The sequence below is a fragment of the Acinetobacter genomosp. 15BJ genome, assembly GCF_000400715.1.
Lineage (GTDB): Bacteria > Pseudomonadota > Gammaproteobacteria > Pseudomonadales > Moraxellaceae > Acinetobacter.
This window is the reverse complement of sequence record NZ_KE007347.1, coordinates 860,366-1,091,051: the sequence shown is the minus strand read 5'-3', so window position 1 is coordinate 1,091,051 and position 230,686 is coordinate 860,366. Positions and strand designations below refer to the sequence as shown.

The window sequence follows — 230,686 nt, the reverse complement described above, 5'->3', positions numbered from 1 at the left end:
GGAAGGTTTTGCGCCCTTGGTCGAAGGTTTTATTCGTGTACCGTTTGGTGATGTGGAAGCGATTCAAGAAGCGGCCATCAACCATCCAGATATCGTTGCAATTCTGATTGAGCCTATTCAGGGTGAAGGCGGTGTGAATACTGCACCACAAGGGTTTAGTTACTTAGAAGATGTACGTGCACTATGTAATCAACATAATTGGTTGATGATGCTAGATGAGATTCAAACAGGGAATGGTCGTACAGGCAAATACTTTGCTTATCAACATACCAGCATTATTCCTGATGTTATGACAACGGCCAAAGGCTTAGGGAATGGCTTTCCAATTGGTGCCGTCATGACACAAGGCAAAGCCGTGGGATTACTTGGTGCAGGTAGTCATGGTTCAACTTATGGTGGAACCGTGTTGGGTTCGCGTGTGGTATATACGGTGCTTGATACACTGGAAAAGGAAAATGCAGTTGAGAACGCTGCTACAGTGGGTGCCTATATTGTCGATCAACTCAGAGCGCAATTGGCCGATTACAATGTTCAAGTTCGTGGCTTTGGTATGATGATTGGTATTCAACTACCAAAAGACTGTGCAGAACTGGTTGCGATTGCACGTGATGAATATAAGTTGATTATCAATGTAACGGCAGGTTCAGTGGTACGTTTATTACCACCATTAAACATGACACAAGCGCAAGCAGATGAGTTATTACAACGTCTCGTTCCTGTGATTCAGAACTTTCTAAAAGCATAATCGATGTAGATTGAATAATAAAAAAGGGCAATTCATTTGCCCTTTTTTATTTGTATAGGGAATCAGCCAGAAATATATTGTTGAAGCTGTTCAATCAGAATGCGTTGATCATCCATTGCAGCTTTAACTAAGTCTCCGATAGAGATAAATCCAACTAACATTTCTTGATCAAGCACAGGTAAATGACGTAAATGACGGTCAGTCATGAGGTTTAGGCATTCTTCTACAGTATGGTTTAGACCTACAGAAATCACTTTTGATGTCATAATGTCCGATACAGGTGTATTGTTTGATGAACGCTCCATCAAGGCAATTTTACGGGTATAGTCACGTTCAGAAAAAATACCTACAACTGTTTCGTTTTCAGCGACAACTAAAGCACCAACACCTTTTTCAGCCATAATTTTAATTGCTTCAAGTACCGTCGCATCTGGTGAAATGGTAAAAATTGATTGTACTGCTTTATTCTTGATGACTTGAGCAACGATTGTCATTGTTTATCCACCTGTGTTGTATTGTCATTTTCATTTAACTTAACGGTATTTTTTTTAAATGCAAAGCCCTAATTTCATTCCAATGATAACTTTTCTTCATGAGTGTCTAAAAAGTCATCACTGGAGTAGGGGGAATAATTAAACCGTCACTGCTGATTGATGTGGCATAAAGAAGAAATGCTGCATTTGCTGAGTTGAAAGTTTAAATTTACGATGCGAAGAGTTAAATAAAGCAGGTTCAACTTGTAAACGGGTTAAAGTTGGAAGCAATGACTCATGGAAATCTTTCGGGGTAATCTTACGTGGTGTGTAGTTTTTCCAGTGCGCTTTAGCATAGCGATGTGCTTGTACGCCGTTCAGCCAAAAGGGGAATACGTGACCATCTTGATCCGATTTGATTGCCCAACCTTGATGGTATAAACCCCAAAGAACGCCACAATACATCATTGTTTTTAGAATTGAAATTTTAAACATCAACTCACGTGAGACTGGTTGGAAATGGCTAAAACGATACATGTTATTAAACTAATATTCTTAAACTTATGTTTTATTATAAGAAAGATAGATGGCAGTTATGTTTAAACAATTGATCTAAATCGTAAGCAAATATTGTAAGTATCTCATCCACGCGACAAAGCTTTGGCACAGCGCAAGTCAAGAATATGAAAGAATGATGTTGATTCGTTTTACGTAGGTATTAAAAAACGCCACCTGAGCAAGACAAAGCGAATAAGCTTTGATGCAGCGCAAGTCAGGAATATGAAAGAACCGTGTTGATTCGTTTTATGTAGGTATTAAAAAACGCCACCTGAGCAAGACAAAGCGACAAAGCTTTGGCACAGCGCAAGTCAGGAATATGAAAGAACAGTGTTGATTCGTTTTACGCAGGTATTAAAAAACGCCACCTAAGTGACGTTTCATTATGCTTGTAAGGTTGCCATCTTCTGCCAATACTGTGCTTTCAAGGAATCACGTTCTACTCGGAAGCCTTGATAATACAACTCTGCTAAAAATAATGCCGCTTTACCGTGACCTGCTTTAGCTACTTCTTCAAGCTCTTTCACTGCATCTTGGAAGTTTTTTTGCGATTGAATTGTATTTACCGCATTTGCATATACATGCTCTAGTTCATGGTGTGTAAATTGTTGAATCATATATAACTCCTTATTTTAATTATGATTACCGCAAATTCTATTCAAAGTTACTCTACTTTGAATTTAAGCTACTTTAACTTAGATTTGTTAAATTATTATGACAAAATTGATTGAATTGTCAAATATATTCGGTGTCATTACGTAAATAAAATCTTACACGATTAAACATATGTCGCAAATAATTTTAAGTAAAATCAAACTGAGAATAATAGAAAAGGAGAATAACATGTCCAATATCATTGATGGCGTAACTGTGGATGTCCCACCATTAGAAAGTCAAATTATTGCGTTAGCTCATCATCATCGTCAATTACTTGATGAAGCCATTTTCCATCAAGAAATTCACTTGGGTGATTATTGCTTAGCACAACGTAAACGGGTGTATGACTTTGCGAGTCATTTAAGTCCTGAACAAAAAGATCAGTTTTATAGGATCTACGATGGAGAGTTGAAAAATATTGCCGATGATGATGACTTGCATCCTGCAGATGCTGAAAGTGGTGTCGGGATGTTTGCCATTTTTATTACCTTGGTGATTATTGCATTTATTTTGTACTTTTCCTTTGTTCGTACATTAGTAAGTTAATCATTGCTAAAGTAGTGTGCGTTCAATAAGTTGTGGAATTGTGACTTATTGAACGTTGTGCTTGTCCTTAGCGAATCAGAGACTTACACTACCTCTAATTCGAGGTAGATTATGTTGTCTATAATTTTTAAACATAAGGTTATGCAATCCAAATTAGGATTTAAGTTGGACCAATTTTATAATGTTTTGGTCGGTATTATTATTTTGTCTATTTTTATACTTGCGTATAACGCATTACAACGTCCAATTAACACAGTGCAGTATCAAAAAGTTGTTCAGTACGCACAGCAGGCGAGCCATCCAAGAACACAGCATTTGGCCGAAGATACTTTGGAACAGGCTAAAATTCGACGTGTAGATTATCTAAAGCTTTTAAATGCTTACCAATTTGAATCGAATCGTATTAAACAATACCCGGCGATGGCTAAAGAAGATGAGTGAGTTTTAAACGATTCATTTTTATTTATAAATGAATGGTTTGCCTCTGTCGGAAAAAAGAAATCAATTTATGCTAGACTAGCGGTCTTTTTAAAAAGCTGCTTTATTCTCAAGGAATCGACATGCAACAGCAATCGAATATGCAAAATAAATTCTTGATAGATGCTGACATTGGTGATGATGATGTCACATTACCGAATTTACCTGCTGTCGATGTTCCCATTATTGATGAGCCAGTTGTAAAAACTACAGTTGAGACCCCAGCACCTGTAACAATTGCAGCAACAGCACCTGCTGTTGAAGAAGAAACCCAAGCTACGGGATTCTTTGGCCGCATGAAAGATGGTTTGACTAAAACACGTCGTAGTTTCACCGATGGAATGGTCAACATCTTGATCGGTGGTAAAGAGATTGATGACGAATTATTAGAAGAAGTTGAAGAGCAAATGTTGGTTGCTGATATTGGTGTAGATGCAACCAAAACCATTATTGCGAATTTGACTGAAAGAACAGCTCGTGGTGATTTGATTTATTCCCATGCGTTGTACAAAGCACTGCAAGAAGAATTGGTCGCTTTACTCGCACCGCGTGTTAAACCACTGCATATCGATCCTAACAAATCGCCTTATGTGATTCTCATGGTTGGTGTAAATGGTGTGGGTAAAACCACAACTATCGGTAAATTGGCGAAGCGTTTACAAGGCGAAGGCAAGAAAGTCATGCTTGCTGCAGGTGATACGTTCCGTGCGGCAGCGACTGAACAACTGCAAATTTGGGGTGAGCGTAATGACATCCCCGTAGTTGCTCAAGGCCATGGTGCAGACAGTGCTTCGGTTATTTTTGATGCTTTTGAAAGTGCGCGTGCCAAAGGCATTGATGTCTTGATTGCGGATACTGCGGGACGCTTACAGAATAAAGCCAACTTGATGGAAGAGCTGAAAAAAGTGAAGCGTGTGATGCAAAAGATTGATGCAACTGCGCCGCATGAAATTATGCTCATCGTTGATGCTGGCACGGGTCAAAATGCAATTAACCAAGTTCAGCTGTTTGACGAGGCAGTTGGTTTAACCGGGATTACCATTACCAAGCTTGATGGTACAGCAAAAGGCGGCGTGTTATTTAATATTGCAAGTCGTACCCATGTGCCGATTCGTTATATTGGTGTGGGTGAGAAGATTGATGATTTACGCCCTTTCTCAGCTAAATCATTCGTTGCTGCATTATTTGAAACCGATAAGTAATTAAATTGTGTTAAAAAAGACTCCACGACATGTGGAGTTTTTTATTTCGAATAAAAAATAAGACTGTTTCAAAAATAAAACGATCTGTCATGTTTTTTAGACTATTCCTAAAAAATGCGTCGTTATACACTACATTCAATCCAAGATAACGCCCCAAAGGGCACATAGGTAGGAATAACAACATGAGCAACTTCTTAAATAGCATTAAATCACGCCGTACCATTTATGCGATTGGTAAAAACCTTACAGTTGACCAAACTAAAATTGAAGAGACCATCCGTGAAGCGGTAAAACAAAGCCCATCATCATTCAACTCACAGACTTCACGTGTTGTGACTTTGTATGGCAACTCTCATGTTAAATTTTGGGAAATCGTACGTGAAACTTTACGTAAAATGATTCCTGCAGAAGCTTTTGCAAATACAAGTGCAAAAATTGATAGCTTTGCTGCTGGTTTTGGTACAGCGTTATTTTATGAAGATCAAGATGTTGTAAAAGGTCTACAAGAGCAATTTGCATTATATGCAGATAACTTCCCAGTTTGGTCTGAGCACTCAAGTGCAATTGCACAGTTTGCTACTTGGACTGCTTTATCAGAAATCGGTGTAGGTGCATCATTACAGCACTACAACCCAATTATTGATGCAGAAGTTGCTGAAACTTTTGATATTCCAGCAAACTGGAAATTACGTGCTCAGCTTGTATTCGGTTCAATCGAAGCAGCGGCAGGTGAGAAAACATATATGGATGATTCTGCACGTTTCAAAACTTTTAACTAAGTTAAAACGGGTAGTGAAAAAGGGCACTGTATAGTGCTCTTTTTTATTTCTATAGGATATTCACTAAAAGAAGTATGGTATTTATAATCAAAAATGATGTAAATGCGCTTAAAAATAAACATAACCATTTGAAATATATTACTTTTATGGTTTATCTTTCTGCTGTTTTATAATGAAATTTGAACTGATTGAATCTATAGAAAACAAATACTTACTAAGGGGCTTTGCAGTAAGTATTTCTGTCATTTAGGCAAATGGAAGCTTAATTCCAACGTCTACATCATTCCATAAAATCTCATGCTCACTCGCGTATTTTTCAGTCAAGGCTTCTGTCGTATGACCATCTAATGCCTGAACACTATGACCAGCTTTTTTGTGTAAGAAAATTGATAGGGCAGGTATCTTTTGAAAGGTTAGCATTTGCCTAGAGGCGTAACTAGGATAAGCATTAGACTTTATTTCTGGTAAGTCCTTACTGATCGTAATGTCAAAGATTTTCCCTAGTAAGCTTCAACAGCATTTACCTGAGCTTAGTGGTAGATCACAAACACTTGGTTACACCTTGAAGTTTGCTCTAATGCTTTTGATCAAGCACAAGGTTGAGAATAGATCATTAGCAGATATCACAAAGCAATCAAAACAAATGACACATATGATGATTAACTGCGCTCGATCTCATCTCAACGGCTACGATAAAAGATTAAAAATACAGTAATTGACTGGTCGAGCAGAATGTTGCATATTTTTGTTATAGTGGACTAAGTTATAGTAATCCACTATTTAAAAGCTCGCATTTTGCAGTTTTTTTGTTTTTTACATTAATAATCTTTATAAGGATACAAAAAATAAGCGATATATTGTTTTTTAATATCTCAATTAAATGTACTTGTGATGTGTATAATCATTACCTGAACTACTATTTTATTTTTTAATAAGAAATAAAAATAACACTACTATTAACTTAAAATAACGATTGGCATCGAATTTTTTAAAAATAATCACTAATAGGTTTTTAATTGTTACCAAAATATTTGGATCTAAACCTATTTTAAACTCTTTCTCGGTTTTTAGTAATCAGAATGGGTTATAATTAAATTTAGACTTATAAAAGTAGTAAAATACATAATGAATACATATAAAACCAATCAACAACGAAAAGATTCCTTAAAAATTGCTGCTGTTGATATATATCACCCTCAAACAATTCGTGATAATGACTATTTTCTAAGGCGGTTTGAAAATGATGATAAAGTTAAGGGTATATTGGAAAAAGTTGGTCGTGATAAGAGGTATGTTATTGTTGGAAATGAAGAAAATGCGCTAACAATGGCGATTAATGCTTCAAAAAAAGTATTAAAAGAGCATAATATTAATGATGGTGATATCGACATTATTATTTTTGCATCAACGACCTTAGAATACTTATCTCCGACTAATGCAATGTGGCTACATTCAGCTCTAAAATTAAAGAAAGAATGTGTTTGTTTTGATGTTAATGCAAATTGTCTAGGCATGTTTCTAGCGTTAGAACAAGCATCAGTCCTGTTGCAATCTAAAGAATCATACAAGCGTGCTTTAGTTATAGGTGCTGATCAGTTAAGTAAAATAGGCAGTGAAAATACACCAATACCATCAACTATTGTTGGAGATGCGGCAGCAGCAATTATAATTGAAAAGGTTTTGGATGATTCAGAGTCAGGAATGATTGATCGTGTTTACCAAACAGATAGTAGCTTTGCCGATACAATTGTTTTACCTCCAAAAGGATTTTCTTGTTCCGAGACTGTAAATGAAAAAATCCATTGGGCTACATTTAGTGGTATTGAAAGTGTTGAATTTGCGGCAGTTGCACTTGATGAATTATTAGAAAAAAATAACTTAAAAATAGAGGATATTTCATGCTTTTTACTTTCACAATTTACGAAGATGAATATCAATATTCTTCAAGAAAAAAAGAACATCCCATGGGAAAAAATTGAATATATTGGAGATGTGTATGGATATACAGGAGCTAATAGCTTGTTCATTGCATATGAAAGTAGGCTTAAAAAAGGGTTGATAGAATCTGGTGATATAATTGTGTTATGGACTTTGGGAGCAGGATATCAGACTGGGTTGATGCTCTGGAGGCTATAGAATATTGGATAAACAAAATTTTTACTAATACATCTAGCTAAAAAAGAAAGTATCCTTCAGGAGGCTTTCTTTACACCCTGCCATTGGTGGGAATTTAGATGGTGAAATGGTTGCTAATCGTGAAGAGACTCATTACCAAGCAAGTGAAGTCAATTCTAGTAAAACACCGACATACAATCGACAAATTTACATTATGGGTGAAAAACTTATGACTTATGACTTATGACTTATGACTTATGACTTATGACTTATGACTTATGACTTATGACTTATGACTTTGTGCTGAATTTCTATACTCTGAAACTACAAAGATAGCAAACCAACATCTATCGAAAAAATACGTATATTTCTTCGTTTAAAATTTTGAAGACTGAGCTCATCGAACGATGGGCTTTTTTGTTATCAGAAATATTTAAATGTACTTGTGAAATGCACGAACAAATTATGTAATCTGGCTTGGAGTTTATATTTTTTGCATGTTATAAGATATTGATTTATATGTAAAAAATATAAAAATATTTTATTTTATTTTTGGTGTTTGAATTGCTTGTATGTATTTTGAATTTGTTACATAATCAAGTTGTACAAAAAAATTGTATATTTTATTAATTAATAAGGAAAAACTATGCTTAATACATTATTAGAAAAATCTGCAAAAGTTATGAGTGGTGCGACTTGTCCAACAAATCATTTGTGTTCTTATGATTTTGATGCAACTGCAGAAGATATTTCCTCTCTTTATCCGCATTATTGCAAGTATCCTGTTGTGGAAGGTCAGAAGTTCAGTTTTAAAGCTCAAGCTAATCAAGAAAGTGTATTTTTTGCTGCATATAGCAAAGCGTTGATTACGCAAATTAAAGATTTGAATAATGGTGTGATTCAAACTCTCGAAGGTGAAAAAAGTATTTCACCAACAGGTATTGTGGCTTTTGAAAATGAACTAAATGTTTTGCCTTTGCGGCCACTTACAAATTTGCCTGAAGCAAACACAGGTATTTTAATTGAAAGTGGGGTCTATGGTGTTTTATCCGATGGCACATATTTAATGATTGGTTGTGGTTTTGCAACTAATCAAAGTATAAATGAGCTAGATGATACAATTTGGGGGAATGCTATTGTTGTAAAAGTAGCTCATGTTTCAACTTCGGGGACTTTAGATTTTTTCCAAAAACTTTATGCAATTAATGAAACATCATTAGAGCTTCAACGTATTGGTATTTATATTAATCAAAACACAAAGCAAATTGGCTTTGTGTTAAATGGTGTTGATCTAGGTTATTTGTATAATTTTAATAATTTACTACAGAGTGCATTTTTTGTTTCAACAAGTATGGTGTCACAGCTTGTTAATGATATTGGTTCAGAATTTTCAACAGAAGTTATTACTGATCATTCTCGAATAAAACTCGAATATCCAGCAGGAACAACAGACATCTGCGGTAATTTAATTTTGTAAGTATTATTTCGCTGTAACGTAAGACCTCCTTCGGGAGGTTTTCTTTTACGCGTTGCCATTGGTGGGGCTTTTTGCTTTATATGTTAAGCTGAAATTTATAATTTTATGGATTGTTAAGATACTTATTGGTGTTGATGGTAATTTTGATGGTGAAATGGTTGCTAATCGTGAAGAGACTTATTACCAAGCAAGTGAAATAGATCCTAGAAAAACATCAACTTATAACCGACAGACATATATTCTTTGGTGAAAATATATACCGATTTTGGCTATGTGCTGAATTGCCATACTCTGAAACTACAAAGATAGCTAACCAACATCTATCGAAAAAATACGTATATATTTCTTAGTATAAAATTCTGAAGACTGAGCTCATCGAATGATGGGCTTTTTGTTGTCTTGTTATTTTCATAATAGTTTGCTTTTATGGTTGTTCAGATGAATAGGAACCCATCATGAAAGAAGCAATAGAACAATATCGCCAAGAACGAGCAACATTAGAAAATGAGATTTCAGATTTCCTTGAGAAGAAATTTGCAGAATTCAAAGACAAGACTGGTGCTGAAGTCATTCACCTTGAGGTAGAGTTTGATTCAACTGATGATGAAGATGCAGAATTCTTTATTTCGAGTGTGTTTATTGGAACTGATCTTTAATTGAATCAAGAAATAAAAAAACCTCCTTCAGGAGGTTTTTTTATAGCGAATTTATTTCACTTATGAAGTAAAAAATCATAAGAACCTTATCATAAAGAATCGTTAGTAAAGAGTTATAGATTTTTAGTACAATCATAAGCTTTTGTTTTTAATATTTAATTTGAAATAACTTTGAAGAAATAATAAAATATACACTTGTATTTATTTATTTTATGTTGAGTTTTTGGGTGAAAAGAATAGTAATTCTTCTTATAAGTACGGTAACTTGTGGTTCGGTATATAGTGCAGATGACATCTTCAGCAAAGATAAATCACTTTTAATTCTAAATAGCGAAGAGCCTCATAAAGAGATCAAAAGTAGTGAACAATTTGATTTCTTTGAGTCGATGAAGCAACAAGAACAAGATCGTGTCAATCAACGGAATTATGAATTAGAGCAAGCGCATGTAGCACAACAGCATACATCCAATATGAGTCCTCATGATAGGTCTCAATACTATTTGGAACATAGACATTTCGATGCTTTAAATGCACAAGGACATGAGCAACAGTTCAACTCAATTTTGAAGGCGAAGAACAGAGGTTTAATTTCTGAAAAAGACTACCAGCAAAGAATTGCAAAACATAACCCAGTGCCATTGGATCAGAGAAATAATCAACTTAAATTCTCAATCCCAATTGGGGAGTAAGATAGTTAATGGCTAAAGCTCATCGGAAGGTGGGCTTTTTTGTTTTACTCTAGAGCGCAGAAAAGCAACGTTAGCTTTTAAATAAAATGTCACGTAAACTAAAATTGAATAAACTTCAGGACAAGCTATGAAATTTGTTGCTATATGTGTTATGACAATATTTACTTCTGGGTGTGCCAGTTATCAACTTGCTCCTGAAGTCGAAAGTCAAGAGTGCGCGTACTATCATAGTAAGAAGGCAGCACCGATGCCTCCAAGTGCAATGAAAGAGTTGAAGCAGCGGTGTGCAGACTCTCAGAAATGATCAGGGAAGAATAGCTTTTATTCGATGGAAGACAAATGTTTAAAGATAATGTGGAACCATTGAATTTAGTTTGATTAAATAATTTAGCTTCAACCTCCTGCGGGAGGTTTTCTTTTATGCTCCGCCACTGGTGGAGCTTTATTGTATGTCTTTAGTCTAATTCAACCTTTGCTCGAAAAGATTGATCGGATGTTGAATCTTAAAGATCAGGGTGATGTTTTTTGATATAATTGGACTAAACATAATAGATATAATTATGAAAAGCTTAGTGTATTTTATAGGTGGCCCAAAAGATGGTGAAATTTACAATGATAAAAGAATCAAAATAGATGATCTTATAAAGATTCCAAAATTAGAGCCATCAAATCCAGATTCATCAGAGACTACTGAGGGAGAACCTGTACTTTTTGATGAAGTTACTTATAAGTGTGAAATTTTTGGATGTAATGGGGTAAAGCTGCTTTTTCTAGTGGATACCTCACTGGAATGGTATGAAGTGTTTGAAAAAGTAGATGGTTACTTTGAAGAATAATAAAATTAGCAGCTACCCTCGAAGGGTTTTTTATTGAAGTTATCTGTCATCAATTACAAGACAAAATAAAAGCCCTCACGGGCTTTCTCAAAAAGATGCAACTGTTACCGCCTTATCTTTTAATCCTAATCACTTAGGGAGTTACCTTAACGCAAACAGATCAATTTATATAGCTGACCCAACGGCACGAACCCTGTGAAGTATAAATACAACCATCGGGAAGCCCTCGCTCCTGAAACGCTATTTCAAACGATATTGAAATTAAACAGCAATGACTATTGAAGTGGGGATGGGGACTTCAAAATATTTTGAACTCACAAGAAAGCGCGAGCATAAATCAAAAGCAAGAAATTCACCGTTGCCTAAGGCTAAACAAAACTATTTGGAAGCTGAAAAAGCACTAAAAGAATATGATAAGGAGTAGTAGATTTTTTTCAAAAGTTATATAAAATTCATGTATTCCAATGGTTTGTAGTGAACGCATACATTTGATGGTTAGAATACTATTATTTTTAATTAGTTTAGGGGTTTTTAGCCCTGTATACAGTGCCGATGATTTTTTCGGCAAAAAACCATCTATTTTGATTGTTAAAGAAGAAGACGTTCTTAATAAGAATAACAGCAGTGAGAATGTGGATTTTTTTGAGTTATCAAATCTACTAAAAATAAAATGGGAAAATCAAAATTATAACCAAGCTACACGAAGTTATGAAGATCCATTTCAAACATCGGGTATGAGCGCTTATGACAAAGCTTAATATTCTGGACAAAATAGGTCTTTAGATAATAAAAGTTATTTGAAGCTCATTGATTCTACACCTAATAAACGAGTAGTTTCAGAAGAAGAATATCAATAGCAAATGGAGCAACATAGAAAAAGGGAAATAGATGATAGAGATTTACTCTACTTATTGGACAAGTAATTTTAGAAGAAGGATGTCATCAGAAAATGGAATAAAAATAAAATAGTTCAGTAAAAGTGATTGTTAAAGAATATGCCCACTTCGGTGGGTTTTTTAATGAGTGAAATTTATGAACAAAGTCGGATTTGTTATCCAGCAACGACCTTATCCACCAGAATGGATATTTGCCCGAGATACACCAAACTTTGCACATGCACCTGAATTATGGCGATGGGTAAAGTCTATTTTCTCAATCTCGAACACAAGCTATTTAACCCTGATCATGCTCATCTGGGATCATTCGACTATCCACAGATTGTCGTGATGTGGGCTAAAAGTGAATTTCAGAAACAAGGTCGGTTTGTGGTTGGCCAAAAGCTGAAAAGGTCATTATCAATGCTGGTGGGTGGAAGAAAGAACGACAGGAATAACAGTTTTATCAATGGTTCAATGATTTGCCCAATTATTTAATTACGATTGATGCAACTTATGCCCAGCAAGCAAATGATGTTGATTTCTGTGCTTTGATTGAACATGAGCTTTATCACATCGCACACAAGAAAGATCAATATGGAACCCCTTCATATAACCGCAAGACGGGAAAACCTAATTTGGCAATACAAGGGCATGACGTAGAAGAATTCACGGGAGTAGTAGTACACCGTTTTGGCGCTAATAAGGAAATTTAAGCAATGGTGAATGCTGCAAATCAACGGCCAACAGTGGCTAAGGCTGATATCTATAAGGAAAACCGCTTATTTAAGCGGTTTTTTTACTTTTTAGATTTAAATATTTTCCTTTCAAATCAATATGATTTTGAAATAGACCACATGTCAAAATGGCCAATTCAAGCATAATAATAGCTAACAGTTTTGTTAATGTTTTGCAGAAATTTTGCAGCAATACAATTCTTGATGATATATTTGTTTTACAAAACAAAATGTTAGATAAAGTCATTTTCTTTTGCCATATATATGATGTATATATCTTAAATAAGCCGAATTGTTGTAATAGACAGTTTTGGTTTTTGTCATAAAATGGTCATAATCGCGGAGCATAGTGCTTACGATTTCATAAATTGTTTATATCGAGAAGAGTCTAATGTCTTTAAGAGTTGGTGTCGCTGCTTTCGGTTTATTATTAAGTAGTTCAGTTTTTTCTGCAGTCACTATTACTGCCCCTGAAGAAATCGTGATTCTTGCTGTAAATGGTCAAGAAGTAAATAGTGGATTAATTCCATCAAAGAAGAATAACTATCAAGTTGATCCAGGCAATTTAACTGTCAATGTTCGTTATCGTGAGTATTTTGAACATTTGAATGGTGAACATGACATCATTAAATCGGGCGTGGTGACTCTTCAAGCCCCTGATCTGCAAGACAATCAGTCTTATAGTTTAGGTTTAGTTAATGCACCTAAAAACTTCGATGCTGCAAAAAAATATGCAGATCAACCTACCGTTGCTTTGTATGATCAAAATAAAAAACTGGTGGTACAGCAAACCGGTGCAAATAATGAAGTACAACCTTGGTTTACAGGTAGTAATCTATTAAGTCGTACTTTGGATTTAACACAGAAGAATAAGAATAATGCTGCAAATCAACCTGCACCTGTTTATGCAGGAACAACATCACAAGTAGTTGCAACTGCGCCTGTAGCAGTAACAACAGCAGCGACAGTCGGTGCAGCAAAAACTACAGATCAACAATTGGCAGAATTATGGCAGAAAGCATCTAAAGCTGAGCGCCAAAAATTTATGGCTTGGTTAGCTGGTCAAACAAACTAATCTAAAATTTAACAAGAAAGCCGATGTTATCATCGGCTTTCTTTTGTGTGGAATAAAATAAAAATGTCTTTAACGATTAGAAAAGCAAAGAATAGTGATCTGGAGCAATTGGTTAAGCTGATTAATATCGCTTATAGAGAACAATCAGAACGTAGTTGGACAACTGAAAAAGCGTATGTTTAAGGTGATCGCATTGGTAAAGTTCAATTAGAACAAGCATTACAGCAAGCAAATTTCGAATTATTAGTGGGTGAACTAGGTAATGATGAGATTGTTGCCTGCTTCGGATTAAGCTTGAATGTTGATTGTATAGAGATAGGTACATTTGCGATTGATCCAAGCATCCAGAACCAAGGCTATGGGCGTGAATTACAAAATTATGCTGAGTTATATATTGCTCAAAATTATCCAAAGATTCTTGATTTAGTCATGCATGTTCTAGATGTTCGAACTGAGCTGTTGGCCTATTATCAGCGCTGTGGTTACCAAATAACGGGACGGAAAAGCGAATATCCAATTGAGGCTGAAGTAGGGCAACCGATTGTACCTATTCAACTGATTGAAATGAAAAAAATCTTGAGTGTATAAAAGATCCATGATTGCAACAATCAAGGCTCTATCGACAACCGTTTAAGTTTGGTTTTCAGTAAGAGAGGATGTCTGCTCAACTTTCTGTGTAGACCAAATTGAACCAATTGGCGCGACTTGCGCACGATCTTTGGCTTGTTGATAAAAACGTATAAATATTAAAGCAAATATCAAAGCCGAGATATCAATCCAAATCAAATGATCTGTTGAATACCAAAGTCCTTGGATTGGAAACACATAGGCAAGCATAGAAGTCGCAGGAATCAGCAATAAAACAAGCGCAATCGCTAAGAACAGTTGAGCTAAAGCCTTTGCTGCACCAACAATAAAACTGTATGAAATACAAGCAATAAATACTAAATAGTAGCTATACATAAATACATGGTTATGACTTTGTAATTGCAATGGTATGACATAGGTCCATCGACCAATCAACATACTGGTAAATATTGCTAACATGTAGCCTAAGCAAGCCCCAATGGTTAAATTAGCAATGAACATGACATCTTTACGCTGTTGTGGTGCTGGTAGATTCGGTTCTTCTGTTTACGCAGGCGAGTTTCAATCCACAGAATATTGCCTGAATAGAACAGATAAGCGCCACCTAAGCCAAAAATCAAATAGATCCAGCGGATTGGTTCGCCACCATAATTACCAAAATGTAAGGCAAACATTGAGCGAATGAGAGAAGCAGCTGAACTTTCTTCAGTGGATAGGGTCTTGGTCGGATAAGGTGTACTTTGATATGGATTAAATGACATATAGTCAAAGGTATCACCACGAAGCATACGATCAGGATGGTATAAAGCAACAAAGTCAGATGTATGTTCATCATTTTTATGATAACCGTTTGAATTTTAAGGCAGCGTATTTCCAGTCAAAATTAGACAATGTTGTTGTTGTGGTTAGTAAATACACACAAGCTGAAGTCATAATGTCCAGTAAGACGATAACTATTACCGTGTTGTAAATGGTGCGAAAACTAATGGTTCTGAAATTGAAGCCAGTGGTAAAGTCCTATCAGTACTAATCAAAATAGGCGTTCAAATTTTGCCGCCTTTTATATAAAAATAGCAGTAGATAAAAATATTAAGTTAGATTTAATTTTACATTATGGGACTTTTTTGCATTAATTTCGACTGAAAAAATTCTTATTTTTTTGATGTTTTTAACGCTTTAAGTGTTTGTTAATACTGGTGTTTATGCTGATTTTGTTAATCATTCTGAAATTGAACGGTCTTGATATAGTGCTCATATTTTAGATGGTTTTATCACTTTGCTTTATTTAAGATGATCGTGAAAATTTAAAATATTGATTCAGTTGATGGAATATTTTTCATGATTTTAAATAATGAGAAAATAGTTTGAGGGTGATATGTTTTGGATTGTATTGTTTGTTGTTTTAATTATGATGTACCTGCTATTGAAAGCATATAATACTTTGCAAGCGAAAGCAGAGTTTATTAAATCAAGTCTTTCAAATATTTCCGTATCTTTGCAAAAGAAAGTGAATCTGATTAATCAGTTAATTGATGTGGTAAAGAACTATCAAGATGGAGAGCAACTCTTGCATCTAACCATTTCTAAAGATGCAACCAAGGCAAATGAGATTGTTTCTGGGCAGCGTGAATCCCAAGTGGCCTTGATGGGGATTCAGGGGGTGGTTCAGCGTTACCCTGATCTTAAAGCAAATGAACAATATCAAAGTCTAATGCAAAGTATTAAAGCTGTTGAAGATGAGATTGGTCATCAACGAGAAACTTTTAATCATTATGTTCGAGAATACAATACCAAACGAGGCTCTATCCCAACTATTTTTATTGCGAATGCACTCAAATTTTCTGAAGCGCCCTATTTAGATTTTTCAGTTGAAAATACGGAACAACATATTCTAAAAGATTTTCATACAGATAGTGCTGAACATTTAACAGCACTCTTGAGTTCAGCAAAAACCAATTTAGTCGATGGTTCAAAAACACTTGCCAATAAGGCATTAGATACAAGTAAGCGCATTTTGGAGAGTGAGCAAGTTCAGAACTTAAAAGAAAGTGCAGTGTCAAAGTATCAGCAAATAACAGATAAACCGAAGCAGTTAGAGCAACATACTGAAGAGTTTTCTGATGCAACGGCTATTAATCACACCGAACAGGCTCAAATTGATCAGCCTAAAAATGTAGATCAAGCTCAAATATCAAGTAAGGTGGAATGAATCAGTTTAAGCTTGATCAAATTTATTTTAGCTTTGAGTGTCTTATAAATAAAAAAGCTGCCAGATTAACAGGCAGCTTTTTTGTGGTTGGTGTAGGGGTTAATTTCCAATCCAAATAAAATATCCCAACACCATTAATGGCCAAGCGATATAAGGACTAAATAACCATTTCCATAACCAGAATCTTGGTATAAACCCAACCCCATGTACGAAACCACCAGAAATCCCAATCATCACCAACATCAGCAAGCTATGATTATAATGTCCGTTAGCATCCAACATTAGCGAAGGATGTACCAGTAAAATAGCAGCAAGCGGCAATGCCAACAAAAACGAAATGGTCATTGCAAGTACTTGCGCTTTACTATTCTTTGGTGTTGTCATTGCTTCAGCCATTTTTTATTCCTCATCTAAATCTTGATGATGTTCGATATAAAGCGCACTGAGTACACCTGCGAAACATGCCATCAAGACACCTAGAATCCATGCAAAATACCACATGTCATATCTCCTGATTAATACAAACTATGTGAATTTTCTTCAATATGTTTGTTGGTGATTACACCCCACATTTTGTAATACGACCAAGAGGTATAGATCAAAATGAGAGGAACGAAGATACATGCAGCAACGGTCATTACACCAAGGGTTTTATGACTAGAAACAGCATCCCACATGGTCAAGCTTGAAGTTGGATCAATACTTGATGGTAATAAGAATGGGAACAGGGCAAAACCAGCAGTAAGAATCGCACCGACAATCATCAGGCTTGTACCCGTAAAACTCATAGCCGCTTTATGTTTCGCTGCACTGACAATCACCAATAATGCACCGAGGATGGCAGCAATAGGTGCAGCCATGGTGATCGGATACGTTGCATAGTTGTTTAACCAACCATGATTGGCATTGGTCACCACATCTTTCGCAAGCGGATTCAGCGCAGCATTGGTGTTGATCGCAGTTGCATAGCTATAACCTGAGATATTGCCAAATAATAACCATGCACCCGCAGCCAAGAAGCACACAAGGAACACGATTGCCATGATTTGTGTTGCTTTGGCAGAGCGGTTATGCAAATTGCCATCGGTGCGTAACATCAGCCAAGCACCACCATGCGCACATAGCATTGATAGGCTGACAATACCGCAAATCAGTGCAAACGGATTCAATAGCGCAAAGAAGCTACCTGTATATTGCGAACGTAAAGTGTCATCTAGGCTAAATGGTACACCTAAGAACAAGTTACCGAATGCCACACCAAACACCAGTGCAGGAACGGCACCACCGATACATAGGCCCCAGTCCCAAGAGGTACGCCATTGGGTATTCTCTAATTTAGAGCGATAGTCGAACCCGACGGGTCGCAGGAAGAGGGCAAATAGCACCAGTAGTAAGGCCCAATACATGCCAGAAAAGGCTACCGCATAGACCATTGGCCAAGCAGCAAACAGTGCACCACCTGCGGTAATAAACCAGACTTGGTTCCCATCCCAGTGTGGCGCAATGGTGTTGATTGCAGCACGGCGTTCAGAGTCGGTTTTACCTACAAATGGCATCAGTGCCATTGAGCCCATATCGAAACCATCGGTAAGTGCAAAGCCAATCAGTAGTACACCAACGAGCACCCACCAAATAATTTTTAGGAGTTCATATTCGATCATGATTGAGCCTCCCCAGTTTTTGCTTCTAGTTTTTCAAAATGATATTTACCAGTATGCAAAGAACTTGGTCCTAAACGAGCAAATTTGATCATTAAGTACATTTCAATAATGAGCAGTACGGTATAGAACGCTGCAAGCGCAATAATCGAGCCCCACACATCACCAGCGCTGACGCTTGATGCAGAGAGGTGTGTTGGTAAAATTTCACCAATCGACCAGGGTTGACGACCACCTTCAGCTACATACCAACCTGTTTGAGCTGCAATCCATGGGAGAGGGAGAGCAAACAAAGCAAATTTGAGTAACCAAGGTTTATCTTCGGCATTACGTTTTGCTACAGCCCAAGTCGCGAGCAGGAATAACAACAGCATGAGGAAGCCAGAAGCAACCATGGCACGGAAAGAGAAGAACAGTGCCGCTACGTTTGGAATGGTATCTTTAGTCGCAGCTTGGATATGAGCTTCAGTCGCATCAACCACATTTGGAGAATATTTTTTCAATAACAGACCATAACCTAAGTCTTTTTGATTTTTCTCAAATGAAGCCAATAAATCTGGAGAACGGTCACCCGCACGAAGCTTTTCTAACTCGCTATAGGCCACCATACCGTTACGGATACGCACTTCATGTTCTTTCATCAAGTCACGTAAACCAGTCACTTCTTTATCGGTAGAACGTGTTGCGATAATCCCCATCACATAAGGAATTTTAATCGCATAGTCGGTACGCATTTCCTGTTGATTTGGAAGGCCAAATAAGGTGAATGCAGCAGGTGCAGGTTCGGTATGCCATTCTGCTTCGATCGCAGCAAGTTTGGTTTTTTGAACATCACCGAGTTCATAGCCAGATTCATCACCAAGTAGAATTACAGATAACGTTGATGCTAAACCGAAGATTGCAGCAATAGCGAATGAGCGACGCGCAAAAGGTAAATCACGTTTCTTTAATAAGTAATAGCTTGAGATGGCAAGTACAAAGATTGCACCAGTGACATAACCTGCAGAAACTGTGTGTACAAATTTTACTTGCGCCACAGGGTTAAAGATCAGCGCACCAAAGTCCACCAGTTCCATACGCATGGTTTCATAGTTAAATGCAGCACCGACAGGGTTTTGCATCCAACCATTGGCGATGAGAATCCATAAGGCAGACATATTCGAGCCAATCGCTACTAACCAAGTCACACCTAAGTGCTGTACTTTAGAAAGGCGATCCCAGCCAAAGAAGAATAAACCAATAAAGGTAGATTCAAGGAAGAAAGCCATCAAGCCTTCAATTGCAAGCGGTGCCCCGAAAATATCGCCTACATAGTGGGAATAATAAGCCCAGTTGGTACCGAACTGGAATTCCATAGTCAGACCAGTGGTTACGCCTAAGGCAAAGTTAATCCCGAAGAGTTTCCCCCAGAATTTGGTCATATCTTTATAAATTTCTTTGCCTGAAATCACATAGGTGGTTTCCATGATGGCAAGAATAAAAGCTAGACCTAAAGTTAGAGGGACGAAAAGAAAGTGATACATTGCGGTCATTGCAAATTGGAACCGCGAAAGATCGACCACGCTTTCAGAAATCATCAACGTGTCTCCTGAGTTTTGGACATGTCACCAGCAATACGCTCGGCAACTTCATTGTTAAAATCTTTTGGAATCGTTGGCGCATCAAACCAGATGTGTTTAATCACCAAGAGAAGTACAACTTTAATAATAAGAATAATCGTGATTTCTCTGATGAGTCGCCGATTTGGATCTTGAGAACTCGTGTTCATAGAACCTAGCCTCATATTTAAAGAAGATGTAAAACATTATTAAATAAAATTCATTGAAAATAAACCTTTAGGGTTTCTAAATAATTTAAAATTAAATAATTGTTTTAAATCAATATGATAAATATTTTTTGTTAAAATATTTAAAATAGTTATTTTAACCAACTAAAATAATATGAATTAATTTTAAAACCTGATCAAAACGGTTGTATTTATATTTTTAAATCTGATTAAAAAGATAGGGTTTATACTGAATTAAATAAATATTAAACCAACTAAAATGGTATGAATATAAAATTAATAATATATACAGTGACTTATCGTTTTAATTACATAATTAAATAATTCTTACAATGAAGTCTCTACAAAACCTAGTGTATAGGTAGAGATTATTCTAAAAAATGTGATAGGTATCACTGTTGTATTTTTTGTGTCGGTGAGATCATGAAAACAACAAGAAGGGAAGAGCTAAATTTAAAACTTTTGCAGGATATATTTGTAATAAAATGTAAAAATCACTATTTTTCTCTATTCAAGCGCAATTTTGAGACAAAAATCAGTCTGGTGCGAATAAGTTATTTGAGAGAGATATTTTTTTCGCGAGATAGTGTGAGTTTGATTTTTGGCTAATTAACAACACTTGGGATTGTAATTCCAATTCACCGTACTCAGGTTCAACTTGTACATAATAGAGTTGTCCGAACTCATCACGCACACGTGCCTGAGCTGAGAAACCAGGTCGTGCATTTCCAGTTGAGATTGTGGCTAAACGGCCAACCAAATTGGTATGTGTATGAGTGACTTTGGGTTTGATCACCTGATCTAGGCAGTGAATCATAAATACGGTAAAGAAAATATCGATGATCAGTGCTGGAACAAATAAATAGTAAGGTGAAATGAAGTAGTGCTGCAAAGCAAAGAACGAGAGTTCCAGAAAATAGCCTGCAAAACTAAAATTAATCAGTAAAAAAACAAAGATCAGGTATTTAGAAAATTTCACATCGAGTAGAGGCGAATTCAGTAACCAATCAGGGGTGAGCTTTTGAACCAATTGACTCGGTCGTAAGCCAATTACAATCCCGATGGTTTCTGCAATGCTGAGCACAATTAAAGCCACGACACTCATATGAAATGGCATCAGATAGTAATTGAGGAAAAACTCAGTCATCGCAGAATTCATGATCTAGGGCTTAATCAATATAGATACCACCATCTGAGTGGACTTCCAAATTTACTTTCTCAAGGAATTCACCTAGACAAGGGCCTGAAATACATTCACCCGTTTCGACTGAAAACAGTGCGCCATGCGTAGAACATTGAATATATTCTTTATCTTGGTCCAAGAACTGATTTTCTAAATACTCAAGTTCAGTTTGCAAGTGTGGGCAAACGTTTTGATAGGCATAGAAGCTGCCATCTTTTTGAGTAATAAAAATGGTGGTCCCTTTCATGGTGTCGTATGCACGAGACTCACGCTCAGGGACTTCTTCAGTCATGCAAATCTTTTCCATGTTATGCACATTCCTGTTGAGCTTTCTGGAATTGTTCAAAGAGTTTAGCGTAATTTTCTACACTTAAACGTGGTCCATATTGAGCGACCACTTCACTTGAGATCAAAATAGCAAGTTGTGCTGCGGCTTCCAAGCTTAAACCCGCATTGATTGCATATAAAAATGAGCCTGAGAATGCATCTCCAGCGCCATTGGTATCCACAGCTTCAACAGCACGACCATTAACATGGAAGTGGTGTGCTTGATCAACAATTACAGCCCCTTTTGCACCTTGTGTAATCACAATATGTTGATTTTTTAATTTTAGGCTTTCAATCGCAGCATCAAGATTGTCTGTTTCGGTAAACATAAGCGCTTCTTGCTCATTACAGAATAACAGATCTACACCATCATCTAGGAGTTCGACTAAACCTTGACGTGCATATTGCACCATTGCAGGATCGGAGAGGGATAATGCAATTTTAACGCCGTGGGCTTTAGCCAGTTCACGTGCCTGTTTAACTGCAACACGAGCGGTATCGCTGGTTGATAAGTAACCTTCGATATACAGCCATTTTGCGGTTTTAAGTGGTTCAAAGTCGATTTGTTCGTCGGATAATTCAGCGGTAATCCCAAGATAGGTTTGCATGGTGCGTTCTGAATCTGGGCTGATCAGAACCATACATGTACCTGTTACACCTTCACTGATTGATTGTGTTGTGGTTGTAATACCAGCTTCGTTTAAGCCGTCAAGATAAATGCTACCGAGTTCATCATTACCTACACGGCAGCCATAAAATGCAGTACCACCTAAGGCACTAAATGCAACGGTTGTATTCGCTGCTGAACCACCACTCGCTTGGCCTTTGTAGCTTTGAGTATCTTGTAATTTTTGATATAAATTTGCCTGCGTTTCACCATCGGCCAACTGCATTGTGCCTTTTGGCAATCCTTGTTGCGTTAAAAACTCATTTGAAACCTTAAATTCTTGGTCAATGAGTGCATTACCAATTGCAAAAAGATCAACAGTTGCCATGTTTGTCATCACAGTAAAAATCAAAAAGCAAAGTTTACACGAATGCTACGGATTACAGTAGTTTGTTGAAGAAAATTCAGCAAAGCCTACGGTTACAGTGAAATGAAGGAAAGAAGATGAGGTCAGACCACTTTAGAATTGAAAGAAGCCTAGAGTTGCCTGCACAAATCGGCGTACTGATTCAATATTCAGAACGTGAGGGCTTTCGCTTCTTAAATAGATTAAAGCAAGATTTTCAATCAGGTGCGAATTGTTTTGATCAGATCGGAGAAGCACTTTTTGTTGTATATGATCAACAGGATGGTTTGATTGCCGTAGGTGGACTGAATCAAGATCCTTTTGCTGAATCGAAGCGAGTTGGGCGCTTACGTCGTTTCTATATACACCCAGATTATCGTCATAAAAAAATAGCTACTTATTTATTGATGCATATCGAACAATATGCAAAGACCTATTTTGAGCGGCTTGATTTATTTACTGATACAGCACAAGCGGCTCACTTCTATCAAAGTCGGGGATACCAATCTATCGTGTCAGCACATCGCAATTTTTACAAGATTTTATGAAACGTCGTTTTCGATTAGGCGCTGCATTTTTCTACAAAAACATAGTAATTTACATGGATATCGATACGTATTCTTCGGTAGACTCTCTATAATCAATTGTAATGAATTTAATACAGATAAATTGGAGATCACATGACTGTAGATGTTACTGAAAGCATTACTCAAACGACACATCCCGCGTTTCAGCTATTACGTCAACACCATGTAGAAGCACTCGATATTCAAGTTTCAGAATATAAGCACAAAGTGACTGGTGCAGTTCACTACCATTTGGCCACCACCCATGATGAAAATGTGTTCTTGGTGGCATTTAGAACGCAGCCTATGGATTCCAAAGGTGCTGCACATATTTTAGAGCATACGGCTCTTTGCGGTTCTGAAAAGTTCCCTGTACGTGATCCGTTCTTTTTGATGATCCGCCGTTCGTTGAATACATTTATGAATGCATTTACAGCAGCGGATTGGACAGCGTATCCTTTTGCAACACAGAACAAAAAAGACTTTCAAAACTTATTGTCTGTGTATTTAGATGCTGCCTTTGCCGCGAATTTGAATCCTTTGGATTTTGCGCAAGAAGGCATTCGTATTGAGCTGGAAAATGATCAAGCCGTTTATAAAGGTGTGGTATTTAATGAAATGAAAGGAGCAATGAGCTCTCCTTCAGATCAGCTATATCATCAGCTTGCACATCATTTATTCCCAGAAACGACCTATCACTACAACTCTGGTGGTGATCCTAAAGATATTCCTGACCTCAGCTATGAGCAGTTGGTGGATTTTTATAAAATTCACTATCACCCAAGTAATGCCGTGTTCATGACCTTTGGCAATCAAAGTGCATATGACCTGCAAGAACAGTTTGAGAAACTAGCCCTACACAAGTTTTCTCAAGGGACTACCTTATATTCAAAACCAGAGAAGCGTTTAACTGCACCTGTAGAAGTAACTGAAAGCTATGCAGTCGATAGTGAAGATCTGAAAGACAAGACCTACCATGTGATGTCGTGGTTGTTGCCTGAAACCAGTGATACTAAATTACGTCTAGGTATGCGTTTGGTTGAGGGGATTCTATTAGAGAATTCAGCTTCACCTTTACGTCATTATTTGGAAACTTGTGGTTATGCACAATCAACAGGTCCATTAATGGGTGTGGATGATAGTAACTTTGAAATGACCTTCTATTGTGGCGTTCAAGGTTCTAATGCTGAACATACAGAAACATTTAAAAATGGCATTCTCGATATTCTGAAAGAGGTTGCCTCTAAGCCAGTAGATACTGATTTTGTAGATGCCATTCTTCATCAAATTGAATTACATCAACGTGAAATCAATGGTGATGGTACACCGTATGGTCTAAGTCTGATTCTCAATGGATTAGGTAGCGCGATTCATCACAGTGATCCAGTTCATGTTTGGGATGTAGACTCTGCGATTGAACAAGTGAAAGAAGAGTTAAAGGACCCGATGTGGTTATCAAACTTGATTCAAACTCACCTGTTGGATAATCCACACCGTGTACAAATGACTTTAGTACCTGACGCAACAAAATCAGTGAAAGAGCAACAGGCTGAACAAGCGCGTTTGGCTGAGATTACTGCTAATTTGACTGATGCGCAGAAAGTTGAAATTCAGGAAAAAACGGCTGCATTAAAGCAACGTCAAGACACAGCAGATGATCTTGAGTTGTTACCAAAAGTTGGTTTGGAAGATGTGCCTGCTGAATTGCAGATTGTACAGGGGCAACTACGTGAAATTATTTGCAATGGCTTAGATACACCGTTGAATTTATATCATGCAGGAACCAATGGTATTTACTACCAACAAGTTTTGATTCAGATTCCAGATGAAATCGTACAATCTCCATATTTCAATTTACTCTCTATTTTAATGGGAGAGGTTGGTGCAGGTGAGTACGATTATTTGGAATTCCAGCAAATCCAAACCGCAGTCAGTGGTGGTTTAGGTATGGGAGCATCATTGCGCAGTAAGGTCGATGATAAAGACCGTATCAGTGCATGGCTCACTCTGACTACAAAATCACTGACGCAGAAACTGGATGCAATTCAATTATTAAAATTGGCATTTGAGCAACTTCGTTTTGATGAGAAAGATCGCATCATCGAGTTATTGCAGCAACGTAAAACTCGCTGGCAATCACGGTTGTCTGGCTCTGGCCATAGTTATGCAATGCAAGCTGCTTCACGTCAAATGAGTGCACTTGCACGCCGTGATTATCACAACACGGGTTTAGGCGCATTAAACTGGCTTAGTGATTTGGTTGCGAAAATTGATCAAGATGATAGCGCTTATCAAACATTGATTACTGAATTACAGTCGATTCATCGTAAGTTGCTGCAAGCACCTAAACAATTCTTGTTGGTATGTGAAGAACATCAATCTGATCGTTTGGTTGAAGAAGTTCAAAACGTTTGGGATAAGTTGGTCGTCGATAAAGCAGCTGTTACTTTAACGCAAGTAGAACAGGTCAATACTTCAGATGATGAAGCATGGTTAATTCAAGCTAATGTTCAGTTCTGTTCGTCTGCTTATCAAGCAGTCGATGTTGCTCATCCTGATGCAGCACCTTTAATGGTATTGGCCGCTTATTTGCGTAATGGCTTCTTACATAGCGCCATTCGTGAAAAAGGTGGTGCGTATGGTGGTGGAGCTAGCTATGATGGCAACGCGTGCTCATTCCGTTTCTATAGTTATCGTGATCCACGCTTAGCTGAAACGTTTAATGATTTTGAAGCCAGCGTGCAATGGTTACTCAATACTGAGCAGCAACCACATCAACTCGAAGAAGCAATTCTAGGGTTAGTGGCTGGTATGGATAAACCGGGCTCACCAGCTGGGGAAGCAATTACCGCATGTTATGCATTGTTGCATGCACGTACACCAAAATTCCGTAAAATCTTACGAGAACGTTTACTCAACGTGGACTTGGATGATTTACAGCGTGTTGCGAAGCAATATCTATTGGCTCAAAAACCAGTGAAAGCGGTGGTTGCGCCATTTGCGAAACGTGAAGAATTGCAGAAACTTGGATTTAATATCCAGCAAGTTAATTAATAAAATAAAAATCGGAGAAATCTATGGCGTTCAAATCTTTTGAACGTAGTCATTTGGAGCTGAGTATCCTTGCGATACTTGGCTCTTTAGCGACATCGTTGTCACATGCTGAATCGACAGCACCAGCAAGCCCTGCAACCGTAGATGCGTGTGTGGCCTTGGCCGCAAATGCTGAGCGTTTGGCTTGTTATGACAGCCTTTTTAAAGCGCCGACCATTATTCCAACACAAGTGCAGACCGATGCCGCGCCTATGGTTGCAGCCGCTATGCCTGTGGCTGAGTCGAGTGAACCAGCCAAACCAGAGTCTTTGAAAGATAAGGTGGTTCAAAAGGTTAGTGACTTGCATATATTAGGCGCTGCACCAAAATTTGATCCAAACGTTTCATTACTCGATCGCCGTTGGGAATTGTCAGAAGAAAGTAAATTGGGGGTATGGAATATTCGTGCCTATCAACCTGTTTATCTGTTACCAGTGTTCTGGACGAGTGATAAAAATGAATTTCCAAGTAGTCCGAACCCTGAAAATACAGTCAAGGATAAGCAAGAGTTGACCTCAAGCGAAGCGAAATTCCAGCTTTCATTTAAGACTAAAGCTTGGGAAAACATCTTTGGTAATAATGGTGATCTCTGGTTGGGTTACACGCAATCTTCACGTTGGCAAGTTTATAACTCAGAGGAATCAAGACCATTCCGTGAGACCAATTATGAGCCTGAAGCGAGTTTGATGTTTAGAACCAATTATGAAATTTTAGGTTTAAATGCTCGTTTGCTTGGGGTAACGCTGAATCACCAATCCAATGGTCGCTCTGATCCACTTTCTCGTAGTTGGAACCGTGTGATTTTTAATCTTGGTTTTGAAAAAGATAACTTCGCATTGATGCTACGTCCTTGGTACCGTGTTGAAGAAGATGCCAAAGATGATAATAACCCAGACATCAAGGATTATATTGGTCGTGGTGATTTAACCGCATTTTACCGTAAGGGCAATAATGATTTTTCTTTGATGTTACGTCATTCATTAAAAGGTGGCGATCGTTCACATGGTGCGGTTCAGTTTGACTGGGCTTTTCCAATTAAAGATAAATTACGTGGTCATTTCCAAATATTTGATGGCTATGGCGAGAGCTTGATTGATTATAACCACCGAGCGACCTATGTCGGCTTAGGTGTATCTTTAATGAACTGGTACTAAATGAGTTTAAATATTCCAGAGTCCTTATTGCAGCTTGAAGCAAATTGTGGCGTGTTTGCACTCTGGTTAATCGTGAAGCAATATCATACCCATATTGATATTGCTGACCTGATTCGCTTGTCTGGTCATGACCGAGAAGATGGAACATTTACCATTGCTTTGGCTGTGGCACTGAAAAAATTAGGGTTTGAAGTATCGTTCTATACGGCACCTGACCTTAATATTGATGAAAAGGAAAAGCAGAGTTATCTTGATGCACAGCGTCTTCAGATCCCCATTCAGGCTGCTTTAACTTATTCCGAGATTCAGCGAGCTTATGAACAAGGCCACTTCGTGATTGTGTTTTATGACACATTACAGGGTATGGGGAACCAATCCTTGATTTATTCAATCGATGAGCTCGAAATTAGTTTCTGTGATCACTTTGACGTGATGTCTAAAACGGTGTTTGAAAAACAGCGTCAAAGTGATGAAATTTGTCGACAAGTGATTGTGATTGAACAGCCTTTAGATCATCATCCAATCTGAATATTGGCATTGGCATGTTTTAGGCGGCTCTTCTTTGGAGTCGCAATTAAATAAGCAAGTGTTAGCGGCCCTAATCGTCCTGTAAACATCAGCACACTCAGCACAAACAAGCTACCATCATGCAACTGACCTGTTGCACCTCGTGACAGTCCTACAGTACATGCCGCAGAGACCACCTCAAACATTAAGTCGAGTACATCTAATTTCGGTTCAAGCAGAAAAATAATAAAGCAGCCAACAAAGACCAACATACCTGTAATCGCGGTTACAGCGAGTGCCTTATAGGTGGTCTCTTGTGAAACTGAATGGTTAAAAATACGGATTTCTTCGTTACGCCTTAAAAAGGAAATCACGCAGAGCAATAAAATTACAAACGTACCGACTTTAATACCACCAGCCGTACTGAGAGAACCACCACCAATAAACATCAATAACATGGTCAATAAAGCCGTACTATGTTCCATTGAACCTGTATCAATGGTGTTAAACCCTGAAGAGCGCGGTACAGTGGCTTGGAACCAAGCGTTCATGGCCTGTTCACCTAAGCCCATTGAGCCAAGAGTGAGCGGGTTGTTGGACTCTAAAATCCAGATCAGCACGAAGGCAACAAGGTTTAATATCGCGATGGTACTCAGGATCAGTTTGCTGTTGGGAGTTAGCTTGCTCCAGCGTTTATTTTGTTTTACATCAATCAAAACCAAGAAACCAATCCCGCCTAGGGTATATAACATACTGATGGTGAGACAAATCAGATAATGGCTTTGAAAGTTAATCAGACTGTTATCAAATAAGGAAAAACCTGCGTTATTAAAAGCTGAAACGCTATAAAAAACAGCATAATAAAGCCCACGATCAAAACCATACATGGGCGCAAAGGAGGCCGTCAGGATAACGACGCCAATCAACTCAAAGAACAGGGTATATAGCACGACACCTTTGGCGACGAAGGTCACTTTGGAGAGGCTGGTTTGCCCCAAACTATCTTGCGCCATCATTTGTTGTTTTAAGCCGAGTTTAGGAGCGAGACTTAAGGCGGCCAATATAGCGAAGGTCATAAAGCCTAAACCACCCGATTGAATCAACAAAAGGATAATAAACTGCCCAAGATGATTGAACGAATCATTCAAGTTTACGACTGATAAACCTGTAATAGTCACAGCCGAAGTTGCTGTAAATAAGGCATCCATCCAACTCACATTGCCTTTATTTGCAATCGGCATTTTTAGTAATATCGTGCCAATGATAATAAAACTAAGAAACCCAATTGCCAGTAAAGATGGCGGGCTGAGGTTGAAAGTCTTTTGGGAGTTTATTTTAAATGCCATTTTATACGAAACATCCTGAAAGTTTTCGGAGATGGCTGAGTAAACCTTCTAGAATGAGGACATCACCTGTTTTCAAGGTGAAGTTGCCATCTGTTTCATAGAGAATTTCTTGATCTCGTTTTAACAATAAAAGTTTGATATGCGGTTCTTGTTTTAAGATGCCAGATAAATTTACGTTGTTGAGTTTTTCATGCACAGGAACTTTGACAATGTAATGATCGTGGTCAAGCGCCATATAACGGCTCACCATTGGGTAATTTAATGCCTGAGCAACCCGGACACCCATGTCTTCTTCAGGATGGATAATCTTATTGACATTTAAATGGGAGAGGATCGTGTGATGTGCTTTAGTTTTAGCCTTTACCAGAATTTTCTCAACACCAAGATTCTTGAGATTTAAAACGCAGAGGATACTGGCTTCAATATCTTCACCAATGGCAACGACTACAGCATCGCAATTTTGGATATTCAGCTCTTCTAGGACGTGCTCGTCGGTGGCATCGGCAATCACGGCGTGAGTAATACGATCAGCTAAGCTTTCGACATTACGTTTGATGGTATCAATGCCAATGACATCATGATTCAGTTTAGTCAGCTCTAATGCAACAGTTGCCCCAAAACTACCTAAACCAATGACTGCAAACTGTGCCATAACTGTCCTTAACTAAATGATAAAAATGTCTTTTTATTCATTTTAAGATGGAATAACTTTCTATTTGTAATGATTTTGTTTGCGCTGCACACCTATAAGCAAAACATCGAATAAAAATAAAGCCGACATTATGTCGGCTTTATACTATTGGAACGCTTATTTAAGAAAACGACGATAGCCCGTATTATCTGTGATTTCAGCATATGGATAAGTGATTTTTTCCAGTGTTTCGACTAAGCCATCTGGATTTTGCTTCGCATCAGTTGCTTGTAGGCCAACCAGTACACGACCTTCTGCTGCACCATGGTTACGATAATGGAACAAGGTAATGTTGTGGGTTGGGCCTAAGCGTTCTAAGAAGGTTAACAGGGCACCTGGACGTTCTGGAAACTCAACTCGGAATAAACGTTCATGTTCGATATTGGCATGACCACCGATCAAATAACGAATATGCAGTTTAGCAACTTCATCATCCGATAGATCATCTACTTCATATTGTTGTTTCAACATCTCATGAATTTCATGACGTTCGGTTTCACCACCTTTGAGGCTAATGCCGACAAAGACTTGAGCGAGATTACTATCACTGGCACGGTAGTTAAACTCAGTGATGTTACGACCTTGTAGTGCACGGCAAAAATGCAGGAAGGCACCTTTTTGCTCAGGAATTGTTACTGCATAGATTGCTTCACGACGTTCACCTAACTCAGTACGTTCTGCAATATAGCGTAAACGGTCAAAGTTCATGTTGGCACCACAAACAATTGAGACCATATTTTTGCCAGTCAATTGATGCTCTGCGACATATTTTTTAATCCCAGCCAAGGCCATTGCGCCAGAAGGTTCAACAATACTGCGATTCTCATCATAAGTGTCTTTGATTGCAGCACAAATTTCATCTGTATCTACGGTGACAATATCTGGTTCTACGATTGGACCTGAATTATCTGATTTACGAAGACGAATAATGTCGAAAGGTAACTCACCGATTTGTGCAACAGCCGTACCATCAGCAAATAGACCAACATGAGGTAAGATCACACGTTCATTGGTTTCAAGTGCAGCTTTTAAGCACGCGGATTCTTCGTATTCAACACCAATGATTCTGACATGCGGTGCAACTTCACCGAGGTAGGCTGCAACCCCAGCGATTAAACCACCGCCACCGACAGCAACAAAAACGTATTCTACATCACGCCATTGACGCAATAACTCGTTTGCGATGGTACCTTGACCTGCAATCACCAATTCATCGTCATAAGGCGGAATAAAAACCAAGCCTTCATCTTCAGCGCGTTGTTTGGCATATTTATTGGCAACATCAAAACTGTCGCCATGTAACACAACTTGACCACCTAAACGCTTAACTGCCTGAACCTTAATGTCAGGGGTCGTGCTTGGCATGACAATGATGGCATGAATCCCTAATTTTTTTCCTGATAGCGCGACACCCTGAGCATGATTACCTGCAGATGCACAAATAACACCACGATCAAGCTGATCTTTTGGTAATTGGCTAATACGGTTGTAAGCACCGCGTAGCTTGAAAGAGAATACAGGTTGTAAATCTTCACGTTTAAATCGAATGTTATTATTAATTTTCTGACTAATTCGTGGAGCTGCATCAAGCGGTGTTTCAATCGCAACATCATAAACCGTTGCTTGTAAAATTTGTCGTACCACACGAGACAGCATGTTCATCTTCCCTATAACAGTTTAAAATAGGCAATCATTGTAGCAAACCCCTGTGCATTTGCGCTGTTTTCTTAAAGCAAATGTCAAAATAGTTGAGTGAAGTCATGAGTCTATATGCAACCCAAGATGAAAAAAAACAAGCTGCGGCCAAAGCAGCTTTGAAACATTTGCCTAAAGGCGGCATTTTGGGCGTAGGAACAGGAAGTACCGTTAATTTTTTAATTGATTTATTGCCTGAATTGCAATTAGAAGCGGCAGTGGCAAGTTCAACTGCGACAGCTGAACGCCTAAAAAAACTAGGCATTGAAGTTGTTGATATGAATTCTGTCGGTGGTTTAGATGCTTATGTTGATGGTGCTGATGAAATTGACCGTCATATGCATATGATCAAAGGTGGTGGTGCAGCATTAACCCGTGAAAAAATCGTTGCCTCAATTGCAAAGAAATTTGTATGTATCGTAGATGACTCAAAATGGGTAGATCAATTAGGACGTGATTTTCCACTTCCTGTTGAAGTGATTCCAATGGCGCGTTCTGCAGTGGCTCGTAAAATTGTTGCGCTAGGTGGTGATCCAGTTTATCGCGAAGGTGTTGTAACCGATAATGGGAATGTGATTTTAGACGTATTTAATCTGAATATTCTAAATGCGATTGAGTTGGAAAAAACTATTAACGATATTCCAGGTGTTGTGACGAATGGTATCTTTGCATTAAATGCAGCAACCATTGCGGTTGTTGCAACTGACAATGGTATCGAAGAGCGTACAGCACAATAATGCCATCAGTTTCATTAGAAACGCTGTTACCTGAAATTAAAGTTGTTCGACATGCAAGGGCAAGAAATTTGCGCTTGCGTGTTGAGCCAACAGGTATTCGCCTCACCGTTCCATTGTTTTGCAGTAAAAGACAGATTCAGCAATTTTTGCATCTATCAGAACAATGGTTGATCGAGACTTGGGCTAAACAACAACAGCAATTTAATCAAATTACGGTATTTCCTGAATCGTTGACATTGTTTAACCATGTGCAGCCTTTTAAGATTATTCAGCAACAGCAGCGTCATATCTTTAAATTTGATTTTGATCAGCACATTATCTGGATAAGAGATCAACAGTCAGAGCAAGCGTTGCAAGCAGCAGTTTTGGCCTATGCAAAGCAATTTTTGCCTGAATATTTAGCTGAAGTGAGTCAACAAATTCGCTTGCCATATCAGCAATGTAGTATCCGAAAACCTAAAACACGCTGGGGCAGTTGTAGCTCCAAACACGACATCATGTTAAATGCCGCCTTGGTGCTGATGCCCGAACATATTGTGCGATCTGTTTGTGTACATGAATTGGTGCATACTAAACACTTTGATCATAGTGCTGCGTTTTGGAATGAAGTAGAAAAGCATGATGTCAATTATCTTGAGCATCGAAAGCAATTGAAACAGACGCAATTGCCGAGTTGGTACTATAAGAAATAATAGAGCGTAAGTTTTGTCTTAACCATTAAAGAAGCGATTGTTCTGAACAGCTAAACCTTTTCGAATACGTAGGGCTTGTTTTAGACTTGAGACATCATTTTGCCATTGTTTGAGTACCAAAATAATGGCAATGATTTCAGCACGTGTCAGAAGACCTAGCCAGAAAACAATCCAGAATAAAATTTGACTCTGACCAGTGAGTGTTACTTGCACCAGTAAGGAGAAGAGAAATAAGGTCCAAATTTTTGCACCAAGACTATGAGTGGCCACTTCTTTACGAAACTTAATAAAACTAACGGTGTAAATCGCCACTTCAAATAAAACTAGAACCAGAATTGGCCAAATGTATTGTTTAAAAAAAACAGGTTGTTGTAAGTAAATTGATGCGATTGCACAAATAAAGAAGATTTGATCAATATTGGAGTCTAAACGACGCAATTTCTCATCTGATACGCCTAAATGTCTTGCAATGATGCCATCAAAGATATCACTCATTAGTCCGAGTGTTAAAAATACGACTGTATAAAGATGATAAAAGCTAGGCCGTAATAGTGTTACCACTACAATTAGAAAGCCGAGTAGCAATCTGGAATAAACAAGAAGTGTAGGGATTTGATACTTAAGAGGCATTAAATATAAGATCAATGAGTTTGTTAATGCAGTATATCAGCCGAAGAAGAAAGCTAAGGTTGAAATAACAGATTTAAAATAAAACAACAGCTTTAATTAAAGCTGTTGTTTTATTGGAGTCGGCAAGATTATTTGGGATTTGGACATTCACGTTTTGGCTAAACATCAACGTTTTAATTTAGCTTTAACTATGAGAAATTGCACTGTAATTGAGTGGTCTGTAGCTGATCTGGCGCTTTACGATTGTCTAAACCAGCACTAGCACTTAACACTTGATTTTTCTTTACTTTTACTTGAATGAAGCTATATTGCAGTGTGCTATTATTTGGTTCTGTTGAGCTGCTATTTAGTAAGTATTCAGCATTGGCCTTATCTACTTGTAATAAATTATCGGTACTGTCAGCATCCAGTTTAGAACTAAAAGTTTGTCCATCTTTGATGAGTTCTAAGCTTCCATCGCCACGGACATTCAACTGGCAGTTACCAGATGAGTCTTTATAGCTGCCGATTAAATACTCAATTGAAGGCAAGCCTGCACTAACAATATTGATTCCTGTAATACCTTGTTTACATGGATAAACAGAACCATTGCATGTTTCAGTAGTATCTGCGAAGCCAACCGCACGACGATAGTCACCAGCACCAATGACTCGGAAAGCATTAGCTGTATTATTTATAGGGCTATTTCCAGCATAGGACTTTTGCTGCAATAAGGCGTAACCCTGTGGATTTAAAGAAGCCTGACGATAGTTGTCCGCCAGTTGTAGTACCGCTTGCTTTAGAGAGCCAGAGAAGGTATCTCTTGCACTCTTTTGATTTTCCGCAATAAATATCAAGTTATTTTTAGATGAATCAACATTGTCTGGTGTTGGAATTACTAATGAAGTCAGTGCGCTTTGATCGCCGCGTAATTTTTTAGCATCGAGATAACCGTCTTTTAAATCAACTGCTAAATTTTTGGTAAATTCAACAAAGGTATTATTGGGGTAAAGATTTGCCCATTGCTGAATAAAACCAAAACTGAGATAAGTGTTGATGTATACATATGATGTTAATGTTGCATCTTGTGGTGAGAAAGCATTTAAAAGATAAGACGGATTTAAATTTGGGATATCCAATTGATAGAACGCGCTTGTTAATGCTGAGTTCACATCTTCTGTTGCGAGATTTAATTGAGAAGCACTCACTTTTGTTGGGTTTATATTGTTATCCGTTGGCAGTCCACCAGAGCGGACTAAGGCGCGTTGATAGATTGCTTCTGAACTTGGATTGATATAAATCGTTTGCGTGAGACTACTGGTATTTACTTCTACAAGACTATGTAGTGTCATAGAAATATTTTGGTATTGACCACTTTGAAAGTCAAAAACCAAAGAATTTGGATTTGTTGATATCTCAATACGGTATAAGCGCTCTTTATTTAAAACGCGCGGTAAAGTGATGTTGACGTCAGAGGTTGTACTTAAATTTTGTTCCAGAACTAATGTATTATCAAAGTTATCGTAGATTTTAAGAACAACATCACGCATTTCAACTGCTGCTTTGACCTTGAAACTCTTCGGTTTTGGTTCTGATACTGTGGGTGTCGTTTCTACTTTCGCTTTACTTTCACCACTTCCACAACCAACTAATGCCGAACTAAGTAGAAGTGTACTAAGCCCTAAGCAAATATGATGATGTAGTCTTTGTTTTGACATCAAAGAAGGCATTCCAGCTCTCCAAAAAATTTTGCATCCATGAAATTTATTATTACCGCAATTTTTTTATTCTATTCGAATAGTGAAATGATTCAATAGTATTTCTTGACCAATGGTAGAATCAATCCAAATATAATGAGTTTATTTGTATTTTCTCATAAACTTTTGACTGTTTAATCAAGATTGATAGTACTTTTATTTTGTTAAAAGTTAGGTACTTGAAGATTGTGTAAAATGGGTCAAACTGCCATACTATTTATCTAAATGAAAGCTTGAGGTGTCACGCGTGATTTCTGTTGGTATTGTTGGTGGAACTGGATACACTGGGGTTGAGCTATTACGTCTTTTATTAAGACATTCACAAGTTCAGGTTCGTATTCTCACTTCTCGTACAGAAGCAGGAAAGCGTGTTGCAGATATGTTCCCAAGCCTACGTGGGCATACAGCACTTGAGTTTTCTGATCTGGATTTAGATCAATTAGCACAATGTGATGTCGTGTTTTTTGCAACGCCGCATGGTGTAGCGATGCAACATGTTGAAAAATTGATTGCTGCTGGTACCAAAGTAATTGATCTTGCAGCTGATTTTCGTTTGCAAGATTTGGTTCAGTTTGAAAAATGGTATGGTATGCAACATAGTTGTCCAGCCATATTAAAAGACTCTGTTTATGGTTTAACTGAATTAAATCGTGAGAAGATTAAGCAAGCCCAAGTGATTGGCAATCCAGGTTGTTATCCAACCACGGTACAATTAGGCCTAGCTCCATTACTTAAAAATGTAGATCAACTGATCCAAACACAAAGTATTATTGTGGATGCAAAGTCTGGCGTATCTGGTGCGGGGCGTAAAGCAAGCCTAGGTATGATTTACAGTGAAAATGCTGATAATTTCAAAGCATATGGTGTTGCTGGGCATCGTCATCATCCCGAGATTGTTGAAGCGCTTGAAAATATCTCAGGGCAAAAAGGGCAATTTGATCAGCTTATTTTTGTGCCACATCTTGTGCCAATGATTCGTGGCATGCTAAGTACGATTTATGTTGACCTAACCGAACAAGGTCAGCAACTTGACTTGCAAGCACTTTACGAAGATTTCTATAAAGATGAACGTTTTGTTGATGTCATGCCTGCAAATAGTTCTCCAGAAACACGTAGTGTCCGCGGTGCGAACGAGCTCAGAATTGCACTCTACCGCCCACAAGCCAATAAATTGATTATCTTGGTTGCTCAAGACAACCTAGTGAAAGGCGCTGCAGGTCAGGCGATTCAAAATATGAACTTAATGTTTGGTTTTGATGAGGCTGCTGGCTTGGAAGGTATTGGTTTATTACCATAAAAAACGCTTTTTTACTTCACACACATTTAAATTTCGATTTTAATGTGTGCTTTGATGCAGATCATAACGATAGAGATGATGATGGAAAACGTTGAACCGACTACTTCACCAGACAGTTCCGTTGAAAAAAATAAATTCTTAAAAACGAATTTACCTTTGATTATTGGTGCTACTGTTCTTATCGGTAGCAGTTTTTTGCTTGGTTATACTGTCGGCCACCGTCAAGGTTTAACTGTGGTTGGTTATGATGCAGATGCTGAGCAATTGGTAGATGTTGTTCAGAAACAAAAGACCGCATTGGATTCGGTCAGCAAGAGTTTGAATGCAGCTGTTCAAGAGCGCGATATGGCTGTGGGTAATGCGGATGACTTATTCAAAGCAGTGAATCAAGCAAATGCTGACAAGACCCAATTTGAGGGGATGAATACGATTTATCGTGATATTTTGAGACAACGTGGTGGTGTAAGCTTAACCATTCAAAATATGGCAATTAAATCTTTACCGGAAAATGCCTTTGAATATCAGATTGATCTTGTTCAAGTAAGCCCAAATAAACGCCGTGCTTCTGGTTCGGTTGAATTGCGTTTAATTAAAGATACTGAAATTTTAGTTGTGCCTTTAGAAGATAAAAACTTCAATTTCGATGATTTTGAGCGCCTAACGGGGCGTTGGACAATGCCCAAAGGGTTTACGCCTCAATTCATTGAAGTGCGTTTAACAGGAGCTGGCACACCTGTAATTAAACGCTTTAGTTGGCAAAGAGGTAAACCGGTTGATGCAGGTTCTGCTTTCGTGTCGGAAATACCTCAAGCTGAAGCAAATGCTCAATAAATTTTAGATTAAGAACTCAATATGCGAAGATATAAACGTCAAATGAATTTAAGTGAAGTGAAAAATTCTTTTCATCAATCTGGGTTTGTCGATTGGCACTTGAATCCGCGTTTAAGTGATTCGCAAGAGGATCATGAGGGTGAGGTGGTTGTACAAACTGCCCCACCAGAGTTAAAACGACCGCCTTTATATGCGGTCGTGCTAATGAACGATGATTACACGCCGATGGATTTTGTTATTGAAGTGCTACAAAGTTATTTTGGGTTGGACTTCGATCAGGCCAGTCAGGTGATGTTAACAGTTCATTATGAGGGTAAGGGAACAGCTGGTATTTATCCACGTGATATTGCTGAAACAAAAGCAAATCAAGTGAATAACTATGCAAGAGCTCAAGGTCATCCTTTGTTGTGCCAGATCGAACCTGAGCGAGGATAAAAACAAAGCGAAGCTTTGTTCCGAGCGCAAGACGAACAGCTAGGCTGTGAGTAAAAGCGTTAAGATGAGAAAGATTTTTCTCATTCACAAGACCTTGCGCCATGATATGGCTCATATGCTGTGAGTGAAGGGGTTAAGAAAAGCAACGCTCTTGCGGAATTTCATTCCTCATGCGCAAGACGAACAACTAGCTTGTGAGTGAAAGCGTTAAGATGAGAAAGGTGTTTCTCATTCACAAGACCTTGCGCCATCGTATGATTCATATGTTATGAGTGAAATGGTGCAAGTGTTGCTAAAAGCATAAAGTAAAGCTTTTCGAATCGATGGATCAATACATATCTTGTTTTGTGCTAAAAACATGAAACAATATACTGAGCGTGAATATATTAAACTTATGGGTGATTTGTTAGGCTTTAAGCAAGATCATACAGTATTACAATTTTTCATAGGTTTGATATTGTTTCATAAGCGAATAATAAGTTCGCTGTCTTTTTGAACGATTAGATCAGTCTTATTCTCTTTGTAATTGAATTTTTACAACAATACTTTGTTTTGAATCTTGACCAAGATAGTCAACTAATGCTAACAGTAGATTATGAAGCAAAGAGACTTGTAGACGTATATTCAATCACGATTACAGAAGCTCAGCGGATCAAGTCAATAATTAGCTTTTTCATTAAAAGATTTTCTTTTTTTGATAGAGCCCAAGATATAAGGGGGTTACATGCTCAGTCGTCAATTAGAAGTATCGTTACGTTTGGCTGTTAGCATGGCTCGTCAAAAGAGACATGAGTTTCTGACAGTTGAACATTTGTTGCTTGCCTTGCTTGATAACGATTCTGCCGTAAATGCATTAAAAGCATGTGGTGCGGACATCGTTACTTTGCGTAAAGAATTAGAGGAATATGTAGAGCAACATACCCCAAAACTTGGTGATAATAGTGAACAGGCCCCTCATCCAACAGAGAGCTTTGATCGAATTTTGCAACGTGCAATTTTCCATGTTCAATCGAGCGGTGGTGACCGTACGGTTGAAGGTGCAGATGTTCTAGTTGCGATGTATTCAGAACGAGATTCGTTCGCGGTTTATTTGCTTAAACGTCATCAAATTAACCGTTTAACTTTGACTCAATACCTGTCTCATGGCACACGTAAAGATGAGATTCAGGTTGAAGAGGAAGTTGAAGATATTGAAGGTGAAAGTGCAGCTTCAGCAAATGCTGGACCATTAGAGCAATATACACTGAACTTAAATATCGAAGCACAAAAGGGTAAAACGGATCCTTTAATTGGCCGTGAAAAAGAAATTGAGCGTGCAGCACAAATTTTATGTCGTCGCCGTAAAAATAATCCGCTGCTTGTTGGTGATCCAGGTGTAGGTAAAACCTCGATTGCGGAAGGCTTAGCGTGGTTGATTGTAAATGGTAAAGCACCGAAACCACTTGCCAATGCTGAAGTTTATAGCTTAGATATTGGTGCGTTGGTTGCAGGGACTAAATATCGTGGTGACTTTGAGAAGCGCTTAAAACAATTATTGAATGCGTTGAAAAAGAATCCTAATGCGATTTTATTCATTGATGAAATTCATATGATTATTGGTGCAGGGTCAAGCATGGGCAGTACCATGGATGCATCGAATTTAATCAAACCTGCTTTGGCAAATGGCAGCCTACGTTGCATTGGTTCAACCACTTTCCAAGAATATCGTCAGGTATTCGAAAAAGATCATGCTTTGTCGCGTCGCTTCCAAAAAATTGACGTGAATGAGCCAAGCATTAATGAAACAATTGAAATTTTACGTGGCTTGAAAAATAAGTTCGAAGATTTCCATCATGTTGAATACGATGATAAAGCTTTAGTTGCTGCAGTTGAACTGTCAGCTAAATTTATCAATGATCGTTTCTTGCCAGACAAAGCGATTGACGTGATTGATGAGGCGGGTGCACAACGTCGCTTGAAAGCAGAAGTGGATGGCACAACGATCTCAGTTGAGAATATTGAAGATATCGTTTCTAAGATTGCCCGCATTCCACCGAAAACTGTCTCTAAAGATGACAAGTCTGTACTTGAGAATCTGGAACGAGATCTTAAACGTGTTGTATTTGGTCAGGATGAGGCGATTACAGCGCTTGCATCAGCAATTAAATTATCTCGCGCAGGCTTAAAAGCACCAGATAAACCAGTGGGTAGTTTTGTCTTTGCTGGTCCGACAGGTGTGGGTAAAACCGAGGTCACTAAACAACTGGCTAAATTGCTGGGTGTAGAGTTGGTTCGTTTCGATATGTCTGAGTATATGGAGCGTCATGCAGTTTCTCGCTTGATTGGTGCGCCTCCAGGTTATGTTGGATATGATCAAGGTGGTTTGCTGACCGATGCGATCCATAAAAATCCGCATTGTGTGTTGTTGCTGGATGAGATTGAAAAAGCGCATCCAGATGTATTTAACTTGTTATTGCAAGTGATGGATCATGGGGCTTTGACTGATAACAATGGTCGTAAATCTGATTTCAGAAATGTGATTATTGTTCTAACAACCAATATTGGCGCGGAGAGTATTGTTCGTGCAAGTATCGGTTTCACTGAGCAAGACCACAGCGCGGATAACCAAGATGCAATGAAACGAGCATTCTCACCTGAATTCCGTAACCGTTTGGATGGTGTGATTCAATTTAAAGCACTTCCGACTACAATCATCGATTCAGTGGTAGACAAATTCTTGACCGAGTTGCAAGCACAGCTCGATGAGAAACAAGTAGTTCTCGATGTTGATCAAAGTGCTCGTGACTGGTTATCTGCTAATGGTTATGACCGCCTCATGGGTGCTCGTCCGATGCAACGTCTGATCCAAGAGCATTTGAAAAAGCCGCTTGCTGAGATGATTTTATTTGGTGAGCTTGCAGAGCATGGTGGCAATGTTGCAGTTTCTGTGAAAACAGAAAATGGCAAAGACGTCGGCTTAAAATTGGAAGTGTTTGAAGATCATATTAACCCGAGTGCTGAACCTGCTTAATGTTTGAATTGTCTTTTTCGATAACCCAAGTACTTAAAGTATTTGGGTTATTTTTCGTCACAGCGATTGCTGAAATTTTAGGTTGTTATTTTCCTTATCTTATTTTGAATCAAGGGAAATCACATTGGTTGTGGATTCCCACTGCATTAAGCTTAGCGGTTTTTGTTTGGTTGCTTACCTTGCATCCCGCAGCATCAGGTCGTATTTATGCGGCTTATGGAGGAATCTATATTTTTACTGCCTTATTGTGGCTGCGTTATGTCGATCAAGTGATGCTGACACGTTGGGATATTCTAGGTGGTCTTGTAGTTTTGTGTGGGGCTGGCTTAATCATTTTGCAGCCGCAAGGATTGGTGCGTTAGTTTCATTAAGCATGGTATATACCATGCTTAATTTCTGGGATACGAAAAGTAAAGCAATATAAAAATACTAGGTTATGCCTATTATTTCGGTTAAATAAGAGAAGTGCATTATATAGGCACAAAGAGGCTACTTTTATGTCCTCTACAGAAAATTAGGTCGAAAGAATACTGCTACGATTGATAATGATTTTTATTTTCATTGTTACAATCGAGTGTGTTCATGGAATCCTTATTTTCCAGAAGAAAAGTATTTTCTCCCAAATTATTAGTATCAGCGATTTCCTTGGTAATTGGTTCAGATGTGTGGGCAGCAGACACAGCCAATACATTGCCTACAATAACGGTTAAAGCTGAAAATAATCCTGATAGTTATACAGTTCAATCGAGCCGTAGTTCAGCCAAACTTGATTTAAATTTAAAAGATACTCCACAGAGCTTAACTGTGTTTACTCAACAGCAAATAGAGGATCAAAATCTAACAGATATCAGCAGAGTTTTAGAGGAAACACCAGGGGTAAGTAAAAGTCAGCATGGACAAGAAGGCGCTGGCTTTTCAGATTATTATGCTCGTGGTTTTAAGATTAATAATTTTATGCGAGATGGTATTCCAACCAGTGTGGCATCTTTTGGTGGAACTTATAATATTGGTATGGTAGACACGGCTATTTATGACCGTATCGAAATTCTAAAAGGTGCGTCAGGTTTGCTTGGCGGTTCTGGTAATCCGAGTGCAAGTATTAATTATGTACGCAAGCGCGCGACCGAAGAAACACAAGGTTCCATTAAAGTTCAGGCTGGTAGCTGGGAACGATATCGTAGTCAGTTTGATGTATCGGGTGGATTGAATGCAGATAAAACGCTTAAAGGGCGATTGATTGCGGCACATTCGTCAGGAGGTAATCAGCAAGATCGTTATCATAAAGATTCAACCTTACTCTATGGTACGGTAGATTATGATCTCAGTGATCAGACGACATTAACAACCGCACTAAGTTTGCAACAAAATAAAATCCACAATGCTGCACAACATGGTTTTCCATTTGTGAGTGGGGATGGTTTGAAGCAGACGACCTTTGGACCAAGAGATAATCCTGCAACTAACAACTCAAATCTTGCGGTAAATAATTTATATGTAGTATTGGGTCTAGAACATCAATTTAATCCAGATTGGAAAGGGGCGATTAGCTATAGTTATTCCAAGACGGACAGCGATCAAATTAGAAACATAGCAGGCTATACTTTAAATTATCAAGATGAAAAGGGCATCGCCAACGGTACTGACTGGGAGGGTAACCCGATTATCTGATGTGTGCTGAGAAAACAGGAGGTTTTAACTTGGTAAACTATAGACACTCATCAGGAGTTTACCATGAGCAAGAAACAGAAGACTTACACCGCAGAATTTAAAGTTGAAGCAATAAAATTGATTGAAGCCAATCAAGGCAATGTATCGGAAACAGCCAGACAACTTGGCATTTCAATGCAAACTCTTTCAAATTGGAATAATAAAGCAAAGACTGGCACCTTAGCAGGCACTAAACAATATTCACCTGATCTAAATGCCTTACTCGAAGAAAATAAAAAGCTCAAACAACAGCTCAAAACAGCTGAAATGGAACGTGAATTTCTAAAAAAGGCAGCAGCGTACTTTGCGAAAGAAAGTCAGTAAGGTACGCCTATATGAAACAGCAAAGACATTTATTCCCGATTAGCTTTATGGCTAGATTACTTCACGTTTCAGTGTCACGATTTTATGATTGGCTAAAACGAGGCATGAATAAAAGATTGGTTCAGCGAAATCAACAGACAATTTTGGTCAAAATAGCTCATGAGGAAACTAAACAAAGCTATGGCTATATTCGATTAACTAAGCATTTACAAGCGCAAGGTATCAAAATCAGTACGTATGCTGTACGTCAAATAAAAAAGCTCAACCAGCTGTATTGTAAGCGTCATAAGCGTTTCAAAAGAACTACGAAGAGTGATCATAATCGAGCGATCTACGCAAATTTACTAGAGCAACAGTTTTCAATGACTAAGCCCAATCTTGCATGGTCAAGCGATATTACATACATTTGGACTGCTGAAGGTTGGTTATACTTGGCAGCAGTAAAAGACCTGTACACGAAACAAGTGGTTGGCTATAGCTTAAATGAGCGTATGACCGCACAACTTGTTTGCAATGCACTGACTATGGCGATTCGTAATCAAAAACCAACGAAAGGCTTAATTGTTCATTCGGACAGAGGCAGCCAATATTGCAGCCATGAATATCGAAAGATACTGGAAAAATGTGATTTTCAAGGTTCAATGAGCAAACGTGGGGACTGTTACGATAATGCACCGATTGAAAGTTTCTGGGGCATACTCAAGAATGAATTAGTGCATCATTGCAACTATAAAACCAGAGATGAAGCTAAAGCAGATATTACAAAATACATTGTGTTATTTTATAATCAGCGAAGAATTCAAAAGAGTTTGGATTTTAAAACGCCAAATCAAATAGCAGAGAACTTTTATCGGTTAGCTGCCTAGCATATCCCAAGTGAAAGTCTCCTGCTAATTCAGCACATATCAATCTTAAAGCCTGGGGAAATGAGTGTCCATGGAAGTAAATTTATCAATACACCTGAAGTTCATGCGATTGATAGTTTTGTTTCAGGGCAGTTTCAAGCACTTGGTCGTGAGCATGAACTAAGTTTTGGGATCAATGGATATAAAGTAAATGCCAATGATCCTGCATATAAAGTTTGGCAATTTTCATCTAGACCGATCCAAGACTACCATGGTGATGTGGGAGACTATATCAACTTGACGCCTATTGGGCGGACGATAACCGATGAATATCAGATTGGTGGATTTGCCTCGGCCAAACTACAGTTAGCAGATCCAGTAAAACTGATTTTAGGCTCACGTTTGAGTACTTGGGAACGCAAAAATACAGGTACTGAACAAAAACAAAGTAATATCTATACCCCTTATGTGGGTTTGATTTTAGATATAAATGATCAGATCTCTGCATATGCAAGTTATACCTCTATTTTTAATCCATCTACTCGAAAAAATGTTACAGGCCAATTCTTAGACCCAGAAGAGGGAAATAGTGCAGAAATAGGCTTAAAAGCAGAATTCTTTAATCAACGCTTAAATACCAACCTTGCTTACTTCGAAACCAAGCAAGATAATTTTGCTGTTCGGGATGGTGAAAAGTTTACGACCGATGGTGAGTTTGCCTATATTGCAGTGAATGGCGCTAAGGTAAAGGGCATAGAGTTATCGGTTGCTGGTGAATTGAGTCCTTATTGGCATATTTCTGCTGGATATACTTATACAGATGCAAAAGATCGTGATGGAAAAACCTTAACGACAGCTACAGGAAGTTCACTTCCACGGCAGACTCTGAAATTGTTCACAAATTATCAATGGGATAAATTGACATTAGGGGCTGGGGTGAATTGGCAAAGTGATATTTTTGATACACGTGCACGCGGCGTAGCAACTCAGTTTAATCGACAAGATGACTATGTTCTATTGAACCTGATGGGGAGATATCAAATTAATCCAGATCTCAGTCTTGCGATCAATGTTGATAATGTCGGAAATACCGTTTATAAAAGAACGGCAATCAATACTTGGGGGGAGCTACGTAACTTTATGGCAACTCTAAACTATAAGTTTTGATACGAGTGCTTAAATTATAAAATAATCAGATCGCTTTAGATGAATGTTTGGTTCAGGCATGAACATGGTTTTGCCATGCCTGAATTTGAAAATAAAAAACTATACCAAGATATAAGTTGCTGTCATTCCGCATGCTTCAACAAAAATTTCATCATGCGACACCAGTATCACAGCACCGTTAAAAGAACGAATTGCTTGGGCGAGTAACTCACGAGATTCGATATCGAGATGATTTTCGGGTTCATCTAAAAGTAACAACTCAACCGCTTGTTGCTTTAAAGCAAGCAACGCGACTTTTAAGCGTTCACCACCACTTAGGCTGGAGATGGGCATAAGTGCTTTATCTCTTCTAATTTGAAGATTGCCTAATAAGGTTCGCCCATGTTGCTCCGTTAGTTCAGTATCGATATGCTGTAAATATTCAAGTGCCGAAATATTGTCATCGACTAGCGAAAGGGTCTGATCAAGATAAACAGAATTTACTTTGCAATAAATCTCTCCTGTTATTGGCGATATTAAACCTTGAAGGGTTTTTAATAAGGTTGATTTACCTGTTCCGTTTGCACCACGTAAATGTAATTTTTCCCCAGCCGTAATTGCAAGATCAATGAGTTTTGTCTTTGCGTAAGTGAGTTGTAATTGGTGACAACGTAAGATTTCTCCTGACTTTCTGGCTGTATGCACAAATTCGAAAGATTGTGATTTGAGATGTTCTAGTTGGATTTTCTTCTGCTGCAATTCATCTTTTGCATCTGCAAGCTGCTTAATCTGTTGTTTACGTAGATGGGCAAGAGACTGCTCAGACTGTTCCTTCTTGGCATCCAGTAAAATGGGTGCTTGAGATCCTGAAGCCCTTAACTTTTCACCTGTTTTTTGACGTTTTTGGGCTTTCATCTGACTTTGATGTTGCTGCTCTTTCAGTTGTTTTAATTCACGTTTTTCTTGTTGCACTGCATTTGATAATGCTTCAACTTGTAACTGATGCTGCTGCTGATATAGCGCATAATTGCCACCGTAATAATGTATGCCAAACTGATTGAGCATAAAAATGCCTTGTACATGATCCAAAAGCTGTCGATCATGGCTAATGATGAGCCCGCCTGTCGGATGTTGAAACATCTGCTGGATCAACCATTCTCGTCCCCGTGTATCTAAGTGATTACTGGGTTCATCTAGTAATAGATAATGATCTTTGAGTAGAAATAAGCGGCATAGTGCGAGTTTGGTTTTTTGGCCTTCACTCAAATGCTGAATAGGGGTATCAAGATCTATCGGTAAATCCGCACCTTGCAAAAGCTGTTGCCATTCTGTTGGTAAATGCCACAGATGTTCAACTTGGTCATAATCGGCAAAAGATGCAGTACCGTGTTGGATACGTTCAAAGCATTGGTGTAAATCCTCAATATGCAAAGCTTGAGCGATTGTATCTGCTTGAACACGCTGAAGCTGAGCCAGATATTGATGTGAACGTTGCCAAGAGATCTGACCTGAGTAGGGCAACTCTGCTATTGTTTGCGCTTGCAGAATAGACATGAGCAATGATTTGCCTTGACCATTGCGTCCGATCAGTCCGGTGAACTGATGCAGGGGAAGCTGGAAATTCAGATGGTCAAACAGTTTTTGCTGGGCTAATTCAAGGGATAAGTTGAAAACAATACATGCCTGCTGAGTCATAAGAAACCTCATAAACAGGATATGCAAAATAGAGATCGAGATAAGTTTTAGAATAAAGAAGCGCTAAACGATAGCTAAGTCTATTTTGCACATCAAAAAGAAAAATGAACTTTGATGATGGAAATAGAACTTACTTCATTGGCGTGATCTCAAATTGGTTTATTTTTACACTATTCTATGGGGGAAATGGCAAAAGGTCAAACTTTGAGATTTTGAAGCGATGATTAAAAAAACATAAAAAGTACTTGTCAAATGCTGAAATAGTGCGTAATTTAATAGTTAGACACCGTTTTTTAGATATTTGAAATAAATATGTTAAAGCATACTGTAAATACCAACGCATACTTTTACTTTTGGCAATATTGATCGTTGCCTGATGCGTTTCGGGCAGCAAAAGGGTTGCCCAACCAGTTAATACCTGATCGGCAACACCGATCAGGTTTTTTTATGCTTTAACAATCATGATTTTAGGAGAAATACCATGTATACATTTAATTATTCATATTTTAGCAAGATTTCTTGGTTTTACTTTGCAAAAAAATCAACATCGCTTAGATCACACTTGCTCAAATAAATGATAGGACTGCGAAGAAGGCCAGTCCAAAGGAATTGAAAATGAATGCTTTAAATACTGCTTTGACACAACCACAAACACATACAAAAGAATCAATGCTTAGCTTGCCATCACAACTCAAAGCGCAGTATCCCTTGTCTGCAACTTTAGCGCAGCAAATTTCAAAACATCGTCAAACGATTCAGAATATTTTATCTGGACATGATCATCGCTTAATGGTGATTACGGGTCCTTGCTCGATTCATGATCCTATTGCAGTACTCGAATATGCTGATCGCCTACAACAATTACAAGAACAGGTCAAAGATCAGATTTTCCTTGTTATGCGTGCATACATCGAAAAACCGCGTACCACAGTGGGTTGGAAAGGTTTCTTATATGATCCAAATTTAGATGGATCATCAGACTTACAACTCGGTTTAGAAAAATCCCGTGCGCTTTACTTGCAGCTAATCGAGAAAGGTTTGCCAATCGCAAGCGAAATTTTAAGCCCAATGGCAACAGGATATTTTGATGATTTATTGGCTTGGGGTGCCATTGGTGCACGTACTAGCGAATCTCAAATTCATCGTGAAATTGCCAGTCATATGCCGTATAGCATTGGTTTCAAAAATGGTACAGATGGGTCGATTCAAATTGCTTTGGATGCGATTCAATCAGCACTGCATGGTCATCAATTCTTAGGGATGACTCAACAGGGGTTACCAGCAATTTTGCATAGTGAAGGTAATCCATTACCGCACTTGATTTTACGTGGTTCAAATCATGGGACTAACTATGATTTAGCTTCGATTCAAGCGATGCATTTCAAACATAAACAATTACCTGCACTGGTAATCGATTGTAGTCATGGTAATAGTGGTAAAGATCCATTATTACAGCCTCAGGTTTTACAGCAAATTATTGCAGAGCGTACTGAATCGAAAGTGCGTGGTGTAATGATTGAAAGTCATTTAGTTGATGGCAATCAAAAAATTTCTTGTGATATGACCTATGGCCAGTCGGTCACAGATGGTTGCCTAGGTTGGGATAAAACTGCACAAGTGTTGTTGGATGTTGCTGAGAAAATGCGACATAAAAAATAATGTATCAAAAAGCCAGTCTTTAGACTGGCTTTTTGATACATGCAGAATTAAGCAGCTTGGATGGATTGAGCTGCAAGAAAATGACCAATCTCTTGGCTGAATTTTCTAGGTTCAGTAATCAGTGGTGTATGTCCAGAACGTTCAAAATAAATCGCTGTAGCATTGCTTAAGCTTTCAGCAATCAATGTTTGGCCAGTTTCTGGGTAAAGCGTAGATTCACGACCAATAAAGAAGGTGGTTGGGCAACTGAGTTGACTGATGGCTTCACGATAGTCTTCATTATGATTAAGATAATTTTCGACATACCAAAGTAGATAGTCTAAACGCTGAATTGGCAGTAAGTATTTTTGCAGGAATGGACGGTTTAAAGCGAGCTTGAAAATTTTAGGACTATAGTTATTGCTGCCTTGCAGTTCAATGAAATCACCCCATAAGCTGACTAGCTTATAGCGGATATCATCGGGTAAGTCTTCTAGTTTCTGAGCATGTTTATAATCGAGTAATAGCGTTTGAATCTCAAGTAATAGATTTTTAAATTGAGGATGCTTTGGACCAAATAAACCATATTGCCAAGAATCATCAACCGCAATTTTAGGCGTTTGATCAATATGCAGATAGGCCTTAAGTTTCTCGGCTAAGCCGCCATGCTTCATGCCATGCATGGCTGTGGTTGCACCCATGGAATAACCCATCAAGATGAATTGATCGAGCTTTAATTGTTGGATCAGTGAGTCTACATCATTCCAATGACTTGAGATTGCATCGAGCTCGGGAATCGCACAATTCTTTGAACCACCAAAACCACGCCAGTCGGGAATGATAAATTCATATTGTTTGCGGTTGGCAAATAAGAAAGGCAACCATTGCCAGCTTTGCATGCCCAGTCCGGATAAGACGAGCACAGGTTCGCCTTCACCAACGCGTCGCACAAATAATTTTTCTTGATCGGACATGCTATAAAACGGCATTATTTTTCTCCACTATTGTTGGCTTCTTCAAACTTTTTCAGTTGAGGAATCATTTGTTCCAACCATTTTATCCATTCATCTTCCTTAATGATACCAAGTTCCAGAATCATCTTATGGATAAACAAAACGCGATTGGTTGGTTCGTTATCTTTAAAATCTTTATCATGAATGGCTTGATAAAGGCTTAATTTTTCCTTATGTAACGACAAATGGCGTTCTAATTCAGGCAAAATATTATTGCCACCGAGTTGAGCTTCTGCTCTTAGCCTGACCATGAGGTCATCACGCAATTGCGCGGGTTCACTTTGTTGTTCAATCCATGAAGCCAGTTGTATTCTTCCAAGTTGTTCAACTTGATAAGTTTTTTTACGGCTGTTGGCAGCTTGTTGTTCTAATGTCGAAATCCATCCTTTTTTCAGCATCCCGTTGAGTTCACGATAGATTTGCTGATGAGTCGCATTCCAAAAGAAGCCCATTGAACGGTCAAAGCGACGAGCCAAGTCAAAACCTGTACTTGGTTTTTCCAATAAGCTGGTCAATAAAACATGGGCGAGTGACATGATGTTCCATAATAAAAAATGACTCATCAGAATTATGCAATATGTTGCATAAAAATCAAATCTTGTTTATAACTTTATGCAACAAGTTGCATTAGCTAGCAGAGTGCGAGCCAAAGGAGAAACCATGTCAGCTTATCCACATTTATTAAAGCCACTTGATTTAGGCTTTACCACCTTAAAAAACCGTGTCTTGATGGGGTCTATGCATGTTGGCTTAGAAGAAGCACCTCAAGGTTATGAGCGTATGGCCGCATTCTATGCAGAGCGTGCCAAAGGTGATGTTGGATTAATCGTAACAGGCGGTATTTCTCCAAACGATGCAGGTCTTACGTTTGCACATGCATCTAAGCTGGATAGCATCGCAGAAGCAGAAAAACATAAAGTAATCACCCAAGCGGTACATGATGCGGGTGGTAAAATCGCGATGCAGATTTTACATACAGGGCGCTATTCTTATCAGCCTGAGATTGTTGCACCTTCTGCGATTCAGGCACCGATTAACCCAATTAAACCAAAAGCATTAAGTTCAGCTGAAGTACAGCAAACCATTGATGACTTTGCCAACTGCGCCAAGCTTGCACAATACGCGGGTTATGATGGTGTTGAGATCATGGGGTCGGAAGGCTATCTGATTAATGAGTTTATTGCGGCACGCACCAACCACCGTGACGATGAGTGGGGCGGTAGCTACGAGAACCGTATCCGTTTCCCGATTGAAATCGTAAAGCGTACCCGTGATTTAGTCGGTGAAAACTTTATTATTATTTATCGCTTATCGATGCTGGATTTGGTTGAAGGGGGTTCAAGCTTAGAAGAAGTCATTCAACTGGCGAAAGAAATTGAAAAAGCTGGTGCAACCATTATCAATACAGGAATTGGCTGGCACGAAGCGCGTATTCCAACTATTGCAACCAAAGTACCACGTGCTGCATTTACATGGGTTACAGAGAAACTCAAAGGTGAAGTTTCGGTTCCATTAATTACCTCGAACCGTATTAACACACCTGAAATGGCAGAACATGTATTGGTTTCTGGTCATGCAGATATGGTGTCTATGGCGCGCCCAATGCTGGCTGATCCTGAGTTTGTATTAAAAGCCAGTGAAGGCCGTAGCGATGAAATCAATACTTGTATTGGCTGTAACCAAGCCTGTTTAGATCATATTTTCTCAATGAAAATTGCTACTTGCTTAGTCAATCCACGTGCTTGTTACGAAACGGAACTTATTTTTAAAGAAGCCAATGCGGTTAAAAATATTGCAGTGATTGGTGCAGGTCCAGCAGGCTTGAGTTTTGCAGTATATGCAGCAAGTCGTGGGCATAAAGTTAAAGTTTTTGATGCAAGCAATCAAATCGGTGGTCAATTCAACATTGCCAAGACTATTCCAGGTAAAGAAGAATTCTACGAAACTTTACGCTACTTCAAACGTCAAATTGAATTACAGCCGAATATTGAGCTGGTACTGAACCACACAGCCACTTATGAAGAACTTAGCCAAGCAGGCTACGATGATATTGTGGTTGCAACAGGCGTGACGCCGCGTCAATTGCAATTTGAAGGCATCGATCATCCAAAAGTGTTGAGCTACATTCAAGTATTGAAAGAGCGTGTATCAGTAGGCAAGCGTGTTGCCATTATTGGTGCGGGTGGTATTGGCTTTGATACGGCAGAATATTTAACCCATGAGGGTGATAGCGGTAGCTTAAACCCTGAAAAATTCTATGCGGAATGGGGGATTGATACTTCTTATGAACATGTGGGTGGCTTAAAACCGGCTGAGTTAGAAAAGTCTGAACGTGAGATTTACTTATTGCAACGAAAGAGCGCGTCTGTTGGTGCGGGTCTGGGTAAAACCACAGGCTGGATTCATCGTACAGGCTTAAAACATCGCGATGTGAAAATGATTGCTGGTGCAAGCTACGACAAGGTCGATGATCAAGGTTTACATATTACCGTTGATGGTCAAAGTCGTGTGCTTGAGGTTGATAATGTGGTGATTTGTGCCGGTCAAGAATCGTATACCGCAATGTTTGATCAGCTTAAAGCGGACGGTAAAAGTGTTCACTTGATTGGTGGCGCCAAGGAAGCGGGCGAGTTAGATGCAAAACGTGCAATTCGCCAAGGTGCTGAGTTAGCAGCAACGTTGTAAACATGCTAGGGAGCACTTTCTATTGAGGAAGTGCTCCTAACTTATCCATTAAATCTCAAGGGAGAATAACAATGACATTGGAAAATACAAAACAAGCTTTAGAAAACTGGCATCAGATGATTAAAACAGGTGACCTATCCAACTTAAATGATTTATTGGCTGAGGATGTGGTATTTCGTTCACCAGTTGCTTACAACCCTTATGAAGGAAAACACGTGGTTTTCTTTATTTTGACCAATGTGATTCAGGTGTTTGAAAATTTTACCTATCATCGTGAATTTTACACTGAAGATGGTGAAAATGTGGTGTTGGAATTCAGTGCCAATGTTAGTGGTAAATCATTGAAGGGCATCGATATGATTCGTTTTAATGAACAAGGAAAAATCATTGATTTTGAAGTGATGATTCGCCCGATGAGCGGTTTGGCGGCATTGGCAGAGAAAATGGGTGCACGATTTGCCAAATATCAACCAAATTGATGTCTACAAAATAGCCTAAGTAATATTAAGAGAATTCAAATGTGGTTAAAACTTTCAACTTTTGCATTACTGCCTATATTAGTCATACAGGGTATGAAAGTTCGTAACAATACACCATGTCTTTTAGAAGCAAGTGGCGACCGCCACGGCATCATTGGTCAAGGTCAGCCACTTTCTTTACTTATTCTTGGTGATTCGGCAGCGGCGGGTGTTGGTGTTGAAACCCAGCAACAGGCTTTGTCGGGAGCGATTATTGCTGAGCTGCAACATGAATATCAGTTGCAATGGAAATTGCATGCTAAAACAGGCGATACCACGCAACAGGTTTTTCAAGCAGTACAACTATTAGAGCAGCAGTGCTATGATGTTGTTATCACTTCAATTGGTGTCAATGATGTAACTAAACTGACTTCTGCAAAATCTTGGCTTAAACAACAAAAACAGCTATTCACTTATATACAGAATCAGTTTCAACCTAAACTCATTATTGTATCGGGTGTGCCGCCAATGCAGCATTTTCCGGCTTTGCCTAATCCTTTGGCTTGGCTATTTGGAAAATATGCAGAACAAATGAATCAAGCATTACAACAATGGCTGGCACCACAATCTCAATTTCGATTTATTCAATATGATATTGAAGCTTTTCAAGCAATGGATTTGCCGATGGCAAGCGATGGTTTTCATCCAAGCAAAGAAATCTATGCCATCTGGGGACAACAGGTCGCAACTTTAGTGCGACAAACATTTACTCATGCTTAGATAGAGGCGGTTATTGAATATGGGTATATCTGCTTTAGACAAAATTAAAATGTTAGGCTCAGAGCTCCTTGATTCAGTGCTCGGTGCTGAGCAACCCAAAATGTACTATGACCCGAAAGGGAAAATTAAAGATGTTTTGGAAAAATTACCGCAGTTAAAGCAAAAATATCGACCTACGCCTTGGCTCAGTAATACGCATCTACATTTATTGTATTTTGATGTGATTCGTAAGAAAACCATTAAACTTGAATATGACCGCGTTGATCGTTTGATTATGCAGGATGGAGGCATCACTGCAGTTGCGTGGTATGGATATGACCTCCCTGCCGAAACACCTACCGTTGTGATTATGCATACTATTACAGGGACACCTGAAAGTATGCGCGAACTGGTCAAAGATTTGCATGAATATAATGGTTGGCGAATTGCACTGTGTTTGCGCCGTGGTCATGCAGGATTGCCAATGCCAGTGCCTCGTATTTCGCTTTTTGGTTCAACCAGTGATCTGAAAGAACAACTTGCGCATATTCAAAACCTGTTTCCACAATCCGATCTATATGCCGTTGGCTCTTCAGCAGGTACGGGGCTCTTGGTACGCTATTTAGGCGAGCAAGGGGTAGATACGCCATTCAAAGCTGCTTTTGCAATGTGCCCAGGATATAACACAGAGATTGGCTTTAAAAATGTGCATCCTTTTTATAGCAAAATGATGACCAAGAAGTTATTTAAATACTTTATTTATCCTTATCAGAACACATGGAATCAAATTGCATCTGTAGAAAAAGTGCTGACGACTACAAGCTTGGAAGAGTTTGAAAAAGAATATTTTGAAATGGCTGGATTTCAGGATTACCAGAGTTACTGCCAAGCCATCAATCCGATTTATGTATTTGAGAATGTCAAAATTCCACTGATGATTCTGAACTCGGAAGATGACCCAGTCTGTTCAATTAAAAATTTGGAACCCTATAAAGATCAGATCCAGCAAATGGATAATATTGCAGTTGTAACGACCAAAAAGGGAAGTCATTGTGGTTTTTATGAAAGTTTAACAGTGAAATCTTGGGCCTCACGCTTGATGGCCGACTTTTTTAAAAACTACTAATCTATAGACACAAAAAAGCCAGTTGAAAGCAACTGGCTTTTTACGATTCACGAATGAATTAGTTGTTTAAAGCAGGTGTTGCGGCAGCGATTGCAGCAGCGACAGCGTCATCTTCACTTTGAGCTGGTGTAGATGATTTTGCAGCTTTCACTGGTTGTTCTGCTTTAGGCTGTTCAGTCTTTGCTGGCTTCTGTTCAGCTTTTACAGGTTTAGGCTCTTCCGCGCGTGGAGCTTCAGTTGGTGTTGCTGCAGGCGTTTCTGTTTGAGCTGGACGAGTCTCACGACGAATTTCGGTCGTTGTATTTGGTGTTTCTTCACGCGTTGTTTCTACAACAGGCGCTGGAGCTTCATGTTTATCGACACTTTCTAAAGATTCGAACTCTTGGATTTTTTCAGGCTCAGGCTGGGTTTGAGTCTCAGTTGCTGCCTGTTCTTGCTGCTCTTCGTTTTTGGGTTCTTCTTTTTTCACACAAGCAGTTAATAAAAGACCAGTCGCAAGTGCTGCACAAATTAAAAGTTTTTTATTCGCCATTGCTAAAACAACATATTAAAAAAGGACAGCAGCAATTATAACAGTAAATCTATGTGAAGAAATCACTACGTATTGTTGAGTTTGTTGATATTTTATAAATGCTTGCAATTAAGCAGACGAGCAGCAAAGAATTTAAAAGTGAAGAATGCAAGATTTTTGGTAGAGCTTTAAGTGTTTTTGGCCTGTTAATCGTAATTTATGGATGAAAAATCCACAAAACCCATAAATTTCTATCGAAAATGCTGATAGAATAACCAGTTGTTTATAGTTCTTTGAATTGATGCGGTTTGACTTTGCTTTATAGGGGCAGAGTACAGTAAAATTGCCCAACATTGTAGGCCGATTTCGGCTCGATTGTACGAGAAACTCAATGACCCATTTTATTTTTGTCACTGGTGGTGTGGTTTCATCACTAGGTAAAGGTATTTCTGCTGCTTCTGTTGCTGCACTTTTGGAAGCTCGTGGCTTAAAAGTCACTATGGTAAAAATGGATCCATACATTAATGTCGATCCAGGTACCATGAGCCCATTTCAGCACGGTGAAGTTTTCGTCACAGAGGATGGTGCTGAAACTGACTTAGATTTGGGATATTACGAACGTTTCTTACGTCGTGCGAAAATGACCAAACTGAATAACTTTACCAGTGGTCGCGTATATCAAGACGTTTTAAATAAAGAACGTCGTGGTGACTACTTAGGCGGTACGGTTCAAGTTATTCCACATATTACAGACAACATTAAAGAACGTGTACTTCGCGCAGGTGAAGGTTACGACGTTGCAATCGTTGAGATTGGCGGTACAGTTGGTGATATCGAATCACTTCCATTTATGGAATCAGTCCGTCAATTGATGGTAGAGCTTGGTCATAAACGTACTATGCTTATGCATTTAACGTTGTTGCCATATATCAAATCTGCGGCTGAGTTAAAAACCAAGCCCACTCAACATTCTGTGAAAGAACTTCTTTCAATTGGTATTCAGCCAGATATCTTAATCTGCCGTACTGAATATGATGTTGACGTTGATACTAAACGTAAAATTGCATTGTTCACAAATGTGGAAGCGCGTGCCGTTGTGGTATGTAAAGATGCGAAAACGATTTATCAAATTCCACGTACGTTCTACGAGCAAAACGTTGATGACTTGATCTGTGAGCGTTTTGGCTTTAATGACCTTCCAGAAGCAAACCTTGAAGATTGGGACAACGTTGTTAAAGCATTACTGAACCCTGAATACACAGTTCGTGTTGCAATGGTAGGTAAATATGTTGAACTTCCAGATGCTTATAAATCTGTGAATGAAGCACTTTTACATGCGGGTATCCAAAACCTTGTCAAAGTTCAGATTGATTATGTCAATGCTGAAGAGCTTGAACAGCAAGACATTAGCGTTTTAAGTACAGCTGATGCGATCTTGGTTCCAGGTGGTTTTGGTGAGCGTGGTACTGAAGGCAAAATGAAAGCTATTCAATATGCACGTGAAAACAAGATTCCATTCCTTGGTATTTGTTTGGGTATGCAATTGGCTGTGATTGAATATGCGCGTAACGTTGCAGCGATGCCAGAAGCAAGTTCAACTGAATTTAACCGTTCAACGAAATACCCATTGATTGGCTTAATCACTGAATGGTTAGATGAGCGTGGCGAATTACAACAGCGTAGTCTTGAGTCTGATCTAGGCGGTACCATGCGTTTAGGTGCACAAAAATCAGAATTGGTTGAAGGTACGAAGACGCGTGAAGTGTATGGTAAAGCTGAAATCACTGAGCGTCACCGTCATCGCTATGAAATGAATGATCGTTTTATTCCAGCACTTGAACAAGCAGGAATGAAAATTTCAGGTTATTCATCAGTACAACATTTAGTTGAAACTGTAGAAATTCCTGAACATCCTTGGTTTATTGCTGTACAATTCCACCCGGAATTTACAAGTTCACCACGTGATGGACATCCATTATTTGCTAGCTTCATCGAAGCTGCAAAAAAACAGCATCAAAAGTAAGTACTAAGTTTTAAATAAACTAGGAAAGTTTAAATGTCACAATTAAAACCACAAGAAGTTGTACGTTTAGGCGATATACAAATGGCAAATCATTTGCCATTTGTATTATTTGGCGGAATGAACGTACTGGAATCAAGAGATTTAGCATTTGAAATTGCTGAAACTTATGTTGATATTTGCAAACGCCTAGACATTCCTTATGTATTCAAGGCAAGCTTTGATAAAGCAAACCGTTCAAGCCTAAACTCTTATCGTGGACCAGGTTTGGAAAAAGGGATTGAATGGCTTGCGGACATTAAAAAGCATTTTAATGTGCCCATTATCACAGACGTTCACGAGCCTTACCAAGCAGCGCCTGTTGCTGAAGTTGCTGATATTATCCAACTTCCAGCCTTCTTAAGTCGTCAGACTGATCTTGTTGAAGCAATGGCGAAAACTCAAGCCATTATCAATATCAAAAAAGCACAGTTCTTAGCACCACACGAAATGCGTCATATCTTGCATAAGTGTTTGGAAGCTGGAAATGACAAACTCATTCTCTGTGAACGTGGTTCAGCATTTGGCTATAACAACTTGGTTGTTGATATGCTTGGCTTCGATACCATGAAAGAAATGAATGTACCCGTATTCTTTGATGTTACCCATGCATTGCAAACCCCTGGTGGACGTGCTGATTCTGCTGGTGGTCGTCGTGCCCAAATCACGACATTAGCGCGTGCAGGCATGGCAACAGGATTGGCTGGTTTATTCTTGGAAGCACATCCAGAGCCAGAAATCGCAAAATGTGATGGACCATGTGCATTGCGTTTATCTCAGCTTGAGCCATTCTTGGCGCAATTAAAAGAATTGGATACTTTGGTTAAAGGATTCAAAAAGTTAGACACCCATTGATGCAATCATTTGCATCTTGTTTTTCATTCAACAGAGGAATTGTTCATGAGCCAAATCGTTGACATCCGCGCACGTGAAATTTTGGACTCTCGTGGTAACCCAACCATCGAAGCAGACGTTATTTTAGAATCTGGGGTTGTTGGTCGTGCATGTGCACCATCTGGTGCTTCAACTGGTTCTCGTGAAGCTTTAGAACTTCGTGATGGCGACAAAGCACGTTATTTGGGCAAAGGTGTTAAAACTGCGGTTAATAACGTAAATACGATTATCCGTGACGCTTTAGTGGGCAAATCAGTATTTGAACAAAAAGACATCGATAATACGATGATCGCGCTTGATGGTACTGAAAACAAAGAAAAATTAGGTGCTAACGCAACTTTAGCTGTTTCATTGGCTGCTGCGCGCGCTGCTGCAGATGAAAAGAAAATTCCTCTTTTCCAATATATTGCTGATCTACGTGGTCAAACGACTTTGAGCATGCCTGTACCAATGATGAACATCATCAACGGTGGTTCGCATGCAGACAATAATGTTGATATTCAAGAATTCATGATTGAACCTGTAGGCTTCACTTCTTTTGCTGAAGCATTACGTGCAGGTGCTGAAATCTTCCATTCACTAAAATCAGTTTTAAACAAAAAAGGTTTAAACACTGCTGTAGGTGATGAAGGTGGTTTTGCGCCAAACTTGCGCTCAAACGAAGAAGCAATCACAGTTATTCTTGAAGCAATTGGTCAAACTGGTTACAAAGCTGGTTCTGATATTATGCTGGCACTTGACTGTGCATCTTCTGAGTTCTACAAAAATGGTCAATATGTCCTTGCTGGTGAAGGTAATAAAGCATTCACAAGCAATCAGTTCTCTGACTATTTAGCTGGTCTTGTAAATCAATACCCAATCATTTCGATTGAAGATGGTTTAGATGAATCTGACTGGGAAGGTTGGAGCTACTTAACATCAATCCTTGGTGACAAAATCCAATTGGTTGGCGACGATTTATTCGTAACTAATCCTAAGATTTTACAACGCGGTATTAATGAGAAAGTAGGTAACTCTATTCTGATCAAATATAACCAGATTGGTACATTGACTGAAACTCTAGATGCAATCTACCTTGCAAAAGCAAACGGTTATAGCACTGTAATCTCACACCGTTCAGGTGAAACTGAAGATTCAACAATTGCTGACTTGGCAGTGGGTACAGCAGCTGGTCAAATCAAGACCGGTTCACTATGCCGTTCTGACCGTGTAGCGAAATATAACCAATTGCTTCGTATTGAAGAATTAACGAACGCAGCTTACCGCGGTAAAGCTGAATTCAAAGGTCTAAACTAAGGTCAATTTATCTATGTTGAATACTTCTGATCATCTTTCTTTACAAAAGACAGAAACTCTGCAAATTCATAATCCTATAGAATTTGCAGATGATCTTCCTTGTAAGAAGGATGTAGGGAATTTTTCATGATAGAGATGTTTCGATCGACCTCGAGTAAGTTGATTCTAGTGCTTGTCATCGCTTTGGTGGCAAGTTTACAGTATCAATTTTGGCTAGGTGAGGGTGGTTATTTTCCTCACCAAGCTTTAACTCAACAAATTACGCAACAAGCAGAAATTAATACTGAGCTCAAAGAGCGAAATCGTATTTTAGCTGCTGAAGTTTTTGATTTAAAAAGTGGCAGTGAAGCCATTGAAGAACATGCACGTTTAGATTTAGGTTTGGTCAAGCCGAATGAAACCTTCGTACAAATGAGTACCATCAGTACCCATTACAAACCAATTTATATTGATCCAAACGCAAAAGAAGACACTGCAACCAATGAAAACCCAGATTAAGCTGTGGGCGGTTGTACCAGCAGCAGGTTCTGGCAGTCGTTTTTCAAAAACTGAATTAAAACAATACCAGTATATTCAGGATCAGACTGTACTTGAACATACGGTTAATCGCCTAAACACCTTAGATTTGGCTGGTTGCGTGCTTGCCATTGGTGCACAAGATAATTTTGCGGAAACCCTCGCTTTTCAAAATAATGACAAACTGCATTTTTGTTTGGGTGGTGCAGAACGTGTACATTCTGTTTTAAACGCCTTGATCTATTTATCTGACATTGCCCATGAAGATGATTGGGTTCTCGTACACGATGCTGCACGACCATGTGTAACTAAAGATTGTTTAACTCAGTTAGTTCAGGCGGCAGAGCAGCAGAATCAAAGTGCGATTTTGGCTATTCCAGTTCGTGATACGCTAAAACAAGTAGCTCATCAGAATCAGATCGAGAAAACCGTGAGCCGTGAATTATTGTGGCAAGCACAAACGCCACAAATGGCGAAACTGGGCATTCTTAAAAGTGCGATTGAAAAAGCGTTAGCCAATCACATTGTGATCACTGATGAAGCAAGCGCTTTGGAATATGTGAAAGAACCTGTACAAGTGGTGCAGGGACGTTCAGATAATATCAAGATTACCTATGCAGATGATTTAGAACTTGCCCGCTTAATTCTTCAATCTCAGAACCTCGCTTAATTCGCCTCAAAGTAGGCCTTATTTTTTTATTTAATTCAAAATAGCCTAAGTAGATTTAAGTGATTTTTCCATTTTTTTACATCAATCTAAATGACAAAATTTCTACGATTTGTTAAATTTGAATAACATACTTTATAACGGATCAACAAATGAAAAAATTATTCTTGGCGGGCCTTTTTACTTTTTCTTTAGTTGGCTGCACAACAACACCTCAACAACCACAGGATACGGCGCAAGAAACAATCCGCTATTCATCTAGTCCATGTTTTGGTGCATGCCCAATCTATTCTGTTGAGATTACACCTGAAGGCGCTGTTCATTTCGATGGTAAACAATACACCAAAGTAACAGGTACCCAGGATTTAACCGTTGATCCTTCTGTTTATAAGAAATTACAGCAAGAACTAAAAACCTATCGTCCAGCTACGGGTGCAAATGTAAAGACAACTGGTTGTGAAGAAACAGCAACCGACCAGCCAAGTGCTTATTTCTCATGGAAAAAGCCTGATGGTACTGTAACAAAACTTAGCCATTACACAGGATGTATTTCTCCAGCAAATGCTGAGTTGAATAAAGTAATTGATAAATTACCAAAACTGATCGGTATTGAAGATCTCGTTCGTTAAACTCGCTGCTGCAAAAATAGATAAAACTAGCATTCTAGTATAGGTATAAGCGCAATCAGGCGGAGGGGTCTTTAATGACAGCTTTTACAATCATGAAAATGAGTACGCAAGAGGAAAGTCTTCTTCCTAAGCTTGCTGTAGAAGCATTCCGTAATGCGTTTAAAGAGGCAAGTGAATCCTCTACTGTGGTCTATGCCAAAGGTCATCAACTGTTAAAACAGCATCCAACTGGTGAGACTGAAGTGATCAAGGATATATCAGGCGCTTATACTGTTATTGAAGCATCTCGTGCTCTATTGAAACGTAAGAAAAAGCAGGCTGTTGTATAAGTTAATGCGACAGTCTACGCCTAGAATTCGCATGTTTGCTGGTCCAAACGGTTCTGGTAAAAGTACGATTAAAGAATATTTATTGCCCCGACATATTGGGCATATTTAAATGCAGATGAACTCGAAAAAAACTTAAATCAAACTCATCGCTTGGACTTAAAGATTTATCATGAGTCTCTAGACGCGCTAAAGTTGATTGCATTTTTAAAAACCAAAAAGAAAAAATTAAATCAAAAAACCTGTAATTTATTAAGTCAAGAACCTGAATTGCTAGATAAGCACCATCTTGTTTTTGCTATTCAAGATATTGATTCATATCTTGCTGCCAGAATTATCGACTTTATCCGTTTAGAATTTCTAAGCTTAAAAATTAGTTTTACCTTTGAAACTGTCATGTCGCATATCAGCAAAGTTGAGTTTCTGAGAATGGCTCAGGAGCAAGGGTTTAAAACATATCTGTACTATGTTTCAACGGTTGACCCTGAAATCAATATTGTGCGGGTACAGTATCGGGTAAGTACCGGTGGGCATGCTGTACCAGAACCCAAAATTCGTGATCGTTATTACCGCAGCATGAACTTACTAATGCAAGCCATCGAGGTGAGTGATCGAGCTTTTATATTTGATAATTCTTCGGATGGTGAAAAAGCAGCTTTTTTGGCAGAAATTGAACAGGCTGAACGACTAAGAATTAATCCGATCGTGACAGTATTTCCTGTTTGGTTTGCAGAAAGGGTGCTTGCTGAGTTCGAATAGTTGGTCTGTTCAAGAAATACGATGCTTGTTCACATCCTGTCTTTATGTTCAAAATTCAAATTAGCTTACTTAATTTTAGAAAATATTTACCAATGTATGCCATTTTTCGTAAAAATAAGCGATTAAGCGCTAATATTGAATAGATTTGTTTAATTATTATTTATAGTAATATATTATAAAAACATATATTGATTGGTGAGAGGATGATGACAAGTATTATTCTAGCTTTAATTGGTGGCGCGTTAATTGGATTAGCGGCTGTTGGTTATTTATACGTCAATGGGCGTGTCGCGGGTGTGAGTGGTTTGATTGCTCAATTATTACAGCCCAAAACATTTTTACGTAGTTCGGCTTTTTGGTTTTTATTAGGCCTGATTATTACACCATTTATTTATCAAATTTTTGTTAAGCCTGAAATTATCATGCAGTCGTCTCCGCTCGCTTTGATCATTGCTGGACTGTTGGTGGGGTTTGGTACACGGTTAGGTTCAGGTTGCACCAGTGGGCATGGGATCTGCGGGATTAGCCGTTTATCTCCACGTTCAATGGTTGCCACAATCACATTTATGTTCGCTGGTTTTGTTACGGTGTATGTGGTGCGTCATATTCTGGGAGTAGCATAATGAAGAATTTGTTTGCATTGATCTTTGGCAGCCTATTTGCATTGGGCCTCTTGGTTTCAGGAATGTCGAATCCTGAAAAAGTACTGAGTTTTCTAGATATTTTTGGCGCCTGGGATATTAGTTTGATGTTTGTGATGATTGGTGCAATTGCAGTTGCATTTATTCCATTTCAGAAAGCCTTACGCAATCCCAAAACATTATCAGGTGAGACGATTACTTTACCAAAGAATAATCAAATTGATAAGAAGTTGATCACAGGTGCGATATTATTTGGTATGGGTTGGGGAATTGCAGGCATTTGCCCAGCACCCGCAATTACCCTGATCGGACTGGGTTATTTTGAAGTTTGGTATTTTATTGCAGCAATGCTGCTCGGTATGTTGATCCATCGTCTTTGGGCCAAACAGTAGGAGGAATGCAGTGCAACATCCAACAGTCAAAGCCTTTTTTGATGAGCAAAGTAATACCTTTAGTTATGTTGTACATGATGCTGAAACAAAGCATTGTGCAATTATCGATAGTGTTTTGGATTATGATGCTGCCTCGGCATCAACATCCACACAGCATGCAGATGAGATGATTGCTTATATTGAATCTCAAGCACTTATAGTTGAATGGATATTGGAAACACATGTTCATGCAGATCACTTAACGGCGTCTCAATATCTGAAATCTAAGCTGGGTGGCAAGATTGCCATGAGTGAGAAAATTGCCATTGTTCAGGAAACATTTAGTGCAATTTATCACATCGATATGAAGTATTTTAATACGCATCAGGTGTTTGATTATTTGTTTAAAGACCATGAACACTTCAGTATCGGAAACTTAGCGGCATATAACATACCAACACCGGGACATACACCCGCGTGTTTAAGTTATGTGATAGGTGATGCTGTTTTTATTGGTGATACCTTATTTATGCCAGATTATGGAACGGCGCGTTGTGATTTTCCGAAAGGCAGTGCGAATATCTTATTTGATTCCGTGCAAAAGCTGTATCAATTGCCAGAACATACACGCGTCTTTTTATGTCACGACTATAAACCACAAGGTCGTGATACATATATTTATGAAACAGATATTCGAGCGCAAAAACAAAGCAATATTCACTTAAATGCAAAAACGCTTAAGCATGACTTTGTACAAATGCGCCAAGCACGTGATGCGACTCTATCGATGCCTAAGCTTATTCTGCCTGCGATTCAAATCAATATGGATGCAGGTCGATTGCCAGAACCTGAGTCTAATGGAATCCGCTACCTAAAGTTACCTCTGAATTACTTTAATCGATCATAAAACACTTGATTGCTCAAAAGGATTTGAGCAATTTCTTTTTTACGCACATTAAGTATGAAAAATGAAGCTTAGGTTTTGTTTGAACACTTAATTGTTATGTTATAACATAACAATTGAAAATAAGGAGTTCAATGTGCGTTACAAAGCCCTAGCAATAGCCATTCTATTTATCAATCATCAAGCATCTGCAAATGAGCAGGATAGTCCTGTCATATTGCCAAACATCAGTTTAAAAGCAGAAACAGATCTTTCAATCGGGAACAATATCGTTGTAAAAAATCGCAATACACAAAATCAAACATTAGGAGATGCACTTAAGCAAGTGCCAGGTGTACAGAGTAGCTCTTTTGGTCCCAATGCAGGAGCACCAGTTATCCGCAGTTTAAGTGGTAATCGAGTACAAATTCTTGAGGATGGACTCTCAGCTTATGGAATGAATGCAATCAGTGGCAATATTGCCATTCCTTTTGATCCTTTATTTAATCAATCTATTCAGGTGAATAAGTCATCGGATAGTGTGCGATACGGTGGAAATGCAATTGGTGGTAGTGTAAATGTAGAGAATGGCCTGATTAGCAAAGAAATTCCCAAGCAAGATCATAATTTAGAGCTGGCTGTGCGAAAAGGTTGGAATAATGCAGATGCACATGGTTTTAAATTGAATTTAAATAATCAAAGCAACTTTTCAACTAACTTCTTATTTTCAAAACAGGACATTTCGTCTTATAAAATTCCAGGCTACAGTAAAGCTGAACTTTGTAATAGCGCAGTTTTCCCAGCAACAGGTGGTGTGAATTCAGCGTTGGCAGATGCTTGTCAAAAAGATACGCGCATACAGCAGATCTATAACACCGCATCGCAAAAGTATATTGACCAATTTATGACTGAAAATCCAGATTGGGCAGATGGGAAGTTTTCATTCTATACCGATAAACCCTCATCTGTTTGGAGTGGTAAGACATATATCAACCCAGTAAATCCTGAATATATTGCTGATACACCCAAGTTTAAGGAAAATAGAATTAATAACGATGTGACACCAAATTACAATCGAAAGCTAGGCAATAGCTATTTGGAGAATCAGCATTATGCGATCGGGAGTACCTACTTTCTGGAAAATGGCTATATTGGCTTGAGTGCAGACTCTCAGAAAAATGCATACGGTGTACCAGGCTTTTCTTTAGAAAATAAGTCGTTTCAATCTTCTTATGATGACGGTCTACCTGTAGGAATAAAGACGGATCAACGAAAATATACATTGGATAGTCAATATAATTTTGATACACCATTTTTGAAGGGAATCGATTTCAAAGCGAATCAAGTGATCAATCGTTCAGGTGAATATCTCGGGACACAGTTAGCAAATGATTACCGCTTTGATACCAAACAAGCCGAAATTGTATTGAGACATCAGCCTTTTACTTATTTGAATGGTTTACTTGGGCTGAGTCAGAGTAATCGAACTATCGAAGGACAAGGCAAGTTACGCTATCTTCCTAATGTAAAAACCAAAACACAAGCGATCTTTATCCAAGAAAAAATTGACTTGAATCGTATATCTTTCGATGCAGGCTATCGCCAAGAACGTATTGATCACATGATCAAAGACAGTGATTTTAAAGTATCTCGCAACTCGCCGAATACTAAGTTACAAGATACCAATTTCGATTTAGAAAGCTACAGTTTGGGTTCATATTTCAAAATGAATGATTATGTAGGCATGAAGCTTAGATATTCAGTATCGGAGCGTGCTCCAGAGCTGAATGAGCTTTATGCCAGTGGCAACCATTATTCTATTATGATTAATGAGCAAGGAAATCAAAAGTTAGAGCCTGAAAAATCTAAAAATACAGAGCTGACAGCTTTATTCAATTATCAAGATTTTAATCTTGAGGCTACTGTATATAAGATGAAATTTGAAAACTATCTCTATCTTACTCATTCTGGCATGCAAACGGCGAACCGCTTACCTCTCAAATACTGGACTCAAACAGATACAGAAATCACAGGCTTTGAAGTTGATCTTAAGCAGAAAATCAATACGCAGCAATTTGGCATTTTTACGCTTGGCGCATTTGCTGATTTTGTAAAAAATAAAAATTTAAACCCAAATCAATATAGCTTATTTAATGATGGCAACTATTTACCAAACATGCCAACAAGCCGTTACGGTGCAAGCGTAGAGTGGAGTAAAGGGGATTGGGCTGCACGCCTCTCAAGTATTTATTATGATAAACCTAAATATCTAGGGAAGAATGTTTCGGAGGAAGAGCCTTTACCAGCCTTCAATATGGTCGATATGCAGATCAGTAAGCATCTAAAATTAAAGAATTCTGATATTGACGTGTTCCTGAACGGCTCAAATCTGCTGAATGAAGAAGCGAGACCACATAACTCCCCACTGAAATACATTGCACCATTACCTGGACGAGGTTTTCAAGTTGGAATTAATATGAAGATATAGTTGTTTGAATCTTCTAATTTAAGTTTACCCACTGGAAGGAATAATTAGTAAAGACTTCCAGTGGTTGTTCTTGAGAACGCTTAATTTAGATTTTTTAATGAATTTTTGACGATTAGATCATGCACCAAGGAGACAGGAAGCATATAAATTTTTCCGAAAAAATTATAAGTGATCACACTGGTTGTGACCGTTAATTCATTCTTAAACTCATCATGTTCCTGAAGCTGTAATGCGACTAATACACTGAGATGTTTATCTGTAGACTGTAAATATAATTCCTTGTCCGTAATTTTCACCACATCAAAAAAATCCAACTTTTCGTTGATCGCAACATTTTCTGGTTTAACCGAACTAAAGCCTTTGATCGGTTGAACACCTCCCAACTTTAAACTTAAAAAATCTCTGATCTTAAAGGCGATACGTAGCCAAAAGGGCGGATGACCTGTCATTAAGTTATAAACTTGCATCACTGTCAGATTCTTGTCGATGTATTGATGTGCTTCATGTAGGTAGTTAAGCGATGCTAATGGAGCAACCAAAGGATGAAGGTCATTCTGATGTTCCATTGTGCCTATTCCTAGATTTATAGATATATGAAATTTATATTAATTTATAGGTGAATTATTGAATATTTGTCAATCACATTATCTGACGATTATTTTAAATTTGATTTACTATTTTCATATAAAATGGCTTTTCTAATTGATATTCATTTTGCTAAGATAAGTTATATTTCACATAATTTGTAGAAAATTTAACGACAACAGGACTGATTTTATAACATAGAGAAATAAGTCCTTACTTTGATAAAGATTGGCCTTTCTCGGGAAGTACATGTTCCTATTCTTCATTTTTAACGATTTATATTAAAAAGGAAAAATCATGCATCAACACAACTTCAATTTATCAGATCACTTTAAATTGGGCATTTTTGCCTCTAATTGTTCTGGAGGTTTAACACCTTCAACTCTAGATGATGGCTGGGATGCCAGCTGGAGCCACAACTTGGAATTGGCACAAATGGCCGATGATGCTGGAATCGATTTCATGTTATCCGCGGCACGTTTTATTGGTCATGGTGGCAAAAAGGATTTTCATGGAACGGTGTTAGAGACCGTGACATGGACATCGGCATTATTGGCAAAAACTAAAAATATTCAGATTTTTGCGACATTGCATACGGTACTGAACCATCCAATTGTGGTCGCAAAACAAATCGCAACGATGGCCCAAGTCAGTGATAATCGTGTTGGCTTAAACATTGTCGCAGGGTGGAATAAGCCTGAATACGATGCTATGGGTTTACAATTACCTGATGATCATGAGACACGATATGGTTATGCACAAGAATGGTATGAATTAATTAAGAAGACTTGGCAAAGCAATGAGCCATTCAATTGGGAAGGTAAATTTTTTCAAACCCAAGGCACCTATGGCAAACCAACTCCTCGAGTCTTTCCACCCATTTTTAATGCTGCTGGTTCTAAGGAAGGGCGCGAGTTTGCAGTTAGAAACTCAGATTTTTTATTTACCCCCGCTGCTGATTTAGCACGCTCAGTGACAGAAATTAAAGAACTTAAAGATGAGGCTGAGACTTTAGGTCGCAAAATTAAAGTCCTGACCTTTGCCCATGTGATTTGTCGTTCAACTGAAGAAGAAGCGAAAGCTGAGTGGGATCGACAATTAAATAACGCAGATCATGGTGCTATACAGCAATTAATGGATACCCTATTTTCGTTTTGTAAATCTTTCCCAGCTGATCTACGGGAAGAATTGCGCCAACGTATTGCCGTAGGTCATGGCGGTTTTCCATTGGTCGGTACTCCCGAACAAGTTGCTGAAGGGCTAATACTGTTACATGAAACAGGTTTTTCAGGCAGTACCTTGTCTTTCCTCAATTATACGCAAGAATTTCCGTATTTCAGGGATCACGTTTTACCAATTTTAAAAGACAGAGGGCTACTAAAATCGCAATTATGATTGAAATAATTCTCTGATTGCTCGTTGATCTTGTGACAATCCTTAGTCATTTAAAGATTGTCACAATGTATTATGAGTCCTTTATTTATATGAAAAAATGATGAGTTTTGAGTAGGAATCTTTACTTTTTGTGCTATAAAATTAGCTCAATAATTAAACTTGAGAATAACAAATGTCTGAACAAAAATATCATTGGTACTTAATTGGTTATACGTTTAATGATAAGAGTAATAACGGCAATACAAGGAATTTCAGCATTCAACTACCGCTAGAAACATTCTTGCCACCAGTTTCTAAATCTAAATTAAATGAATTAAGCATCATTGGAGCCGAGTGGATCCAAAAGAATGATCCCACGACTGAACCAGAGAATTTATTTGCGATCTCGATTTGCTATTTAGGTGAAATGACATAATCACAGTTTAATGCTTAGGTTAGATGTAAAAGAAGGCCCTAAAGGGCTTTCTTTATATAATTAAAACTAATTTTTAAGTTCTTGAAAGGATAAAAGATGAGTGACTATATCAGTATTAATAAGAATGCTTGGAATTTAAAAACAAATCCGCATATCAAGAGCGAGTTTTATGACAATGTTTCCTTTTTAAAAGGAAGAAACACTCTGAACCCAATAGAATTGGGTATTTTAGGGGATATTTCAGGAAAATCTATACTACACTTACAATGTCATTTCGGACAAGATTCTATGTCTTTGGCTCAACTTGGAGCTAATGTTACAGCTATAGATTTTTCAGAAGAGGCCATAAAAAAAGCAAAAGAGTTTAACGATGAACTGGGATTAAATGTAGAGTTTATTTGCTCCAATATTTATGAACTATCCAATATTTTAGACAAAAAATATGATTACGTATTTACGAGTTATGGGGTTATAGGATGGTTAGAAAATTTAGATTTATGGGCTAAGGTGATATCCAATTTTTTAAAAATTGGGGGTAAATTTTTGATTATTGAATTTCATCCAGTCATATGGATGTTTGATGATGAAATTAAAAATATAACATACAGCTACTTCAAAAATGACCCTATAAGTGAAACATCTACTGGCTCTTATGCTGATCAATCAGCAGAAATAAACTATCAAGCAATCACTTGGAATCATAGCCTGAGTGAAATATTTACAAGTTTAATCAATCACGGAATAAATATTCTCGAATTCAAAGAATATGATTACTCATCATATAACTGTTTTAGTAATATGATGAAAGAGAATGGGAAATACAGGGTTGAGCATTTTGGCAAAAATTTACCATTAATGTTTTCGATATTGGGTGAAAAGAACCAATAAATTTAAATTTATTAAATATTAATGACTTATTTTTGAAATTATTTAATTGGCTTACAGGTGTTTTTAAAAATCTAATGGTTGTTTTTATGCGCCACTTGATATCGCTAAAAATGTTGCCAATGCTCAATGAATTCGAAAGCATTTAATACTGGGAGGAAAACATTCATTAGTAGGTGGAGGTTTATGAAGCCCTTTATTTTGATAGAGCATTTAAAAAATACTGAGTTAGAAAATTTACATGCGCTACTTTAAAAGCGCGTCTTAAAAAATTAATTGTTCTCGCGAAAGCGGTTTTTTTTATTATCTGAAGAAAGTAAATTGTAGAGCCGGTAAGCAACTGTGTAGAGCTTGCAGCAGCAATTAAAGTGTATGGAATGGCTGTCCCATTTGGGGGATCATGTCTAAATTCAAATTGCTCTCTGGCTAAAGACTCTTCCTTAATGAAGCTTTTCTTTAAGATCAACGTATAATCAATTTAACTTTCATTATGAATTGTTTAAAGCTTTAAGATGGAATTGATATGAAAAATTATGCACGAATCCATTGTTTTGATGATCTAGATGGCTTAGAGCTACTTATCGCAGACTTTTTTGACCATGAGTTTGAACGACATTGGCATGATACTTGGTCAATTGGCGTTGTGTTACGAGGGGCAAATAACAATAGTGCACAGCGAAAAATGGAAGGGATTGTTCAATGTGGTGAAGTCAGTATCATTGCTCCAGGGGAAGTCCATGCCGGAACAGTCGTTGGTGAACAAGGATGCCGATATTTTATGTTTTATCCAAAGGTAGAGAGTGTATTTAATACGGCTGAAAGTATGGAAATGCATTTGCCTCCGAATATTGTGACTGGCCTAAAACAAACTGTATTTGCAAAAAAGCTGTGTGAGGCGGCCAAAGTTTTAACAAACATAGACACTGATAAATTTGAAAGAGACGTTGTTTGGACTAACTGCATGGCTGAATTTCTTCACGTATTTTCTTCTGTTGGAGTACAAAACATTACAAGTCAAAAGAATTCAGCATCATCACATTTAATACGGGCAAAAGAATATCTTCATGATTATCAGCTCGAAGGAATTAGCTTAGATCGATTAGCGCAAGCAGCAGACATGTCAAAATTCCATTTATGTCGTCAGTTTACAGCAAAGTTTGGTTTGTCCCCAAGCCGTTATCAGCGGCAACTTAAACTACAGCAAGTGAAAAGAATGCTTTCGGCAGGTCGTGATATCGCAGAAATTGCAGTTAGCTGTGGCTTTTCTGATCAGTCTCATTTAGGAAGAGCATTTAAATCTACTTATGGGACGACGCCTCGTAATTATCGCAACTTCAGTCGCTGAGCAATATCATTCTATCTTGTTTGTTTAGAGATATTGAAAATATATCCAATTAACGTTTCAAATGATGTTTATGGATATTTCAACACTTTGGCTGTTTGCTATTTCTGCTACGATCTTAACGCTTATTCCTGGTCCAGATATGTTGCGTGCATTATCGAATGCAATGAGTCAGGGAGCTAAGGCGGGATTGATCACTGTATTGGGTGCAGTGACTGGAGTGATGTTCCATATCCTATTTGCAATTGCTGGTGTAACGGCATTAATTTATTCTTCTCCTGTACTGTATAAAAGTTTTGTCATTTTAGGTGCGCTATACATTTTGTGGGTTGGTTTTAGTATATTTATAAATAATAACCCACTCAGTATTGATAATACCAAGTCTAAGAAAAGCTATAAAAAACTTTATATAGAAGGATTACTCACCAACCTCTTAAATCCCAAAGCGATTATATTTACACTGGCTTTTATTCCTCAGTTTATTCAAATAGAGCCTGGTCATGTCACGTTGCAAATGTTAGTACTTGGTGTTGAGCTAATCATTATCATGTTGTTAATACAAATTCCTCTGGTATTTTTAGCTAGAAAAATTGCTATTAATGTCAAAGTAGACTCTAAAATCGGTATTTATATCAACAGGTTTTTTGGAGCCATTATTGTGTTTTTAGGTTTAATGGTCTTGGTTAAGTGATCTGTTGTTGGTCGTGGCAGAGATGGTGGTATTGCGCACGCTGCTTATGAGAGTGGGACGGTGAAGTTATTGCACAACATGGCGATGATGAGAATGATCATTTTTACAAACCCGAATTTGTAGGTATCAAATTCTTGTATAAATCTGGATTACTAAAAGTGGTGTTAACTGAAATTTTATAAAATAATTTTGAGTAGTTTATCTAGCTGTATTTCACACATTATTATCAAATTAATTTATTGGAAAATATATAAAAATGCCAACTTAAGTTGGCATTTTTATACTGCTAAGAAGAGAGTATTATTTCAGTTTTAAACACTGAATATCACCCATAGGATTTGCCGAATCTTTCAGAATATTTTCAATTTCGGGCTGAAGAGCTAGGGCCTTATCTGAAAGGTCTTATACATCTGGTGATATTTTACTTCCAGGCTTAAGTTTTAAAGCTGAGTATTTTCCAATAAATTTATTACTTACACACAGAGCATCTAAGGCATTTAGTGTCATAACACTCTTTTTCCCTTCTGAAAGTGCTTTAAGGTCTTCTGATAAATTTATGCCCAAAGTATCATATGTAGTTTTAATTGCATGGACTTGATAACTAGCAAAATTCAATAATTGATCATTAGTTTTTGATACTTGATCCGCTTCCTCGTAAGCAGCACTAAAAACAAACTTTGTATAATATAGTTGATTAAGAATAAGTAATATTTTAAATTTGTTCACTGTTAAATTTCCCATTTCTGATAATAAGCGAACGATCGATAACTTAAGTTTTTTGAAAAATAATAAAAAAAAAGAATGCCAATTTAGTGATTGGCATTCTTTTACATCATTATATTGCGGCTACTTTAATTGATGTGATTAGAGTGCTATGTACATACTTCAACAAAATTTTTAGCGGTTTGCTCTTTACTATCTCTTAATTTGATGACCTTTTGCCTTTCTTCATAGAGTCGATGTACGTCACTTAGAGTTTCAACTTTAAGATCTTTTTTATACTTTTCACCAATCTTGCCTACATAGTTTTCCATATAGACTGTCATCCAACATATTGTATTGAGATCTGCATAATCGAAACCATTGCGGTCTAAACCTTCCACCCAATCAGGATACTCTTCACTTAAAAGACTACGAGCTGTTTCCAGCTTTACGTATGTATTATTAAAAAGCGTTTCTTTTAATGCAGGATCATTAGAGAAGTTCTTATTAGCTTCGATAAAAACTCTGTAGTTATCAGTTGCATAGTTTTTCAGATCTACTTTTACAAATTGATCAATATCATCTTTATCAGATGATGCTTTACAAGATGTTAAGAATAAACAAGAAATAGCTAGTACGGGGATTAAGGTCATTTTCATAGTGAAAAACGGTTTTTAGGTGGAGTGTAGTTGTAGTTTTGAATATATTGAGAAACTGTTGCTCTATCATATGAACGTCCAAAGACATTTTGATACATATATTCATTAATTCCAAAAGGGCCATTGTTGGTAAATACTGCCAGAGCATTTGAGGCAAGAACAGGCTTACTTGCATTTGATAATGCTAAATCTATTATTTCACCAAAATTTTTCTTAGCAATTGCCATTCGAGCTGAAAAAGAATCTTTTGCTAATTCTAAGATCATTTCAGCCCCTTTATTTCTGGAATGCTTTTGTGCATACAAGGTGAACTTTAAATACATCATTGTGTGAAAAGAATAGCGTTCTAATACTGAATCGCTAAACTGGCGCAAATCATACTCAAGCCCAAAGCGAATAGCTAAATCATGCTCAAAGGGATATTTCTGTTTTACCCAGTCCCATTGAGCTTGGTTCATCATAAAAGTGTAAGGCACCGTTGTATGATAGTTAAGTATTTTAACGATACTATTACAAAGTAAAGGATCTAATAATTCATCTGCATGGCAGACTTTGACTTCATTATCTAAGGATGGGATTAGAGTCGGTGAAAATATTCTATCTTGTGTCATATTTAAGATCCTTATAAGGGGGGTAACGGTTTTGAGGCATCAATTGTTTGAAATTCAACTTCATCAGGCGAGTTAGCATTGATGACGTGAGTTTTACCTTCTGCGTCGGTCCACCCAGTTTCTACTTTCCCATTCTTCTTATAGATGATTGAGTATGGAATTTCACTAAACGTTTTCTGCGTCTGTTCATCCTTTAATTGGAATTGTATTCCATATTCTTTGTCGGGGTTCTCTTTAACAAAACTATCCTGTGCTGTGGCAATGGCAGGGGCAACACTTGCAACACTTCCCATACCCCCACCATTATCCTGAACAACTAAATTTTGCTTTGGTAATAGTTTGCAGCCACATGAAAGAGAGTCATTGACTCGTGCTGCAGCTTTTCCAAAGATCTGCATGTGTGGATCGCCAGAGATAATCGTAGCAACTGTTTTATGCTTGGGGCATGTTGCCTTATCACCAACGCAAGCGATAGGAATGCCTTCAACCTGGAACATGCTGTTGCCAGATATAACTTGACCGCCTCCAGTAGTGGGGCAGCCAACGACAATATATGGTGTGGCCATAGATTTTACCCTCTGTTTAATTTTTGTGAGGGGATGATAGCAGGGCATGTACAGAACATACTGTTTAGTTTTATTTAATGGTAAGGTTAAAAATTCAATAGAAAGATAAAAGTTGAAAAAAGTCCTCTTAAGAGGACTGTAAGGAAATTTTTAATTCAAATTTTTCACAGACATTAGTTCATCCAATTTTGGTAATAATTTATCCTCTATTAAGGAACACTTGTGGTCAATTTTATTTCCGAACCAAATAAATATATTGAAGATTATTTGTACTACTACTGTGATGATGTATTAAATGATTATATAGATACATAACCTTGGCACTTAGCACAGATGGATCGTTATCATTTATTAAATAATAATTCTTGGTCTTTGATGGAGATGGCGGAAGTTGAAACCGCGTTCGCAAAGCCGCTTGTTTAAGCGGCTTTTTTTATGTTTTGAAAGCAGATTTTCACTCAATCTATTGCTGTTAGATCTACAAACTCGAAACTCAAAGAAAAAATGATATTACGAAAATTTTGTGAAGGTGGCATTTCCACCAACAAAAGACCCAAGCAAAAAAACCGTAAAACTCTATAAAATAAATAAAATTATTCGCTCAATTTGAAATTTGGCTCTTTATATAAATGCCTGATATAGAAATAGAAACACATCCACTACAACCATTTTTATCTTCCAGTGCCAAGCTATTGATGCTGGGCAGTTTTCCACCTCCACAAAGTCGCTGGAAGATGGATTTTTACTATCCAAACGATATGATATACAATGAATATAATATATTGATTTATATTAATTATACCTATAAATATACGCAGTTTTTAACGTGGAAATGTAACTTATAGAAACAATAACTTATAAATCCCATTTGTGAAAACTATTCCTGTCATTTAAGCAAATGGACGATGGTGTCGGTGCCTAGACGATCGGCTATGGCACCACGGTTTATCCTAATGGAATAAGAGTGAAAAGAGGCGATAGCTGTACCAAAGCGCAAGCAATGTCCTTTTTTCAACATGATTTGAGGCGCTTTGAATCTGCTGTAAAAGTAGTTATTAATCAAAATCAGTTTGATGCTCTGGGGAGCCTTACATATAACATTGGTGAAACAGCTCTTAAAGATTCGGCCTTGATTAAAAGGCTAAATGCCGGCAATTATTCTGGCGCGGCTGAACAGTTTAAAGTCTGGAATATTGGTGGAGGAAAGGTAATGAAGGGATTAGTGTGCCGCCGTGCAGCTGAGTGAGCTCTCTTTCTAAGGAAGTAACTTAATCATGATTTTATTAAAAATATAATTTGATGTATGCATCATCACCAAAAGTTAAGGTCCTCAAATTAGCACCTTAACTAGCTGTGCTGAGGTTGTATATTATTTAAAAAAATTAACGACCACCACCTCCACAGCTAAAGCCACATCCACCACCGATAAATGCTGTGTCATTTTTCGCTGTATCTGCAGCCATAGCGCCTGAAGAAACCGTAACTAATATTGCTAAAGACAATAATACTTTTTTCATAATGATATCTCATTTTAAATCAATTTAATTTATAAGTATGATTTATAACGTTATAAATCATATAATTTAATTTATATATAATATATGAATTACAATATTGTTGAAGTTTATAACCTTTGTTTGTATTTGTATACATACAGGTCTGTATATTTATATTTAATTGACATGTAATATATTTATGAGTAAAGGGTATAAGCTCATCACAGGTTAATTAATAAATTAATTCACTGTGAGCAATTCAACCCATCTAAACGGTTTCTTACTTAATTTATCCCTACTCATAGACCAATTGCGGTTAGGCACAAAGCAGGGACCTATTCCAATCTTCTTCTTTACAAATTTCTGATGAATACACTCTAAACCTTCGGAATCTCCTCATCCCTAGGCTTTCTCACATTCTTAACAAAGCACTCTTCAATCGCACTATACTTTTTAAAATTCTCACGAGCTGGGTTTAGTGAAGGTACGTTTGCACCGCTACCGTAATCATGATCTTCTGCTTGCCTACCGCCGCACTGCAGAACGTAATCTGCTTAATGAATTACTGCAAGCGCTTAGTGTTCTCATCAATTCTTAGCGCCTGCATCTAGTGTCATTTACCATGTAGGGCTGATAACAAGATCAACAAAAATATTCATGTTGAAATATGTGTAAAAGCCTTTGATAGAGGCTTTATTATTGAATACATGTAAGCCATTAAATAATGATAAAACATTTGATTAACTTAATAATTAAATTTCTAGAGGTATACTTGACCGCGCTTAATTTTTTAAATTTTTAATATATGGATGCAATATGAAATCGTTATCGAAATCTGTCATAGCTGTTGTTTTGTTTGGCTCTTCGGTGTCAGCGACTATGGCTGCTACTCTGGAAGGGCAAATCAAAACCCTATCCGAAAAGGGATGGCAGATTGGTGTATCTATCTTGGATATGGATGATAAATTGATTTCGATCAATGGCGATAAACGCTTTCCTTTAGACAGCACCGTAAAAGCTCTTGCTTGTGCGAATGTATTGGCGAAGGTTGATGCTAAAAAGCTTACTTTAGATCATTCAAAAACGATTCAGCAAAAAGACCTTGTTACTTATTCGCCAGTTGTTAAAGATTACGTAAATAAAAAACTGACGATCAAACAAGCTTGTGAAATTACAACTGCATATAGTGATAATACGGCAGCAAACTTTGCGATAGAGGCAGGTGGAGGCCCTGTAGGCCTAACCTCATTCATGCGTTCAATTGGCGATGAAGTTACAAGATCAGATAGATATGAACCAGATCTTGTCATTAATCCCGAAGATGACATCCGAGATACAACTACTCCCAATGCAATGAATGCCAGTATGAAAAAGTTATTGATGGGCAATGTCTTATCTAAAAGTTCAAAAGAGCAATTAAAAGAATGGATGATTGGAAATAAAGTTGCAGATAATATGTTAAGAGCTGCTTTACCTAAAGGATGGAAAATCGCTGATCGTACGGGGGCCAGTGATTATGGAATTAGAGGCTTAACATCAATGGTATGGTCAGAAACTCATGCACCTGTATTTATCAGTATTTATGTGAGAAAAAGCGAGACTTCTCTAGACGAACGCTCAGAAGTGATTAAACTTTTAAGTGATCATATTGTAAAAGAGCACTTGATTAAATAAAGAAGAATGTTCGGTTGATCAGTTAGATAGCCTTTATTAGAGGGCTATCTATTACGATAGTTAAAGCATTGAGGACTTGAAATAGCTTTGAATCGCAAATTGTATTTTTATTGAAATTAAATGAGTGTTAGTAATGAGTAGTAATGTTTCTTTAAAGTATGAAGCTGCAGAAGAATTGAGCGAAAATGATTTAGACAAAATAAACCAGATGATTGTATTTACTTGGGATTATCATTCATGGGTTCCTAAAAAGAATGTGAAACCTATGGCGGAATTTTTTCTAGGTGAGGTTATTATAAATTCCTCTCGTATCTTTGTGGTACGTAATGAAGATGAGATTGTTGGAGTCATTGCTGCATCAATAATTGATAATATTCGACAAAAAGCTACTGCCAAGATAAGAAAATATACAGCATTAAAGGCATTAATTTCAGATAAAAGAGATGAAGTATTTGCGTGTTATTTAGATACTTTGATATTAAATGAAACATTGCTTCTTAGAAGTGGTAAAAATTTTAATGCTTCATTGAATTTGTTTATCATAGATGAACAATATCAAGGTATGGGAATAGGCAATAAATTGTATTCTATGTTTACCGATTATCTTATTGAAATGAAGGTTAAAGAATTTTTTCTTTATACGGATGATAGTTCAAACTTTCAATTTTATGAAAGAAAAGGATTGAACCGGATAGAAGAAGAGAAATTTTTATGGCGCGATAGTAATCAAGGTAGTGAAATATATTATCTATACGAAGGTAAAGTAAAATGATTTGAAAATGAGTTTTTTGTATGTGTGATCTGGTTGTAAAGTTAATACAATCAACAATACATATGTTTTTAATGTATAAAAGCAAACTGAAAAAAAGCCCTCCTCAAAGGGCTTTTTTAATCTCTTACAAAAATATCGAATGGCTACCTTAAATAGTTAATAGAGACTTTTTTCACCACTTGGGCGAGTTTTAAATCTACGGTGGAACCACATATATTGTGTAGGAAACATTTTTATCTGATTCTCAACCACCAAATTGACTCGTATTGCATCTTCTACTTCATCAACACTTGGAAAGTTTTTCAAAGCTGGTTCTAGTAAAATATGGTATTGAGGGTTGCGAATATCACCATTACGATAAAAATATAAGGGAATTGCTGCAGCTTTGGTTATGTTAATTAACCGTCTATGCGCAGTGACTGTCGCTGCCTGTATCCCAAAGAATGGTGCCATTACTCCTTGTTTAAGCCCAAAGTCCTGATCTGGGCTATACCAGATAGCATGTCCATGCTTTAGATTTGATATCAATCCTTTCATATCATCTTTAGAAATCTGATTCTGATAAATTGTAGATCTGCATCGACTAATGATCATATCTAAGAGTGGATTATTTTGAGGGCGATAGACAACATCTAGTTCGAAAAAAGATCCACATGCAAAACCACCAGCGTCGAGCAAAGTGGTATGCGTGCCTATGAGTAAAATTCCTTTTCCTTCAGCACTTTTAAGGTGCTCTAGACCTTGGATATGCATTCTATTCTGGAACCAACGGGGGTTATACCAAGCATTTAATGCTTCAAATAGTCCTAACATCATATTAAAAAAGACTTGTTTCGCATCTGCTTGTATTTGCTGCTCACTTTTATCAGGAAAGCATAGTTCTAGATTTCTAATCGTCGTTTTGCGTCTAGATTTGAGGACTTTCCAAGCTAGTTTTGAAAGTCTCTCTGCAAGCCGCCATTGAATGGCCCAAGGAAGAATTGCAAATATCATTAAAAGAGTTAAAGCTAACCATATTCCCCAATATTTTGGTAATAAAAATGACCAATGAAACTTTCCTGCCTTAAAATTCCGATTAAACGACATAGCGGCTGTTTCTTAAGAAAAACTGATCAGCCTAGCATGAATAAATTAATTTTATTGATTTATTCATTCTTAATTTACTGTAAGACGATTATCCCAACGAAATGGATTTTTGCTTAATTAGTCCCGATTCATAGATCATTTCCTATTTGGCACAAAACAAAGACCTATCCCTATCTTCTTTCACCAAAACTTCTAGTAAATAGCTTTCATCAGCCCAATTCAGAACTATACGAAATAATGATATTGCGAATATTTTATGAAGGTGAAATTTTCACCAACAAAAGACCCAAGCAAAACACTAGAAGATTCTATAAAATAAACGAAACTTTTCGCTCAATTTAAAAATTTGGTTCTCTGTATAAATGACTGATATAGAAATAGAAACACATCCGTTGCAACCGTTTCTACCAGCGACCGCGAAGCTACTGATGTTAGGCAGTTTTCCGCCGCCACAAACTCGATGGAAGATGGATTTTTACTATCCAAACTATCAAAATGATATGTGGCGAATATTTGGTCTGATCTTTTTTAATGATAAAGATCACTTTTTAGATTTGCCCAATAAAAACTTTAAAGAGCAAATTATCCGTGAGTTCTTAACTCAAATTGGTGTAGGAATCTTTGACACGGCCTATCAATTGAAACGCTTACAAGGTAATGCGTCTGATAAATTTTTAGAAATTATCACGCCTACAGATTTATCCAAATTACTTGAACAAATTCCACGGTGTCATACCATCATGACTACGGGTGATAAGGCAACAGATACGCTGATGCAGCATTTTCCAGAGCAAGCAATTAAGCCTATGATTGGGCAATCGGTAAAGGTGAATTATGCTGATCGAGAGTTGAATCTATACCGACTGCCGTCATCATCGAGAGCATATCCACTAGCGCTGGAAAAGAAAGCTGAAGCCTACAAACAATTTTTTGAACAGATTGGCTTGGTATAAATACAAATGAGAGGGAAATAAATGCAGGATGTCGCAAGCCCAATTGATTTAAGAAATTTCGCTGATGCTTTGGAATGGCAAGAAACAGCGAATATGAAAAGGCCGTGGCGCAAGGATTTCTTTGAATATTATGCCAATCTCATTAGACAGCATGTTTCTGGGCAATGTCATGTATTGGAACTTGGTTCTGGACCAGGTTTTTTAGCTCGACATTTGCTCTCGCAACTTACTAACATTGAGTATACCGCTTTTGATTTTTCAGAAGCGATGCATCAACTGGCACAAGAAAAGCTCAATCCCGCTGAAAGAGCACGGGCAGCCTATATTGTTGGAAGCTTTAAAGCTGCTGATTGGCAGAATACATTCTCTCAGAAGTATGATTTTATTATTATCCATCAAGCATTACATGAGCTTCGACATAAATGTTATGCAACCGATTTCCATAAAATCGTAAAAAAATTATTAAAACCTCAAGGCCATTATTTAGTGTGTGATCATTTGTGCGCAGCACATGCGATGCAAAATGCTCAGCTTTATATGACCAAACAAGAGCATTTGGATGCACTCAAACAGGCATCTTTTAAACAGATAAAGATGCCGTTAGAGATAGATGGGCTATGTTTGTTTGAAATGAATCTGAATTAAGTAATTATAGCGAGTCTAGATAAACTCGCTATGCATTTACATCATCCATTCAACGGGAAAATAAGACACAAAGCGCATGGTAAAACGCTGGAATCTGGTACTTTCAGGGTCATGGTGGTGCTCAACAACCTCACCATTTTCTTTATGCTCATACCACACAATATTGCCGTTTTGATCTAATTTGAGTTGATAAGCCACTTGTAATAAATGCTGATCTAGCATAGCGGTAATCTGGTCTTGTAAATGATCAGATTCAACCACTAAACCAACTTCTGTATTTAAATGGGCAGAGCGTGGGTCAAAGTTAAATGAACCAATAAAAACTTTTCCATCGACATCAAAAAATTTGGCATGCAAACTTGAGCGATTCTTGCCTTTAACTGGAATCACGCTTCCTGTCGCAATTTCATACCAAGTCCGTTTTTTACGTTCGATATTCGGTTTAAACTCATATAGTTGCACACCACTTTGTAAAAGTGGTTTACGGTATTGGCTATAAAAAGAATGAACCACGGCAACATCATTGGCCGCCAAGCTATTGGTTAGGACACGGACTTTAATACCATCATTGGAGAGTTGATTGAGGTAGGCAGTTCCTTGTTTTGTAGGTACAAAATAAGCTGAGACCAACTCCATATGTTGTTCAGGTTTACCCATAATTTTCAAAACTTGAGCATATAAAAGTTCCTGATCTTTGGCTTGTCCTAACGCTTTATTGGGATGATCAGCGACAAAATGCGCCTTCGCCCATTGAATTGGATAATTTTCGAGGCGTAATTTTAAATAATCTTGTGCAGCTTCAAGCTTATCTTCAGTTGGTGTATCAACCTGATCTAAAGCTTTATAACTTTTTCTTAAACTCTCCAATTGTTGGAGGGTGCCAGAGCCCATTAATTGTTCAGTTGAATAGCTAAGTTTATCAGTCCAAAACTCATCAAAAACCTGTTCCGCTCGATCAACTGCTTTGCCATAGAACAAAATGTCCATGTCACTAAATTGAAACTGGTCACTGGCATCAAAATATTCACTACTGATATTACGCCCACCCGTCACCGCAATCGAATGATCAGCAATAGTGAGCTTATTATGCATACGATGATTAATCTGTTTTAGTCTAAAAACATAATCAATAAAGCGTAAGTGTCTAAACTTATAAGGATTAAATATACGGATTTCAAAATTTGGATGTTGGGCGAGAGCTTTTAAGGTTTTATCTAGTTTTATACCATTCTGATCATCAATCAATAAGCGGACTTTTACCCCGCGATCAGCTGCTTTGAGCAATTCGTGCAACATTATGTTGCCGATAGCATCATCATTCCAAATATAATATTGTAAATCAAGTTGATGCTTAGCATTTCGAATTAAATGAATACGAGAGGCAATACTTAAAAAAGCATCATCCAAAGCTAAAAAAGCCGTTAAACCCTTTTCAATATTGAGATCGGCTTGTGGATCATTCATCCACTTTGTTTTAGTGTGCAAGGAGTTACTCCGATCATGGTTCTGATTGGGTGGCAAAGAACAACCACTAATTCCCAACATGATAACAAGTGTCGCTATCTTAAAATGGTATGAATTGTTTATGATTTTATTGATCAAGCGTGCGAGTCCAACAGTAATTTGTAGGTGGTTGATTTTCTTATATATCTAAATGCTATTTTGTTCCAAGGTTTAAATGTAATTGTAAATATAATCAAATACTTATTTTCTGATTTATCTTTCCTACTATGTAAATAGATATCAATAATCGCAATGCTATAGAATTTAAATCAGTAAATATTGAGTTAAATTACTATACTGGTGTATAGTATATTTTTAGATTTAATGTGGTCGACATTATGCCTAAACAATTAGAGGATAAAAAAAAGATTCTCACACGTGTAAGACGAATCCAAGGTCAAGTCCAGAGTGTTGAACGGGCTTTGGAAAATGACACAGAGTGCGCTGATATTTTGCAGCAAATCTGCGCAGTTCGTGGAGCATTAAACGGTTTGATGACGGAACTTCTCGAAATTCATCTTAAAGACACTTTAGTTGTCGGTGAATCTTCTGAGTTGCAACGCAGTCAAGAGCTTATTCAAGTCAGTAAAATTCTTAAATCTTATTTAAAGTAAATTAGGGCAGCTGACATTTCACAGATGCTTGTGACAGAAGAGATTTTTTAAGCGGTACAAGGCAGGGTTTGTGAAACTTAGTGATTCTAAGTAAGCAAAACCTAACGCCGTAACGATAAAAAATCTGCCTGTCCCGTAGGGTTATGGCTAAAACTTCCGTAAACTGCGTTATGAAACTTGACAAGGGGCCACCATTGCCTGTGTTTCATGCCTTGTTTATTTACGGAGCTTTAATTGCTCCTCATTTAGCCGATAACACAATGCATGGTTGAAATATCAACTGACCCAAAGGAGTGTCATTGTGATTAAATCTCGTGCAGCTGTTGCTTTTGCCGCAGGCGAACCATTACAAATCGTAGAGCTTGATGTTGAACCACCTAAAGCGGGTGAAGTCCTGATTAAAATTACCCATACAGGGGTGTGCCATACCGATGCCTTCACTTTATCAGGTGATGATCCTGAAGGTGTTTTCCCTGCAGTACTTGGACATGAAGGTGCAGGGGTTGTGGTGCAAGTCGGTGAGGGTGTGACCAGTGTTGCTGTTGGTGACCATGTTATTCCGCTGTATACCGCTGAATGTAAGGAATGTTTATTCTGTAAATCAGGCAAAACCAATTTATGCGTCGCAGTTCGTGCCACTCAAGGCAAAGGCGTGATGCCAGATGGTACAACACGTTTCTCTTATAATGGTCAACCGATTTATCACTATATGGGGTGTTCAACCTTTAGTGAATATACCGTGGTTGCAGAAGTATCTTTGGCGAAAATCAATCCTGAAGCCAATCATGAACAAGTCTGTTTATTGGGTTGTGGTGTGACCACTGGTATTGGTGCAGTACACAATACTGCGAAGGTACAAGAGGGCGATAGCGTTGCTATCTTTGGTCTTGGTGGTATTGGTCTAGCTGTGGTGCAAGGTGCCCGCCAAGCTAAAGCTGGGCGTATTATTGTCATTGATACCAACCCTGATAAATTTGAACTGGCAAAACAGTTCGGTGCAACCGATTTCCTCAATCCAAAAGATTATGATCAGCCGATTCAACAAGTGATTGTTGAAATAACTGGTTGGGGTGTTGACCATTCTTTTGAATGTATCGGCAATACCAATGTCATGCGTTCAGCACTGGAATGTGCACATCGCGGCTGGGGACAATCTGTGATTATTGGCGTTGCGGGTGCAGGTCAGGAAATCTCAACGCGTCCATTCCAGTTGGTGACAGGACGTAAATGGATGGGAACTGCTTTTGGTGGTGTAAAAGGTCGTAGCCAATTACCAAAAATGGTAGAAGATGCCATGAAAGGTGAAATTGAGCTGGCGCCATTCGTAACACATACCATGCCATTGGACGATATTAATGAAGCCTTTGATTTGATGCATGAAGGTAAGTCAATTCGCACGGTAATTCATTTCTAATTTTAAATGACGGGATTTGATGATGTGAAAAGCATCATCAAATCTTAGGTGGATCTTGATGTCAAAACCACGTTTAAAACTGCATGTGCGAATCTTATCTGATGAGCAGATTGCTTTTGGTCCGGGTAAAGCGGAACTCTTAGATGCAATTCATCGTACAGGATCAATTTCTCAGGCAGCAAAGTCTATGGACATGAGCTATCGTCGCGCATGGCAGTTGGTCGATACCATGAATCAATGCTTTCATTCCAATCTGGTTGATACCCAAACAGGCGGAACGCATGGTGGTGGTGCAGTGGTGACTGAATTGGGGCAAATCGTGCTCAAGAAATTCAGAGCCATGGAGCAGCAAGCGATTCATGCTGTTGCAACTGAGTTTGAAGATTTAGCTAACTATCTAAAAATAAATAAATAATCTTATAAATAAAATAATTTAAACAGTATTGCATCATCTTTGTTTTGATCCTTTCTCTCTCAATAAAAATTTGCTGAGTTATAGCGCATACATATTCTTGTCGGATCTTTTTAGCACCATCAATAAACCATTCAAACGTTCTTGTACTTTAGTATTTATATTAAGCTATTAATTTTTATATTAAAAATATTATTGGCACGCTTTCTGCTTTTATCTATTCAAACTTGTATACAAGATAGGATTCATAAAGTGAGCGAAATAAAAACTTTAGGCTGGACAATTTCTGAGTGGCAAACAGCGTATTTAAAGCAAGAGATTCAGTTAGACACGCTAAAAGAACTGGTTGCAGCTATTGATCCAAAGGACGTTGCTTGGATTTCGCTGGCCAGTGCAGATTTGCTTGAACAACAGATCCAATCTTTAAAGCAACTGACTCAAGATAGCGACAACCTGCAAAAACAATTTCCGTTATATGGTGTGCCGTTTGCAGTTAAAGACAATATTGATGTGGCTGGTTTTGTCACCACAGCGGCATGTAAGGCACTGAATCGTGTTGCAACACAAGATGCTGAAACGGTTCGTTTACTTAAACAGGCCGGTGCGATTGTACTTGGTAAAACCAATCTTGATCAATTTGCTACAGGTTTGGTTGGCACACGTTCACCATTTGGGGCGGTACCGAATAGTTTTAAACCCGAATATGTTAGTGGTGGCTCAAGTTCGGGTTCGGCCAGTGTAGTGGCACGTGGCTTAGTCCCATTTTCTTTAGGAACAGATACCGCAGGATCAGGACGTGTGCCAGCAGCATTCAATAATATTGTGGGTTTAAAGCCAACCAAAGGGCGTTTTTCCAATCGTGGTCTATTACCCGCAGTAAAAAGTATCGATTGTATTTCTATCTTCGCACTCACAGTGTCTGATGCTGAATTGGTTGCCGCTCAAGTCGAAGCTTATGACGCTTTAGATAGCTATTCACGTCAGCATCCTAAAAACGTACCTGCACGTTTTTCAAGCAAATTGAAATTTGCCATTCCGAATAAATTGAACTTCTTTGGTGATGGATTGGCTGAAAAAGCCTTCCAACATACCATTCAATTACTAGAAAGCTTAAATGCTGAAATTACACCGATTGATTTTTCTGCTTTTGAGCAACTTGCAGCCCAACTTTATCAAGGCTCTTGGGTTGCGGAGCGCACTGCTGCGGCTGCCAACCTACTCAAAACCAATGCTGCTGATTTTGATCCGACCGTTTTAGAGATTATTCAACAAGGTGAAAAATATTCTGCGGTGGATGCCTACAATGCTGAATATTTAAAGCAGGATTTGACTCGAAAAATTCAAGACAGCTTGGCTGAGTTTGATGCCTTGATCGTACCAACTTCACCAACGATTTATACCATTGAACAAATGCAACAACATCCGATTGAATACAACGCGCATTTCGGTACTTATACCAATTTCACCAACCTCGCTGATTTAAGTGCCTTGGCATTACCCGCAGGCTTTAGAGCAGACAACTTACCTTTTGGTATCACCTTAATTGCACCTGCTTGGCATGATGCAGCCTTGGTACATTTTGGTAAAGCATGGCAGAACTATTTAGCACTGAAATTGGGTGCTGTAGATAAGACATTATCTGTGCCAAGCGCACCGACTTTGCTGTCTCCTTATCATATTCGTGTCGCCGTTGTAGGGGCGCATCTAACAGGGATGCCATTGAACTTCCAACTCACCACGCGCGGTGCCGTTCATGTTGAAACCACTAAAACCTCTCAGGACTATGCGCTTTATGCCTTGAATGGCACGGTTCCACCAAAACCGGGTTTGGCTCGCCAGCAAGATGGACAAAGCATCATTGTCGAGCTTTGGGATGTACCTACAGCACGCTTTGGTGAGTTTGTCGCAGAAATTCCAACCCCATTGGGTATGGGCAATGTCGAACTGGAAGATGGCCGCTGGGTTAAAGGCTTTATTTGTGAACCTTATGGTTTAGGCGATGCAGAGAATATCAGCCATTTTGGTGGCTGGAGAGCGTATATCCAGTATCGCAATAACCAAGTCGCCAATACAGCCAATTAATTTTTAGGGGGAAATCATCATGTTTAAGACCGTACTTATTGCAAACCGTGGTGAAATTGCTGTTCGAGCAATTCGAACACTGAAAAAATTAGGTATAACGAGCGTCGCGGTTTATTCAGATAGCGATCGTTATGCACAGCATGTACAGGATGCAGATGTCGCAATTGCACTAGATGGTTTAAAACCAGCTGATACTTATTTGAGTATCGAAAAACTGATTCAAGCCGCTAAACAAACTGGGGCAGAAGCGATTTTTCCGGGCTATGGTTTCCTGTCTGAGAGTGCAGATTTCTCTCGTGCTTGTGAAGAAAATAATATTGCGTTTATGGGGCCAACAGCAGAGCAGATTCTGGAATTTGGTCTAAAACACCGTGCACGTGAACTTGCCGCAGCGGCTCATGTGCCAATGACCCCTGGTACAGGTTTGTTGGACAGTTTGGAGGAAGCCTTGACTGCGGCTGAGCGTATTGGTTATCCAATCATGCTAAAAAGCACCGCAGGTGGTGGTGGTATCGGGCTCACTCGTTGTGACAGCCCACAAGCACTGGCTGATGCTTATGAAAGCGTAAAACGCCTAGGTGAGCAGTTCTTTAAAGATGCAGGTGTCTTTATTGAATGCTTTATTGATAAAGCACGTCATGTCGAAGTACAGATTTTTGGTGATGGTAAAGGTCAAGTGGTCGCGTTTGGCGAGCGTGATTGCTCATTGCAACGCCGTAACCAAAAAGTGGTTGAAGAAACGCCAGCAGCGAACTTACCTGAAGCAACCCGTAAAAAGCTCCATCAAGCCGCAGTTGAACTGGGTCGTTCTGTCAATTACCGCAGCGCAGGAACGGTTGAGTTTATTTATGATGCACAACGAGATGAATTTTATTTCCTTGAAGTGAATACCCGTTTACAGGTGGAGCATCCAGTAACGGAAATGGTGACAGGCCTCGACCTGATTGAGTGTATGCTCAAAGTGGCGGCTGGCGATGCATTGGATTGGGACTATCTCAGCAATATCCAACCGCAAGGTGCTGCAATTGAAGTCCGAGTCTATGCCGAAGACCCTGTGAAAAATTTCCAGCCAAGCCCGGGCGTGCTCACTGAAGTTTCATTTCCAGAAGGTATCCGTGTTGATACTTGGGTAAAAACAGGTACCGAAATTTCCCAGTATTTTGATCCAATGATTGCCAAGATTATTGTGCATGCGGAAGATCGAGCTACTGCGATTGAAAAACTAAAAGTGGTTTTGGCTGAAACCCGTTTAAATGGCATCAGCACCAACTTGGATTATGCACGTGCGATTGTTTCTGACCAACGATTTGAATCCATGCAAATCTGGACACGTATGCTCGATGATTTTGACTATTCACCAAAAGTCATTGAAGTGATCCAAGCAGGTACACTTAGTTCAATTCAAGATTATCCTGGGCGTACAGGCTATTGGGATATTGGTGTACCACCATCTGGCCCAATGGATGATTATGCATTTCAACTGGCTAATCGCATTGTGGGCAATGATGCCAAAGCAGCGGGTTTTGAATTTACCTTGGTTGGGCCAACATTAAAATTTCATGCAGATACCACGATTGCACTGGCGGGTGCAAGTTGTACTGCTGTGTTGGATGATCAACGCATTGATTTTTGGCAACCGATTAAGGTCAAAGCAGGTCAAACTTTAAAAATAGGTCAAGTCGCATCAGGCTGCCGTACTTATTTAGCCGTGCGTGATGGGCTGGATGTTCCATTATATTTGGGTAGCCGTTCAACCTTTGCATTGGGCAATTTTGGTGGTCATGCTGGTCGCACTTTACGTGTTGGTGACATGATTAAAATGGTTGATGCAGAACTTGCCAGTGCGGAATTACCGCTGGCAACGGAGACACCACAAGCCTTATCCAAAGATCTCATTCCAGAATATAGCAATGAGTGGGAAATCGCCGTGTTGTATGGACCACATGGTGCACCTGATTTCTTTAAACCTGAATATGTTGAAGAATTCTTTGCTTCTGAGTGGACGGTTCACTTTAACTCAAACCGTTTAGGGGTCAGACTTTCAGGTCCAACACCAAGCTGGGCTAGAGAAAATGGTGGTGAAGCAGGCTTACATCCGTCCAATGTACATGACTGTGAATATGCCATTGGTGCGATTAACTTTACGGGTGATTTCCCTGTGATTTTGGCAAAAGATGGCCCAAGTCTTGGCGGTTTCGTTTGTCCAGTGACGATTGCCAAAGCTGAATTGTGGAAAGTAGGTCAACTGAAAGCCGATGATAAAATCCGTTTTTACCCAATCACGGCAGAACAAGCCAATGCATTAGAACGGAAACAAATCGACAATATCCTAAACTTTGCAGATGCCGCCAAAGTCGTTGAAACCATTGAACCTGCTCAAGATGTCTTTACCACCATTTTGGCTCAGCGTGAACCAACCGATTTATCACCAAAAACCGTCTATCGCCAAGCAGGTGATAGCTATATTTTATTAGAATATGGTGAAAACGTTTTAGATTTGGCGCTACGTTTACGTGTACATCAACTGATTCAAATGATTCGCAATGCCAATTTTGCGGGTGTTTTGGAACTGTCACCAGGTGTACGTTCCCTACAAATTAAATATGATGGTCTGGTAATTCCTCAAGCTGAACTCATTCATCAATTGCTTAAACTTGAAGAACAAATGGGTGATTTAAGCCAGCTCAAGATTCCATCGCGTATTGTACATTTACCCATGGCGTTTGAGGACAGTGCGACTTTGGGTGCGGTAGAGCGTTATCAGGAAAGTGTCTGCGCCAAAGCGCCGTGGTTGCCGAATAATGTTGATTTTATCCAACGTATTAACGGACTAGCACATCGTAATGAAGTCAAAGATATTATTTTCGATGCCAACTATTTAGTCCTTGGCTTGGGCGATGTTTATCTGACAGCACCTTGTGCGGTACCGATTGACCCACGACACCGCTTACTCAGTTCTAAGTACAATCCTGCACGTACTTTTACTGCGGAAGGGACTGTCGGTATTGGTGGGATGTACATGTGCATTTATGGCATGGATTCACCCGGTGGTTATCAGTTGATTGGGCGGACGCTGCCGATCTGGAATAAGTTTAAAAAGAACAAGCAATTTGGTGATAAACAATGGTTCTTGCAGTTCTTTGACCAGATTAAATATTTCCCTGTGACTGAAGCTGAATTGAATGAATGGCGCGCAGATTTTGAAAATGGTCGTGCTCAAATTCAGATTGAAGAAACTGAGTTTGATTATGCAAACTATGTACAATTCTTGGACAATGAAGCGGAAAGTATTGCGGCATTTAAAGACAAGCAACAACAGGCTTTTAGCACTGAGGTGAGTCGCTGGAAAGAGGAATTTGCTGCACAACCTGAGCAACATGTTGAGCAAACCAATCATGTTGATTACAGCCATCTTTCTTCTTTAAATGCTTCAATGACAGGAAATATCTGGAAGATCTTTGTTGAGTATGGTCAAGAGATCAAAAAAGGTGAAACTGTTGCGATTATTGAAGCCATGAAAATGGAGTTACCTGTTTATGCGGAAGAGGATGGTATTGTTAAAGCCATTATTTGCAGAGCAGGGCAAACCGTACACAGTGGTGAACCATTGGTCTATATGGAATAAGCTTGCATGAAAGAAGCGAACATCAACATCAAGAACACAACCAAAGGCTCAGACAATTTGTCTGAGCTGGTTTACCAACGTATTAAGAATGACATTTTTGATTTCAAATTGATGCCAGGTGAGCGCTTTACTGAGTCTGAAGTTGCCAAAGCCTATGATGTGAGTCGTACCCCAATCCGACAAGCCTTGTATCGTTTGCAACAAGAGGGCTATGTTGATGTGAGCTTTCGGAGCGGTTGGCAGATTCGGCCGCTCAATTTTCGTTATTATGAAGAGCTTTATGATGTGCGTATTGTTTTGGAGAAAGATTCGATTCGAAAGCTCTGCCAAATCGATCATCATAACTCGGTTGAATTATCGGTTTTAAAAGATATTTGGTTAGTACAACCTTCTGAATATTTAAAAGATATTAAACAGCTTTCACAGCAAGATGAAGACTTTCATTGTGCTTTGGTCCGTGCTTCAGGCAATAACGAAATGGCTAGGATTCATCGGGATTTGAGTGAGCGAATCCGAATCATTCGCCGTTTGGATTTTTCTAAAGATTATCGGGTTGAAGCAACTTATCAGGAACATCAAAAAATATTGGGTTTTATTTTTGATCGACACACTGAACAAGCGATCAATGCGATTGAAGCGCATATTATGCAAAGTCGTGATGAAGTGAAAAAAATTACCTTACAGATGTTGGATTCGAGTCAGTTTTATTAGTCCAAATATTAGATATAGTCATTGATAGCATTTAACCATATAAATTTTAGTTTGGATTTGATTTAAATTTAAAAACAATGTGTTATTTAATTTAGTAAGGTAAGAATTTATGGCAATAAATAAACGTATTAAAAGAAAGGAAGGAGATATTACACTCATAAAACTTTCAAATAATTCTTTTTGCTATGGTCGAGTTTTAGCTGCCCCTTTATTTGCTTTTTATAATTTAAATACATCTCAGCCTTTATTAGATATTGATCAAATTATTGGAAAAAATGTTTTATTCAAAGTTTGGGTAATGAAACATGCAATTACATCTAGTAGATGGGAAATTATAGGCAATCGTAACTTAGATTCGAATCTTATAAGTTTCCCTTTATTCTTTAAACAAGATATGTTTACTAAGGAGTTCGCTATCTATGATTCAAGAACCAGTCTTGAGATTAGTGCAGGCTATGACGAGTGCAAAAGCTTAGAAAGAGCGGCTGTTTGGGAACCTGAACATATTGAGGATAGATTAAAGGATTTTTTTGAGGGTAATGCTAATAAATGGGTTGAAAGTTTAAAACCTAAGTTATAGGTAATTCTAAAAAATTTCTCAAAACTCTTCATTCCATGCCTAATTCTGCATAAAACTAACAGTTTTTATGGCTTTGCTATTTAATAATAAAAATCACATTTCAAATCATCAGATGACACATGATGAATGACCAGATACTCATCAACTTATTTCTAAAACTCATTCCGAAAGAAGGTTTTTTTGCTACGACCATTGATGGCATCACCTTAATGCGTATTGATCACAACACACCACCGATTGCCGTCTTGCAAGAACCAACCTTAGTGTTTGTTTTGCAAGGCCAAAAGCGTGGCTATATCGGCACAGAAACTTATTCATTCAAGCAAAGTGAGTGCCTGATTGTTTCGGTTTCGATGCCATTTGATTGTGACACTATAGCCAGTCCAGAAACACCGATGATTGCGATCAGCATGAAATTGGAAGCAGATATGGTGAATGAGCTACTGGCTAAAACCTATTTTGAGAATTACCAGTTTAAGCCACTCACTACAGGAATGAGTGTGATCCAGTATGATCAAACGATATCGAATGTCCTTAATCGTTTATTAAATACGCTGACTTCTGAGCAGGATGTATTGATCTTAGGAGATCAAATTAAACGGGAGTTGCTCTATCGCGTTATTCAACATTCGGGTGCTGATGCCTTAAAAGGTTTGGTCGCTCAGGGCAATCTCAGACCAATTTATAAAATTTGCGAATACATCCAACATCATTTTACCGAGAAATTAACCATTGAGATGCTCGCAGAGCAAGCCAATATGAGCACTTCTGCATTTCATAAAGCCTTTAAACAAGTCACACAACATTCACCATTGCAATATTTAAAAGTGGTTCGGTTGCATAAGGCAAAACAATTGTTGCAAAACGCAGACCAAAGTGTGGCTCAGGCGGCTTATGCTGTTGGATATCAGAGCTCTTCTCAATTCAGCCGAGAATTTAAAAAGCAATTTGGTTTTCCACCCAAACATGCTGAAACTAATACTCAAATGGAGTCATGATTAAATGAATCAAAATAGCGTAGAACAAATGAAATATATCGAAATTACACAAGCGGGTGGTCCAGAAGTATTACAAGTAACTCAGGGGCCTCGACCAGAGATTAAAGTAGATGAAGTGCTCATTGAAGTCTACGCAACAGGTATCAATAGGCCTGACATATTACAGCGGCAAGGGCTGTATCCGATGCCTAAAGGTGTAACCCTAATTCCTGGTCTAGAAGTATCGGGCGTGATTGCTCAAGTCGGTGAACAAGTCACCCAGTTTAAAGTCGGTGATAAAGTCTGTGCACTGACCAATGGTGGTGGGTATGCAGAATATTGTGCGGTACCAGCCAACCAAACCTTAAAAATCCCAAAGAACTTGAGCTTTGTTGAAGCTGCGGCTATTCCTGAAACCTATTTTACTGTTTGGGCCAATTTATTTCAGATTGGACAGTTGAAGAAGAATGAAACCGTACTGATTCATGGTGGGGCTAGTGGTATTGGTTCTACAGCAATCAGCTTATGCCATGCGATGGGCATTAAAAACTTCTCCACTGTTGGGAGTGATGACAAAGTTGAAAAATTATCTTCGGTGTCACAGGTGATTAATTACAAAACACAGGATTTTGAAAAAGAAGTTTTGGCTCAAACGGATGGCCAAGGTGTAGACGTGATTTTGGATATTATCGGTGCGGCCTATTTCAATCAAAACCTGAGATTATTAAAGCGTGATGGTCGATTAGTCATTATCGGTTTTATGGGTGGTCGCAAAGTCGATGGCTTTGATATACAAGAATTGATGTTAAAACGGGCTGTTGTCACGGGTTCGACCATGCGTGCCAGAACCAATGCTGAAAAAGCCCAAATTACCCAAGAACTTGAGCAGTTTGTTTGGCCTTTAATTGAAGCGGATCAATGCAAGCCAATGATCTATAAAACCTTTGTATTTGATGAAGTTGCTCAGGCACATCAATGTTTAGAGAGCAGTCAACATACGGGCAAAGTGGTACTCGAAATTAAATCAGAATTTGCCTAATTGTATTCAATCCATGCCTGTTCATACTCAAAACTTGAGGCTGGCAGGTTACTCAAGCAGTATGCATATAAACATAACGACCTAATGAGGAATCTTAAAATGACAACAAATCTTGATGATCGTAACCCAAGTCCAGACCATGCAGAAGACAATGCTTTTTTCCCATCACCATATTCGTTGAGCCAATATACCTCAGCAAAAACTGACTACGATGGCACGACTTATCCAAACCCATACCAAGGCGACAAACGGATTTTAATGATTGCAACAGATGAACGTTATATCTTGATGCAAAACGAAAAATTCTTTTCAACAGGAAATCATCCAGTCGAAATGTTATTGCCAATGTTTCACTTGGATAATGCTGGTTTTGCCTTTGATGTGGCAACACTTTCGGGTAATCCAGTTAAGTTGGAAATGTGGGCGATGCCGAATGAAGAACAAGTGGTCTTAGACACTTATAAAAAATATGAAAAGCAACTCAAAGCACCGCTCAAGTTAGCAGATATTCTGGAACAAGCCTTAAGTGCAGATTCACCTTATGCGGGTATCTTTATTCCGGGTGGACATGGTGTTCTTGCTAAGATTCCAGAAAGCAAAGAAGTCAAACAGCTATTAAAGTGGGCCATTAAAAATGATAAATATGTGATCACGCTTTGTCATGGGCCTGCTTCATTGCTTGCAGCAGCTGTGGATGAAGATCCGCAAGATTATATTTTTAAGGACTACCAGATTTGTGTGTTCCCAGATTCATTAGATAAAGGTGCAAATATTGATATCGGCTATATGCCAGGACAATTGCCTTGGTTGGTGGGTGAGAATCTTGAAAAACTAGGTGTCAAAATCTTGAATAAAGGTATCACAGGACAGGTTTATCAAGATCGTAAACTATTAACAGGTGATAGCCCGCTAGCTTCGAATAATCTTGGAAAACTCGCCGCGACAACTTTATTGGCAGATCCCGATCTTCAATAAATCTTACTGTTAGAATAGCTAAAAGCCTAGCTAAATTGCTGGGCTTTTATTTTTGATAAATTTGACGAAGTCTCCTGATGCATATTTTTGCAGATCTGTCTTGGTCCAAAAACTGGATTTTTCAAATTGATCTATTGCCGAAATGAACATTTAAATGACACCAAAATTACATTTATGTCATTCAAAACTATTTAAAGTTGTACAACGTTATTATCTTCTTAAGCAGGGCTTTAACAGGTTTAAGATGAAAATATTACTAGTCGAAGATGAGCAAAAAATAGGGAGTTATCTTAACCAAGCATTATCAGAAGCAGGTTATATGATCGACTGGGTCACAGATGAAATAACAGGTAAGCATCTGGCGGTATTGTTTAGTGAATATGATTTAGTGGTATTGGATGTCATGTTTGCTGGCTTAAATGGTTGGAACATTCTGCATGATGTTGGAAAGAATGGAAAAAGCATGCCTATTTTGTTTTTGATTGCGCGTGATCAAATTGAAGAGCGAATGAAAGCGCTTGGCCTTTCTTTTACTTTAGTAGAGCTTCTCACACGGATCAAAGGTCTATTGAGTAGAGAGCAGTGGAATCATGAAATCAACCGAATTTGTGTTGCCGACCTTGAACTTGATATATGGAAACGCAGTGTCAGCCGAGCGGGAAAACGTATTAATCTTACAGCTCAAGAATATGCATTGATTGAGCTATTCATGAGTAGACGTGGTGAAGTCCTACCGAGAGCATTGATCGCTTCACAGATATGGAATATGAATGATGATGCAGACACTAAAATGATTGAAGTGGCGATTAGTCGTTTAAGAAATAAGATCGACCGTAACTTTCTTCCTAAACTCATCCATAACATTTACGGAATGGGGTATGTATTGGCAGAATGGCATGGAGCACTAAAAAGTAAAGAAAAAGAAGATGTTTCTGAATGAGCATGACTTAATATTAAATTCTTTGCTTAGAAATAAATTTGTCAGCCAAGTGACAACTTAACTTCATATTTTGGGTTAAAGTGATGTTGTTAAGAAATAGAATCCAGCAAGGAAAATGAATGAAAGTATGTATTTATGGGGCTGGAAATATTGGATGTTATCTTGGTGGGCGATTAGCAGCAACAGGGTATGATATTGATTTTATTGTACGCCCGAAAATACAACAACAGTTGCAACAGTATGGGTTAACTGTTTCGGACTATCTAGGTGAAAAAAATATTGTTCCAGCGAGTAAGCTACAACTTAGTACTGATCCAAACATTGCTGCTCAAGCTAATATCATTTTTGTCTGTGTAAAGTCTGCCGCAACTGAACAAGTTGCACATGAGTTAAAAGAGATTCTAAAGAAAAACACCATCATCATTAGTTTTCAGAATGGTTTAAGTAATGTTGGCATCCTAAAACAAGTGTTGTTTGACCATACAATTCTTGAAGGTATGGTACCTTTTAATGTCGCTGCTTTAGGAAATGGAATTTTTCATCAAGGTACAGAAGGCGCTTTGTATGTGAAAAAACATGCTGGTTTGAATGAGCTTGTAGCCGCATTTAATGGCGCTCAGCTTGAACTGAAACTTGAAGATGATATGCAGGCGATTCAATGGGCAAAGTTATTATTGAATCTTAATAATTCAATCAATGCTTTATCTCAGCTTCCACTCAAGCAACAACTTTCTATTCGAGCCTATCGTCAATGTTTGGCAATGGCACAGATTGAAGCTCTAGAGCTACTCAAAATCGCTAAAATTCAACCTGCACAACTTACTGCGCTGCCTGCTCAGGTTCTGCCTAAAGTACTAAGTCTTCCAAATTTTATTTTTAATCTACTCAGCAAGAAAATGTTGGCGATTGATCCACTGGCTCGATCTTCAATGGCAGATGATCTTATGGCGGGGCGAGCAACGGAAATTGACTGGATTAATGGTGAAATTGTTCGTTTAGCAACGCAACTGAATTTAAAAGCACCAATCAATCAAAAGCTGATTGAGTTAATTAAACAAGCTGAAATCACACCAAAAGCATGGTCGGCCAAGGCACTTAAAAATCTATTGGAAGCGGTGAATAAAGCTGGATCTTAAATAAAAGCCATAGCATATTGTTTTATACACTATGGCTGTGATGATTTTAAAAGTTAGGTTTTTATCGTTTCTTGAGCTCCAAATCGCGTAATCAAAGTTCCAAAAATAGTCGCGAAAATATACATAAAGATTGAATAGACTGCAGCAGGCATGGCAATGGTCGTGCTCGCCATAATAGTCAGTGCAATGGTCATGGCAAGCGTACTATTATGAATACCAATTTCAAAAGCGCATGCGCGAGCTTGATAAGAGCTGATCCCAAACAGTCGTGGTACAAAATAACCAACACATAGACTAATTGCGCAGAATAAGGCAGTTGCAAAGCCAATTTGCCCGATATATTCGATCAGATTATTTCGCTCTTTGATAATTGCACCCAAAATAATAATCAGAAGAAAAACTACGGCGAAAATGCGTACAGGACGATTCAGTTTTTCTGCGGTATGCGGCGCATAATGACGGATGAGCATCCCGATACAAACAGGGACAAGAATGATGGCAAAAACTTGCAGTACTTTTGCAAATTGTAGTCCGACTTGTTGGCCTTCATTCATAAAATGCAGAATCGAAAAATTGACAATAAACGGTAAAAAAATGGCTGCAATAATGGCATTAATTGCGGTTAATGTGATATTCAGTGCGATATCACCTTTATATAAATAGCTGAAAAGATTTGCGGTTGAACCTCCAGGAGAAGCTGCTAGTAACATTAAACCGACTGCCAGAAGTGGCGGTAAAGCCAATATTTTGCAAATTAAAAATGCAATGCCGACCAATAAAATAAGCTGACAAAACAAAGCAATGAGCACCGCTTTGGGATGTTTACTCACCCGTGCAAAGTCTTTTAATGTCAGCTCCAAACCAAGCCCAGCCATGACAATTGCCAAAGCGAGCGGTAGAAAAAGTGTGATTAGTCCAGAATCCATAAGCAGTCCTTCTTTTTTAGATCAATATTATTTTTCCAATTTTCTGGTTGTTTTGTCTGATCAGATTACAACTTATCGGTATCTAAGTTGATATAGTTCACATCTGAGCAAGACCTATAAACAACAGTATTTAGGCAATACTTTAAATTTTTCCTATGCAAAGAATGAATTAGCACATTTAGGTTATTAATTCTAATGATTTCTTTAGCTTAAATACTTTATTCACTTTTGCAAAAACTATTTGTGCGATAGCGCACAATTTGATTGAATTAAAATATAAAAATTAATAGGAGAAAAATCACTTTTTTGCAAAAATTACATTTCTATAACGCTTCGGCTTTTTGGTATTTTACTATTTTTATGCTCATTAATAGATTAGAAAAGTAAAATAATTAAACTAAATGGTAAAAATATTAGTGAAGTTAAATTTAATAATTTATTTAATTTAAACAATGGTGTAGGTTTATTTTTTTACAAATGAAAACACGAATCATTTATGCTTATGCTAGAATTTCACAAATCTTTAATAAAAGCTTTATACCATTCGGACAATTGGCAGAAATAGAAAAATGATATGCACAAATGGTCAATGACATATTATTCCATTAAGAATGATAATTTGCGCCAATTATTACATTGTAACTATTTATTTATACACAATTAAGTGAAAAGTTACGTGAAAAGATGACCATTTAACCGTGGCTCAAAATAAAAACTGTATATTACAAAATAGCGGAATAAATATGGATAACGTAGCTCAGCTCGAAACTGATACTAATTTCCAAAGTCGAAAAAAAATAACTTGGGTTGTATTTAGTGTACTCATCTTATTTCTGATCTTAGGCATCGCGTATTATTTTTTGGTTTATCGATTCTATCAATCTACCGATAATGCCTATGTTCAAGCTGATGTCACTTGGGTAATGCCAAAAATCTCAGGTGAAGTCGTTGAATTGATTATTAATGACAATCAGTTTGTGAAAAAAGGTGAGGCTTTGGCTATTTTGGATCATCGTGATTATCAGGCACGTTATGATCAGGCGAAATCAGTTGTCACTTTAAAACAAGCTGCGCTTGCTGTGCAGCAACAGAATGAAAAGTCCGCAAAATCATCGATTAGTGAAGCCAATAGTGGTGTGGTTGCTGCACAAGCAGATTTAACTCGCTTGAAAAAAGATTTCAATCGTTATCAAGATTTACTCAAAGACGGGGTGATAACCCGACAAAATTTTGAAGGCATACAATCCCAATATTTAACGGCTCAGGCACAGCTGAGTAAAGCCCAAGCTACAGTCAATGCCGCAGAGGCACAGCTAGGGAGCTTACAAGCCAGTCGTGCACAATTACTTGCCGATATTCAGAATGCCAACGCGACTTTAGACCTGTATCAGATTGATCTTTCGTCCTCAAAAGTGATTAGTCCTGTTACAGGAAAAGTCGGCAGTCTTTCGATTCAGAAAGGTTCTCGTGTTTCACCACAAACACGTTTAATGGCGATTATTCCTGAGAAAAGTTTGTATGTACAAGCAAACTTCAAAGAAACCCAAATCGAGAAAATGCATATTGGGCAGGAAGTTAAATTAAAAATAGATGCTTATCCAAGTCTGACCTACACAGGGAAAATTGAAAGCTTTTCCCCAGCATCTGGTGCAACTTTCTCCTTGATGCCACCCGATAATGCGACGGGGAATTTTAATAAAGTGGTTCAACGTATCCCTGTCCGGATTGCACTTGATTCGAGTCCACATATTGACCTTATAAAACCTGGAATGTCTGTCAGCGCGACTGTTGATTTAAGAACTTAATCAGAAAAGTTTTGGGTATAAGAAAATGAATAAACCGAACCAAGATGAGTGGAAGTTTGCGCCAAAAACAGCTTGGCTGATTTTTGCTGCCATGATTTTTGGTAATTTCATGGCAATTCTCGATATTCAAATTGTTGCAAGTTCTTTGAATGAAGTACAGGCAGGCATGAGTGCCAGCCGTTATGAAGTGACATGGGTGCAAACGGTTTATTTGATTGCTGAAATTATTGCAATTCCAATGTCTAGTATCGTTTCTCGGGTGCTCTCGACTCGAATTTATTACACCATTTGTGCAATCGGATTCACGATTAGTTCTTTGCTGTGTGCTTTGGCATGGAATCTGGAAAGTCTGTTGGTTTTCCGCGCAATTCAGGGTTTTATGGGCGGCGGTATGATTCCAACTTCAATGACGGCGTTATATCTGCTGTTTCCTGAAGCAAAACGTGCCTTGCCGTTGGTGATGTTTGGCATGATCAGTACCTTAGGTCCAGCTATTGGCCCAACCATTGGTGGTTGGTTGACCAATAACTTTTCATGGCACTGGATGTTCCTGATTAACATCATCCCCGGTATTTTGATTGCGACGATTATTTACTCTGGTCCAAATATAGACCGCGCCAATTATTCACTCATCAAAAGCATGGACTGGTTCAGTTTGATTGGTATGGCCATGTTCTTAGGCGGTTTGGAGTATTTCTTGGATGAAGGGGCGCGACATGATTGGCTCGCTGATACAGGCGTTCGTGTTGCTTTTATCATTTGCCTCATTGGTGGCATGATCTTCTTCTCACGCAGTTTTACCCAACCTAAGCCATTACTGGATCTGAGTGTATTTAAAAACAAAAACTTCACTTTAAGCTGCATCATTACTTTTGTGATTGGTATGGCCTTATATGGCTTGGGCTATATGATTCCTGTGTTTCTTGGGCAAGTCCGAGAAATGAACAGCAGTCAAATCGGACATATCATGATGGTGACAGGGATTGTGATGTTCTGCTTTGCACCTTTCCTTGCATGGTTGATTCCAAACTTTGATACCCGAAAAACCGTATTTGTTGGCATGATTTTGGCGGGTTTCGGCGTTTGGCTCAATTCACATCTCAGCATTCACAGTGATTATGACTTCATGTTCTGGCCACAAATTTATCGTGGCATTGGTCTGATGATTTGTTTGATCGTAGTCTCACATTTGGCAATGAGTACTTTGCCATTAACGAAAGTTGCCGATGCCAGTGGTATTTATAACCTGATGCGCAATATCGGTGGCGCCGTTGGGTTGGCATTGATCAACTCGTCGCTCGATTGGCTGACAGCCGTGCATGTGACTCAATTGAATCAATATATGAACCCACAAAACTGGATCTTCATTGAAAGATTAGACCAGTTGACTGCGCAATACCAAGAAGTGGGGAGTAATGCCCAACAAATCGCGCTCAGTGTGATTTACCGCGATATTCATTACCAAGCACTGACATCAAGTTTTAATGATTTATTACGCATGTTGGCCATCATCATGTTTGTGGCGGCTTTCTTAACCATCTTTATGGATAGGGGGAAGAAAATGGATATGTAGATATTTAATGCTAGAGGGTTGTTTCATATAACGAAAAAATAATCGGGGCGTCGTATACAACAACATACCCCGTCATAAAAAGAACAGCGATATGAGTTTTTATATTTCTTTATGAGATAGGGGAACGTGCATATCCAAATTTAGAGGTTGAAGCAGATGATTAATACAACATATAAATTGATTTCAAGATTCAATAATAAAGAATCTACCTATGGTCAATATGTCGAGAAAGAACAAATCGATATTGATCGGTTAAAAGTCATGTATTCGATTTACGAGCAATATTATGAAAATACCAAGTTTTCCATCTTTGCGGATGATTTCAAAAAGAAAAGTGGTGCCATCTTAATCTTTAACTCGGAAACCGATGAAATCGTTGGTTTTTCTACTGTTGTTGTTCAGCATTTTTATCTGAATGGGAAGGACTACACAGTTTTATTTAGTGGTGACACCGTTATCCTTAGAGCATATTGGGGCACACGTACATTGCAAAGTACCATGCTCAAACTGATGATTAAATTACGTGTTAAATATCCCTTTAATGAGCTGTATTGGTTATTGATTTCCAAAGGTTATAAAACCTATTTACTGCTTGCGAATAACTATTATGTGTACTATCCAAATATCAAAGATGAAAATCAGCATTTATCAACAGTGGTTGAACATTATTGCGAGAATTTCTTTGGTGAATACTATGATAAAGAAGCAGGATTATTAAACTTTGGAAATGATTATCAACCGTTAAAAGGTGAAGTCGCGCCAATTACTGAAGAAATGAGAGAGAAAAACCCGAATATTCATTTCTTTGAACAAAAAAATCCAACGTGGACGGTTGGCACGGAGCTACCATGTATTGGTCGTTTAGGTTGGAAAGATCTTGCACGGTTCCCCGTCAAACTAATGACCAAGCCTGCCAGCAAAGGCCGATGTGAAGCTTTGTTAAAAAGTCCTGCAATTCGCCGAGGAGTTTTACAATGAAGCATACTGAGTGGTTAACCTTAGGTTCACATCTTATTTTAAAACAATGGTGTGATGTCTCTGACCGAGATTTTAAAAAGCAGTTTAATCGTCTAGAAGAAACACAACGTCAAATTCTGAGTTCAATTTTGCAAAGCTCTCATTTTGCAAAAGAACAAAGGGTTCATGATTATGCACAATTTGTGAATACGTTTCCTGCTTCGCGTTATGCTGCATGGCGTGAGAATATTCAGCGTTATCGAGATCAGAAACTTCAACTATCAAGTAGTAAGTTAGTGCGTTTCCAGCCCACCAGTGGTTCGAGTGAGCAAATTAAATTTATTCCGTATACCAAGCTGTTTTTAGATGAATTAGATCACGCGATTGCACCATGGATGGCCAGTCTTTATCGTAAGTGTCCACAACTTCGCTCAGGCACTCATTATTGGTCAGTGTCATGGTTGCCAGAAAGCCAGCGTGAAGTGCTAAAAGATAAAAATCTCAATGATGATAGTGCGTTACTGGGCATAGGTAAGCGCATTTTATCTAAATTTACCCAAGCCGTACCGAGCAATGTAGCCTTTGCAGCCAATGCCGATGATGCTTTGTTTGCCACAATTTGTTATCTGGTTGCCAACCGAAATCTCGCCATGATTTCAGTATGGAGTCCAACCTTTGCTTTGCAACTCCTAGATCGTTTAGAGGCCATGCAGCAAGAGGTGATTGAAGTTTTAGAAACAGGTCGATGGGGAGCGCGCCAAGCTTCATTAAAAGAAGTCAAAGCGCCATTCAGTCCAGAAAGTGCAAAATGTCTGATTGACAGTTCAAATGGTGAACACATCGATTTTAAAACGTTATGGCCAATACTGAGTTTAGTGTCGAGTTGGGATACCGCAGGATCTAAAGCTTGGGCAGAAAAACTAAAACAACGTCTTCCATCAGTACAGTTTGAAGGCAAAGGCTTATGGGCAACCGAAGGTGTGGTCACCATTCCTTATAACGATCATTATCCATTAGCTTATCAAAGCCATTTCTATGAATTTGAATATTTAGAAGGCGAAAAAACGGGACAAATCATTCCATCTTGGGAGCTTAAGGTCGGAGATGTGGTCAGTCCAATTATCACTTCGGGGAATGGTTTACTACGTTACTGCCTCGATGATTGCTTGCTTGTGACCAGTTTTATCGAACAAGTACCATGTTTTGAGTTTCAAGGCCGCCGTTTTGGTGTGGATTTAGTGGGAGAGAAGCTTGCCCCAGAAACGGCACAACAGTTGCTTTCACAACTGAATGAAACAGAGTCGAAAGCTATTTCATTGTTAGCAATCGATACAGAACAACAGGTCAAACCATTCTATTGTGTTCTATTTGAGGGTGAGATTCACCACAGTATTGATGATAAATACATCGACAATATACTACGTCAAAACTTTCATTATGAGCTGGCTCGTAATCTTGGACAGTTGGATCAGCCTCAGATTCGTCAAGCCAATAATGGATGGAACGCCTATAAGAAATTGGTGATGTTCGATGGCATTATCGAAGGCAATATTAAGCCTGAACCACTAAAGAAAGTTACCTTGAATAGTTTGGAACAACTATGAAGAAAGGGATGACGAAATTTAACCAGCGATTCTTTAAGTCCTCCCAATACGCGTTCTGTATAGGATTGTTGTTGGCATCCAGTATAGTGGATGCCATGACTTTAGACGAAGCTTTGTCCGCCAGTTTAAGGCATGAAAGCCAATTGGAGGTGAGTCGTTTAAGTGTCAATCAATCGACAGCAATGCTGGAACAGGCAAAACAACGTGATGGCCTTAAAGTGAACTTGGTTGGGCAACTCGATTATGAAAGAGTCGAGACCCCGACCAATGTTATGTTTCCAACCGAGGGAAACCGAAAAGGTCGTAGTTTGCAATTACAAATGGATTACCCTATCTACACATCAGGGCGACATCGCTTGGGTATTGATGTTGCCAAAAATCAACTTTCTGCACATTCTCAGGGTCTATCAGATCAACGTTCTGAAACGATTTTGAATACAGTCATGGTCTATACCGATGTATTGAAAAAGAAAGCCATTTTAGAACTGAGAAAAAAAACCATGTCGAATTTACAGCGTTCGTTGTATGAGTCACAACGACGTTTTGACGTGGGGATGATTACCCGTGCCGACTTGGCACAAGTGCTAGCTCAAGTCGCTCAGGGACAAGCAGATATTACTCAGGCCCAATCCAATCTCACGGTAAGTGAAGCTCAGTTCTACCAAATTACAGGTCTGAACGCGGATAATTTAACAGCAGTTAAGCATCTACCAGAAGTTTCCAACAATCTGGACGAGATCTTAGCGAAAACCAAGAATCATCCTGCATTACTACGGGCCAAATATGAGAAACAAGCCTCTGAAAAGCAATACGCTTTAACCAAAAGAGAGCTGTGGCCAACGGTTATGCTCACCAGTCGTTTAGGTAAGCAGCATGACGCAAGTTATATCGGCTCGGAAAGTAATAACTATATGGTCGGTGTGCAACTTAACGTGCCGCTCTATGATGATGGTTTAAATCGTGCCAATACCAGAAAAGCACAAACCGATGTAGATCTGGCCAATCAAAAAATTCGTAGTCTTGAACTGGATTTGAATCAACGTACACGGACCACCTATGCACAGTTGCAGACCATCCGTCAGAACAAAGACGCACTACAAAATGCCATTGATGCGGCTTCAATTGCCTTTGTTTATACCCGTAAAGAGTTTGAGCTAGGAACCAAAACCACTTTTGATTTATTAAATACTGAACAAAAGTTATTGGATGTTCAAACTCAGAAAACGGTCAACGAGCAAGATGAAATTGTTTTTGTTTATCAGCTCTTAGACCAAATGGGACACCTCAATGATTTGGTGTCTACACAAAATACTGAACAGGTGAATAATTAATGAAAATAAATCCACCACAAGCTGAGGCAAATCCGCTGATTACACGCGAAGCAACTTTGGCTGATGATCAAGCTTTACGTCAACTGATTGCAGTGCCGATGACCACCAAAGGGGTGCAAATCAGTTTTCAGCGTGAACCAAGTTATTTTAAGGCTTCTGATATTCTGTACCGTCATAAGTTGCATGTCGTGATTGAAGATACTGAAAGTCAGAAAAATGTCGCCTGTTATAGTAATGGGCATCGTCCATGCTATGTTGATAAAGCGGTACAAAATGTACGCTATGCCAGTGATTTGCGTGTTGATCCAAACTATCGTGGTAAATCATTGGTCAAGGCTTTGGGCGTACATGTAAAACAAACCATGCTCGAACCTGATTTTAGCCAGATGATTATTTTTAATGACAATTATGCTGCGCGAGCGGCGATACAAACTGGAAAAACAGGAATCCCTGATTATTATGATGAAGGATTGATTGAAACGCTGACGCTGACGCATCTTGGAACTAAAAGAAAAATTAAAACCTTTATAGATGGTAAAACCCAGAAGGAAACAGGGATTAGCGAGATTAAATCTTGTGTGGCACGTCCAGAGCATATTGCGGCGATGAACCGGTTTATTGGCGAAATGTCGCAGCATTATAATTTTATCCCTGCTTATAATTTCGAAGAATTGCACGCAGGACATCACTATTTTACTGGCTTGAAGCTTTCGGACTTTCAGCTTTATTTTCAAGATGGGAAACTCGTCGGGATGTTTGGATTATGGGATCAGCATGGGCTTAAGCAAACCAAAATCTTGCATTACAGTTCAGCCATTGGTGTACTGCGTCCGATCTATAATTTACTGACCAAAGTCACTAAAGGTATGCCATTACCTAAACTCGGTGATTCCTTAAAATATCATGTGTTACACAGCTTGTTGTGCCATCCACAGCAGTTGGCACTGCATCATTTAATGCTTGAAGATGCGCAGAAAATCTCTAAGCAACGAGGTGTAGGAATCGTCAGTTTTACCTTATCGCATCAAGATCCACGTTTTCAGCTGAATCAGTTTTATAAGGGCGAACGATTAACAGGCATGCATGGCTTTATTAGTTTTCTGGGTGATCCACGTCCAAACTTTGATAAAAATCTAATTCCGTATTTGGAAGTTGGGCGAATTTGATTTTGTCCATAAAAAAACTCCTCAAAGCGCGTAAATGCTTGGGCTTTGAGGAGTTTTTTTATATGTAAATAGATTAGTTTTTTAGACCTTTAGCATACTCAACCAGTTGATCAATCACCGTTCCCCAACCTTCGAAGAAGCCCATATCTTCATGTTGCTGGCGAGTTTCAGCAGTACGGTGTCTGGCAATTGCAGTATATTTTGTTGCGCCATTGCCTGCATCTTCTAGCAACAGAATCGCAGTCATAAATGGATTTTCAGCAGGTTTCCAATCTTCAGTATAAGTGTCAGTAAATACCAATTTTTTGCCATTAATCACTTCTAGATAAACACCTTCATTCTTGATTTCATTACCATCAACATCAAAGGTGGTATTGAATTTCCCACCTACTTTTAAATCAATTTCACAGGCTTTAATCGAGTGAGGGCGAGGAATAAAGAAGTGTTGAATATGTTCAGGTGTGGTCCAGCATTCCCAGACCAGTTCACGCGGAACATCAATCACTCTTTCTAGTTTTAAATCAGTTTTTGGATCCAGTTTCATTTTCTCTTTTCCTTTTTAATTCGAGTGCATAACGATCAAATTGATTAAGTCTTTGTTCCCATATTGCCCGTTGCTCACTTAACCAATGTTGCATAGGGGTGAATGCATCGGGTGTCAGAGCACAAGTTCTGATTCGTCCATTTTTTTCTGAATGAATAAGTCCTGCTTCTTCTAATTTATTTAAATGTTTTAGAAAAGATGGCAGGGCCATGTCATGTTGTTCAGCAAGTTCAGTGATCGATGCCGTCCCAAAAGACAGTCGCGTTAAGATATCTCTGCGCGTTGGATCACTGAGAGCACTGAATAACAAATCGAGTTTAAAATCATACTTAGCCATAAAGCTAAGTATTGCACAAAAAATACTCATCTTGCAACAAAAAACTTAGCTTTTTAGCTAAGTTTTTTGTTGCTCTATTTCTCTTGCTTATTGGTTAAAATAACCCCAATGAAACTTAGACTACCACCCATCAGCATTGACCAAGTGATGGGTTCATTCAGAATAAGAAATGCCAGTAAGACTGCAAATACAGGCACTAAATTATTAAATATGATGGTTCGAGATGCTCCAATACTATGGATGGCCTGTGCATACCAGATAAATGCCAAGACTGTCCCAAAAGCACCTAAATATAAAATGGATAGCCAACTGCACAACGAAATATCCATCAACCCGCTAGACCGTAATTCTGGCCATGCATCGAATAAAAGAAAACCTGTACCCCAAAGCACTGAATAGGTGGTCATGGTTAAAGCAGGTGCACGGGTCTGCTTAAAGCAGATTGTGTAAATGACCCAACTGAAGACTGCACCACACATCATCATTTCGCCAGCGCCAAAAGCTTGATCGAATGCAGCAAAAAAATCACCTTTGCTCACGACCATCAGTGTGCCGACTAAAGCGAGACATGCACCTACATAATTTATTATCCGTAACCTTTCCTGAAAGAAAATCCGCATGATTAAAATGGTTAAAATAGGGGATAAACTTACAAATAGTGCAGTTCGACCGGCTTCAATTCTGGACAAAGCAGCAAAGAAAAATAAGTTATAAGCAAATACCCCTGTCAATCCCATCAAGATGGCATAGACATGTTGTTGTGCAGCAAGATTTGGAAAACCTCCTGTGCTTTTCAACAATATGATGACCAGTAAGATCGCAGCAATCCCAAAGCGTAATAATGCAGATAGGGTTGGAGAGAGTTCCGCTGCAACAATCCTTCCTGCGATGAAGGTACCACCCCACATCATGGCAACACAGATCAGCTTAAAATAAACAGTGGAACTCGAAAGAGAAATGGCTACGTGACGCATGACATTTTTAATCAATATAGAATTGAATCAAATCGTAAAACTAATTTATTTTTATAGTAAAATGAGTTTTTACTCATGAATGCATCATGATGACCCTGACCCAACTCGAAATATTTTCAAAGCTGGCAGAATTAAAAAATTTCACCCACACCGCGCAGCAGCTCAATATTTCCCAATCTGCAATTTCACATGCTTTAAAAGCGTTGGAAAAGAAGTGGGAAACCCAACTGTTTTATCGAAATAACAATGAAGTAGAACTGACCGCTGCGGGACAACGTTTACTGCCTTATGTAAATGAAATCTTGAATGTTTCTAACATTATTCATCAAGAAGTGATGGATCTTAAAGGTCTAAAAACGGGAACTTTAAGGATTGGTTCCTTTGGTGCATCATCTTCCAATGTACTGATTCCGCTGATTTTAAAACAATTTGCGCAACAATATCCTGATGTCGAGGTATTGGTGATGGAAGGTACTGATAAAGAAGTATTGCAGTGGATAGATGAACGCAAAGTCGATCTTGGCTTTGTGGTCTTGCCTGAAACTCGCTTTGATAGCTTTGTTTTGTTGGAGGATATCTTTGTTGCTTTATTGCCAAAGCATTTAGAGATTGCACAAAAGCCAGCGGTGCAATTGCAAGAGTTGGTTGATCATCCTTTTATTTTGACCAGTGCGGGCAGTCAAAACCATGTCATGGAACTGTTTAAGGCTGCACAACTCACGCCACAGATTAAGTATAACTTGTCGCAAATCTTGTCGATTTTAAATATGGTGAATCATAGTGCAGGGGTTTCAATTGTGGTAGATTTAGCTCTAGACCAAAACATTCTTCAGCTGTATCCGAATGTGGTAAAACGACCATTATCTCCCAATATTAAACGCTCAATAGGCCTAGCGGTAAAAAACAAGCAGCAGATGACGCCGATTGCAAAAGCCTTTGTTGAGATTGCCATGCAACTCTAAGTCTGGGGCAATATCGTAAAACCTGCTTAATTGTTCATAAAAAGGCTAGAAAGGCAGACAAAAGTTATCAATTACACAAAATACTTCTATAATAGCGCCCATCAATACTAAGGTCAGTGTTTAGATAGACTCACAAGACGACCTTAGCCACAGTTTTTTAAGTCTATTTGTGATCCACGATTCGGCTTATAGATTAATATTTTCAATCTTATGTACTTGCAACACATAAGAATATTTAGGTGCTCGCATGGAAATCAAGGTTAATTATCTCGACAATCTTCGCCAAGAAGCGAAGTTTGATGACTTTACGGTAATCGCCGATCAGCCGATTCGTTATAAAGGCGATGGTTCTGCACCAGGTCCATTTGATTATTTCCTTGCTTCATCTGCGTTATGTGCAGCTTACTTTGTCAAAGTGTATTGCGCTGCGCGTGATATTCCAACGGACAACATTCGTTTATCGCAGAACAATATTGTTGATCCTGAAAATCGCTACAAACAGATTTTTAAAATTCAGGTTGAATTACCCGCTGATATTTCTGAAAAAGACCGTCAAGGCATCTTGCGTTCAATCGATCGCTGTACGGTTAAGAAAGTGATTCAAACCGGTCCAGAGTTTATCATTGAAGAGGTTGAAAGCATTGATGCAGATGCACAAGCCTTATTGATGCCAAGCCTTGCTTCTGAAAGCAGCACCTATATTGCAGGTAAAGACCTGCCATTAGAAGAGACGATTGCCAATATGTCAGGGATTCTGGCAGGTCTAGGCATGAAGATTGAAATCGCATCTTGGCGCAATATCGTACCGAATGTCTGGTCGTTGCATATTCGTGATGCACAATCGCCAATGTGCTTTACCAATGGTAAAGGTTCAACCAAAGAAAGTGCTTTAGCTTCGGCTTTAGGTGAATTCATTGAACGTTTAAACTGTAACTTCTTCTATAACGACCAGTTCTGGGGTGAGGACATTGCCAATGCAGAATTTGTACATTATCCAGATGAGAAGTGGTTTAAACCGGGTCCAAATGGCGAATTACCAAAAGAAATTTTAGATGAATATTGTCTAGAAATTTATAACCCCGATGATGAGTTACTCGGTACACATTTATATGACACCAACTCAGGGAATACAGAACGTGGTATTTGCTCATTGCCATTTGTACGCCAATCTGATGATGAGATTGTCTATTTCCCATCAAACCTGATTGAGAACTTATATCTCAGTAATGGTATGAGCGCGGGTAATACCTTGTCAGAAGCACAAGTGCAATGTCTCTCTGAAATTTTCGAACGTGCGGTTAAACGTGAAATTCTGGAAGGTGAAATTGCATTACCTGACGTACCGCAAGAAGTATTGGCGAAATACCCAAGTATTGTGGCAGGTATCCAAGGCTTGGAAGAGCAAGGTTTCCCTGTACTGGTTAAAGATGCATCGTTAGGCGGTCAATTCCCTGTGATGTGTGTGACTTTAATGAATCCACGTACAGGCGGTGTATTTGCATCATTTGGTGCACACCCAAGTTTGGAAGTGGCATTAGAGCGTAGCCTGACTGAATTGTTGCAAGGCCGTAGTTTTGAAGGTTTAAACGATTTACCGCAACCGACATTCCAAAGCAATGCAGTCACTGAACCAAACAACTTTGTTGAACACTTTATTGATTCAAGTGGTTTGGTCTCATGGCGTTTCTTTAGTGCCAAATCGGATTATGACTTTGTTGAATGGGACTTCACCAATGAAGGTGAAAACTCAAATGCTGAAGAAGCGGCTGAGTTGTTCGGTATCCTTGAAGAAATGGGCAAAGAAGTCTACATGGCGGTGTATGAGCACTTAGGTGCAACCGCATGTCGTATCTTGGTGCCTGATTATTCTGAAATTTATTTAGTTGAAGACCTGATTTGGGACAATACCAATCGAGCGATCTTATTCCGTGAAGATATCCTCAATCTACATCGTTTAGATGAAGAACAGTTGGAAGCCTTGGTTGAGCGTTTAGAAGAATGCGAACTGGATGATTACACCGAAATCACCACCTTGATCGGGATTGAGTTTGATGACAATACGGTATGGGGGCAATTAACCCTGCTTGAATTGAAACTGTTAATCTATCTTGCTTTAGAGCAGTTTGAAGAAGCGAAAGACTTGGTTGAGACTTTCTTGCAATACAATACCAACACGGTAGAACGTGGTTTGTTCTATCAATGCATGAATGTGGTGTTAGAAGTCTTACTCGATGATGAAATGGAGCTTGAAGACTACGAAACCAATTTCCGCCGTATGTTTGGCAATGAGCGTATGGATGCTGTAGTTGGTTCTGTTGAAGGCACGGTCCGTTTCTATGGTCTCACCCCAACCAGTATGAAACTGGAAGGGCTTGATCGTCATTTACGTTTAATTGACAGTTATAAGAAATTGCATAAAGCACGTGCTAAGGCAGTTGGCTTAAATGGCTAAAACACAATAAATATTGCTTCAAAAAGTGCATGTTGATCATGCACTTTTTTTATTTAGAACCTATAAAACTTTGTTTTTGAGTCACTCAAAATTTTTAATAAATTGATTGCTTGACCTTGCAATTATTGGAAGGACTACAGTGTCTTTCATAAAGGTAACTGTGCCACATGAGATAGAAACCCTTATCTATTGATGGTGTCACTTCCTTTATTTTCATCAATATAGCATGTCAATCACATCTGAAATGAATGTGATGCAGCTGAATAGCAAGGAAACAATAATGAGTGAACAACAATCGGCAATAACGCCTAACGAAAATGATGCAAGTGATATTTATAGCCTCTCTACGCGTGCTTATATGGAACTAAGGAGCCGTATGCATGTTGATATGCAAATCAATTACACAGGCAATGCCGACATCGACTTTATGCGTGGAATGATTCCACATCATCAAGTGGTCATAGATATGGCCAAGGTTGCCTTGAAATATGGTTATGATTCAGAAGTTCGGATATTGGCAAAAAATATTATTTTGGCTCAGGATATTGAAATTAAAGTGATCAATGCTTGGTTACAACGGCATCTACTATAAAGCCTTTGATCTTATTCTTGATTTGATAGTTCCATCCATAAAAGGCTGAATCAAAACAGCGTTTTATTGATTACAGCTTTTCGTAATTAGATAGAAAGGTAGCGATTATGCCGAAGATAACTGTTCTCCCGCATGAAAAAATCTGTCCAGAAGGCCGTATTCTAGAAATAAAAAAGGGTGCAAACCTGTGTAGAACTTTACTCGATCATGGGATTGAAATTGAGCATGCCTGTGATCTTTCAGGAGCTTGTACCACCTGTCATGTCATTGTTCGGGAAGGCTTTGAAAGTTTGCAGGAAATGGATGATGTTGAAGCAGACTTACTTGATCGTGCTTGGGGTTTGTGCCCAGAATCACGACTGTCTTGTCAGGTGAATATTCAGGATCAACCTTTAGAAATAGAAATCCCTAAATACACCATCAATTATGTTTCTGAAAAGAAGGAATGATCAGATGATATATTGTTTATTTTAATGTGTAAAAGGCTTGACCTTACCATTATGGCAACCTTTATAGTGTGTTTATCTTCTTAAATAACTGAATGGAGTTTTACGATGGAATTTCATGTCGAAAATATGACCTGTGGTGGCTGTGCACGTGGCGTAACCCGTGCGATCCAAGCGGTAGATGCCAATGCAAAAGTGATTACTGATCCGCCAAATCGCAGCGTTAAAGTTGAAACCACAGCCTCACAGCAACAAGTAGTAGAGGCTTTATCTGAAGCAGGTTTTCCACCACGTTAATCTGTTGATGAATACAAAGCGGCTTAAACAGCCGCTTTTTTTGTGTCAAAAGAATGGATAAAAAATAAAAGGCGATCACAAGATCGCCTTTTATTTTGTTTTACTTGCGCCCAGTGAGCGGGGAAAGCGAGAGTAAATCATTATGATGATGGATGTCCTTCATTTCATGACTTGGTTCTTTTAAGCCTTCCAGAATCGGGCAGTCGGGACGATTGTCACCGGCACAGCAGTCGACTAAATTCTGGAGTGTTTGTGCCATTTGCTGTAGGTCTTGGATGCGCTGTTCCAGCTTATGGATATGTGCCTGAGCCAATTGTTTTACATCGGCACTTTGTCGATTGCGATTATTCCATAGGTCGAGTAAATCAGTGATTTCCGTAAACGAAAACCCCAGCTCACGACTGCGTTTGATAAATTTCAAACGTTCCACGTCATTCTCTGAATAAGAACGGTAGCCTGCATTGCTGCGTCCTGCCGCAGGAATCAAACCAATTTGCTCATAATAACGAATCATCTTGGCAGTTACACCTGAAGCTTGAGAAACTTTACCAATATTCATAAAATCCTCCTTAGCCTTTATGCACAGACGGTGGTTGGAAACGACGTAAACGTAGAGCATTACCAAGCACAAATACACTGGAAAGTGCCATCGCACCCGCAGCAAAAATCGGTGACATCAAGATACCATAAGCAGGATATAACACACCCGCAGCTACTGGAATCAATAGGGTATTGTAGGCAAAGGCCCAGAACAAGTTTTGGTGAATATTGCCAATGGTTGCCTTAGATAAGGCAATTGCGTTTGCCACACCTTGCAGGTTCCCAGACATCAACACCACATCCGCAGACTCAATCGCCACGTCAGTCCCTGTGCCAATTGCAAGACCGACATCTGCTTGAGCCAATGCTGGTGCATCGTTGATCCCATCGCCCACAAAGGCAATATTGCCATATTTTGCTTTCAGTTCCTGCACAGCATTAACTTTACCTTCAGGTAGCACTTCGGCAATCACTTCATCAATCCCAAGTTGTTTAGCAATGGCATGTGCGGTACGGGCATTATCACCGGTAATCATTGCCACTTTTAAACCCAGTTGATGTAGCGCTTGAATGGCAGCAGGTGTGGTGTCTTTGATTGGATCGGCAACTGCAATAATCCCTGCCAAAGTGCCATCAATTGCCACATAAAGCGGAGATTTACCTTCATCACCCAAACGTTGTGCTGTAATGGAGAATGGGGTAATATCCAGACCAAGTTGAATCATGTAGCGGTCTGCACCGATATAGATGTTCTGGCTTTCATTCACGGTGGCATTAACCCCCATACCTGTGACTGAATCAAAGCGATCAACCTTTGGCAAATCTAGACCTTGATTTTTTGCAGCATCGACAATTGCTTTGGCAATTGGATGTTCAGAAAGCGACTCTACTGCAGCAACGAGGCTGAGTACATCATTACGCTCAAAAGTGGATGTCACCTCAAAATCAGTCAGTACGGGATGACCTTCGGTCAAGGTCCCTGTTTTATCAACGGCAACTACTTGGGCATCTTTTAACAGCTGTAGCGCTTCACCTTTGCGGAACAGGACACCAAGTTCCGCACCACGTCCAGTACCAACCATAATCGAAGTCGGTGTTGCTAAACCCATGGCACATGGACAGGCAATAATCAGTACGGCCACTGCATTGACCAGTGCAAAAGTTAAAGCAGGTGATGGGCCGAAAACTAACCATACGAGGAAGGTGAGTAAAGCGGCAATCATCACTGCGGGTACAAACCATAAGGTCACTTTATCGACCACCGCTTGAATCGGCATTTTAGAGCCTTGTGCTTGCTCGACCAGACGGATAATTTGCGCCAGCATAGTGTCGCCACCGACAGCGATGGCTTTAAAACTTAAAGTACCGTTCTGGTTGATAGTTCCACCCACGACTTGGCTGCCAATGCTTTTCTCAACAGGAATCGGTTCACCTGTGATCATCGACTCATCGACAAAGCTTTGACCTTCAATCACTTCACCATCGACAGGGATTCTTTCGCCTGGTTTTACAATGACAAAATCACCTGCAAGAACTTGGTCGATTGGAATATCGACCACCTGATTATCACGAGAAACATGGGCAACTTTTGCTTGTAGGCTGACTAAACGCTGAATGGCTTCTGATGTTCGACCTTTGGCTTTGGCTTCAAGAAAACGACCGAGTAGAATCAACGCTACAATCACAGCGGCTGCTTCGTAATAAACGTTCACTGTGCCAGCAGGCAGTAGCTTTGGTGTAAAGGTTGCAACCAGTGAAAATAGATAAGCCGCCAGTGTACCAACTGCAACCAAAGAGTTCATATCGGGTGCTAAACGGACTAAAGCGGGAAGACCTTTGAGATAAAAACGGCGGCCTGGAATAATCAGCACTAGGGTGGTTAAAACGAATTGTAAGTACCAACTATTTTGCATGCCAATGCTTTGTTCAATTAGATGATGAACGCCTGGAATCAAGTGTGATCCCATTTCCAAGATAAACACAGGTAAGGCTAAAACTGTGGCAATGATCAGGTCACGTTTAAGTTCAGCACGTTCTTGGTCCTTTTTCTCAAGTTGTTCACTTTGATTAATGGATGCCTGAATCTCTTTGGCATCGTAACCCGCTTTATCAATCGCTGCGATTAAGCTTTCGACGTTAGCCGTACCCGTTACCGTAGCACGTTCAGTTGCCAAATTGACGTTAGCTGTTTTTACGCCGTTAACCGCATTCAATGCTTTTTCCACACGACTGACACATGATGCACAGGTCATGCCTTCAATCGACAATTCGACCTTATTTGCAGGGACGTCATAACCTGTTTGCTCTATGGCTTGAATCAGCACTTGTCGGTCTACGGGCTTAGCAAGCGTGATATCTGCACGTTCTGTGGCTAGATTCACTGATGCAGACTGAACGCCGTCAACTTTTTTGAGTGCTGCTTCAACGCGTCCAACACAACTGGCGCAAGTCATGCCTTCGACTTGAAGGCTGACATTCATATTATTAGACAATGTTTTTGTTTGCGTTTCCATAAGTTATACCTATAGAGATAATCCGATTGCTTTCAGCATAGACCTTAACATTATGGGAAGGTCAAGCGGATTTATCAAATTTTAGGATTTTATGCAAACGGAGTTGGGGCACGCTCATGGATTGTCCTTTATCTCATTCAAGGACAATCCAAATGTGGCATGGTTTAATGAGAGGATTTAAACAGCTATCTTTTTGGCTTGGTATTCTATCTGAGCTTGTGTCTGTGCCGACTTTTGTACTTGAGTGTAATTTTCCAGATCGAAGCGACGGGTGCGTTGACGATATTCCAATGTGAAGCCCGGCCAGTTATTGGTATTTTTCCCTGTTGCGGTCTGATACCAACTGGTACAGCCTTGCGACCACATGGTTGACTTCATACGCTCCTGAATTTCTTGATTAAACTGTACTTGGATTTCAGCTTTTAGATCGGTGAAGGATAAATTGTTTTGGATATGGGTTTGAAGCGCATCTAGGATGTAATTCACTTGGCTTTCAATCATATACACGATTGAGTTATGCCCCAGATTGGTATTTGGTCCATACAGCATGAAGAAATTAGGGAAGCCGCTTACGGTTAAGCCTAAATACGCTTCTGCGCCATCGACCCATTGGTCTTTTAATTTTTTGCCATTGAGTCCAGTAATTTGCATGGGTGCCATAAACTCAGTTGCCGCAAAACCTGTTCCATAAATAATGGCATCGACTTCGCGGTGTTTGCCATCTTTATCGACAATACCATTTTCAGTGACTTCCTGAACCGCGGTATCGATAACCTCGACATTGGGACGAACCAGACTTCGGTACCAATGATTGGAAATCAAAATACGTTTGCAGCCAATCGGGTAGTCGGGCATCAGACGATGACGGAAATGTGGGTCTTTGATTTCCTCACGGATATGGCGCTGAAAAATATATTCGGCTAATGGAATTTCATTCAGCGTGGCGGTAAAGCTCTTGAGGCGAATTTCGTTATAACTATATTGAAATACACGATCCAGACTTTGCAAGATTGGTAGCTTTTGGAAAACTTTCCGCTCTAATTTTGAGTAAATACGATCTGGTTTTGGAATGACATAGGGCGCAGAGCGTTGATAAATATCTAAATGGGCTACTTGCTTTGCGATCTCAGGGACAAATTGAATTGCACTGGCACCGGTACCAATCACAGCAACACGTTTATTATTTAAGTCGTAGTCATGCTCCCAACGCGCTGAATGAAAGCTTTTCCCCTTAAATGAGTCCAGCCCTTTAATTTTAGGAAAGGCTGGTCGGTTGAGTTGACCCACTGCAGCAATTAAAAATTCTGCCTCAAATTTTTCCCCTGTTAGTGTTTGGATATGCCAAATGCCCTGCGTGGCATCAAAATCAGCGCTGGCAATTTCAGTATTAAACTGGATATGCGGATAAAGCTGATATTTCTCTGTGCAATGCTTCAGGTACTGGTGAATTTCTTGCGAAGAGCCATAGCGGTTTTTCCAGCCAAGGTCTTGTTCAAAAGAAAATGAATATAAGTGAGAAGGAACATCACAAGCAGCACCTGGATAGGTATTGTCACGCCAGACACCACCGACATCATTGGCTTTTTCAAATAAGGTAAATTGTTCAAATCCAGCAAGTTTGAGCTGAATGGCTAGCCCTAATCCACCAAATCCAGTTCCAATAATGGCGATACGAATATTTTTATTTGAAGATAATTGTTGTTTAAACATAACGGACTCAAGTGAAAAGTATCATGTATTGCTTGCAGAATAATCGTTTCATGCATTGATTTAGAGGATGGATCAGGACAAAATATTGTGATTAGAGGACATTGAGAAAATAGGTTTGAACTACTTATGGTCATATCAACGTAGTATCCATAGTGTTCGTCTCATGGCAGATTTTGCAGTTGAACTGGGCGTTAGTCATTTACAGATCCTCAAGGGAACAGGACTGGAGCAACAACAGTTGCTTGATCCAAATATGTTGGTAACTGGGCAGCAGGAATTACAGCTGATTCGCAATTTAGTCGAGACATTTAGCCAAAGACCTTTGCTTGGCTTGGAGGTGGGTCAGCGTTATCACTTTACCACCTTTGGTTCTCTAGGCTTAGGCTTGATTAGTAGTGCGAATATTCGTGAAGCCTTGAACTTTGCTTTGGCCTATTTTCCTTTATCTTTTGCCTTTAGTCAGTTTGTGGTATCAGAGCCACCAGAGACCAATAGTATTCGAATTGATATACAGGTAGATGAGGGAATTCCTCAAATATTACGGCAATTCATTATTGAGCGAGATATTGCCGCACTGATAACCGTCCAACACGATTTGATTCGGGAGAATCTCTGCCACAAAGTAGTGTTTGACTTTCAGCCCTGCGGAGAAATACAGCCTTATCATGAATTGTTTGGGGTGACGCCTGAATTTGGTGGATCGAAAAGCTTTATTATATTGAATGCTGAAAAAATTGATCAAAAGCTGAGTATGGCAAATGAGCTGGTGCTACATTCAGCTGAGCAACAATGCCGAGAAATACTGGATAAACGGCAATCTCAAAAGAAATATACCGATCAAGTGCAACACATCCTTATGAATACCAAAGGGGAAATTCCAGCGATGGAAGAAGTCGCAGATCGTTTATATCTAAACTCCCGTACTTTACGTCGTTATTTGGCGCAAGAACACACCACATTTATTAAAATCAGGGAGGAAGTCCGGGAAATTATGGCAAGCTCCTATTTGTCTTCAACACAAACTTCAATTGAGCAAATTTCTGAATGGTTAGGCTATGCCGAACCCGCTAGTTTTATTCATGCTTATAAACGCTGGTATGGCAAAACGCCTCATGCAAGCCGATTAAAAAAATGAAGTGTAGAAAATAATGATTCAGTAGCATATAAAAGATAGAGGAAAGCGAAATAAACAAAAGGGAATAACTGTTCATCTTTATTTTAGAGTGGACAGGTGTCAGGAAGATAGAAAGGTAGCAGGTTATGCTTTTAGAACACGATTTAAGTCCATCCGAGTTTAGTCTTTTTTCAGAAATACTATGGAAATTAGGTTCAGGAAAAGGACAAGAGCGTTTACGTGAAACAGTCTTGGTGGATATCGCGACTTTATTAAGAGCTGATTTTGCTGCTTCTTATATTTGGGACGCAAAGCAGCATCTATCCAAACAAGGTATTATGTGGCAAATCGATCCCAAAGCAATTCTAGAATATGACCGTATTTGGCAGCACGATGACCCGATTACGTCTCGGCTGCGGGAACGGCAACAAGCAACTTTTGTTAATGAAATCATTTCGATATCAGAACTAAAAAAAACGGATTATTACAATGAGTTTCTACGCCCTTATGGTCTGTATCATGGTTTAAATATTTATTTTGTTCGGGATGGGATAGATATTGGCGATTTGCGTATTTGGCGTGCCAAAGACTCGATTATGTTTAGTGAACGAGAGAAAAGGATCTTAAATCTACTCGAACCTTATATGACTCAAGCCTTGCCTATAGATTTATCACCCCAATATTTTTTGACTCCACGGGAGCAAGAAGTGGTCATGTTAGTGAGTAAGGGATTGAGTGACAAATATGTTGCCAATTTACTTGATATCAGCTTTACCACGGTTAGAACGCATTTGAAAAGTGCCATGAAAAAAATGGGTTGTCATAATCGTACCGAAATGGCTGCATTGATGCATTCTTAATGATCTCCTCAATTTTGAGGATATCTAATAAACTGAAAACGGTACAAATTATAAACATAACTACTTAAATGGATTTTAAGTCACAATGTCAAATATGAAAGAAAAAGTAGCTTTAGATCAACGTATTCATCTTGATAAAGCAACAATCAATGAAATTACAGCATTGGTTGTTGAGCGCAAAATTTCTTGTGAACAATTGGTATATCACTATTTCGAAAAGATTGATGCTCAGCAATCCCTCAATGCTTTTATCAGTCTTGATTATGCTGGAGCGCTTCGACAAGCTCAATTTTGGGATCAATATATTGCAGAAGGCAAACCTTGCCCTGCATTAATCGGGGTCTTGCTCGCGGTTAAAGATAATATTCATGTTGCTGGTTTTAGCAATACGGCAGGAACACCTGCTTTAACAAGATTTAGACCCAAAGCAACGGCTCCAGTGATCCAAGCATTGATTGATCAAGGTGCGATTGTTGTAGGTAAAGCCAATATGCATGAGCTGGCATTTGGGGTCACAGGCTACAATACTGCAATGCATATTGAGGGTGTGATTGGCACTCGTAATGCTGCCAATCCCTTATATATCGCAGGTGGTTCTTCTTCGGGGAGTGCAGTCGCGGTTGCTGCAGGTATGGTTCCAATTGCAATCGGGACTGATACAGGTGCATCGGTCAGACTACCCAGTGCATTGAATGGCTGTGTCGGTTTTCGTCCAACAGTTGGACGCTATGCTCAAGAGAGTATTACTCCAATCTCTCATACGCGAGATACCGCAGGCCCAATGGCACATTCGGTATCCGATATCATATTGATTGATCAATTGATTACCAAACAACAAATCCCAGCGTCTATATCGACGCAACCCATCAGGCTTGGGATATGTACATATTTCTGGGATAATCTGCAAGAAGAGGTTCAGCAGCAGGCTGATCAGGCACTGCAACTTTTAAAAAATGCAGGGATTGAAATCATCAGTGTAGAAATGCCTGAGTTGGAGCAATTGAATCATCGTATTTCATTTCCTGTGGTGATCTACGAAGGCAAATATGATTTGATTGAATATTTAAAGAAGCATGAAATCGGAATAGATATAGACGCTATTGTGGAGCAAATTTCAAGCCCAGATGTGCAGCAATTATTTAAGCAGAATATTTTGCCTGAATTGATTGTGGATGAAACTGGTCATTCTGTGGCGGTAGAACCTTTATATCAGAATGCGATCACAATGGCTCGACCACAGTTGCTTTCACTCTATGAGCAAACCTTCTGTGAACATCAACTCAATGCTTTAATTTTTCCAACATCAGCAATTGTTGCACCGCTTGTGGATGAGCATGTGAGCTCAATTGAAAATTTTCAAAGACTGATCCGCAATACCGATCCGGGGAGTAATATTGGTTTACCTGGGCTGAGCTTACCAATCGGATGTGGCACAAAATCAAAATTACCAGTCGGATTAGAAATAGATGGTTTGCCCAATATGGATCATGAAATTCTTGCGATTGGGCAGGTTTTGGAGCAGATTTTTAGTGTTTTAAACCCTCATCACTTAACTGAGTAGATTGAAATAATTGGACGAAGAAAGCAAAGCAGTTTGTTATTGAGTTAAATAACAAAATTGTCATTTTCAGGTCATGCTGTTGTTGGGGAGCTTGTTCTATCTTATAGAGAGTTAAGAGAACATAGGTAAAATAGACATGAAAGCATTCGTTAAACTTATCTTCATCCTATCGTTTGCAGCAACAGCCAGCTTAAGTTATGCAGATGGTGGTTTAATTTTCTTAGAAAAAAACCAAGAACGTAATGCCACTATACAAGGCAATAATGGTCAAGGCCCATCAAAGTAATCCTTGGTTCCCCCAAAGGATCATAAAATTTACTGGTTAATTTTATGATCCCTCCAATATCCTCACTCAAATTGATCTGACCGCTAATGGATCAAGCGAACAAAGTTATTTCGCTGGAAAAATCATGCGAAAGACGATGTTCTCCTCCTCGATAAACACATCAATTTCAGCACCATGAATTTCGATAATCGACTTGGTAATGGCTAGCCCTAGCCCTGTTCCATCTTCGGCCTTGTGTCGTGATGAGTCCAGACGATAAAAGCGGTCAAAGAAACGAGACAGCTGTAAAGGGTTTAAAGCCTGCATTTCAGCAGACACTTTATTTTTAATTTGAATGATCGAGTGCTGAGAATCTTGGATCAGCTTGACTTCTAAAAGCGAGTCTGGCTCACCATACTTAATTGCATTCGAGATTAAATTATTAAAGGCTCGACGGATCATCGCAGGTTCAGCTTCAATATATGCCTGACCTGTTTGCTCTAAATGGATGTTCTTATCTGAAGCAAATGCTTCAAAGTATTCAAATAGGATCTTCATTTCTTGCTTTAAATCGATTTCTTTTTTGTTTTTTAATGCGAGGTTATGATCCGATTTTGCCAGAAACAGCATATCTGAAATCATTTTTGCCAAATGTTCATATTCTTCCAAATTTGAAAAAAGTACGTCTTGATATTGCTCAATTGTTCTTGGCTTTGTTAAGGAAACTTGTGTTTGCATCATCAAATTATTGATTGGGGTTCTGATTTCATGAGCCAAATCACTTGAGAACGCAGAAAGTTTATCTACCGAAATTTCTAAGCGATCCAACATGTCGTTGAATGCCGTGGCTAATGGTGCAAGTTCAATTGGGATATTTTTCAGATCTAGACGGTTGGAAAGGTTATTTGCAGATATATTTTCTGAAAGTCTTGCCATGTTTCGAATAGGGCCTAGACCTTGCCAAGTTGCCAACCAACCTAAGAACATCAGGCCAATCACACCGAGTAGACCAACCATGAGCAACTGCTGTTTAAATGAGTGCAGGAAGTAATAATTATCGGTGACTTCAATTGCAGCAATGATTTGCATGTTTTGATTGGTATCTCCATAGCGAAGAACCTTATTGACCATGATGCCTTGATAACTCTGATCTTTATTTTTCCAATTAATCCATTGCCCATTTTTAGTTTGAATTAATTGGCTAAGATCGGTGTGATTATTCTTTTTGTTATAAATGGTCTGACCATTTGCCAGTTTAATCTGAATCACCAAATTATCGTGCCCAATCAAGGCCTCATCTAAACCATCTTTAAAATTGCTTGGTTTTTGTTGGAATAGGTTTTCGATCAACTGAATCTTGCCTTCAATTTCTTTTTGGTTTTGTTGGTAAAAATAATTGACCACATGCTGATTGACGAATATTCCCATAACGATCAAGATCAGAATCGTAAATAAGGTGGAAATAAAACTGATTCGAAAGCCGATTGAGCGAAATAATCTAGTTCTCATCTTCTATCTCTAGAACATAGCCCATGCCACGAATGTTTCTAATCAGTTTGGGGCTAAAATCGGTATCAATTTTATTTCTCAATCGACGAATTGCGACTTCGACCACGTTTGTATCGCTATCAAAATTAATATCCCAAACCAGTGCAGCAATCAGTGATTTAGGCAAGACTTCACCTTGGCGGCGCATAAATAGCTCTAATAATGAAAACTCTTTGGCTGTCAGATCAATGCGTTGTCCTGAACGCACCACACGGCGTTTAATCAAGTCGAGATGCAGGTCTGCAACAGCATAAAAGGTTTGCTCTTCTTTAATTTGCCCACGTTTTAATAGGGTTTTAATACGTGCAAGCAGTTCGGCAAAGGCAAAGGGTTTAATCAGGAAGTCATCTGCACCCAACTCTAAACCTTTAACGCGATCTTCGATTTGGTCTTTCGCGGTAAGAAACAGGACAGGGAGGAAGGTGTTTACTTTGCGAATTTCAGTGAGGATTTTCCAGCCATCCAGCTTTGGAAGCATGACATCTAAAATAATCAGGTCATATTGTTCTGTGACGGCATGATGGAGACCTGAAATGCCATCCTGACTCCAGTCCGTCACATAGCCAGCTTCAGTTAAGCCTTTTTGGAGATAATCACCTGTTTTTTGTTCATCTTCAACAAGAAGTATTCGCATGCTTTCATCGAGCCCAAAGTTTTATCATGTCATTTTAGCGTCAAAGATAATCAGATTTTTATAAATGACAAAATTGTAATATTGCGGTCAGCTTCCTGACTTTATTGATGCTGAAATCATTTTAACAAAGCTACTTCGAAAATTTTTGCTTTATCCAATAATCTAAACTGAAATAACGGCCACCACCCAATACGATTAAAGCCAATAACATGATGAGATAAGTAACAGCAAATTCAATTCCATTATTCAAAATCACCAATGAGCCACTGGATGTTAGCCAGTCATAATTGCCATAGTTTTGTAAAATTTCCCGAGCTGCTTTCAGTTTTTCAGCAGAGGCGAGTACTTGTGCATTGGCAAAGGGAGCATTGGGATCAGCAATGGCTTGCCAGCCGTTTGGTAAGTGTACAGTGACAATCGCCACTAACATGGTAACGATCAATGGAATGCTAATCCAACGTGTCAAAAGACCGAGTGTTAAAAGCACAGCTCCAGCAAGTTCCGTCGAAGTTGCCAGTGCTGCCATGATATGTGGAAAGGGTAAACCTAGGCCCCAATCGGTATTGCCAAACCATTCCACTGTATCTTGGAAATGCATCAACTTATTTGTGCCTGCCATCCAAAAAATAGGAACGAGATAGCAACGTAAGGCAAGTGCCGCGATACCATCTGTATGCTTCAACGTAGCGCAAATGTTTTGATAGTGCTGAGCGAGAGAATAAAAAAAGTTCTTCATGATAATTTCACACCGAATAGGATTGAATGATCATTAGTCGGGTGAGGATGCAGTTTCTTACATAGATAATTTTTTTTATTTGCACTGTAATAAATTGGAATTTACGCCGTCTAACTTTATGTACCTCTGTACAAACCGAGCATTTACCTTAAAAGGAATAGAAAAATGAGCAAACTTAATTCAATGACCTCTGTTGCAGCACTGTTAGCATTATCAGTCGCTGGTGTAACCCAAGTATCTGTTGCAGCAACGACGGCTGCAACAGAAACACATGCAAGCAAAGCCGCTGACGGAAAGTGTGGTGAAGCGAAATGTGGTGCAAATAAAGCAAAACAACAGCAAAAGTCTGCTGAAGCCAAATGTGGCGCAGCGAAAAAAGCAGCCGATGCGAAGTGTGGTGCAGCCAAGAAAGCTGCTGATGCAAAATGCGGTGCGGATAAAAAAGTGGCTGACGGCAAGTGCGGCGCCAAATAGTCCATTCAATCATGGATGATGTCGGTCTAAAGCTTAGATCGACATCATTTCAATCATAGGAGTTTTAAGCATGTCTGAATTGGTTGGTGTAGGTCTAGGCTTAAGGCGTGAGTTTATTGATGCGTTTTTAAATGCCGATACTCATCCAGATTTCATTGAAGTTGCTCCTGAAAACTGGATGGGCTTTGGTGGTCGGCATGCCAAACTTCTAGCCAAATGTGTTGAGAAAGCACCTTTAATTTGTCATGGATTGTCTTTATCCATTGGCGGACCGCATGCTTTAAATCTTGAGTTTATCCAGCAGGTTAAAAAATTTCTACAACACTATAAAGCCCAAATTTACTCAGAACATTTAAGCTATACCCATGATGGTGGTTACTTATATGATCTATTACCGATTCCTATGACCGAAGCTGCTGCGAATTATGTGGCAGAACGTATTTTACGGGTGCAGGATATATTAGGGCAGAGACTGGTGATTGAAAATGTCTCCACCTATTTGATGCCAAATGCAGAAATGCGTGAAGCGGAATTTGTGCGTGAAGTGCTGCTAAAAGCAGACTGTGAATTGCTACTTGATGTGAATAATGTGTATGTGAACAGTATTAATCATGGCAGTGATGCGTATGGTTTTATTGATGCGATGCCCAAAGATCGGATTCGTTACTTACATGTTGCTGGCCATGAACAAGTTGAAAAAAACCTATTGATCGATACACATGGTGCAGCAATTAGTGATCCAGTTTGGCAGCTCTTACAATATACCTATCAAGTTTGTGGGGTTAAGCCGACCTTACTGGAACGAGACTTTAATATTCCATCTTGGCAACAGTTACAAAGTGAATTGACCAGTATCAAAAATATGCAACAGGAGGGTCGTGATGAAGGCAAGGCAAATATCCTTTCACACTACGCAGCGACAGTTCTGTGACTGGATTCGTGATCCCGAGTTAGAGCCACCACAAAACTTTGCTGTCCATCGTATGCAGGTTTATCGTGATCTGTTGTTTAATAATATCTGTTCATTTATAAACTTGGTCTTTCCTGTAGCACGCGCCATGTTACCTGAACAGCAGTGGCAGCAATTATTGGCAGAGTTTTTTCAAAAATCACAGTGCCAGTCGCCGTTATACAACGACATCTCACTACAATTTCGGGAATATCTTACCGAACAGCAACATCCGATATTACAACAATACTTATGGCTGGCAGAGTTATTACAGTATGAATGGCTTGAACTCTATTTGGATACAGTCGAAATAGAAATTCCTATTCTGGCAGAAGATCAAGACTGGCAATTGACCACCCAAGTTTGGATATTGGCCTATCAATATCCCGTTTATAGCTGGTCAACGACAATGAGGCTTGAACAGGTGGAACAAGCGCCAAGTGCTATTTTGGTATGGCGAGATGATTTGGATCAGGTCTGTGTTGAGCCTTTATCACCTTTGTTCGCCATGTTCATCGAACAAATGAATCAACGTAATGTAACTGAATCAGATCTTTATCAACTGACCCAATCAGTACTCCCTGAATTTTCTCAGCAAGAAATTCAAACACAAATTTATTCGTTAAAAGCGTTATTAACTCGGTTAAGATTAATTCATATTCCTCATAATAATGACGAGATACAGGGATGAATTCAGCTTCAGCACAGAATCACGATGAACTATTACATCAGTTGCACAATCCTGCTTTTTTGCAAGATTTAAGACAACAGATGCTGAAATTTGCAATTTTACAATTGTCTTCATTACAACAGGCTGAAGATGTGGTTCAGGAAGCACTGACCAGCGCATTCCAACACCTAGATTCATTTAGCGGACGGGCTGCTTTTAAAACGTGGGTGTTCGCAATTTTAAAAAATAAGATTATTGATTTGATTCGACAAAAATCACGTTTAGTCAGCATGAGTGAATTATTTAAGGATGAAGAAAGTGAGCTGAGTATTGATGCCTTATTTGATGCATCAGGGCATTGGCATAAATATGAAGCACCGCAAGCGTGGCAAAGCCCTGAAGAAATGATGGGGCAGCAAGATTTCTGGATTATTTTTGATGCTTGTCTCAATCATTTACCCGCCAAATATGCACAGGTATTTATGCTGCGTGAGGTGATCGAGCTGAGTTCCAATGAAATTTGTGAGAAGCTAGAACTGACGGTCTCACATTTTAATGTGTTGATGTATCGCAGCCGAACCCGACTGCGTGAATGTTTAGAAAATAAATGGTTATTGCAGGAGGATTGCTCATGTTGACATGTCGCCAAGCCACCGAATTATTATCCGAAAAACAGGATAGATCTCTTTTTTTGCGAGAGCAGAGCAATTTACAACTACATTTATTGGCTTGTCGTTCCTGTCGCCGTTATGGAAAACACATGAAAACTTTAAGTGTGTTATCGAAACAATTTAAAAACGTTGATGAATAAGCTTTTAAACGGCTCAGTTTAGGCTATATTGATTGCTCTAGGGGATATGAGAGATTCATCTCTAAAAATAATAATTTATTTTTAATGGTTTTGTACAAAGATCAAGAATACGCGCTAGACCTGAACGCTATGGGCTTCACATAAATTTCATATCGAATTGACTAAGATTATAAGCATAAGAAGAGATGGGTTAGGAATAATCAATGTTTAAGTTTTTTCTGGGATGGATAGACAGTTGGTCAATTACGGATACTTCTGGATTAACAGAATTAGAAGCGTCTAAAACCAGCAAAGATACTCAGATCCAATGGTTGAGAATTATTCCGTTTATTTTATTGCATATGGCTTGCTTAGCTGTGTTTTGGGTGGGCATTTCATGGTTCGCTGTCTTGTTTATGATTATCTTCTATTTGATTCGAATGTTTGCAATTACAGCATTCTTTCATCGTTATTTATCACATAAAACATTTCAAACATCACGCTCAGTACAGTTTATTTTCCTTCTTATTGGAACCATGAGTGCGCAACGCGGTCCATTATGGTGGGCGGCACATCATCGTTATCATCATCGTTTCACCGAGACCGAACACGACCCACATTCATCGACACATGGTTTTTGGTATAGCCATGTTGGATGGTTCTTGAATCAGCAGAACTTTTCCACTCGAAAAGAAATTATTAAAGATTGGCTAAGATTCCCTGAGATTGTTTGGTTAGACCGTTTTAGTTTCATTGTTGTTTTAATAACAGCTGTTGCTATTTATTTATTGGGTGATTGGCTTGCAGTAACTTATCCCAATTTAGGTACATCGGGACCGCAATTGCTGGTTTGGGGTTTTGTAGTTTCAACGCTGTTATTGATTCATGCGACTTTATGTATTAATTCGCTCGCTCATCTTTATGGGCGCAGGGATTTCGATACCAAGGACAATAGTCGTAATAATCTGTTTTTGTCGATCATCACTTTAGGTGAAGGTTGGCATAATAATCATCATTATTATGCAGGAAGTACACGGCAAGGTTTTTTCTGGTGGCAAATTGATATCACTTATTATGTCCTAAAAGCGATGTCTTTCTGTGGACTCATATGGGCAATCAAGCCTGTGCCTCAACGGATATATGATGCGCATAAAATGCATCTGGACAGTCTGAAAAAGAAGATAGAAAAGAACAGTGACGGGAGTGTTTTATGAAAATTGCAATCGTCGGCTCTGGGATATCTGGATTATATGCGGCTTGGAAATTATCAAAACAGCATCAAGTTACCATCTTTGAAAAAGAAAACTATTTTGGCGGACATACCGATACACATGAGTTTCGGATTGATCAAAAAAAAGTTGCCATAGACAGTGGTTTTATTGTTTTTAACGCACATAACTATCCACTTTTTAGTGCAATGCTTGCTGAGCTCGGAGTCAAAGCACAGAATAGCGACATGAGTTTTTCAGTCAATAATCTAGTGACAGGGTTACAATACAATCCTTCAAAAAAATGGTCATTATTGACGAGACCGCAAAATTTTCTAAATAAAAACTTTCGTTTAATGCTATCGGATTTAGTTCGCTTTTATCGAGAAAATAAACAGATTGCTGTTGGTGAACTTGATACAGACTTAAGTATTGAAGAATATCTCAATAAACATGGCTATTCACAGGTCTTTAGAGATGAGCACTTATATCCAATGTGTGGGGCACTCTGGTCAAGCCCTGTGGAGCAGATTGGAAAGATTCCGTATAAGTTTGTGGTGAGTTTTTTTCAGCATCATCGGATGTTGCAATTAAAAGATCGCCCACAATGGCAAACAGTCAAAGGCGGATCAGTATCTTATATATACGCGATTCAGCGTGATTGCCCAACGATCATTTGGAAGAAAACTGAAGTGCTGCATGTACTAAGAAATGAACATCATATTTCAATTGTAACGGCTCATGGGCAGGAGCAATTTGATTGGGTGATTTTTGCCAGCCATGCCGATGATACTTTAAAGTTGCTTAAAGAGCCTTCCGAGAAAGAGCATGATGTATTAGGGTGCTTTGCTTATCAAGATAATGTGATGGTCGTCCATTCTGATAAATCAATCATGCCAAAAGCCCAATCTCAGTGGGCCAGTTGGCACGTACATGTGACAGCTCAAAAAGAGGCTTTGGCTGATAGTGTTCATTACGGGTTTAGCTACTGGATGAACAGTTTGCAGAATCTGAACTGCAAGACGCAGGTTTTTTCTACCCTCAATCCAAATATGCCAATTGCCAAAGATCATATTTATATTGAACGACATTATCGGCATCCTGTGTTTAATCAAAATGCGATTACAGCACAATCTCGTTGGCATGAAATAAACGGCAATAATCGCAGTTCATTTTGCGGTGCCTATTGGGGATGGGGATTTCACGAAGATGGTGCGAGAAGCGCTGAACGCGTCGTGAACCATCTTATGTCAATCGCTGATGAATATGGGAGTTGATTGATGTTAGAAGCTCAACTTGCGATTGCGAAAGCTAAAATCAGGCATCGCCGTTTTAGTCCCAAACCTCATCAGTTTGAGGCGACGTTGAGCTATTTATATTTTGATCCAGATCGAATAGCGGAAAATCTTGAGCAATCATGGTTATGCTCTACAAACCATTGGAATATTCTTAATGTATCTGATCAGGATTTCCTTAAAGGTTATAGCGGTAATTTTCGAGAAAAAATAACAAAAATTTTGTTGCAGCAAGCAGATACGATTTTGTCCCCGCAATCAGAAATCCGTGTCTTGGCCTTACCACGAACATTAGGTTTTAGTTTTAATTCGGTTGTGTTCTATTTCATTTTAAATCGTCAAAAACAGCCTGTTTTTATACTGAGTGAGATAACCAATACGCCGTGGAATGAGCACAAAGTTTACGTACATGATTGCCAGCAAAAGTTGAAAAATCATAGTCCTTATGACAGTTATGAGTTTGATTTCGAGAAAAGTTTTCATGTCTCCCCATTTATGCCAATGGATATTCAATACAAATGGAAATTTAACTTCTCTAATACTCAAAATGTGATTCATATGCAACTTTATCAAAACCAACAATTCATTTTTGATGCAACTATGCGGTTTGGATTAGAGCAGATCACACTTCCTTCACAGCTTAATCATTATGCTATTCAACATATATTTGAACCTTTCAAAATGTTAGCTTCAATTTATGTACAAGCATTTCAGCTATGGCTTAAAAAAGTTCCATTTTATCGACATCCCAAAAAGAATAAGGATTTAGAACAAGATGATAAAAACGCTAATTTTTGGTGAACAAGACACTCTGCCATTGGTTTTACGCAGCTTGCTGAAACTTCGACATGGACAAATTCACTTTCGTGGTGAATGGAATGGAACAGTTGGTGAAGTTTCTGATTTAGAAGTAACTGTAGATATTCATCACAAAGATCTAATTGATCTCATTTTTAAGAATGGTGTGCTTGGTGCCGCGGAGGGTTATATTCGTGGCTATTGGAGCAGCGAAAATCTGGTTGAATTAATTCAGATATTGGCAAGAAATCGTGATGTTTTGGATAAGATCAATCAAAACCTTATTTCACAAGCGAGCCAGCTACTGTTAAAAGCATGGTATAGAACGCGTAAAAACTCTTTGGCTGGCAGTCGTAAAAATATCGCTGAGCACTATGATCTAAGCAATGATTTTTTTAAATTATTTCTTGATTCTTCCATGATGTACTCTAGTGCAGTGTACAAGCATAAGGAGATGACGCTTGAGCAAGCTTCTGATTATAAAAAAGAGTTGATCTGTCAGAAGTTACAGCTTAAACCCATGGATCATCTGGTTGAAATCGGTAGTGGCTGGGGAGGTTTTGCTATCTATGCCGCTCAGCATTACGGCTGTAAAGTGACCACGATTACCATCTCACAAGCGCAATATGATGAAGCGATCCAAAGAATTGCCGATGCAGGCTTAAGTCATCGAGTTGATGTTCAACTTAAGGATTACCGACTGTTAGAAGGTTGCTTTGATAAGTTAGTTTCGATCGAAATGATTGAAGCTGTCGGTGAGCAATATTTATCTGGTTACTTTAATCAATGTAGGTCTTTATTAAAACCAAATGGTCTAGGGTTGATTCAGGCCATTACGATTGAAGATGCTCGATATAAAAAAGCATTGCATAGCGTGGATTATATTAAGCGCTATATTTTTCCGGGGAGTTTTATCCCATCTATTAGTGTGTTAACTCAAGCAGCTTCCGAACAGAAATTACGCTTGAAACATCTTGAAGATATTGGGCAAAGCTATGCTGAAACCATTCACCAATGGCGGGAACGTTTTTTAAATGCCAAAACACAAGTTCTAGGTTTAGGTTTTGATGAAAACTTTATTCGGATGTGGGACTTCTATTTGTGTTATTGCGAGGGCGGTTTTAAAGAAGGGGTAATTAGCGATGTACAGCTTTTATTTGAAGTAAGCCCTTATTAATCATCCAATGATTTAACGCATCAAGGAGACAGTGATGTTATGGCAATTGTTTTTACTTGATGCAGTGCTCATGACCATTTGTTGGCTATGGGCAAGCTACAATCACCGTGCTGGCATAGTCGATGTTGCTTGGAGTTTTTGTATTGCGCTGAATATTTTGCTGACCACATGGTTAGTTGATGATGCTTTGATGAATGTTAGATTGTTTATTGGCGTATTCAGCTCAATTTGGTTTTTACGTTTAAGTTGGCATTTGTTGCGCCGTTATCGAGCAGAATCAGCAGAAGATCGCCGATATGCCAATATGCGTCGTGCGATGGGGAAATATCAACATATTGGTTTTTATGTTTTTTTTATGTTTCAAGCTGGTTTGGCAATCTTATTTACCATTCCGATGTGGACTTTGCTCAATGTACCGAGTTTTGTTTGGAGTCCTCAGACCCATGTTTTTTTGATCATTGCTGGGATCGTTATGCTGATTGCATTTCTTGGTGAAGTGATCGCGGATCAACAATTATTTCACTTTAAGCAACAAAAGCAGAACGATGGCAAAACCATGGATCAAGGTCTGTGGCGTTATTCGCGTCATCCAAACTATTTTTTTGAATGGATACACTGGTTTGCATATCCAATAATAGGACTGGCAGCAGGCTTATACAGTCTTTGGATATATCCAATTATGATGTGGTTATTTTTGTATTACATCACCGGTATTCCATTTAGTGAACAACAAGCATTAAAACATCGAGGTCAAAATTATCTCGATTATAAAAAACGAACTTCAATGTTTATTCCGTGGAAACCAAAAGAGTAGGTAGGCACATGGACTTTATTATTAATCAATCATTAAAGCTTGTAGAAAGTGGTTTGGTACCTGATCAGGCGATTCGTGCGGCAATCCGTGCACTCAGCAAGAAGCGTTTGATTCAAGAAGGCCGCTATGACCCAGAACAAGGCGCTCAACGTTATATGGATGTGCTAAATATGTTGAAGCATAGCCAGATTGCAATTGAAACAGACAAAGCCAATGAGCAACATTATGAACTGCCCACGGCTTTTTTTGAGGCTGTTTTAGGAAAACGGCTCAAATACAGTGCTTGCTTCTTTCCTCATGATCGAACTGGATTAGATGAAGCTGAAGAGTTCGCATTGCAGATTTATAGCGATCGTGCCCATTTAAACGATGGGCAACATATCCTGGAATTAGGATGTGGCTGGGGTTCATTTACGCTGTGGATGGCTGAGCATTATCCAAATGCAAAAATTACGGCTGTTTCCAATTCAGCGACGCAACGTCAGTATATTCTGGCCAAAGCTGAGAAATATGGCTTGACGAATATTGATGTTATTACCTGTGATGTCAATGTACTGGAATTGGAGCAAAACGCATTTGATCGTGTTGTTTCAGTCGAAATGTTTGAACACGTTAGAAACTATCAAAAGCTTTTTGAGAAAATTCAATCATGGCTAAAGGCGGATGGACTGCTATGGTGTCATATTTTTTGTCATAGATTTTTACACTATCCTTTTGAAATAAAAAGTGAATATGACTGGATGTCGCGATACTTTTTTACAGGTGGATTGATGCCTGCAACTTCAACGTTCTTACATTTTCAAGAGCATTTGGAATTGTCGCAACATTGGCAGTGGTCAGGTACTCATTATGAAAAAACGGCAAATGCATGGCTGGAAAATATGGACCGCAACGCTGAACAATTAAAACCACTTTTTGAAAAGGTGTATGGGCAAGATTCGGCGGCATGGTGGCAACGTTGGCGTATTTTCTTTATGGCTTGTGCTGAATTGTTCGGATTTGAGCAGGGGCAAGAATGGATCATTGGTCACTTCCTGTTCAAAAAGAAAGCCGTATAATTAAAATGAGCAGCTGTTTTTAAGTAGGCGAGATTATGTTTAAGACCCATAAAAGCGATGAAAATAACCGTCCACTGAGCCGGATGTTTAATCGTTATTATTGGTTGCAAATCGGGCTAATCGCGCTTTCAATTATTATCGGGATTGCGTGCAGTGCTTGGGTGATCAAAGGCTCATTGCTTAAAACTGCACTTGAACAAGAAATGGAACACTATTGGATACGCGTTGATCGTAATCCAAATGCTGATTTACCAGATACTAAAAATTTATATGGCTACCGTTGGAAAAGTGAAAAACCACCTTTAGCGTTCCAAAATCAAATATTAAAACAGGGTGTGCACCGAATTTTTGTAGATGGCAAAGATCGTATGACCGTTTATGGTGAAAAAAACGGGCAGCATGTACTACTTGTTTTTGGCGAAAGCAATGTCAATAAAATCGTCTGGATGTTTGGTTTAGCACCGTTAATGTTCAGTCTGATTGTACTGTATAGCATTTTATGGTGGTCAAATCGGCGTGCAAAACGTTATTTTTCACCAATTACCCGTTTAGCAAATGCGCTAGAACATATTGATTGGGCACATCAGCATAAAGAGGCATCTCCATTTCAAGGAATCAGTACCAACGGCAATATGGAAGCTGAATATTTAAAACAAGCATTAGAAAAATACCATCAAGTATTGAGTGAGTTTATTAACCGAGAACGAGAGTTTACAGGCGATGTTAGTCATGAATTACGGACTCCATTGACGATTTTAAAAGGCAATGTGCAACTGTGTCAGGTCAAGTATGGTGAGGATAAATCATTGCATCGTATTTCTAATACCATTGACGATATGCAATTACTGGTTGAAACTTTGTTGGCAATTGCACGTAATACAACCAATACATTGACTGCTGAGCATGTGAAGTTGTCGAATATCATCAGTGATTTAGTCAGAGATTTGGAACCTGTCAGTCTAGGCAAAGGGGTGCAGATTTTTGTGCATGTGGATGCTGAGGAATCAGCACGATGGATTTATCCGTCAATGACAAAAATGGTACTGAGCAATATTTTACGTAATGCGCTAAATTATTCTCAAGGTTCTAATATCCATATTATCCAACGTAAAAATAGCATTGTGATTGCTGATAATGGGATCGGTATTGCAATGCCGAATGATTGTAAGGTTCAGGAGCTAAATAGTTCACAACTTCAACTTAGCGCCAAAGGCCACGGTATTGGTTTACAGTTAGTTAAGAAATTATGTACTCAATTAGGGTGGCGAGTTGAGTTATTCGACCGACAATATTATTTAAATACGCATCCTCATTTGCAATTAGAAAATACAACGGGTTTGATTGTTGTGGTGTATTTGAATTAATGTGCTGTCATATCTAAAGCTACTTTTATACCCACACCAGAAATGGTATGAATCAATTTTTCCTGAAAAGGTTTATCGATCATCTTTCTTAGATTGTAGATGTGGCTACGTAATGCATCACTTTCAGGTTCTTCATCGCCCCATAGTTCGATAATAATTTCTTGCTTGGTAATCACCTTAGGGGAATTTCGCATCAAAATTTTTAGTAATTTAAATTGAATTCGTGGCAATTCAATCGACTGACCTGCGCGTGTTATGGTTTGAGTTGCGCTATCTAAAATTAGATCGTGAATTTGAATTTTACTGCTTGATACTTCGCCGAGAGATCGTTTAATCAGTGCACGTACACGCATGACCAGTTCATTAAAATCAAAAGGTTTGACAAGATAGTCGTCTGTTCCTGCACTAAAACCTTTTAATTTGTCATCGAGTGTATCTCTTGCAGTTAACATCAAAATGGGAATGTCTTTGCCTTGATCGATTCTGAGCCATTCGCATAAGTCATAACCTGAGCCATCAGGTAAATTAATATCAAGCAACAGTAGATGGTAAGGATGAGTTTTTAAAAAGTTGCGGGCGGCATCCAAATTTCGTGCATGATCCACCACAAAGCCATGTTCTTCTAAAAATTCACAAACCGTGGCGGCAAGTTCATAATGATCTTCCACCATAAGAATAAATTGATTGTTCATAATAATTAGATCAAGTTATTGATTTAGTAATTGTTGCTTTAATTTAGCATTAAATGGTGAGCTTCCAAACCATATTTTGAAATATTGATTCGCTTGCGGGTCTGTGATCGAACCTAACAGTTTTTGATTAAGGGAGAGCTTTAATTGCTTGTTCATTTGACTATAGGCTAAAGAGTATAGATCATCTTTTTTTACAGGTTTGTACAGTTCAGTAATTTGGTTTAATACTGAGTCATTAGAAAAATTACTAATATTTTTTTTAAGATAATAGTTGGCTGCTTTTTTAAACGCCCATTCTGGAATATTTTGGTCGTAAGAAAAATCTAATTGGATATTTTGACTTTCCCAATTCTGATGACAATTATCTGCATAATAAGTTACTGTACCAATATTTTTTGAGCCAACCAATAGAGGAGCAGTTTTGCATTTCTGTATATTTGCATGAGCCGGATTAGAATTTAATATAAGAAATAAAAAACTAAATCCTAATTGCATAAAATAATTATTCATTTTTTTCACCTAGATGCTAATGTTTAGTCAGTCTGTTTTATTTCTATATACTGAGTCATATTTAATAAGTGTAGAAGTTCAGACCACGTTCAATCCTTTGAATTTCATAGCTTGCATAGCCTAAATTGGTTTGAGTACGGTCTAAAATTGCATAGAGGAAAACACTATGGTTGGTTTCTAGTGGCGTAATAATGTGGTATTGATGATTCGTACTCATGAGCACACTTTCCAGAAAATCATGAGGACTAATTTCATCCATTAATTTTTTCTGGTAGTTAAATAGATTCACACCTTCAGTCACGGCGAATTCAAAATTAAAAAACTCTTCACCTATAGTTTCTAAAATAGAACCATCAAAAGCATCTACTAAGGCCAAGACAATTAAACCTTCAATTTTATTTAATTGTTCTAATAACGAAATATTGTTCATAGTTTATTCTGCACTTATTTGCGTAAATCTTAGACTATTTCTTAAAGGGGAGAAGTAAAGAATAGCCTGTTCCGATATATGGAACAGAGCGATATAAACCGTTCGCTGGGTCCCAATAGTCTTGTTGAAATATGATTAGATGTTCAGCATTCACTTTGATTTGGCTAATGCCATAGGAAGACATTTTTTTTGTTCGACCAAACATTTTAAAATCATAGGTCATTTGCCAATGAATATAAGCAGAGTCATTTTTATGGGTTGCACTGATTAATTTTACCGATACCTTACTGACATGCTCATTCATTCCTTCAAAATGTTTTATGAGCGCTTTTTTCGTTGAGAATTGAGAAAGTGTGTCATTGATATACAAATCATCGGCATAGAGTCGGCTTGCATTATTTACAAAATTGACTGTGCCCATGCTATTAAAGGCGGAAACAAAATCCTGACCAATCATTTGAGTTTGAGCATCATTTAAGGGGATTCCACTGATTTGTTGATTTGCTTTTTCATAATCATGTGTGTAACTGGACGTACTTTTGCAAGCAACCAAGGAGAGTAGGCTCAGCGTTGAGACCGCTACTGTTTTTAAAATGTTCATATTGATGATCTCACTCCTTTTAAAAATATCTTAAAATTTGGAATGTGAATGTGATGTGAAATCAGACATGAATTGTTTTTATTATCTCAACAAAAAGAAAAGGAAATCCTCAGATTTCCTTTTCTTTTCAGTATAAAAATTGAGCCTTATAGCTTGGCTTGACGCTGTGCGATGTATTTTTCGTTAAAGAATCCACCAAAGGGAATAAAGGCAAGCACAAATAATCGAAGTAATTCCACGCCAGACCAGAGCGAAGCAGTACGCACCAAGTTCCAAAGATAGAATAAAAATGCCAAGCCATGAATAGGGCCCATGATTTTTGTCGCTATCGGTAAATCAAATGCATACTTTAGGGGAATCGCCACGAGGAATAATAACAATAAAGTGACGGCTTCGAGTACAGAAGAAAATCGCATCTGTTGCAACTTTTTTATCATTGCGCTCATAAATAGCTCCAGGAGATTGATAAAAGAATAAAAATTAACGAAGCATACCATCTTTAAGAACTATCGCATTGATATTGTTGGTAACGATTCTTATTTAATCATGTTGTTAAAGAAAGGGACCACATGACAGCAAAGTAAAAGAATTCCAGACTATTTCAGGGCTTAACTATGTTTTTATTCATTTATCTCGTTATTTCTTACAAAGCAGAAGTGAATGTAGATTTTATGCAACAAGTTGCATAAAAACTTTTATCCCAATATGATGAAGTGAATCAAAAAGTGAAATGCTTCTTATTTCCAAAAATGTCTTTATCTATTTGAAATAATGAGTATCTAAAGGATAAAAGTAATGTCAAAAATTCCAGAATTAATGAAAAACCTGAGACTCCCTGTAATTGGTTCACCGTTATTTATTATTAGCACGCCCAAGCTGGTGCTGGCTCAATGTAAAGCAGGTGTGATTGGTTCGATGCCGGCATTGAATGCGCGACCTGCTGAGAAGTTGGAAGAATGGCTGAAAGAGATTACTGAAGGAATTGCTGAGCATAATGCCTTATATCCAGACCGACCTGCGGCACCTTTTGCAATCAACCAGATTGTGCATAAAAGTAATAATCGTCTTGAACATGACATGGAGCTGATCGTCAAATACAAAGTACCGATTGTCATTACCTCTTTAGGTGCACGAACAGAAATCAATGATGCAACACACAGTTATGGTGGTGTGGTCTTGCACGATGTCATCAATAACACCTTTGCCAAAAAGGCCATAGAAAAAGGTGCTGATGGCTTGATTGCGGTTGCTGCGGGTGCCGGTGGACATGCAGGCGTTAAGAGTCCATTTCCGTTAATTCAGGAAATCCGCGAATGGTTTGATGGACCTTTGGCTTTGTCAGGTGCGATTTCAACAGGAGATGCCATTCTTGCTGCTCAAGCGATGGGAGCAGACTTTGCTTATATTGGTTCAGCATTTATTGCCACAGATGAAGCCAATGCCGAAGACGCTTATAAGCAGGCAATTGTCGATCACAATTCAGATGAAATTGTCTATTCCAATCTATTTACAGGTGTACATGGTAACTATCTTGCACCAAGTATTCGTGCAGCGGGACTTGATCCAGCCAATTTACCTGAAGGTAATCTGAAAGATATGGATTTCAGTACACCGAATGAAGATGGTACACAGCATAAGGTCAAACCATGGCGTGATATTTGGGGATGTGGTCAAGGTTTAAATGCAATCAAAGCCACCACTTCAGTAGAAGCACTCGTGAGCCGACTTGAAAGAGAGTATCTCGCAGCAAGAAAGCGACTTATGCTTTAAGTTTTAAAATCAGGCCTTAATTTCTAAGGCCTGATAAGTTTTATGATGCTGTTTTTAACAATGAATATTTACTTACTGACATATTTCCTTCAGAAAGCCGAGTTAAAAACAGAAGATTTTAAACCTGTTCAAAAGCAAGCCCAGCATGCTTTGTTAAACGTTGAATAAATCGATCATCAAACATGGTGGCAGGTGTCCAAAAGCCACCTTGAGTAGTCGATTTTTCGCCATCTTTGGCATGGTCAATGGCAAGACTAAGCGCTGCTTGTCCCAACATCTTTCCTGTAGAGCCATAACCAGGATCACGATCACCAGTCACTTTAATTTTTAGGCTTTGTCCTGCATCGGTTTTACCCACAAAACGTAAGTCAAATCGGCCTGCTAATTGCTGCTCTGGAGTCGGGCCTTCTCCAGGCTTTGGTAATAGATAACGTTCCATCACTTGGCTAATTGGTTTACTGACCGCAGCGAGCATAAATGCACCTAGACCAGAGACGACAGCTAAGGCTTTTATGCGTCCTTTTAATCCTTCGCCAGTCAAAATCGCTTCGTTATAGCGAAAGTTGTTGCCATAGGCATTACCTGACAAGGCATTAGAGCGTTGTACTACACGTTCATTTACAGCGGCCATAACAAAAGGGGCAATCCATGCATTAAAGTCAGGGTCGAATTTGGCGCTTTTGATATAAATCTGTCTTTGGGTATTACCATGATTTTCAGGGCAGAGGATGTACGGATTAAGCAGATCTTTACGCAATGCAGGGTCAGCTGCAGCTTCTTGAATCACATTGATCAAGCTAGCGACTGTACCACCAGATGCACCACCTTTTAAGGTTTTAACCCGCATGGTGACTTGCGTGGCAGGTGCAGAAAACTGTTGCTGTGCTTGCTGTTGCAGATAATAAACCCCCATATCAGATGGGACTGAGTCGAATCCACAGCAATGGACAATACGTGCACCTGATTGTTGTGCTTGCGCTTCATACTTCGTAATCATTTGTTTAATCCACTGAGTTTCTCCAGTCAGATCACAATAATCTGTTCCGTTACTCACACAGGCTTGAATTAACGGCTCACCATACAAAGCATATGGGCCAACCGTTGAAACTACCACACGTGTTTGTGAACAAAGCGCATCGAGTTCAGTTTGATTATTGGCATCGGCAACCAAGATCGGGACAGCTTGTCCTACAGCGCCAAGTGCATCTTTAACTTGTTGTAATTTCTGTTGGGAACGTCCAGCAATTGCCCAACGGATCTGTTCTTTTTGAGTGGCAAGGTATTCAGCTAGATATTGAGTAAGAATTTGCCCAACAAAGCTAGTCGCACCAAAGACCACAAGATCATATTTTAATTTTGTCATTGCTTGTTTTTCCTTAACGATTTGATGAGTTGAATATTAAAGTGCTTTGGGTAGGTGGAGAATAACTTGCGCGTCTTGAATCACATCTAAGCGGAGAATCTTGGATGCCTTAAGTTCATCTAATAATTGACTTAAAGGACCACCATGACGAACTAATTTGACTTTTCTAGGCAAAAGTTTTTGTCCAAAACATAAGACATTAGATTGAACTATAGTTTGCTGCCATTTGCCATCAACCAGATGTAACATCGTCGCTTGACTCATCTGTGATTCTGATTTTACCTGCTGTAAATTGGGTGTTGGGGCAATCAGGCTTAAATCGATTTTGCCAGTCGTATCCGTTAGGCTCGCATTGACTTCAGCAGAGCCGATAGCGACATTAATTTCAGTAAGCCACTTCGGAAGTTGGTAACCATAAACACCACGGACACGGGCAATTTCTGTATCAACAGGTAGAGCTAAAACATGTGCGTAAAAATGGCGTTGACGAATCGAGTTGATGAGCTCTAAAGCATGGGGACCGTGTGCATTCGACTTACGTACCACAATTGCAACAGAGACTTCATTATACGGATCATTATCACAAACTGAATAACTAAAGAAGGTAAGTGCGACCAGACCATAGCCTGGAAAAGCCTGTAGAGGTTCTAAAGGAGCAGGCAGTTTTTTCTGGAGTTGTTTGATTGGGGCTAACATCAACAGTTGCACATTGCCACTACGATAGTAGAAATTTGGCGCCCAAACAGGGCCAACTCTTGATTCAACCAATTTTTTAGGAATTTTGCGGAAGAAATCAATATTTCTTACAGCCGGATCTTGCGCGACTTGATCTAAATCAGGATTCATCCTAAAACGATCATAGTATCCATCTTTGTGAACATTGACTTTATGTTGTCCAAACTCAACTTCAGTAAACTGTTTATTGCTTTGCATATTCGTAAACCTTTGATTGACCAAGTCATTCAAAATGTCTGTCAGCGACAAGAACATTTCTTATATCTGAGTTCACTATAAGATTAAAGTGAACTTTAATGTCAAGCAGCAAAATTTGATATTTGATAAGTACAAAGCTAGTTCGTTGAAACAATGTAAAGAAAACAAATACTGAAAACATTTAAATCTGTGAAAAAAACAACGGATCTCAATAATTAAGCTTGTTGATCACCCTTTACTTTTAAATCATTAAATTACATTTTTATTATCAGAATAGGACTAAAAGCATTGACCTTAAAGCGAACTTTAATTTTAGTATAGAACCACTATCCATACGGATAGTACTTAAAAATGTAGTTATAAACGAATTAATTAGAATATAGATCATGAATCGACAGTGTAAATCTTACACAGGAGAAACAAAGATGGCATTCGTTACGACAAAAGATGATGTAGATATTTTTTATAAAGATTGGGGACCTCGTGATGCGCAGGTCTTATTTTTTCATCATGGTTGGCCACTGAGTTCAGATGATTGGGATGCTCAACTGTTATTCTTTTTAAATGAAGGTTTCCGTGTAGTTGCTCACGATCGTCGCGGGCATGGCCGTTCCAGTCAAGTCTGGGATGGGCACGATATGGATCATTATGCGGATGATGTTGCAGCCGTAGTACAGCATCTTGGGATTAAGAATGCGATTCATATTGGCCATTCAACAGGCGGTGGAGAGGTGGCTCACTATATTGCACGTCATGGCGAAGCGAATGTTGCCAAGGCTGTTTTGGTGAGTGCAGTGCCTCCCATTATGGTCAAAACAGCGAATAATCCTGATGGTCTACCTAAAGAAGTGTTTGATGACTTGCAAAATCAGTTATTTAAAAACCGTTCGCAATTTTACTATGATTTACCAGCGGGTCCTTTCTATGGTTTTAACCGTCCAGATGCAAATCCCTCTGAACCAGTGATCTGGAATTGGTGGCGTCAAGGCATGATGGGAGGTGCAAAAGCACATTATGATGGCATTGTCGCTTTTTCTCAGACCGATTTTACTGAGGACCTGAAAAAGATTTCAGTCCCTGTATTGGTGATGCATGGGGATGATGATCAGGTTGTACCTTATGAAAATTCTGGGCCTTTGTCTGCCAAACTGGTACAAAATGGAACTTTAAAAACATACAAAGGTTTTTCGCATGGCATGTTAACCGTGAATGCTGATGTAATTAATCCAGATTTATTAGCATTCATCCGTGCATAGGCTGCATTGATTTGATTCAAAATACCATTCAAGAATAGAGGCATATTTGCCTCTATTTTTTATTTTAAGAATTTTTTGATATTGGTATCACATGTTAAATTTATGATTTTATTTTGATTATTAGAAAATATTGATAAAGTGAGATCAAACCTATTGACATTAAAGTTCACTTTAATCTTAAAGTAAACCTATACTCAATGAGGTTTCAAAAATGAAAGTATTTGAAAAATTAGTTCTCCCGAATGGTTCGCACATCCCCAATCGCATTGCAAAAGCTGCAATGGAAGAAAACATGGCTGATTTAAATCATGTACCATCTGACGAGCTGATGCGCTTATACCAAGCATGGGCAGATGGTGGTGTGGGTTTAATTATCACAGGTAATGTCATGGTGGATCGTCGTGCCATGACTGGACCAGGTGGTGTTGTACTGGAAGATGAAAAGTATTTGGATACTTTCAAACGCTGGGCACAAATTGCTCGCTCTAAGGGCGCACAAGCGTGGTTGCAAATCAATCATCCTGGTCGTCAAATGCAATCTAATTTAGGTCAAGAGACTTGGGCACCTTCTGCGGTTGCTTTAGATCTAGGCAAAATGTCAAATCGTTTTAATACACCCATTGAAATGAACCAAGATATGATTAATGAAATCATCCAACGTTTTGCCAACACTGCACGTCTAGGAGAAAAAGCAGGCTTTACTGGTGTTGAAATCCATGCGGCTCATGGTTATTTACTCAGTCAATTTCTTTCACCACTCAGTAATAAGCGTCAAGATCAGTGGGGAGGCACATTGGAAAATCGTGCTCGTATTTTGATTGAAATTGTTAAAGCGGTGCGCGCTGTGGTTTCTGATACATTTACAGTGGCGGTTAAACTGAACTCGGCTGACTTCCAGCGCGGTGGTTTTAGTGCTGAAGATGCACAGCAAGTGGTAGTGATGCTCAACGAGCTGACTGTTGATCTAGTTGAGTTATCTGGTGGTAGCTATGAAGCACCTGCAATGCAAGGTCAGGCACGCGATGGTCGGACATTGGCGAGAGAAGCTTATTTCCTCGAATTTGCCCAAGAGATTGGTAAAATTGCCAAGATGCCTGTGATGGTGACAGGTGGGATTCGTCGTAAACAAGTCGCTGAACAAGTTATTGAAAGTGGTGTTGATATGGTTGGGATTGCCACAGCTTTGGCAATTGATCCAAATCTTCCAAATGAGTGGAAGCGAGGGCAAAATACTGTACCAGAATTGAAAGCAATTACTTGGGAAAATAAAACTTTAGCCTCGCTCGCCAACATGGCCACAGTGAAGTTTCAGTTACGAAAACTCAGTCTGGGTAAATCGACCAATCCAAAAGTTTCTCCGCTTTGGGCGTTGACCTTACAGCAAACAGCGATGGCATGTCGTACACGCCAATATAAAAAGCGGATGCGTATATATTCATTTGCATCTTAAGATTAGGTCAAGAAATTATTCATACGAAGGCAAGATATAGATTGATCAAAAGCCAATTGTAGATAAATCTGCAATTGGCTTATTGTTTATGCAAGCTTTTAACCATAATTTAATCACCAAGATGATGATTAAAATAAAAAATTATTGTAATCAGAGAACTGGCATATTTCTAATTTTTTTGCCCGTTGCCGTTGATTAGGGTTTATATGATCGGTGCGATTAGACCTCGCTTTTTGGAGTAGAGTCTTCATGCTTTGTCGTTGGTATAGTAAAGGTTGAGCAAACGTTGCGCATTTTCTTCGCAGGTAATCTCATCTGGTTTGCTATTGATCGCCACAATCATCATTTGCAGGTTTTGCTTACTTATTGCCAGTTTTTGCTCTAGCTCTTCAATATCTTTGATCTTGCTTTCTAGTAAGCCAATTAGAATGTCATGATTCCATGAAGCGACATTCGATGGTAAAAACGCTTTAATTTCTGTCAGAGAAAAGCCAACTTGTTGTGCTTGTTGGATTAGAAATAGCTGCTTGAGATCATTTTCACTATATTCCCGATAGCCATTTGATTTACGCTTTGCCTTTGGTAACAGCTTGATTTGCTCATAATAACGGATTGTTGGGGTGCTCAAACCACTTTGTTTAGATAATTCACTAATGTTCATTTTACTGATTTTCTCTTGACATTAAAGTAAACTTTAAGCTTATAGTGATGCAAAAGCAAGATTAAAAATAAGTCAAAAGTAGAGGTGAAAGATGTCGAAACGTATCCTGCATGTCGTAACTAATATCTCGAAATATGAAGGGATTGACCGTCCAACAGGACTATGGCTGGGCGAGCTAACGCATGCCTATGATGAGTTTGAAAAGCAGAATTATCTTCAAGATATTGTGAGCCCTAATGGCGGTTTATCTCCGATAGAACCTAAGTCATTAGAACGTTTTGTTGCCGATGCCTCTGTGCTTAGACGTAAAAATGATCCCGCATTTATGCAATTACTTGAAACAACAAAAAAACCTTCTGAGATTAATTGGCAAGATTATGATGCAATCTATTACACAGGTGGGCATGGGGTCATGTGGGACTTCATAGACAATGCTGAATTGCAGGACATCACTAAAAATATCTATGAAAAAGGAGGCGTTGTTGCCAGTGTCTGTCATGGCTATTGTGGATTACTTAATGTTCGACTTTCTACAGGACAATATTTAATTGCTGGAAAGAAACTCACAGGTTTTGCATGGTGCGAAGAAGTATTGGCAGGAGTCGCGAAGAAAGTTCCTTATAACGTTGAAGAACTGGCAAAACAACGTGGCGCACTTTATCAAAGAAAATTCATTCCATTTCTACCCAATGTGGTGCGTGATGCGAACCTGATTACTGGACAGAATCCATTTTCTGCACGAGTTACTGCGTTTGCAATGATTGATGCTTTAGAAGCAAAGTAATTTTTCTGAATAATGGCCGAATTGAGCGGAATAAAGTAATCCGAAAATCACTTTATTCACGAACTTTCAACCTTAATCAGATCTTATGCTTAAAGCTTGATCTTATTTATATTCGAGCTGTGTTGCAGGACTTTTTTGATCCACAAATATTAACTTTTCAGCAAGGGATTCTGCTTGATTTAATGCATTTTCTAGAGAGTTCTGATGACGAGCATCTGCAAACTCTTGGTATTCAGATGCAATTTCATAAATATGCTCAACCCCTAAATATTTGCTTAAGGTTCGCAGATGCGGGACGAGATGACCTTGATTAGCGCGAATCCCATCGGCGTCAAAACCAAATTCACCACTTGAGGTAATGATGACCAGATGTTTGCCTGATAGTAAGGGTTGGAGTGGAAAGTCTCCACGTGCAAGGTCAAAGTCAAAGGTTTTATTGATACGGATAATTTGATCAAACCATGCTTTTAATTGTGCAGGCATACCATAGTTATACATCGGTGATGAAATCACAATGAGATCAGCTGCTGAAACTTCGGCAATCAATTGATCAGATAAAGCTAAGATTTCCTTTTGCGCGGTTGTTCTTTTTTCTTCAGGAGTAAACACAGCACCAATCCAATCCTGATTAATAAAAGCAGGTGGATTTATGCCTACATCACGATAAATATACTCATCTATATTGCTTTGCTTCTTTAAAGTCTGAATAAAGCGTTTTGCGATATTTTTTGAAATGGACTGATGACGAGGATTATCGTTGAAAGTACTGCGAACACTAGCATCGATATGTAATATTGTCTTCATGGTGAGTCACTTTGAGCACTAAAGATAAACTCATCTTAAGTGCTCATTACAGACTGGACAAACGACTAAATTACAGATATGAATGAGTTTAATTCATCTATAAAAATTAGCTGTGGAGCGTAGAAATGCAGGTTTCTTTACAAGCATTGAAGGCATTTGAATCTGCTGCTCGTTTAGGCAGTTTTAAATTGGCTGCGGAGGAGTTATCACTCACACCTACGGCAATTTCTCATCACGTTAGCAATTTGGAAAACAGGTTAAATGTGGATTTGTTTTATCGGCAGGTTCGAAAAATCAGCTTAACCGAGACTGGCGAAAAATTAGCGAGTGCAATATCAGATGGATTTCGTACCATTGAAGATGCTTTGGAGGAGGTGAGTAACGCCAGCCGGGTGATTAAGATCACCACCACCTCCTCACTCGCAGCAATGATTTTGATTCCATCTATGCAGGGATTTTCTCAAATGCATCCAGAGATTGCAGTTGAAATCTCTACAGGGGAAAGTTTGGACAATCATTTATATGCACTTCCGATCCGTTATGGTGCTGTTTCATCGGTTTCACCCTCAGACATTATTAAATATGAGTCATTTAATGTATTTGCGGCGGCTGGGTTAAGTATGAGCACTTGGAAGCAACAACCGATCAAACTATTAAGTATGGAATGGAAAAATCGGGCTTTACCTGAGCCACCATTAACAACATGGCTTATTGAGAATGATGCAGCGCATTCAAAGATCGAGCTAAAGTGCTACGATCAAGAAATTTTTGGCATTCAAGAGGCGCTTGCCAGTGATGGATTAGTATTTTGTTCAACCACACTGGTCAGTCGATTAATCCATTCGAAATTGCTACAACCGTTACCTACAAATGCCGTGCGAGCCGAGTTGTGTTATTACATCCCAAACAAAGCGCTGTTAAAACGCAGAAATAGAAATCTAAACGAATTGATTACTTGGGTTGAAGATCAATTAAATCAATAGGCTATAATATATAATTGTGTTGCTTACGCATTCGATTTGAACTGGATGCCTATAAAAATAACAGTCAATATAAGTTTGTCAGATTCTTGCTTGCTTTTTTAAATGATAATTATTATCATTTAAGCACACCTTGTTTTGAGTCAGATGATCGTGAACAAAACCCCTGTGCTTGTAGATCAGTTATACAGAAACCATAGAGGCTGGCTTCATCAATGGTTGAGACAAAAAATAGGCAATACTGATCAAGCTGCAGATTTAGTGCAAGATACATTTATTAAGTTATTACAAACGCGGGATGAACTTTTTGGTATTAAAGAACCGCGTGCTTATCTCACTTTGATTGCAAAGAATTTACTCATCGATCAGGTACGCCGTAAAAGGATTGAACAGGCTTACTTAGATGGCATGGGTCAAATGGAATATATGTTGGATGCTGTTGCATCGCCTGAGGATCAGATGCAGATTATTCAAGCACTTGATCAAATGTGTAAAGCATTGGAAGATGTCTCTGCAAAAGCACAACACGCTTTTATTTTGCATTATTTAGAAGGCTATACCCATAAAGAAACAGCAGAGCGATTGGGTGTTTCAACTAAAATGATCCAAAAATATCTCGCTAGCTGTCTGACTCGTTGCTATATGACTCGGTTTGAAATGGATATCCATATTTAATGGCGATCAATAAACAGGAGCATCATCAGCTGGTTGAAGAAGCGGCATTATGGATTGTGCAATTAAGCTCAGACGATGAGTCAACTCGAATAAATGCACAATTGAAGTTTAATCAATGGAAGCAGAATAGCCAGCAACATCAAAAAATTGCAGCTGATATTGAGCAATGTATTCGCTCGATTCAAAAAGTATCTCAAACCACACAGCATCAGAAAGTGGTTAAATCAGCACTTAAAGCGGGCTTGGGCTCTGCTAAAGCCTATAAACATCTGCGCGTAGGGAGTGTTTTTGCGATTGCATCAGTGGTAATTGGCGGCAGTGTTTTTTATCTGTCAGATACCTCTATTGCCTATTTACAGGCAGATATTCAGGGCGATTCAGCGCAATGGACAACTCAAACTTTGCAAGATGGTTCCCGTTTAATTTTACGGGGCAAGAGTGCAGTCAATATCGATTTTCAAGCCAACCAAAGAGTTGTTGAATTAGTCCAAGGTCAGATTTATGTGGATGTGGCTAAAGATCCACAGCGTCCATTTTTAGTCAAAACTACTCATGGGCAGATTCAAGCACTGGGGACAGCTTTTAGTGTGAGCTATACACCATCTGCAACAGCATTAAAAATGTTACATTCTCGGGTACGTGTGCAAGCAGCGAATGTGTATTCCAAACAGCAAGTCATTGTGAGTGCGGGGCAAGCTGTGAGCCTGAATCAAAATGGGATACAACCACTTTCAGCACTGAATATTTATAATGAGCAACAAAAGTGGAATAAACATCAGTTAATGGTGGAAGATTTAGCACTTGATCAGGTATTAAAGGAGTTAGATCAAAACTACAAAGGTAAAATCATTTTTAACGCCGAGGCTTTAAATAAAATTCACGTTAATGCTGTTTTGCCTTTAGATCAGACACAGGATGCACTCAAGTTATTGGCAACTGTTTTTCCAAATTTAAATGTTTATCAAGTTACACCTTATCTTATTGTTATTTCATTAAAAAAATAAAGAAGAAGTCATCTTTTTTATGTTCTGGATTAAAATAATAAAAAAAAATTTAAATTTTTTTAAAATTTAGGTTCCACTTTTTTTAAAGCTGTTCGTCATAGTAAGTAGATGCAATAAATTTGGGATCATTTTATTTTGATGTATTGAATGATTCTTATTTCTATTTACTGGGGCGGGAAAAATGAAGAAAGCTGGAGATGGTCAAATGCGAAATCGGAACTTATTTCGATTCTCAACACTCGCATTTGCTGTACATACTGTATGTATCGGTAGTTTAACTTTACCTGTACAGCAGGTGTATGCGGAAACAGTTGCGGCAAAATCTTATAATATTCCTGCGGGTACATTGGCCAATGTACTGAATCAATTTGCTGAACAGTCGGGTACTTCAATTGCCATTGATGCACAGCAATTAAAAGGACAATACAGTGCAGGTCTACAAGGCAACTACGCCATAGAGCAAGGCTTTCAACATATTTTAGCATCTTCAGCATTTCATGCAGTGAAAGTCGGACAAGGTTATACACTGGCGAAAAAGACTGTCAAAAATATCAACCCGTCATCACTTGCACCAGTAACGGCTGGAAATCAGACAACATCGCTCCCAGCGCAAGGTGATGAAGTTTCAGTCCGTTTGACACCGCTTGTGGTCTATGGACAAGAAGATCGTGATACTCAAGGCAGTAACAGAGTTTATGATGCCAATCGATCTTCAGTCTACGCAGGAAAAGATTATATTGAACGCTTTAAAGGCACCAATCCTGCTGATGTCTTTCAAGGTATGGTTGGTGTTTATAGCGGTGATGCTCGAAATAGCGGAGCATTAGATCCGAGCGTTCGCGGGGTGCAAGGTGTTGGACGAGTGCCACTGACCATCGATGGAACAGAACAGTCGATCGCAGTATGGCGTGGCTACAATGGGGTGAATAACCGAAATTATATCGATCCCAATCTGATTGCGGGCATTGAAGTCATTAAAGGCCCATCACTTGAACGGAATACCACAACCTCAGTCGGTGGTGGTGTTGTGGTCAAGACCTTAGAAGCAGATGATATCGTTCGTCCCGGTAAAACCTTTGGCGCAGAATTAAAAGTAGAAGGCTCTACCAACTCCATTGATCCTTCATTGCCAGACATGAGTAAAATTGGCAAGAACTATAATGATACGACGCCGTGGATGGATATTGATGGTAAAAAATACGATCCCGATATTTATAAAAAGAATCGAACTAAAAATGATAATTCCAACTTCTCGGGAGATGATTTAGCCGGTCGACTTGCATTGGCAATGAAGCAAGATAAATTTGATTTATTGGCTGTTTATGCAGTAAGGGAACGTGGCAACTATTTTTCAGGAACACATGGTTCTGGGTACTATAAACGGGCAGAACCAAGCAATAGTCTCGATTTTATTCCTTATTTTGCTTATTCCTATAAACCGGGTGATGAAGTTCCGAATACATCTAGCCAGATGGAGTCTTGGTTATTCAAGGCAGGTTATCGACCAACTGATGATCAAGCACTGAAATTCACTTATCGAGATACCAAAAATAGATTTGGTGAAATCATGCCCTCACGAATTGAATGGGGGGTAACCCCTGAAATTGGTGTACCGCAATGGCCGCTTAGTGACATTCGTTCCAAAGCCTATAGCTTGGAATATAAATATAAACCTGAGAGCAATCGTTGGGTCGATTTCTATACCAATATTTGGCAGACCGATACAGAAAGTCAGACCTACACCCGAGGGGGGTGGCCGACCACAATTGATTTCCGTGATAATCGTATTATCAATACGGCAATTAGTCACTCTGACAACCGACGTCAAGGCATTAGTATCAGTAATAAAGCACAATTAACTCATCAGCTCGATTTAACTTTGGGGGGAAGCTTCTTAAAAGAAAAGCTCACTTCTGACGATGTTTATGGCGAATATGGCCCAAGTTATTCTTTATATCAAGCTTTACCTCGCGCAGGTCGACGTGAAGAAAAAACCTTTGATTTTAATTTTAACTATCGTCCAACCTCTTGGTTAAGTTTTGATGCCGGCATGCGTTATCGTTCTTATTGGGCTTTTGATGATTTTTTGAATAAGTCAATAAGAGATGGGGTTGATCCTGCGTTAAACCCGTTATTTACCAAGAAAAGTAAGCTTAAAGAATACAGCTTTGAATATCAGACCAAGCCTGAAAGTTATACTGCTTTTGAGCAACGCATGATCGATTTATTTTCGCGAAATTATGCAGCCAGTAATCCTGATTGGGATGGTCGCTTAGAAAGCGTACCTGAATCAGAAAGCGCGTTGTACAGTCGAATTTGGTCACAGAAAAATACATTGAGTTGGAAAGCAGATGAAAACGGTCATTTGAATTTAGCTGATAATGTATTAAATCAACTGAATGCTTCAGGACAAAAATATGTGGTTGTTGGCAGTGGTTTTCAGCCTGCTGTAATTGAACAGGTCCCAATTGAATCAGTTCAAAAAGTAAAAGATAGTGGCTGGGCGCCTCAACTCAGTGCATCGATCCATTTGACCGATAATAATCGTATCTATGCTCGTTATGCTGAGGAATATCGTTTACCTAGCTTATTTGAAAGTACCGTCGGTTTCTCAGCAATGATGCCGTATCAATCGATTAAACCCGAACACGCGTTTAATTATGAAGTCGGTTATGTCTATGACATGCGTAACTGGTTAAGCTCAGCACGTAATGCCGATATTAAGTTGGCGTATTACTACAATAAAACCAAAAATGTGATTGAGCGAAATCAGAATCTGATTTTTACCAATATGGATGAGCAAAAACTTTCAGGTCTTGAATTACAAAGCCGTTTTGATAATGGTGGATTCTTTAGCGATCTGAGTTTGGCTTATAACCTGAAGAATGAAGTCTGTGACAGCAATAGCGCCATTAATAAAATGATTAATAGCGGCACAGTACAAACAGATCAAGGCATTCAATTCCGTGATGCGTACCAACGTTGCGTTGATGATGGTTTTCCCAATGGTTATTTAGTCACCATGTCCACACCAGAACTTAGTGCACATGCTTTGTTTGGTGTCCGCTTTTTAGATGAAAGATTGGAACTCGGTGCTCGGGCAACCTTCTACAAAGGCTACGAAAGTCCGTTACGTAAAAATAATGATGAGGGTGTCAATAAAGGCTATTACCTCAATGTGCCTCTCGCTTGGGATGATACTTGGCTTTTTGATGCCTACGCACGCTATCAAGTCGACACCTACAACACGGTTGAGTTTGTTGGAAATAACCTCTCAAACCAGTTTTATATTGATCCTTTAACCCGAAGTGCAATGGCTGCACCAGGCCGCACTTTGAAAGTCAGCTGGACCACCAAGTTTTAACACAGAATTTAATTCCAACTTTCAAATTAGTCGGAATTAGATAGGCGTAAATAATGAGATTGAATGATTATTATTTACAAAATGAAAGAGCGGTTCTATCGAACAGACTGCTCCTATAACTAAATAGATAACGATGTCGTTATCTATATTGAAACAATAACTTAGCTTTAGAAAAATGGAGTAACAATAAATGAAAATCTCTCAACTGTTCATCGGTCTTGTTGCATGTTCTGCTGTGTTCTCTCATGCAGCGATTGAAGGTGCTTCAAGTAATAACGCAAACATCAAGGTTGGTGCTGCGGCAAATGCGAATCATCCAGGTGGTGCTGCGGCCGTTTCTGTTCAGGCAGCAGGTGCACCATATAACGCATTTACGGGGTTTAGTTCATTAAAAGGCTTGGCGCAAGCATTTGCAGCACAAGGTACTAGCAATACCAATGTCACTGTGGGTACTAAGACTTTTAATATCTCTCATATTCCTGTATCAGCAATGCCGGCTTCACATAGTGCGTTAGGTAATTTTAATTTTGGTCAGGTGGGTACACAGGAAGTTTATTTCGGCGAATGGTGGAAGGCGGGTGATACACCTGCAAGCGCAAGTCATACCGTTTATTATGCGGGTGACAATACCAATACTACAGTACCAACTTCTGGCACGGCGACTTATACAGTTGCAGGGATTAATGGTTCAGCAACCAACCTGTTAAGTGGTAATTTAACTGCTAACTTTGGTTCTGGTACCTTACAAGGCTCTTTAACTGGAACAGGAACAGCGGTTTCAAGCCTAACCTTAAATGGTGTGGCATTTAATCCTGGTACGGCTCAATTTGCTGGTGCAGCAAGCGCGAATGGTTCGGCTGGGGTAAATAACACTGGTGTCGTTCAAGGGCATTTCTTTGGTGCAAATGCTGCTGCTTTAGCGGGTATTGCTCAGTTTAATAATGCCGCTTATAACACGGCATTTGGTGGCGCGAAAAACTAATTGTGGCAAAAGGAATCTACAGCTGTAGATTCCTTTTTCTTGTTTATGGCTTGATGATTTTATTTTTGTTTTGCGGTTTTTATGAAAAGAACATTGCTGTGCTGTCTTGTTTTATTGGCGAATTCATCGCTCTATGCAGATGATGAAACTCAACTTCGCCTGAATCAAAGCTTAGATCAGAATTTATTACAACAACAGCATCAACTACAGCAACAAGGGGCAATTCGCAGCACCGATGAACTACCAAATCTTGTGATTAATGGTCAAGTATTTGAAGTTGAAAAAAATCAAGATGACCTCGCAAAGGCCTTATATTTGGCGGTCATGCAAAAACAATGGGGCAATGCTGCAGTTTATTTAAAGCATTATCAACAATATAAAGACTATGATCAGGCTTTAACTGATTTTGCCGAAGGGGCATTGGCACGTGCCCAAGGGCAGTTCAAATTAGCCGAGCAAAAATTTCAAAGCAGTTTAAACCAACAACCCAATAATCTTATTTGTGAATTAGAGTTAGCGCGCGTGCTGTTTGAACAGCAGAAGAATAAAGAAGCAGCACGCCTTTTTACATCCATTCAGAATAAACTGGTGTTGAGTGACCGTAGTGTGATACCGCCAGAGGTAGAACAAACGGTTAATCTGTTTGTCAAAGCACTTGATCAGCGTGATTCATGGCAAGGCAGTGTGGCCATTGGCCCAACCTATGCCACCAATCTGAATAGTTCTTCTGAGCAAAGTAAAACATGGATGTTGTATGGCATTGACCAAAATGGCAATGTGATTCCGATTCAAGAAATTACCCGTGGTAGTCCTAAAGCCGAGTCTGCAACAGGTGTGGACTATGAAACCAGTCTAATGAAACGCTTTTCTCTCTATGGCAATCATGGGGTTTCCTTGCGTGGTTTGGCTTATGGACAGTCTTATGACGATCATGCTGACTTTAATGAATCCACTCTCAATATCAATGCAGGCTATAGTTTTTTTGATTTAAAAAATCAAATCACAATTGCACCACTATTTGAGCATAAACGTTATGCCAATGATGGTTTGTACAATGCATGGGGAGTCCGTGCAGAATGGATGCGATTCATCTCTGCCGATAAGGCACTCAAGCTTGAAGCTGAAGTTAAAGATTTAAATTATCAAAAATATAAAACGCTGGATGGGAAAGAAAGTTCAGCCATGCTGACTTTCTGGAAGATTTTGCCTGAGCAATGGACGCTATTTGGTGGCTTGGATGTACTTGATCATAATACCCAAGAAAAATATATGGCTGCGTATCAGCAACAAGGTGTTCGTTTAGGTCTGAGTAAACCATGGAGTGTGGGATTAAACACCACTTTATTCAGTTCATATCGCTGGCGTCAGTTCGATCAATACACCGCGACATTTGGTACACGACGTCATGATTTTGAACAAAATTATACCTTCGTACTTCAAATGCCGCGCTTCCAGTTTTATGGCATAACACCAAATCTTACTTATCGCTATAACCGTAATAACAGCAATGTGGATTGGTTATATTCCTATGACAAACATAATGTCAGCCTAAAACTTGAGCACCGTTTTTAGGAGGGTTGGCGATGAAATCAAAATTCCTAAATCCGCTCTATGACTTTAGTACAAAAGCACCATCTATTTGGGTCTTTGCACATTCACAGCGTAAGTCGATCATTTTGACCTTGGTCATGGTTTTTCATCTAATTGGCGTGTGGTCTCTAAGTTATTTTATTGAACCTTATACTTTGGCAACATCACCTAAAGTGAATGCGTTGAAAGTCCATTTTGTATCTTTATCCGCTTCGGAACATGCATCTCCTCAAGCAACAGTAAAAGTTGAAGTTGCCCAAACATCAACAATATCCGCATTAGAAAAACAAACAAGCACTCGCGCTGCTCCATCCAATACTGAAGACACAGAACAAAAAGTGATAGCTAGTCAGAGTGCTGTGCATGAAGTGCCAAAGCAACAAAGTAGCCACAAAGTTGAAACTTTAGCAGTGAAGTCCACAGCAGAAATAGTGGTTCAACCTTCAGAAAGCAAAGCAACACAAGAGACTCAATCGGATCAAGCATCGCAGATATTGACAGACAATCCACTAAATTCGAAACAACAAATAGGACAGGTTCAATCCCAATCGGGTGGTGTAAATACAGCAGCAACACAACAGGAATTGGCTCGTGCGCCAGAAAGCCAAGTTGATCGTGATGAACCTGTTCAAGTCAATAGTGTTGATGTATTGAGCTTTGGCAAGCTTGCTTACGATGATCGGGAACTTAAACAACAAAACCGTGTGGTCGAATTACGGCTACGTATCAATGAAAACGGTCAGCCTATCGAGATTCAATTAAAACAAAGTTCAGGCATTAGCAGCCTAGATCAGCGTGTTTTACAAGCTGCTCGCCAGTCCAAATTCAAACCTTACAAAGTCAACGGTCGTGCAGTGACCGTTGTGGTTGATTTCCCAGTGCAACTCAAACTCAGTCGGAGTCGTTAACCGATGAGTCCTATCCTTTTTCTAGGAGAATAATGATGAACGCAGCAACAGAGCAAATGATTGCCAATAGCCTTTCTCAGCGTTTAAAGCAGGAAACAGCAGCAGAACATGAGCGTATGCACCAGTTAATGGCGCAAGCAGATGTATTTTCAAGCAAGGAGAAATACGCCCAATTTACCTTGTCGCAATATTATTTCCAGCAGGAAATTGAGCATCTTTTCGAACAAGAAGGGGTGGCTGGACTGATTCCCGATTTAGGAATTCGTGGCCGTTCTAAACAAGCCTTTGATGACTTGCAGGATTTGGGTATTCAGCCCGCAGGTCAGACATTACATAGTGCAGAAGTCAAATTACCTGAAGCACTAGGTTGGATCTATGTGTCAGAAGGTTCAACTTTAGGTGCCGCATTTCTGTTTAAACAAGCGCAGAAGCAGTTAGGTTTCTCCGAAACCTTTGCAGCACGAAATCTGGCAGCTTATCCAGAAGGTCGGGCGAAAGTATGGAAACGCTTTGTTGAAGCACTTGATGAGGCTGCTTTTGATCAGGTGCTACAGGATCGTGTTGTACAAGGTGCGCTAGATGCCTTTGGCTATTTTGGAAAAGCATTAATCCAGCTCGATGATTTGAAATAAGTGTTGCGGCAGTAACAGCTTATTCAGTATGGAGAACATTAATCGCATGGATCATGAAATGAAAACAGATGCTTTATCAGCAGCACCACAGCCAGCAAGCAAGTTAGCACGTTCAGTATGGTGGCGATTACTGTTTATCTGTCTGGCTTGGCTATGCATCGGTTTAGGGATTCTTGGAATTTTTATCCCAGGGCTACCAACTGTTGATTTTATCCTGTTAGCGGTGTTCTTTGCAGCGAGAGGCTCCGAAAAGCTACATCAATGGTTCCTCAACCATCGCCTGATTGGACCGATTATTCAGGAATGGCAAGAAAACCGACGTATTCCCAAGAAAGCAAAATATATCTCCACCGTGAGTATGAGTATTGCTGCGGGCATTATGATTTGGACCATTCCGCATCCGTGGGTGGTCTATCCACTGATTTCCTGTATGGCAGCAGTATTGATCTGGATGTGGATACGGGATAAAGATTGAGCAGGCCGCATCGGCTTGCTCTTTTATCACTCGGTATAATAAAATTATCTAAATATTTACTTCGGTTGTAAGATTGCTCAGATGTACAAGGCTATATTCTTTGATATTGATGATACTTTACTGAATTTTAGTGTCGCTAACCGCTCTGCCTTTATTCAATCTTTTGCTGAATTTGATTTAGATCATGATGATTTGACCTATTTAACCTATAAGGACATTAATCATCATTTATGGGAAAAGCAGAAGTTAGGTCAAATTACTATACAAGATGTAATTAATAATCGATTTAAAGAATTATTTCGGGCATTAAACGTTGAGCTTAATTATGATCATTTCCGTGACACCTTTCAGGGAAATTTAGCCAAAGAACATACGCTTGAAGCTGGTGCAGCTGAAGCTATTCATTATTTAAGTCAAAAATATAAGTTATTTGCTGCATCCAATAGTATTCTCAGTCAACAAAGAGCTCGTCTAGGTTTGGCTGGCTTATTGCCCCATTTCTCTGATTTATATATTTCAGATGATGTGGGTTATGAAAAACCAGATCAACGCTTTTTTGTAACATGTTTACAGAGAAGCCAGATTGCCAAAGAAGAAGTATTATTTATTGGAGATAGTCTTGAAGCAGATATGAAAGGCGCTGCCTCATGTCAGATATCGACCTGTTGGTATAACCCGAAAAATCTACCGAATAAATTAGCCTTAGATCTGACTCATACCATTCAGCACTTATCTGATTTAACTAAAATTTTATGAACAGGGCTTGCTCTGTTTTTGATCTGACTTAAAATTAATTAAAAATAGCCAGTAACAGACCGCTGGAATGAGCGCGATAAACAAGGAAAAAATATCCGCATAGACCAGCCACCATTGCTTTGGGAGTTGACCTGTGTGACCCCAACCTAAAAGAGTAAAAAAAGGTGCCGCAACGACTAATGAGCTTAAGCAGATTGTCAGAAAATTCAGATACTGATAGCGGTTTAAGACAAGAGAGAACAAGAATGAAAATGGAACGGTCAAAAGGCAATAACCCAAATAAACCAGAAGATGCCCAACAATAACTGCAAATATTGAACCGAATTTAAACTGATTGTTCATGAGAATAAACAGCACAGCCATCAAGCAGAGTAAGGGAACTGGAGCCAATAATAGCGATTTTAAAATGATCTTTTTCTTATATTTCAAATGAGACTCCTCCAGTTATTTGAATTACATATTGCATAATTTTAATACATATTGCGTAACTATATTCGCTCTGCTAGTCTTTTTAGCGACTTAAAGGATATTTAAATCGATATTTGGAATTTTAGATCGATAAACTGGAAGAATCAAAAAGGGAAGATAACAATGTTAAAAGAGATCAATAGAGAGGCAGGCGCTTCAAAACAAGCAATCGTGATTACACTCATCCTATGTTTCATTTTTGCGATTATTGAAGGATTTGATCTGCAATCTATGGGGGTTGCTGCACCACGGATGAAAGCAGAAATGTTGTTAAATAGTACCGAGATGGGATGGGTGTTTAGTGCTGCTGTTCTAGGCACATTACCAGGTGCATTGATTGCAGGACGAGTTGCGGACTCGATTGGCCGCAAAAAAGTATTTATCACTTCGATCGCAATTTTTGGTCTGATGTCGTTACTGACACCCTTTACCTAAGATTTGAACACCTTACTTTTAGTTCGCTTCCTGACGGGCTTAGGTATGGGAGGTGCTTTACCGATTGTGATTACCATGGTTTCGGAAGCTGTCCCTGAAAAATATAAAGCAACGGCTGTCAGTGCGATGTATTGTGGTATGCCAATAGGTGGTGTTTTAAGCTCAGTGGTTGCTTTATCTTTGACCGCAGATCATGAATGGCGACATATCTTTTATATTGGTGGGATTGCACCCTTACTTTTGGTCCCTATTCTTATTTTATTTTTACCTGAATCAAAAGCTTATTTAAATAAAGTTCCTCAAGTCGCCATTAAAAAACCAAGTGTTACGACTGTGCTTTTTGCAAAACCAAGGATCATGACCACATTTAGTCTTTGGCTCAGCTTTTTTGGTACTTTACTGGTTTTAGCATTGTTCCAAAATTGGTTACCGACTTTAATCTCGGGACTAGGGCTAAATAAGCAACAAGCCAGTTATATTCAAATTGGTTTTAATTTAGGTGGTTCTATCGGTGTATTAATTTTAGGTTTGATGTTGGATCGACTCAATAAATTCTTTATTGTTGCCAGTGTTTATGCGGGTATTCTAGCTTCATTGATTGGTTTGGCATATTCCCAAAGTGCATTAAGCTTTATTTTCTTTGCTACAAGTTGTGGAATGTTCGTGATCGGGTGTCAGTCAATTTTATACACCTTGGCTGCAAAATATTATCCCACTGAAATGCGAGGCACGGGAGTGGGGGCTGCGGTTGCTGTGGGGAGACTAGGCGCCTTTGCAGGTCCGTTAGTAGCAGGTTATTTATTGGGGACGGGGCAAAGTGAGATTGTGGTGATCGCATCAAGCATACCAATGATTTTATTGGCCGCGATCTCTGCATTCATTTTACTGCGGAAGCCAGACCATTCTTCTACTCGAAAAGAACCAATCGGTACAGTGATATCTTAATTTCAAACTAGATCCTTGACGGTAAGATAATCAAACCGTCAAGGTGATGCTTATGAACAGCATTAAAATTTCAGTTTTTTCAGCCCGCGGTTGATCCCATTTTGTAGTGCCGCTTTAATAATTGGACCAATAAATGGAACACGACCTTTAAAGCTAATAGTGTAATCCAGTCGAGTGCGATCACCACCTAAATCACTAAATTTCATGATTCCACGATGTGCTTTAATCGGACTAATGCCACTGGTAATTGCATATTCGATCAATTCATTTTCTTGGTAAACCAAGTTGGTTTCAACGAATGACGGTGCTAACGGAATGGAGAGTTTTCGCGCAGAGCCAACACCATTACGGGCATCTTTGCCATTACTAATACGCGTGATTTTTGCTGGAGCAAAGATTTTGTTCAGATTTTCATGTTCACTTAGAACGGCAAAAACCTTATCTATGGGCGCATTGAATTCTTGTATTATCTTGACTTGTTGTGTTTTTAGCATAGTGGAACCCTTTCAAATAAATTGACATGATGGATTGTCAGTACGTCGATGTTAGCACGCTTTTCAGCACTTCTGAATTTTACTCTGTCGGAAACTCGAGACATTTTTATACATATCAGTCACGCTTTTTTTTAGATATGGAATGGTCAAAAACAATCGCATACATCTCAATTTTTATTTTTGGCAAATGGCTTAGTCTTTATCTATTTAGTTTGTAAAAAAAGCTGATAAATCAGAAAACCCAGATTGTCTGCCACAGTAACAAGACTTCTATTCTTTAATTTGAAATTTGTTATTGTTCATCAAAAGACTATACCTGAGTATAGTCTTTTTAAATGAAAGAAAAGAACTCAGCCTAGTAGGCGAGTTTTAGCAATACTCGAAAGAACATTGCAATCACCAACAAGCCTAGAAATCCAGCTAACCAAAGTACAATAAACCATTGTGTTTTTGATAATTTCATTTGATTGCATCCTAGTGGTAGCCTGTATCACCAACCCGTACTTTATCTCTGAATACCCAGTACGACAGAATGGTATAGCCGATAATAATTGGAATGAGAATCACAGCGCCAACCAGTGCAAATTTTTGACTAGAATACGGTGCGGCTGCTTCCCAAATTGTGACTGATGGTGGAATTATATTCGGCCATAGACTAATCACAAAACCTGTAAAGGCCAAGAACACTAGGGCTAAGGTAAAGATAAAGGGCTTTAATTCCTGACGCTGTTTGCATGCCTTTAAAATCAAGAATGTAAATAGCAAGACCAAGATGGGCACAGGGCTAAAATACAGTAGATTTGGTAATGCAAACCAACGTGCTGCTATTTCTGGATGAGTCAGTGGCGTGTATAAACTAACACCTGCAAACACGACAAACAGTAAGATGATCAGTTTAGGCATCAGCCCATACATCTTATCTTGTAATTCATGGTCGGTTTTCATAATCAGCCAGCCACAGCCTAACGCTGCATACATGGCAACCACGCCCAGCCCAGTAAATAAGGCGAAAGGAGTTAGCCAATCTAAGCCTGAACCTGAGAAAATACCATTGGTAGTTTGAATCCCTTGAATATAAGCACCTAAAATCACACCTTGTAGGAAGCTAGAGAGAATTGAACCCCAGATAAAAGCTTGATCCCATAAATGTTTGGTGCGATTGGCCTTAAAGCGGAATTCAAAAGCAACGCCACGGAAAATCAATGCAATCACCATCAAGGTAATCGGCATATACAAGGCAGACAGCACAGTTGAATAGACCAGTGGAAAGGCGGCAAATAAGCCAGCTCCACCGAGTACCATCCATGTTTCATTACCATCCCAGACCGGTGCCACGGTGTTCATCATCACATCACGTTCTGCGCTGTTTTTAATGAAAGGGAACAGAATCCCGATACCGAGATCAAAACCATCTAAAATGACATAGATCAGGACACCCAGTCCGATAATGCCGACCCAAATCAGAGATAAATCAATCATGGTGTTTCTCCTCTTTAGTTGGGTCTTGTTGATCAATGCTTTCATCGACCGCACTTAAAGGACGCATTGGTGTTTTGAAGTGTCCATGACCTGCGGGCTCAAGATCCACAGCCTCAACGAATTGAGGACCTTTATGCATAAGTTTCAGCATGTAATAGATCCCAATTCCAAACACAACACAGTACACCACCACAAAGATAATTAAGGTAAGACCGACTTGTTCGGCTGAAACAGGAGAAAGAGCATCTTTGGTCCGCATTACCCCATAAACCACCCAAGGCTGGCGACCAACTTCTGTAGTAAACCAACCTGCCAGTACCGCGATAAATCCTGAGGGTCCCATGACTAAAGCAAAGCGATGAAACCATTTATTTTCAAAAAGTTTTCCTGTTTTTCTGAGCCAAGCCCCAGTGAAGGCAAGCAAAAGCATGAGCATACCTAAGCCAACCATGACACGGAAACTCCAAAACACAATGGTAGAGTTTGGTCGGTCTTCTGGAGCGAAGTCTTTTAAGCCTTTGACCGTACCATCCATAGAATGAGTCAAAATCAGACTGCCTAGATTTGGAATTGCAATAGCATATTTGGTGCGTTCTTCTTGCATATCAGGAACACCAAATAAGTACAGCGGCATCCCTTCATCATAATTGGTCTCCCAATGACCTTCCATTGCTGCAAGTTTTGCAGGTTGATGTTCTAAAGTATTCAGACCATGTGCATCCCCAACAAATACTTGTAAGGGTGCCAAGACCAGAATGAGCCACATTGCCATAGAAAATGAGGTCTTGACCAAGGCATCACGGCGGCCTTTAAGCAAATGCCAAGCAGCAGTTGCCGCAACCAATAAAGCTGCAACCATAAAGGCTGCAATCGCCATATGTACCAGTCGATAAGGGAAAGATGGATTAAAGACAATTGCCCACCAGTCTGTCGGCACAATAATGCCATTTTCAATGCTAAAACCTTGTGGTGTCTGCATCCAACTATTGGAAGACAGAATCCAGAACATGGAAATACAGGTACCGATGGCAACCATCAAGGTGGCAAAGAAATGTGCTTTGGGACTAACACGACCCCAACCAAAGAGCATGATGCCAAGGAAGCCAGCCTCCAAGAAGAAAGCACTTAGGACTTCATAAGTGAGAAGTGGGCCTGTGACACTTCCAGCAATACGAGAAAATTCACTCCAGTTAGTACCAAACTGGTAACTCATCACTACGCCTGAAACGACGCCCATCCCAAAGGCAACCGCAAAGATTTTGACCCAATACTTAAACAAGTCTTTATAAATAGGATCTTTGGTCCGTAGCCAGCGCCATTCTAAAACAGCCAGAAAGCTAGCAAGTCCGATAGAGATTGCAGGGAAAATAATATGAAAAGAAACGGTAAAAGCAAATTGTATTCGTGCTAGTTCGAGTGCAGTAAAACCTAAAGTCATGACAGCACCTCATCTTGTTGCTGATGAGATAAACTTAAGGTTGAATAAAGCTCTACCCAATTAAGCGTATGATTAGAAAAAGAAAACATTACTATAATCTCTTGAATAAAAGTTTTTCAAAACTAAAAAGTTTTGAGCTTCAAGTCAGAATGATAGTAAGAGAGGGGGAGCTCGGCCCTGAGGAGTGAGAAAGAGTTGTTGAAGCTGAAAGAAAACATGTAAATAGTTTTCAATAAAAGCCAGAAAGCGAACCTGAATTCGGACTAGAATTTGCTTTAGATCGACATCTGGTAAAGGCAGTACATGACTATACACCACACAGTATTGACACTGATGGTTTGCATCATGGTGGTGATGGTGACTTGCCGACGTTTTAACTTCAGCTGAAAAAACTTGATGCTCATGTGCAGTATCATGCTGAGCAGCAATATGATGATGGTTATGGAGTGGAGAGGTAGAATGATGGTCTTGTAATAAAATTTGGGTAATAGTCTCACATACTGGAGAAACTTGATATTTCTCTGGCAGCAATGGCTGTAAGAACACAGCGATTTGTAAAAAGATTGCATAGAACCCAAGCAATCTTCCAAGCATCAACACCCGATTGATCTCTTTATGGAAACCATTGGAGAAATACTATAACAAAGAAATCTTTTTTTTAAAGAGAATACTTAATTATTTTTAATGAATAATAATAAGTTTTTTACATGAATAATTATTAGATTTCATTACTGTAGACGATTTTTCGGGCATTTAATCGTTAAATTTTGCTTAACAATTTTAAGTTTTTTTTATTATAGGCCTAAAATGTTTAGCTTAAGCGTTTATTTATTAGCAAATCAAAAATAGCTAACATGTTATCAATTTAAAAATATAGATGTTGAGAATGAAAAAAGGCTTAAAACTAGATCATGACACACTTTTTATGCGGTTATTTTTCAAATCTTCGCCTGAAGTTACGGATGAAGAGGTGGAATACTACCGTGAATATCCTGATCAAATTGATGAAATAACTGCCCCGATCAATATCCATAAATTTTTTCTCTGGGCTGGTGCACTTTTAGGCATTGTGATTGTTGCGATTGCAAAATTTCTTAAATATTCAGGTACATTGAGCTTTTTATCAGAAGGCATATTTGAATTTGTCATTGATATCATTTATGAAAGTGGTATCGCGCTCATCAGTGCTGCAGTGACGGCCTATATGCTTGGTGTTGTACTCAATAAGCAACAAGATAATGCTGCAAAGTGGCGTGAAGAAATTCGTCGAAGAATAAAAGGAGATAATGCTCAGTCCTAACCAGCTAAGAGTTATTTGTTTGATGTTTGAGCTTGCACCATTAATTGTTATGTTATAACATAACAATTAATGGTAATAAAATTACCATCTGTACTTTGATGATTGGGTGGTGGTGTATCGACATGAGGAATATTTATCTTTTAGGATTTATTTTTTGTGTTTCAGCATGTCAATACAATACCCCAAGCCCTAAACAAATGGCTTATCCTATTATTAAAAATTCATCCTTTTCGAATAAAATCAATAATATCTCCAATTTTTCACAACAAAATACGGCTCCATCTTCATATTTAAAATGGTCGGGTCAAATTGAACATCAACAACAGATAAACGCCTATAAAACTTTTTTAAAAGATAAGGGGCTGGTTTTTTATATTCCTGATTATCAATTTCTACAGACGGCTAAGGATTGGCAAAAGTGTCATGCCAATGAATATGAAGTTCCCCATCAAGAACTTTGGAACAACATTATTCCAACACTGAATATTTTGAATCAGCTGGTTGAGCAGCAAGTGATTCAAAATTTCACAGTGACATCCGTTTATCGAAATAATTTATTAAATCAGTGTGCTGGTGGAGCTGGAAGTTCAAGACATGTTTTTAATGCAGCTTTAGATTTCCGAATTGGCGATCAGAACCCAGATGCTAAACAGCAAATATTCATTCAGGAAACAAAACTGAAACTTTGCCAATTTTGGTTAGATCACGGTGAAGCACTGCAGATGGGATTGGGTGTCTATGAATCTGGACAAATCCATATTGATGCTGCTGGTTATCGTACATGGGGTGTGGATCATCGTTATACATCATCACCGTGTATGAAAGATTTTTCTAATTCTGTTCTCTCACGATTCAACACGATGAGTAAAACCGAATGAAAGCAAAACATACCAATTCTCAATCCTAATCATTAAACAATATTAGAGCTTAATCTTCCGTGCTTTTAAGTATGGATTCTAAAAACTTAAACAGTGAGAACGCCAATGAATCATTCTTTAGCCACTCCATCAAAACTTCCTGTAACGGTATTATCAGGTTTTTTGGGTGCAGGAAAAACGACTCTACTGAATCATATTTTAAACAATCGAGAAGGCAGGAAAGTTGCTGTTATTGTTAATGATATGTCAGAAATTAATATTGATGCTGCTTTAGTTCGAGAAGGTGGAGCAGAGCTATCACGAACAGATGAGAAACTGGTTGAGATGAGTAATGGCTGTATTTGCTGTACTTTAAGAGAAGATCTGTTACTTGAGGTACGGCGTTTAGCTGAGGATCAACGTTTTGACCAGTTGGTCATTGAGTCAACAGGTATTTCTGAGCCTTTACCTGTTGCTGAAACTTTTACTTTTGAAGATGAAAATGGTATCTCATTAAATGAATTTGCTCGACTAGATACAATGGTGACTGTGGTTGATGCTTATAATTTTCTAAAAGACTATAGTTCGCTAGACAGTTTACAATCTCGAGGAGAATCATTAGGTGAAGAAGATCAACGCAATGTAGTCGATCTCTTAATTGATCAAATTGAATTTTGTGATGTAATCGTATTGAATAAAGTCGATTTAGTCGACGAACAAGAAAAAGCCAGACTATTTGGAATTCTTCATTCACTTAACCCAAGAGCAAAAATCGAGACATCAGAATTCGGACAGGTTGATCTTAAGTCTGTATTGAACACGCACTTATTTGATTTTCACGAAGCAGCTCAAGCACCAGGATGGCTAAAAGAGCTTAGAGGGGAACATCAACCAGAAACTGAAGAGTATGGTATAAGCAGTTTTGTCTATAGTGCTCGACGGCCGTTTCATCCGCAACGCTTCTTTGATTTTGTCCAATCTGAATGGCCAGGGGTGATTCGTTCAAAGGGCTTTTTCTGGTTAGCATCTCACCCAGAGTTTGCAGGTTCTTGGTCGCAAGCCGGCGCAATGGCGAGACACGGGGTTGCAGGTTATTGGTGGGCGGCTGTACCAGATGAACATTGGCCAGAAGATCAACAGAGTCGTGAAGCTATTGAAAAGAAATGGGACGATCTAACTGGGGATGCCAGACAAGAAATCGTTTTGATTGGAATGGAAATGAATCAGTCTGAACTGATTCATAGCTTTAATGCTTGCTTATTAAATGATGAAGAAATGGCACTAGGGGAAAATGTATGGAAAAGCTTTGATAATCCATTTCTAGAATGGGATGAATGACTCAAAACAACTGAATTTGGTATCGATAAAAAACAAGAGAGTTTTAAAACTCTCTTGTTAAATCTCTAATGTTTTTATACAGGCATATCTAAATCATCAAATGTTTCTAGTGTTTTTCCTGCTTCCAAATGCTTTTGATAATATTCCAACCGAACTTCATCTAAAATCGTACTTGAAAGACCAACATTCCAATAACCTGTCACTTGTACATCTTTTTTAGGCAGTGACTTTTCCTCTAGAAAGAATTTGCGAATTGCTCGGGCTTCATTCCGTTCGCATGCAGCCCAAACACCTAGGTTATTTGTATTTTTAAATTGGTAAGCTGCTTTAAGCAAGAGCCCCATTTTTCCTGCTTGGTCTTGGCGTTCTCTTTGCAGTAAATGTATTTGGACATTTTCTTGATTTGGAAGGTATTCGCAAATATTGGCGTCATGACTTTCAACAAAAATATCTGCAGTTATATTATTTTGCCAATGTTGCAAGATTGAATAAAGCGCAGGAAGGGCGGTTTCATCGGCAAACATCACGATATGCTTTTCTGCTTCAAAATCTGGAACAAAATGCGGTCTTGGTCCAATCAGTTGCGTTGTTGTTCCAACCTTTGCGGTGCGTACCCATTGCATTGCAGGACTTTCATCTTCATGTTCGATCAGATCAATTTCAACTTCGTGGTGATCACGATTAAATGAGCGAATTGTGTAAACACGGGTTAAATTTTCAGAAACTCCAATACGGACAGCTAAGTTTGGCTTATCCCACATATCTGGTTGATTTGTATTAATTTTAGCATGAACTCTTAAAATGCTTGGGAATGGCCTTGAAATTGCAGTAATTGTCATCTCGGTCTGTTCGAGATTTCTCATATGATCGTTTTGTTTGAGTATATTGTCATCGTTTGAAGTCACTTTTTGCTTAGTCATTGTCAATTTACCCATCATAATTAAGTGAAATTTCACCAATTATGCATGATAATGATAATTATTTGCAATAACTTATGCGTAAAATAAAAGCGAGAGAATGCATTCGACATTTTCTCGCTCAGCTTAAAATAACTTTGTGTTAGAACTTTTCTTTTATCCAACCATATGCAGCTGCAAAGGGCAAAGCAGTTCGCGCCAAGTAAGGTACATGCCATAAGCCACCATGATTGGCATTTTCCATAATCAACTCTAAGGGATGATTCAACTGTTTGGTTGGATTGGTCGCACTTTCTGGATTATTTAAATCATGTACCCAAAGCGCTGCCATGATGGCATTGGTCGTCTCTGGACTAAATGTTTCTACTTTAAATAGATCAGCACCAGCAAAGGCAGCTTTGAGAATTGGATTTTTAACCACAGAGCGGGTTGTTGTAGAGGGTGCAATATTGATGACCGTTTTTTGGCCACGTGCACGGCTGCGTATTGCAAACCATTGTTGTAGGCGTTTAGCAAGAGCGTAGTTCGGCCCTTGTTCAATGACCATACAATCGGAGATACCGTACTGTTGACCATTATCAGATCGGATTAACTGCTTTGTATTAGGTTTAAAGAAGTTAGTCAAGGAAATATTGTGAATAGATCGAGTAAGTAACTTTTCTATCATCGGACGTTGTTGAGTTTTTTCTTGTATGGAGTTCACTACAGATTTTGGAATTGCATAAATATCAGTAGGTGTCAGCATAAACATGATACTGCTGTCCGCTTTTTGTTTGCTCACTTGCTCCATGATGCTAATCATAGCAATTGAAACACGGACATGTTTTTCACCATCTAAATATGCAATACCTGCAAGGTCTAAGGTTTCTGCAAAAGTATTCAGCCAATTCGCAATTTCTGGGGTTTGGGTTAATAGATTGGCACCGAGCTGTTTCTCTTTATTGGCTAAGCTGATCTGTGGAGCGATCAATGTCGCGTTACCTTGCTGAACTGTTTGAGTAATTTTTTCCCATATTTGAGGATTGGGTAAATCAATCGCAATAATATTGGCACGCCATTTTGCCAACCAGCTAAGGGGGCCCGCTTCAGAAGCTGCACCGAACAACACCATAGTCCGTGAAGATAGATCAAACCATTCAGGATGAGCTTGGAGTAGACGCAATGCTTTTGCATGGCTAGGTTCGATAACTTTTTGATTTTCCCAGCGATCTATTTGTTCGAGTAATGCTTGTCCCTGTAATTTTTCTCCATTGAAAGGAATATACCAAGCTTCAATAGCAGAATTACCTTCACCCTTTAAAACATAGTTATCAAAAGGTTGGTCTTCAATATCAGACATTGCTTGTTCTAAAGTCGATTGTTGACCAGCTCGGTTAAATGTGAAGAGACCTTTAGCTGCATCTAGACCATTCTGAGCAATGAGTAATGGATAATGTACCGAGCTAATTCCTGTTTTTACAAGCTCTTGAAAGTAAGCTGGATATTTCTTTCTCCAATTTTTTTCTGCTTTAAGTTGTGATGCAAGTGGAGAATCAACACTGCTCAATGCGGCATATAAAATTTTCTTTGCTGTGTTTGTTGTACTGGGAGACTGCTTGCCGGATTGAATTGGAAATTGTATCCCATCATTTTTAGACTGTAATATATTACTCAACTCACTGCTCCCATCTATTGAATCCAGAAATCCTAGGTCAGGATATCTCTATGCTTTTTCCATTCTATCTTTCAGAATAAAGCCAAATCCTGAAATACAAAATAGCGAAAATAGCGCAATTGATTGACTTTTTTGAATAGAGAAAATGTCGCAATAAACTTGATGATTGGTTGAAAAATCTTTTTTATACAATTTGTTATAATGAAATATGTGCTTTTATATTGATTACATTGATAGGTAAAATATTACTTTATAAATATTTAAGTTGCTTTAATGAATAATGTATTGCAGTCCGATGAGCATTTTAAATCAATGACTAATAGGAACAATACATGGGATCATTGGTGCTCATTTCAAAGAGGATGAGGCTGATACAGCCATTGTATTGGCACAATTATTTTTCGCATACTCAACAAATTTCTCTAATCCCATTATCTCAGCTTTCACTTTACAGCGATATATCACCCCATACATTGGATGTTTTTGCTCATTGGTCATATAGTAATTTTTAATATGAAAAAAAGAATAATAATGGAACAGGGTAGAGTTCTCATCACCATCATAGACATATTGGGTACCTGTAAAATGCATATGTAAAGCTTTTGTTTGGTTCATTAATTCATCTAAACTATCCATTGCGTCATGAGTACAAATTTCGAATGCTTTTGTTTCTTTTTTATCAAGATTTTTTAAGTAATCACCAGCGCATTGTCTGATATACGCTTCATAGATCATTCCGTTTTCTTTTTTAACCGAAAAATATTGATAGCTTTTATTGGCAAGTGTCTTTATTTGATTCTTTTCAATAAATTCTTTGCCATTGATTGTAATTAATGATTCTTGCAAATCTTTATTCAATAAAAGCGATAAGTTTTTTGCTAAACAAATTGATGAACTAAGACCCAAACCCATAAATAACGGGAGGATTCGAAAAGAAAATTGATATAGGTTCATATGTACACCATACAAGATATTGCTTAATTTTTAGTTAGTTATTTCATTGAGTTGCATCTGAAATTTTTATGCTAGCGAACTAGCATAAAAATTTGACTTCAATGTTTCTTATTGAAGTTTATCTTGTGTATTGGTATCAAAATCACTTGCATCATGGCGTTCATGCAGTTGGGTTTCCAAGTCTCCGAAAGTACGGTTGACCATTCGTCCTCGTTGTACAGCGGGACGCGCCAGAATAGCATCTGCCCAGCGCTGTACATGTTGATATTGATCTACAGCTAAAAATTCATCAGCATTATAAACCCAACCTTTGACCAGACTCCCATACCAAGGAAAGGCGGCAATATCCGCAATGCTATATTCTGAGCCAGCCAAGTACTCATGTTGCGCTAGATGTTGGTCTAAAACATCCAATAAGCGCTTGGTTTCCATAGCAAAGCGATTGATTGCATATTCAATTTTCACAGGCGCATAAGCATAAAAATGTCCTAAACCACCACCAAGGTAGGGTGCACTTCCCATTTGCCAAAATAACCAATTTAGGCATTCAGTACGTGCAGCTAAATCAGTTGGAATAAAGGCTTTAAATTTTTCGGCCAAGTAAAGCAAAATCGAACCTGATTCAAAAATACGTAATGGTGGATTTTGACTATGATCAACTAATGCTGGGATTTTAGAGTTGGGGTTAATTTCGACAAAGCCGCTACTGAATTGTTGTCCTTCTCCAATTTTAATTAACCAAGCATCATATTCAGCATCTTGATGTCCCAAAGCTAAAAGTTCCTCAAGCAGGATCGTCACTTTCTGGCCATTTGGCGTTGCCAATGAATACAATTGAAGCGGATGTTTACCAATAGGTAATATATGTTCATAGCGGCTGCCAGACGTGGGTTGATTTAAATCAGATTTTTCTCCAGTCCATTGCCAAACTTGCGGGGGGATATAGTTTGAATCACTCATTTTTATTTGCCATATGATCAACAGATCATTCTAGTCTAGGCGAGCTGACCCAAGATTGGGTAGCTTTTTTGTGGCAAAGCTTTATCCATTTTTCTAAGAATGTTATTCCTCTTTTTCACTCGTCTAACTTGGGCTTAATCTTTTGAAAATGTTGATGAATCACACTGAGCCACGCTTGTACTGCAGGAGAGACAGGAAGGTTCTTTTTCCATGCCATGGCCAAATGCCATTGAATATTGGGCTTTTCCAGTGGGATTGCTGCGAATAGAGTAGGATCAAGCATATCGGTATAATATTGGGGTAGTAGGGCAATACCCATACGTTGTAGCACCATATCAGCCAGTAAATTCCATTGACTGGTACGGCAAGCAATAGTTGGATAAAAGCCATGCTGTTGGCAGGCTTCAAGAATGATACTGTTGAGCGAAAAATTTTCAGGAAACATCAGAAAGGATTGATGTTGCAGTTCTTCCAGATTTATTTCCTTCCGAGTTGCCCAAGTTGCATCTCGTCGTAATAGCACCATCAGTGGGTAATCACATAGTTCGATACTGTTAAAAATTTGATGGTCAAACGGCTGTAATAACACGCCGACATCGAGTTCATTATTTAACAAGGCCTGTTCAATCCCTCGAGAACCGACTTCGAGAAATGCAAGTTCGATATCTGGCCATTGCTGATGATAATCAAATAGGGCTGTGGTGAGTAGTTGCGAACCGAGTGGTGGCACACCGAGTTTTAAGGTGCCTGTTTTTAATTGTTGGTAATTTTCGATTTCTAAAAAGATATTTTGTTCTGCTTGCAATAATCCTACGGCATGTTGATAAACACGTTGCCCGATTTCAGTCAATTCAACCTGTCTTTTTCGACCATGTTCAGGTTTTACAAACAATGCGACCTGAAGCTGTTCTTCAAGCTGTTGCAGCATTTTACTGATGGTCGGCTGTGTCAGGGAAAGCGCTTCAGCAGTACGGGTAAAGCTTTTGCTGTTTACTAAGCTGACAAAGCATTGTAATGATTTTAGTGAAAGCATAACAAACCTAAAATTATTCTATTTAGGCATAATTTTAACATGAATAATTCATATTACATCGATGTACAGTGGATAAGATAATCATGTTGTTCACCATTTGATGTTGTTAAATGAGTACCAAAGCTGTTTCTAAATCTCTCCCACAAAACTCACTCTTGGCATTAATTAAACAAATTCTGATTCTTGCTGGATTCTGGTTGGCAGGTTATGTCTTAAACCAGAAACTCGGTATCCCAATTTCAGCAGGTATATTGGGTATGTTTCTATTGCTTTTCAGCCTGTTTTTTAAAGTCATTAAGATGGATCAAGTGGCAATTGGCGCTACCTTTGTTTTAGGCGAGCTATTGCTGTTTTTTGTACCCGTTGTAGTAGCGGTAGTGCAATACAAAAGCCTGTTTATGACGGAAGGCTGGCAAATTGTATTGAGTATTGCCGTCGGTACTATTCTGGTCATGTTAAGCACCTGTTTAACCATTCATTATTACAACCGCTTAAAAAGCTACCTTCACACACGCAAACGTTTTCAGCATAAGCACATCTAAGGCAGTCAATATGAATATTTGGTCAATTGTTTGCTTGATCTGGACGCTGATTGCTTACATCGTGGCAAAGCGTGTATATCAAAAACATCCTCAACTATGGTTATCACCTGCAATTAGTGTGCCCGTACTCACGATTCTGTTGATGGCGATCTTCGGAATTTCATATCAAACTTATGCACAAGATACACAGTGGATTGTGAATTTACTCGGTCCAGCAACTGTTGCTTTCGCCGTGCCAATTTACCGTTATCGGGAAACGATTCGTAAAAACTTGGGTGTCTTGTCGATTGCGATTGTGGTTGGGATGAGTGTTGGTGTGATGTCTGCCTACGAGATGGCAAAGTTATTTCATTTTAGCCCTGAAGTGACCAATAGTTTGATGGCACGCTCTATTTCAACACCTTTTGCCATGATTTTGGCAGAAGATATTCATGGTTCAGCGGCTTTGGTTTCTTTATTTACAGTGATTACAGGCTTGGTTGGGATGATTTGCGGTGATGCTATTTTAGCGATTACCAAAATCCGTTCCAATGTGGCAAACGGCGCAGCATTTGGTAATGCAGCACATGGTTTTGGTACGGTAAGAGCACAGCAACGTAATAGTGAAGAAGGTGTGATCGCAAGTTTAACCATGGTGATTGCGGGTATTTTGATGGTACTGGTTGGGCCATTTGCGATTCATTTATGGATTTGATGCAGCCAACTAATTTAGTATTCAAGCTGAAGAAATTCAACAAAGTAAAAGATAGCCGCTTTTGAGCGGCTATTACTTTTTAAATTACCACTTATGACTATAAGACACTTTGAGCGTTATACCATTCGCTAATAAGTGACTGGTATTATTACTATTTCTCATCAGTTGACTATAGAGCGGGTAATACTGATTATTAAATATATTTTCTAAGCCAATAGTCATGGTGTCCTTTTTGTTTAGTGCGAAGCTGCTGAGTAAGTCTGCAGTTGTGTATGACTTCACATCATAACGACCAAAACTATTCACACCATTTAAGCGATAATCTTCTGCGCCGAAATAAGTCGCCTGTAGACGGTTAGTCCATGTATCTGTTGGGCTATAAGAGATGTATCCAGTGAGTTTTAATGGTGGAATACGATAACCTGTCATATCTTGCTCGGTATTACTATTCTGCGGTGTTTCACAACCTTTCATCCAAGTAACACTACCACCAGTTCCCCATACTTTAGCATCGTCAAGATAGTCAAGCGTTGCTTCAACACCCGTCACTTTTTCTTTTGTTCTGGCCAGCACTAAACCATTGTTAAATGACTGAACACCGCCTAGATCTGATTTGGAATGGAACACCGCTAAACTAGAACTAAAATTATTAAAATGACCATTCCAGCCAAGTTCATAATTATCCACTTTCACTGGCTCTAAAAATGAAGAGGCTAAGTTAAAGCCTACGTTAGCATTTCGAATGACAATACCAACATCGGGTAATTGGAAACCTTGATTAAAGGAGGCGTAAATCGAGTGTTCATCGTTTGGTGCAAAGCTGACATTCGCGTTGTACAGCCAAGCATCTGCTTTAACTTTTCCACCTTGTACCGTATATGGATTAGCTTTGCCGAGTTGGGACAATGGAATAAAGCTGTCAATTTTGGCATAGCTGTCTTCATAGCGTGTACCTACTTCCGCTGACCATTGGTCACTGAAACGGTGCTTTAATTGAGCAAATCCACCGATACTTTGAGTGGTGAGTTCTGGTAGGTAGATCAATTTGCCATTTTTGACAAATTCCAGACCACCAGACTGATCATAAATTTTTGGATCAAAAGTATCTAATGGCATTTCACTTTGTTCACGGCTAAAGTCACCACCCCAAACAATTGAGGTGTCGCCCAAGAACTCAAGTGGTGTATTGACCGTTAAACGGCTACCCAGCACATTATTGTCTTGGTATACCTGATCCACTTGTCCACCGCGTGTTGCCACTTTACGGGCATCAAATGGAGCAAAACGAGTAAAGAAATCTCGGTAATAGACTTGGGCATCTACTTTGTTGCCAAAAAAATCTTTATTCGAATAGGTTAAATTGTAGATTTGGTTTTCGTTCTTATTCTGGTCTTTTAGTTTAAGCCCCTTAATTGCTTTGGCAGGAACGCTTCCCGCAGGGAGTTGGGCTACACTCGGATCAGATGCATAGTCTGAGTCTTGTTCAGCGTTATAATAATTTGCGGCAAACTGAAGATATTGATTGTCATCGATGTGGTAACCAAGCTTGGCGCCCACACTATAGGCATCGGCATCAAACTGGTCTCCCTGACTAGGTTCAGGGGCAACACGTCTGCCTCTTGCATCATAGGGGCTACCAATATGCTGGTAACCAAAATCTAATGCATAATCGAAGTTATTAAGGCTGCCAGAAAAATATTGATGGATGTCACCACTCAAGGCATCGGAGCGAAGATTAGTTAAGCCACTTTGCAGTCCAATCACTGTTTTTGCTGTAGGTTCACCACCTGCAGCTTTTGTGCTAATGGAAATTGTACCTCCAGCTGCACCACTGCCATATATAGCATTACTGCCACGGATGACTTCTATACTGCTAATACTTTCAGGATCAATTGCAGAAAGTCCTCTGGAGGTGTCTCGGGTTAAATTCATGGGTACGCCATCGACTAAGATCAGCGCATTACGACCACGTAAAGTTTGTCCATAATCGGTAATGGTACGACTTGAATCAGATAAACCTGGGACTATTTTTGCTAGTACAGTGGCAATATTTCCTGAAGAGGAGTTTTTCAAAAGTTCAATTTGTTTTTCATCTAATTTGGTGACTTGCTTTGCCGAGGAAGAAAGTTCATCTGCACGTGAAGCTGTAATGGCAATGGTCGGCAGTACTTCTGAGCCTTTCTCAGAATTCGTAGTTTCTATAGTTGAGGCGGCAAAAGATGAGTTGGATAAAAAGATAAGTCCACTGATTGATAAAAGTGGAATGAGCTGTTTGACTTCATTTTTCCGGTTTAACAGTTTATCTTTTATCATCTTATTTCCTTTGATTTTACCCTGAGATTACTTTTAAATTGACGGAATTGTAATTGAGAATGATTCTATATTAAAAATGTGCAAGCTTATACTGAACTCAAGCAACACTTATTTCTTTCATTGATTTTGTATCGAAAAATTTTCTAAAAAAGTGAGATATGTTGCATAACATGCTTGTTCAATTTGGGAAAATTGTGAATACTCAAGCCCGTAAAATTCATGCTGTAAGATTATCTTTTGGGGTTAGACAACGACTGTGAAAACGTATCCATTTTCTCGTTTACAAAAAGCATTATTGGCGGTTGGTTCTTTTTCATGTCTTGGGCTAAGTTCCATATCAGCCTATGCTGAAACTGAAGGTGATACACCGCGATTAGCACCCATCACAATAAAAGCCCAAACAGCAGGGGGTTCCTATTATCAACCGACTGTTAATTTATCGGGTTTTACTCAACAAAATCTTGCTGAAATTCCAGCTTCTATCAGCACAGTAACCGCTGCACGGATTGCAGATCAACATGCAAAAACACTATCAGATGTTGTTAAAAATGATGCAGCTGTTGGTGATGGTTATGCGCCAATTGGTTATTACCCCAATTTTGTCATGCGTGGCTTTGCTTTAAATTTAGGATCGAGTTACTTATTGAATGGTAACTTGCTACGAGGTGAGCAAAATGTTGCACTTGAGAATAAAGAACAGGTTGAAATTCTAAAAGGTATTAGTGCTATTCAAAGTGGGATGTCTACGCCTGCTGGTGTGGTTAACTATGTGACCAAACGTCCCAAAGATATTCGTTCGGTCACCGTGGAAACAGATAGTCATGGCGGTAATCGTGTAGCCGCGGACTTAGGTGGTCTGCTCGGTGCAGATCAGCAATTTGGCTATCGAGTCAATCTTGCCAAAGAAGAAATTCATCCCTATGTCGAGCATGCCAATGGACAACGTTGGTTTGGTTCTGTCGCATTGGACTGGAAAATTTCAGATCGCTCAAAAATCGAATTTGATCTCGAATCACAACGCCAACGTCAACGATCAGTACCGGGTTATCAATTGCTTGATGGCAAAACAGTACCTACAGATGTTGAGTGGAATCGTTTATTGGGGCATCAAAGCTGGGGTAAACCTGTTATTAATGAGAGTCTGAATACGGGTTTAAAGTATACTTACCAAATAAATGATGACTGGAAAGCAAATCTTGCAGCGTCACAAAGTCGAGTGGTGGTTGATGATTATTCAGCATTTGCTTGGGGATGCTATAGTGAAATATGCCAAACAACGGGTCTAGGAAATAGCTTTGATCAAAATGGCAACTATGATATTTATGAGTTTCGCAGCCCTGATGACAGCTATCTAACCAATCAATTTAAAGCTGGATTAAACGGTAAGTTCGACACAGGGTCATGGCAACACAAACTCAACTTAGAGTTATCACAAAGCTATAAGCGCCATGCACAATATGATGCGATTAATGAGTTAGTGGGTACGGGAAATATTTATACTGATCCTATTCAATATACACCGAGTGACAAGAAGCTAGGCCAGCATTACAAATCATTAAATAGTCAGCAAACAGCCTTGAATGTATTAGATCAGATTGATTTTAATAACAATTGGTCAGTTTTGGCGGGCGGAAAGCTTTTGCATTTAAATGAAGATGCTTATGATGCAGAAGGGAACAAAATCAGAGACACTAATTTTAATCGCTTTTTGCCGCAGTTTGCAGTGATGTATCAGCCTTGGCAACGTACTCATGTATATGCTTCCTATGCCAAAGGTTTAAGTGATGGTGGACAAGCACCATGGTTTGCTACAGGCAACCCAGATAAAGGGATTACGGGCAATGCTTTTGCAACTTTAGCGCCTGTACATTCAACACAGTATGAATTGGGGATTAAGCAGCAATGGCAAGATGTACTTTTTACGGCGGCTCTGTTTGATTTAAAACAGGATAATCAATATACCAACGCAGACAATTACTATGTTAGCGAAGGTCAACAACATAATATCGGTCTGGAACTCGGTGTACAGGGGCGGCTGGGTCGAAATCTCGATATGACATCGAGCTTGGCACTTACTCGTTCACGTTTAAAAGACCTAGCTGTTGCTGAATACCAAGGGCATCAAACCCAGAATGTACCAACAGTTCGTTTCGCGAGTTATCTATCTTATCAACTCCCACAAGTCGACGGGTTGCGCTTGTTGGCCGGTATGCAGTACAGCGGCAGTAAATATGCAGAGAAAACAGGTACTGTAAAAGTGTCGGGCTATACGGTATTTAATGTGGGTACAGCTTATAATTTCCGTGCTTATGGTTATGACAATACCTTGAGATTAAATGTAGATAACCTATTTAATAAAAAATACTGGCGAGATGCAGGGAGTTTCTTCGGCGATGATTATTTATTCCTTGGCACACCTCGCACGGCACAATTGTCATGGACTGTAAATTTCTAACTTACTTAAAAATATAGACATTCTCTTTATCTATAAAAGATAAAAGATAAAAGAATATTTTGAAAAGACCAGTTAAGTTATTAGCTGGTCTTTTTCTTTAATGCCATACAGAAATAATCTTTATCAGTGTTTCAATAAGTATGAAATATCACGTAAATTCAATATTTTTGTTTTATAAATAGAACAATTCGTCTTAATAATACTGCTGTGTTCTTTTTCTTAATTTGCAATATTAATCCTGTGTTCAGAAAACATCGATAAACAAGGAAATTCAATATGAGCCATTCAAATTTAGAACTATTGACTGCACAAAACTGCCAAATTATTTTTATTGATCATCAGCCACAAATGGCATTCGGGGTACAGTCGATTGATCGTCAAGTACTTAAAAACAATACAGTCGGTTTAGCAAAAGCTGCTAAAGTTTTTGATATTCCATGCATCATTACAACCGTTGAAACAGAAAGCTTTTCAGGTCATACCTATCCAGAACTGTTAGATGTATTTCCTCAAGCACCATTATTAGAACGTACTTCAATGAACTCTTGGGATGATCAGAAAGTGCGTGATGCCTTAGCAAATAATAAACGCAAAAAAGTAATTGTTTCAGGCTTATGGACAGAGGTATGTAATAACTCATTTGCTTTAAGTGCGATGCTGGAAGGCGGTTATGAAATTTACATGGTTGCAGATGCTTCAGGTGGTACTAGCAAAGAAGCACATGATTATGCAATGCAACGAATGATCCAAGCGGGTGTCATTCCAGTGACATGGCAACAAGTTTTACTTGAATGGCAACGTGATTGGGCAAAACGTGATACTTATAACGCAGTGATGGATATTGTTCGGGAACATTCAGGTGCCTATGGGATGGGTGTCGACTATGCATATACCATGGTACATAAAGCAGCGGAACGTACCACTTCACCCCATGAAGTATTGGCACCGATTGCAGCGAAATAATTAAAAATGGTGGAGGCATGATATGCCTCCACCACCTAAAACTGAAAATAATAAGGCTAGGTTCGGAGGGAATGACTGATGTCAGACGTTCAATTGATTTTAAGAAATGCCAAAATAACCACCCTTGATGAACAGACTTCAGAGGCGCAAGCAATTGCAATTGCTGATGGAAAAGTTGTAAAAACGGGCAGTGATGATGACATCATGCGCTTATCAAACAGTACAACCAAAGTGATTGATTTAAATGGTCGTCGAGTCATTCCTGGTTTAAATGATAGCCACTTGCATATTATTAGAGGTGGTTTGAACTACAACATGGAGTTGCGTTGGGAAGGTGTTCCTTCACTTTCAGATGCATTGAGACTGTTAAAAGAGCAAGCAGAGAATACACCAGCACCACAATGGGTGAGAGTCGTGGGCGGTTGGACTGAATTTCAGTTTGTGGAAAAAAGAATGCCGACATTGGAAGAGTTGAATCGAGCAGCGCCAGATACTCCCGTATTTGTCTTACATCTTTATGCCAGTGCTATGTTGAATCGTGTTGCACTTAATGTGCTGGGCTTTAATAAAGATACGCCAGACCCACCAGGTGGAAAGATTGAGAGAAATGAGAGGGGTGAGCCGACAGGACTACTTCTCGCGACACCATCTGCAATGATCCTCTATTCTACTTTAGGAAAGGCACCAAAACTGCCGCTTGAAGACCAGGTCAATTCTACACGTCATTTTATGCGTGAACTAAATCGTTTAGGTATTACCTCCGCAATTGATGCAGGTGGTGGTGGCCAAAATTATCCTGATGATTATGAGGTGATTCAGTCTCTGCATAATAATGATCAAATGACAGTTCGGATTGCTTATAACTTATTTGCGCAAAAAGCAGGAGAAGAACTTGATGATTATAAAAAATGGACGGAGATGACATTCCCCGGTGATGGCGATGAATTACTGAAGGTAAATGGCGCAGGGGAAAACCTGACATGGTCAGCAGGAGACTTTGAAAATTTCTATGAACCACGACCAGACTTACCTGAAAAGATGGAAGCTGAACTAGAAAGCATTGTTGAGTTACTGGCTGAAAAGAAATGGCCATTTCGCATACATGCCACCTATGATGAAAGTATCAATCGCTTATTGAATGTTTTCGAGCGCGTCAATGGTAGGCAGCCTTTTGCGACACGTTTCATTATCGATCATGCTGAAACTGTTTCAGATAGAAATATAGAACGGATTGGTGCTTTAGGTGGTGGTATCGCGATTCAACATCGTATGGCTTATCAAGGTGAAATCTTTGTTCAGCGCTATGGTTTGGACGCTGCAAAATCAACTCCACCTGTGAAAAAAATGCTGGAGTTAGGCGTGCCTGTTGGTGCAGGTACTGACGCCACACGTGTTGCTTCATATAACCCATGGGTCTGCTTAAGTTGGTTAAGTACAGGCAAAACAGTCGGTGGTTTACCACTTTATGATGAACAAAATCTATTAGACAGAAAAACAGCGTTAAAGCTCTGGACCAAAGGTTCTGCTTGGTTCTCTGGAGAACATCAGCACAAAGGTGCGTTAAGTTCTGGTGAGCTTGCTGATCTGATTGTGCTTTCAGATGACTACTTTGCTGTGGAAGATGATGAAATTCAATGGATTGAGTCTGTTTTGACGGTGATGAATGGCAAAATTGTCTATGCAGGTGCAGAGTTTAAGGATCAAGATCCATCGATTCCACCGGCATCACCAGATTGGTCACCAGTTAAACGTTTCGGTGGGCAATGGCGACAGTCAGAAAATCGCAATGCACCTTCGTTATCACCGTTACAAAGTAGCTCGGCAGCGTGTGCGTGTTCTAGTAGCTGTGGTATGCATGGGCATAGCCATGCATGGATACTGGATGTGCCCATTAATGACAAAGACAAAAAGTCTTTTTGGGGTGCATTGGGCTGCTCTTGTTTCGCTTTTTAACTTGGAAGCGCAGATAGATTTCACTTTATTTTAAGTGAAATCTAGGGAAAAGCACGATGAAAATGTATTTGATCTCTTTAGCTGCTGGGCTTTTGGTCGGTGTCATATATTACTTGTTGAGTGTTAATTCACCAGCACCACCATTAGTGGCATTGTGTGGCCTGTTAGGAATGGTCATCGGTGAACAATTACTTCCTGCGCTAAGAAATTTGATCAGTTGAAATTTAGCCGAATATAGGCTTGTTTTTTAGGAATTAGAAGATGGATGAGATTATAAAAAAACAGCCCTTAAGCTTATGGGACAGTTGTCGAGATCCTGTGTTACTCACTGTCGTTGGTGGTGCAATTGATACCATTGGTTTTATCGCACTGTTCGGCTTTTTCACTGCACATGTAACAGGAAACTTGGTACTGGCTGGGGCAGCATGGGTGAGTGGTGGGTCTGGTATCTGGATCAAACTTGCTGCGATTCCATTGTTCATTGTGACAGTGGCGATCACCAAATATTGTATCGATCGTAGTACTCAAAAGAGTAAGACGCTGAGTTACCTATTTCTTGGTGAAGCCATTTTTTTAACAGGCTTTATGCTGTCTGGACTTTATTTCGAGCCGTTCAACAATGCAAATAGCCTTACAGTCGCACTTACAGGTGGTTTGGGTTTAATTGCCTTGGCAATTCGAAACACATCAAGTAAAACTCTAATTAAACACATTAGTCCAAGTACAATGATGACAGGAAATACCACCCAGTTAGGGATCGATATTTCGAATTATATGAGACAGACCAATCCTGAAAATAAACGGAAATTATTACAAAGCTTAAGCATCGTTGTCGGTTTTATTGTCGGTGCGTTTTTGGGAGCGATTCTTTATGTTTACCTCGATTTTTGGAGTGTCGCTTTCTTTATCATTCCTGTGCTTTATTTGGCCTATCTTGCAGCCCATCATCGTTTTGTTCAGCCTGAAACATAAACGGACAGAGTTAGATATATATTCAGTGCTTTGTTGTTGAAGAGTGATGTATGAGGTTGTATCGCATGGTAATCAATAGAAAAACGCTAATAAAGGGCATTGTTTTGCTTTGTCTCTTTTACAGCTTATCTGCCTGTCAGCTCGTCAAACTTCAACAACGAAGTTTAAGCGCATCCTTAACCGATAAAACTCAAAGCATCTTAACGAGACCTCAATTAAGCGATGCTTCACAAAATACCTTGCTTCTTACTGGTATTCCAGCCAATGAATGTATCAATCAGCCCGATAGATGTGTACAGGCTATAGAAAAAAAATTAACTGACAATAATGAACAGCGTTATGCTGCAGCCAGTGAAGTGTATTTGGCTCAGGCTCTACGGTTAAGTGAAGAAAAAAAATGTCATGTATCGTTGTTGGAAAGACAGCATTCAACGAAACAAAATCAGTGTTTAGATCAAGTACTGACTTTACTTGATCAAAGTATCCGTTTTAGCTATGCCTATTTATTTGAAACGCAACATACACCTCAACAGCGTATTTTTGATCAGAGGCAAACGCAGGTTCGGCTTTTTTATAATGTGGCACTTTCACGATTGATTACGACGGCTTATTTACGCTATCAATTTACTCAGTTTCCAAAACAATTGCTCATTAATCAGCATCGTTACTCTTTCAATTTCGATGATTATCCAGAATTAGCAACGACAGATATTCAATTACTGCAGTCGAGCTACAATATGCATTTTTCTGGATTTTACAGTGTCAATCGTCGAGATGGCTTTGGTTCTGAATTTGTGTTGGTTGCAAAGAATAAGCAGCCTTTCAACTCAGATTATGTTTATGATCCAGAAACCTTTTATGCTGCTCAGGAAAATCCATATATTCATACAGCTAGATATTTATCTGTTACTGCTGTAGCACAACCATTAAAACAGACCCAAGTTGAAGATTTACTTCGAAATGCGGCTTTAGAAATCAAGCTGATAGATCCTTTTCGCCATGATGAGGTTCAGGTCGCGGATGGGAATTATTTATTAACAGCCAATTATTCAGCACCATATGGTCTTTGGTTGGCTGAAAATAACTTAGGTGGTACAGGCTACAAGAGCTTGATCGATCGTAAAGAACAGTTGAGCATGCCACATTTATTCATGTTGGAGCCGTATCAACCGAATAAGAAAATCATTATCTTTATCCATGGTTTAGCAAGCAGCCCCGAAGCGTGGATTACTTTGACTAATGATATTTTAGGGGATGATAACTTACGTAAGCAATATCAGGTTTGGCAGGTTTTCTACTCTACCAACATGCCGATTTTAGAAAGCCGCGCCCAGATTTATGCCTTGTTGAAACAGGCATTTTCAATGCATGATCCTAAAGATGCTGCAATGTCTGACGCTGTACTGATTGGACATAGTATGGGGGGTATTATTAGTCGCTTGATTATGGGGCAGGCTGATATCCGTCCGCAGGCTGTTGAAGCCATTAATAATGAAAAAGCCCATGACTTTATTTTCTCACCCGCCGTCAGTAAGCGCTTTATCTTCCGTCCAATTGATCAAATTAACCGTGTTATTTTTATTGCAACACCGCATAAAGGTACTGCCTATGCAGATCGCTGGTTTACACTCGCATTACGCAAAGTTATTCATTTACCCAGCAAGTTTTTAACTGCAGCCGAGGTTACGGTCAAAGAAAAGAAAATTGACTTACAGCAAATGAAAAATAACCTTTCCTCAGGCATCATTGAAAACGGACCAAGTGATTTAAGCTATCAGTCTAAATTTATGAAAATGAGTCAGGATCTTCAACCAATCAAAGGCTTAGCATACCATTCAATCATTGGTAATATCACCCAAAGCGAAGATCCCAATAAAATGACAGATGGTATCGTGCCATATACCAGCTCGCATTTAGAGGGGGCTTTATCTGAAAAAATAATTCAAGGTGGGCACTCGATTCAGGAAAAACCAGAAGCGATTTTGGAGTTAAGACGAATTTTAAAATTACATGCGAAACAGCATCCCTTGCCACAATGATGGTTTAGTGCACAAGAATGTAATGATGGAAACGAAGTAGTCTCTAAATTTTAGTCATCTCTTAAGATTGCTTGCCCAGTTCTTGGGTTGGTGAGGGTCACATTTTCTAAGGCACGAATCAGCCAAGATCCATTCTGTTTGCTGAGAACGGCAAGAATCAATGTATCCACTTGATGTGGGCCGGCTGGATGAGCAGTGCCAGCGGTTAATCTGCTCCAAAAATGCATAATGACCACATCATCTGTGATTGGGCTCAGCTCTATGATTTCATTCTGAAGCGTCGAATCGCGATAAATGGTTTCATGAATAGGGCTGTGCAAGGCAACAATTGCTTTTACACCTTTTACATAGTGACCAAAGCGATTCACAAAACTTGCATCCTCACAGAATAGCGATGCAAAGGCAACCATATCATGTTCATTCCAAGCCGTTTGGAATAAAAGCGGAATATCCATGGGTACAATAGCTTTAGTCATTATCATCAAACCTATTTAGTTCACGTTAAGTATCCAACAACGCTGACAAAATGTAAGACTTATGTTGTTGGATAATACCATCGTTAAGAAACTTAAAAAGTGGGAAATGAACAGCGAAGATCTGTTATCTAGCCGCTTTAGCGTATATTGCGTTCACGTCTGATGTGATCGCTAACATATGCATAGCACCATGAATCATCCCCTCTAACAAATGGAATTTTACCTCGACTCCAGCCGCCCGTAATTTGTCTGCATACTTTTCACCATCATGTCGAAGTGGATCGTATTCACATACAAAAATCGTGGCATCGGGTAAGTCTTGTAATGAATGCGCGAGCAAAGGGCTGACAAGTTCATTTACTTTGTCATACTCAGCATTTAGATACTGATCCCAACAATAAGCCATGGTAGCCGTCGTTAAGCCAAAGCCCTGTGCATAAGTTTGATAAGAAGCGTTACTCATATTGGCATCTAATGCTGGGTAGAACAGCAGTTGGTGGCTAATTTTAATTTCAGGGTGCTGTTTTGCCAGTAGACAGGCCGCTGCTGCGATATTCGCTCCAGCACTGTCTCCAGCAACTGCAATACGGTTTTTATCAAGACCAAATACCGATGCATTTTTTTGAATATAAGACAGTGCCGTAAAAAAATCGGTCAATGGGATTGGGAACTTAACTTCTGGCGCTAAACGATAGTCGACGGAAAATATAACTTGTGCTGTCGATTCCGCCAGTAAACGACAAGCCCGATCCCACGCATCTAAGCTGCCAAGACACCATCCACCGCCGTGAGCAAATACCATCGCTGGGCGTTGTTGTACATGTTCTAAGGCATAGGGAACATAAACACGAATTTCAATTTCCGCTTGATCCTCAGTCATGACCGTAAAGCTGTGTTGATAAGATGAATCTGTTTCAATACCTTGTTGTTGGATAATCGATTGATTTACCTGTGCTCTTAGTTCATCCAATGTGTTTGCAGCGGGCAGATCAGACTGAGACTTAAGCCAATTTTCGATTTCAATATGTAAAGTCATCTTGCTTTTTCCTGCTGTAAAAAATTAAGAATCAATGAACAAAATACTTCTGGTTGTTCTTCCATAATGAAATGTCCACAATCCTTGACAATTGCACTAGATAACTGAGTACTCACTTTTTTCATGGTTTCATAAGGCGCATCATTTGTGGCATGCTCGGCACCGATTGCAAATACGGGCATGTTTAAAGTCTTTGCTTCCCTTATTTTATTTTGGCGAATAGTTTCAGGGATAGCTCGATAGTAATTAAAACCTGCTGTTAAACGCCCTGAAACCTTGTACGCTTCGATATATGTTTCAGCAGCAACTTTATCTCGATGCCATGACCATTTATCAAAAATATAATTGAGATAGGTTTCTTCACGGTCCATCACTAAAGCTTCAGGCAAATCGCTAATCTGGTTAAACATAAAATGCCATAGAAAAATATTTTCTTCAGGTGAAACAAAAATTGGGGGCGGTGGAGCCAACCCTGGAATTACAGCTTCTGTGACTGCAAGACGAGTGACTGATTCAGGAAAGTCGCAGGCGAGTGCATAGCCAACCCACATCCCGATATCATGCCCAATAATGGCATAGCTATGATGTCCAAGTTCAGACATCAAGCTAGATAGAATTGTGGCAATGCGTCCAGTATCGTATTGACCATCCAGTGGAGCTGAATATCCTGTTCCAGGTGGATCAACCGCAATTGCTTGATAACCATGCTGAGCCAGTTTGGCCATGACATGTCGCCATGCATACCATGTTTGAGGCCACCCCGAAATAAGTAAAACAACAGGACCATTTCCTGCGGATACGTAATGTAATTTTTTACCTTCAATATGGATGTAGTGATGATTAAATTGATTTGATAATTTTTCAGTGTACGTTGTCATCATTATTTCTCGTTCTAGGTCTTAAATGCCCAATAATTGGTTGATTTGTGATTGATTCACTGGCGCAGCTGCAAAGTCATCAAATATCTTGTCGGTCACATGGATAATATTTTGTTTAATAAATTCAGCACCTTCGCGTGCACCATCATCTTTATTTTTTAGACAACATTCCCATTCTAAAGTTGCCCAACCCTGATAGTCGTTATGCGCTAATTTTGAGAAAATCGATTTAAAATCAACTTGACCATCACCTGTAGAACGGAAGCGGCCGGCTCGATCGCCCCAATTTTGATAGCCACCGTACATGCCTTGACGACCTGTAGGTGTGAACTCAGCATCTTTTACATGGAACATACGAATGAAGTCCTTGTAGATATCTAAGTATTCTAAGTAGTTCAGTTGTTGAAGAATAAAATGGCTAGGGTCAAACAAGATCTGACAACGTGGGTGATGATTGGTACGTTCTAAAAACATTTCAAAGCTAATGCCATCATGCAGATCTTCACCAGGATGAATCTCATAGCAAAGATTGACATCGTATTCATCACAGGTATTTAAGATGGGAGTCCAACGGCGCGCAAGTTCATCAAAAGCTGTTTCGATCAACCCTTCAGGACGTTGGGGGAAGGGAAAGATATAAGGCCATGCTAAAGAACCAGAGAAAGTTCCCATATCATGTAGCCCTAAACGTGCAGAAGCTTGAACCGAAGCTAACATTTGTTGTTCAGCCCATTGGGTTCTTTCTGTTGGTTTGCCATGCAAATATGCGGGTGCAAAACCATCACATAACGCATCATAAGCAGGATGAACCGCCATTAATTGACCAAATATATGCGTGCTTAACTCACTAATTTGCAAACCGTTTTGATCTAAAATGCCTTTGATCTCATCACAATAATTCTGACTTTCAGCTGCTAAATTGACATCAAATAATCGTTTATCCCAAGCAGGAAGTTGAACAGCTTTGAAGCCATTCTCCGCAACCCATGCGGCAATACTTGCTAAATTATTGAATGGAAAAACATTATCACTGAACTGCGCGAGATGAATACTTGGGCCTTTGATTGTTTGCATCTTTGAAACTCGATTAGTTGTTGATCGACAAACAATAGGCTTTATATGATTTAAAAACAACTTATTTTTTAAAATGAATGTCGACAATTGGTTTTAGATACAACAAATCATATTGATTTATTTGCGAAAAATATTTTTCCGATTAATAATAAAAAATACTAAATTTGAAAAAAGAAACACTATGGCCGGTCGACCAAGAGAATTTGATAGAGAAAAAGCGTTGGTCAAAGCACGAGATTTTTTCTGGCAGCATGGCTATGAAGGAACATCCATGTCAGATTTAGTTGAGGTTTTGGGTATTGCTTCAGCACGTATATACAAAGCATTTGGTTCAAAAGAAGCTCTTTTCAGAGAGGCTGTTAAACATTACGAAGAAAATGAAGGTGGATTTGCCGTCCAAGCATTGCAACAGCAAGATATTAAAGCGGCAATCAATCAATTATTTCAAGATGCGATAAAACTTTATACGCAAGTGAACCACGCTTATGGTTGTATGGTTGTCTCTGCAGCAAGTGCATTAAGCGAAGAGAACCAGAACCTTTTAGATTGGATGAAACAGCAACGTATTGAACGCGTCGAAAGTCTAATTCAACGTTTTGAACAGGCAAAGTTGCAGGGGCAACTCAAGCATGACAGTGATCCTGAACAGTTAGGGCAATATTATGGGCTGGTTCTACATGGTCTATCTGTACAGGCCAGAGATGGTTATTCAGAACAAATACTATTATCAAACATCAGTGTGGCGCTTAAAAACCTAGATCAATATCTTTTAAAAACATAAAGTTATTTATTAAAGATCAAAATCTCAATTACATAGCAGAACAAAGAAGCACAATGTTCCTTTGTTTAAAATTGGGCGAAAATAAAAAAGAATTGAATCATAATTTCAATATGGAAGCAGGGAGAAAAGTTTAGTCATAAATTACAATTGAATTTAGAAAGACTTTAAATGATAATAATTATTATTTGTATAACCGAATGGCGTATTTTATGTCATCTCCTGCGATAGACCAGCAAATTACAATGCTATACCAGCAGCATCACACATGGATTTATCACTGGTTATATAAAAAACTAGGAAACTCTGCAGATGCTGCAGACTTGGCTCAAGATACTTTTCTGCGTGTGTTAGCGCGACAACAACAATTAGAGTTTCAGCAACCCAGAGCCTATCTTGTCAATATCGCAAAAGGGCTTATGGTGAACTGGTTACAACGCAAGGAGGTAGAACGCGCTTATCTTGAGGTTTTAATCGAGCAACCTGAAATACAACAACCATCACCAGAGCATCAAATCATAATTATTGAAACCTTATTAGAGGTTATGGCGTTATTAGCTGAGTTACCTTATAGCGTGGTTCTAACATTTTTGTATGCTCAGTTAGAAAAATTAAAATATCAAGAAATCGCAGATCGCTTGGATATTTCAGTCAGTACTGTCAAACGCAATATTCAGCGAGCTTACCTTCATTGTCTGAAAGCAATGTTGGCTGCTGAGGATCTCTAAACTCATGTCCAATTTGGATAAACAACAAATTTTAGAGCAAGCGATTGAATGGCTCATACGTATGCAAGAAAGCGAGCTTTCATCGGATGAAATTGAACAACTGCAGCAATGGCAGTTACAGAGTGCAGTGCATCAAAAGGTTTGGGAGAAGGCGTTATTACTACAAACAAAATTTTCAGATGTTCCGATCGATCTTGTAATACCTGTCGTACAAAAAGTGAGTTATTCATCAAAGCAGAATTATAAAAAATATTTATGGTTATTGGCATTTGTTCCATTATGTTCAAGCTTGTATTTTAGCAGTCAACAGATGCAATGGTTTGCTGACTATCGCAGCGGCACTGGTGATCGAAAAAGTATTACCTTGCCAGATGGAGGAATCATCTTACTGAATGCCGCTTCTGCCATAGATGTTGAATATACAGAGCAGCAACGAACCATTATTTTACGCAAAGGTGAAATCTGGATTGAAACTCGACATGACCAACTTAATCGCCCATTTGTAGTAAATACTCCACAAGGCTCCGCACAAGCCTTGGGAACAAAATATATGGTGAAAATGACACCTGAATATTCAATGGTTACTGTGACACAAGGAAAAGTTCGTGTTTCAGCTCAGAAATCAAAGCAAAATCAGATTGTTGAAGCAGAACAACAGCTGAGCTTTAATGCGCATGCGATAGATAAAACAAAAAACTACGAGGAAAGCAGTATTGCATGGACCAAGGGTTTTTTAATGGTGAATGAAATGAGCTTAAAGGAGTTTGTCGCTCGTTTACAACCTTATCAAAAAGGCATGATACGAACCAATACTGATGTTGAAAATATTAAAATATCAGGAACCTATCCAATTGATCATTTAGAGAAAGTCTATGCAATGCTTGCACAGACGTATGATCTCAAAATTAAGCAGTATGTAGGTGGTTATTTCACCCATATTCAAGCCGAAGAATAAATAACAGAAAAAAAATCATTTTTTATGAGCTGATTTTGATTCTCAACTGGCATAGATGATAAGGAACACATCATTGTTAATGACGAGGGGAAAACATGTACGCTCAACAGGGAAAAACGGTGCTCACAAAAGCAATTGGGATCGCAATACTCAGTGCTATATGCGGTATTTCAGCCACAACATTTGCTGCCGATAAGAAAACGCAACAGCACTACGAGATTCGATCAGGGCAGTTAGGACAAGCATTATCCAGTTTTGCAATGCAATCTGGGGTCGCATTATCATTTGATCCCAACTTAACTAAGGGGCTACATACACAGGGGCTAGCGGGTTCTTATAGCATCAGTGAAGGATTTGAACAGCTTTTAAAAGGCACAAAATTACAATTGGTTCAGCAAGACCATGGTGGTTGGAGCATTGAAAAAATTAAAAATACTTCGCAACAACCTAAACAAATTCGCGAAGTTGGGCAGCTTAAAAATATTGCGGTAAATGGTACAGAACAATCGACAGATGCTTCTCAACTTCCTGTGATTAGTGTTTCTGCGCAAGACCAGCCTCGTGGATTAAAAAAGCAGACTCAATCGGGTGTTTTGGGAAATAAGTCGATACTAGATACCCCTTTTTCTATAACTGTTGTTGAAAGTAGTGATATTGAAAAACGAGGTGCAAAATCGATAGGACAGATTTTTGCCAATGATGCATCTGTTTATACGCCAACCAATTCTATGTCCACCGATTGGTGGGGCACCCAAATTCGTGGATTAGGTGTCCGCAACTATTATGTGGATGGTGTTCCTGTATATTTATCTTGGGGAGGCGATTTCCCCGTTGAGGTTGCTGAAAGTGTTACCGCTTTAAAAGGGTTGACTGGCTTTATGTATGGCTTTGGAACACCTGGAGGAGCCATCAGTTATCAAACAAAACGCCCAACAGCAACACCAAAAAGTAGTCTACAGCTTGATTATCGAAATTCGAGTTTATTTTCTGCTTATGTCGATAATAGTAATCATTTGGACAGTCTGGATATAGACTATCGTTTCACGCTAGGGGGCGATACAGGCACCGCCTATAATGAAACAGACAATAGTCGCTTTGTGACATCATTTGCATTCGATAAGCAACTCACAGAGGATTTAACGTGGGAAAGTAATGTTATTTACGAATATAACAATCGAAAACATGAGCCAATTCAGTTTTATATTGATAGCTATGATGTAATTGGCAGTAATGGAAACCTACCCAAAATCAATTATGACTATGATCATATCAACATAGATGGTTCTTATTATAAAACAGCGACGTTGGTTGCTTCTACAAATTTAAAGTGGAAGATCAATGATGACTGGACTGCCAAATATGACTTTGGCTACACCCGCAAGAAACACCTATCAAATAAAATATTTGCCAGCCTTGCGAATGAGCAAGGCGATTACGAAGGGAATTTATATAGCTTCGCGGGTTTATCACAGTACTTCTTAAATCAGTTGCAAGTGACAGGGAATATCCAAACTGGATCAATTCAGCATGAACTGGTCGCGGGTACTGGTTATATCCGAAATTTTGATAAATATTCAGAATTTTTCTGGGGTGATTATTTTAAGGGTAATATCTACCGAAAACCTGATTACAAAATAACGCATACGCCTAATTTTTATTTATCATCCGAAAGTACGCCAGAGAGTCAGACTTATGGTTTCTTAAGCGATACCCTCCATTTTGGTTCGCAATGGCAAGCTATTCTCGGTGTGCGTTATACCTATTTTGATAATGAAGCAGCAAGTGGCTCTGAAAATGGCTATAGCACTAAAAAGGCGACGCCTACTGCTGCTTTGATTTATAAACCAATTCCAGATGCGACTATCTATGGGAGTTATGTTGAAGGAATTGAACGGGGACAACGTATTGAATCGCCGTATGCCAATGCAGGTGAACAACTTGATGCAACAGTCAGTAAACAGTATGAAGTTGGATTTAAATATGATCTTGATCAATTTAGCTTGAGCTCAGCTTTATTTAAAGTTCAGCGTGTAGAAGCGATGGATGTTATTCGCAATAGCTTAAAATATTTGACTCAAGATGGTCTGACGACGTATCAAGGGTGGGAAATGAATGGGACATATAAACCATCCGATCAATTAAAGTTAGGTTTGGGGCTACTTCGTTTAGACGGTGAAATTAATCGTGTATCTGATGAAAATAAAGCTATTGAAGGCAATAGCCCTGCATTTGCAGCAAAATGGCAAGCTGTTTCCAGTGCTGAGTATAGTTTTCCCATGGTTGAAGGCTTAAGTGTACATGGGAACGTTCGTTATAATGGATCTTCATACATTACCAATACCAATCAAATGAAAGTCCCAGCTTATACACTTGTGAATTTGGGAACATCTTATAATTTTAAACTCAATAAGTATGATGCGGTACTGAATGCCAATATCAACAATTTATTCAATAAAAAGTATTGGGCAGGTGGTGGATATGGGGCTGGAAATTTGGGTGAGGCGTTGAATGGTTCACTCGGTTTAAAAATAAACTGGTAAATGGACGCATCTAATTCGCAGGAAGTTATATATTAGATAAACCCTCTAGCACCATCTACCACAACCCGTCGCGTTGGTGGTGCTATTTTTGAATATTAATAAGCTGTACCTTTTCTTTCTTTTAAAAATAAAATATGACGAAAGAGCTAAACCATGAAGATATCTTGTTCTAAAAGTAGCATTACCAACCAATAAGAAAAAACTGCAAGATACTGCTTTAAAAATCGCTTAAAGCAGGTCAAAAGTTTTATATTTTGAGTTATTTTCATTAATTTAATCAAAAAATAGATGAAATCAATGTATAAGTATTTGTTTATTATATTTTTTTAAAAATTTACGGTTTTTTTACGTTACTTTAAGTTTAATTTAATTTATCTTTACTTTTCAGACCCATCAAGCTGTGTTTGTTAAAAAATTAATCCATTAAATTAGGATGCTTCGCGAGTTGAATATGCCTAAAGATTTAGACCCTAAAGATGTCATCATGAATAATGAACTTACAGATGAATTATTTGTAAAGTATGACTTACAAACCATTGATACTGACGTATTAATTAATAAGTATCACAAATGTTCAAAAAAAATGCAGAAAATAATTTTTTCAATATTTGTAGAACGAGGTTTTGATAAGAAAGAAATTGAAGAACTATTAGCTTCGAAAGGTTAAATGTGTACATTTTAATCTGGAATGAGTAGAAATATTTTCGCTAAAATAATTACTAAATTTTATGTTCAGGGTGGGTTATCTAGTAAAATCCACCCTTAAATTTTTGTAAGGCTATAAAACTATTTAGAACAATACTATTCTAGTTTTATTAATAAACATCCCTTAAATAACGTTTATCACGACTCATGTTCGATACATAAGTATTGGCTTCATCTTCTGATTTGTTGCCATGTCGCACGATGATTTCTTTTAGCACCGCATCTACATCTTTTGCCATACGACTCGCGTCTCCACAGATACAGAAATAAGCGCCTTGTTCAAGCCATTGCCAGAGTTCGGCACCTTGTTCTCGCATACGATCTTGCACATAAATTTTCTGGTCTTGATCACGAGAGAAGGCGAGATCTAAACGAGTTAATACACCGTCGTTCTGAAACTTTTTGAGTTCCTCTTGATAGTAAAAATCTGTACTCGATTGTTGCTCTCCAAAAAACAACCAGTTTTTACTGTCTTTACCGAGTGCTTGCCGTTCTTGTAGAAAACCTCGGAAAGGTGCAATTCCTGTACCAGGCCCAACCATAATAAGCGGTATCTCACTATCAATAGGTGGATGAAAGGATGCTGACTTTTGTACAAAGATCGGAATTGAGCATTGTTCCGCCCGATCAGCGAGAAATGTCGAAGATACACCTTTCCGTACATTACCTTGATAATCATAACGTACAGCTGAGACAGTTAAATGAATCTGAGTTGGATATGTCTTTGGACTTGACGCGATCGAGTACAAACGGGGCTGCAATTTTGGCAAGATGCTAATCAGTTCATTTACTGACAATTTAATCGGAAACTCATGCAAAACATCGACCAATTGTTTACCCCAAAGCCACTTTTTCAACTCACTTTTATCTGGATAGTCCAATAAATCCTGTAATCTTTGATAACAGCCTTTTGTTGCAATTAGTTTTAAAGCGTTCAACTGTGGCTTCGCAATTTCAAAACGTTCAGTAAGTGCCTGTCTTAACGTCATTCCTTTTAAGTCAACCATTGATACAGAGCTGTCACCAGCTAACTTTGTGACACTCAATAATTCATTGACGATCTCAGGGCAGTTTTGTGGCCAAATACCAAGTGCATCGCCAGCCTCATATGTAATTCCTGAGTTTTCAATATCAAAGGCAAATAGGCGTATGTCTTTATTTGAATGCTCATGATTTAACCTGACATTTTGTACGAGTCGTGAATGAAATGGGTTGGTTTTGCTTGGTGCTGTTAAATCAGTCTTTTGAGGCTTTAAAGGTGAGGGTGGAGCTTTGATCTTTGTCGATTCTGCTAATTTGTTTAAGATGGTGTTAAGCCATTGCTCAGCTTTTTCTTGGAAATCTGTATCACAATCAATTCGATCAAAAATACGAGAAGCACCTAGTTCGGCGAGTTTTTGATCTAGTTTTTTACCATGTCCGCAGAACTGATCGTAATTAGGATCACCCAAGGCCAAAACACTGTAGTTGAGATGATCTAGTTTAATGTCTGCCTTGTTAGTTAAATCACTCCAGAAGTTTTGACCATTATCAGGTGCATCGCCATCACCGAATGTACTACTGATACAAAGCAAGTGATCAGTTTTTTCCAGTTGATCTATAGAGAAGTTAGACATTTCTTGAAAATTAACGTCATAGCCTGCTTGTTTAATTTTTTGACTAAAGCCTTCAGCTAGGTTTTCACTGTTGCCTGTTTGAGATGCCCAAAGTAAGGTAATTTTAGGTTTTTGAGCTTCTGTCTTTTTAGATAGCGCCAATTCATGAGGATTGAGAGGTGCACGCGAATATAAGCCAGCCAGCATGCCATTCAACCATAATTTTGCTTGATCTGATATGGGAGCATTCATCGGTAAGGTCGGCATGCTATTGGGTGATACGGGCAAGCTTTGTAATGCAGCAATAAAACCAGCTAAATAGATTTTTTCAGCATCATCGAAACAAGGAGGCGATACAGTTTCTATTCCAAGACTGGTAGCAAAAACATTTAGTTTTGACATATCTGTACTCTGAAAGATTCCAGCTACTGAATCCGCCGTGTCAGTGATTATTGAATTTTGAACAGTAGATTTTTGGTGTTTCAGCGCTTCCGCAACAAGTAGTGTTTCTGTCGGTGCAACTGGAGTTAACGATACGGCGCATACTTTAAATTCAGGCTGCTGTGAAATTGGATCAATCGCATCATTGGTGACTGCATTGATAGCCAGATCTTCACCAAAAAAATCATTCCAATGGAAAGGCGCAAAGCAGTTTCCAGCGAGTACCCGATCTGTAACAACAGCAGGTAAAACAGCTTTACCTCGTCTTGATCGAATTTCTACAGATTGTTTATCTTTTATATTTAAATTTGCTGCATCTTCGGGATGTATCTCTACAAATGGCCCAGCGTTCAGCTTATTCAACATGGGAATTTTCCCTGTTTTGGTCATGGTATGCCATTGATGTTGTAAGCGACCCGTATTCAAAACAAAGGGGAAATCCTGATCTGGCATTTCGGCAGGGTCTAAATGCGGCCGAGCGAAGAACACACCTTTAGTACGCTCAGTTGGGAAAATTAAACGTGGTTTGGCTTTATGTTCTTCCGGAGCTAATAATTTTTGGCTAATACCATCGTTTAAATAACGAATAGGATGGCGGTCATTGCTTCCGTTCGGCTGATCTAAAGGTGGGCAAGGCCATTGTAAAGGTGTTTCTTTCAACCGAGCATGACTTGCCCCACGTAAGTCATAACCGGTTTTGGGATTCGAACAAAGACAGATTTCATCAAAAATTTCTGATGCTGAGCTATAGCTGAAAGCATCAACATAACCCATTTCACAAGCAATACGACTAATGATTTGCCAGTCGGCTAATGCATCACCAGGAGGCTCAATAGCCTTTTGCATTAATGTCATATTGCGTTCTGAGTTGATCATGACGCCTTCAGCTTCAGCCCATAATGCTGCAGGTAGCATGATGTCAGCATAACGATTGGTTTCAGTATCTAAAAATGCATCTTGTGTAATGACTAATTCCGCAGCTTCTAAAGCTTCGATCACGGTTTTACGATTGGCAACGGTTGCGACAGGATTGGTACAAATGATCCAACAGGCTTTAATTTCACCAGTCTTCATCCTTTCAAACATATCAATTGTACCTTTGCCTAAATTGGTGCTTAGGGTGCCTTTAGGAATGTGCCAAAGTTCCTCGATAAAATCTCGATCTTTCTCTACCAAGACTGAACGTTGACCAGGTAGCCCAGGACCCATATAGCCCATTTCACGACCACCCATTGCATTGGGTTGACCTGTCAGAGAAAAAGGACCACTCCCTAAGCGACAAATTTTTCCTGTCGCTAAGTGTAAGTTACAAATGGCATTGGTATTCCATGTCCCGTGGGTACTTTGATTAAGCCCCATGGTCCAGCAGCTCATAAACTCTTTTGCTTCACCCATCCACTGTGCTGCTTGGCGAATTTTTTCTTCCTCAATGCCAGTTTTATTAGCCACATAAGCAGGGGTGTACTCGTCCAGAAACTCGGGCATTTGTTCCCAACCTTCAGTGTATTCCTGAATAAACTCATGATCGAGATGGTTATTTTTACACAGTAAATGTAATAACCCATTGAGTAGGATTAAATCTGTGCCCGGTTTAATCTGCATAAACAGATGCGCTTTATCTGCAGTCGCGTTACGGCGTGGATCAACGACAATCAGTTTTGCACCTGCTTTGACTCGATCCATCAATCGTAAAAAGAGGATGGGATGACAATCTGCCATATTCGCGCCAATGACAAAAAAAACATCAGCATGATCAAAGTCTTGGTAAGAACCTGGAGGACCATCTGCACCTAAAGAAAGTTTATAGCCACTGCCGGCACTTGCCATGCACAAGCGGGAATTGGATTCGATATTATTGGTGCCAATAAAGCCTTTTGATAGTTTATTAATTAAATATTGAGCTTCAATGGACATCTGTCCAGACACGTAAAAGGAAACGGCATTTGGGCCATGCCGATCAATAATTTGGCGTAAACGCTGAGCTGTTTGCGTAATTGCTAAGTCGCTTGTATATGCTACTCGTTCATCGGTGCGTTGTTTACGCACATAAGCTTTTTCCATACGTCCTGAATTACGTAGGGCTTTATCTGCTGAAGATCCTTTTGTACATAAACGACCATAATTAGTAGGATGCTCTTTATCACCTGATAATTTAACAACCTGACCATTTTCAACTTGTAAAACCATGCCACAACCAACACCACAATATGGACAAACGGTTTTGATTGAATCAGCCATGATGATTACCTTTACTAAGACTAAGCAAATGAGAATTTGAGACTAGCGATCTTTTACGACTCACGAGTTCGAATAAACACAAGCAGGCATCGTTGGCTGCAAAGTGATGTGTACGATTTAAAATAAGCAACTTATATGCCAATTGATGGCTAAAAGTAACAGCAATATATGGCTGACAACTTTATCGCTATATCGATCTAAACATAACGACAAATCCACACTGACAACGATATCAGATAGGGCAAGAAACTAGAGAATTTGATGAGTGAGTTTTAAAATAGCGCAAAAACCTATTCCATGAATATGTTTGCACCAAAATGGTGATGGATAGACTCGAGTTAGCCCGTTATGATTTGATTGATATTTAACAGATCAAGAGAAGTCGATACTCGCCAACCCTTTCGATAGGTGCTCTGTGAACACAAGGGAAGGCTTGTTGTGTTGGATGGTCAACCGCTAGACGCCAAAGATGACCTACGCCTAAACTCACTGGTTTTGCATCTGGTTGAGGTTGGTAATGTAAATCAAAAAAGTATTCTGCTAGAAACGTTTCAAATTCAGCTTCTGGCCCATCATGTAATTCTTTGAGCTTTACTCTGATTTCTGGAACCAAAATTTTCTGCTCAACTTGATCATGAGGTAGGATATCGCTTGCTGCACCATGATAGGTGCATAGAAAAGTATCTGTTTCGATAGGAGAACGATCAACATGATATGAATATACATCGGTTGAAATGAAATCGAACTCTTCATCACGTTCGTAGCATTTCAGTAGATTAAGTGAAGGTGAAGCACCGAAATCAGTTAAGTGCTGTATATCACTTAAGATAGTCTCTCTTGCCTGACTGCCTTGTTCTGAAAGTTGTAACGCCAAAAGATCTTCAACAGAGATTTCTGTAATGTTTTCTCTTAACTCAAGTTTAGCCACAATCTCTTGAAAATCACCTAACAAATCTCGATGCCAGCAAAGGGCATTCATTGCACCTTGAAAATTGGAATTCACAAGTTCAGAAAAGCTCGAAACCATGCTAATTTGAGTGTTATCAGACTGTATATTCTTCATATTAGAACTAAACCATGAACTATCGCGAATTATACACTCAAGCCTACAAAAAATATTGTATTTCAATCTATTCTGTCAATTTAACCTTAGCCAGTACAATCCCTCACGAAGCACTACTTCAACGACCGAAGTGAGATGGCTGCGCTAGAAGATGCAAAGATGTCATGAGTTATAATAAGTCAAAAAGAAACCTCAAAAGTGGTGCTCTACTTCTGAGGCTTTCAAATAGATCTATTATTAATAAAACAGCTTATGTTAGGGAACAATAACAAAATCTGGGTTCGCTATTGCAAAAATTGCTTCACGGTCTGCGATTGGCGGATAAATCCATACCGTATTAATTTCTTGCTTAATTTTTTTCGCTTCTTCACGCACAAATTGAACTTGTCGATCCCAACCCTCCGTATAAAGTGCACCCCATGGACCTAAATCAACACAAGTCACATACTTCGGTTGGCTATATGGGTGTAATGGTAAATTGACTAACTCTGCGGCTGCATTGTAGCCTGCAACACGGCCTAGGCTCATGGCGTGTTGGCAAGACATGACGTTGAAGTTACCTAAGTTATCGGTCGGAACTTTTACCGTATCACCCGTCACAAAAATATGTTTTGCATCAGGCGCATGTAAATAAGCATCAGCTAGAATACGCCCCAAATTATCTTTTTCACCTGCAATTTGAGCGGTGAGTGCGTTAGCTCGCATGCCCGCCGTCCAAATGACGGTTTCGGTTTCGATTCTTTCACCGTTAGAAAGGGTGACACTAGTGGCATTAAGTGCAGTAACACGTAAACCCGCTTTAGCTTCAACACCGAGTTCGGTGAGCGCTTCACGAATAACGGCTGCTGCTTCGTCACCTATTGCTGCACCGATTTCCGCTGATGAATCAACCAAAACCACACGAATATCAGTTTCAGCTAAAATGCTACGCAAGCGCTCAGGCATTTCAGTCACTGTTTCAAGCCCTGTAAGTCCACCACCCGCAACGACGACTGTATTACGTGCCGCACTGACAGGCTTATTGGCTAGGCTTTTAAGATGCTGATCTAGTTTTTCGGCATCTTCTAATGTGCTGACACTAAATCCATAGTCTTTAAGACCAGGGATAGGCGGCATATAGCCAGTACTTCCTGTTGCCCAAATAAAGCGGTCATAACTTAGGGTTTGTTGATCGCCGTGAGTCGTTGTGATCACAAGATTTTGGGCCGCAGCATTCACTTCATTTACCCAGCCAGCGACATATTTAACGTCAACAACATTCAATATCTCTAAAATGTCAGGGTACATATTTTCAAGTACTGCTTCATAAAGACGAGGACGAATATCAACATTCGGACTCGGGGAAACCATCAGCACTTCAATATTTTGTTGTTGCGCAGCCAAATGAATTGCTCGTTGTGCGGCAAGTGCAGCCCATAGACCAGCAAAGCCAGAACCGGCAATAATAATACGCTTACTCATTTAATAATCCTTTTGGTCGATTCATTCGAACATACAAATTCCAACTCATCATAAAATTCAGGATGAGCGAATCCTTTCTCTGACTGTTCGAAAAATCTGAGAAGGGGTTTAAAAAGGTTAGGGGAATTATTACTTTAGAACGTTAAGCCCTATCACGCCTTAGTCGGGAATATCGCGTGCTATTTTACTTTTCCGCATTTTTGCTGTTCTTCCTTCGATGCGTTCATTGATCCAGCCATTCACATCACTAAAAAATACATCAGGTGCATAACGACCAAAGCGGTCTGCAATATCACCAAGTGTATGCGCGCCTAATGCATCCCGCATAGCTTTCTCGGCCTGTAACATAACCGCATGTACAGCACACACCCCATTTGTTGCCCAATTAGGCGGGGCATTATTAAAGACAGCACATTTTCCACGAACTTCTTGGCATTCAAAAAGCGGTTTTTCGCCTTCAATTGCATTCACAATATCGAGAAAACTGATTTCGTGAGCAGATCGGGCCAGCAAATACCCACCACGCACGCCTTCTTGCGCCAAAACAAGTTTTGCCTTTTCAAGTTTAGGAAATATTTTGGCCATAAAGCTAGGAGATACGCCTTGCAATTCAGCCAGATCCTTACTACTCAATGGTTTATCTTCATTATTTACAAGAAAAAGAAGACAGTGAATCGCATACTCGACGCTACTAGTGATATAAGCCATTTAATTTCATAATTGGTCAATTACAAACACAGACTAATGCAGTCTGTGTTTTAAGTCAATAATAAAACTAAGACAAAGTTAGTCCCAGTTTTAATAAAAGACAATATAAATAAAAAGAATAGGGTTATATGACTGAATTTAAATACCTTTAACCATAGATTGAGTGAGATAAATAATTAAAAAAGGATCGGAAAAAATTACGAACGCCACCAATAATTTTCGACATTTGGCTCATTTAAGTTCAATATTTCACCCATTTGAGGTGTACTAATTGCTAATTTATTTTGATGAGCCAAAGCCACGATACGTTCAAATGGATCATCCCAAGCATGAAGTGCCAAGTCAAAAGTTCCATTGTGGACAGGTAACAAATGACGTCCTTTTAAATCGAGATGCGCTTGTAAAGTTTGCTCAGGTTGCATGTGAACATCTGGCCATTCTGGATCATAGGCACCAGTTTCTAACATGGTAAGATCGAAGGGGCCATAACGATGTCCAATCTCTTTAAATCCATCGAAATAACCAGTATCACCACTAAAAAACACCCGTAGATCATTGTCAATAATTACCCACGATGCCCAAAGTGTTGCATTGCTATCACCCATACCGCGACCTGAAAAATGATGGGCAGGGGTCGCAATCAACTCAAGACCATCTACATGGGTCGTGTCCCACCAATCAAGTTGCTGCACTTTGTCTGCTGGCACTCCCCATTTAATCAGTGCATCACCGACACCAAGCGGAGTTAAGAAATGTTCAACTTTGTCTTTGAGCTGAAGTACTGCATGGTAGTCGAGATGGTCGTAGTGGTTATGTGACAAAATCACGCCTTTAATCGGCGGTAAGTCAGCAATGCTAATTGGTGGTTGATGAAAACGCTTTGGGCCAATCCACTGAAAAGGCGAGGCACGCTCAGAAAAAACAGGATCAGTTAACCAAAATTCATTACGCAATTTTAATAAAATGGTCGAATGCCCAAGACGAAATAGAGAGCGGTCTGGGGCACTCGTGAGTTGTTGTTTTGATAAACTTAACACAGGAATTTCTCGGTTTGGCACCGTATTTTTGGGTTTGTTAAATAAAAATTTCCACATTAAACCGAGCGTTTTTCCGAAAGAATGTGTGTGCAGATTCGGCCGCGTATTACTAAATTTCCCATTGTGCTGCTGTGATGACATGTAGGGAGAAGGCAATTCTGTTGTATTTGAAATCGTCATTTTGTTTTCCTTGAGTGGAACAACCTATATCTGTAAATAAGAACTTGAGATAAGTGCTTATGTTGATTTACTTAAATGAGTATTTAATCACTCATTAATTAACTTAAAAAATAAGAATGTGTACATCCTTATTTTAATCTTCATCTACATAGAAACCGCATGCCAAAATGCTTCAAAACCAGACTTACGATAAAGATCAGCTTGAGATGCGTCTTGGGCAATAAAATTGAGTGTGACTTCAGCAAGTGCACCCAAAATTGAACCGATAAACAGGGGTGGATAATCTCTTAATTTACCATCATCAATATGCGCTTGAATGGTCTTGGTAAAATCACAAAAAGTTTGCATACCAATTTGTTTACTCTGTTCTGTAATTTGTTCCGAAGTCGACAGTTGTGCCATCACTTTACGTTTAAGTGGAGCAGCTAAACTCCAGTCCAAATAGCTTTGCCAGATATAAAACATTTGGGTTTGCAGGTCTGAGTGGGTAGGGTAATTGACCATTATGACCTGACGCAGTTCGGCCTTTAGCGAAAGGTATAATTGGTTGAGTAGTTCTTCTTTATTACTGAAATAAGTAAATAAAGTACCTTCTGCTACACCAGCGAATTTGGCAATTTTCGCGGTCGACGCACGTTCTCCAAGTTCTGCCAATGTTTCAATAGCAGCATTTAAAATTGCATTACGTTTATCTTCACTACGAGGACGGGCCATATATAAACATATTAATTGAGTGATTACTCAATCATACATAAAAATAGATAAAGTGCAAGATATGTTTTTTGATAGAGAAGGGCTTTTCCAGATTACAAGCGATAGCATCATAAGTAGGTTTAAACCGAAAAGGTTGTATTTAGAAATATGTATATTCCTGAAAGTATGCTGTTACAACATGTTTAAACTGCTAGATTCCCTCATAAGATTGTTTCAGTATAGATCTAGACACTCGAATTTACAGGACAATTATCATGGCCTCGAGACATCGTATATTTTTAAAATATCTTGCTATTTTAGGTTTTGTGGCAAGTTCTGCTGTAAGCAGCGTAACTTTCGCAAGTTCTGAGCAGGCATGGAACAAACATGATCAGGAAATAAAAAAGGCTTGTATAAAAGCGAGTCAACTTAAAAGTGCCAAGACAGTGAGCAATATCATGCTGTTTGATGATCGTGTTGGATATTCAGCACTCCTGATTGAAGGAAAATATCCTCAAGCACATATGAAAAACAAAACAGGGCAAGAACTGTGTTTATGGAATAAGACATCGAAGAAAGCTTATTTAACGGAAGCAAGCACGAAAGTACATTAAAGTCATAGCTTTGAAAGCTACGATTTCTGTTTGGCTTTTTGGCGTAAGACATACAAATATAAACTTTCTACTTTTTCACGTGCCCATGGTGTGGTGCGTAAGAATCGCAATGATGACTTTACACTTGGATCTATACAAAAACACCTAATTTCAATTTTACGACTTAAGCCTTCAAAGCCACCGTAATAATCCAATAACTCATCCAAAATGTCAGCAAGTTTTTTGCCATGTAGAGGGTCATTGGAGGCGTTCATAATAGATCAACTATATTTGGGGAGACCATCATTATAACCTGAGCTAGTTAGAAAATAAGAGAGTTGGAATTTAAACGTAATTCACATATAAAATTACAGCTTATCTTCCTATTGATGGGTTCTGAAATAGCAGGAGACATTCCTTAGTGACTCCAGTACTGCTGCATGAAAGCAAAAACTATGACAAGATTAGCAGTACTTGCTATACAATTATTGTGATAGACAGTATTTATTTTAATTAAAAATCTATTTAAAAGTCAGAATGTCGAATAGTTAAGTTTTGATAAATAAAATAAGTTTACTCAAAATTTATCCAGAAACTTTATTTTTTACTTTAAGTTATTGTAATTTTTTTGATATTACTATTTTATTTCCAATCTATCATTTGTATCATATTAAATATGAGGGTTAGTTGCTTTTATTTTGTTAAGTCTTTGTTTATTTAAGAGCTGATCAATCAGACACAATACTCAATTAAATATCAAAAGTGTTAAAAAATATACATTTAGAGAGTGAGTAATAATTAAAATATCTTAAAAATATCAATTACTTGACATTGTTTGAAATAAAATTTTATAGTTGTTCGACGTTGCTTAGATTTTCATAAACCTCTTACGCAACGTATTTAATTATAAATTCAATAATAATGAGGAAGTTTTATGAAAATGTTAGCTGGTCAAAATCAAATGTCTTATGGTGGTCATGGTGGCGATTTTAGGTCCATTCAAGATACGGGTGGACAGCAGGTGCTCATCAGGAGCGGTTCTTTGATTGATTCTATACAAATTGGGAATATCAAATATGGTGGTAATGGTGGTGGGGCAACTGCCAATTTTCAACTTCCACCAGATGGGACATTTACCCTTTTACGTATGTGTTCGAATAAAAACGTCATTAGCTATTTAAAACTCATATGCAATGGCATTATTTATGAGTCTGGAGAAACCTCTGGCAACGGTGACTTAGATTTTGGTAAAGGTGTTAAAGTCTCTTTTGCTGGTATTTCTTCAGGTACTTATATTGACATGATTTTGTTTAAAACATATTTCTAAAAATAGTAGCAGATGTTGATTCAGTGTGAATAAGATATTTATCTGATTATCATTTTTGAGAATTTCATATAAGCCAAGCTTGCGAGGCTCGCTCGATACCGTTCGAGTCAGCCTCTTTTCGCTAGGCAACCAAAGTATTTTTCTCCACAAAAAAGAATGAAGAATGTTATGTGACCCTACTGAAAAAAATTATACCGTGGACATGTATGGTGCAAACAAAAATAAAATAAATAGGACCCACTATGGAAATCAGAAATAATTGTGATGTCAAAGCACTTGAGCGAAATGCAGCCAAGCCTATGTTGACTTCGTTCATGGCGTCAGACGAATCAGGATATTCTAGCGCACCAACATATAACGCTCTAGGCTATGAAATCGATCCACGTACGGGGACACTTCAAGCCACAATCTCACCCCCAACCATTTTCGGACCACTAGGCAATAATATTACGCCATCTATTGTTTATAGCCCCCAGTCAATTGCTACTGGTAATAGTTTTCTTGGACTGCCCTTGGGGTGGACTTATTCGTTCAGTTACATCATGGCCAGTAAAGTGTATATAAATGGACAATCGGCCTATTTTATCGATGATGAGTACGAATCTGGTTTACGCTATTACAATCTGAAAAACCTTAACTTCACTGACAACTCGGGTGCCTTACCTTACGACAAAAACCTTCAATATCACAATACATTGCAGTTCGCCAACGGAGAACTACATTACTTCGACATTTACGGTAGATTAATAGGTATTGCTGATCGTTGGGGAAATCATGCTATCTTTTATTATGATCGCGATGGAGATGTTTATAACTGTAAACTATCTAGCATTGTCAGTTTCGCTGGGAAAATGATTATTTTCAGCTACAAGACAGAAAGCATTCAAGTCAATTATCCGCAGGGAGCAAAAAATGATATCTCGTTTACCTATTTAATTGACAGTGAAAATTATCTTGTAGGCTTTGTGAATCCCATCGGGCAGAAGTTTGTTATTGCCAATAAGGGAGGATTAGTGAGAAATGACTTAATTTCCCAGATCATCTATCCCAACGGCTTATCCATCGCTTACGAATACACTACTGTCCATTATTATGCGGACCAAACCCGCTCCCAGTTCTACCGTATCGATTGTGTTTCTGCTTCCAAGCAAATGTATGTTGATAACGTAGGACAAAGCCAGACTAGAACCATCACTTATTCCTATAACCCAAATGGTGATAATCACAATTACACGGGCTATCCAACTTATATTATGGGGGAATACACTGATACATTATTGCAAAGTAGAGATGATGATTACAGGTATATAACGCATGTTGATGATGGCATTTTTGTCACGGAGCATCAATACAATCGGCTCCATCTTGAGATAATCACTAAAACTTATACGAAGGATACCAAACAGCGACTAATTAAACAGACCACGAATACATTTCAAAGCGAAACGGATGGGAAGTACTTTCCACCATACAACGAATTGAGACTAATACCCAATTATCAAACGCCAATTAAAGTCACTACTGACATTTTTAACGATACAGGAAATATATTAAGCACTGAGATAGAGTCGGATTTTGACGATTACGGTTCACCAACGGAAGTTCGATCCTATACAAGTACGAAGGGAAGTAATACACCAAAGTTGATCAGTAAGGTATCTACTACTTACGACAATACAAATTATGGACAGATTATTAAGAAAGACAGCTATGACTATACTGATGTTATTATCATCAGAAGAGTTGCTAATAGTTTGACGTCAGATAAAAAAAATATTGCAATGAGCATTGACGGATTCGTCGAATTGGAAAGCGGTGAAGAAATATTTAAGCCAGAGAAAAAAATTACATTTCGCTATAACGTAACTGGCAGAATTACTTACCAGAAACTGGAGTGGGACGATGGCAAAACTCATGCATTACTGAGTACCGAAACTTCGACTTGTTATACCCTAAATGATACTGTGCTGACTATCACCAGTACTAACGCGCAAGGTACAGCAAATACTATCGAGATTGATAGTATCACTGGTTGGCTAATTAATCAGATGGATGCCTTGAATCAGGGTTTCAGCTATACCTACGACAATGTCGGCCGCAAAGTGACATCAACCAATCCTCTGGGCGTGACTACTACATGGATATTTGAAGATGAAATCAACAAGGCCACGACAAAATACGCCAATGGATATGAAACATACATCTATAACAATGGATTTAACAATACTATCAGGACTGCTGATAATGGGGGAAGGAGTAAGCAGGCAGAACGTATACTGACTTCACAGAGTTTTAACGACAAGGGACAACTCATATGGAACGAAGGAATATTAGCCGCTAATTCTAGAATTACCTATACATATAATAGTCGCAATGAATTGTCTGCACTGACAGATGCACTTGGTAATGTCACTCGATTTGAATATGATAGTGTTGAGCAAGTCAAAACGGAGTTTTTCAACGAAGTTAAGGTAACTAAATTGAGCAAAAATAATAATATGCTCAATGAAATCACTTACTCTAACTTACAGGCATCTATAGAGATTTCGGCAACAAGCTTTTCCAATATTTACTCGAACATTGTCAAATCGTTGATTGGCAATCAAACCATGGGGAATGAATGGCTAGCAACTTCGTTCCAATACGACGTAAACAATCAAGTTAGCGGCTTTACCACTACCGGCAGTGACAAGATTACGTCGCGTCAAAATATTTCTAGGGATTTATTCACTAATGCGGTAGTGACCAGTGTATGTCTTAGTATACCTGGGACAGCCGAGCGCACGGCTAAGGGTGACACCTTTTTCTACAATAATTTAAACCAGTTAATTACTGATACAAATCCGCTAGGGCAATATATTACCTATACGTATAACGAAATAGGTCAGGTATCAAGCTATACAGATTATGCGGGTGTGGTATTCACATGCCAATACACTGCCAACAATCAGTTAGCCTTGGTTGAATGGTACGATGGAAAAGTGCCATGCAAGAAGCAATACACTTATGATCCACCGACTCAAAAAATTTCGAAAATAGAAGAGTTTTATCAGAATGTGAGTAAAGGATATATTTCTTATAATTACATCTTAAATGGGGCAATTGAATCGTTGACCTATCCTGATGGGAAAACCATATTCTACGAATATGACAAGGACACAGGATTGCTCAGTCGATTTACCGATGCCATTGGTAATATCACACAATATACCTACGATATCTACGGCCGGCTGAAGCAACAGAAAATTGCCGGCAGCAATTACAGTGTTGTGACCAACTATTATGACAAGAAAGAAAGCGCGGTTAATAGCGGAAAGATCAAGTCAGTTCAAATCAGCAATGGTGTAGTCAGCAATTTCAACTATGATGGGTTTGGTTTACTTACACAAACCGTTGTCACAGATATTTCTCACAGCGATCAAATCAAGATTTTGCAGCAAACACAATACACTTATGACCCAGTAACCAAGAATATAGTCAATCTGCAATCGAGCTCCGAGGCATTTCCCCAAGATGCCAGTTTAAATTATATAGTGAACTACGGCTATAACAGCCTTAATCAACTGATAATAGAACAAAAGAAGATTTTGGATGGCGACCTTACCATCACGCAATATCAATATGATGCAGCAAGTAATGTGATCCGAGAAGACCACACTGTAGGAACGATAAAACAGTCGATCACCTATAGTTACGATCTGGACAACAAGTTGCTGTGCATCAATTCAGACGCAGGCATAAGATATTTTTCCTATGATGCCAATGGCAATTTGATTGATGACGGCGCTGGATGTATATATAGTTATGATGCACAAAACAGGCTAGTCTCCTATAAAGATAACAAAAACAAGCTAAAGGCAGAATATGATTATTACCCGAATGGATTGAGGGCCAGTAAAAAGGTCGAGAATGCAGAAGAGATACGGTTTTATTACGATTATTCCCAGTACCCTAGCATTATTAATGAGATACAAGGAAGTAAAACTTGTCATTACTTGTTGCAAGGAAATAAAAGATATATACGCTTAGTTAGCAACGCTCAAAATACGACTGCTGAATATTTTATCGCATCCTTCAAAGATATTATTGCTGTACTGAATGCAACGAGTGAACTAGAGGCTAGCTACAGTTACACCCCTTATGGACAGGAAATAGAATCCTCGCATTTCTACGTCGATATTGATATTAATCCATTTAGGTATACAACTGAATATACCGATTTGGAATCATCTCTGATTTATTTACGAGCCCGTTACTATCATCCAGATATCAAGCGATTCATGAGCCGGGATACCGCTCAGCTCATTAATCGCTATAACTATGCCAATGGCAATCCCATCATGGCTAATGATCCTAGTGGTAATCTAGGCGTAGGTTGGATTATTGGTGCCGCGCTCGCAGGCATTGCAGTAGGTCTATTAACAGGCGGTGTGGGTGCATTGGCATTAGGAACTGGTCTTAGCGCTTCGATCGCTGTCGGAGTTGTGGCAGGAGTTACAGGTACAGCAGCAAGCAATGGTATCACTGCCTGGGGGCTACATGCGAGCGGTGAACAAGCTTTGAGTGCTAAAGATTGGGGAGTCAGCTTATTGGCAGGTGCTGTAGCTGGCACGGTTGGTGCTGGCATTGGTGGTGTTTCAGGACGTGCAGTGATGCGTACAGCGATGAACGCAGGGTGGTCCGCGACTACAGTTACAGCCGTAGGTGTGCTAACAGCAGCAGGGTCTGGTGGCTTTACAGGCTCTGTGGCATCTGCTGGAGTTACAGCGGGATTGAACGATGAAAATTTCTTTAGTGCAGATATTTGGGAAAATATTGCCATTAGCACTGTAGTTAGCATCGGCGCAGGAGTGATGGCCGCAGGTGCGCATTTTGGTGGTGGTAGGCTTGGTACTATACCAGTCGAGGCCGAGGCTGCTGAAATATCTCTAATCACGATGCGACATCAGGGGAGAACTATCCTTGAACTCAATATATCTGAAGCTGGCCAATGGCAAAATAAAAATCCGATTCAATTAAGTCAGATGACGGGTGGCCATGATACTGTCATCGTGCATGGGCATCCACGTTTTTCTTTCCCTGAAGATCTTCAGCTCAGACCACGTTATGCTTCCGCGCAGACTACAGCACAAGTGATAAAGAACACTATCCCAGCCCCAGCTGTTAACGCACCAATCAGATTAATCTCATGCTATGCAGGCAGAGCAATAGGAGTGGAGAATATGGCACAAACAATCGCTAATACACTTGGTAGGAATGTTGAAGCTTACACTATAGCTATTTCAATCAGTGAAGTAATTAATGGGACGGTAACACCAGTTACCTTTAGACCTATCTAAAGTACATGGATCATCTGTTTGGAATGTACTAATCGCTTACGAGGGGCACTCACTTATAAAAATTTATTGCCAGAAATAGTGATTACGCCAAGTTTACCATTTCGTCATGATGTAAATGGGTATGGTCAGAACTTTCAAGAGGGACAAATGAGTGTGATGGCAGCTGTATCCGCAGTCTATGAACAAAAGTATTCTGTTGAACTAGCTTATGTAAACTTTTTTGGTTCAAATGACTTAAGTACAATCGAGGATAGAGATTTTATATCTTTAGTCTTTAAAGCTAGCTTTTAATAGTAAGTTTATTATAAAAACCCACTAACAAGGGCATTTATAATACTTAACTGTAAACAGCTTTGATCTAATGGATCTTGACTAAAATTCTTCTTGAGTCTAATTTATATCAAAAATAATGAACTTATTGGCTGGTTTTATTTATTTAACTTATTTTCATCTAAAGCCTCATTCATAATAAAAATACAAAATTTAATTAATTAAATTAATAATTTATTGCAAATAATATTAAATTTATAAATAATTACGTCATGAACTAGTATTAACCAACAATTTTTTCATTGTTTTGATGTATCTACTGCATACACTATGTTGAATTCATATAGATGGAACAATAAATGACACACACAGTTAGAACATGCTTTCACGCTGTAGGCAATGGAACCTTATTTAGTGGACAAATACTAAATTCAAAAAGTAGTGAAACTTTTAATTGGATATATGATTGCGGCTCTACGAGTAAAAAGATCATTCTAGATACGGTAAATAGTTTACCAGTTTGGTTTCAATATCAAACAACGATTGATATGCTGGTAATTTCACATTTTGATAATGATCATGTGAACGGTCTTGAGATCTTACTGAAAAAATTTTATGTAAAAAGATTAGTACTCCCTTGTACTGAATGGCCACAAAGTGTACGAGAAATATCAATACTCGGAAAAAAGGGTATTACGCCTTCACTAGCACTATTTCAATTGAACCCAGCTAAGTGGCTGCAGGTTAATGGTCTTGATAATCGAATAAGTGAAATTGTATTAGTAGAAGGAAGAAATGCCCCAGATTACGATACATTACCACCAAATAAAGATTCATTAGACATCCCAGATGTTCCCCAAGATTATTTACCAGATGAAGCAGCAGTCTCGGTATTTTTTGAATTTGATACACCTCTTCAGCGTTCTAGTATTAACGTAACGAAGATAAATCATTTTCAACCTATTAATGATTTAAGTAGATCATTTGAATTCATGTTCTATAATGCAGAAAAAGATTTTTCAGAACTAGGACTAGTTTATGAGTCAGGAGGAAAAATCTTTGCCAAAAAATCAGGCCAAGCTCTGTCCAAAGTTAAAGCTGATATTGAAAGTACTATTGTCTCATTGGGTTTAAATCAAAAAATCAATAAACTTCCATCAAATTGGAGAAAAATATTAAAAAATTGCTATGAACAGCATTTTGGCCATACAGGGAAAGCTAAGAATAATATTTCCTTATGCATGTATGCTGCTCCTATGAAAATTAATTCAAATAACTTGCATTATGCAACACTACTTACAGGCGATATAAATCTATCATGTAATGTTATAGATGATATGAAAATGCATTTCGGAGTTGATCGTTGGCAGTCTTTTAAATTAGTTCAAGTACCTCATCATGGATCCCAACATAGTTGGACAACAGGGAATACAGCTAAATTTATTCCAGCAATATTTGTTCAATGTGTCACTCCCACAAAAAATCATCCGCATTCAAATGTAACAGCGGATCTAGTAAATTTTGGCGGAATAGTATGTGACGCTGATCGTAAATCAGCAGTAGTTGACTTTTATAGATATTAACGGCTTTGTTGCACAAAGCTATTCTTAAAGGCTCCTTCAGCAATATAATTTCCAAATGAAAAAGCCAGCACCTAAAATCTATCGTACAACGAATTGGTCCTCTTATAACTAAGCTCTAATCAAGCGAGGAAATATTTCAATTTGGTTCGACCCTCAGACTCAATGGTATCCTCAGCAACAAGCTAAGCATGGAAGAAATAAAACCTATTCTGATACAGCAATTCAGTGCTGTTTGATGATCAAATCTATCTTTCGACTTTCTCTGCGTATGGATACAGGTTTTGTGCAAAGCCTGATTAAACTCTGTGGCTTGAATTGGGCTGCGCCAGATTACTCCACCCTCTGTAGAAGACAAAAGCATATTGATATTGCGATAAGCTATCAGAAAAGTCGTGATGGGCTACACCTACTCGTCGACTCTACGGATTTAAAATTTTTAGGTGAAGGCGAATGGAAGCGTAAGAAACATCAGCCTGAATACCGTCGGCAATGGCGTAAACTGCATATTGGTATAGATGCTGCAACACTGCAAATACGTGCCGTTCAGCTTACGACAAATAATGTCAGTGATTCACAAGTACTGGGTGATTTACTGGATCAAATCCCATCTGACGAGCGAATAGATTCTGTCTATACCGATATGGAAATTTAACTATTGTTTTAGATGGCATAGATGAAGTTATTGCAAGAAAAGGAAGCAACTTTAATCTAAATACACTTATTGATTCTATATTTAACAGTTATTCTGGAAATTTAAATAAAACCAAAATTATAATGACTTGTCGAGATTATTTTTGGGAAATTTCACAAAATTTTAAGAATAATTTTTGATTTTTCAAACTTAAAATTTAATAATTGCCATTTTGAGAATTATGAAGGTTTTGCTGAGTGTGAATTTAATGATAATACTTTATTTAAAAATACTATTTTTAAACCAAGTTTAATAAAAAAGGGGGGTAACTACCAGCTTAACTAGTAGAATATTGATGACTCAACTTGTGATACATCTGGTATTTATGATTTCCTTCAAGAAAAAGAAGAGTTGGAAAATGAAAAAGAACAAGAAATACGGAAAAATTTAAAAAGAATTATTACATATTTCTGGCAAGGAAGTTTTTTTGTTCAAAAGTTAGCTAGTGAAGCTAGAAATAGATTCAAACATTGTATGAATCTATTTACTTCTTTAATTGATTTAGGAGTTATTATTGAGAATAAAGTAACAACCCATCAAAAACGTCAAGATATCGCATATCAGATTTCAGAGAAACATATTAGTCTTAAGAAAATATTTGAAGAAAATGATACATGTGTTGAATTTGAATTGATATTGAAACGTGTAGAAGGGGTTTAGTTATACTATCTGTACTAGTCCAAACTTGATCTGACAGTTACCCATTTTTGGTTGTGTCTGTCAGGTTAAATTTGAGCTAAGTTTTTCTCAGCCCAAACTCGTTTTCCATCAAGTAATGTTTCGATTGGTGTATCTCTCACTGTCAGTGATAGTTGTCACCCCTATAAAAATCAATTCATTAAGGAAATTCGTTTATCTATTAAAAGCAATAACTCTTGTACCTCAATTTTGTATTGATCGCTTTTAAACCCTAATTTCAACATGAATTTTTGACAGTCTTTATTCGGACATTCAATGATTAGAAAAGAATATCCAAACTTCTTCCCAAATACGCATAATTCTTTGAGTAATTTCGTACCAAAACCTTTTTTAGGGGTTTTAAACCCTAATCTTGCAACTATAATTTCTTTGATTGTACTAGTCTCATCGAAATATCCTAACCTAAAATAAAAATCATTATTGGGATTATGTACGGTAACTTTAATATTTACGAACTTACATTCAGATGCAATGCCATTTATTTTTATAGATTTAGGCGCTAATCGTAGTACATTAACCATAAATTCTTTTAATAAATATTCAAATGCAAACATTTCATCCTTTTTTATAACAATAGTCTCAGCATAATTTAGCATCGAAGTTTCCGTGGGTTGTAGATTTATTTAAATGAAAGATATTTTTTGAGAAGGTGAGGTGCTAATAGATGATCCACTTTCAAATTCATTCTTAGTTTCACTTCTTCAATGATATCTATAAGTGTTTCTGTATTCTGATGGAGTTGTAACTCCAACTCATCAATTTGCATACGTAAATTTTTATTGGTGTCCGTAAGAGCCTTCCTAGTTTTTTTATTTACATAAAGTTGCTGTTCTTTCGTCTTTAAATTCAAGAGAAATCTGCTCAGAGATATACAGTGATATTAGCTTCTTCCGTTCAGCAGAACTCAGAGTACTTAGCCCACCTGATATATAACCCTTAGCTCTTAGGCGGCTATGAAGAGCTTTGTGCGAAATAGGAGATTTTTCAAAACCCTCAACCAACATCATTTGCAATTCTTGTTCAATGACTTCATCTAATTGCTTACCACGTAACATATCAGGCTTCCTTAGACTCAATTTTTTGTTGTTCGATGGCGAACAGTTCACTCAATGTAGTTGGTAATTTAGTAATCGTATCTCCATAAGGAAAAACGGGAATGGGAATTAAACTATTTTGTCTATCAAGTGCTTTTGTCTTTAAGTCACTTAAATAAAGTATTTTTTGACGTAAACCCTCAAGCATTTCTCTATAAGATAAATCATGGACAACGATTTGCTCCATATGTGCAAATTCATCATGCAACTTATTCAACGTATATTCTAAGGCTTCTAACTCTCCTTTTCGACCAGTTAATGCAAAGTTTCCACATTGATCACCTGATTGGCAGGCTAAACGTTTCGGACAAACATGCACAGCTACTTCACGCATACATCCACCAAAAGGTAAGGGGTGTAAACATGCATGACGTTGGACTAAGGAGTTTGCTAATGAATTGTCTTCTTTAGCCAATTCATTAAATGACTCTGCGATATCTTGAAAATATTCATCAAAGAAAGATTCCTTTACATAACTCGCTACTTCATTTTTCGAGTCAAAGGTTTGTAAATTCATCTTAAGATTATTTTCAAGGTCTAGTTGATCTGAAAAGTACATTAATCCATCATGTTTGATAGAGTTAATTGGAAAATCTGCCTTAATCTCTTGATTATCAGTTTCATAAAGTTTCAACTCATGTTTTTCTAACAAACTGGCTGTGACTTTACGTTGCTTTAATGCTAAATGTTGATAATACTGGTTTTGCTTAATATCTACACGTCCCATTAGCATTGCTTGTAAATGTTCAGATAATCCGCTCAATGCAAGAAAAGTATTGATATTATGCCGTGGTAGATGGCTTGTTAATGCTGTGTGTTCTACATCATTTTCCATTAAATTATATTTAACAAATACAGAGATATTAGAACTTTTACCACTTCTCGTTCCTAAAAAATTATTTAAAATTGTGACATTTAATGGGATGATATTTGTAATATGAGAAAAATTTCTTTTTAATGTGGTTGATTTATATTCATGAATAAACAATAAATCCTCATATTCCAAACTCTCCATCTTACCCTCATAGTTAAATACATGGGATAGTGGGTAATCTGAGGAATAATTTGGTGTTAATAACCTAATAAAGTTATTAATATCTTTTTTTAAAAAATATGTCTTTATCCTTTCTTCCTTAACTCTTTTAAAAATAGGCACTTTATTTATTGAGGTTAGAACTACAACGCGCTGTGCCGCTATACCGCTTTTCTCAGTATGCCTACTATATTGACTTTTAGACCTTAATCTAAAAACCGTTCCTATTAAATCATCTAATTCAATATAATCTGCTCCAATCTCATCTATCACCTTTGGTAAAAAATTAATGCATTTCTTTGATTTTAGATATCTAATATATTCTCTGTATTCTTTGGTAAGTTCTAACACAGATTGAAATATTTTTTCTACCAAATTTACAGCCAATGGCTCAACCCAATGAATCCTGAAACCTGAGCCTTTTGCACCATGATATTGGATACCAAGTGTGTATTGTTTAATACCATCTAGGGTAATATGTTCTTTGGTTACAGGATCAAGTATTGGTTGTTTGATTAAAGCATCAGTTTTTAGAAGAAGTGCTTCTGTTGAACGTAAACCAGTTATAATTAGTAAAAGTAAAAGATTCAGTACGATTTTTTCACCATTTGTTTCACATAAACTGATTAATGAAACAATATTTAAAAATGTCCGAATAGAAATCAACTTTTCTTTGTTTAATTCATCTTCATCAAGCTCTAGTTGATCTATTAAAGCTTTTGTTTTCTTAGCATTTGGGGTTCTATTTTGGCGGTTTATAAAGAGGTATTTTTGAGAAAATTCTAAAGATTGTTCGGTAAAACCATAGTGATTTAACATCTCTTGTAATCTAATGTATGTACCTGCATGATCGGGAAGATTCGTTTTACTTGAATTTTCTGCCAAAATTTCAAAAGATTTATTTAGTATTAATGTAGATAACTGGCAGGGATGTATGCTCTCCATTTTTTCCACATATAGAGAACTATACCAACGCTTAAGAATAAGAATCTCAGAATATAATTTTTGTGGTGATGTTTGCGAGTTAGCTTTTCTATAGCTAAGAACCATCACTGCTTTCATAAATTCTTGATATGTTATATCTATTGAAAAGTCATCTATTCCTTTCAATCTTTTCCCCATTTGGAAGGAGAATCTAGTTTTCCCACTACGAGAAAGTAACCATCCAGACCCAACCACTCCACCTGACCATTCTGGATTACTCCATGACCATTTAAAATTTGGTTGAATATTTTCATCAAAAAACTTTTTCTGTTCGTTAATAAAAGCATTATATTTTTCAAGATTCATTAATGCCATCCTTTTGCATTTCACAACGAACAATTACTGATTCGATTTCAAATTTTGTTGACTCATGGACCCTAATCAATGGATTTCTAGAGACACCTATACCATCAGATAGTCTAATCAGATCATTAATTTCACATTGAATACTTTCTAAAACATTAGTGTGATCGGCATCGATAAAAGGATGAAAATATATACACCCATAGCAGTTGCGGACAGGTTGAAATAAGCATTTATCATTGTAAGAACAGCCACCGATGTCATAATGAATTTTATGGCCAATGTTGCCCATTACTTTTTTGTGTTTCCATTCCTGCTTATAAACTAAACGCCCTGTAAGTAACATAGCGATCATCTGCTTATATAGAGAATTTCTACCTAAGGCTTGAGCTCTAATTTGTGCTAGTTGTAGTGTAGAGAAAATATAATGTCTTGCGGTCACAACTGATGAATGTGATATGTGCTGAATTAGCAGGAGACTTTCACTTGGGATATGCTAGGCAGCTAACCGATAAAAGTTCTCTGCTATTTGATTTGGCGTTTTAAAATCCAAACTCTTTTGAATTCTTCGCTGATTATAAAATAACACAATGTATTTTGTAATATCTGCTTTAGCTTCATCTCTGGTTTTATAGTTGCAATGATGCACTAATTCATTCTTGAGTATGCCCCAGAAACTTTCAATCGGTGCATTATCGTAACAGTCCCCACGTTTGCTCATTGAACCTTGAAAATCACATTTTTCCAGTATCTTTCGATATTCATGGCTGCAATATTGGCTGCCTCTGTCCGAATGAACAATTAAGCCTTTCGTTGGTTTTTGATTACGAATCGCCATAGTCAGTGCATTGCAAACAAGTTGTGCGGTCATACGCTCATTTAAGCTATAGCCAACCACTTGTTTCGTGTACAGGTCTTTTACTGCTGCCAAGTATAACCAACCTTCAGCAGTCCAAATGTATGTAATATCGCTTGACCATGCAAGATTGGGCTTAGTCATTGAAAACTGTTGCTCTAGTAAATTTGCGTAGATCGCTCGATTATGATCACTCTTCGTAGTTCTTTTGAAACGCTTATGACGCTTACAATACAGCTGGTTGAGCTTTTTTATTTGACGTACAGCATACGTACTGATTTTGATACCTTGCGCTTGTAAATGCTTAGTTAATCGAATATAGCCATAGCTTTGTTTAGTTTCCTCATGAGCTATTTTGACCAAAATTGTCTGTTGATTTCGCTGAACCAATCTTTTATTCATGCCTCGTTTTAGCCAATCATAAAATCGTGACACTGAAACGTGAAGTAATCTAGCCATAAAGCTAATCGGGAATAAATGTCTTTGCTGTTTCATATAGGCGTACCTTACTGACTTTCTTTCGCAAAGTACGCTGCTGCCTTTTTTAGAAATTCACGTTCCATTTCAGCTGTTTTGAGCTGTTGTTTGAGCTTTTTATTTTCTTCGAGTAAGGCATTTAGATCAGGTGAATATTGTTTAGTGCCTGCTAAGGTGCCAGTCTTTGCTTTATTATTCCAATTTGAAAGAGTTTGCATTGAAATGCCAAGTTGTCTGGCTGTTTCCGATACATTGCCTTGATTGGCTTCAATCAATTTTATTGCTTCAACTTTAAATTCTGCGGTGTAAGTCTTCTGTTTCTTGCTCATGGTAAACTCCTGATGAGTGTCTATAGTTTACCAAGTTAAAACCTCCTGTTTTCTCAGCACACATCAAATGACCTAAGATATATGCTATTTCTTCAGCGGAAGAGCCTGCCATAGCTAGACTATAACCAACATGATGTCGGAAGTCTGAAAAAGAATACTTCTGCTTTAGCATTTCACCTGCACGAACAGCTTCTCTATAGGCTTTAGGAGCAAAATTAAATAATTGTGTATTAATAGCTTCTGAGCAAAAGTGTGCAGAATTTTCTCCTAAATTAAATAATTTATTTTTTGAACTTAAGTTATATCTTTTTATATATGCAATGATAATTTCAGCAACTTCTTCTGGTAGCTTTACAGCTATTTTCTCATGTATATATTGAGATTGTTTAGCATAAGGAATTAATACACTATAGCGATGGAACTGATCTATCAGACGTGTGGTATCTATTTTTATATCTTCAGCTGATAGCTTAGCTAATTGCACAGGTCTAAGACCAGTTACATACACCAAACCAAGTATTGATGAGTAAAGTAGTTCTTGATTATCAATACTTTGAAAATTATCTTTGATAACTTGGTTTAACTTAATAAAACCTTGTTGAATCATTGAAATTAAAGGGTAATCTATCGTATCCTCATATTCCTGATAGAATAAATTTGAATTAAAAGATTTAGGTCTAGGAATAAACTCAAGTTCAAAATCATCTTCAATATCAAAGTTAGGAAAGTCTTCTAAAATTAAAAGTCTCAGTAAAAATTTTATATGAGCATAAGTATTCTGATGATTTTCTTGGGGGGCAATTTCTATCAATAATTGTTTTAAATTTTCATAATTTAAATGTAAGTTTCTATTTTTTAAATAATTTATTAAAAAGTTAAAAGAATAGATTTTTCTACTCAAAAAAGATGGTGTATTTTTTTGAATAAAGGCTATCAGGAAAAATTTAGCTAAAGTTGTTTCATTTTCAGAAAAAATTGAGAAATCTAATTTTTCTGTCTGACCAGAATAATAAAATTTCCAAATATTATTTGTAGAATTGATGAAATTATCGTCAAATTTATCTGCAATTAAAAATTTAACAACTTTTGGTATTTTTTTATCTAGATCCTGAAGAGCTATCATCTGACGATCATTAAAAACCGATACAGAATGTTGTTCTTGAGAATCTTCAAAAATGTCAAATTGCTCCATTACTTATTATTCCCATAATTCTTGTGATATACGTTGCAAATTTATAAAATTGGCACTATCAACAATGAATCGTTTTGCATAGTAATTTGGCATTATACTGTTAGCACTCCAACCACCCAAGACACGTAAATCTTCAAGTGCTTTTTGCATAATTTCATCATTACTTTGATTTAACGTATATTTACTGTCGTTTCGATATTTTTTAACAGCAAAAGCCAAAGTCATATATGCCCATGTATGACGACATACATGTGGGGTTAACTTCTGAATCGAATCGATATTTATATCATCAAAATATATAGGATGTAAGGTCCTAAAGGCCTGTTCTATCATATTAAAAATTGCGTTAATGGATGAGTAGCTCAGTGGAGAGTAGGGAGGTCTTAGTGAGGTAAACAGGATATCTGAATCATTAAAATTCCTTATTTTTTCTATGTACAGCCTCAAAAACTTATAATCCATACTATCTAGTTTTATAACTCTATAAGATTGCTCGTTTTGTATGCTAGGTTTTCTCTGTCTGGAATCATGTTCATCATCCGTATTGGTTATTATGAGACTATATGAGTCAGAATTAAGGGATTTTTTTATTGATCTTTTTGTGAGCAGCATTAGTTCACCAACCCGCAAACCGTAGTTCATCATAAGGTGAACAATCAGAAAATTACGAAGTTGATGTGATTTTGTTGAGAATGGGTTATCTGGATTAATATTAGTGCCCTGGTCTGGACGAATAATTTTATAAAGCATAACCGCCATTTCATTGGTTAAACTTTTAAAGCTATGATTAATTTCACTTTTTACAGTTATACTACGTTTAGAAAACTTACTAAAATTCCTTTTTTTATTAAGTAAAAACAAATCTATTTTTTTTCTACGATTAGTTAACTCTTTGATTGTAATATCTTGATAGCGTACATTCCAATATTCATCTAAAAGATATATGAAATACTTAAACAATGACCTCAAACGTTGTGTAATAGTCATATAGTTAACATCAATATTTGATCGTAATCGAATTAAATTTACTTCTAACTTTTTATTATTTTCTAAGAAAACAATGAAGTTATCAATTTCATTCAAAAAAATTTCAGGCTCATACTGGGACGATAAAAATGTTTCACAAAAAGAAGTCGAATATTTCTGATACCAAAATTCATACCAAAATTTTAGTGCTAGCAGATCTGACTGTTGTGTCGCAAAACTTTGAAATCTCAATACAGCTGTAAAATAGAGTAAAGGATAGAGGCAAGGTAATGTTGTTGAACTATCAAACAATAGAACTATACGATTTTGATTTGAATACTTTTTTGAAAGTTTAATTGTTTTTACGACAAACATTCTAGACACCAAGAACTTTATGAAGTAAATAGAATATAAACATATGTGTTCACAATATGAAATACTATTAAGAATAAGTAGTTGATTTTAGGGTAAACAAAGAAATCTATGAACTTAAAGTATCTTGCACTCAATTTAACATAATATACATTATGCGAAATAATTTAGTTATCAGTATATGATGCTTAGTAACTTCTGTAATTACCATTTTGCTGCTATCTCAATGTCTGTTGACATACATTAGAAAGTTACACACAATGCTATTCACTATATAAATATGCATATATCAATAACAATGCCTTCGATTTATCAGTTAAAACCTGCATTTCAGAATTTACTTCGCCCATTTGTACAATGGCTTTACTCTAAAAAGATTACAGCGAATCAAGTTACGCTTTTAGCAATGTTAATCTCTGTCGCTTTAGCAATTGCACTTTACAGTCTGCATCTTTACCAACAGCCTTTAATCCTATTTTTATTCTTTCCTGTATGGATGTTGGTTCGTATGGGTTTTAATGCAATTGATGGCATGCTCGCACGTGAGTTTAATCAACAATCAAAACTTGGCGCATATTTAAATGAAATCTGTGATGTCATCTCCGATTCAGCGCTTTATCTGTGTTTTTTAGGCTTAGCTTTCATTAACTCATTCCTGTTGGGTTTAGTTGTCTTTCTAGCGATTCTGAGTGAATATGCTGGCGTTATGGCGCCATTAATTGGTCAGGAACGCCGTTATGATGGTCCTATGGGTAAAAGTGATCGTGCATTTTGGTTTAGTTTAATTGCGTTATGTGTCAGTTTCAGCCCTTATTTAATAGAAAATAATTATACAAATTCAATAATTTACTTCTGCAATGGACTGCTTATTTTCATTGCAGCACTATTGGTTTTGACAATTTACAATCGTATTAAAAATAGTATTCAACTTTAAGGAAAATCAGATGCAAAGCTCACAAAAACATGTATTTACCAGTCATGATGATACCCAATTAGCCTATCAACATTGGCCAGCAGCTACAGAAAAAGAGACAAAAAAAGCAATTATCTTATTCCATCGTGGACATGAGCATTCTGGACGTATGGCACATTTAGTCAATGAGCTTGATCTACCAGAATTTGATTTTTTTGCATGGGATGCGCGTGGACATGGAGAATCACCTGGTTTACGTGGTGATGCGCCAAGTTTCTCTGCATGTGTGAAAGATATTCAATATTTTGTACAACATATTGAATCCACATATAATATCGTACCAACCAATATTGCCGTCATTGGTCAAAGCGTTGGCGCAGTTTTGGCAGCCACATGGGTACATGATTATGCACCAAAAATAAGAGCTTTGTGCTTAGCATCACCCGCATTTGATATCAAACTCTATGTACCATTTGCAAAAGCAGGTTTAACTGTTTTAAGCAAACTCAAAGGTAATTTCTTTATTACCAGTTATGTAAAAGCTAATATGCTGACACATGATGCTGAACGTGCGAAAACTTATGATACAGATCCTCAAATTGCCAAAGCCATTTCTGTACGGATGCTTTTAGGCCTATATGCCGCTTCTGAACGCGTCGTAAATGATGCACAAAATATCTTTGTTCCTACTCAAGTTTTAAGTTCTGGGTCGGACTTTGTGGTATTCCGTAAACCTCAACAGCAGTTTTATGCAAAGCTTCCTCATCCACGAAAAGAGTTCCATGTACTAGATGGTTTTTATCACGATACTTTAGGTGAAAAAGACCGCCATATTGCAGTAGAGAAAATTCGTCGTTTTATCTTACAAAGCTTTGCTGAAGATTATCAGGCGCCAGATGTTCTCAATGCCGATAAAATTGGTACAAGTTGCGCGACGGCTGAACAACTGAGTAGTCCACTTCCCGCTTCTTCCATCAAAAATCTATTCTGGAATTTAACCAAACGTAATTTAAAACTCGGTAGTAAATTTTCGCACGGTTTAAAAATTGGTGAAGATACCGGGTATGACTCAGGCAGCACTTTAGATTTTGTTTATCGAAATCAAGGTGAAAGTAAAAATATTCTTGGCAATATTATTGATCAGCAATATTTAAATGCAATTGGTTGGCGTGGTATCCGCGTGCGTAAACAACATATTGAGCAGCTATTGGCGAAATATGCGAAAGCACTGACCAAGCAACGTAAAGATGTTCGCATTCTAGACATTGCAGCGGGTCATGGGCGCTATATTCTAGATGCTGTAAATGAACTTCCAACACCACCTAAATCAGTGCTCTTAAGAGATTATAGCCAGTTAAATGTTGATTCTGGTTCTGCATTGATTCAGCAAAGAAATCTTGAAAACATTGCTCAGTTTGAATTAGGTGATGCCTTTGATACAGCATCACTAGCCAAAGTTAAACCAAAACCAAATTTAGTCATTGTTTCCGGGCTTTATGAACTATTTAGCGATAACGATTTATTAAGACAATCACTCTCTGGTATTCATCAAGCAATGCTACAAGGTGGCTTCCTGATTTACACGGGACAAATTTGGCATCCACAACAAGAGTTTATTGCACGTGCACTTACCTCACATCGTCAAGGTGATGCTTGGGTGATGCGTTTACGCTCGCAAGCCGAAATGGATGCACTGGTTGAACAAGCAGGCTTTAAAAAAGTGGACCAATGTATTGATGAATTTGGAATTTTTACAGTTTCGGTTGCTCAAAAAATTTAAATAAAGACTTTTATGCAAAATAATATTTTAGATCGTCAACCAGGTACTTGGAAATGGGGACTACTCTGCCTAGTCCTTTTAGCGCCCTTTTTCTTTTTAACCTATGGTTTTGCAAATCAATATGCATCCAGCCTCAGCAATGTTCCAAGTATAGTGTTTGCTTGGGAACATCATATCCCGCTTTGGGCATGGACCATTGTGCCGTATTGGTCGATTGACCTTTTTTATGGTTTGTCGCTATTGTTATGTTGGAATAGATTTGAATTAAAACAACATTCGCTTAGGCTATTTGCTGCCCAAATTATTTCGATCAGTTGTTTTTTAATTTTTCCCTTAAAATTCAGTTTCGAACGTGCTGAATTACATGGTTTCTTTGGATTATGGTTTGATGTATTGATGGGTTTTGATAAACCCTTTAATCAAGCACCTTCATTACACATTGTTTTATTAGTTATTCTTTGGGATTTTTACCGTCGGCATATTAAAGCAAACTACCGTTGGTTGGTACATCTGTGGTCTTTTCTAATCGGACTTTCTGTCTTAACCACGTGGCAACATCACTTTATTGATATTCCTTTGGGACTATTGGTTGGTGCATTTTGTTTATGGCTATTTCCACTCACGGTTAAAGCACCTTATCAAAAAAATGGCTTGCAGCGATTGACGAGCAAACATTTAAAATTAGGGTGTTTTTATTTGATTGGAGCCTTAGTTTGTATAACCCCCGCATTTTTATTCAAAGGTACATGGCTATGGATGTTATATCCAGCGATCAGTCTTTTCTTAGTCGCTTTAGCATACTTTTTGGTTAGACCACATTTTTTCCAAAAGCAAGAGAACGGTCAAATGACTGTCGCTGCATGGTTATTGTTTGCACCTTATTCTCTAGTCGCATGGATAAATAGTCGTATTTGGACCTATCAACATCCTGAAGACTCATTGATTTTGCAACTCAACGGCGTTGATCTCTATCTAGGCCGTATCCCAACAACCGAGCATAGTAAGCAATATCATGGTGTATTTGATTGTTGCGCTGAATTGCCGGCAAACAACGTTCATCATTATGAAAAATACAGTACGCTTGATCTAATTCCAATCCAAAGCGAACAATTATTAGAAGCATCAAAAAAGTTTGATCACTTTATTCAGCCGTTAATACAAGCAAATGAACCACAACAAGTATTGGTTTTTTGTGCGCTTGGCTATTCCCGCAGTTGTAGTGTGTTGATTGCATGGCTATTACAACAAGGCTATGTGAATACCTCGGAGGAAGCTGTTAGCTTAATTCAAAAGTCACGTCCTTGGATCGTTTTGAGTGAAACACATATTGCTGAAATTAAACGTTTCCAACTGTTGCTCACTCAGGCGAAGCAGCTATGAAAATGAATTTTGTCGTGGTTAGCCAATTGCTCAAGCAAACTCAGAGTATTTTAAAGTCAGGATATTTGGTCTTTGTCTTATCAATCATCACTTTATCTTTATTTTCAAAAATGCAGATCGTAATTCCTCTTTTACTCGTTACTGGGCTATTAGCAATACACCATTATCTATTTATTCGGATTGAGTTTGATCGTGGCCTATTACAGCATATGGTTGACCAGCCTGAGGACGTAGAAAGTCTTACTCAGCAATTGGACCAATCGCTGTTAAATTTGAAGTTGATTCCATCTAGTAACACGGGTCGTAATTGGTCTGAACGCTTCAAAGGCTGCTTAAGACTCTTAAAAATACAGATCGTCATTGTCTTAATACAGTATTCTGTATTTATTGTACTTTTTTATAAATTAGCACATAGATGAAGGTTGAATGAAAAAAAATATAATCACGCAATCAGTTGCTCGTTTTATTGCATTCTTAACCCGTCGTGGTGCACGGTTGTTAACAGGTGCACGAAGTTTATGGGTCGGTTGTGAACCTGAACTTAAGCAACGGATTTATTATGCCAACCATAATAGCCATATTGATTTCATTCTACTATGGTCTTCTTTACCCACTCATATTCGTCGACAAACACGACCAATTGCAGCGTCAGATTATTGGCTCAAAGATGGACTCAGACGCTTTTTAATTCAAGATACTTTTTCAGGTGTTACCATTCAACGTAACCGTAGTGATCAGCAAGATCCTTTACAACCAGTAAAAGATGTCTTGGCAGAAGGCTATTCCATTATTTTCTTCCCTGAAGGGACACGTAATTTAAATGATGATGTCGAGATGCTGCAGTTTAAAAGTGGCCTTTATCATCTCAGTCAGCAATTCCCTGACGTTGAAGTTGTGCCTGTTTGGATTTCTAATTTAAAACGAGTCATGCCTAAAGGCGCATTTATCCCCTTGCCTCTACTCTCGACGGTCATCTTTGGTGAACCCTTAGCACTTGATCAACTCACGGGCAAAGATCAATTCTTGCAGCATGCTCAGCAGCAATTATTGAAATTAAAAGAGGCCGAGAACCAATGAGTTTAGACAATTTACAACAAACTTATCTATTGTTTGGCATCTTTGCAGTCATTTTGATTATCGCCTCAAGTATTGGCTTTATCCTCAAACAAAAAGCAGGTACATCCCCTTCTCCTGTCATTGATAACCTGAATGCACGTATCAATGCGTGGTGGATCATGCTCATAGTCTTGGCAGCCGCCATTCTATTGGGAAAAACTGCTTTTATTGTCCTGTTTGGCCTTATTTCATTTTTTGCATTACGTGAGTTTATTAGTTTATTACCAACACGGCGTGGCGACTATCTGCCCTTACTAATTGCGTTCTACTTTGTTATTCCTTATCAATACTATTTGGTCTATACCAATTGGTACGGGTTATTTTCGATTTTCATTCCGCTGTATGTATTCTTACTGATTCCAATTGCCAGTTTAAAGCTGGAAGATACCACACACTTCTTGGAACGCAGTGCCAAAATCCAATGGGGGCTTATGGTGAGTGTGTTCTGTATCTCGCATGTCCCTGCCCTGTTAAATCTGGATTTACCCGAATTTAAAGGGGAAAAAATTTGGTTGGCGATTTGGCTGATTATGGTGGTGCAAGCCTCAGATGTGCTGCAATACGTATGTGGCAAACTCTTTGGAAAACATAAAGTTGCCCCTACACTTTCCCCATCAAAAACCGTAGAAGGGTTAATTGGCGGTATTGTTCTCGCAACTGCACTTGGTGTATTGATGTCATCCCTCACCCCATTCAATTACTGGCAAGCAGCTCTGATTGGATTGATTATTTGTATTTTTGGTTTCTTTGGTGGACTGGTTATGTCTGCAATCAAACGCGATCGTGGTGTGAAAGATTGGGGACAACTTATTCAAGGTCACGGCGGTATGTTAGATCGTATCGACTCTATCTGTTTCTCTGCACCGATTTTTTTCCATATTCTTCGCTATTGGTGGAGCTGATCTCTAAGAAGAAAGTCGACCAATGCTGACTTCACGGAAAAATTTAGGCGTCACATTGGTCCACTTTTTAAATGCGCGAGAAAAATGGGAAATATCGGCATAGCCTAAACGCTCTGCAATTTGTTCAATCGAAAGCTTGGGCTGTTTTAATAACTGCTCCGCCTGATTCCTGCGTACTTCGGCTACAAGACTCTGGAAAGACGTTTGTTTATTGCTTAACTGTCGCTGTAAGGTTCGTTCTGAGAGGTGGAGTTTTTCAGCGACCTGTTTCAGTGATAAGAAGCCATTATCTTCATTATATAACAAGGCTTTGACTTGTGAATCCAAGCGATTTTTTTGATCCCTTTTCAGCGCAAGCTTATCAGCATCTTGCTCACATTGTTGCTTGCTGAGACGTGCCAATAAGGCATCTGCGGTCTTTAGTGGGAGTGATAGCGCTGCCTTATTGAAGCTTAAACAATCTTTTTCACACTCGAAACTGATATTTGAGTGATTAAATTTTTGAGTGTTCTTATAAAAATCTGGTTTGTCTTGTTGGAACTTAAACTGGATTCCAAGTTTATTTTGAGCTAAATTTTCCAAAATTTGTGAAAAACCCAAGATCAAAAACATCATTCCATGTCGATTTAACTTAAATTTTTGTGAAGGTTGGTTGAAATACAAATAAGCCAAGTCACCTTCTATCTTTAATTTAGGTTTAAACACAGAACAATGTAAGCCAATAAATTGCTCTAGAATATTGATTGCATCACCTAATGTATCAGAGGCAGTTGCGGCAATGCCGACATGACCATAGCAAGAGACTCGCATTTCCTCTGCAAGATAAAGACTAATCGCAGGTTCATGCGTCAGTAAGGCTGCTTTATCCAATAAATGATTAAAAATATTGAAATCTACATACCAAAACGGTGCATTCAAGGTGCGTACAGAAATCCCTGTTCCAGACAAAAGTTGTTCTGAAGATACATTCCATTTTTGTATGACATCCACTAATAGGTTGACATAAGTACCGGGTAATTCTGGATTCATGCAGTCTCCATGAAACAGCGAAAATTTGGCGTAAAATGGTAAATATTGGCGGTTAATGAACTATGACATCTTTCTCAGTTTAAGCATAGTAGCTCTATCTAAAAAACTCAGCTTTTAAACTGGTGAAATCATGCATATTTTGATCGTCCATGCGCATCCTGAACAACAGTCATTTACCTCTGCGCTTAAGAATACAGCGCAGCAGACTTTTGAACAGCAAGGTCATACTGTCGAGGTTTCAGATCTCTATGAAATGAACTTTAACCCTGTTGCATCTAAAGATGATTTTGACAGCCTGAATCAAGCTGATTATTTTAACTATGCTTTAGAACAACGCCATGCATTTAAACAACAGCAATTTTCAGCAGATATCCAAGCTGAAATTGAAAAAGTTCAACGTGCTGATCTGGTTATTTTTAGCTTTCCTTTATATTGGACCTCTGTACCTGCCATCTTAAAAGGTTGGATTGATCGTGTATTTGTATCTGGCCTCTTTTACGGCGGTAAACGCTTTTATAACCATGGCGGCATGACTGGGAAAAAAGCCATGCTATGTTTAACACTCGGTGGCCGTGAACATATGTTTGGTGAAGGTTCTGTACATGGGCCGATAGAGCATTATTTATCATCGTTGCAACGTGGCACACTTGCCTATGTCGGCTTTGAAGTACTGCCTCCATTCATTGCCTATCATGTCCCTTATATCAGCCAAGAAGATAGACAAAAGATTGTGATTGATTTCGAACACTACTTGCAAAACATAGATGATTTACAAGCCTTAGCATTCCCGTTACTGGAAAATTTTGACGATAGAATGAATCCGCTGTAATAAAACAACGATAAGGCTCTAGGCTAAGAACCTTATCGTCTTATCTCCTAGAATTTTATTTCAACGCCTGCTTTGATGGTACGTCCTGGAATCGGCATACCAATCACCGTACCAGGATCAAAGTTATAGCGATTTGTTAAGTTATCGACATTAAATGATAGAGCGACATTTGGATTCCACTTATAGCTTGCAAACAGATCAATTAAAGTTTCAGAAGAGATTTCAGTCACAGCTCGTCCACTTACACCTGTACCAGCCAACCAACCTTTAGGGTTTGTCTTTTCAGAATGATATTTAGCACGAGCACCGACAACCAATTTATTCTCAAATAGGTTTTTGCCTACTGTGATATTCAAAATCTTACGCGCTGGCAGTCGAGTTGAAATCAGACTCCAAGAATCACCCACCTCATTACATTCCGCTTTACTTGCAGGACAAACTTTAGGTGCTTGATACAAAGTTCCATTTAAACTGGTAAAGAAACTCGGATGATTATAGGAAAGATCAAACTCCAAGCCCTTCATTACAACTTGATTGTAATTGACGAATGTATAAGAGCTTGTATAGGGAAGAATAAAGTCAGGCGTAATTTGGTTCGGAATATCTTTTCTTTGTACTCCCTGTGTCAGAAAATCCTTAGTCTGGTTACGGAAATAATTCAGGTTAAATTTCAAATGGTCATCTTGAGCAAACACGTTTTCACGCTCACCGATAAATCCTAACTCAATAAGACGTGAATTCTCAGGTTTAATCGGCAGGTCTGGATCATAACTAAAGGTTTGACCTGAAACAGTTGATTCAAACAGACTTGGGCTACGATGTGTATTGGAGAGTTTTCCATAAAGATCAATACCGTCCCACAACTTATAGTTGAGTTGAGACATCCAATCGATGTTCCCTCCAAAGTTACGTAAAGCATAACCCTTATTATTTAAGTCCGAATGAGCCACAGGTGTCATTGGTCGATACTGATCACCATAGTCTTTCACTTTGGCTTTATGCCATTTACTCCCTAAACTTAAACTAAAGTCATTAAAAAGATAGTCGCCATTGAGGAAAACTGAGGACTCTTGGCGTAATCCATCCCGCGCAATTTCATGATCAACCAGATGACGCGGCTTCATACGCTGTTCGTCGTAGGTTAAACCATAATTCAATGTGACCTGATCAAATTTACTGGTATTTTCTAAGTTTAGACCACTACGATAATCTTGGAAACTCCCCCAATATTGATCTCCATAACTCGAATTCTTCATCCCAATCATGCCATTGTGCTGGCGATATTTAGCGTTGGTATGCCACACCCCTAATTCGAGATCTACCAAAGAGTTGTGTTTCGGCTTATAGGTATAACTGGTACTAAATGCATTAACAGCTGCTGAACCTAGAGACCACTGCGGCATGGTATAAGCATCTTCTATGTATTTTGGCTCAACATACGCGTCATCGATATATCCGTAAGGTGGTGAATTAGGGTCAATCACTTTGGATCGACTCCAATAAAAAGCCATGACTTCACCCGCTTTTTGGTCATGACGTCGTAAATTTACCTCGACACGGTGTTCTTCAGTGATATTCATACCTGCTTTAATAATGCCTGAATCACTTTGATAACTGGTATTCACCACCTCTTGACCTGGACTAACATCGACAATATCCCGCTTTTCGTAATACTCAATGCCATGTTTTCCAGCATAGTAATTACCAACTTCTCGTTTACTATAAGCAGCAACCAAATCAAACATGTCGTTTCGATAAGCCAGTGCCAATGTGCCAGCACCATTTTGAAAATTATGAGACGAAATTTTATTGTGAAGCAAATAAGACATTTGCTCCTTTTCATTGTCTGAGGTTTGAGGCGTTCTGTTATTGTTATAAAAACTTCCTTTGAGCATGACACCTGCATTTTGATTCGGCAGTAAAATGTCATTGGCACTTAGGGTTCGCATTTTTACAATTCCCCCAATTCCGCCTACGCTAAATTTAGCCCGTGATGCACCTTTCTCAACCTCAATTTGGCTGATCAAATCCATATCGATATAAGTACGGTCACTCTCGCCTTGATAACCTCGGAAGGTATGACTGGACTGTAAACTACCATCAATAATCACGGGGACGCGCCCTTCACCCTGCATACCACGGATTCCAATATCTATCGCACCCGCTTCATTACG

The 230,686-nt window shown here is 38.6% G+C and carries 211 protein-coding genes and 16 pseudogenes (2 of these 227 cut by a window edge); 145 read left to right on the top strand and 82 right to left on the bottom strand.

Features of this window, described 5'->3' with window-relative positions:
- Window positions 1-745: the 3' portion of an aspartate aminotransferase family protein gene (locus F896_RS09015; RefSeq protein WP_016163864.1), read on the top strand. It extends 470 nt beyond the left edge of the window; 745 of the gene's 1,215 nt are visible here — the last part of the coding sequence; the start codon falls outside the window, past its left edge; the stop codon is at window positions 743-745.
- Window positions 746-807: 62 nt separating this feature from the next.
- Here F896_RS09015 and F896_RS09020 read toward each other — a convergent pair whose 3' ends face one another.
- The 3 genes from F896_RS09020 to F896_RS09030 form a co-directional block, all read right to left on the bottom strand.
- Complete coding sequence (locus F896_RS09020) at window positions 808-1,239, bottom strand: CBS domain-containing protein (protein ID WP_016163863.1); 432 nt, start codon at window positions 1,237-1,239, stop codon at window positions 808-810.
- A 138-nt stretch (window positions 1,240-1,377) separates the two neighbouring features.
- A complete protein-coding gene (locus F896_RS09025; protein ID WP_004806719.1) occupies window positions 1,378-1,755 on the bottom strand; it encodes a DUF2750 domain-containing protein in 378 nt (125 codons plus the stop codon).
- 404 nt (window positions 1,756-2,159) lie between these two features.
- Window positions 2,160-2,393, bottom strand: coding sequence for an SEL1-like repeat protein (locus tag F896_RS09030; RefSeq protein ID WP_004653777.1), 234 nt, complete (start codon window positions 2,391-2,393; stop codon window positions 2,160-2,162).
- A gap of 226 nt (window positions 2,394-2,619) precedes the next feature.
- On the opposite strand from F896_RS09030, the gene F896_RS09035 reads away from it, so the two are divergent.
- The 4 genes from F896_RS09035 to F896_RS09050 all read left to right on the top strand — a co-directional run bounded on the left by F896_RS09035 (window position 2,620) and on the right by F896_RS09050 (window position 5,437).
- Window positions 2,620-2,979: a hypothetical protein gene (locus tag F896_RS09035; protein ID WP_016163862.1), complete on the top strand. Its 360-nt coding sequence runs from the start codon at window positions 2,620-2,622 to the stop codon at window positions 2,977-2,979.
- Between the two features lie 111 nt (window positions 2,980-3,090).
- Window positions 3,091-3,420, top strand: a complete 330-nt coding sequence (locus tag F896_RS09040) for a type IV pilus modification PilV family protein (protein ID WP_016163861.1) — start codon at window positions 3,091-3,093, stop codon at window positions 3,418-3,420.
- 119 nt (window positions 3,421-3,539) lie between these two features.
- Complete coding sequence (gene ftsY / locus F896_RS09045) at window positions 3,540-4,658, top strand: signal recognition particle-docking protein FtsY (RefSeq protein ID WP_016163860.1); 1,119 nt, start codon at window positions 3,540-3,542, stop codon at window positions 4,656-4,658.
- A 182-nt stretch (window positions 4,659-4,840) separates the two neighbouring features.
- Window positions 4,841-5,437, top strand: a complete 597-nt coding sequence (locus F896_RS09050; protein WP_016163859.1) for a nitroreductase family protein — start codon at window positions 4,841-4,843, stop codon at window positions 5,435-5,437.
- A 246-nt stretch (window positions 5,438-5,683) separates the two neighbouring features.
- Here F896_RS09050 and F896_RS20815 read toward each other — a convergent pair whose 3' ends face one another.
- Window positions 5,684-5,857, bottom strand: coding sequence for a site-specific integrase (locus F896_RS20815; protein WP_016163858.1), 174 nt, complete (start codon window positions 5,855-5,857; stop codon window positions 5,684-5,686).
- 705 nt (window positions 5,858-6,562) lie between these two features.
- Between F896_RS20815 and F896_RS09055 the strand changes: the two genes are divergently transcribed.
- From F896_RS09055 to F896_RS0119865, 12 genes and pseudogenes are all read left to right on the top strand, one after another.
- On the top strand, window positions 6,563-7,573 hold the full coding sequence (locus tag F896_RS09055; protein ID WP_016163857.1) for a 3-oxoacyl-[acyl-carrier-protein] synthase III C-terminal domain-containing protein: 1,011 nt from the start codon (window positions 6,563-6,565) through the stop codon (window positions 7,571-7,573).
- A gap of 625 nt (window positions 7,574-8,198) precedes the next feature.
- On the top strand, window positions 8,199-9,029 hold the full coding sequence (locus F896_RS09060; protein WP_016163856.1) for a DUF4882 family protein: 831 nt from the start codon (window positions 8,199-8,201) through the stop codon (window positions 9,027-9,029).
- A gap of 118 nt (window positions 9,030-9,147) precedes the next feature.
- Window positions 9,148-9,379: pseudogene (locus F896_RS21245) on the top strand (hypothetical protein).
- Window positions 9,380-9,484: 105 nt separating this feature from the next.
- Complete coding sequence (locus F896_RS09065) at window positions 9,485-9,685, top strand: hypothetical protein (RefSeq protein ID WP_005189164.1); 201 nt, start codon at window positions 9,485-9,487, stop codon at window positions 9,683-9,685.
- Between the two features lie 227 nt (window positions 9,686-9,912).
- A complete protein-coding gene (locus F896_RS09070; protein WP_032882397.1) occupies window positions 9,913-10,374 on the top strand; it encodes a hypothetical protein in 462 nt (153 codons plus the stop codon).
- Between the two features lie 560 nt (window positions 10,375-10,934).
- Entirely contained in the window at window positions 10,935-11,210 is a 276-nt protein-coding gene (locus F896_RS09075) for a hypothetical protein (protein WP_016163853.1), read from the top strand.
- Window positions 11,211-11,481: 271 nt separating this feature from the next.
- Window positions 11,482-11,634, top strand: coding sequence for a hypothetical protein (locus F896_RS20810; protein ID WP_155765786.1), 153 nt, complete (start codon window positions 11,482-11,484; stop codon window positions 11,632-11,634).
- A gap of 67 nt (window positions 11,635-11,701) precedes the next feature.
- On the top strand, window positions 11,702-11,968 hold the full coding sequence (locus F896_RS21380) for a hypothetical protein (protein ID WP_322783589.1): 267 nt from the start codon (window positions 11,702-11,704) through the stop codon (window positions 11,966-11,968).
- A gap of 274 nt (window positions 11,969-12,242) precedes the next feature.
- A pseudogene (locus F896_RS0119870) lies at window positions 12,243-12,798 on the top strand (putative metallopeptidase); the annotation flags it as partial.
- A gap of 6 nt (window positions 12,799-12,804) precedes the next feature.
- Entirely contained in the window at window positions 12,805-12,969 is a 165-nt protein-coding gene (locus F896_RS20805) for a hypothetical protein (protein ID WP_016163851.1), read from the top strand.
- 244 nt (window positions 12,970-13,213) lie between these two features.
- The gene (locus F896_RS09080) at window positions 13,214-13,897 is read left to right on the top strand and encodes a YccT family protein (protein ID WP_016163850.1); all 684 of its coding nucleotides are present in this window, start codon (window positions 13,214-13,216) and stop codon (window positions 13,895-13,897) included.
- Window positions 13,898-13,960: 63 nt separating this feature from the next.
- Window positions 13,961-14,485: pseudogene (locus tag F896_RS0119865) on the top strand (GNAT family N-acetyltransferase).
- A 42-nt stretch (window positions 14,486-14,527) separates the two neighbouring features.
- On the opposite strand, the pseudogene F896_RS20440 reads toward F896_RS0119865, so the two are convergent.
- Window positions 14,528-15,315, bottom strand: a pseudogene (locus F896_RS20440) (PepSY domain-containing protein); the annotation flags it as partial.
- 545 nt (window positions 15,316-15,860) lie between these two features.
- On the opposite strand from F896_RS20440, the gene F896_RS09090 reads away from it, so the two are divergent.
- On the top strand, window positions 15,861-16,694 hold the full coding sequence (locus F896_RS09090; RefSeq protein ID WP_016163845.1) for a LemA family protein: 834 nt from the start codon (window positions 15,861-15,863) through the stop codon (window positions 16,692-16,694).
- A 99-nt stretch (window positions 16,695-16,793) separates the two neighbouring features.
- Here the strand turns inward: F896_RS09090 and F896_RS09095 are convergent, their stop codons facing one another.
- The 8 genes from F896_RS09095 to F896_RS09130 all read right to left on the bottom strand — a co-directional run bounded on the left by F896_RS09095 (window position 16,794) and on the right by F896_RS09130 (window position 22,643).
- Window positions 16,794-17,090, bottom strand: a complete 297-nt coding sequence (locus tag F896_RS09095) for a cyd operon YbgE family protein (protein WP_004806745.1) — start codon at window positions 17,088-17,090, stop codon at window positions 16,794-16,796.
- A gap of 3 nt (window positions 17,091-17,093) precedes the next feature.
- A complete protein-coding gene (gene cydX, locus F896_RS20435) occupies window positions 17,094-17,195 on the bottom strand; it encodes a cytochrome bd-I oxidase subunit CydX (RefSeq protein WP_004653762.1) in 102 nt (33 codons plus the stop codon).
- A 14-nt stretch (window positions 17,196-17,209) separates the two neighbouring features.
- A complete protein-coding gene (cydB, locus tag F896_RS09105) occupies window positions 17,210-18,355 on the bottom strand; it encodes a cytochrome d ubiquinol oxidase subunit II (RefSeq protein ID WP_005313521.1) in 1,146 nt (381 codons plus the stop codon).
- A complete protein-coding gene (locus tag F896_RS09110) occupies window positions 18,352-19,929 on the bottom strand; it encodes a cytochrome ubiquinol oxidase subunit I (RefSeq protein ID WP_005313523.1) in 1,578 nt (525 codons plus the stop codon). The genes cydB (F896_RS09105) and F896_RS09110 overlap by 4 nt, the downstream gene beginning before the upstream one ends.
- Window positions 19,929-20,120, bottom strand: coding sequence for a cytochrome oxidase putative small subunit CydP (gene cydP / locus F896_RS09115; RefSeq protein WP_004806751.1), 192 nt, complete (start codon window positions 20,118-20,120; stop codon window positions 19,929-19,931). The genes F896_RS09110 and cydP overlap by 1 nt, the downstream gene beginning before the upstream one ends.
- A gap of 553 nt (window positions 20,121-20,673) precedes the next feature.
- Window positions 20,674-21,285 (bottom strand): OB-fold-containig protein, encoded by a 612-nt coding sequence (locus F896_RS09120; protein WP_167515391.1) that lies wholly within the window; start codon window positions 21,283-21,285, stop codon window positions 20,674-20,676.
- A gap of 22 nt (window positions 21,286-21,307) precedes the next feature.
- Window positions 21,308-21,613: a Rieske (2Fe-2S) protein gene (locus F896_RS09125; RefSeq protein WP_017402009.1), complete on the bottom strand. Its 306-nt coding sequence runs from the start codon at window positions 21,611-21,613 to the stop codon at window positions 21,308-21,310.
- Window positions 21,614-21,629: 16 nt separating this feature from the next.
- Complete coding sequence (locus tag F896_RS09130; RefSeq protein ID WP_016163844.1) at window positions 21,630-22,643, bottom strand: adenosine kinase; 1,014 nt, start codon at window positions 22,641-22,643, stop codon at window positions 21,630-21,632.
- 116 nt (window positions 22,644-22,759) lie between these two features.
- Here F896_RS09130 and F896_RS09135 point away from each other — a divergent pair, with 116 nt between their 5' ends.
- The 4 genes from F896_RS09135 (at window position 22,760) to F896_RS09150 (ending at window position 28,002) form a co-directional block, all read left to right on the top strand.
- Window positions 22,760-23,209 carry a GNAT family N-acetyltransferase gene (locus F896_RS09135; RefSeq protein WP_016163843.1) on the top strand — a complete coding sequence of 150 codons (450 nt, stop codon included), beginning with the start codon at window positions 22,760-22,762 and terminating at the stop codon, window positions 23,207-23,209.
- Window positions 23,210-23,341: 132 nt separating this feature from the next.
- Window positions 23,342-26,281 (top strand): insulinase family protein, encoded by a 2,940-nt coding sequence (locus tag F896_RS09140; protein WP_016163842.1) that lies wholly within the window; start codon window positions 23,342-23,344, stop codon window positions 26,279-26,281.
- Between the two features lie 23 nt (window positions 26,282-26,304).
- Window positions 26,305-27,474 (top strand): phospholipase A, encoded by a 1,170-nt coding sequence (locus F896_RS09145; RefSeq protein ID WP_016163841.1) that lies wholly within the window; start codon window positions 26,305-26,307, stop codon window positions 27,472-27,474.
- A complete protein-coding gene (locus F896_RS09150; RefSeq protein WP_016163840.1) occupies window positions 27,475-28,002 on the top strand; it encodes a cysteine peptidase family C39 domain-containing protein in 528 nt (175 codons plus the stop codon). It abuts the gene before it with no gap.
- Here F896_RS09150 and F896_RS09155 read toward each other — a convergent pair.
- From F896_RS09155 to ilvA, 3 genes are all read right to left on the bottom strand, one after another.
- Complete coding sequence (locus F896_RS09155; RefSeq protein WP_016163839.1) at window positions 27,990-29,327, bottom strand: TrkH family potassium uptake protein; 1,338 nt, start codon at window positions 29,325-29,327, stop codon at window positions 27,990-27,992. The genes F896_RS09150 and F896_RS09155 overlap by 13 nt on opposite strands.
- A gap of 1 nt (window position 29,328) precedes the next feature.
- Window positions 29,329-29,979 (bottom strand): potassium channel family protein, encoded by a 651-nt coding sequence (locus F896_RS09160; RefSeq protein ID WP_016163838.1) that lies wholly within the window; start codon window positions 29,977-29,979, stop codon window positions 29,329-29,331.
- 156 nt (window positions 29,980-30,135) lie between these two features.
- Entirely contained in the window at window positions 30,136-31,680 is a 1,545-nt protein-coding gene (gene ilvA, locus F896_RS09165; protein WP_171069663.1) for a threonine ammonia-lyase, biosynthetic, read from the bottom strand.
- A 98-nt stretch (window positions 31,681-31,778) separates the two neighbouring features.
- Between ilvA and rpiA the strand changes: the two genes are divergently transcribed.
- Window positions 31,779-32,450: a ribose-5-phosphate isomerase RpiA gene (gene rpiA, locus F896_RS09170; RefSeq protein ID WP_005153354.1), complete on the top strand. Its 672-nt coding sequence runs from the start codon at window positions 31,779-31,781 to the stop codon at window positions 32,448-32,450.
- Window positions 32,450-33,142 (top strand): YgjP family zinc-dependent metalloprotease, encoded by a 693-nt coding sequence (locus tag F896_RS09175; protein ID WP_016163836.1) that lies wholly within the window; start codon window positions 32,450-32,452, stop codon window positions 33,140-33,142. Before rpiA ends, F896_RS09175 begins: the two co-directional genes overlap by 1 nt.
- Before the next feature lie 18 nt (window positions 33,143-33,160).
- Here F896_RS09175 and F896_RS09180 read toward each other — a convergent pair whose 3' ends face one another.
- Together F896_RS09180 and F896_RS09185 are read right to left on the bottom strand one after the other, a co-directional pair.
- Window positions 33,161-33,772, bottom strand: coding sequence for a CDP-alcohol phosphatidyltransferase family protein (locus F896_RS09180; protein WP_016163835.1), 612 nt, complete (start codon window positions 33,770-33,772; stop codon window positions 33,161-33,163).
- Window positions 33,773-33,960: 188 nt separating this feature from the next.
- Window positions 33,961-35,481, bottom strand: a complete 1,521-nt coding sequence (locus F896_RS09185; RefSeq protein ID WP_016163834.1) for a hypothetical protein — start codon at window positions 35,479-35,481, stop codon at window positions 33,961-33,963.
- Window positions 35,482-35,755: 274 nt separating this feature from the next.
- Here F896_RS09185 and argC point away from each other — a divergent pair, with 274 nt between their 5' ends.
- The 9 genes and pseudogenes from argC (at window position 35,756) to F896_RS09230 (ending at window position 45,124) form a co-directional block, all read left to right on the top strand.
- Entirely contained in the window at window positions 35,756-36,805 is a 1,050-nt protein-coding gene (argC, locus tag F896_RS09190) for an N-acetyl-gamma-glutamyl-phosphate reductase (protein ID WP_016163833.1), read from the top strand.
- A gap of 81 nt (window positions 36,806-36,886) precedes the next feature.
- On the top strand, window positions 36,887-37,636 hold the full coding sequence (locus tag F896_RS09195) for a DUF6776 family protein (protein WP_016163832.1): 750 nt from the start codon (window positions 36,887-36,889) through the stop codon (window positions 37,634-37,636).
- A gap of 21 nt (window positions 37,637-37,657) precedes the next feature.
- Window positions 37,658-38,071 (top strand): ATP-dependent Clp protease adapter ClpS, encoded by a 414-nt coding sequence (clpS, locus tag F896_RS09200; RefSeq protein WP_016163831.1) that lies wholly within the window; start codon window positions 37,658-37,660, stop codon window positions 38,069-38,071.
- A gap of 519 nt (window positions 38,072-38,590) precedes the next feature.
- Window positions 38,591-38,739 (top strand): annotated as a pseudogene (locus F896_RS21440) (ATP-dependent Clp protease adaptor ClpS); the annotation flags it as partial.
- Window positions 38,740-38,795: 56 nt separating this feature from the next.
- A complete protein-coding gene (clpA, locus tag F896_RS09205) occupies window positions 38,796-41,081 on the top strand; it encodes an ATP-dependent Clp protease ATP-binding subunit ClpA (RefSeq protein WP_004806787.1) in 2,286 nt (761 codons plus the stop codon).
- Window positions 41,081-41,443: a YnfA family protein gene (locus F896_RS09210; RefSeq protein ID WP_005204046.1), complete on the top strand. Its 363-nt coding sequence runs from the start codon at window positions 41,081-41,083 to the stop codon at window positions 41,441-41,443. The genes clpA and F896_RS09210 overlap by 1 nt, the downstream gene beginning before the upstream one ends.
- 220 nt (window positions 41,444-41,663) lie before the next feature.
- Complete coding sequence (locus tag F896_RS09215) at window positions 41,664-42,749, top strand: TonB-dependent siderophore receptor (protein ID WP_016163830.1); 1,086 nt, start codon at window positions 41,664-41,666, stop codon at window positions 42,747-42,749.
- Window positions 42,750-42,812: 63 nt separating this feature from the next.
- Window positions 42,813-43,978 (top strand): IS3-like element ISAba21 family transposase gene (locus tag F896_RS09225; protein ID WP_085940850.1). Its coding sequence is split into 2 segments (ribosomal slippage): window positions 42,813-43,071 and window positions 43,071-43,978, totalling 1,167 coding nucleotides; the frame shifts between segments, so codons are not numbered across the junction.
- Between the two features lie 60 nt (window positions 43,979-44,038).
- Window positions 44,039-45,124, top strand: a complete 1,086-nt coding sequence (locus F896_RS09230) for a TonB-dependent siderophore receptor (protein ID WP_016163829.1) — start codon at window positions 44,039-44,041, stop codon at window positions 45,122-45,124.
- Window positions 45,125-45,223: 99 nt separating this feature from the next.
- Here F896_RS09230 and F896_RS09235 read toward each other — a convergent pair whose 3' ends face one another.
- Entirely contained in the window at window positions 45,224-46,798 is a 1,575-nt protein-coding gene (locus tag F896_RS09235; RefSeq protein ID WP_016163828.1) for an ATP-binding cassette domain-containing protein, read from the bottom strand.
- A 615-nt stretch (window positions 46,799-47,413) separates the two neighbouring features.
- On the opposite strand from F896_RS09235, the gene F896_RS09240 reads away from it, so the two are divergent.
- On the top strand, window positions 47,414-48,457 hold the full coding sequence (locus F896_RS09240) for a 3-deoxy-7-phosphoheptulonate synthase (protein WP_016163827.1): 1,044 nt from the start codon (window positions 47,414-47,416) through the stop codon (window positions 48,455-48,457).
- Between the two features lie 47 nt (window positions 48,458-48,504).
- Here the strand turns inward: F896_RS09240 and F896_RS09245 are convergent, their stop codons facing one another.
- Window positions 48,505-49,425, bottom strand: coding sequence for an alpha/beta fold hydrolase (locus tag F896_RS09245; RefSeq protein ID WP_016163826.1), 921 nt, complete (start codon window positions 49,423-49,425; stop codon window positions 48,505-48,507).
- Window positions 49,425-49,985: a PadR family transcriptional regulator gene (locus tag F896_RS09250; protein WP_016163825.1), complete on the bottom strand. Its 561-nt coding sequence runs from the start codon at window positions 49,983-49,985 to the stop codon at window positions 49,425-49,427. Before F896_RS09250 ends, F896_RS09245 begins: the two co-directional genes overlap by 1 nt.
- A 124-nt stretch (window positions 49,986-50,109) precedes the next feature.
- On the opposite strand from F896_RS09250, the gene F896_RS09255 reads away from it, so the two are divergent.
- From F896_RS09255 to F896_RS09270, 4 genes are all read left to right on the top strand, one after another.
- On the top strand, window positions 50,110-52,134 hold the full coding sequence (locus F896_RS09255; protein ID WP_016163824.1) for an NADPH-dependent 2,4-dienoyl-CoA reductase: 2,025 nt from the start codon (window positions 50,110-50,112) through the stop codon (window positions 52,132-52,134).
- Window positions 52,135-52,205: 71 nt separating this feature from the next.
- A complete protein-coding gene (locus tag F896_RS09260; RefSeq protein ID WP_016163823.1) occupies window positions 52,206-52,613 on the top strand; it encodes a nuclear transport factor 2 family protein in 408 nt (135 codons plus the stop codon).
- 39 nt (window positions 52,614-52,652) lie between these two features.
- Entirely contained in the window at window positions 52,653-53,372 is a 720-nt protein-coding gene (locus tag F896_RS09265; protein WP_016163822.1) for an SGNH/GDSL hydrolase family protein, read from the top strand.
- A gap of 19 nt (window positions 53,373-53,391) precedes the next feature.
- A complete protein-coding gene (locus tag F896_RS09270) occupies window positions 53,392-54,477 on the top strand; it encodes a YheT family hydrolase (protein WP_016163821.1) in 1,086 nt (361 codons plus the stop codon).
- Between the two features lie 58 nt (window positions 54,478-54,535).
- Here the strand turns inward: F896_RS09270 and F896_RS09275 are convergent, their stop codons facing one another.
- The gene (locus F896_RS09275) at window positions 54,536-55,009 is read right to left on the bottom strand and encodes a hypothetical protein (protein WP_016163820.1); all 474 of its coding nucleotides are present in this window, start codon (window positions 55,007-55,009) and stop codon (window positions 54,536-54,538) included.
- 370 nt (window positions 55,010-55,379) lie between these two features.
- Between F896_RS09275 and F896_RS09280 the strand changes: the two genes are divergently transcribed.
- The 12 genes and pseudogenes from F896_RS09280 (at window position 55,380) to F896_RS09335 (ending at window position 66,517) form a co-directional block, all read left to right on the top strand.
- Window positions 55,380-57,011, top strand: coding sequence for a CTP synthase (locus F896_RS09280; RefSeq protein WP_016163819.1), 1,632 nt, complete (start codon window positions 55,380-55,382; stop codon window positions 57,009-57,011).
- 33 nt (window positions 57,012-57,044) lie between these two features.
- Window positions 57,045-57,902: a 3-deoxy-8-phosphooctulonate synthase gene (gene kdsA / locus F896_RS09285; RefSeq protein WP_005204020.1), complete on the top strand. Its 858-nt coding sequence runs from the start codon at window positions 57,045-57,047 to the stop codon at window positions 57,900-57,902.
- Between the two features lie 45 nt (window positions 57,903-57,947).
- A complete protein-coding gene (gene eno / locus F896_RS09290; RefSeq protein ID WP_016163818.1) occupies window positions 57,948-59,237 on the top strand; it encodes a phosphopyruvate hydratase in 1,290 nt (429 codons plus the stop codon).
- Between the two features lie 126 nt (window positions 59,238-59,363).
- Entirely contained in the window at window positions 59,364-59,735 is a 372-nt protein-coding gene (gene ftsB / locus F896_RS09295; protein ID WP_004806821.1) for a cell division protein FtsB, read from the top strand.
- Complete coding sequence (ispD, locus tag F896_RS09300; protein WP_016163817.1) at window positions 59,719-60,423, top strand: 2-C-methyl-D-erythritol 4-phosphate cytidylyltransferase; 705 nt, start codon at window positions 59,719-59,721, stop codon at window positions 60,421-60,423. The genes ftsB and ispD overlap by 17 nt, the downstream gene beginning before the upstream one ends.
- A gap of 149 nt (window positions 60,424-60,572) precedes the next feature.
- Window positions 60,573-61,049, top strand: coding sequence for a DUF6438 domain-containing protein (locus F896_RS09305; protein WP_016163816.1), 477 nt, complete (start codon window positions 60,573-60,575; stop codon window positions 61,047-61,049).
- 74 nt (window positions 61,050-61,123) lie between these two features.
- On the top strand, window positions 61,124-61,378 hold the full coding sequence (locus tag F896_RS09310) for a hypothetical protein (protein WP_016163815.1): 255 nt from the start codon (window positions 61,124-61,126) through the stop codon (window positions 61,376-61,378).
- A 4-nt stretch (window positions 61,379-61,382) separates the two neighbouring features.
- Window positions 61,383-62,134 (top strand): annotated as a pseudogene (locus tag F896_RS09315) (zeta toxin).
- A gap of 206 nt (window positions 62,135-62,340) precedes the next feature.
- Window positions 62,341-62,757: a YeeE/YedE family protein gene (locus F896_RS09320; RefSeq protein WP_016163813.1), complete on the top strand. Its 417-nt coding sequence runs from the start codon at window positions 62,341-62,343 to the stop codon at window positions 62,755-62,757.
- Window positions 62,757-63,167 (top strand): DUF6691 family protein, encoded by a 411-nt coding sequence (locus tag F896_RS09325; protein WP_016163812.1) that lies wholly within the window; start codon window positions 62,757-62,759, stop codon window positions 63,165-63,167. The genes F896_RS09320 and F896_RS09325 overlap by 1 nt, the downstream gene beginning before the upstream one ends.
- Before the next feature lie 10 nt (window positions 63,168-63,177).
- On the top strand, window positions 63,178-64,053 hold the full coding sequence (locus tag F896_RS09330; RefSeq protein WP_016163811.1) for an MBL fold metallo-hydrolase: 876 nt from the start codon (window positions 63,178-63,180) through the stop codon (window positions 64,051-64,053).
- Between the two features lie 133 nt (window positions 64,054-64,186).
- Window positions 64,187-66,517, top strand: a complete 2,331-nt coding sequence (locus F896_RS09335) for a TonB-dependent receptor (protein WP_016163810.1) — start codon at window positions 64,187-64,189, stop codon at window positions 66,515-66,517.
- A gap of 80 nt (window positions 66,518-66,597) precedes the next feature.
- On the opposite strand, the gene F896_RS09340 is transcribed toward F896_RS09335, so the two are convergent.
- Entirely contained in the window at window positions 66,598-67,083 is a 486-nt protein-coding gene (locus F896_RS09340) for a DUF2867 domain-containing protein (protein ID WP_016163809.1), read from the bottom strand.
- Window positions 67,084-67,399: 316 nt separating this feature from the next.
- On the opposite strand from F896_RS09340, the gene F896_RS09345 reads away from it, so the two are divergent.
- The 5 genes from F896_RS09345 to F896_RS09365 all read left to right on the top strand — a co-directional run bounded on the left by F896_RS09345 (window position 67,400) and on the right by F896_RS09365 (window position 71,830).
- A complete protein-coding gene (locus tag F896_RS09345) occupies window positions 67,400-68,497 on the top strand; it encodes an LLM class flavin-dependent oxidoreductase (RefSeq protein ID WP_016163808.1) in 1,098 nt (365 codons plus the stop codon).
- 172 nt (window positions 68,498-68,669) lie between these two features.
- The gene (locus F896_RS09350; RefSeq protein WP_016163807.1) at window positions 68,670-68,912 is read left to right on the top strand and encodes a hypothetical protein; all 243 of its coding nucleotides are present in this window, start codon (window positions 68,670-68,672) and stop codon (window positions 68,910-68,912) included.
- Between the two features lie 96 nt (window positions 68,913-69,008).
- Window positions 69,009-69,800 carry a class I SAM-dependent methyltransferase gene (locus F896_RS09355; RefSeq protein WP_016163806.1) on the top strand — a complete coding sequence of 264 codons (792 nt, stop codon included), beginning with the start codon at window positions 69,009-69,011 and terminating at the stop codon, window positions 69,798-69,800.
- A 520-nt stretch (window positions 69,801-70,320) separates the two neighbouring features.
- Window positions 70,321-71,142: an AraC family transcriptional regulator gene (locus F896_RS09360; protein WP_016163805.1), complete on the top strand. Its 822-nt coding sequence runs from the start codon at window positions 70,321-70,323 to the stop codon at window positions 71,140-71,142.
- A gap of 70 nt (window positions 71,143-71,212) precedes the next feature.
- Entirely contained in the window at window positions 71,213-71,830 is a 618-nt protein-coding gene (locus F896_RS09365) for a LysE family translocator (RefSeq protein WP_228130610.1), read from the top strand.
- A 402-nt stretch (window positions 71,831-72,232) separates the two neighbouring features.
- Here the strand turns inward: F896_RS09365 and F896_RS0119850 are convergent, their stop codons facing one another.
- The 4 genes from F896_RS0119850 to F896_RS09380 form a co-directional block, all read right to left on the bottom strand.
- Window positions 72,233-72,556, bottom strand: a complete 324-nt coding sequence (locus tag F896_RS0119850) for a hypothetical protein (protein ID WP_212750006.1) — start codon at window positions 72,554-72,556, stop codon at window positions 72,233-72,235.
- A gap of 146 nt (window positions 72,557-72,702) precedes the next feature.
- Complete coding sequence (locus F896_RS09370; RefSeq protein ID WP_016163802.1) at window positions 72,703-73,191, bottom strand: hypothetical protein; 489 nt, start codon at window positions 73,189-73,191, stop codon at window positions 72,703-72,705.
- Entirely contained in the window at window positions 73,188-73,802 is a 615-nt protein-coding gene (locus F896_RS09375) for a hypothetical protein (protein ID WP_016163801.1), read from the bottom strand. The genes F896_RS09370 and F896_RS09375 overlap by 4 nt, the downstream gene beginning before the upstream one ends.
- Window positions 73,803-73,813: 11 nt before the next feature.
- Complete coding sequence (locus tag F896_RS09380; protein WP_016163800.1) at window positions 73,814-74,368, bottom strand: PAAR domain-containing protein; 555 nt, start codon at window positions 74,366-74,368, stop codon at window positions 73,814-73,816.
- Window positions 74,369-74,997: 629 nt separating this feature from the next.
- On the opposite strand from F896_RS09380, the pseudogene F896_RS20425 reads away from it, so the two are divergent.
- Together F896_RS20425 and F896_RS0119845 are read left to right on the top strand one after the other, a co-directional pair.
- Window positions 74,998-75,123: pseudogene (locus tag F896_RS20425) on the top strand (G:T/U mismatch-specific uracil/thymine DNA-glycosylase); the annotation flags it as partial.
- 146 nt (window positions 75,124-75,269) lie between these two features.
- Window positions 75,270-75,614, top strand: a pseudogene (locus tag F896_RS0119845) (lysozyme); the annotation flags it as partial.
- 136 nt (window positions 75,615-75,750) lie between these two features.
- Here the strand turns inward: F896_RS0119845 and F896_RS21335 are convergent.
- From F896_RS21335 to F896_RS20420, 3 genes and pseudogenes are all read right to left on the bottom strand, one after another.
- On the bottom strand, window positions 75,751-75,885 hold the full coding sequence (locus F896_RS21335) for a hypothetical protein (protein WP_016163797.1): 135 nt from the start codon (window positions 75,883-75,885) through the stop codon (window positions 75,751-75,753).
- A gap of 219 nt (window positions 75,886-76,104) precedes the next feature.
- Window positions 76,105-76,251, bottom strand: a pseudogene (locus F896_RS21240) (DNA polymerase V subunit UmuC); the annotation flags it as partial.
- Window positions 76,242-76,388 (bottom strand): annotated as a pseudogene (locus F896_RS20420) (CPCC family cysteine-rich protein); the annotation flags it as partial. The pseudogenes F896_RS20420 and F896_RS21240, both read right to left, overlap by 10 nt.
- Before the next feature lie 292 nt (window positions 76,389-76,680).
- Between F896_RS20420 and bla the strand changes: the two are divergent.
- Together bla and F896_RS09390 are read left to right on the top strand one after the other, a co-directional pair.
- The gene (bla, locus tag F896_RS09385; protein WP_016163796.1) at window positions 76,681-77,538 is read left to right on the top strand and encodes a class A beta-lactamase; all 858 of its coding nucleotides are present in this window, start codon (window positions 76,681-76,683) and stop codon (window positions 77,536-77,538) included.
- Window positions 77,539-77,671: 133 nt separating this feature from the next.
- Entirely contained in the window at window positions 77,672-78,310 is a 639-nt protein-coding gene (locus tag F896_RS09390; RefSeq protein WP_016163795.1) for a GNAT family N-acetyltransferase, read from the top strand.
- 156 nt (window positions 78,311-78,466) lie between these two features.
- Here F896_RS09390 and F896_RS09395 read toward each other — a convergent pair whose 3' ends face one another.
- Window positions 78,467-79,396 (bottom strand): LpxL/LpxP family acyltransferase, encoded by a 930-nt coding sequence (locus tag F896_RS09395; RefSeq protein WP_016163794.1) that lies wholly within the window; start codon window positions 79,394-79,396, stop codon window positions 78,467-78,469.
- A gap of 362 nt (window positions 79,397-79,758) precedes the next feature.
- Here F896_RS09395 and F896_RS09400 point away from each other — a divergent pair, with 362 nt between their 5' ends.
- Together F896_RS09400 and F896_RS09405 are read left to right on the top strand one after the other, a co-directional pair.
- Window positions 79,759-80,349: a uracil-DNA glycosylase family protein gene (locus tag F896_RS09400; RefSeq protein WP_016163793.1), complete on the top strand. Its 591-nt coding sequence runs from the start codon at window positions 79,759-79,761 to the stop codon at window positions 80,347-80,349.
- A gap of 21 nt (window positions 80,350-80,370) precedes the next feature.
- Window positions 80,371-80,994, top strand: coding sequence for a class I SAM-dependent methyltransferase (locus tag F896_RS09405; RefSeq protein ID WP_016163792.1), 624 nt, complete (start codon window positions 80,371-80,373; stop codon window positions 80,992-80,994).
- Window positions 80,995-81,030: 36 nt separating this feature from the next.
- Here F896_RS09405 and F896_RS09410 read toward each other — a convergent pair whose 3' ends face one another.
- Complete coding sequence (locus tag F896_RS09410) at window positions 81,031-82,539, bottom strand: phospholipase D family protein (protein WP_016163791.1); 1,509 nt, start codon at window positions 82,537-82,539, stop codon at window positions 81,031-81,033.
- A 296-nt stretch (window positions 82,540-82,835) separates the two neighbouring features.
- Here F896_RS09410 and F896_RS09415 point away from each other — a divergent pair, with 296 nt between their 5' ends.
- The 12 genes from F896_RS09415 to F896_RS09465 all read left to right on the top strand — a co-directional run bounded on the left by F896_RS09415 (window position 82,836) and on the right by F896_RS09465 (window position 97,002).
- Entirely contained in the window at window positions 82,836-83,111 is a 276-nt protein-coding gene (locus F896_RS09415; RefSeq protein ID WP_004653592.1) for a metal/formaldehyde-sensitive transcriptional repressor, read from the top strand.
- Between the two features lie 304 nt (window positions 83,112-83,415).
- Window positions 83,416-84,525, top strand: coding sequence for an S-(hydroxymethyl)glutathione dehydrogenase/class III alcohol dehydrogenase (locus F896_RS09420; protein ID WP_032882390.1), 1,110 nt, complete (start codon window positions 83,416-83,418; stop codon window positions 84,523-84,525).
- A gap of 58 nt (window positions 84,526-84,583) precedes the next feature.
- A complete protein-coding gene (locus F896_RS09425; protein ID WP_016163789.1) occupies window positions 84,584-84,940 on the top strand; it encodes a winged helix-turn-helix domain-containing protein in 357 nt (118 codons plus the stop codon).
- A gap of 249 nt (window positions 84,941-85,189) precedes the next feature.
- Complete coding sequence (gene atzF, locus F896_RS09430) at window positions 85,190-87,019, top strand: allophanate hydrolase (RefSeq protein WP_016163788.1); 1,830 nt, start codon at window positions 85,190-85,192, stop codon at window positions 87,017-87,019.
- A 19-nt stretch (window positions 87,020-87,038) separates the two neighbouring features.
- A complete protein-coding gene (gene uca / locus F896_RS09435) occupies window positions 87,039-90,644 on the top strand; it encodes an urea carboxylase (RefSeq protein ID WP_016163787.1) in 3,606 nt (1,201 codons plus the stop codon).
- 6 nt (window positions 90,645-90,650) lie between these two features.
- The gene (locus F896_RS09440) at window positions 90,651-91,355 is read left to right on the top strand and encodes a GntR family transcriptional regulator (RefSeq protein WP_016163786.1); all 705 of its coding nucleotides are present in this window, start codon (window positions 90,651-90,653) and stop codon (window positions 91,353-91,355) included.
- A gap of 109 nt (window positions 91,356-91,464) precedes the next feature.
- On the top strand, window positions 91,465-91,935 hold the full coding sequence (locus F896_RS20415) for an immunity 26/phosphotriesterase HocA family protein (RefSeq protein ID WP_016163785.1): 471 nt from the start codon (window positions 91,465-91,467) through the stop codon (window positions 91,933-91,935).
- Window positions 91,936-92,054: 119 nt separating this feature from the next.
- Entirely contained in the window at window positions 92,055-92,933 is an 879-nt protein-coding gene (locus tag F896_RS09445) for an AraC family transcriptional regulator (RefSeq protein WP_016163784.1), read from the top strand.
- A 4-nt stretch (window positions 92,934-92,937) separates the two neighbouring features.
- Window positions 92,938-93,951 (top strand): NAD(P)H-quinone oxidoreductase, encoded by a 1,014-nt coding sequence (locus F896_RS09450; RefSeq protein ID WP_016163783.1) that lies wholly within the window; start codon window positions 92,938-92,940, stop codon window positions 93,949-93,951.
- A gap of 99 nt (window positions 93,952-94,050) precedes the next feature.
- Window positions 94,051-94,926, top strand: a complete 876-nt coding sequence (gene hchA / locus F896_RS09455) for a glyoxalase III HchA (RefSeq protein WP_016163782.1) — start codon at window positions 94,051-94,053, stop codon at window positions 94,924-94,926.
- 244 nt (window positions 94,927-95,170) lie between these two features.
- A complete protein-coding gene (locus F896_RS09460) occupies window positions 95,171-95,866 on the top strand; it encodes a winged helix-turn-helix domain-containing protein (protein WP_016163781.1) in 696 nt (231 codons plus the stop codon).
- A gap of 119 nt (window positions 95,867-95,985) precedes the next feature.
- Window positions 95,986-97,002, top strand: coding sequence for a 2-dehydropantoate 2-reductase (locus F896_RS09465; protein ID WP_016163780.1), 1,017 nt, complete (start codon window positions 95,986-95,988; stop codon window positions 97,000-97,002).
- A gap of 53 nt (window positions 97,003-97,055) precedes the next feature.
- Here the strand turns inward: F896_RS09465 and F896_RS09470 are convergent, their stop codons facing one another.
- Window positions 97,056-97,928: a bile acid:sodium symporter family protein gene (locus F896_RS09470; protein ID WP_016163779.1), complete on the bottom strand. Its 873-nt coding sequence runs from the start codon at window positions 97,926-97,928 to the stop codon at window positions 97,056-97,058.
- 743 nt (window positions 97,929-98,671) lie between these two features.
- Here F896_RS09470 and F896_RS09475 point away from each other — a divergent pair.
- The 6 genes from F896_RS09475 to F896_RS09500 all read left to right on the top strand — a co-directional run bounded on the left by F896_RS09475 (window position 98,672) and on the right by F896_RS09500 (window position 106,364).
- Entirely contained in the window at window positions 98,672-99,733 is a 1,062-nt protein-coding gene (locus tag F896_RS09475) for an HlyD family secretion protein (RefSeq protein ID WP_016163778.1), read from the top strand.
- A gap of 25 nt (window positions 99,734-99,758) precedes the next feature.
- Window positions 99,759-101,306: a DHA2 family efflux MFS transporter permease subunit gene (locus F896_RS09480; RefSeq protein ID WP_005313652.1), complete on the top strand. Its 1,548-nt coding sequence runs from the start codon at window positions 99,759-99,761 to the stop codon at window positions 101,304-101,306.
- Between the two features lie 156 nt (window positions 101,307-101,462).
- Complete coding sequence (locus tag F896_RS09485; RefSeq protein ID WP_016163777.1) at window positions 101,463-102,284, top strand: hypothetical protein; 822 nt, start codon at window positions 101,463-101,465, stop codon at window positions 102,282-102,284.
- The gene (locus F896_RS09490) at window positions 102,281-103,867 is read left to right on the top strand and encodes a GH3 family acyl-acid amido synthetase (protein ID WP_016163776.1); all 1,587 of its coding nucleotides are present in this window, start codon (window positions 102,281-102,283) and stop codon (window positions 103,865-103,867) included. The genes F896_RS09485 and F896_RS09490 overlap by 4 nt, the downstream gene beginning before the upstream one ends.
- Window positions 103,864-105,198, top strand: coding sequence for a TolC family protein (locus F896_RS09495; RefSeq protein ID WP_016163775.1), 1,335 nt, complete (start codon window positions 103,864-103,866; stop codon window positions 105,196-105,198). The genes F896_RS09490 and F896_RS09495 overlap by 4 nt, the downstream gene beginning before the upstream one ends.
- A complete protein-coding gene (locus F896_RS09500; RefSeq protein WP_016163774.1) occupies window positions 105,198-106,364 on the top strand; it encodes a hypothetical protein in 1,167 nt (388 codons plus the stop codon). The genes F896_RS09495 and F896_RS09500 overlap by 1 nt, the downstream gene beginning before the upstream one ends.
- Before the next feature lie 73 nt (window positions 106,365-106,437).
- On the opposite strand, the gene F896_RS09505 is transcribed toward F896_RS09500, so the two are convergent.
- From F896_RS09505 to F896_RS09515, 3 genes are all read right to left on the bottom strand, one after another.
- Complete coding sequence (locus F896_RS09505) at window positions 106,438-106,908, bottom strand: SRPBCC family protein (RefSeq protein WP_016163773.1); 471 nt, start codon at window positions 106,906-106,908, stop codon at window positions 106,438-106,440.
- On the bottom strand, window positions 106,886-107,245 hold the full coding sequence (locus F896_RS09510; protein ID WP_016163772.1) for an ArsR/SmtB family transcription factor: 360 nt from the start codon (window positions 107,243-107,245) through the stop codon (window positions 106,886-106,888). Before F896_RS09510 ends, F896_RS09505 begins: the two co-directional genes overlap by 23 nt.
- Window positions 107,246-107,319: 74 nt before the next feature.
- On the bottom strand, window positions 107,320-108,219 hold the full coding sequence (locus F896_RS09515) for a DMT family transporter (protein ID WP_016163771.1): 900 nt from the start codon (window positions 108,217-108,219) through the stop codon (window positions 107,320-107,322).
- An 89-nt stretch (window positions 108,220-108,308) separates the two neighbouring features.
- Between F896_RS09515 and F896_RS09520 the strand changes: the two genes are divergently transcribed.
- The 5 genes from F896_RS09520 to F896_RS09540 all read left to right on the top strand — a co-directional run bounded on the left by F896_RS09520 (window position 108,309) and on the right by F896_RS09540 (window position 112,968).
- Window positions 108,309-109,181: a LysR family transcriptional regulator gene (locus F896_RS09520; RefSeq protein WP_032882386.1), complete on the top strand. Its 873-nt coding sequence runs from the start codon at window positions 108,309-108,311 to the stop codon at window positions 109,179-109,181.
- 247 nt (window positions 109,182-109,428) lie between these two features.
- Window positions 109,429-111,633, top strand: a complete 2,205-nt coding sequence (locus F896_RS09525) for an OsmC domain/YcaO domain-containing protein (protein ID WP_016163769.1) — start codon at window positions 109,429-109,431, stop codon at window positions 111,631-111,633.
- 280 nt (window positions 111,634-111,913) lie between these two features.
- A complete protein-coding gene (locus tag F896_RS09530) occupies window positions 111,914-112,225 on the top strand; it encodes a CopM family metallochaperone (protein ID WP_016163768.1) in 312 nt (103 codons plus the stop codon).
- 107 nt (window positions 112,226-112,332) lie between these two features.
- Window positions 112,333-112,674, top strand: coding sequence for an ISC system 2Fe-2S type ferredoxin (gene fdx, locus F896_RS09535; protein ID WP_016163767.1), 342 nt, complete (start codon window positions 112,333-112,335; stop codon window positions 112,672-112,674).
- A gap of 105 nt (window positions 112,675-112,779) precedes the next feature.
- Window positions 112,780-112,968: a heavy-metal-associated domain-containing protein gene (locus F896_RS09540; protein ID WP_004653564.1), complete on the top strand. Its 189-nt coding sequence runs from the start codon at window positions 112,780-112,782 to the stop codon at window positions 112,966-112,968.
- A 100-nt stretch (window positions 112,969-113,068) separates the two neighbouring features.
- Here the strand turns inward: F896_RS09540 and cueR are convergent, their stop codons facing one another.
- The 3 genes from cueR to F896_RS09555 form a co-directional block, all read right to left on the bottom strand.
- Window positions 113,069-113,527, bottom strand: coding sequence for a Cu(I)-responsive transcriptional regulator (gene cueR, locus F896_RS09545; RefSeq protein WP_016163766.1), 459 nt, complete (start codon window positions 113,525-113,527; stop codon window positions 113,069-113,071).
- Between the two features lie 10 nt (window positions 113,528-113,537).
- Window positions 113,538-116,021 (bottom strand): heavy metal translocating P-type ATPase, encoded by a 2,484-nt coding sequence (locus F896_RS09550; RefSeq protein ID WP_016163765.1) that lies wholly within the window; start codon window positions 116,019-116,021, stop codon window positions 113,538-113,540.
- A gap of 177 nt (window positions 116,022-116,198) precedes the next feature.
- The gene (locus F896_RS09555; RefSeq protein ID WP_016163764.1) at window positions 116,199-117,731 is read right to left on the bottom strand and encodes a flavin-containing monooxygenase; all 1,533 of its coding nucleotides are present in this window, start codon (window positions 117,729-117,731) and stop codon (window positions 116,199-116,201) included.
- A 115-nt stretch (window positions 117,732-117,846) separates the two neighbouring features.
- Here F896_RS09555 and F896_RS09560 point away from each other — a divergent pair, with 115 nt between their 5' ends.
- The 4 genes from F896_RS09560 (at window position 117,847) to F896_RS21025 (ending at window position 121,552) form a co-directional block, all read left to right on the top strand.
- Window positions 117,847-118,866, top strand: a complete 1,020-nt coding sequence (locus tag F896_RS09560) for an AraC family transcriptional regulator (protein WP_016163763.1) — start codon at window positions 117,847-117,849, stop codon at window positions 118,864-118,866.
- Window positions 118,867-118,991: 125 nt separating this feature from the next.
- Window positions 118,992-119,705, top strand: coding sequence for a helix-turn-helix transcriptional regulator (locus tag F896_RS09565; protein WP_016163762.1), 714 nt, complete (start codon window positions 118,992-118,994; stop codon window positions 119,703-119,705).
- Between the two features lie 85 nt (window positions 119,706-119,790).
- Window positions 119,791-121,266, top strand: coding sequence for an indoleacetamide hydrolase (gene iaaH / locus F896_RS09570; RefSeq protein ID WP_016163761.1), 1,476 nt, complete (start codon window positions 119,791-119,793; stop codon window positions 121,264-121,266).
- A gap of 136 nt (window positions 121,267-121,402) precedes the next feature.
- Window positions 121,403-121,552: a hypothetical protein gene (locus F896_RS21025; RefSeq protein ID WP_016163760.1), complete on the top strand. Its 150-nt coding sequence runs from the start codon at window positions 121,403-121,405 to the stop codon at window positions 121,550-121,552.
- 105 nt (window positions 121,553-121,657) lie between these two features.
- Here F896_RS21025 and F896_RS09575 read toward each other — a convergent pair whose 3' ends face one another.
- The 3 genes from F896_RS09575 to F896_RS09585 form a co-directional block, all read right to left on the bottom strand.
- Complete coding sequence (locus F896_RS09575; RefSeq protein ID WP_016163759.1) at window positions 121,658-123,040, bottom strand: heavy metal sensor histidine kinase; 1,383 nt, start codon at window positions 123,038-123,040, stop codon at window positions 121,658-121,660.
- Entirely contained in the window at window positions 123,030-123,713 is a 684-nt protein-coding gene (locus F896_RS09580) for a heavy metal response regulator transcription factor (RefSeq protein ID WP_005203769.1), read from the bottom strand. The genes F896_RS09575 and F896_RS09580 overlap by 11 nt, the downstream gene beginning before the upstream one ends.
- Before the next feature lie 130 nt (window positions 123,714-123,843).
- Window positions 123,844-124,449, bottom strand: a complete 606-nt coding sequence (locus F896_RS09585) for an HvfX family Cu-binding RiPP maturation protein (protein WP_016163758.1) — start codon at window positions 124,447-124,449, stop codon at window positions 123,844-123,846.
- A gap of 165 nt (window positions 124,450-124,614) precedes the next feature.
- Between F896_RS09585 and F896_RS09590 the strand changes: the two genes are divergently transcribed.
- The 12 genes from F896_RS09590 to F896_RS09645 all read left to right on the top strand — a co-directional run bounded on the left by F896_RS09590 (window position 124,615) and on the right by F896_RS09645 (window position 135,046).
- Complete coding sequence (locus F896_RS09590) at window positions 124,615-124,923, top strand: HvfA family oxazolone/thioamide-modified RiPP metallophore (protein ID WP_004806932.1); 309 nt, start codon at window positions 124,615-124,617, stop codon at window positions 124,921-124,923.
- A gap of 70 nt (window positions 124,924-124,993) precedes the next feature.
- A complete protein-coding gene (locus F896_RS09595; protein WP_016163757.1) occupies window positions 124,994-125,854 on the top strand; it encodes an HvfB family MNIO-type RiPP peptide maturase in 861 nt (286 codons plus the stop codon).
- Window positions 125,805-126,563, top strand: coding sequence for an HvfC family RiPP maturation protein (locus tag F896_RS09600; protein WP_016163756.1), 759 nt, complete (start codon window positions 125,805-125,807; stop codon window positions 126,561-126,563). Before F896_RS09595 ends, F896_RS09600 begins: the two co-directional genes overlap by 50 nt.
- Entirely contained in the window at window positions 126,560-127,180 is a 621-nt protein-coding gene (locus F896_RS09605; RefSeq protein WP_016163755.1) for an RNA polymerase factor sigma-70, read from the top strand. Before F896_RS09600 ends, F896_RS09605 begins: the two co-directional genes overlap by 4 nt.
- Window positions 127,174-127,353 carry a zf-HC2 domain-containing protein gene (locus F896_RS09610; RefSeq protein WP_016163754.1) on the top strand — a complete coding sequence of 60 codons (180 nt, stop codon included), beginning with the start codon at window positions 127,174-127,176 and terminating at the stop codon, window positions 127,351-127,353. The genes F896_RS09605 and F896_RS09610 overlap by 7 nt, the downstream gene beginning before the upstream one ends.
- A gap of 203 nt (window positions 127,354-127,556) precedes the next feature.
- Window positions 127,557-128,546, top strand: a complete 990-nt coding sequence (locus F896_RS09615) for an acyl-CoA desaturase (protein ID WP_016163753.1) — start codon at window positions 127,557-127,559, stop codon at window positions 128,544-128,546.
- Window positions 128,543-129,817, top strand: coding sequence for an NAD(P)/FAD-dependent oxidoreductase (locus tag F896_RS09620; RefSeq protein ID WP_016163752.1), 1,275 nt, complete (start codon window positions 128,543-128,545; stop codon window positions 129,815-129,817). Before F896_RS09615 ends, F896_RS09620 begins: the two co-directional genes overlap by 4 nt.
- Before the next feature lie 3 nt (window positions 129,818-129,820).
- Window positions 129,821-130,636, top strand: a complete 816-nt coding sequence (locus tag F896_RS09625; protein ID WP_016163751.1) for a DUF1365 domain-containing protein — start codon at window positions 129,821-129,823, stop codon at window positions 130,634-130,636.
- On the top strand, window positions 130,611-131,810 hold the full coding sequence (locus F896_RS09630; protein ID WP_016163750.1) for an SAM-dependent methyltransferase: 1,200 nt from the start codon (window positions 130,611-130,613) through the stop codon (window positions 131,808-131,810). Before F896_RS09625 ends, F896_RS09630 begins: the two co-directional genes overlap by 26 nt.
- A 34-nt stretch (window positions 131,811-131,844) precedes the next feature.
- Entirely contained in the window at window positions 131,845-132,624 is a 780-nt protein-coding gene (locus tag F896_RS09635; protein ID WP_016163749.1) for a DUF1295 domain-containing protein, read from the top strand.
- Between the two features lie 8 nt (window positions 132,625-132,632).
- Entirely contained in the window at window positions 132,633-133,682 is a 1,050-nt protein-coding gene (locus F896_RS09640) for an SAM-dependent methyltransferase (protein ID WP_016163748.1), read from the top strand.
- Between the two features lie 35 nt (window positions 133,683-133,717).
- Window positions 133,718-135,046 (top strand): sensor histidine kinase, encoded by a 1,329-nt coding sequence (locus F896_RS09645; protein ID WP_016163747.1) that lies wholly within the window; start codon window positions 133,718-133,720, stop codon window positions 135,044-135,046.
- On the opposite strand, the gene F896_RS09650 is transcribed toward F896_RS09645, so the two are convergent.
- The 5 genes from F896_RS09650 to F896_RS09670 all read right to left on the bottom strand — a co-directional run bounded on the left by F896_RS09650 (window position 135,043) and on the right by F896_RS09670 (window position 137,725).
- A complete protein-coding gene (locus tag F896_RS09650; RefSeq protein ID WP_016163746.1) occupies window positions 135,043-135,738 on the bottom strand; it encodes a response regulator transcription factor in 696 nt (231 codons plus the stop codon). The genes F896_RS09645 and F896_RS09650 overlap by 4 nt on opposite strands.
- 15 nt (window positions 135,739-135,753) lie before the next feature.
- The gene (locus F896_RS09655; RefSeq protein WP_016163745.1) at window positions 135,754-136,248 is read right to left on the bottom strand and encodes a chalcone isomerase family protein; all 495 of its coding nucleotides are present in this window, start codon (window positions 136,246-136,248) and stop codon (window positions 135,754-135,756) included.
- A gap of 61 nt (window positions 136,249-136,309) precedes the next feature.
- Window positions 136,310-136,678, bottom strand: a complete 369-nt coding sequence (locus F896_RS09660; RefSeq protein ID WP_016163744.1) for a hypothetical protein — start codon at window positions 136,676-136,678, stop codon at window positions 136,310-136,312.
- Window positions 136,679-136,712: 34 nt separating this feature from the next.
- The gene (locus F896_RS09665; protein WP_016163743.1) at window positions 136,713-137,279 is read right to left on the bottom strand and encodes a nuclear transport factor 2 family protein; all 567 of its coding nucleotides are present in this window, start codon (window positions 137,277-137,279) and stop codon (window positions 136,713-136,715) included.
- A gap of 146 nt (window positions 137,280-137,425) precedes the next feature.
- Window positions 137,426-137,725 carry a DUF3817 domain-containing protein gene (locus F896_RS09670; protein ID WP_016163742.1) on the bottom strand — a complete coding sequence of 100 codons (300 nt, stop codon included), beginning with the start codon at window positions 137,723-137,725 and terminating at the stop codon, window positions 137,426-137,428.
- A gap of 349 nt (window positions 137,726-138,074) precedes the next feature.
- Here F896_RS09670 and F896_RS09675 point away from each other — a divergent pair, with 349 nt between their 5' ends.
- Window positions 138,075-139,049 carry an NAD(P)H-dependent flavin oxidoreductase gene (locus F896_RS09675; RefSeq protein WP_016163741.1) on the top strand — a complete coding sequence of 325 codons (975 nt, stop codon included), beginning with the start codon at window positions 138,075-138,077 and terminating at the stop codon, window positions 139,047-139,049.
- Between the two features lie 118 nt (window positions 139,050-139,167).
- Here F896_RS09675 and F896_RS09680 read toward each other — a convergent pair whose 3' ends face one another.
- Complete coding sequence (locus tag F896_RS09680; RefSeq protein ID WP_016163740.1) at window positions 139,168-140,412, bottom strand: saccharopine dehydrogenase family protein; 1,245 nt, start codon at window positions 140,410-140,412, stop codon at window positions 139,168-139,170.
- A gap of 36 nt (window positions 140,413-140,448) precedes the next feature.
- A complete protein-coding gene (locus F896_RS09685; RefSeq protein ID WP_016163739.1) occupies window positions 140,449-141,345 on the bottom strand; it encodes an acetoacetate decarboxylase family protein in 897 nt (298 codons plus the stop codon).
- A gap of 425 nt (window positions 141,346-141,770) precedes the next feature.
- Between F896_RS09685 and F896_RS09690 the strand changes: the two genes are divergently transcribed.
- Window positions 141,771-142,601, top strand: a complete 831-nt coding sequence (locus tag F896_RS09690) for an alpha/beta fold hydrolase (protein ID WP_016163738.1) — start codon at window positions 141,771-141,773, stop codon at window positions 142,599-142,601.
- 211 nt (window positions 142,602-142,812) lie between these two features.
- On the top strand, window positions 142,813-144,051 hold the full coding sequence (locus F896_RS09695) for an NADH:flavin oxidoreductase/NADH oxidase family protein (protein WP_016163737.1): 1,239 nt from the start codon (window positions 142,813-142,815) through the stop codon (window positions 144,049-144,051).
- A 247-nt stretch (window positions 144,052-144,298) separates the two neighbouring features.
- On the opposite strand, the gene F896_RS09700 is transcribed toward F896_RS09695, so the two are convergent.
- Window positions 144,299-144,712, bottom strand: a complete 414-nt coding sequence (locus F896_RS09700) for a MerR family transcriptional regulator (protein ID WP_016163736.1) — start codon at window positions 144,710-144,712, stop codon at window positions 144,299-144,301.
- Between the two features lie 91 nt (window positions 144,713-144,803).
- On the opposite strand from F896_RS09700, the gene F896_RS09705 reads away from it, so the two are divergent.
- A complete protein-coding gene (locus tag F896_RS09705) occupies window positions 144,804-145,496 on the top strand; it encodes a type 1 glutamine amidotransferase domain-containing protein (RefSeq protein WP_016163735.1) in 693 nt (230 codons plus the stop codon).
- A gap of 102 nt (window positions 145,497-145,598) precedes the next feature.
- Here the strand turns inward: F896_RS09705 and F896_RS09710 are convergent, their stop codons facing one another.
- Window positions 145,599-146,300 (bottom strand): FMN-dependent NADH-azoreductase, encoded by a 702-nt coding sequence (locus tag F896_RS09710; protein ID WP_016163734.1) that lies wholly within the window; start codon window positions 146,298-146,300, stop codon window positions 145,599-145,601.
- A 125-nt stretch (window positions 146,301-146,425) separates the two neighbouring features.
- On the opposite strand from F896_RS09710, the gene F896_RS09715 reads away from it, so the two are divergent.
- The 10 genes from F896_RS09715 to F896_RS09760 all read left to right on the top strand — a co-directional run bounded on the left by F896_RS09715 (window position 146,426) and on the right by F896_RS09760 (window position 157,666).
- Entirely contained in the window at window positions 146,426-147,283 is an 858-nt protein-coding gene (locus F896_RS09715; RefSeq protein ID WP_016163733.1) for a LysR family transcriptional regulator, read from the top strand.
- Window positions 147,284-147,433: 150 nt separating this feature from the next.
- Entirely contained in the window at window positions 147,434-147,955 is a 522-nt protein-coding gene (locus F896_RS09720) for a sigma-70 family RNA polymerase sigma factor (protein ID WP_171069684.1), read from the top strand.
- Window positions 147,955-148,959: a FecR family protein gene (locus tag F896_RS09725; protein ID WP_016163731.1), complete on the top strand. Its 1,005-nt coding sequence runs from the start codon at window positions 147,955-147,957 to the stop codon at window positions 148,957-148,959. Before F896_RS09720 ends, F896_RS09725 begins: the two co-directional genes overlap by 1 nt.
- A gap of 205 nt (window positions 148,960-149,164) precedes the next feature.
- Window positions 149,165-152,323, top strand: a complete 3,159-nt coding sequence (locus F896_RS09730; protein ID WP_016163730.1) for a hemophilin receptor HphR — start codon at window positions 149,165-149,167, stop codon at window positions 152,321-152,323.
- Between the two features lie 190 nt (window positions 152,324-152,513).
- A complete protein-coding gene (locus tag F896_RS09735; protein ID WP_016163729.1) occupies window positions 152,514-153,305 on the top strand; it encodes a Slam-dependent surface lipoprotein in 792 nt (263 codons plus the stop codon).
- Window positions 153,306-153,386: 81 nt separating this feature from the next.
- Window positions 153,387-154,877: a hemophilin secretion modulator gene (locus F896_RS09740; protein WP_016163728.1), complete on the top strand. Its 1,491-nt coding sequence runs from the start codon at window positions 153,387-153,389 to the stop codon at window positions 154,875-154,877.
- An 11-nt stretch (window positions 154,878-154,888) separates the two neighbouring features.
- Window positions 154,889-155,803: an energy transducer TonB gene (locus tag F896_RS09745; RefSeq protein ID WP_016163727.1), complete on the top strand. Its 915-nt coding sequence runs from the start codon at window positions 154,889-154,891 to the stop codon at window positions 155,801-155,803.
- A gap of 32 nt (window positions 155,804-155,835) precedes the next feature.
- Complete coding sequence (locus F896_RS09750) at window positions 155,836-156,435, top strand: biliverdin-producing heme oxygenase (protein WP_155765783.1); 600 nt, start codon at window positions 155,836-155,838, stop codon at window positions 156,433-156,435.
- A gap of 28 nt (window positions 156,436-156,463) precedes the next feature.
- Window positions 156,464-156,910 (top strand): YbaN family protein, encoded by a 447-nt coding sequence (locus tag F896_RS09755; RefSeq protein WP_032882214.1) that lies wholly within the window; start codon window positions 156,464-156,466, stop codon window positions 156,908-156,910.
- Window positions 156,911-156,991: 81 nt separating this feature from the next.
- Entirely contained in the window at window positions 156,992-157,666 is a 675-nt protein-coding gene (locus F896_RS09760) for a YjjG family noncanonical pyrimidine nucleotidase (RefSeq protein WP_016163724.1), read from the top strand.
- Here F896_RS09760 and F896_RS09765 read toward each other — a convergent pair.
- Window positions 157,661-158,095, bottom strand: a complete 435-nt coding sequence (locus F896_RS09765) for a hypothetical protein (RefSeq protein WP_016163723.1) — start codon at window positions 158,093-158,095, stop codon at window positions 157,661-157,663. The genes F896_RS09760 and F896_RS09765 overlap by 6 nt on opposite strands.
- A gap of 162 nt (window positions 158,096-158,257) precedes the next feature.
- Between F896_RS09765 and mhpT the strand changes: the two are divergent.
- Window positions 158,258-159,514, top strand: a pseudogene (gene mhpT / locus F896_RS0119835) (3-(3-hydroxy-phenyl)propionate transporter MhpT).
- A 62-nt stretch (window positions 159,515-159,576) separates the two neighbouring features.
- On the opposite strand, the gene F896_RS09770 reads toward mhpT, so the two are convergent.
- From F896_RS09770 to F896_RS09785, 4 genes are all read right to left on the bottom strand, one after another.
- Entirely contained in the window at window positions 159,577-160,008 is a 432-nt protein-coding gene (locus tag F896_RS09770; RefSeq protein WP_016163720.1) for an SRPBCC family protein, read from the bottom strand.
- Window positions 160,009-160,482: 474 nt separating this feature from the next.
- Complete coding sequence (gene cydB / locus F896_RS09775) at window positions 160,483-161,487, bottom strand: cytochrome d ubiquinol oxidase subunit II (RefSeq protein ID WP_016163719.1); 1,005 nt, start codon at window positions 161,485-161,487, stop codon at window positions 160,483-160,485.
- Window positions 161,480-162,925 (bottom strand): cytochrome ubiquinol oxidase subunit I, encoded by a 1,446-nt coding sequence (locus F896_RS09780; RefSeq protein ID WP_016163718.1) that lies wholly within the window; start codon window positions 162,923-162,925, stop codon window positions 161,480-161,482. The genes cydB (F896_RS09775) and F896_RS09780 overlap by 8 nt, the downstream gene beginning before the upstream one ends.
- Window positions 162,926-163,069: 144 nt before the next feature.
- Window positions 163,070-163,519 (bottom strand): DUF2946 family protein, encoded by a 450-nt coding sequence (locus F896_RS09785; RefSeq protein WP_016163716.1) that lies wholly within the window; start codon window positions 163,517-163,519, stop codon window positions 163,070-163,072.
- Window positions 163,520-163,811: 292 nt separating this feature from the next.
- Here F896_RS09785 and F896_RS09790 point away from each other — a divergent pair, with 292 nt between their 5' ends.
- The 3 genes from F896_RS09790 (at window position 163,812) to zigA (ending at window position 166,420) form a co-directional block, all read left to right on the top strand.
- On the top strand, window positions 163,812-164,225 hold the full coding sequence (locus F896_RS09790) for a hypothetical protein (RefSeq protein ID WP_016163715.1): 414 nt from the start codon (window positions 163,812-163,814) through the stop codon (window positions 164,223-164,225).
- 122 nt (window positions 164,226-164,347) lie between these two features.
- Entirely contained in the window at window positions 164,348-165,103 is a 756-nt protein-coding gene (locus F896_RS09795) for a D-Ala-D-Ala carboxypeptidase family metallohydrolase (protein WP_032882212.1), read from the top strand.
- A gap of 105 nt (window positions 165,104-165,208) precedes the next feature.
- The gene (gene zigA / locus F896_RS09800; RefSeq protein WP_016163713.1) at window positions 165,209-166,420 is read left to right on the top strand and encodes a zinc metallochaperone GTPase ZigA; all 1,212 of its coding nucleotides are present in this window, start codon (window positions 165,209-165,211) and stop codon (window positions 166,418-166,420) included.
- A 74-nt stretch (window positions 166,421-166,494) separates the two neighbouring features.
- Here zigA and F896_RS09805 read toward each other — a convergent pair whose 3' ends face one another.
- The 5 genes from F896_RS09805 to F896_RS09825 form a co-directional block, all read right to left on the bottom strand.
- Window positions 166,495-167,340, bottom strand: a complete 846-nt coding sequence (locus F896_RS09805) for a siderophore-interacting protein (RefSeq protein ID WP_032882383.1) — start codon at window positions 167,338-167,340, stop codon at window positions 166,495-166,497.
- 139 nt (window positions 167,341-167,479) lie between these two features.
- Entirely contained in the window at window positions 167,480-168,991 is a 1,512-nt protein-coding gene (locus tag F896_RS09810) for a hypothetical protein (protein WP_016163711.1), read from the bottom strand.
- Window positions 168,992-169,339: 348 nt separating this feature from the next.
- Window positions 169,340-169,945 (bottom strand): hypothetical protein, encoded by a 606-nt coding sequence (locus F896_RS09815; protein WP_016163710.1) that lies wholly within the window; start codon window positions 169,943-169,945, stop codon window positions 169,340-169,342.
- A 108-nt stretch (window positions 169,946-170,053) separates the two neighbouring features.
- On the bottom strand, window positions 170,054-170,905 hold the full coding sequence (yghU, locus tag F896_RS09820; RefSeq protein ID WP_016163709.1) for a glutathione-dependent disulfide-bond oxidoreductase: 852 nt from the start codon (window positions 170,903-170,905) through the stop codon (window positions 170,054-170,056).
- Window positions 170,906-171,020: 115 nt separating this feature from the next.
- Window positions 171,021-171,938, bottom strand: a complete 918-nt coding sequence (locus F896_RS09825) for a LysR family transcriptional regulator (RefSeq protein WP_016163708.1) — start codon at window positions 171,936-171,938, stop codon at window positions 171,021-171,023.
- 110 nt (window positions 171,939-172,048) lie between these two features.
- Here F896_RS09825 and F896_RS09830 point away from each other — a divergent pair, with 110 nt between their 5' ends.
- A complete protein-coding gene (locus tag F896_RS09830; protein ID WP_016163707.1) occupies window positions 172,049-172,480 on the top strand; it encodes a CidA/LrgA family protein in 432 nt (143 codons plus the stop codon).
- A gap of 10 nt (window positions 172,481-172,490) precedes the next feature.
- Entirely contained in the window at window positions 172,491-173,174 is a 684-nt protein-coding gene (locus F896_RS09835) for an LrgB family protein (RefSeq protein ID WP_016163706.1), read from the top strand.
- Window positions 173,175-173,258: 84 nt separating this feature from the next.
- On the opposite strand, the gene F896_RS09840 is transcribed toward F896_RS09835, so the two are convergent.
- Window positions 173,259-175,487: a TonB-dependent receptor gene (locus tag F896_RS09840; RefSeq protein WP_016163705.1), complete on the bottom strand. Its 2,229-nt coding sequence runs from the start codon at window positions 175,485-175,487 to the stop codon at window positions 173,259-173,261.
- 256 nt (window positions 175,488-175,743) lie between these two features.
- Here F896_RS09840 and F896_RS09845 point away from each other — a divergent pair, with 256 nt between their 5' ends.
- The 6 genes from F896_RS09845 (at window position 175,744) to F896_RS09865 (ending at window position 183,869) form a co-directional block, all read left to right on the top strand.
- The gene (locus tag F896_RS09845; RefSeq protein ID WP_016163704.1) at window positions 175,744-177,942 is read left to right on the top strand and encodes a TonB-dependent siderophore receptor; all 2,199 of its coding nucleotides are present in this window, start codon (window positions 175,744-175,746) and stop codon (window positions 177,940-177,942) included.
- 276 nt (window positions 177,943-178,218) lie between these two features.
- Window positions 178,219-178,905 (top strand): hydrolase, encoded by a 687-nt coding sequence (locus F896_RS09850; protein WP_016163703.1) that lies wholly within the window; start codon window positions 178,219-178,221, stop codon window positions 178,903-178,905.
- Between the two features lie 78 nt (window positions 178,906-178,983).
- On the top strand, window positions 178,984-180,858 hold the full coding sequence (locus F896_RS09855) for an amidohydrolase (RefSeq protein ID WP_016163702.1): 1,875 nt from the start codon (window positions 178,984-178,986) through the stop codon (window positions 180,856-180,858).
- 56 nt (window positions 180,859-180,914) lie between these two features.
- Window positions 180,915-181,079: a DUF1427 family protein gene (locus F896_RS20410; RefSeq protein WP_016163701.1), complete on the top strand. Its 165-nt coding sequence runs from the start codon at window positions 180,915-180,917 to the stop codon at window positions 181,077-181,079.
- A gap of 40 nt (window positions 181,080-181,119) precedes the next feature.
- Window positions 181,120-181,830, top strand: coding sequence for a YoaK family protein (locus F896_RS09860; RefSeq protein ID WP_016163700.1), 711 nt, complete (start codon window positions 181,120-181,122; stop codon window positions 181,828-181,830).
- A gap of 65 nt (window positions 181,831-181,895) precedes the next feature.
- Window positions 181,896-183,869, top strand: a complete 1,974-nt coding sequence (locus F896_RS09865; RefSeq protein ID WP_016163699.1) for an esterase/lipase family protein — start codon at window positions 181,896-181,898, stop codon at window positions 183,867-183,869.
- Between the two features lie 50 nt (window positions 183,870-183,919).
- On the opposite strand, the gene F896_RS09870 is transcribed toward F896_RS09865, so the two are convergent.
- From F896_RS09870 to F896_RS09885, 4 genes are all read right to left on the bottom strand, one after another.
- Entirely contained in the window at window positions 183,920-184,345 is a 426-nt protein-coding gene (locus F896_RS09870; RefSeq protein ID WP_016163698.1) for an SgcJ/EcaC family oxidoreductase, read from the bottom strand.
- A gap of 124 nt (window positions 184,346-184,469) precedes the next feature.
- Window positions 184,470-185,381, bottom strand: coding sequence for an alpha/beta hydrolase (locus F896_RS09875; protein ID WP_016163697.1), 912 nt, complete (start codon window positions 185,379-185,381; stop codon window positions 184,470-184,472).
- Window positions 185,378-186,262, bottom strand: coding sequence for an alpha/beta fold hydrolase (locus F896_RS09880; RefSeq protein ID WP_016163696.1), 885 nt, complete (start codon window positions 186,260-186,262; stop codon window positions 185,378-185,380). Before F896_RS09880 ends, F896_RS09875 begins: the two co-directional genes overlap by 4 nt.
- Window positions 186,263-186,280: 18 nt before the next feature.
- Entirely contained in the window at window positions 186,281-187,333 is a 1,053-nt protein-coding gene (locus F896_RS09885; protein WP_016163695.1) for a sugar phosphate isomerase/epimerase family protein, read from the bottom strand.
- A gap of 181 nt (window positions 187,334-187,514) precedes the next feature.
- Between F896_RS09885 and F896_RS09890 the strand changes: the two genes are divergently transcribed.
- The 5 genes from F896_RS09890 (at window position 187,515) to F896_RS09910 (ending at window position 193,001) form a co-directional block, all read left to right on the top strand.
- Entirely contained in the window at window positions 187,515-188,114 is a 600-nt protein-coding gene (locus tag F896_RS09890; RefSeq protein WP_016163694.1) for a TetR/AcrR family transcriptional regulator, read from the top strand.
- A 209-nt stretch (window positions 188,115-188,323) separates the two neighbouring features.
- Complete coding sequence (locus F896_RS09895; RefSeq protein WP_032882209.1) at window positions 188,324-188,839, top strand: sigma-70 family RNA polymerase sigma factor; 516 nt, start codon at window positions 188,324-188,326, stop codon at window positions 188,837-188,839.
- A gap of 4 nt (window positions 188,840-188,843) precedes the next feature.
- Entirely contained in the window at window positions 188,844-189,794 is a 951-nt protein-coding gene (locus F896_RS09900) for a FecR family protein (RefSeq protein ID WP_016163692.1), read from the top strand.
- Between the two features lie 95 nt (window positions 189,795-189,889).
- Window positions 189,890-192,334: a TonB-dependent siderophore receptor gene (locus F896_RS09905; protein ID WP_016163691.1), complete on the top strand. Its 2,445-nt coding sequence runs from the start codon at window positions 189,890-189,892 to the stop codon at window positions 192,332-192,334.
- A gap of 451 nt (window positions 192,335-192,785) precedes the next feature.
- A complete protein-coding gene (locus tag F896_RS09910) occupies window positions 192,786-193,001 on the top strand; it encodes a hypothetical protein (protein ID WP_016163690.1) in 216 nt (71 codons plus the stop codon).
- A gap of 148 nt (window positions 193,002-193,149) precedes the next feature.
- Here the strand turns inward: F896_RS09910 and F896_RS09915 are convergent, their stop codons facing one another.
- The 6 genes from F896_RS09915 to F896_RS09940 form a co-directional block, all read right to left on the bottom strand.
- Window positions 193,150-197,313 (bottom strand): bifunctional nitrate reductase/sulfite reductase flavoprotein subunit alpha, encoded by a 4,164-nt coding sequence (locus F896_RS09915; RefSeq protein WP_016163689.1) that lies wholly within the window; start codon window positions 197,311-197,313, stop codon window positions 193,150-193,152.
- Window positions 197,314-197,677: 364 nt separating this feature from the next.
- Window positions 197,678-198,376 carry a DUF1826 domain-containing protein gene (locus F896_RS09920; RefSeq protein WP_016163688.1) on the bottom strand — a complete coding sequence of 233 codons (699 nt, stop codon included), beginning with the start codon at window positions 198,374-198,376 and terminating at the stop codon, window positions 197,678-197,680.
- A gap of 255 nt (window positions 198,377-198,631) precedes the next feature.
- Window positions 198,632-199,837, bottom strand: a complete 1,206-nt coding sequence (locus F896_RS09925) for an NAD(P)/FAD-dependent oxidoreductase (RefSeq protein WP_016163687.1) — start codon at window positions 199,835-199,837, stop codon at window positions 198,632-198,634.
- 159 nt (window positions 199,838-199,996) lie between these two features.
- Window positions 199,997-200,545, bottom strand: a complete 549-nt coding sequence (locus F896_RS09930; protein WP_016163686.1) for an RrF2 family transcriptional regulator — start codon at window positions 200,543-200,545, stop codon at window positions 199,997-199,999.
- Between the two features lie 197 nt (window positions 200,546-200,742).
- Window positions 200,743-201,762 (bottom strand): MBL fold metallo-hydrolase, encoded by a 1,020-nt coding sequence (locus F896_RS09935; protein WP_016163685.1) that lies wholly within the window; start codon window positions 201,760-201,762, stop codon window positions 200,743-200,745.
- A 144-nt stretch (window positions 201,763-201,906) separates the two neighbouring features.
- A complete protein-coding gene (locus F896_RS09940; protein ID WP_016163684.1) occupies window positions 201,907-202,476 on the bottom strand; it encodes a TetR/AcrR family transcriptional regulator in 570 nt (189 codons plus the stop codon).
- 254 nt (window positions 202,477-202,730) lie between these two features.
- Between F896_RS09940 and F896_RS09945 the strand changes: the two genes are divergently transcribed.
- Window positions 202,731-203,069: a hypothetical protein gene (locus F896_RS09945; RefSeq protein ID WP_016163683.1), complete on the top strand. Its 339-nt coding sequence runs from the start codon at window positions 202,731-202,733 to the stop codon at window positions 203,067-203,069.
- Window positions 203,070-203,086: 17 nt separating this feature from the next.
- Here the strand turns inward: F896_RS09945 and F896_RS09950 are convergent, their stop codons facing one another.
- Window positions 203,087-203,323 carry a VF530 family protein gene (locus F896_RS09950; RefSeq protein WP_003651786.1) on the bottom strand — a complete coding sequence of 79 codons (237 nt, stop codon included), beginning with the start codon at window positions 203,321-203,323 and terminating at the stop codon, window positions 203,087-203,089.
- 659 nt (window positions 203,324-203,982) lie between these two features.
- Between F896_RS09950 and F896_RS09955 the strand changes: the two genes are divergently transcribed.
- From F896_RS09955 to F896_RS0119825, 6 genes and pseudogenes are all read left to right on the top strand, one after another.
- The gene (locus F896_RS09955) at window positions 203,983-204,375 is read left to right on the top strand and encodes a hypothetical protein (protein ID WP_016163682.1); all 393 of its coding nucleotides are present in this window, start codon (window positions 203,983-203,985) and stop codon (window positions 204,373-204,375) included.
- A 242-nt stretch (window positions 204,376-204,617) separates the two neighbouring features.
- The gene (locus F896_RS09960; protein ID WP_016163681.1) at window positions 204,618-209,714 is read left to right on the top strand and encodes an RHS repeat-associated core domain-containing protein; all 5,097 of its coding nucleotides are present in this window, start codon (window positions 204,618-204,620) and stop codon (window positions 209,712-209,714) included.
- Window positions 209,715-209,747: 33 nt separating this feature from the next.
- Window positions 209,748-210,005, top strand: a pseudogene (locus tag F896_RS09965) (DUF1302 family protein); the annotation flags it as partial.
- A 338-nt stretch (window positions 210,006-210,343) separates the two neighbouring features.
- On the top strand, window positions 210,344-211,567 hold the full coding sequence (locus F896_RS09970) for an MBL fold metallo-hydrolase (protein ID WP_016163679.1): 1,224 nt from the start codon (window positions 210,344-210,346) through the stop codon (window positions 211,565-211,567).
- A 55-nt stretch (window positions 211,568-211,622) separates the two neighbouring features.
- A pseudogene (locus F896_RS0119830) lies at window positions 211,623-212,207 on the top strand (IS5 family transposase); the annotation flags it as partial.
- 402 nt (window positions 212,208-212,609) lie between these two features.
- Window positions 212,610-212,918, top strand: a complete 309-nt coding sequence (locus tag F896_RS0119825) for a hypothetical protein (protein WP_032882208.1) — start codon at window positions 212,610-212,612, stop codon at window positions 212,916-212,918.
- A gap of 170 nt (window positions 212,919-213,088) precedes the next feature.
- On the opposite strand, the gene F896_RS0119820 is transcribed toward F896_RS0119825, so the two are convergent.
- The 7 genes and pseudogenes from F896_RS0119820 to F896_RS10000 all read right to left on the bottom strand — a co-directional run bounded on the left by F896_RS0119820 (window position 213,089) and on the right by F896_RS10000 (window position 220,566).
- Window positions 213,089-213,553, bottom strand: coding sequence for a GNAT family protein (locus tag F896_RS0119820; RefSeq protein ID WP_016163676.1), 465 nt, complete (start codon window positions 213,551-213,553; stop codon window positions 213,089-213,091).
- A 23-nt stretch (window positions 213,554-213,576) separates the two neighbouring features.
- Window positions 213,577-214,012: pseudogene (locus F896_RS0119815) on the bottom strand (hypothetical protein).
- Between the two features lies 1 nt (window position 214,013).
- On the bottom strand, window positions 214,014-216,374 hold the full coding sequence (locus F896_RS09975; protein ID WP_016163673.1) for a hypothetical protein: 2,361 nt from the start codon (window positions 216,372-216,374) through the stop codon (window positions 214,014-214,016).
- A pseudogene (locus F896_RS09980) lies at window positions 216,364-216,831 on the bottom strand (site-specific integrase); the annotation flags it as partial. The pseudogene F896_RS09980 and the gene F896_RS09975, both read right to left, overlap by 11 nt.
- 36 nt (window positions 216,832-216,867) lie before the next feature.
- Window positions 216,868-218,033 (bottom strand): IS3-like element ISAba21 family transposase gene (locus F896_RS09985; protein WP_085940850.1). Its coding sequence is split into 2 segments (ribosomal slippage): window positions 216,868-217,775 and window positions 217,775-218,033, totalling 1,167 coding nucleotides; the frame shifts between segments, so codons are not numbered across the junction.
- Between the two features lie 67 nt (window positions 218,034-218,100).
- A pseudogene (locus tag F896_RS09995) lies at window positions 218,101-219,225 on the bottom strand (site-specific integrase); the annotation flags it as partial.
- Between the two features lie 6 nt (window positions 219,226-219,231).
- Complete coding sequence (locus F896_RS10000; protein WP_016163670.1) at window positions 219,232-220,566, bottom strand: site-specific integrase; 1,335 nt, start codon at window positions 220,564-220,566, stop codon at window positions 219,232-219,234.
- Between the two features lie 295 nt (window positions 220,567-220,861).
- Between F896_RS10000 and F896_RS10005 the strand changes: the two genes are divergently transcribed.
- The 6 genes from F896_RS10005 to F896_RS10030 are packed head-to-tail and all read left to right on the top strand — an operon-like array spanning window position 220,862 to window position 226,654.
- Window positions 220,862-221,497, top strand: a complete 636-nt coding sequence (locus tag F896_RS10005) for a CDP-alcohol phosphatidyltransferase family protein (protein WP_016163669.1) — start codon at window positions 220,862-220,864, stop codon at window positions 221,495-221,497.
- A gap of 10 nt (window positions 221,498-221,507) precedes the next feature.
- Window positions 221,508-223,256, top strand: coding sequence for a bifunctional alpha/beta hydrolase/class I SAM-dependent methyltransferase (locus tag F896_RS10010; protein WP_016163668.1), 1,749 nt, complete (start codon window positions 221,508-221,510; stop codon window positions 223,254-223,256).
- Between the two features lie 12 nt (window positions 223,257-223,268).
- Complete coding sequence (locus F896_RS10015) at window positions 223,269-224,636, top strand: phosphatase PAP2/dual specificity phosphatase family protein (RefSeq protein WP_016163667.1); 1,368 nt, start codon at window positions 223,269-223,271, stop codon at window positions 224,634-224,636.
- Window positions 224,633-225,055 (top strand): hypothetical protein, encoded by a 423-nt coding sequence (locus F896_RS10020; RefSeq protein WP_016163666.1) that lies wholly within the window; start codon window positions 224,633-224,635, stop codon window positions 225,053-225,055. The genes F896_RS10015 and F896_RS10020 overlap by 4 nt, the downstream gene beginning before the upstream one ends.
- Window positions 225,056-225,062: 7 nt before the next feature.
- A complete protein-coding gene (locus F896_RS10025; RefSeq protein WP_016163665.1) occupies window positions 225,063-225,713 on the top strand; it encodes a lysophospholipid acyltransferase family protein in 651 nt (216 codons plus the stop codon).
- Window positions 225,710-226,654, top strand: coding sequence for a phosphatidate cytidylyltransferase (locus tag F896_RS10030; RefSeq protein ID WP_016163664.1), 945 nt, complete (start codon window positions 225,710-225,712; stop codon window positions 226,652-226,654). Before F896_RS10025 ends, F896_RS10030 begins: the two co-directional genes overlap by 4 nt.
- A gap of 3 nt (window positions 226,655-226,657) precedes the next feature.
- Here F896_RS10030 and F896_RS10035 read toward each other — a convergent pair whose 3' ends face one another.
- Window positions 226,658-227,683, bottom strand: a complete 1,026-nt coding sequence (locus F896_RS10035) for a helix-turn-helix domain-containing protein (RefSeq protein WP_016163663.1) — start codon at window positions 227,681-227,683, stop codon at window positions 226,658-226,660.
- Between the two features lie 130 nt (window positions 227,684-227,813).
- Between F896_RS10035 and F896_RS10040 the strand changes: the two genes are divergently transcribed.
- Window positions 227,814-228,512 carry an NAD(P)H-dependent oxidoreductase gene (locus F896_RS10040; RefSeq protein WP_016163662.1) on the top strand — a complete coding sequence of 233 codons (699 nt, stop codon included), beginning with the start codon at window positions 227,814-227,816 and terminating at the stop codon, window positions 228,510-228,512.
- Between the two features lie 47 nt (window positions 228,513-228,559).
- Here the strand turns inward: F896_RS10040 and F896_RS10045 are convergent, their stop codons facing one another.
- Window positions 228,560-230,686, bottom strand: the 3' portion of a protein-coding gene (locus F896_RS10045; RefSeq protein WP_016163661.1) for a TonB-dependent receptor. The gene runs 564 nt beyond the window's last position; only the last 2,127 of its 2,691 coding nucleotides appear in the window; its start codon lies off the right edge, out of view; the stop codon is at window positions 228,560-228,562.

Coding starts and splice junctions, on each gene's coding strand:
- F896_RS09020 (WP_016163863.1), bottom strand. CDS start 1,239: ATGACAATCGTTGCTCAAGTCATCAAGAATAAAGCAGTACAATCAATT.
- F896_RS09025 (WP_004806719.1), bottom strand. CDS start 1,755: ATGTATCGTTTTAGCCATTTCCAACCAGTCTCACGTGAGTTGATGTTT.
- F896_RS09030 (WP_004653777.1), bottom strand. CDS start 2,393: ATGATTCAACAATTTACACACCATGAACTAGAGCATGTATATGCAAAT.
- F896_RS09035 (WP_016163862.1), top strand. CDS start 2,620: ATGTCCAATATCATTGATGGCGTAACTGTGGATGTCCCACCATTAGAA.
- F896_RS09040 (WP_016163861.1), top strand. CDS start 3,091: ATGTTGTCTATAATTTTTAAACATAAGGTTATGCAATCCAAATTAGGA.
- ftsY (WP_016163860.1), top strand. CDS start 3,540: ATGCAACAGCAATCGAATATGCAAAATAAATTCTTGATAGATGCTGAC.
- F896_RS09050 (WP_016163859.1), top strand. CDS start 4,841: ATGAGCAACTTCTTAAATAGCATTAAATCACGCCGTACCATTTATGCG.
- F896_RS20815 (WP_016163858.1), bottom strand. CDS start 5,857: ATGCTAACCTTTCAAAAGATACCTGCCCTATCAATTTTCTTACACAAA.
- F896_RS09055 (WP_016163857.1), top strand. CDS start 6,563: ATGAATACATATAAAACCAATCAACAACGAAAAGATTCCTTAAAAATT.
- F896_RS09060 (WP_016163856.1), top strand. CDS start 8,199: ATGCTTAATACATTATTAGAAAAATCTGCAAAAGTTATGAGTGGTGCG.
- F896_RS09065 (WP_005189164.1), top strand. CDS start 9,485: ATGAAAGAAGCAATAGAACAATATCGCCAAGAACGAGCAACATTAGAA.
- F896_RS09075 (WP_016163853.1), top strand. CDS start 10,935: ATGAAAAGCTTAGTGTATTTTATAGGTGGCCCAAAAGATGGTGAAATT.
- F896_RS20810 (WP_155765786.1), top strand. CDS start 11,482: ATGACTATTGAAGTGGGGATGGGGACTTCAAAATATTTTGAACTCACA.
- F896_RS21380 (WP_322783589.1), top strand. CDS start 11,702: ATGGTTAGAATACTATTATTTTTAATTAGTTTAGGGGTTTTTAGCCCT.
- F896_RS20805 (WP_016163851.1), top strand. CDS start 12,805: ATGGTGAATGCTGCAAATCAACGGCCAACAGTGGCTAAGGCTGATATC.
- F896_RS09080 (WP_016163850.1), top strand. CDS start 13,214: ATGTCTTTAAGAGTTGGTGTCGCTGCTTTCGGTTTATTATTAAGTAGT.
- F896_RS09090 (WP_016163845.1), top strand. CDS start 15,861: ATGTTTTGGATTGTATTGTTTGTTGTTTTAATTATGATGTACCTGCTA.
- F896_RS09095 (WP_004806745.1), bottom strand. CDS start 17,090: ATGGCTGAAGCAATGACAACACCAAAGAATAGTAAAGCGCAAGTACTT.
- cydX (WP_004653762.1), bottom strand. CDS start 17,195: ATGTGGTATTTTGCATGGATTCTAGGTGTCTTGATGGCATGTTTCGCA.
- cydB (WP_005313521.1), bottom strand. CDS start 18,355: ATGATCGAATATGAACTCCTAAAAATTATTTGGTGGGTGCTCGTTGGT.
- F896_RS09110 (WP_005313523.1), bottom strand. CDS start 19,929: ATGATTTCTGAAAGCGTGGTCGATCTTTCGCGGTTCCAATTTGCAATG.
- cydP (WP_004806751.1), bottom strand. CDS start 20,120: ATGAACACGAGTTCTCAAGATCCAAATCGGCGACTCATCAGAGAAATC.
- F896_RS09120 (WP_167515391.1), bottom strand. CDS start 21,285: ATGACTGAGTTTTTCCTCAATTACTATCTGATGCCATTTCATATGAGT.
- F896_RS09125 (WP_017402009.1), bottom strand. CDS start 21,613: ATGACTGAAGAAGTCCCTGAGCGTGAGTCTCGTGCATACGACACCATG.
- F896_RS09130 (WP_016163844.1), bottom strand. CDS start 22,643: ATGGCAACTGTTGATCTTTTTGCAATTGGTAATGCACTCATTGACCAA.
- F896_RS09135 (WP_016163843.1), top strand. CDS start 22,760: ATGAGGTCAGACCACTTTAGAATTGAAAGAAGCCTAGAGTTGCCTGCA.
- F896_RS09140 (WP_016163842.1), top strand. CDS start 23,342: ATGACTGTAGATGTTACTGAAAGCATTACTCAAACGACACATCCCGCG.
- F896_RS09145 (WP_016163841.1), top strand. CDS start 26,305: ATGGCGTTCAAATCTTTTGAACGTAGTCATTTGGAGCTGAGTATCCTT.
- F896_RS09150 (WP_016163840.1), top strand. CDS start 27,475: ATGAGTTTAAATATTCCAGAGTCCTTATTGCAGCTTGAAGCAAATTGT.
- F896_RS09155 (WP_016163839.1), bottom strand. CDS start 29,327: ATGGCATTTAAAATAAACTCCCAAAAGACTTTCAACCTCAGCCCGCCA.
- F896_RS09160 (WP_016163838.1), bottom strand. CDS start 29,979: ATGGCACAGTTTGCAGTCATTGGTTTAGGTAGTTTTGGGGCAACTGTT.
- ilvA (WP_171069663.1), bottom strand. CDS start 31,680: ATGAACATGCTGTCTCGTGTGGTACGACAAATTTTACAAGCAACGGTT.
- rpiA (WP_005153354.1), top strand. CDS start 31,779: ATGAGTCTATATGCAACCCAAGATGAAAAAAAACAAGCTGCGGCCAAA.
- F896_RS09175 (WP_016163836.1), top strand. CDS start 32,450: ATGCCATCAGTTTCATTAGAAACGCTGTTACCTGAAATTAAAGTTGTT.
- F896_RS09180 (WP_016163835.1), bottom strand. CDS start 33,772: ATGCCTCTTAAGTATCAAATCCCTACACTTCTTGTTTATTCCAGATTG.
- F896_RS09185 (WP_016163834.1), bottom strand. CDS start 35,481: ATGCCTTCTTTGATGTCAAAACAAAGACTACATCATCATATTTGCTTA.
- F896_RS09195 (WP_016163832.1), top strand. CDS start 36,887: ATGGAAAACGTTGAACCGACTACTTCACCAGACAGTTCCGTTGAAAAA.
- clpS (WP_016163831.1), top strand. CDS start 37,658: ATGCGAAGATATAAACGTCAAATGAATTTAAGTGAAGTGAAAAATTCT.
- clpA (WP_004806787.1), top strand. CDS start 38,796: ATGCTCAGTCGTCAATTAGAAGTATCGTTACGTTTGGCTGTTAGCATG.
- F896_RS09210 (WP_005204046.1), top strand. CDS start 41,081: ATGTTTGAATTGTCTTTTTCGATAACCCAAGTACTTAAAGTATTTGGG.
- F896_RS09215 (WP_016163830.1), top strand. CDS start 41,664: ATGGAATCCTTATTTTCCAGAAGAAAAGTATTTTCTCCCAAATTATTA.
- F896_RS09230 (WP_016163829.1), top strand. CDS start 44,039: ATGAGTGTCCATGGAAGTAAATTTATCAATACACCTGAAGTTCATGCG.
- F896_RS09235 (WP_016163828.1), bottom strand. CDS start 46,798: ATGACTCAGCAGGCATGTATTGTTTTCAACTTATCCCTTGAATTAGCC.
- F896_RS09240 (WP_016163827.1), top strand. CDS start 47,414: ATGAATGCTTTAAATACTGCTTTGACACAACCACAAACACATACAAAA.
- F896_RS09245 (WP_016163826.1), bottom strand. CDS start 49,425: ATGCCGTTTTATAGCATGTCCGATCAAGAAAAATTATTTGTGCGACGC.
- F896_RS09250 (WP_016163825.1), bottom strand. CDS start 49,985: ATGTCACTCGCCCATGTTTTATTGACCAGCTTATTGGAAAAACCAAGT.
- F896_RS09255 (WP_016163824.1), top strand. CDS start 50,110: ATGTCAGCTTATCCACATTTATTAAAGCCACTTGATTTAGGCTTTACC.
- F896_RS09260 (WP_016163823.1), top strand. CDS start 52,206: ATGACATTGGAAAATACAAAACAAGCTTTAGAAAACTGGCATCAGATG.
- F896_RS09265 (WP_016163822.1), top strand. CDS start 52,653: ATGTGGTTAAAACTTTCAACTTTTGCATTACTGCCTATATTAGTCATA.
- F896_RS09270 (WP_016163821.1), top strand. CDS start 53,392: ATGGGTATATCTGCTTTAGACAAAATTAAAATGTTAGGCTCAGAGCTC.
- F896_RS09275 (WP_016163820.1), bottom strand. CDS start 55,009: ATGGCGAATAAAAAACTTTTAATTTGTGCAGCACTTGCGACTGGTCTT.
- F896_RS09280 (WP_016163819.1), top strand. CDS start 55,380: ATGACCCATTTTATTTTTGTCACTGGTGGTGTGGTTTCATCACTAGGT.
- kdsA (WP_005204020.1), top strand. CDS start 57,045: ATGTCACAATTAAAACCACAAGAAGTTGTACGTTTAGGCGATATACAA.
- eno (WP_016163818.1), top strand. CDS start 57,948: ATGAGCCAAATCGTTGACATCCGCGCACGTGAAATTTTGGACTCTCGT.
- ftsB (WP_004806821.1), top strand. CDS start 59,364: ATGATAGAGATGTTTCGATCGACCTCGAGTAAGTTGATTCTAGTGCTT.
- ispD (WP_016163817.1), top strand. CDS start 59,719: ATGAAAACCCAGATTAAGCTGTGGGCGGTTGTACCAGCAGCAGGTTCT.
- F896_RS09305 (WP_016163816.1), top strand. CDS start 60,573: ATGAAAAAATTATTCTTGGCGGGCCTTTTTACTTTTTCTTTAGTTGGC.
- F896_RS09310 (WP_016163815.1), top strand. CDS start 61,124: ATGACAGCTTTTACAATCATGAAAATGAGTACGCAAGAGGAAAGTCTT.
- F896_RS09320 (WP_016163813.1), top strand. CDS start 62,341: ATGACAAGTATTATTCTAGCTTTAATTGGTGGCGCGTTAATTGGATTA.
- F896_RS09325 (WP_016163812.1), top strand. CDS start 62,757: ATGAAGAATTTGTTTGCATTGATCTTTGGCAGCCTATTTGCATTGGGC.
- F896_RS09340 (WP_016163809.1), bottom strand. CDS start 67,083: ATGGAACATCAGAATGACCTTCATCCTTTGGTTGCTCCATTAGCATCG.
- F896_RS09345 (WP_016163808.1), top strand. CDS start 67,400: ATGCATCAACACAACTTCAATTTATCAGATCACTTTAAATTGGGCATT.
- F896_RS09350 (WP_016163807.1), top strand. CDS start 68,670: ATGTCTGAACAAAAATATCATTGGTACTTAATTGGTTATACGTTTAAT.
- F896_RS09355 (WP_016163806.1), top strand. CDS start 69,009: ATGAGTGACTATATCAGTATTAATAAGAATGCTTGGAATTTAAAAACA.
- F896_RS09360 (WP_016163805.1), top strand. CDS start 70,321: ATGAAAAATTATGCACGAATCCATTGTTTTGATGATCTAGATGGCTTA.
- F896_RS09365 (WP_228130610.1), top strand. CDS start 71,213: ATGGATATTTCAACACTTTGGCTGTTTGCTATTTCTGCTACGATCTTA.
- F896_RS09370 (WP_016163802.1), bottom strand. CDS start 73,191: ATGAAAATGACCTTAATCCCCGTACTAGCTATTTCTTGTTTATTCTTA.
- F896_RS09375 (WP_016163801.1), bottom strand. CDS start 73,802: ATGACACAAGATAGAATATTTTCACCGACTCTAATCCCATCCTTAGAT.
- F896_RS09380 (WP_016163800.1), bottom strand. CDS start 74,368: ATGGCCACACCATATATTGTCGTTGGCTGCCCCACTACTGGAGGCGGT.
- F896_RS21335 (WP_016163797.1), bottom strand. CDS start 75,885: ATGAAAAAAGTATTATTGTCTTTAGCAATATTAGTTACGGTTTCTTCA.
- bla (WP_016163796.1), top strand. CDS start 76,681: ATGAAATCGTTATCGAAATCTGTCATAGCTGTTGTTTTGTTTGGCTCT.
- F896_RS09390 (WP_016163795.1), top strand. CDS start 77,672: ATGAGTAGTAATGTTTCTTTAAAGTATGAAGCTGCAGAAGAATTGAGC.
- F896_RS09395 (WP_016163794.1), bottom strand. CDS start 79,396: ATGTCGTTTAATCGGAATTTTAAGGCAGGAAAGTTTCATTGGTCATTT.
- F896_RS09400 (WP_016163793.1), top strand. CDS start 79,759: ATGACTGATATAGAAATAGAAACACATCCGTTGCAACCGTTTCTACCA.
- F896_RS09405 (WP_016163792.1), top strand. CDS start 80,371: ATGCAGGATGTCGCAAGCCCAATTGATTTAAGAAATTTCGCTGATGCT.
- F896_RS09410 (WP_016163791.1), bottom strand. CDS start 82,539: ATGTTGGGAATTAGTGGTTGTTCTTTGCCACCCAATCAGAACCATGAT.
- F896_RS09415 (WP_004653592.1), top strand. CDS start 82,836: ATGCCTAAACAATTAGAGGATAAAAAAAAGATTCTCACACGTGTAAGA.
- F896_RS09425 (WP_016163789.1), top strand. CDS start 84,584: ATGTCAAAACCACGTTTAAAACTGCATGTGCGAATCTTATCTGATGAG.
- uca (WP_016163787.1), top strand. CDS start 87,039: ATGTTTAAGACCGTACTTATTGCAAACCGTGGTGAAATTGCTGTTCGA.
- F896_RS09440 (WP_016163786.1), top strand. CDS start 90,651: ATGAAAGAAGCGAACATCAACATCAAGAACACAACCAAAGGCTCAGAC.
- F896_RS20415 (WP_016163785.1), top strand. CDS start 91,465: ATGGCAATAAATAAACGTATTAAAAGAAAGGAAGGAGATATTACACTC.
- F896_RS09445 (WP_016163784.1), top strand. CDS start 92,055: ATGATGAATGACCAGATACTCATCAACTTATTTCTAAAACTCATTCCG.
- F896_RS09450 (WP_016163783.1), top strand. CDS start 92,938: ATGAATCAAAATAGCGTAGAACAAATGAAATATATCGAAATTACACAA.
- hchA (WP_016163782.1), top strand. CDS start 94,051: ATGACAACAAATCTTGATGATCGTAACCCAAGTCCAGACCATGCAGAA.
- F896_RS09460 (WP_016163781.1), top strand. CDS start 95,171: ATGAAAATATTACTAGTCGAAGATGAGCAAAAAATAGGGAGTTATCTT.
- F896_RS09465 (WP_016163780.1), top strand. CDS start 95,986: ATGAAAGTATGTATTTATGGGGCTGGAAATATTGGATGTTATCTTGGT.
- F896_RS09470 (WP_016163779.1), bottom strand. CDS start 97,928: ATGGATTCTGGACTAATCACACTTTTTCTACCGCTCGCTTTGGCAATT.
- F896_RS09475 (WP_016163778.1), top strand. CDS start 98,672: ATGGATAACGTAGCTCAGCTCGAAACTGATACTAATTTCCAAAGTCGA.
- F896_RS09480 (WP_005313652.1), top strand. CDS start 99,759: ATGAATAAACCGAACCAAGATGAGTGGAAGTTTGCGCCAAAAACAGCT.
- F896_RS09485 (WP_016163777.1), top strand. CDS start 101,463: ATGATTAATACAACATATAAATTGATTTCAAGATTCAATAATAAAGAA.
- F896_RS09490 (WP_016163776.1), top strand. CDS start 102,281: ATGAAGCATACTGAGTGGTTAACCTTAGGTTCACATCTTATTTTAAAA.
- F896_RS09495 (WP_016163775.1), top strand. CDS start 103,864: ATGAAGAAAGGGATGACGAAATTTAACCAGCGATTCTTTAAGTCCTCC.
- F896_RS09500 (WP_016163774.1), top strand. CDS start 105,198: ATGAAAATAAATCCACCACAAGCTGAGGCAAATCCGCTGATTACACGC.
- F896_RS09505 (WP_016163773.1), bottom strand. CDS start 106,908: ATGAAACTGGATCCAAAAACTGATTTAAAACTAGAAAGAGTGATTGAT.
- F896_RS09510 (WP_016163772.1), bottom strand. CDS start 107,245: ATGGCTAAGTATGATTTTAAACTCGATTTGTTATTCAGTGCTCTCAGT.
- F896_RS09515 (WP_016163771.1), bottom strand. CDS start 108,219: ATGCGTCACGTAGCCATTTCTCTTTCGAGTTCCACTGTTTATTTTAAG.
- F896_RS09520 (WP_032882386.1), top strand. CDS start 108,309: ATGACCCTGACCCAACTCGAAATATTTTCAAAGCTGGCAGAATTAAAA.
- F896_RS09525 (WP_016163769.1), top strand. CDS start 109,429: ATGGAAATCAAGGTTAATTATCTCGACAATCTTCGCCAAGAAGCGAAG.
- F896_RS09530 (WP_016163768.1), top strand. CDS start 111,914: ATGAGTGAACAACAATCGGCAATAACGCCTAACGAAAATGATGCAAGT.
- fdx (WP_016163767.1), top strand. CDS start 112,333: ATGCCGAAGATAACTGTTCTCCCGCATGAAAAAATCTGTCCAGAAGGC.
- F896_RS09540 (WP_004653564.1), top strand. CDS start 112,780: ATGGAATTTCATGTCGAAAATATGACCTGTGGTGGCTGTGCACGTGGC.
- cueR (WP_016163766.1), bottom strand. CDS start 113,527: ATGAATATTGGTAAAGTTTCTCAAGCTTCAGGTGTAACTGCCAAGATG.
- F896_RS09550 (WP_016163765.1), bottom strand. CDS start 116,021: ATGGAAACGCAAACAAAAACATTGTCTAATAATATGAATGTCAGCCTT.
- F896_RS09555 (WP_016163764.1), bottom strand. CDS start 117,731: ATGTTTAAACAACAATTATCTTCAAATAAAAATATTCGTATCGCCATT.
- F896_RS09565 (WP_016163762.1), top strand. CDS start 118,992: ATGCTTTTAGAACACGATTTAAGTCCATCCGAGTTTAGTCTTTTTTCA.
- iaaH (WP_016163761.1), top strand. CDS start 119,791: ATGTCAAATATGAAAGAAAAAGTAGCTTTAGATCAACGTATTCATCTT.
- F896_RS21025 (WP_016163760.1), top strand. CDS start 121,403: ATGAAAGCATTCGTTAAACTTATCTTCATCCTATCGTTTGCAGCAACA.
- F896_RS09575 (WP_016163759.1), bottom strand. CDS start 123,040: ATGAGAACTAGATTATTTCGCTCAATCGGCTTTCGAATCAGTTTTATT.
- F896_RS09580 (WP_005203769.1), bottom strand. CDS start 123,713: ATGCGAATACTTCTTGTTGAAGATGAACAAAAAACAGGTGATTATCTC.
- F896_RS09585 (WP_016163758.1), bottom strand. CDS start 124,449: ATGAAGAACTTTTTTTATTCTCTCGCTCAGCACTATCAAAACATTTGC.
- F896_RS09590 (WP_004806932.1), top strand. CDS start 124,615: ATGAGCAAACTTAATTCAATGACCTCTGTTGCAGCACTGTTAGCATTA.
- F896_RS09595 (WP_016163757.1), top strand. CDS start 124,994: ATGTCTGAATTGGTTGGTGTAGGTCTAGGCTTAAGGCGTGAGTTTATT.
- F896_RS09600 (WP_016163756.1), top strand. CDS start 125,805: ATGAAGGCAAGGCAAATATCCTTTCACACTACGCAGCGACAGTTCTGT.
- F896_RS09605 (WP_016163755.1), top strand. CDS start 126,560: ATGAATTCAGCTTCAGCACAGAATCACGATGAACTATTACATCAGTTG.
- F896_RS09610 (WP_016163754.1), top strand. CDS start 127,174: ATGTTGACATGTCGCCAAGCCACCGAATTATTATCCGAAAAACAGGAT.
- F896_RS09615 (WP_016163753.1), top strand. CDS start 127,557: ATGTTTAAGTTTTTTCTGGGATGGATAGACAGTTGGTCAATTACGGAT.
- F896_RS09620 (WP_016163752.1), top strand. CDS start 128,543: ATGAAAATTGCAATCGTCGGCTCTGGGATATCTGGATTATATGCGGCT.
- F896_RS09625 (WP_016163751.1), top strand. CDS start 129,821: ATGTTAGAAGCTCAACTTGCGATTGCGAAAGCTAAAATCAGGCATCGC.
- F896_RS09630 (WP_016163750.1), top strand. CDS start 130,611: ATGATAAAAACGCTAATTTTTGGTGAACAAGACACTCTGCCATTGGTT.
- F896_RS09635 (WP_016163749.1), top strand. CDS start 131,845: ATGTTATGGCAATTGTTTTTACTTGATGCAGTGCTCATGACCATTTGT.
- F896_RS09640 (WP_016163748.1), top strand. CDS start 132,633: ATGGACTTTATTATTAATCAATCATTAAAGCTTGTAGAAAGTGGTTTG.
- F896_RS09645 (WP_016163747.1), top strand. CDS start 133,718: ATGTTTAAGACCCATAAAAGCGATGAAAATAACCGTCCACTGAGCCGG.
- F896_RS09650 (WP_016163746.1), bottom strand. CDS start 135,738: ATGAACAATCAATTTATTCTTATGGTGGAAGATCATTATGAACTTGCC.
- F896_RS09655 (WP_016163745.1), bottom strand. CDS start 136,248: ATGAATAATTATTTTATGCAATTAGGATTTAGTTTTTTATTTCTTATA.
- F896_RS09660 (WP_016163744.1), bottom strand. CDS start 136,678: ATGAACAATATTTCGTTATTAGAACAATTAAATAAAATTGAAGGTTTA.
- F896_RS09665 (WP_016163743.1), bottom strand. CDS start 137,279: ATGAACATTTTAAAAACAGTAGCGGTCTCAACGCTGAGCCTACTCTCC.
- F896_RS09670 (WP_016163742.1), bottom strand. CDS start 137,725: ATGAGCGCAATGATAAAAAAGTTGCAACAGATGCGATTTTCTTCTGTA.
- F896_RS09675 (WP_016163741.1), top strand. CDS start 138,075: ATGTCAAAAATTCCAGAATTAATGAAAAACCTGAGACTCCCTGTAATT.
- F896_RS09680 (WP_016163740.1), bottom strand. CDS start 140,412: ATGACAAAATTAAAATATGATCTTGTGGTCTTTGGTGCGACTAGCTTT.
- F896_RS09685 (WP_016163739.1), bottom strand. CDS start 141,345: ATGCAAAGCAATAAACAGTTTACTGAAGTTGAGTTTGGACAACATAAA.
- F896_RS09690 (WP_016163738.1), top strand. CDS start 141,771: ATGGCATTCGTTACGACAAAAGATGATGTAGATATTTTTTATAAAGAT.
- F896_RS09695 (WP_016163737.1), top strand. CDS start 142,813: ATGAAAGTATTTGAAAAATTAGTTCTCCCGAATGGTTCGCACATCCCC.
- F896_RS09700 (WP_016163736.1), bottom strand. CDS start 144,712: ATGAACATTAGTGAATTATCTAAACAAAGTGGTTTGAGCACCCCAACA.
- F896_RS09705 (WP_016163735.1), top strand. CDS start 144,804: ATGTCGAAACGTATCCTGCATGTCGTAACTAATATCTCGAAATATGAA.
- F896_RS09710 (WP_016163734.1), bottom strand. CDS start 146,300: ATGAAGACAATATTACATATCGATGCTAGTGTTCGCAGTACTTTCAAC.
- F896_RS09715 (WP_016163733.1), top strand. CDS start 146,426: ATGCAGGTTTCTTTACAAGCATTGAAGGCATTTGAATCTGCTGCTCGT.
- F896_RS09725 (WP_016163731.1), top strand. CDS start 147,955: ATGGCGATCAATAAACAGGAGCATCATCAGCTGGTTGAAGAAGCGGCA.
- F896_RS09730 (WP_016163730.1), top strand. CDS start 149,165: ATGCGAAATCGGAACTTATTTCGATTCTCAACACTCGCATTTGCTGTA.
- F896_RS09735 (WP_016163729.1), top strand. CDS start 152,514: ATGAAAATCTCTCAACTGTTCATCGGTCTTGTTGCATGTTCTGCTGTG.
- F896_RS09740 (WP_016163728.1), top strand. CDS start 153,387: ATGAAAAGAACATTGCTGTGCTGTCTTGTTTTATTGGCGAATTCATCG.
- F896_RS09745 (WP_016163727.1), top strand. CDS start 154,889: ATGAAATCAAAATTCCTAAATCCGCTCTATGACTTTAGTACAAAAGCA.
- F896_RS09750 (WP_155765783.1), top strand. CDS start 155,836: ATGATGAACGCAGCAACAGAGCAAATGATTGCCAATAGCCTTTCTCAG.
- F896_RS09755 (WP_032882214.1), top strand. CDS start 156,464: ATGGAGAACATTAATCGCATGGATCATGAAATGAAAACAGATGCTTTA.
- F896_RS09760 (WP_016163724.1), top strand. CDS start 156,992: ATGTACAAGGCTATATTCTTTGATATTGATGATACTTTACTGAATTTT.
- F896_RS09770 (WP_016163720.1), bottom strand. CDS start 160,008: ATGCTAAAAACACAACAAGTCAAGATAATACAAGAATTCAATGCGCCC.
- cydB (WP_016163719.1), bottom strand. CDS start 161,487: ATGATTGATTTATCTCTGATTTGGGTCGGCATTATCGGACTGGGTGTC.
- F896_RS09780 (WP_016163718.1), bottom strand. CDS start 162,925: ATGACTTTAGGTTTTACTGCACTCGAACTAGCACGAATACAATTTGCT.
- F896_RS09785 (WP_016163716.1), bottom strand. CDS start 163,519: ATGCTTGGAAGATTGCTTGGGTTCTATGCAATCTTTTTACAAATCGCT.
- F896_RS09790 (WP_016163715.1), top strand. CDS start 163,812: ATGAAAAAAGGCTTAAAACTAGATCATGACACACTTTTTATGCGGTTA.
- F896_RS09795 (WP_032882212.1), top strand. CDS start 164,348: ATGAGGAATATTTATCTTTTAGGATTTATTTTTTGTGTTTCAGCATGT.
- zigA (WP_016163713.1), top strand. CDS start 165,209: ATGAATCATTCTTTAGCCACTCCATCAAAACTTCCTGTAACGGTATTA.
- F896_RS09805 (WP_032882383.1), bottom strand. CDS start 167,340: ATGACTAAGCAAAAAGTGACTTCAAACGATGACAATATACTCAAACAA.
- F896_RS09815 (WP_016163710.1), bottom strand. CDS start 169,945: ATGAACCTATATCAATTTTCTTTTCGAATCCTCCCGTTATTTATGGGT.
- yghU (WP_016163709.1), bottom strand. CDS start 170,905: ATGAGTGATTCAAACTATATCCCCCCGCAAGTTTGGCAATGGACTGGA.
- F896_RS09825 (WP_016163708.1), bottom strand. CDS start 171,938: ATGCTTTCACTAAAATCATTACAATGCTTTGTCAGCTTAGTAAACAGC.
- F896_RS09830 (WP_016163707.1), top strand. CDS start 172,049: ATGAGTACCAAAGCTGTTTCTAAATCTCTCCCACAAAACTCACTCTTG.
- F896_RS09835 (WP_016163706.1), top strand. CDS start 172,491: ATGAATATTTGGTCAATTGTTTGCTTGATCTGGACGCTGATTGCTTAC.
- F896_RS09840 (WP_016163705.1), bottom strand. CDS start 175,487: ATGATAAAAGATAAACTGTTAAACCGGAAAAATGAAGTCAAACAGCTC.
- F896_RS09850 (WP_016163703.1), top strand. CDS start 178,219: ATGAGCCATTCAAATTTAGAACTATTGACTGCACAAAACTGCCAAATT.
- F896_RS09855 (WP_016163702.1), top strand. CDS start 178,984: ATGTCAGACGTTCAATTGATTTTAAGAAATGCCAAAATAACCACCCTT.
- F896_RS20410 (WP_016163701.1), top strand. CDS start 180,915: ATGAAAATGTATTTGATCTCTTTAGCTGCTGGGCTTTTGGTCGGTGTC.
- F896_RS09860 (WP_016163700.1), top strand. CDS start 181,120: ATGGATGAGATTATAAAAAAACAGCCCTTAAGCTTATGGGACAGTTGT.
- F896_RS09865 (WP_016163699.1), top strand. CDS start 181,896: ATGGTAATCAATAGAAAAACGCTAATAAAGGGCATTGTTTTGCTTTGT.
- F896_RS09870 (WP_016163698.1), bottom strand. CDS start 184,345: ATGACTAAAGCTATTGTACCCATGGATATTCCGCTTTTATTCCAAACG.
- F896_RS09875 (WP_016163697.1), bottom strand. CDS start 185,381: ATGACTTTACATATTGAAATCGAAAATTGGCTTAAGTCTCAGTCTGAT.
- F896_RS09880 (WP_016163696.1), bottom strand. CDS start 186,262: ATGATGACAACGTACACTGAAAAATTATCAAATCAATTTAATCATCAC.
- F896_RS09885 (WP_016163695.1), bottom strand. CDS start 187,333: ATGCAAACAATCAAAGGCCCAAGTATTCATCTCGCGCAGTTCAGTGAT.
- F896_RS09890 (WP_016163694.1), top strand. CDS start 187,515: ATGGCCGGTCGACCAAGAGAATTTGATAGAGAAAAAGCGTTGGTCAAA.
- F896_RS09895 (WP_032882209.1), top strand. CDS start 188,324: ATGTCATCTCCTGCGATAGACCAGCAAATTACAATGCTATACCAGCAG.
- F896_RS09900 (WP_016163692.1), top strand. CDS start 188,844: ATGTCCAATTTGGATAAACAACAAATTTTAGAGCAAGCGATTGAATGG.
- F896_RS09905 (WP_016163691.1), top strand. CDS start 189,890: ATGTACGCTCAACAGGGAAAAACGGTGCTCACAAAAGCAATTGGGATC.
- F896_RS09910 (WP_016163690.1), top strand. CDS start 192,786: ATGCCTAAAGATTTAGACCCTAAAGATGTCATCATGAATAATGAACTT.
- F896_RS09915 (WP_016163689.1), bottom strand. CDS start 197,313: ATGGCTGATTCAATCAAAACCGTTTGTCCATATTGTGGTGTTGGTTGT.
- F896_RS09920 (WP_016163688.1), bottom strand. CDS start 198,376: ATGAAGAATATACAGTCTGATAACACTCAAATTAGCATGGTTTCGAGC.
- F896_RS09925 (WP_016163687.1), bottom strand. CDS start 199,837: ATGAGTAAGCGTATTATTATTGCCGGTTCTGGCTTTGCTGGTCTATGG.
- F896_RS09930 (WP_016163686.1), bottom strand. CDS start 200,545: ATGGCTTATATCACTAGTAGCGTCGAGTATGCGATTCACTGTCTTCTT.
- F896_RS09935 (WP_016163685.1), bottom strand. CDS start 201,762: ATGACGATTTCAAATACAACAGAATTGCCTTCTCCCTACATGTCATCA.
- F896_RS09940 (WP_016163684.1), bottom strand. CDS start 202,476: ATGGCCCGTCCTCGTAGTGAAGATAAACGTAATGCAATTTTAAATGCT.
- F896_RS09945 (WP_016163683.1), top strand. CDS start 202,731: ATGGCCTCGAGACATCGTATATTTTTAAAATATCTTGCTATTTTAGGT.
- F896_RS09950 (WP_003651786.1), bottom strand. CDS start 203,323: ATGAACGCCTCCAATGACCCTCTACATGGCAAAAAACTTGCTGACATT.
- F896_RS09955 (WP_016163682.1), top strand. CDS start 203,983: ATGAAAATGTTAGCTGGTCAAAATCAAATGTCTTATGGTGGTCATGGT.
- F896_RS09960 (WP_016163681.1), top strand. CDS start 204,618: ATGGAAATCAGAAATAATTGTGATGTCAAAGCACTTGAGCGAAATGCA.
- F896_RS09970 (WP_016163679.1), top strand. CDS start 210,344: ATGACACACACAGTTAGAACATGCTTTCACGCTGTAGGCAATGGAACC.
- F896_RS0119820 (WP_016163676.1), bottom strand. CDS start 213,553: ATGCTAAATTATGCTGAGACTATTGTTATAAAAAAGGATGAAATGTTT.
- F896_RS09975 (WP_016163673.1), bottom strand. CDS start 216,374: ATGAATCTTGAAAAATATAATGCTTTTATTAACGAACAGAAAAAGTTT.
- F896_RS10000 (WP_016163670.1), bottom strand. CDS start 220,566: ATGTTTGTCGTAAAAACAATTAAACTTTCAAAAAAGTATTCAAATCAA.
- F896_RS10005 (WP_016163669.1), top strand. CDS start 220,862: ATGCCTTCGATTTATCAGTTAAAACCTGCATTTCAGAATTTACTTCGC.
- F896_RS10010 (WP_016163668.1), top strand. CDS start 221,508: ATGCAAAGCTCACAAAAACATGTATTTACCAGTCATGATGATACCCAA.
- F896_RS10015 (WP_016163667.1), top strand. CDS start 223,269: ATGCAAAATAATATTTTAGATCGTCAACCAGGTACTTGGAAATGGGGA.
- F896_RS10020 (WP_016163666.1), top strand. CDS start 224,633: ATGAAAATGAATTTTGTCGTGGTTAGCCAATTGCTCAAGCAAACTCAG.
- F896_RS10025 (WP_016163665.1), top strand. CDS start 225,063: ATGAAAAAAAATATAATCACGCAATCAGTTGCTCGTTTTATTGCATTC.
- F896_RS10030 (WP_016163664.1), top strand. CDS start 225,710: ATGAGTTTAGACAATTTACAACAAACTTATCTATTGTTTGGCATCTTT.
- F896_RS10035 (WP_016163663.1), bottom strand. CDS start 227,683: ATGAATCCAGAATTACCCGGTACTTATGTCAACCTATTAGTGGATGTC.
- F896_RS10040 (WP_016163662.1), top strand. CDS start 227,814: ATGCATATTTTGATCGTCCATGCGCATCCTGAACAACAGTCATTTACC.